The sequence below is a fragment of the Pseudonocardia sp. Cha107L01 genome (genome assembly GCF_052566575.1).
On sequence record NZ_CP199579.1, the window covers coordinates 1,591,245 to 1,816,146 of the forward strand.

Below are 224,902 nucleotides of genomic sequence, written 5' to 3' on the forward strand. Positions count from 1 at the left end.
GACCAATACCACTCACAGGGCGGTGCTTAGTTGGGTCGCTCCGCGAGGTACTCGGCCCTGGCCACGATGCCGGTGTCGGTGTTGTCGGTGAACAGCCCGTCCACCCCGAGCTTGAAGAACCGGACGTCCTCGTCGATCGCCTTGCCGTAGTCGTCCGGGTTCGGCGAGACGCGCAGGTCGGCCGGCAGGAACTGGTCCTCGTCGCGGAACGTGTACGGGTGCAGCTTCAGGCCGACGTGGTGCGCATCGGCGACCAGGGTGGTCGGCGGCCCCGGGTTGCCGGCCGGGTCGGTCGGGATGATCAGTGACTTGTCTGGGCCGATCGCCTGCGCGTACTTGGCGACCTCGGCGAGGCCGGCCGGCTTGACCATGTCGGCGTAGGTCTGCTTGTCGCCGGTGGCCACCCAGTCGGCGGGCGCGCCGGTCGAGTCGATCAGCTGTACCAGCGGCACCTTGAGCTGGTCGTGCAGCTGCCTCAGGTTCGTCTCGAAGGACTCCACGTACACCTTCGCGCCCGGCTGGTTGAGCCCGTTGCGGTTCAGCTCGTCGACCAGCATCCGGTCCACGTCGATGCCGAGCGCGCGGAAGAACGTCGGGTGCTTGGTCTCGATGTACACGCCGACCTGGCGGTGCAGCTCGCCGGACATCCGCTTGGCCAGGTCGAGGTACTCCTGCAGCGTCGGCACCTGGTAGCGGTTGTTGTACATCGTGTTGTGCTGGCGCACGTCGGGCAGCCGCTCCGCCGCGTGCAGGGTCTTCAGCTCGGCGAGGGTGAAGTCCTCGGTGAACCAGCCGGTCATCGTCGTCCCGTCGACGACCTTGCTCGTCTTGCGGTTGGCGAACTCGGGGTGGCTGGCCACGTCGGTGGTGCCGCCGATCTCAGGTTCGTGCCGGTTGACCAGCACGCCGTCCTTCGTCGGCACCACGTCGGCCTCGATGTAGTCCGCCCCCATCCGGGCGGCCAGCTCGTAGGACGCGAGGGTGTGCTCCGGGCGGTAGCCGGGCGCGCCGCGGTGCCCGATGACCAGCGGCACCGCGGGGCCGGATGCGTCGACCGGTGCATCGACCGGGGTGTCCGGGGCGGCGGCGTTGGACGGAGGTGGCTGGTTGCCGGCGGGGCCACCGCAGGCGACCGCCGTGAGACTGGCCACGGCGAGCAGGACGCCGGTCAGCAACCGGGTACGGATTGACATGTCGCCACCCTGACCTCGGCGGTCGAATCTCCCGCAATGCGCAGGCAACCGGAGTACGGCGACCAGGTTAACGCCCTACTCCGCTTGCGTGAGCCACATTGCGCGACGGCATGATCGGGGGTTGCCCGAGCGCCGGGTCGCGGGTAAAAGCTCTAGTCCTCCCGGGACAGCATGGCCTCCTCGAGGTCCAGCTCGCGCATGACCCGGCGCAGCACCTCGTCGTCGATCCGGCCGTCGTCGCGGTACTGCACAAAGGTCTCCCGCTCGGCGGCCACCATCTCCCGGCGCAGCCGCCGGTAGGCCGAGGTGGGGCTCTCGCCGGTCTCCTCGGCGGGCCGGCCCAGCCGTTCCCACGAGGTGTTCTTGCGCATCTGCGCCAGGTAGCGCAGCTTCTGCACGGAGTGCGAGGAGACCTCGCCGTTGCCCTCCCCGGCCAACTCGTCCAGCCGGGCCACCGCGGCCCGCCCGGCGGCGTGCTGGGCGGCCGCCTCGGCCAGCGCGTCGGCCTGGGTCTCCGCGCCGTGCACGCCCAGCTTGCGGATCAGCCAGGGCAGCGTCAGCCCGTGCAGCAGCAGGGTGCCGACTGTGATGAAGAACGCCAGGAACACCAGCTTCTCGCGGTCCGGCACCCCGGGTGTGATGGCGAACGCGGCGGCCAGCGACACCACGCCGCGCATGCCGGCCCAGGAGATCACCGCCGGCGTCTGCCAGGTCGGGAACGGGTCGCGGCGGCGCACCGCCGGGATCAGCCGGGGCAGGTACGTCGCCGGGAACAGCCACACCACCCGGGCCAGCACGGTGACCAGGGTCAACCCCACCCCGGTGAGCAGCAGCGGACCGACCGCGCCGACCTCGGACACCACGCTGGTCAGCTGCAGCCCGATCAGCGCGAACACCACCGACTCCAGCACGGTGTCCGAGGCCTTCCACACCGCGTCGTCCTGCAGCCGGGTGGCGAACCCGGTCTGCGGCGCCCGGTGCCCCAGGTACAGCCCGGTCACCACCACCGCGAGCAGGCCGGAGGCATGCACCGCCTCGGCGATCAGGTACACCCCGAACGGCACCACCAGCCCGAGTGCGCTCTCGATCGGCGGGTCGTTGAGCCGCACCCGGACCCAGTGCACCAGCCACGCCACCGCGAGCCCGACCGCCACGCCGCCCACGCCGGCCAGCACGAAGATGCCGATCCCGGACCACAGCGAGATGCCCGCCCCGGCGGCGGCGGCCACCGCGACCCGGAACAGAGTCAGCGCGGTCGCGTCGTTGACCAGGCTCTCGCCGGCCAGGATGGTCATCACCCGGCGGGGCAGCCCGAGCCGGCGCCCGACCGCGATCGCGGCCACCGCGTCCGGCGGGGCGACCACCGCGCCCAGCACCAGCCCCGCCGGCAGCGACAACCCCGGGATCAGCCACCAGGCCGCGAGTCCGATCGTCACCGTCGAGAAGATCACCAGACCCACCGCGAGCAGCCCGATCGGCCGTAGGTTGGTCCGGAAGCCGTGATAGGACGAGTCCAACGCGGCCGAGTAGAGCAGCGGCGCGAGCACCACCAGCAGTACGACGTCGGGGTTCAGCCGGAAGTCCGGGATACCGGGTATGAACGAGACAGCGATACCGGCGAGAACCAGAACCAGGGTCGGGGAGACCCGGAACCGGCGGCACACAGCCGTCATTGCGAGAGATCCGAGCACCAACGCAATCAGCGATACGCCTTCCACATCGGGAAGGATGACTGGTGACGGGCCGTGTGCCTAGTCGATCGACGTGGCGGAGCGCACGGCCGGGCCAGCGCGCCCGCTGAGGGGAACGAACAGAAAGGCCACAGTGACCGTGAGCTGTCAGCACACCACGACGTTCGACGTACCGAGCTGGACCGAGCCAGGGCCGGACACCACCGAAGGCTGCCTCGACTGCCTGGCGAACAACGAGACCGTCTGGGCCCACCTGCGTAAGTGCCTGACCTGCGGGCACGTCGCCTGCTGTGACTCCAGCCCGCACCGGCACGCCGCGCTGCACGCCAAGCAGGCCGAGCACCCGGTGATGCGTTCGTTCGAGCCGGGCGAGTCGTGGCGCTGGTGCTACCTGGACGACGAGATCGTCTGACCCGGGTCCGGATTGACCCGGGTCCGGGGCCGCGCCGCTACTCGCTGGGTGTGAGCAGCTCGGCGCGGGCGGCCACGGCGGCGTCGGGGAAGTCGGTGAACACCGCGTCCACCCCGAGCCGCAGGAACCGGGCCAACTCGCCGACAACGTCGCCGTGCGCGGCCGGGTCGGGGCCCGAGCGCAGGGCCGGCGGCAGGAACTGGTTCTCCCGGCGGAACGTGTAGGAGTGCACGTCCAGCCCGACCGCGTGGGCCTCGTCCACCACCGGGCTGGGCGTGCCGTCGTCGGCCACCAGCAGGTTCTTGGCGGGGGCGACCGCGGCCGCGTAGCCGGCGATCTCGGCCAGCCCGACCGGGCTGAGCAGGTGGCGGTGGTCCCGGGGGTCGCCGGCGGCGGCCAGGTCGGCGGGCGGGTCCTCGTCGTCCACCAGCTGCACCAGCGGGGCCTCGATCTCGCCGGCCAGCGCGCGCAGGTTGCTGATCTCGAACGACTGCACGAACACCGGGGCGTCCGGCCGGTCCAGCCCGGCGGCGCGCAGCTGGCGGACCAGCTCCGGCTCTAGCGGCAGTCCGATCGAGGCGTGGAAGCTCGGGTGCTTGGTCTCCGGGTAGACGCCGATGGGCCGGCCCAGCTCCATGGTCAGGCGGGCGGCCAGCTCGAGGATCTCCTCGAAGGTCGGCACCGGGAAGCGCCCGTCGTAGCGCGTGTTCGCCGGGCGGACCGCCGGGATCCGCTCCACCGCGCGCAGGGTCCGCAGCTCGGCGAGGGTGAAGTCCGAGGTGAACCAGCCGTCCACCGGTTGGCCGTCGATCACCTTGGTCGTCTTGCGGTCGGCGAACTCCGGGTGGCCGGCGACGTTGGTGGTGCCGCCGATCTCCGGTTCGTGCCGGGCCACCAGCACGCCGTCCCGGGTGCTCACCAGGTCGGGCTCCAGGTAGTCGGCACCGAGCCGGGCGGCCAGCTCATAGCTGGCCAGGGTGTGTTCCGGGCGGTATCCGGAGGCGCCGCGATGGCCGATGACCAGCGGCAACTGCGGCCACGGCGGCCGGTTTGCCCGGGGCGGCGCGGTGGCGCGCGGCACGGCGGTTGCGAGGTCATGGAGCGACATGGCGCCGACAATTGTGGGTTCTGGCAACCGGGCGCCGACGCGCGGGGTGCGCAATGGGCACGCCCCGGTGAACGTCCGGTGCCGCGGCGGCCGCGGGTGAACCGCGGCTGAAATCCGGGTGGCCGCCCGGTGGAACAGACTTCCCGCGGCGACCGCGACTGCCGAAATCCGCGACTCACCCTGCTGTAATCCCCGACTCGCGCTGCTGTAATTCCCGACTCGCGCTGATGAAATCGCCGACTCGCGGGAAGGGCGGTGGGGGGTACGCCTTAGGCTCGGCGGCTGTGCGCGTCCTGGTGATTGGGTCCGGAGCCCGTGAACATGCGTTGGTCCTGGCGATGGCGCAGGACCCCTCGGTAACCGCGTTGGGCTGTGCGCCCGGCAACGCCGGTACCCAGGGGGTCGCCGAACAGCTCGGGCTGCCGGAGGTGTCCGACCCCGCCGAGGTCACCGCGTTGGCCCGGCGGTGGGCCGCTGACCTGGTGGTGATCGGGCCGGAGGTGCCGTTGGTGGCCGGGGCGGCCGATGCCGTGCGCGCCGAGGGGATCGCCTGCTTCGGGCCGTCCGCCGCCGCCGCCCGGATCGAGGGCTCCAAGACGTTCGCCAAGGACGTGATGGCTGCCGCCGGGGTACCCACCGCGCACGCCGAGACGGTCGACAACCCGGCGCACCTGGATGCCGCGCTGGCCCGGTTCGGCCCGACCTTCGTGGTCAAGGACGACGGGCTGGCGGCCGGCAAGGGCGTGGTGGTCAGCTCCGACCTGGACCTGGCCAGGGCGCACGCCATGACGTTGCTGGACGGCGGGCACCCGGTGCTGCTCGAGTCGTTCCTGGACGGCCCGGAGATGTCGCTGTTCTGCCTGGTCGACGGGCTCACCGTGGTCCCGCTGCTGCCGGCGCAGGACTTCAAGCGGGTCGGCGACGGCGACATCGGCCCGAACACCGGCGGGATGGGCGCCTACACCCCGCTGCCCTGGGCGGACTTCGGCCTGGTCGACGACGTGGTGACCCGGATCGTGGCGCCGGTGGTCGCCGAGCTGGACCGCCGGGGCGTGCCGTTCAACGGGCTGCTCTACGCCGGCATCGCGCTGACCTCGACCGGGCCGCAGGTGGTGGAGTTCAACGCCCGCTTCGGCGACCCGGAGACCCAGGCGGTGCTCGCCCTGCTGCGCACCCCGCTGGCCACGCTGCTGAACGCGGCGGCCACCGGCACGCTGGCCGAGCAGCCCGAGCTGGACTGGGCCCCGGGGGCGGCGGTCGCCGTGGTGGTGGCGGCGGACGGCTATCCCGGTACGCCCCGGTTCGGCGACGTGATCACCGGCGCGGACGCGGAGGGCGTGCTGCACGCGGGCACCCGGCGACGCGACGACGGCGCGGTGGTCAGCGCGGGCGGCCGGGTGCTGTCCGTGATCGGCACCGGTGAGGACCTGGCGGCGGCTCGGGCGGAGGCCTACCGGCGGGTGGCGGAGATCAAGCTGCCCGGCTCGCACTACCGCTCGGACATCGGCCTAGCGGCCGTCGAAGGCCGGGTCGCGGTGCCCGCCGGAGGCTGAGCCGCCGGGCGGATCCGCCTCGCCGGTCCGGAAGCCCCCGGTCGGCAAGCCCCCGCTCGGGTGCTCGCCGCGCGGGTGCTCGCCGCGTGACTGCTCACCGCGTGACTGCTCACCGGGTGGGTGCTCGCCGGTCGGGTAGTCGCCGGAGGTGTAGTCGCCGGTCGGGTGGCTCGGGGCCCGGTGGTCCTCGGGCCGGTAGTCCTCGGACGGGTAGCTGTCCGGCGGGCGGTCGCCCGGGAAACCGGCGGCCCTGGCGTAGCTCTCCGCCACCGGGTCGTCGTGCCCGCCGCGGCCGGCCAGCACGGAGTCGGCCATGTCAGCCAACTGGGTGATCCGGTTCTCGATGCCCGGCGAGACCGGGATCCCGGCCAGCTCGGCCATGTCCCGCCAGCGGTGTGCCACGTCGTTGCGCCGCAGCGCGGCCGCCCTGGCCAGCCGGCCGAGGCGCTGGCTCTCCGTCGGGTCGTCCAGCGCGTCGGCCACCTCGGCGGGCAGCCGGTGCGCGTCGGCGGGGAACTGCAGCGGGTGGGCGTCCGCGACGTACTCGCCGAACTGCCGCGACCCCACCGGCAGGTCGCCGGCCAGCACACAGCCGGCGGCCATCGCCTCGTAGAACCGGGGGCCGACCTCGCGGTGTGCACCGGCGTGGCGGCGGGCACCGAACTGGTCGTAGTTGGTCAGGAACAGCCGGGACCGGGTGGCCATCGTCGTGAAGATCCGCCGGTGCTGCACCAGTGAGGTGATCGCGCCGAGCTGGCCGATGTCCTGCTGGTAGCTGCCGTCGTTGGCGTCCGCCCAGTGCTGCAGCAGCCGGTGCTGCGCCGGTGGCCGCTGGCTCGGGCTGAACACGTCGATGGTGCGCTCGGGCTCCGTCCTCGGCGGGAACGCGAGCACGTCCAGCAGCGGCGGTATCACGTCGACGGTGCGTAATCGGTCCGAGCGCAGGTGCCCGAGCGGGGGCATCTCGCTGCCGCAGAACAGCACGTCGACCCGCCGGCGCAGCTGGGCGACCAGCTCGGGGAAGCCGCGCAGGTCGCGCTCGGTGACGACCGAGACGTGCATCAGCACCAGGTGCCCGAGCTCGTGCCAGTCCGGCAGGCCGACCAGCACCGACGCGTCCCGCAGGTCGCGGGCCAGCACCAGCAGCACGTCGGCCGGCTCGCCGTGGCGCTGGAAGTGCTCGATGCGGTACGGGTGCACCAGCCGGCTCGAGCCGAGCACCCGGCGCACCACCGGCCGGTGGAACGGCGGGCGGCTGAAGCGGGGCGAGGCGAGCACCACCCGGTAGAGGCCGGCGGACAGCGCGTCCCGCAGCACGTCCTCGGCCTCCAGGAGGCCGCCGTAGTCCGCGATCGGGCGAACTTCGCGCATGCTCAGGATGGCCACCCGGGGGCCGCGCTCCGGCTCGGTGGTGGCCGGGCGCTCCAGCCGTGCCGGCTCCGAGTACGGATCCGGCGCCTCGACCACCTCACCCGGTACCACGGAGGGCATCTCGGAGGGCATGTCGGAATGGCGGTACGGGGTCGGGCGCGGCGACATCGACTGGCTTCTCTCCGGCGTCTCGAATCGGTCCTGAGCTGCGGTTTCTGCCTGATCGGGGGACAGTATGAACTACCCCGGCCCGCTGTGTGGCCAGTTCGGCGCGCAACAGCGGGTGGACTTTTCCCGGCGTATCGGCACCGCCGCGTGGCGAGGCCGATGGCGAACGCTAACCCGGCAGCCCACTGCTGAGACGGGTGCGCTGTCAAGTGCTGTCGCCCACCCCGGTACCGTCGTACAGATGAGGGAACGGCTGGTGACCGTCAGGTGGCGACGCTGACCGCCCTTGCCCCGATGCGGGCGGCCGGTCGGACGGCGCTGCGGATCGGCCCCTTCGAGGTCGACCCGCCGGTGGTGCTCGCCCCGATGGCCGGCGTCACCAACCCCGCTTTCCGCAGGTTGTGCCGGGAGCACGGCGCCGGCCTCTACGTCTGCGAGATGATCACTTCCCGGGCCCTCGTCGAGCGGCACCCGGAGACCCTGCGGATGATCCGGTTCGACGCGGACGAGTCGCCGCGCTCGGTGCAGCTCTACGGGGTCGACCCGGCCACCGTGGCGGCCGCGGTCCAGGTGATCGTGGACGACGACCTGGCCGACCACGTGGACCTGAACTTCGGCTGCCCGGTGCCCAAGGTCACCCGCCGCGGTGGCGGCGCGGCGCTGCCGTACAAGCGCCGGCTGTTCGAGCGGATCGTCACCGCCGCCGTGCACACCGCGCGCCCGGCCGGCATCCCGGTCACCGTGAAGATGCGGGTCGGCATCGACGACGAGCACCACACCTACCTCGAGGCCGGCCGGATCGCCGCCGACGCCGGGGTGGCCTCGGTGGCCCTGCACGCCCGCACCGCCGCGCAGCGCTACTCCGGCCAGGCCGACTGGTCGGCGATCGCCCGGCTGCGTGACGCCCTGCCCGCCGAGCTGCCGGTACTGGGCAACGGCGACATCTTCAGTGCCGCCGACGCACAGCGGCTGATGGCCGAGACCGGCTGCGACGGCGTGGTGATCGGTCGCGGCTGCCTCGGCCGGCCCTGGCTGTTCGGCGAGCTGGAGGCCGCACTGACTGGCCGCCCGCTGCCCGAGACGCCCGCCCTCGGCCACGTGGCGCACACCCTGGCCCGGCACGCCCGGCTGCTGTGCGAGCACCTCGGCACCGACAAGGGCATCCGTGACCTGCGCAAACACGTCGCCTGGTACCTCAAGGGGTACCCGGCCGGCCCTGAGCTGCGGCGGCGGCTGGGCATGGTGTCCTCGCTGACCGAGCTGGACGAGCTACTCGGCCAGCTCGAGCCGACCGCGCTGCCCGAGGACGCGGCGGGGCCGCGCGGCCGGCAGGGCTCGCCCGGGCGGGTGACCCTCCCGTACGGGTGGCTGGACGACCCGGACGACGTCACCGTGCCCGGTGGCGCCGAGTTGGCGAGTTCCGGGGGCTAGGCATGCCTCGCCGAGCAGTCTCCCGCCGCGTGGCCCCGATCGGGTGCCACGTTCCCGGGGTGCGGGGTGTTGCCGCGTAGTCAGAGCCACAACAGTTTTCGCCCAGTCGGGCGAATTGCTCCGGACAGCGAGTGTGGTCACGGGCCACGGGCCGAACAGCACCGACCATGGGGCAGCAGGAGGTGGAAGTGCATTGAGCGCACCGCGGCCTAGCCGTACGGCCGAACGGCCCACACCACGCGCGGACAGCGCCGGTGGCGGGCAGAGCGCTGGCTCCCCGCTGGACGGGAACCTCGACCCACACCTCGACTCGCCCCTGGACGCGTCCCTCGACCCCGCACTCGACTCCTCTCTCGACGCGGACGCGCTGCAGGCGCACCTCACCGCGTCCGAGGAACTGGCTCAGCTCGGGCTCTGGGAAGAGGCCTACCGCCGGTTGCGCGGCGCGGTGGAGCTGCTGCCCGCGCCGGACCGGGGCCTGCAGCGGGCCGAGCTGGACCGGCTGCGCCAGGAGCACGCGATGGCCCGCGAGCAGGCCCGCCGGGACTTCCTCACCGCCAGCTACAACCGCCGCTACCTCGACGACCGGCTCAGCACCCTGCTCGACGACCCATCGGTGACCAGGGCCGGGATGGGGCTGGCGATGGTGGACATCGACCACTTCAAGAAGGTCAACGACCGCTACGGGCACCCGTTCGGCGACCGGGTGCTGCAGCGGGTGGTGGCCGAGCTGGACGCCGCGCTACCCGACGGGGCGTTCTGCGCGCGCTACGGCGGCGAGGAGTTCGCGCTGGTGCTGCCCGGGTACGAGCCGGACGAGGCGGTCGCGGTGTGCGAGCGGGCCCGGCTCCGGATCGACCGGCACCGCTGGCTGGAGCTGGACCCGGATCTGCGGGTCACGGTCAGCGTCGGGGTGGCGCACACCGTCGCCCAGCCGCCGGACGTGGAGCAGCTGTTGGTGGGCGCCGACGTGCTGCTGTACGCGGCCAAGGGCGCCGGGCGAAACGCGGTCGCATACCGGAAGCGGGGCGGCCGGGTGGCACTCGCCGGGCCGGCCGGCGGGCGGCGTGACATCCCACAACCAGCGGCGGTCGACTGCTAGCGTGTCGCCGGCTGCCGCCTCGACCCCGCGAGCTTTCGGCGCAGGCTGGGCGGTTACCATTCCGCAACAATCTGACCAGTGGCGGAGGTGGCGTGGACGACGGTGGCGGGTCTGACTCCGCACCTCGCTCGCGCCGGCGCCGCGATGCCGAGGCCGAGGGCGGCCTGAGCGTCGCCGACCTGCTCGCCCGGCACGGCGCCGAGCCCGGTGCCGATGGTCCAGCCGGTTCAGGATCCGGTGTCCGTCACCGCCTCGGCGAGTTTCCGGATGCCAGTGAAGACATCAACGAAGACTTCAGTGAAGACTTCAACGAGGACGGCGGCTTTGCGGAGGACGGGTTCTCCGGGGGCGGTTTCGCCGAGGGTGACTTCGGCCGGGACCTGGACCGGATCGCGCCGCGCATGCCCCGCGACGACGACGCCCTCGCGCAGCACGACTCGATCGGTCACTACGACTCGATCGGTCACTACGACTCGATCGGTCACTACGACCTCCGCGAGGACTACCTCGCCGCGTACAGCGGCCACGAGGTGGACCAGGGCGTGACCGACCGGCTGTACCCCACCGGGACCGTGTTCGCGCTGTCCGGGCCGACCGAGGGCAGCAACGGCTCCGGCGGCAGCGCGTCCGCCAACGGCCTGAGCGGCGCGCTCGGCCACGGACTCGCGGGCGGATTCCTCGCCCCGCCGATCGGCAACCTCGGTGCCGGATCGCTCGATGATCTCGATGGCTTCGGCGGTGGACCGGTCGGTGGTCCGGGTGCCGGGTCGGGTGCGGTCGACCCGGACGACACGCCGACCGCCGTGGTGCCACGGACGGTGCTGCCCGAGGACGACGAGCCGGGCGGCGATGTCGCGGCGACGGTTGACGTCCGGTCCGACGCGATCACCGGCCCGGACGGCAAGCGCGCCACCCGCACCGGCGCGCATGCGCTCATCGAGCCGGCCGGCACGCGCACCGGCGCGCACGCTCTCGCCAGTACGGACACTGACGAGAGTGTCGATGACAGTGTCGACGGTGTCGACCGGGACGACTACGACGAACCTGACGAGCCGGGTGTCGACGGGCCGGACTTCGAGGACGACACCGACAACGCCGCCGAGGGCAGCCAGGACAGCGCCGACCAGCTGGCCGACGGCGATGCGGAGAGCGGCGTCGAGCTGCGCACCCGCCGGATCGACGAGAGCCTGACCCGGCTCACCGCCATCCACGCCGGGCTCGGCCTGGAGATGACCGAACGGGTCAGCCGCTCCAACCGGCTCGCGCTGGTGGACCGCACCGACGACGGGCCGCCGAACGGGCCGGCTGACCGCGACGAGGGCCAGCCGCCTCCGCCCCGGTACCCCGGTTGGCTGCGGGCCGGCAGGATAGTCGCCCTGGTTGCCGCTGTAGCGCTGTTTGTGGGCACCGCGGCGAGCTGGGGCACTCGGGCCTGGCTGAGCGGCAAACTGCACTCAGTGGACGCGCTGGACCCCAATGCGACCACCGTGATCGACCTGGCCGGGCAGGCCGGCGCCCAGAACTACCTGTTGGTCGGCACCGACCCGTCCGCCGCGCCCGCCCAGCCGCCGGCCGCCCCGTCCCCGCTGCCCGACCAGCCGTCCCTGCCGCCTCAGGTGGCGCCGCACGGTGGCCCGGTACAACCCGGCGGTCCCGTCGACACGATCATGCTGGTGCACGTGCCGAAAAAGGCGAACCGGGCGATCGTGCTGTCGCTGCCGGCCAACCTCGCGGTGGACCGGCCCAGCTGCGACCGGTGGGACCCGGTCGGCGGCGGTTACCCTGGCGGCACCAGCCCGGCCCAGCCCGGCGTGGCCCTGGACGCCGCGTACACACTCGGCGGGCCGCGCTGCCTGACCAAGGCGGTGCAACAGCTCACCGGGCTGTCGATCAACCACTACACCGGGTTGGACGTCACCGGCCTCGCCGCCGTGGTCGACTCGGTGCATGGCGTGCCGGTCTGCCTGGCCGGCTCCGGTTCTCCGGCACCCGGTCCCACTGTGCTCGGCGGGGCCCAGGCGATGGATTTTGTCGGTGAGTCGCCGACGACGGCCAACCTGGCCGGCGGCGGGCAGGTCCAGCGCCAGCAGCTGTTCGTCGCCGCGCTGCTCCGCAAGGCCACCTCCGACCAGGTGCTGCTGCATCTCGGTGAGCTGCGCGCTTTCGTCACCGCATTCGGCGACCACTCCCGCGGCGCCAACGCCGGGCTCGGCGAGCTGGGCACGCTGGCCCACTCGATGCAGAGCCTCGACCCGTCGAAGATCTTCCTGGCCACCGTGCCGACCGCCGCCGGACCGGACGCTCAGGGCAACCAGACACCGGCCGCCGACCCGGCCAAGGCGCTGTTCGACGCCATCCGGGGTGACCAGACGCTGCCCGGGGAGAGCGCCGCGGCGGCCGGCCCGAGCGTCGACGACAGCAACCAGCCGCAACCGGCCGGTGTGACGGACACGCTGCCGCCCAGCGCGGTCACCCTCAACGTGCGCAACGGCTCGGCGCGCACGAGCCTGGCCAACCAGGCCGCCGACCTACTGCGCCCGCTCGGGTTCACCATCGCCGCCGTCGGTGACGCGCCGCCATCGGACGGCGGCCGCACGGTCATCCGGCACTCCGCCGACCGAGGCGACCAGGCCGCCGTGCTGGCCAACGCGGTCCCCTCGGCGGTGAGCGAGACGGTGCCCGGCACCACCGGACTGTTGGACCTGGTGCTCGGCGACTCGTTCGACGGGCAGGTCCGGGCCACACCGGTCACGGCGACCGGCGACCCGGCGACCGGCGGGCTTCGCACGCTGAGCGCCGTCAGCGGCTCCTGTCCCTGAACCGTCGCTGGGCCGCTGCCTCGCTGGACCGCTGCCTGCCGGGGCCGCTGTTGCCACCGATTCGCGGCATCGTTCACCGCTCGTTCATGTAGCCCTGCTGACCGGTTGACGCTGGTCGCCTAGGCTCGGGTGATGCGCGAGGCTTATCAGTCCCAGCTCGACGGCTTGCTCGAACAGCTGGCGGTCATGTGCTCGTCGGTCGGGCTGGCGATGCGGAAGGCGACCGACGCGCTGCTGAACGTCGACCTGACGCTGGCCGAAGAGGTCATCTCCGAGGACATGCGCATCGACAACCTGCGCAACCAGGCCGAGGAGCACTCCTTCGCGCTGCTGGCGCTGCAGGCCCCGGTGGCCACCGACCTGCGGGTCGTGGTGTCCACCATCCACGCCGCGAGCGACCTGGAGCGGATGGGCGACCTCGCGCTGCACGTGGCCCGCGCCGCGCGCCGCCGGCACCCGTCCGATGTGGTGCCCGAGGAGATCAAGCCGTACTTCGCCGAGATGGGCAAGGTGGCCTGCGAGCTGGCGCACAAGGCGGCCGAGGTGATCCGGGTGCCGGACGTCGAGCGCGCCAGGGAGGTGGAGTCCGACGACGACGCGATGGACGACCTGCACCGGCACATGTTCACCGTGCTGATGGGGCGGGAGTGGACGCACGGCGTCGCCGCGGCCGTCGACGTGACGCTGCTGGCCCGGTTCTACGAGCGCTACGGGGACCACGCGGTCGCGGTGGCCCGGCGGATGGTCTACGTGGTCACCGGCCAGATGCCCACCGCCGCCGACGCCTGACCGCCGCGCGGCCACACTCCCTCGGCTCGCACAGACCCAGTGCCGCCGGCACAGGGCCTACAACGTCTGTGCGGGCCGCACCAGGTCTGTGCCGGCCGGGAACCTAGGCGTCAGCCGAAGCGGCCGGAGATGTAGTCCTCCGTGGCCCGCTCGGTGGGGTTGGAGAAGATCTTGTCGGTGTCGTCGATCTCCACCAGTCGGCCGGGCTCGCCGGTGGCGCGCAGGTTGAAGAACGCGGTCTGGTCGCTGACCCGGGCGGCCTGCTGCATGTTGTGCGTCACGATGACGATCGTGTAGTCCTTCTTCAGCTCGCCGATCAGGTCCTCGATGGCGAGCGTGGAGATCGGGTCCAGCGCGGAGCAGGGCTCGTCCATCAGCAGCACGTCCGGCTGCACCGCGATGGCCCTGGCGATGCACAGCCGCTGCTGCTGACCGCCGGACAGTCCGCCACCGGGCTTGCCGAGGCGTTCCTTGACCTCGTTCCACAGGTTCGCCGCGCGCAGCGAGCGCTCGCAGATGTCGTCCAGGCGCGCCTTGTTCTTCTCGCCCTGCAGCCGCATGCCGGCGACCACATTGTCCCTGATCGACATGGTGGGGAACGGGTTCGGCCGCTGGAACACCATGCCGATGGTCCGGCGTACCTCCACCGGGTCCACCGTGCGGGCGTAGATGTCCTCGCCGTCGAGCAGGACCTCGCCCTCGACCCTGGCGCCGGGGATCACCTCGTGCATCCGGTTCAGGGTGCGCAGCACGGTGGACTTGCCGCAGCCGGACGGGCCGATGAACGCGGTCACACTGCGCGGCGGCACGCTCAGGCTGACCTTGTTGACCGCGTGGAACGCCCCGTAGTAGATGTCGACGTCCTTGATATCCAGCCGCTTGGCCATCGCGGGTACTACCTCACTTCGTCTTCGGCGCGGTCAGCTTGGACAGCGCGGCGGCGATCAGCTGGAAGATGGTGATGATCAGGATCAGGGTCAGGGCCGAGCCCCAGATCCGGTCCGAACCGGCGGCGGTCGGGTTGCTCCGCTCGACGGTCATCAGCAGCGGCAGCGAGGCCATGTTGCCGCTGAACAGGTTGAAGTTGATGTACGGGGCATAGGCCACCAGGATCAGTACCGGGGCCGTCTCACCCATGATCCGGGCCAACGCCAGCACGATGCCGGTCAGCATGCCGGACAGCGCGGTCGGGATGACGATCTTGACGATGGTCCGCCACTTCGGCACGCCGAGCGCGTAGGACGCCTCACGCAGGTCATCCGGGACGATCTTGAGCATCTCCTCGGTGGACCGCACGACCACCGGCATCATCAGCAGCACCAGGGACAGCGATACCGCGAACGCGCTGCGGGGCAGGCCGAGGATGGAGATCCACACCGCGTAGATGAACAGCGCGGCCACGATCGACGGGACCCCGGTCAGGATGTCGACCATGAACGTGGTGGCCTTGGACAGCCGGGTCGTCGCCTTGCCCCGGCCGCCGTACTCCACCAGGTAGATCGCCACCATGATGCCGATCGGGGTGGCGATGACGGCGGCGACCAGGCTCTGCGCCAACGTGCCGTAGATCGCGTGGTACACGCCGCCGCCCTGTTGGCGGGCGAGCAGCCCGTTCAGCGACTGCAGCCACCAGTTCGGGTTCAGCACCGGCGCGAGACCTCTGATCAGCACCGTGGCGATCACCCAGACCAGCGGCACCAAGGCGATCAGGAACGACACCGTGACCAGTACGGTCGCCACCCCGTTGCGGATCTTCCTGGCGGGGCTGATGCTGCGGAACGCGGGCTTGAGTGCCGGCGCGTCGACCGGCGGGGTGGAGATGCTCATGACTGGGGCACCCCTCGGCTGACGATCCAGCGGGCCAGTGCGTTCACCGCGAAGGTGAGGATGAACAGCACCAGGCCGGCGGCGATGTACGCGCCGGCGGACAGTGCGTTGTTCAGCTCGGCGAACGACAGCGCGATCTTGGAGGCGAACGTCGCCCCGCCGTCGAACAGGCTGCCGGAGAACGCCTGGTTGGAGGCGCTCAGGATGACCGTCAGCGCGATGGTCTCGCCGAGCGCGCGGCCGAGGCCGAGCATCGAGGCGCTCACGTATCCGGCCCGGCCGAACGGCAGCACGGTGGTCCGGATGACCTCCCACTTGGTGGCGCCCAACGCCAGTGCCCCTTCGATCTGGGCGATCGGAGTACGGGTGAACACCTCGCGGGTGATCGCGGTGATGATGGGCAGGAGCATGGCGGCCAGCACGACCCCGGCGGTGAACAGGTTCGAGCCCAGCTCCGGGCCCACGTTGCCGTGGCCGAACAGCCAGATCCAGCCGAAGTGCGCGTTCAGCCACAGGGCGACGGGCCGGATCACCGGCGCGAGCACCAGGATGCCCCAGAGCCCGAAGATGATCGACGGTACGGCGGCCAGCAGGTCCACCAGGTAGGCGAACGGCCGAGCCACCCTGGCCGGCGCGTACTGGGTGAGGAACAGTGCGATGCCCAGCCCGACCGGCATGGCCAGTACCAGGGCGTACACCGATACCTCGACGGTGACCTGGAGCAGCTCGAGGATTCCGAACCGGAGCGCGTTCGGGTCGTCGGTAGCGAACTCCCGGCTGGTCAGGAAGTTGGCGTGGTCGTGCAGCAGTGCCGGGATGGCCTGCAGCAGCAGGAACAGCCCGATCAGGCCGATGAGTACCACGACGAATGTCCCGGAGCCGGTGGCCAGCCCGGAGAAGATGCGGTCGCCGCGCTGCACGACGCCCCGCGATGTGGCCGGGGTGACCGGCGGCGGACTGTTGGACGGTGGTGCGCTGCGGGAAATGCCGGCCTCCGAGGCTGCTGACCTTGGCGCGGGCAACCCCGCCCGCCGACCGGGGTCTCCGGTGGCGGCGGGGCTGCCCGTGGCGATCGGATCGCTCAACTCAATTCTCCGAGACTCTCCGAAGTTGCGCCAACCAGCTCTGTGAAAATTTGCGCAGTCAGCTGATCGCCGCGATGGCGGTCAGCAGCTTCTGCTGGAAATCGGCCGGCAGCGGTGCGTAGCCGGCCGCCGGGAGCTGGGCCTGGGCGTCGGTGGCGGCCGTGGTCAGGAACGCCTTGACCGCCTGGGCGACGGCCGGGTCGTAGCCCTTGGAGCAGACCAGCTCGTAGGTGGCCAGGATCAGTGGGTAGGCGCCCGCGGTGTTGCCGCCGTAGACCGACTTGAGGTCCAGCCGCAGGTCGTTGCCCTGACCGGTGACCTTGGCACCGGCGATGGCCTTGCCGACCGAGTCGCCGGTCAGCCCGACCGGGCCGGAGCCGGAGTCCAGCTGGGCCATGGCCAGCTTGTTGTCCTGGGCGTAGGACAGCTCGATGTAGCCGATGGTGCCGGGCGCACTGGAGATCGCCTGCGCCACCCCGGCCGAGCCCTGCGAGCCGGTGCCGACGCCGCCGTTGAAGGTCTTGCCGGCCTTCTGCGTCCAGGCACCCTTGCCGGCCGCGGTCAGGTACTGCTGGAAGTTGTCCGTGGTGCCCGACTGGTCCGAGCGGTAGATCACGTTGATCGCCTGTGCCGGCAGCTGCTTGCCGCTGTTCAGTGCGGCGATCGCCGGGTCGTTCCAGGTCTTGATCGTGCCGTTGAAGATCTTGGCGGTGGTCTCCCCGTTGAGCACGAGGTCGGTCACGCCGGGCAGGTTGTAGCCGAGCGCCACCGGGCCGAACACCATCGGCAGGTCCCACGCGGGGTTGCCCTTGCAGCGCGCCTGGGCTGCCGCGACCTCGCCGTTGGCGGCGTTCAGCGGGGAGTCCGAGCCGCCGAAGTCGACCAGGCCGGCGTTGAACTGCTTCACACCGGCGCCGGAGCCGGTCGGGTTGTACGCGACGTTGGAGCCGGGGCACTTCGCCTGGTAGGCCTGCACGAAGACGTCGATCGCGTTCTTCTGGGCGCTGGAGCCCTCGGCCGACAGATTCTGCTTGCCGCCACAGGCGGCGGCCGGGCCGCTGGAGGTGCCGCCACCGGCACCGCCCGGGGGAGTCGGATTACTGCCGCACGCCGCCAGCGCGAGCGCTCCGGCGGCGACCATGGCGAGCACGGCACCGTGCCGCTTGAGCTTCACTGATGTTCCTCCGAGGTTTCGGTCCGAAGACGCGTCAGTCCGCGGCTCGGGGTGGCCGCTCGCCGGGCACGTTAGGGATACCTGGTGGACGAGAGCCGCCAAAAAGGTGAACGGGAGGTGAACAGGTCACCTTTGGTGACGCAATACACGACCGGTAGGCGTCCGACTGCTCGATCGTGACCACCCCGACGACGTGCCGTGATGTCAGCGTGAACAGACCGTGACTAGATCATGGTGTGCGGGTGGCGGTCACGGCGCGTGGCTGAGACTCCTAGTGCAGGAACGCGGCGTCGGTGTGCCACAGGGTGAAGCCGAGCCGCTGGTAGACCTTCACGGCGGCGTGGTTGTCCGCCTCGACGTAGAGCAGCACGTCGTCAAGGCCGCGCTCGCGCAGGTAGCGCAGCCCGGCCAGGGTGAGTGCCGCGCCGAGCTTGCGTCCCTGTGCCGCCGGATCCACCCCCAGCACGTACACCTCACCGATCGGCGGCTCGCCGGCCTCGGCGGGGTGCACCTTCGTCCAGTGGTAGCCGAGCAGCCGGTCCTGGCCGTCGGGGCCGTCCTCGACCGCGAGCAGGAAACCGGGCGCGTCGAACCACGGTTCGGCCTCCCGCGCCTTGACCTGGTCGATCTCCCAGCCGCCCTGCTCGGGGTGCCAGTCGAAGGCCGCGTTGTTCACCCGCAGAAACTCCGCCTCGTCCTGGCCGACCACGAAGCCGCGCAGCCGCACGCCCGGGGGGAACTCCGGCTCGGCGATCGGCTCACGCAGGCCCCGGCGCAGCTGCCAGAGCGTGCGGACCTGGTGGAAGTCCAGCTTGGCGGCCAGTCGCACGGCTCCCGGGTGCTCGCCGTGCGCCCACAGCCGGACCCGGTGCCCGTCCTCGCCGGCGCGGGTCAGCATCTCGGTGACGAGCGCGGTGCCGACGCCGTGGCGCCGGGCGTCCGGGTGTACCGCCAGCTCGCCGACCGCCTCGGCCGGGTTGGTGGCATCCAGGTAGGCGTAGCCGACCAGGCGCCCCGACGGATCGGTCGCGAGCAGGTGGGCGGCGGAGCTGCCGAGGTCGCGGCGCAGTGCCAGCAGCACGTTCTCCGACACCGGCGCGGTGTGGTCGGTGGCGGTGGCCGCCTCCAGCAGGGCGCGCAGCTCACCGGCCGTGTTCTCGTCCAAGCCGGACCGCCAGGTCAGCGCCGTTCTTTCAGCCGTCACGATCGCCGAGGCTACCCGCGGTGGCCGGCCTCCGCGTCGCGGTCGGTGGGCCGCCGGTTGGAGTCCAGGTCAGCGGCCAGGTCAGCGCGCAGCTGACCGTTCTCGGACTCCGGCGGCAGCCCGTTGCCGGAGTCCGCGCCGTGGGGGGCGTCGGCCTCGGCGGAGTCGCCGGCGTCCCGGGAGTCCCGGGAGCCGAGCCCGGCGCGGCCCGGCCGGACGAACTTGTAGCCGACGTTGCGCACGGTGCCGATCAGCTGCTCGTGCTCGGGGCCGAGCTTGGCGCGCAGGCGCCGCACGTGCACGTCGACGGTGCGGGTGCCGCCGAAGAAGTCGTAGCCCCAGACCTCCTGCAGCAGCTGGGCGCGGGTGAAGACCCGGCCGGCGTGCTGGGCGAGGTACTTGAGCAGCTCGAACTCCTTGTACGTGAGCTCGAGGGCGCGGCCTTTGAGTCGTGCGGTGTAGGTGGCCTCGTCGATGACCAGCTCGCCGAGCACCAGTGCGCTGCCGCCGGCCTGGGTGTCCGCGCCCGGGCGGGAGCGCAGCAGCCGCAGCCGGGCGTCGATCTCGGCCGGCCCGGCGCCGGGCAGCAGGATGTCGTCGATGGCCCATTCCGAGGACACCGCGACCAGGCCGCCCTCGGTCAGCACGGCCACCACCGGCACCTCCATCCCGGTGGTCCCGAGCAGCCGGCACAGCCCGCGCGCGGCAACCAAGTCCGCACGCGCGTCGACCAGCACCGCGTCGTGCGGACCGGCATCGAGCAGCGCGGCGACCTCCGGGGCGGCGGTACGCACCCCGTGCGGCAACAGCGAAAGTGCCGGTAGCACCGACTCGGGGCTCGGGTCAGCGGTGAGCAGCAGCAACTCCATGGTTGCCTCCTCCCGTGTCCGGACCCGGTTGTCCCTGAAATCCTGGTAACGGGGAGGATACCGGGGTGAGCATCAGCCGAAACCGAAGCGCGTTGCAGTTCACGCCGGTTGTTGACGAGTTGTCAACGGTCGCGGCGCTGCCGAAGGCGCTTCCGGCGGTGCCGATGGCGCTCCTTGCGCCGCCGATGACCCCCACTGTGGCGCCTGCGCACGCTACGCCGCTTGCTGGAGATCGTGGATGAAAAAGATCATAATCGGACTGATCGTGGCGATCGTGCTCCTGGTCGCCGTCGACTTCGCCGCCGCGTCCGCCGCCGAGTACCAGGTGTCCACCCGGATGCGTGAGCAGCTCTCGCTGCCCGACGACCCGGCCGTGAAGATCAACGGGTTCCCGTTCCTGGCCCAGGCATTCGCCGGCGACTACCGCAAGGTCGACGTATCGGCGGACCGGCTGACCGTGGGGCAGCTGAAGGAGGTCGGCGTGCGTGCCGAGCTCTATCACGTGCGGGTGCCGTTCGGGCAGGTGCTCAGCGGTACGCCCAGCATCCATGTCGACGACGCACAGGGCTCGCTGCTGATCACCAAGGACGACCTGATCAAGCAGTTCCCCGGCGTCACCAAGCTGACCGTACAGCCGATCGACTACGGCGCCCTCGACGGAGCGCTGCAGGAATCGGCGAACGCCGCGCCCGGCTCCACGGTCACCGGGATCGTCCCGGACCAGGCCGTGCGGCTGGTCGGCACCATGTCGGTGCTCGGCCAGAAGATGGACGTCTCGGTCATCGCGGTGCTGCAGCTGGCCGGCCGGCAGATCCAGATCAGCCCCCGGGACATCCGGGTCGGCTCCGGCGCCGCGGCCGCCAAGCTGCCGCAGGTGGTGCAGACCGGGCTGCGGTCCCTGTTCACCGTCCGGATCGACCCGGGCACGCTGCCGTTCGCGGTCACCCCGACCACGCTGCAGGCGGTGGACAACGGACTGCTGATTTCCGGCGTCGCGCACGACCTGGTGATCAGCTCCGGGCCGACCACCGCGCGCGCCGAGAACTAGCCCGAAACTGGGCCTGTGACGTTCGCCCCGATCGAAGGCCCCCAAAACGCCTTCCCTCGGCTACCCTGTGCCTCGTGTATTGGCCGCTGACCAGACGACGCGCAGTTGACCTGTGCCGCGTCGGCAGCTGCCTGTGTCAGGTCCGCTGAGCGCGGACGGCTCCTGCTCGACAGCCGCTACGACCCGGTGTCGAGCCGTTCCGTCCGACTAGGGCTGCACCCCAACCCTTGCCTCAGGAGACTTGTGATGCCCTTAGTTATGCCCCGAACACCCGCCTGCGGCGGCATCGTCGCGCGCGCTGATCCACCCGCCGACCGCCGCGGTGACCGGTTCGCCGCGGCGCTGACCGCGCTGGTCATGCTCGGGGTGCTGGTCACCTCGAGTGCACCGCTGTTCGCCGCCCAGGCCGTGGTGTTCGCGCTGGGTGCGTTCGTCGGTCTGCGGTACTCGCCGTACCCGGCGCTGTACCGGGCGGTCGTCGCACCTCGGCTCGTCGAGCTCGGCCGGGCGCCCCGACTGGCGTGGCTACGCCGGCTCGGGTCGCCGGTGCGGCCGGAGCCGGCCGCGCCCGTCCGAGGTGCGCACGCGCTGGGCTTCGGCCTCGCGGTGCTCGGCTCGGTCGGCTATCTCGCCAGGCTGACCGGGCTCGGTGAGGTCAGCGCCGTGCTCGTGCTGGCCGCCGCCGTGACCAACGCCGCCGTCGGCTTCTGCCCGGGCCGCGTTGCCTACCAAGCGCTGTACCAGCTGTTCGCTCGACTCAACCGCCATCGTTCACAACCGGAAACACAGCAGGGAGCAATCGCATGAGCCGCCAGGATGTCCTGGTCAACGCCGACTGGGCCGAGGAAAATCTAGACACCGACGGGGTGGTGTTCGTCGAGGTCGACGAGGACACCTCCGCATACGAGGGCGGCCACATCCCGGGCGCGGTCCGCATCGACTGGAAGACCGAGCTGCAGGACCAGGTGGTCCGCGACTTCATCGACAAGGCCGGTTTCGAGAAGCTGCTGTCCGAGAAGGGCATCGGCAACGACGACACCGTCGTCCTCTACGGAGGCAACAACAACTGGTTCGCCGCCTACGCGTACTGGTACTTCAAGCTGTACGGGCACGACAAGGTGCAGCTGCTCGACGGCGGGCGCAAGAAGTGGGAGCTGGACGGCCGCACCCTGACCAAGGACGTGGCCGACCGCAAGCAGACCAGCTACACCGCGCAGGAGCCGGACCTCTCGATCCGCGCCTTCCGCCAGGAGGCCATCGACGCGATCGGGGTGAAGAACCTGATCGACGTGCGCTCGCCCGACGAGTTCTCCGGCAAGATCCTCGCGCCGGCGCACCTGCCGCAGGAGCAGTCGCAGCGGCCCGGGCACATCCCGACCGCGCTCAACGTGCCGTGGAGCAAGACGGCCAACGAGGACGGCACCTTCCGCTCCGACGCGGAGATCGCCGCGATCTACAAGGAGGCCGGCCTGGACGAGTCCAAGCCGACCATCGCGTACTGCCGGATCGGTGAGCGCTCCAGCCACAGCTGGTTCGCCCTGCACGAGCTGCTCGGCCACACCGACGTGAAGAACTACGACGGTTCGTGGACCGAGTACGGCTCGCTGGTCGGCGTGCCGATCGAGCTCGGGACCGGTGCCTGATGTGCGGCGCGCCTGACCAGGCGCAGCAGTTGCCGCCGGGTACCGACCTGTCCAAGGAGACCGTGCTGGTGGGTCGCGTTGTCGCCGGTTCCGAACCGGTGGGCGGCGCGTTCGTCCGACTGCTGGACGGCGGCGGCGAGTTCACCGCCGAGGTGGTCTCCTCGGCGTCCGGTGACTTCCGGTTCTTCGCCGGGCCGGGCACCTGGACCGTGCGGGCGCTGTCCCGCTCCGGCAACGGCGAGACCCAGCTGACCGCCGACGGCCCCGGGTTGCACCGGGCCGAGGTTGCCGTCGGCTGAGCTCTCCTGCACAACCGCCCCGGTGCCGCGTTCGATTGCGGCGCCGGGGCGGTGTCGTCTCCGGCTCGCCCGTCTCCGGGCTCACCGGCCTCACCGGGCCGCGAGGATGCCGGCCACCACGAGCAGCGCGCCGAGCAGGGTGTGCCAGCCGACCGGCTCGGCCAGCAACAGCGCGCCGATCGCCGTGGACCACACCGGCGTCGCGTAGGTGACCATGGCCGCCACGGAGGAGCCGGCCACCCGGATCACCCCCAGGTTCAGGATGTACGCCCAGCCGGTGCCCACCGCGCCCAACGTGACCAGGGCGGCCGCCGCACCCGGCCCCGGCCAGCTCGGCGGCCCGGCGAGGAAGGGCGCGACGAGCATCAGTTCGACCGTCGCGCAGCCGATCTGCAACGCGGACAGCGCGGCCGCCGAGCCGTCCCGGGAGCCGTACCAGCGCCGCGTGTAGCTGAACCCGGCGCCGTAGCAGACCGTCGCACCCAAGCAGGCCAGCCCGCCGGTCAACCCGCCGCCCGTGCCGCCGCCGGCTCCGTCGCCCAGCCCCTGCCATACCCCGAGCAGGCACAGCACCCCGAGCAGACCCAGCGCCAACCCGACCAGCCGCCGCCCGGTCAGCCGCTCCGTGGGCAGCAGGACCAGCCCGAACAGCAGCGTGGCCAGCGGCGTCACTGCGTTGAAAACACCGGCCTGCACCGAGCTGACCAGCTGCTCACCGAATGCCATCAGGGTGAACGGGACGGCGTTGAGCAGGGTGGCGACCACAAGCGCGTGCATCCAGGTCACCCGGTCCCGGGGCAGCCGGATCCGGCGCGCCAGGCAGATCCCGAACAGGGCCAGCGCGCCGAACAGGCAACGCCACAGCGCCACCCACACCGGCGGCACGCCCGCATCCACCCCGATCTTGATCAGCGCGAAGCTGGCGCCCCAGATCGCGGACAGTGCCACGAAGCCCGGCAACCAGCTGACCGGTGGAGCGGTCGGGCCGGCTGTCGGAACGACCGGTGCACGGGCCGCTGACCGCGCGCAGTCGCGGCTCGATCGGCCTACTGGCGCTGCTTTACCGCTTCGCATGGACAGGATCGTCGGTCCTGGGTGAACATGAGTCCAACAAGTCGAGATTGACGAGCCATGAAGGATCCTCATGTCGGTCGGAATCCCGCAGCTCCGTGCGTTCGTGGCGGTCGTCGACTCCGGGGGGTTCGGCGCGGCGGCCGATCAGCTCGGGGTCAGCCAGTCCGCCGTGTCGCACGCGGTCGCGGCCCTGGAGCGGGTCGCCGGGCGACCGGTGCTGACCCGGCACGGCCGGCCCGCGATGACCCGGTTCGGCGAGGAGATCCTCGATCATGCCCGCACCGCGCTGGCTTCGGTCGCCGCCATCACCACGCTCGCCGCCGACCGGGACGCCCGGCTGCGCGGCGAGCTGACCGTCGCCGCGCCGCCGACCGTCTGCCACGGCCTGCTGCCCGAGCTGGTGCTGCGCTGGCGGGCCGAATATCCCGAGGTGGCGGTGTCGCTGTTCGAGGGCGAGGACGACGAGGTCGCCGGCTGGCTGGAGGGCGGCACGGCGGATCTCGCGGTGCTGATCGACCCGCCGGCGGTGCCCACCGGCAGTGCGCTGGTCGGCTCGGACCGGTTCCACGCGGTGCTGCGCCGCGACCACCCGCTGGCCGGAGAGCCGGTCGTCGACCTCGCCGATCTGGTGGTCGACGACGACTTCCTGCTGTCCGCCGGCGGCTGCGAGCGGCAGATCCAGGAGCTGCACCACCAGGCCCGGGTGCCGTTCCTGCCGACCCACCGCGTCCGTCAGCTGAGCACGCTGTTCGCGATGGTCCGGTCCGGGGGCGGCGTCTCGGTCATCCCCGGGCTGGCCGCCGGTATGGAGGGCGCCGGCGTGGTGCTCGTGCCGTTGCGCCAGCGCCTGGCCCGCACCCTGGTGCTCACCGGTCCGCTGCACCGGCCGTGGCACCCGGCGGCTCGTGCCCTGGTCGAGGCCGCTCTAAATCGCACGACGGGCACGGTGGCTGGCTCTACAGTCCGAGGATCGTGAACACACAGATCTTGATCTCCGGGGGGAGCATCGCCGGCCCCGCTCTGGCGCACTGGCTGCACCGGTTCGGTTTCCGGGCGACGATCGTCGAGCGCTCGCCGGGGCTACGCCCGGGCGGTCAGGCCGTCGACATCCGCGGCATCGCCAAGGAGGTCGTCCGCCGGATGGGCCTGGACGCCGCCGTGCGCGCCGCGTGCACCGACACCGATGGCATCTCGGTGGTCACCAGGAACAACCGTCGCGTCGCGACCATGCGGTCCGACCTCTTCGACGGCGACGGGCTCATCGCCGAGATCGAAATTCTGCGCGGCGACCTGTCCGAGGTGTTCTACGAGGCGACGAAGGACAACACCGAGTACCTGTTCGGCGACCGCATCGAGTCGCTGAGCGAGGACGCGGACGGGGTGTCGGTGGGCTTCGCCAGCGGCCTGGAGCGCCGGTTCGACCTGGTGATCGGGGCGGACGGGTTGCACTCCGGGGTGCGCTCGCTGGTGTTCGGGCCGGAGTTGGACTACATCCGCCACCTCGGCCACTACCTGTCGTTCTTCACCGTGCCCAACCGCCTGGGGCTGGACCGGTCGGCGGTCGGCTACGGCGAGCCCGGTCGCACCGCCGGCATCCGCAGCATCCACGAGAACCGCGAGGCGATGGGTTTCCTCAGCTTCCGCGCCGAGCAGCTCGCCTACGACTACCGGGACGTCGATGCGCAGCGGGCCCTGGTGCGCTCGCGGTTCGCCGGTGCCGCGTGGGAGATCCCGTGGCTGCTGACCCAGATGGACAGCGCGCCGGACTTCTTCTTCGACTCGTGCAGCCAGATCGAGATGGACTCCTGGTCGGCCGGCCGGGTGGCGCTGCTCGGCGACGCCGCCTGCTGCCCGTCGCCGCTGTCCGGGCAGGGCACCAGCGTGGCGATCGTCGGGGCCTATGTGCTGGCCGGGGAGCTCGCGGCGGCGGGTGGTGACCACGTGGTCGCGTTCGCCCGGTACGAGGCCGCGATGCGCCCGTTCGTCGCGGTGAACCAGAAGATGGGCCGCAGTAACGCGGCCGTGTCCTCGCCGAGGGGTCGGCTGGGCATCCTCGCGCAGGTCATGGCCGTGATCGTGCTGCCGAGGCTGCCGTTCAAGTCGCTGCTGATGCGCGCGATGCTGCGCGGCGTCAACGCCATCGAGCTCCCCGACTACGCCCACCTCGCCACGCACTGACCGGAGCGTGGTTCGCGCCGCACAGACCTGGTGCCGGCCGCACAGAGGTTGCAGGGTCTGTGCGGCCCGTACCCGCTCTGTGCGGCGGGTCAGGACGGGGTGACGACGGCGGTTAACGCGTCGGCCAGTTGCTCGCCGGAGGGGGTGGCGTCCGGGTCCAGCAGCCACTGGATGAGCAGGCCGTCGCAGAGCGCGATCTCCAGCGTGGCCAGCGCGGTGGCCTGTGGTCCGTCCAGCTCGCTGAACAGCTCGGTGATCATCGCGGCCACCTGGTCGCGGCTGCGCTGGTAGGTGGCCGCGAGCAGGGCGCGCAGTTCCGGCTGCCGCTCGGCCTGGGCCAGGGCCTCGATGAACGCCACCGACAGCCCTCGGTACTCACCGAACGAGGCGCGGATCGCGTGCCAGGACGCCATCAGCAGGCCTGCCGGATCGCCCGACCGGTCGGTGGGCACCGCGGCCAGCGCAAGGGCCCGGACCCGTTCCGCCCACTCCTGGAACGACGCACTGATCGCCGCGTTGAGCAGCGCTTCCTTGGACCCGAAGTGGTAGCCGATGGACGCCAGGTTGGTGCCCGACGCGGCCACCAGGTCACGTGCCGTGGTGCGGGCGTAACCGCGCTCCTCCAGGCAACGGCGGGCGCCGGCGAGCAGATCTTCGCGGTGTCCCATGCCGGCAGCCTAGCGAACAATCTAGACAGATGTATTAAACGACCGTATGATGTTGATCATGAGTGAAGCAGATCTGCCTCCCGGCCCGCCACTGCCTCGTGCCGTGCAGTCCGCGCTGATGATGCGCCACTGGCCGCGCTTCATCTCCGCCTGCCGGCGCCGTTACGGCTCGGTGTTCACCGTCGACGTCGCGTCGATGGGCAAGATCGTGTACCTGGCGGACCCGGCCGACATCAAGACCGTGTTCGCCGGCGACCCGGCCGTCTTCCGTGCCGGCGAAGCCAACTCGGTGCTGCGCGGTGTGCTCGGTGACAGCTCGGTACTGCTGCTCGACGAGGCGCGGCACCGGGACCGGCGGCGAATGATGCTGCCGCCGTTCCACCGGGACGCGGTGGCCCGCCAGTCCGAGCTGATGGCGGACATCGCGGCCAGCAACGTCGCCGGCTGGCCGGTCGGCACCGAGTTCCCGGTGGCGCCCCGGATGGCGGAGATCACCCTCGAGGTCATCCTGCGCACCGTGATCGGCAGCGAGGAGCCGGAGCGGTTGGCCGCCTTGCGCGCCGCGTTGCCACCGGTGGTCAACATGAACACGCTGGCCATGCTGGCGATGCTCAACCCCGACCTGCTGCGGCGGCGGCCGTGGCGGGGTGTGCGCCGGCGCATCGCGGAGGCCGACCGGCTGATCTACGCCGAGATCGCCGACCGCCGGGCCGACCCGAATCTCGCCGAGCGCACCGACGTGCTGGCCATGCTCGTGCGGGCCGGCGGAGCCGATGGCGCCGGGGACGGTCGGGCGATGACCGACACCGAGCTGCGCGACCAGCTGATGACGCTGCTGTTCGCCGGCCACGAGACCACGGCCACGGGACTGTCCTGGGCGCTGGAGCGACTGGTCCGGGACCCGGTGACGCTGGCCCGCGCCGTCGAGGCCGCCGAAGCCGGCGCGCCGGGCGACGAGTACCTGGACGCGCTGGTCAAGGAGATCCTGCGGGTCCGCCCGGTGGTGTTCGACGTGGGGCGCCGGCTGAGTGCGCCGGTCGAGCTCGCCGGCTACCGACTGCCGGCGGGGGTGATCGTTTCTCCCGGCATCGGACTCGTGCACGCGTCGGAGGAGCAGTACCCGGACCCGGCCCGGTTCGACCCCGAGCGGATGATCGGCGCGAGCCTCAGCCCGAGCACCTGGCTGCCGTTCGGCGGCGGTGGCCGGCGCTGTCTCGGCGCCACGTTCGCACAGGTGGAGATGCGGATCGTGCTGCGCGAGGTACTCCGGGGGGTGCAGCTCGACACCACTGGCGCGCGTGGTGAGCGGCAGCGGGTCAAGCACGTCACGTTGGTACCGCATCGGGGCGCCCGGATCCGGGTCCGAGCCCGCCGGCCGGCTCCGACCGCCGCGGCGATCCAGGAGAGCGTCAGCCAGGAGAGCGTCAGCCGGGAGAGCGGCTGACCTGGGCGAGGGAGTGGCCGCCGGTCTCCGGGGCCATCAGTACGCAGACGAGCACACCGACCGCGCTCACCGCGCCGGCCAACAGCATCGTCGGGCCGATGCCCGCGCCGTCGAGCAGCAGCGGGGTGACGAAGGTGCCCAGGGCCGCGCCGATCCGGCTGACCGTGGTGCCCAGCCCGACGGCGGTGGCCCGCACCGAGGTGGGGAACAGTTCGTTCGGGTACACCCACTGCAGGATGGTGGGGCCGCCGACGGCCACGGCGTAGACGGTGAACAGCGCGGCGATCACCGGCACCGGCGCTGCCGGGAACACCCCGAGCAGCAGCAGCGCCACCGTGGACACCGCGAACGGCCCGATCAGCAGCCGGCGGCGGGGCCACCGGTTGGCCAGCAGCGTGGCTGCCACGCAGCCGACGATGAACAGCAGCCCGATCGCCGCCGAGCCGAGGGTGTCCGCGCCCTCGCCGGTCAGCCCGAACGCGGTGAGCATGGCCGGGCCGAACGCGTAGATGGTGTAGATCGGCCAGATGGAGCAGGTCCAGAACACCGCGATGAAGACCGTCCGGCGCAGGTAGACGCCATGGCCGAGGGCGCGCAGGCTGGTCGGCGCGGTGGGTTCGCCGAGGTCGTCGAGCTGTGCGCCGGGGCCGAGTGCCTTGGCCAGCGCCGCCTTCGCGTCGTCGATCCGCCCCTTGGAGACCAGCCAGCGCGGCGACTCCGGGGTGCCGAGGCGCCCGAGCATCAGCGCGGCGGCCGGCACGGCGGGGGAGAGCAGCATCCATCGCCAGGCGTCCGGGCCGAGCGCCAGCAGTACGTCGCCGACCAGGTAGGCGACCGCGTTGCCGACCGCCCACATCACCGTCAGCCAGCCGAGCAAACTGCCCCGGTGCCGCGACGGGGCGAACTCGGCGAGCAGTGAGGTGGCGATCGGGTAGTCGGCGCCGACCGCGATGCCCACCAGCAGCCGCAGGATCAGCAGCCACCACGGGCCCGCCACGAAGAACTGGGCGACCGAGCACACCACCACCAGGCTCAGGTCCAGGGTGTACATCACCTGCCGGCCGATCAGGTCGGTGATGTACCCGCCGAGCAGGCCGCCGAGGAACAGCCCGATCAGCGCCGAGGCGCCCAGCACACCCTGCCAGCTCGGGCTCAGGTGCCACTGCGGGGTGATCTGGGTCAGCGTCAGGCCGATGATGCCCAGCACGTAGCCGTCCAGCAGCGGACCGCCGGCCGAGTACACGGTGAGCCGCCGGTGGAACCGGCTCAGCGGCGCGTTGTCGATACCCAGCCGCCCGGCTGAGGGCCCGGTGCCGACGTCGGCGGGACCGGGACGGCTGGCCCCCTTCTTCCCTGCCATCGGTGTCCCTCCTCGGTTCGGTGCACGCACCGGGCCCAACTCAGCGGGTCGCTACATGATCGGGTGAGAGTAGTTTCGTTCAACAAAAATAGTCAAGGACGACAGATGTAAACTCTGGAAGAGCTATTCTCCGTTGAGAGGGCAACTTTACGGCTTGTTTTGTTGAACGAAATGTCTCTAGCATGGCGACGTGCCGCCCACCGATGTCGACGACCTCACCGTCCCGAGCGCCGAGCGCCCGACCGCCGAGCGGGTGGCCGGCAGCCTGCGCGACGAGATCCTGTCCGGCGGCCTGCCCCCCGGTATGCCGCTGCGCGAGGCCGCGCTGGCGGCGGAGCTCGCGGTCTCCCGCAACACGTTCCGGGAGGCGCTGCGGCTGCTCGGCGCCGAGGGACTGATCGAGCAGCAGCTGTACAAGGGCGCCGTGGTGGCCTCGATGTCCGAGGCGCGCATCCGGGACATCTACCTGGTGCGGCGCACCCTGGAGCTGCGCGCGGTGGAGGAGAGCGGCGCGGCGACGGTGGCCGCGCTGGATGCGGTGGAGGCCGCGGTGCGGGTCACCGAGGCCGCCGTTGCCGCCGAGGACTGGCGCGGCGTCGGCACGTACAGCCTGCGCTTCCACGGCGCGCTGGTGGCCACCCTGGGCAGCCCGATGCTGGACACCTTCTTCCACGGGGTGACCGCGCAGCAGCGGCTGGCGTTCGCCGCGGTGGCCGACGAGGCCGTGCTGCAGGAACCCTGGACGGCCAGGGACCGGGAGATCTGCGACCTGGTCCGCGCCGGGTTCCGGGGCGCCGCCGGTACCGCGCTGCGACAGTATCTGGACGACTCCGAGCGTTTGTTGGTGCAGCTCACGAGGGGAGCATGATGGGGAACTACCCGGCCGCCTACCAGGCCAGTGCCGGCGTGCTGGACGTCGACCGCGAGTTCTACAGCCGGATCGGGGCCGGTGCCCGGGAGCGCGTGGACTCGTTCGTCATCCCGATCCGCAGTGGCCGTGCCTGGACGGTGCCGGCTGGCGCGGTCTGCCGGATCGTGGCCGTCGAGGGCGCACAGGTCGGTGATCTGAACCTGTGGAACCGGCACAACCCGCGCGAGCGGATGTGGGCGTCGCGGACCAGGCAGCTTCAGCGGGCCCACGTCTCCACCCACGACCGGCTCTGGTCCACGCTGCCCTACCTGCGCCCGCTGGCCACCATCACCAACGACACGCTGGCCGACTACGGCACCGACGGCGACGGCGGCCGGGTGCACGACCTGCTCGGCACCCGGTGCGACCCGTACGTGAACCGGATGCTGACCGGTGAGGACTTCGACTTCCACTGCCACTCGAACCTGACCAGGGCGGTGCTGCCGTACGGGCTCACCGAGTTCGACGTGCACGACGTGCTCAACGTGTTCCAGTGCACCGGGCTCAACGAGGACGACCGGTACTTCATGAAGGCCTGCCCGGCGCGGCGCGGCGACTTCCTGGAGTTCTTCGCCGAGATCGACCTGCTGTGCGCGCTGTCCACCTGCCCCGGCGGCGACCTGTCGGTGCCGCTCTGGGGGCCGGACGCCCGCGACCCGCTGGAGGTGTGCCGCCCGCTCGGGGTGGAGGTCTACCAGCCGGACCCGGCGCTGCTGGCCGGCTGGCAGTCCCCGCCGACGGCCGCCTACGCCAACCGGCACGGCATGCGGATGCCGACCTGGGCGTAGGTCGTGAGTGGCGAGTGGTCCGCTGAGACCACTCGCCACTCACGGGGTCAGCGGTGCCAGGTCAGGGGCAGCCGTTTCACCCCGCGCTGGAAGTTCGACCGCAGCAGCGCCGGCTCGCCGGCTGCCTCCAACCAGGACGTGCGGGCCAGCAGCTCGCCGAACAGCGCGCGCATCTGGGTGCGCGCGGCGACCGCGCCCAGGCAGAAGTGCGGCCCGTGCCCGAACACCAGGTGCCGCCCCGGCGCCCGCCCCACGTCGAACTCGTCCGGGTCGGGGAACACCGACTCGTCCCGGTTCGCGGCCAGGAACGAGACGACCACCTTCGCACCGGGCTCGATCCGTACCCCGCTCAGGGTCACCGGCGCGGTAGCCGTCCGGCGGAACACCATCACCGGTGTCCACCAGCGCAGCATCTCCTCGACAGCGCCGTCCAGCAGCGCCGGCTCGGCGCGCAGTGCCCGCTGCTGCTCGGGGTGGGTCAGCAGCGCGATCATCCCGCCCGGGATGCCGTTGCGCAGTGTCTCGTTGCCGGCCACCGCGAACAGCCAGAACAGGTTCTCGAACTCCTCGGTCGAGACCGCGCCGTCCGGCCCGTCCAGCTGGCTCATCATGATCGACATGATGTCGTTGCCGGGGGTGTGGCGCTTGTGCTCGGCCAGTAGGTGCGCGTAGCCGTAGAGGTCCGGCATGCCGGAGCGGCCGCGCGGGTCGGGCATCCGGCCGTCCGCGTCCGGGCTCGGGCGCAGGGCGAGCGCCTGGCGGGCCAGCTCGGTGCCGCCGGTGCCGTCGAACGCCGCGCTGGTCGCGTAGTCCTCGTCCTGCCAGCCGATCACCCGGTTCGACCAGTCGAACAGCAGCCAGCGATCCTCCGCCGGCACCCCGAGCACCTCGGCCAGGGTGAACAGCGGCAGATCCGCGGCGACGTCCTTGGCGAAGTCGCAGACTCCGGTGTCGGTGTCGGTGTCGGTGTCGGTGCCGGTGCCGGTGCCGGTGCCGGTGTCGTCGCCGCCGAGCCCGAGCATCCGGTCCACCAGCGCGGCCGCGTGCCCGGCGATCCGGTCGTTCAACAACGCGACCGCACGCGGGGTGAACGACTTCGACATCATCCGGCGCAGCCTGGAGTGCTCCGGCGGATCCATGTTCAACATCATCCGGCGGACGTAGGACAGGTCCTCGGTGCTCGCCGGGTCACGGATCTGGGTGCCGCCGAGCGAGGAGGAGAACGTGCCCGGGTCCCGCAGCACCCGCTCCACGTCGGCGTGCCGCAGCACCAGCCAGTACCCCGGCCCGGGCGGCCCACCGGGCGTCGCCGGCTCGTCGACCCATACGACCCCGTGCTCGCGGCGAAGCCTGGCCAGCTCGGCGAGCGGCGGGCCGGCCTGGTACGTGGAGGGGTCGTGCAGCAACGCGGTCGCGGGGTCGGAGTTCGCGGTGGTCACGGCTGTTCACGTTAGGCCCCTTTGCTCTGCGTAGGGATACGCAACAGTCCCGGTGCTGCCTCGGGCTCAGGTTCGCCCGGGGGCTACGGCCGGCAGGTGGTCGGCTCGGCGGGGGCGGGTGGTCGGCTCTTACGGGGGGCGGGGCGGGCGGCCGGCTCGACAGGGGCCGGGAGTTCACCCCGTTCGGGTCCGTCGCGTGCACCCGACTACGCTGCGCTGCCGTGTCTTGGTTGTTGACCGGCGTGCTCCTGGCCGCCTGCGCCGCGATGCTCTGGCTGTGCGCCGCGCTGCTCCACCGAAGCCTCGGCCCGGGGCGGCGGCCATGAGCGGCGAGCAGCCGGCCGGCTCGGCTTCGGGTTCCGGCTCGGCGGGGTCGGCCTCGGGCTCGGCGGAGTCGGCGCCGCTCGAGCTGACCCCAGCGGCCCAGCGCAACATCCCGGTCTTCGATGACCTGCCGATCCCGCCGGACACCGCGAACCTGCGCGAGGGCCCGGACCTGCACCCGCTGTGCACGCCGCTGCTGCCGCTGATCGGCGTGTGGCGCGGCGAGGGCGAGGTGGCCTACCCGACCATCGGCGATCCGAAGAGCTTCGGCCAGCAGATCGTGTTCGCGCACGACGGCCGGCCGTTCGTCAGCTACACGTCGCAGGCCTGGCTGCTGGACGGCCCGGGCGGCAAGGTGGTGCGGCCGGCGGCGCGGGAGACCGGGTGGTGGCGCCCGCAGGAGGACGGCACCCTCGAGGTGCTCATCGCACACGCCACCGGGATCCTGGAGATCTATTACGGCCAGCCCCGCACCATGGTGTCCTGGGAGCTGGTGGCCGACGCGTTGGTGCGGACCCAGACCGCCAAGGAGGTCAACGCCGCGCAGCGCCTCTACGGGCTCGTCGAAGATGGCGATCTGGCCTACGTGGACGAGCGCGCGATGGCCGGCGAGCCGCTGCAGCCGCACCTGTCCGCCCGCCTGCAACGCATCGCCGGCTGACCGCCGGCCCGAGCCGCCGCCGCTCGCCGCCCCCCACCGCCGCCGCCGCACATCGCGGCCACACACCACGTTCGGTCGCTGCACACCCACTGCGGCGGGTGTGCCGCGACCGAAGCGGGTGTGTGGCGGGGTATCGGGCGAGGCGTGCCCGGCGGCCAGGTCAGTGCTCGTCGGCCGCCCAGGTTTTGATGAGCTTCTCCAGCGGCGGTCGTCCGTGGTCTCCATGAACTCCTTGCGGTTGGTCAGCAGGTAGATCTCGCCGGCGTCGGTCGTACCCAGGATCAGCGGCTTGCCGGCGTTGAGCAGACCACCGATGAACCGGCCGTACAGCTCGGTGAACCGGGACTCCAGTGACCGGCGCGGCGGGTAGTGTCGCGGGCCGTGCGGTTGCTGCGGTACGGCGGATCCGGGGTGCTGGTCGAGTTGGACTCCAGTGCCCAGGTGGCGGTCGCCTACCGGACGTTGCACGCCGCGCTGGACGACGGCCGGCTGCCCGGCGTTGTGGAGCTGGTGCCGGCCGCGCGGACCGTGCTGGTCGCTGTCGGCGGCGGTGTCGAGGTGCCCACCGACCTGGTGCGGACACTGCTCACCGCCGGCGCCGAGGACACCCACAGCCCGGCCGACCGGCCGCCGGGTGAGCGGGCCGCCGAGGTGGTCATCCCGGTGCAGTACGACGGTACCGACCTCGAGCTGGTCGCCCGCACCGCCGAGCTGTCGGTACCCGAGGTGATCGAGCTGCACAGCTCGGCTGACTACACGGTGGCGTTCTGCGGCTTCTCCCCTGGTTTCGGCTACCTGATCGGGCTGCCGGAGCCGCTGCAACAGGCTCGCCACGACGACTCCCGCCCCGAGGTCCCCCCGGGTTCGGTCGCACTGGCCGGGGAGTTCACCGGGGTGTACCCCAGGAGCTCGCCGGGCGGCTGGCGGCTGATCGGGCACACCGACGAGGTCATGTTCGACCCGACGGCCGACCCGCCGGCCCGGCTCGCCCCAGGTGACCGGGTGCGCTTCGAGCCGGTGCGCTGAATGTCGAACCCAGCGGTCACCGTGCTGCGGGCCGGCCGGCTCACCGTGGTCACCGACCTCGGCCGGCCCGGTCACGCACACCTCGGGGTGCCCCATTCCGGCGCGCTGGACCCGGGCGCGCTCCGGCTGGCGAACCGGCTGGTCGGCAACCCGGAGGGTCATGCCGGGCTGGAGGTGCTGCTCGGCGGGGTCGAACTGTGCGCGGAGGCCGGTGTCACAGTGGCGGTGACCGGCCCGCCGGTGCCGGTGTGGCGGGTCGGTCCGGCCGGTGCGCGCCGGGCCGTCGGCTCGCACCTGGCGGTGCACCTGCGCGCCGGGGAGCGACTCGTGCTGGGTGTGCCGGACGCCGGGCTGCGCAGCTACCTGGCCTGCGCGGGCGGGTTGGACACCGCCGTGGAGCTGGGCAGCCGCAGTACCGACCTGCTCTCCGGGCTGGGGCCACCGAAGGTCACCGACGGCGACCGGCTGGTGCTGGGGGCGGCGGGCGCGGTGCCGGCGGACGCCGCCCCGGTGCCGGTATCGGTGCCGCCCGAGCGGGTCTCGGTCCCGGTGCTGCTCGGTCCCCGGGACGACTGGTTCGCCGACCCGGCCGCCGCGCTGCGGCACACGGTGTGGACGGTCGGCTCGGCGAGCAACCGGATCGGGCTGCGGCTGGGTGGGCAGGCACTGGTCCGGGTGCCGGAACGCGACGGTGCTGAGCTGCCGAGCGAGCCGATGTGCCCCGGCGCGGTCCAGGTCCCGCCCAGCGGCCAGCCGGTGGTGTTCCTCGCCGATGCGCCGACCACCGGCGGCTACCCCGTCGTCGGTGTGGTTCCGGAGGCCGCCCTCGGTCTGCTCGCGCAGGCCCGTCCTGGCTCTCAGGTGCAGCTGCTGCCGCACTGACGGTGTCGCCGCGGTCAGGGGCGGGGGCCGAGGGCGCGGGGGCCGAGGGTCGGTTTCAGTAGCCCTCGGGTGTGCCGCCGACCGGGCGCGGGGCGGGCGACGGGGCGTGCTCGGCCAGCAGCGTGACCAGTTCGCCCTCGCCGAACCCGGCCAGCTGGGCGACCTGTGCCGGGCTCAGGCCGGCCCCGCGTAGCCGCCGGGCCGCGTCCGCCAGCTGTCGCCGCTGGTAGTGCACGGAGTCGTTGAGCCGGTCCAGCTGAGTACGGGAGGCCTCGAGGTCGCCGACGGCGTGCACGGCGCGGGCCGGGTCGGCCAGCAGCACGTGGAGCAGCCGGTCCCTGGCGTCCTTGCCGGGTTCGGTGCCGGCCGCCTCGGTGATCCCCGCCTCGGCTTCGGGCCCGGCCCGCTGGGACATCGCGCTGGCGGCGAGCCCATTGCGCCCGGCCGGGGCCGGCGGCTCGGGTTCGTACCTGCCCCGGTAGCTGTCCTGCTCGTCGTGCTCGGGGTCGGAGCCGCTGTCCGGCTCGGTGCTGTCCGGCTCGGTGCTGTCCGACCGCGGGTACCCCGGCCAGCGCGCCGGCTCGTACGCCGGATACCCGCGCTGCGCCACGAACTCCCCGGACTCCGTCGGGCCGGCCTCCGGCGAGTGGTCGGCGGCGTTCCCCGCGGAGTCGAACGCCGGTTCCAGCTCCGCCCTCGGCCGGGGTGGGTCCGAGTACCGGTAGCGCTCCTGTTCAGCCGCGAACCGAGGGTTCGGGTGTGGCTCCGGTGCGGGCCGGTTGCGTTCGCCCGCGTCCTGCACGATCCGGTAGGGGCCGCGCGGCGGGGGTGGCGAGTCGAGTGGCCCGGCCTCGGCCGGCTCCGGCGGTGGCCGGATGGACGTGGGGGGCGGCGGGAAGGTCGGCGGGTGCGTCGGCGTCGGCTCGGTGGGCGGAGCGGCCAACGCGTCCGCCGGTGCAGACGCCGTCAGCGCCGCCCCGGTCTGCTCGCGGCGGCGCCGAGCCTTGGCGCGTGCGCGCCGGGCGAGCAGCACGAGCAGGACCAGAACGAGGAGCACAACGAGCAGGCCAGCAGCCACCGCGATCTGCGCCGGGGACAGCTTCAGGTCCATGCCCGGGCACGGTACGCGGCCGGTTGCTCGGTGCTCCGGATTGGCACCCGGTCAGCGTGCCCCACTGCCGAACGCGGGACGGCCGTCCGAATCGTCACCGCGGTTGGGCGGTGCGCCATTCTCGCGGCTGATCACGCCGTTGCGGGCGTGCTGGTCGACCGGGCCGCGGCCGGCGGGTTCCCGGGTGCCCTGGGCCGCTCCACCGGAGACGGCGCCGGACGCCGGCTGGTTGGTGCGCGGGCGGGGCGACGGCGTCGGGTGCGGCTTGGGCGCTCCCTGTTGCGGGCCGCTCTGGTGCACCGGGCTGTTCTGCGGCACCGGGTTGCCCTGCGGGGCCGGCTTCGGCATCGGCCGGCTCTGCGGGCGGCCCTGGCCACCGTCGGGCACGTTCTGGTGCTCCGGGCGCGGGCCGGCGGGCGGCCGCTGCCGGTTGCCGTCCGTGACCGGGAGCGGACCCAGCCGGGGGCCGCCCTGCTCGGGGCGCTTGCCCTGCTGGGCACCGTCCGGGCGCACCGCGCCCTTGTCGCCGCGCATCGGGATGCCGTCCGGCGGGGTGGGTGGAGCCGGCAGGTTCGCGCCGATCGCGGGCTCCTTGCCGGCGTTGTTGAGCACCGTCTCCAGCTGGCTGCGGACCCGGCCGAGGTCGCCGAGCATGGTCTCGCGGCGCCGTTCCAGCTCGGCGAGCCGGGTGCGGCCGGCGTCCTCTTCCTTGCGGGCGAAGTTCCGGGCGTTGGTCCGGACCTCCTCGGCCTCCTCCTCGGCCGCCTGCAGGATGGACTGCAGCCGGGTGGTGAACGCCGAGATCATCTCCGGAGTGAGGCCACCGGGGCTGTCCGTGCCGACAGGGCGGGACGAGCCGGTGCCGGCGTTGAACAGGGCGGAGGCGCCGGACCTGGGTCGGGACGGGTCGTCAGTCCTCGGACCAGAGGTGCCGTTGGTGCCCGGCGCAGCTGCGCGCGCCTGATCCAAATCGGTGCGCTGCCGCGCTAGGGTCCGCTCCAGGCCGGCGATGTGTTCGTCTACCTGCCGGCGGTCGTACCCGCGTACGACAACGTCGAAGCGGGGCGCGGCGGCGTTCTCGCCGTCCGTCGAGTGACGGCCTGGCAGTAGGCCGTCGCCGTGATCAGCGGACATTCGGTCGCCTCCGTGAGGTGGCATGGCTGAGGATCGGGGGCGCCCGATCCCCATCGGTCTTCGCCGAGCGTAGGGAGATCGCGCCGCTACGGCGCGGCCTTCACTCTACGGCGTGACGTTAGTCGCAGTTACCCGGGGGACGAGCGGCGCTGTTCCGAGTGAACCGGCGTCGCGGGATCTCGGAACGTTCCCCCATGGCGACTACCATCGACGGGGTGGAGACGCTACGGCGGACGTTGCACGAGCGCGGGTTCCGGATGACGCCGCAACGGCAGTTGGTGCTGGATGCGGTCGAGGAACTCCAACACGCCACCCCGGAGCAGATCTGTGCCTCCGTGCAGCGGCTGGCGCCCGCGGTGAACATCACCACCGTCTACCGCACGCTGGACCTATTGGAACGGCTCGGCCTGGTGCGGCACACCCACCTCGGGCACGGCGCGCCCAACTACTCGGTCCGCGAGCACGAACACGTACACCTGGTCTGCCACGGCTGCGGCTCTGTGGCGGAGGTGCCGTCCGGTCTGCTGGACGAGCTGGCCGGGCGGCTGGACACCGACTACGGCTTCCGGCTGGACGCCACCCACGTGGCGCTGTCCGGCACCTGTACGAACTGCACCGCCGAAGAGGCCAGCGAAGAGGTCACCGAACATTCCGCCGAACACCCGGCCGGGAGCCCCGCCGCCCCCGGCGAACAGGAGGCCCACCAGTGACAACCGCACCTAGCCCACTACTGGCGCTGCCCGGTGCGGTCGAGGTCGACGAGGGCCCGGACATCGGCGTGCCGCTGCACCAGGGCGACCCACAGGCCGAACAGCGCTCGATGGACCGGCACGCCGGCGTGGTCGACCGCTCGAACCGCGAGGTCATCGCGGTGCCCGGGGAGGACCGGCTGTCCTGGTTGCACCTGCTGCTCAGCCAGCACGTCAGCGAGCTGCCGGTGAACTCCGGCACCGAGGCGCTGGTGCTGGACGCCAATGGGCGGGTCGAGCACCACGCGGTGCTCTCCCACGTCGACGACACGGTCTGGCTGGACGTCGAGCCGGGCACCTCGGCCGCGCTGCTGGCGTACCTCCAGAAGATGGTGTTCTGGTCCAAGGTGGAGCCCCGGTCGGCCACCGAGGAGTTGGCCCTGCTCAGCCTGGTCGGCCCGGCCACCGCCGAGGTGCTGGCCAAGGCGGGCCTGCCGGTGCCGGAGCGGGTGTACGGCTCGGCCGCGCTGCCGCCCCTCGGCGCGGAGCCGGGTGCCCGGCCCGCCGGTCTGGTCCGGCGGATGCCCGCGCTGACCACCGAGCCCGGCGCGGATGCGGCGGACCTGCTGGTGCCGCGCGCCGAGCTCTACGCCTGGTGGACCCGGCTGCGCGAGGCGGGCGCGGCGGCCGCCGGCGTGATGGCCTACGAGGCATTGCGGGTCGGCGGGCTGCACCCTCGGCTGGGGCTGGACACCGACGACCGCACGATCCCGCACGAGGTCGGCTGGATCGGTTCGGCGGTCCACCTGACCAAGGGCTGCTACCGGGGTCAGGAGACCGTGGCCAGGGTGGCCAACCTCGGCCGCCCGCCGCGCAGGCTGGTGCTGCTGCACCTGGACGCCGGTGACGAGGAGATGCCCGCGCCGGGCGACCCGGTCTCCCTCGGTGACCGCGTCGTCGGGCGGGTGGGCACCGCTGTGCTGCACCACGAGCTCGGCGGGGTGGCCCTGGCGCTGCTGAAGCGGTCGGTCCCGGTGGATGCCGAGCTGGTCGCCGGCGCCGACGAGCGCGCCGCGCCGGCCAGGATCGACCCGGACTCGGTGCCCCCGGAGGACGGTGCGCCCCCGCCCGGTCGGGTCGCCCAGGCTCGGGCTGCCGGCCGGCTGAGCTGACCGACCCGGTCGAGCGACCCGGTTGAGCGAGACGTCCGGTGTTAACGATGTGACATGGCTCGCTCCGGTGGCGGGTTTTCGGCCGCTGATCGGTGCGGAACGGGGCTGAGGGCGCGTTGACACCCGGTCGGGGCTGGATGTCCACCCAGTGCGGGGAGTGCCACGTCGCACAGACTGCCGCGCGCAAGGTACGGTAGACGGCAGGACATTCAAACGAGATGAACGGGGCCGCCGCTTCCCTCGGCCGCCCCTTCCCTGTTGTAAGGGGGACGAGCCATGGGTCGCGGCCGTGCCAAGGCCAAGCAGACGAAGGTGGCCCGCGAACTCAAGTACAGCTCCCCGGGTCTTGACGCCGACGCCTTGCAACGTGAACTTGCTGGCGTGTCGGTTCAGGAACCGGATAACGCTGACGACGAGTTCGAGTACGAGGACGACGACTACCGTCACCGCCGCTAACGGCGGCGGTCGGCTGTCCGACTCTTCTCTGATGGCTGCGGGCCATCACAAACCCCGTGCCCAGCGAGTCTCTCCGCTGTGTGGTCACCGAACGGTTCCGCACGTGGTCGCCTAGCGCACGCCAACGGCGCCACTGCCGGCTGGCCCCGGTGCAGTGGGTCACCATGCCGTTCCGGCGCAGCTGTAGGAACCAGCTGCGCCGGTGGCATGGAAGCCGAACCACGCGGCTCGGCTCACCGTGCCTGTTGTTACCGAGCTGCACCGCAGGCAGCTTTGTCGACCGTCCGACCTGCCTGGTGTGCAGCTCGGTAACAGGAGGCATCCGTGTGTGCGCCCCCCGCTGGGTGTGCCTCAGGGACGACACAAGCCTTGCGAGGCAGCCAACTGGATCACCGCTCGCGACGAGCGGGATTGTTCAGGCCCCTCCCCGTGAGGCTCCGCCTCGGACCGCCGCCGAGGTCACAGTCGGTGACCGGCCGATCGAATCAGGCTACCGACCTGTGAAGGGGGCAGCGTCGAGGTCAACGTGAGTCTGGTTCTGAGCGAAAATTTCCGGACTGGCGTTGGTCTCGGTGACGATGGATTGCACCAGGGTCGGCGCACCGGGCCACCCTGTCGGTGACTCGGCGTCGCCCCCAGCGGGACGGCCGAGTGTGTGTCCTGTCCGGAGCGCGTGGCCGTCCCGTCTCGACCACATGCCTCCATGATCGACCACCGCAAGGATCGCTAGAAGCGGGAGTGCTCGCCGCGCATCAGGACCCGGGAGCCGTCGGGCTCGGTGGCCACGTCCTTGGCCCGCTGCACGTCGCCGAGGATCCAGGCCGGCATGTGCCGCGCGGTCAGCACCGCCATCGCCCGGTCCACGTCGCCCGGGGCGATCACCGCGACCATGCCGACGCCCATGTTGAACGTCTTCTCCATCTCGGCGCGCTCCACCCGACCCAGGGCGGCGATCATCTTGAACACCGGCGCCGGTGTCCAGCTGCCCCGGTCGCACACCGCCGCCAGCCCCTTGGGCAGCACCCGGGACAGGTTGCGGGCCAGCCCACCACCGGTGATGTGCGCGAACGTGCGGACCTCGGTCTCGGCGGCCACCGCGAGGCAGTCGAGCGCGTAGATCCGGGTCGGCTCGAGCAGCTCCTCGCCCAGGGTGCGGCCGAACTCCTCGACCTGCTCGGTCAGCGGCAGCCTGGCCAGGTCCAGCAGCACGTGCCGAGCGAGCGAGTAGCCGTTGGAGTGCAGCCCGGACGACCCCATCGCGACGACCACGTCACCGGGGCGCACCCGGTCCGGGCCGAGCATCGCGTCGGCCTCGACGATGCCCACCCCGGACGCGGACAGGTCGTAGTGGCCGGCCTGCATCAGTCCGGGGTGCTCGGCCGTCTCGCCGCCGAGCAGCGCGCAGCCGGCGCGCTGGCAACCGTCCGCGATGCCCTTGACGATCGCTGAGATCTTCTCCGGCACCAGGGTGCCGCAGGCGATGTAGTCCTGCAGGAACAGCGGCTCGGCGCCGCACACCACCAGGTCGTCGACCACCATGGCGACCAGGTCGAGACCGATGGTGTCGTGCTTGTCCAGCGCCTGGGCGATCGCCAGCTTGGTGCCGACGCCGTCGGTGGACGCGGCCAGCACCGGCTCGGTGTAGCGGTCCATCTTCAGCTTGAACAGCCCGGCGAAGCCGCCGATGCCGCCCATCACCTCGGGCCGGCTGGTCTTCTCGGTCCACGGTCGGAACTGCTCGACGGCCCGCTCCCCGGCGTCGATGTCCACTCCGGCGGCCGCGTAGCTGGCGTGCGGCGAATCGTCGGTGGGCTCGGGGCTGGGGGGTGACACGGGCATGACGGAGCGACTCCGGTGGATCTCGGCAATGGGTCGGGGTACTGGGACAGCCTAGGGCTGACGCATGGCCCCAGCCGCACCGTACCCGGCGGCGAGCGCCCCGCCAGCGTTGTTCTCGGAAATGATGTCCTCGAGCAGGTGCTTGCCGAGGCTCGCGTCGTCCGGCAGCGGGATGGGGTAGCTGCCGTCGAAGCAGGCCGCGCAGAGCCGGCTGGCGGGCTGCTCGGTGGCCTTGATCAGGCCTTCCAGCGACACGTAGCCCAGGGTGTCGGCGCCGATCGAGCGCCGCACGCCGTCCATGTCCAGGTCGCCGGCGACCAGTTCGGCGCGGCTGGCGAAGTCGATGCCGTAGAAGCAGGGCCAGCGCACCGGCGGCGAGGCGATGCGCACGTGCACCTCGAGCGCGCCGGCCTCACGCAGCATCCGGACCAGCGCGCGCTGCGTGTTGCCGCGCACGATGGAGTCGTCGACGACGATCAGCCGCTTGCCCCGGATGACCTCGCGCAGCGGGTTGAGCTTGAGCCGGATGCCGAGCTGGCGGATGGTCTGCGACGGCTGGATGAAGGTACGGCCGACGTAGGCGTTCTTCACCAGTCCCTGCCCGTACGGGATGCCGGACTGCTGCGCGTAGCCGATCGCCGCCGGGGTGCCGGACTCCGGCGTCGGGATCACCAGGTCGGCGTCGACCGGGAACTCCTCGGCCAGCAGCCGCCCGATGGCCACCCGCGCGGAGTGCACGGAGCGGCCGGCGATGGTGGTGTCCGGCCGGGCCAGGTAGACGTACTCGAACACGCAGCCCTTCGGCTCCGGCGCGGCGAAGCGGCGGCTGCGCAACCCGTTCTCGTCGATGGCGAGCAGCTCGCCGGGCTCGACCTCGCGCACGAAGCTGGCGCCGACGATGTCCAGCGCGGCGGTCTCGCTGGCCAGCACCCAGCCGCGCTCGAGGCGGCCGAGCACCAGCGGGCGCACGCCGTGCGGGTCGCGGGCGGCGTACAGCGTCGACTCGTCGGCGAACACCAGCGAGAACGCGCCGCGGACGCGGGGCAGCAGCCGGACGGCGGCCTCCTCGAGACCGATGTCGGCGGCGGTGGCCGCGAGCAGTTCGGTGATCAGGTCGGAGTCGGTGGTCGAGGGGGCGCGGCCGTTCTGCCTGGGCTTGCCGACCAGCTTGGCCACCTCGTCGCGCAGCTCGGCGGTGTTCACCAGGTTGCCGTTGTGGCCGAGGACCAGTCCGCTGCCGGTGTCCGTGGTGCGGAAGGTCGGCTGGGCGTTTTCCCAGGTCGTCGAGCCGGTGGTGGAGTAGCGGGTGTGCCCGACGGCGAGGTGCCCGCGCAGCGAGCTGAGCGTCTGCTCGTCGAACACCTGGCTGACCAGCCCGAGATCCTTGAACACCACGATCTGGCGGCCGTCGCTGACCGCGATGCCGGCGGCCTCCTGGCCGCGGTGCTGCAGGGCGAACAGCCCGAAGTAGGTGAGCTTGGCGACTTCCTCGCCGGGGGCCCACACACCGAAGACGCCGCATTCTTCGCGCGGCCCGTTGTCGTTGATGAGGTCTTCGGAGTTTTCGTCGGTCCCGGTCTGCTCTGACGCCTGCGGTGTCAACGCGTGCTCCCCGCCCGGTTGCAGTGATCTCGCCCTGATCTTGCGTGGGTGTTCGCTCGGTTCTGGTGATCGCGGACGTTCACCAAGTCTAGACGAGCCGGTATCGGTTCAGGGTGCGGTGGTGCGCCGTCTCACCGCAGCGCCGCCATGCGGTGGCCGAGGGTGACGACTGGGATCCGCGCGGTGGCCGGGGCCACTCGGATGGCGGCCGGGGGGCGATCCGGTGCGTGACCGGCCGGCCCGCGCCCCGCGCCGCACCGCCATACAACCGGCGGGCCTCAGCCGACGGGCCTCAGCCGGCGAGTGGCCGGCGCAGTAGCGGGGCCAGCTGGCTGGCCGGCACCGGGTCGCCGTACCAGTGCCCCTGCCCGATGTCGCAGCCCAGCGCGCGCAGCCGGCGGGCCTGTGCGGCGGTCTCCACCCACTCCGCGGTCACCACCAGGTCCAGCGCGTGCGCCATGCTGATCAACGCGGCCACGATCTTGCTGTCCGGGGTGTCCACCGGGTCGACGACACGTTCCGGTCCGGCACCCAGCTCGGCCGGGTCCCAGTCCAGCTCGGAGCCGGACTCGCGCAGCCCCCGGATGAACGAGCCGTCGATCTTCAGCGCGTGTACCGGGAGTCTGCGCAGGTAGGACAGGCTGGAGTAGCCGGTGCCGAAGTCGTCGATGGCCAGCCGGACGCCCATCTCGCGCAGCGTGCGCAGCGTGTCCGAGGCGGCCGTCTCGTCCACCAGCACGGCCCGCTCGGTGATCTCCAGCTGCAGCTGGCCGGGGTCCAGTCCGGTGTCCGAGAGCACCGTGGACACCTCGCTCAGCCAGCCCGGCTCGGCGAGCTGGCGGGGCGCCACGTTCACGCTCACGTACGGCGCGCAGCGGCCGAGCTCGTCGGCCCACCGGCGCGCCTGGCGGCAGGCCTCGGTGAGCACCCAGCGGCCCAGCGGCACGATCGCCCCGTTGCGCTCGGCCAGTTCGATGAACCGGGCCGGCCCGAGCAGCCCGTGTTCCGGGTGCCGCCAGCGCACCAGCGCCTCGACACCGGTCAGGTTGCCTGACGACATATCCACCAACGGTTGGTAAAACAGGTGGAACTCGTCCCGGTCCACCGCGCCGGGCACGCTGGCGGCCAACGCGAACCGGGTCGTCTCGCCGGCGTCGCGTTCCGCGTCGAACACCGCCCAGCGCCCGCCGCCGGCGCCCTTCGCCCAGGACCGAGCCGCGTCGGCGGCCCGCTGCAGCTCGCCGGGCCAGGTGCTCGTCACCGTGTTCTCCGCGATACCGAGGCTGGCAGTGAGCGAGAGCCGCTGCGAGCCGATGACGAACGGCGGCACCAGCCCGGCGAGCAGGTGCCCGGCCAGGTCGGACAGGTACGCCACACTGGACGGGTCGGTGACCAGGATGGCGAACTCGTCGCCGCCGGTCCGGGTGACCAGGTGCCCGCCGGCCAACAGTTGCAGCCGGCCGGCCACCGCGAGCAGCAACTGGTCGCCGACCTGGTGCCCGAGCGAGTCGTTGATCGACCGGAACCCGTCGAGGTCCAGGTGCAGGAGCCCGACCCTGGCGACTGCGGAGTCGGGGGAGAACGCCCAGCGCAGCTGCTCGTTCATCAGCGCGCGGTTCGGCAGCCTCGTCAGCTGATCGTGATAGGTCTGGTGCCTCAATCGGGAACGCAGTTGGTGACGCTCGGTGACATCTTCGACAACGCCGATCACATAGTCCGGGAGGCCGGCCTGGTCCCGCACCAGCGATGCGGTCACGTAGGTCCAGATCACCGTGCCGTCCAAACGGACGAACCGCACCTCGCCGTGCATGTTGTCCCGCCGGCCGGTGGTCAGCTCCCGGAAGTCGCCGATCATGGCCGTGGCATCCTCGGGGTGCACGTGGTCGGTCAGCGGGCGCGGGCCGGCCATCGACTCCGTGACGTTGAACAGCCGGTACATGGCCGGGTTGACGTCGACCACGTGCCCGTCCAGCCCGATCAGCGCGATGCCGACGCCGGCCTCGGTGAAAATCGCCCGAAACCGCTGTTCACTGTCCCGCAGTGCGGCCTCGGCCTCCCGGCGGGTCTGCAGGACCGCGCCCAGCAGGGACTCCTGCTCGAGCTGGGTGCGCTCCCGCAGGGCGTCGGCGTAGCCGGCGGCGAGCTCGCCGATCAGCTCGCCGATCCGCTCGCCGGGCTGCTCGCCGGCGTCGCGCACCTCGAACAGCTCCGGCGCTCTGGTGCGGATCAGCCGCAGGCTCACCTGCAGCGCGTTCGGGCCGCGGAAGAAGGCCTCGGCCAGTTGGGCGCCGAGGCGACGGGCCGGCACCGGGTCCAGCTGGTCGGCCCCGAGCAGCTCGACGAGCTCGGTGGTGAGCGGGGTGAGCGCGGCGACGGCCTCGTGGGTACCCCAGGCGAGGTAACACGCCTCACCCAACACGTTGGCCCACTCACGCGTGAACTGACCGATGGCTAGTACAGCGCGTGATCGGTACCCCCCGACCTGTGGCACTGCTAAGCCCCTTTCGGCCGACTGGCGTGCCGATTGGACTAATCCTGCGGTTTTCCGTCGGCGCACGCTACCGCTGTGGGCTAGTCATCACTCGATTCGGGGATAGTGTCCGTCACTCTGAGTGGCGGAGTCTACCGGCAATTCCGAATGGGAGTAGTGCACCGATTTCTTCCGCGCGATGACCGGAGGCACTCACGACCGCCCGCTGCACCGCCGTCGACCAGTCCATGCGGCCGGTGGCCAGGGCGAGCCAGGCCTGGGGATCGGTCTCCACCACGTGCGGCGGCGTGCCCCTGGTGTGTGCACCACCTGGCAGGCATTGCACCGCGGCGAACGGCGGTACCCGCACCTCGACGGCCTTCCCGGGGTACTGCTGTGCGAACGCCCGCAGCGAGGTGCGGACGGCGGTGGCCAGTACCGGGCGGGGCGGCTGCTCGGCGGTCCCGTCCAGCCAGTCGAGCACCGGCACCAGTGCGGCCCGCAGCTGGGCGGCGCCGATGGGTTTGGTGCTCACCATGGCAACCCCCTCGGTCCGCTCGGCGAGGTACCGCGCCGCTCAGGCGCGCGGTGGTACCTCGAGTGCTCCTAGGCTGCCATCCCGTGGGACGGGTGTTGTGGTGGGGAGCGCTGGCCGGTGTCGGCTACGGGCTCTGGCGGCGGCGACTGGGGCGGCTGCGGCGGATGCCCGACGACTTCAGCGCGTACTGGCTACGGCGGGCCCGGCGTACCGGTGAGCTGCGCTACGTGGCGCTGGGCGACTCGCTGGCCCAGGGACTGAGCGCGCGGCGGCCGGAGCTCGGCTTCGTCGGCCTGCTCGCCGACGGGCTGGCCGACTCGACCGGGAGCAGCGTCGGGGTGCTCAACCTGTCGGTCACCGGCGCGACCGTGACCGATGTGCTGGCCACCCAGCTGCCTCGGCTGTCCGCGCTGCCCGGCCCGCCGCCGGACCTGGTCACGGTGTGCGTGGGCAGCAACGACGTGACCGGTGGCGACCCGGACCGGTTCCGCTCCGAGTTCCGCGAGCTGTGCGCGGGGCTGCCGGCCGGCACGCTGGTCGCTGACGTCCCCGACTTCAAGCGCGGACCGCACCGGGCCACCGCGGCCGGCTACGCACGACTCTGCCGGGACGTGCTGGCCGGGTTCCCGGCGCTGCGTCCGGTACGGCTCGAGCGAGCCACCCGGTCCATGCGGGTGTTCGAGCGCGGCGCGGACCTCGCGCACCCCGGCAACGCGGGCCACCGCCGTTTCGCGGCGGCGTTCGCGGCGGCCCTCGGCATCCGGCGCGGCGGCCACCCAACCCGTGAGCGGCGAGCTGGGTCATAGCCCAACTCGCCACTCACGAGGTCAGGAGCAGACAAAAGCGCTGGCCCGCGCCTGTCGAACGTTCTCGACGGGCGCGGGCCAGCGCTGGGTTGTGCGCGGGTGGACGATCAGCCGCCGCCGCGGCCTCCACCGCCGCCGCCGGCGCCGCCGCCGCTGGGGCTGCCGGAGACGGTCGCCTGGGGCAGCTGGATTTCCTGGCCTTCGGTCAGGCCGGACAGCACCTGGGTGTTGTCGTCGCCGACCAGACCTGGCTGGAACTCCTGCTGGCGGGGTTTGCCGTCCGGTCCGGGGACGTTGACGAAGGACCGGCCGCCCTGCTTGATGACCGCCGAGTTCGGCACCACCAGCACGTTCTCCAGATCCGCCACCAGGACGCCGGCTTCGGCGGTCTGGCCGGTACGCAGCCGGGGGTCGGAGTCGGTGAGCAGGATCGTCGCGTAGTAGTTCGTCACACCGGAGATGTCCACACCACCGGGGGCGACGGACAACACGGTGCCGTCACGGGTCAGGTCCGGCAGCGCGTCGAAGCTGACCTGCACCTTCTGGTTCGGCGCCACCTTCGCCGCGTCCGACTCCTCGAACGGGACGACGACCTGGAAGGTGTTGATGTTGTTCAACACCATGAAGGCCGAGCCACCCGGGCGGGTCGCCGACGGGGCACCGGTACTCGAGGCCGAGGACTGGTCGCTCGTGGCGGCCGCGCCGACCCCGGGGATCGAGGCATCGGTACCCGGCGCCAGTGCGCTGGTACCGCCACCGGCACCCACGTACTCACCCACCGCACCGGTGATCGAGGAGACCGTGCCGGCCACGGGTGCGTAGAGCACCGTGTTGTTCAGGTCGCGCTGTGCGTTGGCCACCAGAGCGGCGCCGTTGGCCACCAGGGCGGCCTGCGCGGCGATGTTGGGGCCGCGGTCGGAGCTGTCCGAGTCGACCGCGTTCTGCGCCGTCACGATGTTGGCGCGCTGGGTCTCCTCGGAGATCTTCGACTGGGTGTCGTCGACTTCGAGGGTCTTCTTCGCCTGGTCGAGGGTCGTCTTCGCCGAGATCAGGTTGGTCTTCGCCGTGCCCAGAGCCGTCTTGTCCGTGGGGCAGTTCGCGTTCGGCGTCACAGCGGCCAACGGACTCGTGCCCGACGAACTCCCGCCCAGGCCGCTGAGCGGGTTTGAGCCCGTCGTACTGGAGCTGGTCGTGGCGGTGTCGCTGGCGCTTGTCGAATCCGAGTCGTGTGAGGAGTACGGCGACGGGCCACAGTGATCGGTAACGACGTAGGTGTGCAGCGCCTGGGCGTACTGGCGCCTCGCGAAATCGAGAGCAACCCGGGCGCGGTCGACCGAGTTCTCGTCCTTCTCGTGGATCGCGTCGCTGTTCTTCTTGGTGACGTCGAGGATCTTCTTCGCCTGGTCCAGCGTGCGGTGGTCGCCGTGCACCGTCGGGGAGTGCACGAGCCGGTCCAGGATCGCCTGCTGGTTCTGCAGCTGCGCCGCCTGCTGGTTCACCAGCTGCTGGAAGTTGAACGGGTCCTCCCGGGCCAGCACCTGACCCGCGCGAACCGTGTCACCGACCTTGACATCCACCTCGGTCAGCTGGGCGGCCTTGGCGAAACCCAGGTTCTGCGAGGTCACCGCGGCCAGCGCACCGGAGGCCGACACCTTCGTCGAGACCTGCCCACGCTCCACGCGCGAAGTTGGCGGCGCCGGAGCTGTGCTCCCGCAGGCCGCTGTCACCGTCGTCACCACCAACGCCAGTGACACCGCCGCGGCCATGCGCACCCCCCGGGTGCTGCCGCGGATCGTCGTGCGAGTCATCAACTCCCCCTTGCCTTTCTGCACGGGTATTACCGGTGTTCGGGGCACCGGCGTATTACTGGTATCTCAATGCCTCGATCGGCTGCAGCCGAGCCGCGCGGTTGGCCGGGAAGCCACCCGCGATCAGCCCGATCAGCAGACTGACGCCGAACGAGATGACGATCGCCCAGGGGGACACCGTCGGCGCCCCGAAGTCCGGGGCAACCATCGGAATGATCACCGATGCGGCGATCGTGATGGCAGTCCCGATCACGATGCCGACGACCCCACCCATTGCGGCCAGCATCGTGGACTCGATCAGGAACTGCTTCAGAATGGCGCTGCTACGAGCGCCGATGGCCTTGCGGATGCCGATCTCCCGGGTCCGCTCGGTCACCGAGACCAGCATGATGTTCGCGACCCCGATACCGCCGACGATCAGGGAGATGGCGGCCACCGCAACGGTGAACAGGGTCAGGAACGTCAGGAACTGGTTGGCTTGGTCGAGCAGGCTCTGCAACGCGGTGGCGTTGAAGTCCCGCTTCGCGGGGTCTCTGATGCTGTGCCGGGAGTCCAGCACCTTGTTGACCTCGGCGAGTGCGGCCGGCACCTGGGGAACGCTGGCCGCCTGCACGATGATCTGGGTGACCGTGTCGTTGCCGCCGACGAGGTAGGCGCGCGCGGCACCCAGCGGCATGATCGCGGCGTCGTCCTGCTGGCCGTTGCCCTTGACCACGCCGATGACCTCGAAGGTGCTGCGGCTGATCCGGACGTCCTTGCCGATCGCCGCGCCGGCGTCGCCGCCGAAGAGGGTGGCGACCGCGTTCGGCCCGAGCACCACGACGCGGGCGTTGGAGCGGGCCTGCTCGGCGGTGAACATCGAGCCGGCGACCAGCTCCCGGTCGACCACGGTGAGGTAGTCGGCGGTGGAGCCCTGGACGGCGGCGCGGAACTGTTGCTGGTTGACCTCGATCAGCTCCGAGCCGCCGAGCATCGGGGTCACCGCGCCGATGTCCGGCGCCACGTTCGGGTTGCGCAGCGCGGTGACGTCGGAGTCCTTCAGGTCCTTCGCGGCGCCGCCGCCGGGAACCGAGCCGTTGACCTTGGCGACCTGGATCTGGTTGCCGAGCGCGCCGAACTGCTCGTTGAAGCCGGCTTTGATGCCGTTGCCGAGACCGACCAGGACGATGACCGCCGAGACCCCGATCACGATGCCCAGCGTGGTCAGCGCCGATCGCATGCGATTCGAGCGCAGGCTGCGCAACGCAATCTGGAAGGCCTCGGCGAGGTTCACTGGCTAACTACCGTGCGGTTCTGCTGGGCCTCATCGCGGACGATCTTGCCGTCGCGCAACGTCACCACTCGCTTGGCGAAGCCGGCGACTTCGTTCTCGTGCGTGATCAGAATCACAGTGCGTCCGGTGTCGTTCAGTTCGACCAGCAGCTTCATGATCTCGACGGTGGACGCCGAGTCCAGGTTTCCGGTCGGCTCGTCGGCCAGGATCATCACCGGGTCGGTCACGATCGCCCTGGCAATCGCCACACGTTGCTGCTGCCCACCGGACAGCTCGTTCGGCATGTGCTTGACCCGGCTACCCAGGCCCACCTTCTCCAGCGCCTCGACCGCCTTGTCGCGGCGGTTGCCGATGCCCGCGTAGACCATCGGCAGCTCGACGTTGCGGACCGCGCTGGTCCTCGGGATAAGGTTGAAGGACTGGAACACGAAGCCGATCTTGCGGTTCCGGATCTCGGCCAGCGCGTTGTCGTTCAGCTCGCCGACGTCGATCCCATCCAGCCGGTAGACGCCGTCCGTCGGGATGTCCAGGCAGCCGAGAATGTTCATCATGGTGCTCTTGCCCGAACCGGACGGCCCCATGATCGCGACCAGGTCGCCGCTGTCGATCTTCAGACTCACGTTGTTCAGGGCACGCAGTTCGATATCGCCCATCTTGTAGATCTTGGTGACGCTCTCGAGCTCGATCATTTTCCCCCCGGGTTGCGGGTGTTGCCCGGCCCCCAGCATCTCAAGAAGCGCCGTCGCAGCGGCACGTCAATTCCGGCCATATCCCTAGCCTTGCGAACCATTTGGATAACGACCTTGGTAGGAGGCGGTTACGGGTCATGGAGATCGTCTCTGGGAAGGGTGTGAGCCAGCTGAACGGAACCTCAGCGTCCGTACAGAGCTGGCAAAGTTCCCTCCCAGGCGAGCCGCAGATCGCCCAGGGCCAGCGTACCGAGGCTGGTCAGGGCCAACCCGGTTTCCGCCGGTGCCACCGAGCCGAGCTCGGTGACCGGTATTGAGGCATTTTCACACCGTGTTATGAACTCGCTCACACGGCTCGGTGAAACCGTGACCAGCACCCGGGCGGTGGACTCCGAGAACAGTGCGACGAACGGGTCAACATCGGCCGGAAGGGTGATCTCGGCGCCCAGTTCGCCGATCAGGCTGGCTTCCACCAGCGCCTGTGCCAGACCGCCCTCGGACAGGTCGTGCGCGGCGGTGACCAGACCGTCCGGGGCGGCGGCGGCCAGCAGCTCGGCCAGCGCGCGCTCCGCGCCCAGGTCGACCTTCGGCGGCCGGCCGCCCAGGTGGCCGTGCACCACGTGCGCCCACTCGCTGCCGTCCAGCTCCTCGCGGGTGGTGCCGAGCAGCAGGACCCGGTCGCCCTCGGTCCGGAAACCGGTCGGGATGCGGTGTGCGACGTCGTCGATGATGCCGAGCACGCCGATCACCGGCGTCGGGTGGATCGGCGTGCTGCCGGTCTGGTTGTAGAAGCTGACGTTGCCGCCGGTCACCGGGATGCCGAGGGTGGCGCAGCCGTCGGCCAGCCCGTGCACGGCCTGCTCGAACTGCCACATCACCCCCGCGTCCTCCGGCGAGCCGAAGTTGAGGCAGTCGGTGACCGCCATCGGCACGGCGCCGCCCACGGCCACGTTGCGGTACGCCTCGGCCAGGGCGAGCTGCGCCCCGGTGTACGGGTCCAGCGCGCAGTACCGGGAGTTGCAGTCGGTGGCCACGGCGATGCCCCGGCCGCCCTCGACGCCGTCCACCTCGACGATCCGCACCATGCCGGAGTCCGACGGCTGCGCGGAGACGGTGTTGCCGCGCACGTAGCGGTCGTACTGGTCGGTGACCCAGGCGCGGCTGCACAGGTTCGGGCTGGCGGCCATCGAAACGATGGTGTCCAGCAGCTGCTGCTCGGTCTTGGGGCGGTCCAGGGCGGCGGTGTCGTCGGCGATCAGTGCGTCCTGGCGGTCCGGGCGGGCGATCGGGCGCTGGTACACCGGGCCCTCGTGCGCCACCGTGCGCGGCGGTACGTCCACCACGGTCTCGTCCCGCCAGGTGATCACCAGCCGGTCGCCGTCGGTGACCTCGCCGATCACGGTGGCCAACGTGTCCCACTTGGCGCAGACCCGCATGAACTCGGCCACGTTGTCCGGCGTCACCACGGCGCACATGCGTTCCTGCGACTCGCTGGACAGGATCTCCGCCGGCGTCATGTGCTTCGCGCGCAGCGGCACCGCGTCCAGCTCGATGTGCATGCCGCCGTCGCCGGCGCTGGCCAGCTCACTGGTCGCGCAGGACAGCCCGGCGCCGCCGAGGTCCTGGATGCCGACCACCAGGCCGGCGTGGAACAGCTCGAGGCAGCACTCGATGAGCACCTTCTCGGTGAACGGGTCGCCGACCTGCACGCTCGGCAGCTTCTTGCGGCCGCCGCCGGACCCGCCCTCGCCGGCGTCGTCGAAGGTCTCGCTGGCCAGTACAGACACCCCGCCGATACCGTCCAGCCCGGTCCTGGCGCCGAACAAGATGATCTTGTTGCCGGTGCCGCTGGCGTGTGCCAGGTGCAGGTCCTCGGTCTTCAGCACGCCCACGCACAACGCGTTGACCAGCGGGTTGCCCGCGTACACCGCGTCGAAGACGACCTCGCCGCCGATGTTCGGCAGGCCGAGGCAGTTGCCGTAGAAGCTGATCCCGGAGACCACCCCGGGCAGCACCCGGGCGGTGTCCGGGGCGTCCGCCGGGCCGAAGCGCAGCGGGTCGGCCACCGCGATCGGGCGGGCGCCCATCGCCATGATGTCGCGCACGATGCCGCCGACGCCGGTGGCCGCGCCCTGGTGCGGCTCCACGTAGGACGGGTGGTTGTGCGACTCCACCTTGAAGGTGACCGCCCAGCCGTCCCCGATGTCCACCACGCCGGCGTTCTCGCCGATGCCGGCCAGCATCTTGGACTGCATCTCCGGCGTTGTCGTCTCGCCGAAGTAGCGCAGGTGCACCTTGGAGGACTTGTAGGAGCAGTGCTCGCTCCACATCACGCTGTACATGGCCAGCTCGGCATCGGTGGGCCGGCGGCCGAGGATGTCGCGGATGCGCTGGTACTCCTCGGCGCGCAGGCCGAGCTCGGCGTACGGCTGGGCTTGGTCAGGGGTGGTGGCGGCAACCTCGACGGAGTCGATTCTCGACCCAGCAAGCTGGTCTTCGCTGCTGATTCTCGACCCAGCAAGCTGGTCTTCGGCGTCGATCACAGTTCTAAGGATAGTTGGTGCGCCGATGCCGCCGAGCGTTCCGGCAAATGGCGTAGTGCCGGGCTCATCCCCGGCCCCGGTCGAGCCTCACTGGAAACGCAGCGCCTCGATGGGCTGCAGCCGCGACGCCCGCATCGCCGGGTAGCCGCCGGCGACCAGGCCGATGATCAGACTGACCCCGATGGCCACCACGATCGACACCACCGACACCTCAGGGGTGCCGAAGTCCGGCGCCACCTTGGGCAGCACGTACGCGCCGGTCAGCGTGATGCCGACACCGAACACGATGCCGAACAGCCCGCCCACCCCGGCCAGCACGGTGGACTCGATCAGGAACTGTTTCATGATCGCGCTGCGCCGGGCGCCGATGGCCTTGCGGATGCCGATCTCCCTGGTCCGCTCGGTCACCGAGACCAGCATGATGTTCGCCACGCCGATGCCGCCGACCAGCAGCGAGATGGCGGCCACCGCGATGATGAACAGGGTCAGGAAGGTCAGGAACTGGTTGATCTGGTCCAGCTGGTTCTGCAGCGCCGTGGCGTCGAAGTCCCGCTTGGACTCCTCCCGGATGTGGTGCCGCTCGCTCAGGATCCTGGTGGTCTGCTCCAGCGCGGGGGTGACCTGGTTCACGCTGGCCGCCTTCACCACGAGCGTGCCGAGCTTGTCGGCGCCGCCGACCAGGTAGGCGCGCGCGGTGCCCAGCGGCATCAGCGCCACGTCGTCGGAGTTGCCGTCGCTCTTCAGGGTGCCGATGACCTTGAACGTGATCCGGCCGATCCGCACGTTGGTACCCACCGCCGACGCCGCGTTGTCGCCGTAGAGGTCCTTGACCGGCTCCGGGCCGAGCAGCACGACCTTGGAGTTCAGCCGCTCGTCCTCCTCGTCGAACATCTTCCCGGCGGTGATCTCGCGGTTGTTCACCTTGAGGTAACCGGTGGTCGAACCGGCCACCGAGGCCCGGAACGTCTTGGCCCGGTACTCGACCAGTTCCTTGCCGTTCGCCACCGGGGTGACGGTGGCGATGTCCGGCGCCACGTTCTTGTTCATCAGGGCGGTGACGTCCGCGTCGCGCAGGTCGCGGGGCGCGCCGCCGCCCGGCACCGAGCCGTCGACCTTGGTGACGATGATGGCGGTGGCCAGCTCGCCGAACGACTTGTTGAAGCCGGCCTTCATACCTTGGCCGAACCCGACCAGCACGATCACCGCCGTGACGCCGATCACGATGCCGAGTGTGGTCAGTGCCGACCGCAGTCGGTTCGCGCGCATGCTGCGCGCCGCGATAGTGAGTGCTTCCCTGAAATGCATCCGTGTGCCGCCGTCCAATTGTCCCGCCTGGACAGGATCGGGTAGCGGTGGCTGTCGGGGCATCTCTATTTCGGTCGCCCCCGGCATGCTTTCGGCCGGGTTTCCGCGGGATGCTGTTGATCGTGATCGAACACATCGTCTGGGACTGGAACGGCACGCTGTTCGACGACGCGCAGGTCGTCTACCTGGCCGCATGTGAGGTCTTCGCAGCTCACGGGCTGCCCAGCGTGACCATGGACGCCTACCGCGCCGCGTACAGCCGCCCGATCGAGACCTTCTACGCCAAGCTGTTCGGCCGCGAACTGGCCGCCGGTGAGTTCGCCGGCCTTGACGACGACTTCCACGACGCCTACCGGCGCACGATGGCAGGTGTGACGCTCGCCACTGGCGCCCGGCAGACACTGCGCGCGTGGCGCCAGAGCGGTCGCAGCCAGTCACTGCTGTCGATGTTCCGGCACGAGCAGCTGTTGAGCCTGGTCGGGCGGTACGGGATCCAGGACGAGTTCGTCCGGATCGACGGGCTCGTCGGCCCCGGCGGTGGCCACAAGGCCGAGCACCTGGCCCGCCACCTCGCGGCGCTGCGGCTGGACCCGGCGGCGGTACTGCTGGTCGGCGACAGCCTGGACGACGCGGACGCGGCGGCCGGCGCCGGCGCGGGCTGCATCCTCTACAACGGCGGCTACCACGACCGGTCGGCGCTGGAGGAGGCCGCGGCAGCGGCATCGGCCGCCGCGTCCGGCACGGTGCCGGTCGCCGACACGATGGGCGAGGTGCTCAGCTTGGCAACCGCACGACGCTGACGAAGAAGTGGTCGATCTGGCGGATCGCGGCGATGAAGCCGTCCAGGTCGACCGGCTTGGTGACGAACGCGTTCGCGTGCAGCTGGTAGCTGCGCAGGATGTCCTCCTGGGCGGCGGAGGTGGTCAGCACCACGACCGGGATGTGCGCCAGCTTCGGGTCCGACTTGATCTCCGACAGCACCTCGCGGCCGTCCCGCCCCGGCAGGTTCAGGTCCAGCAGCACCAGGTCCGGGATCGGCCTGTCCTCGAACGGCGGCTGCCCCCGCAGGTAGGCCAGCGCCTGCACGCCGTCCTGCACCACCTCGAGCCGGTTGTGCAGGTACTCCTGGAACGCCTCCCTGGTCAGCACCACATCGCCCTCGTCGTCCTCGACGAGCAGCACGTTGATGGCCTTGGGCCGGGCGGGTTCGGTCATGGCGTACCGCTCATATCGTCTCGCTCATCTGTCGGCTCGTGGCTGGTGCTGGGCTCGGCGGACGGCAGACTGAACCGGATGGTGGTGCCGTGCCGTCGCCCGGTGTCCAGCCAGATCCGCCCGCCGTGGTACTCGACGATCCGTTTCGCGAGCGCCAATCCTATGCCCGTTCCGGGGTAGGCCTCCCTGCCGTGCAGCCGCTGGAACAGCACGAAAATCTTGTCCTCGAACTCCGGCGGGATACCGATCCCGTTGTCCGCGACGCTGATCTGCCAGCCCACCGCGTCGCGGTGCGCCTCAACGTGCACCTCGGCCGGCGTGTCGACCCGGTGGAACTTCACCGCGTTCCCGATCAGGTTGGTGAACAGCTGGCGCAGCAGCACCGCGTCGCCGCGCACCCGGGGCAGCTCGCCGACCACGACCCGGGCGTCGGCCAGCTCGGCGCCGGAGGTGAGGTCACCGGCCGAGGCCAGGTCACGCAGTGCGTCGGCGGCGACCTCGGTCAGCGACACGTCGGCCATCGCCCGGTCCGACCGGCCCACCCGGGAGAACGCCAGCAGCTCGCTGATCAGGCGCTGCATCCGCTGTGCGCCGTCCACCGCGAACTCGATGTACTGCTCGGCGCGCTCGTCCAGCTGCCCGGCATAGCGGCGCTGCAGCAGCTGGCAGAAGCCGGCCACCTTGCGCAGCGGTTCCTGCAGATCGTGGCTGGCCACGTAGGCGAACTGCTCCAGGTCGCGGTTCGAGCGCATCAGGTCGATGGCCTGGCTCTGCAGTCGGTCCCTGGTCTCGCGCAGCTCCTGTTGGCTGGCCGCCAGCTCGGCCAGCTCGTTGACGATCCGGCTGCGCATCCGCTCCACGTCGGCGACCACGGCGGTCAGCTCCGGCGGCCCCGGTGGCACCCCGACCTGGTGGTTGTGGTCGCCGTCGGCCACCTTGCGGGCGTCCGCGGCCAGCCGGTCGATCGGGTTGGTCACCCAGCGCCGCAGCAGCAGCAGCGTGCCGGTGCCGGCGGCCACGGCCACCGCCGCCCCGAAGAACAGCGCGATCAGCTCGGTCCGACGATAGGTGGAGAGGCCCGCGGTGGCGGCGTCGCGGCGGCGGTCCAGCGTGGCGACCAGGGCATGCGCCGAGGTCAGCACCGGCCCGAAGAGGTTCTCCTCGGTTCGGTACGCGGCGTCCGCCGCCGGCCTCGGGCCCTGCCGCACGACGTCGTCGAGCAGCGGTGCGGCGCCCGTGGCCCGCCAGCGATCCGCCTCGGCGAGCACCCGGTCCAGCTGGGCGGAGATGTCCGCGTCGTCCTCGGTCAGCAGCGCGCGCAGGCCGCGCACGTCGTCCTCCTGGTGGGTCACCGCGGCCTGGTACGCCAGTCGGCGCGCGAAGTCCCCGGTCAGTGCGTAGCCGCGTACCGAGTTCTGCTCCTCCACCAGCACGGTGAGCAGTTCGGCGGCGCCGCGCCGGCTGGGCCCGACCCGGTTGAGCAGGTCGTCCACGGCGGCCTCGTTACGGGCGGTGACCACGACGAGCACCACCAGTGCCGTCACGATGAACAGCGCGCCGAGCCCGACCAGGGCGGTGACCCGGCGGGCGAGCGTCCACCGCCTCACGCCGGCGGCCGGCCGGTCGCACCGGTCCTCGCCGACTCAGCGGACTCACCGGGGTCGGCGGAGCTGCCCGGCTCTCGGGGCTCGCCGGTCTCTCCAGCGGTCAGCAGCAGGATTGCCACGTCGTCGCCGAGTGGGCCGCCGTTGAGCTCGATCGCCCGCTCGGCCAGCCGCGCCGGCACCACGTACAGCTCGGTGTCGCGCTGTTTGTCGAGCAGTTCGAGCAGGCCGTCGGTCCACAGCCGATCTTCGCGGTCCGGGCCGCTGAAGCCCTCGATCAGACCGTCGCTGTAGAGCATCAGCGCCCACCCCGGCGCCAGGTCGGTGGTGGCCGCCGGCCACTCCGGATCGGGCAGCACGCCCAGCGGCGGGCCCAACCGGTACGGCAGCTCGCCGAGCTCCGGGCGCAGCAGGATCGGCGGCGGGTGGCCGGCGACCCGGATCCGGGCCTGTACCCCCCGCAGCGGGCCGGTCCGGGGTGCCGGGCCGGCCTCCGGTGGCGCCTCGAAGAGCGCGATCGTGCACACGGTGGTGAACAGTGCCGGTGCGTGTCGCTCGCTGTTCAGCACCTGCTGCAGCGCGGGCAGCACGGCGGGCTCGCCGACCCCGCTGAGCACCAGTGCGCGCCAGGAGACCCGCAGCATCGCACCCAGCGCGGCCTCGTCCGGCCCGTGCCCCGCGACGTCCCCGACGATCGCGTGCACGGACCCGTCCGGGCAGCGCACCGCGTCGTAGAAGTCGCCGCCCAGCAATGACCGGCGACCCGGGCGGTAGAACGGCTGGGCGGCCACGAAACTGCCGTCCAGCAACAGCCGGGGCAGCAGCCCGCGCTCCACCCGGGCGGACTCGGCCCGCTCCAGCTGTGCCTCACGCAGCCGCACCGCGTTGCGCTCGGCCCGGCGGCGCTCCACCGAGTAGCGCACCGAACGGGTCAGCAGCTCGCCGTCCACCGTGCCCTTGACCAGGTAGTCCTGCGCGCCCTCGGCCATCGCGGCGGCGCCGAGGTACTCGTCGTCCAGCCCGGTCAGCACGCAGATGGCGCAGTACAGCGGTGCCTGGCTGCGCAGCTCGCGCAGCACGTCCAACGGGTCCAGTCCCACCGTGCCCGGCAGCTGCAGGTCCAGCAGGACGCAGTCGGCCGCGGCGAGGTACCCCGAGCGCGCCGCCTCGGCGACGGAGTCCGCGACGGTCAGCTCGATCGGCGACGCGACCTCGGCGAGCAGCTCACGGACCAGGAATACATCGCCTGGGTCGTCCTCGACCAGCAGCACCTTGGGCACCGCGACCGGAGACATCGACGGACGTGTCACGCCAACCCCTCCCGAAGCGCGCCTGATGAGAGGCGGAGTCTATGAGAACGCCCGGGATTGATCGCTGTGCGGCCGGCCGGCCGGGGACGAATCCGGCGGTGGCCGGGTCTAGGACTCGACCAGTTGGGTCAGTACCGAGGTGAACAGGCCGAGACCGTCGGCGGACGGGCCGGTCGCCGGGTCGATCGCGTGCTCGGGGTGCGGCATCAGGCCGACCACCCGACCGTTGGCCGAACACACCCCGGCGATGTCGCGGCTCGATCCGTTGGGCGCGGCCGACTCGTAGCGGAACACCACCCGGCCGTCGCCCTCCAGCTCGTCCAGCGTGCGCTGATCGGCCACGAAGCGGCCCTCGCCGGACTTCAGCGGCACCAGGATGCGCTGGTCGGCGGCGTAGGTCGTGGTCCACGCGGTATCCGGGTTGGCCACCCGCAGCCACACATCCCGGCAGATGAAGCGCAGGCCGGCGTTGCGGGTCATCGCACCGGGCAGCAGGCCGGCCTCGCACAGGATCTGGAAGCCGTTGCAGATGCCCAGCACCGGCATCCCCCCGCCGGCCGCCTCGATCACCGGGCCCATCACCGGGGCGAACCGGGCGATCGCGCCGGCGCGCAGGTAGTCGCCGTAGGAGAACCCGCCGGGCACGATCACCGCGTCGACCCCGTGCAGCTCGGCGTCGGCGTGCCACAGCGGCACGGCCTCGGCGCCGGCCCTGCGGACCGCGCGCGCCGCGTCCGTGTCGTCCAGCGTGCCGGGGAAAGTGATCACCCCGACCTTGGCGGTCATGCCGTGCCGTTCTCGGGCACCCGGGTGACCGACCAGTCCTCGATCACCGGGTTGGCCAGCAGCGTGCCGGCGATCTGCTGCAGAGTCTCGTCGTCCACGGTGTCGTCGACATCCAGCTCGAAGTGCTTGCCCTGACGCACCTCACGCACGCCGCCGAAGCCGAGGCGGGGCAGCGCGCCGACCACCGCCTGCCCCTGCGGGTCCAGGATCTCTGCCTTGGGCATCACGTTCACCACCACACGGGCCATGCGCTCAGCCTAGAGCGAATCGACCTTTCCCGGTGTCGGGCGGGGCGTGAGAGTGGCCGCATGCGGATCCTGGTGCTCGGCGGCACGGTGTTCCTGTCCCATGCGGTGGCGGTCGAGGCGCTGGCCCGGGGGCATCGGGTGAGCTGTCTGGCGCGCGGGGTGTCCGGCTCGGTGCCGGCCGGGGCGCGACTGCTGGTGGCGGACCGCGACTCGCCGGGTGCGCTGGCCGCGGCGGTGGGCGGCGAGTCGTTCGATGCGGTGGTCGACGTGGCGACGATGTCGCTGCCCTGGGTCAGCGAGGCGCTGGCTGCGCTGGCCGGCGCGGTGGCGCACTGGACGTTCATCTCCTCGATCAACGTCTACGCCGACAAGGCCACCCCCGGGCAGGGGGTCGACGCGCCGCTGCTCTCCCCGTACGTCTCATCGGCCGGCGCGGCCACACCGGCCGTGGATCCCGATCTCTACGGTGCCGCCAAGGTGGCCAGCGAGAACGCGGTGTTGTCAGCTCTCGGGGAGCGGGCGTTCGTGGTCCGGGCCGGGCTGCTCGTCGGGCCGGGTGATCCGCACGACCGGTTCGGCTACTGGCCGGCGCGGTTCTCCCGGGGCGGCCGGGCGATCGTGCCGGACGCACTGGACCAGCCGTTGCAGTACCTCGACGTGCGGGACCTGGCGGCCTGGGTCGTGTCCGCCGCCGAACGCGGGCTAGGCGGCGTGTTCGACGGTGCCGGCCCGCGCCGCACGCTGGGCGAGGTGTTGCGGGGGATCGCCTCGGCGGTGGGTGGGTCGGTCGGGGAGGCGTCGGCGGATGTGCCGGGGGTGGGTGGGTTGCCGCCGGATGTGCCGGGAGTGGGTGGGCTGCCGCGGGAGGCGTCGGCGGTGGGTGGGTTGCCGGGGGAGGCGGAGCCGGACGCGCCGGAGCCGGACGCACCGGAGCCGGACGCACCGGAGCCGGGGGGACCGGCGGTGGGTGGCCCGGAGGGCGGTGCTCCGGCACTGGAGCTGGTGGCGGCGTCGCCTTCGGCGCTGCTCGACGCCGGCGTGACGCCGTGGGCCGGCCCGCGTTCCCTGCCACTGTGGCTGCCGCCGACGCACCACGGGTTCCTCAGCCGGGATACCTCGCCCGCCCTCGCCGCCGGCCTGACCGCGCGCCCGCTGGCTGCGTCGGCGAGCGACGCGTTGGCCTATGAGCGGTCGCTGGGCCTGGACCGGCCGCGCCGGGCCGGACTCAGCGCCGCCGACGAGGCCGACCTGCTGACCCGGCTCACGTGACCGATCCACCCCCTCATGATCAACTCAACCACAGCGGGCCCTCGAGCATGATCAGACCCTGCTGTGGTTGAACTGGGCGACGTCAGGGCCGTGCAGGTCGTGCGGCGTACAGGCCGTGCGGCGTGCCGGCAGCGTCGGGCCGTGCGCGGTGGTCGGTGGTCGGCGGGAAACGGCCCCACGCCGTGCGCGGTGGTCGGTGGTCAGCGGGCCCAGTCAGGCGGACAGCGGGGCGGGCCTCGGCACCGGCGACCGGTAGGTGGCTGGCCGGGCACCGGCGGCCAGCGCGGCGTCCACCGCGTCGAGCAGCGCCTGGCGCGCGGCCGGTCGGCTCAGCTCGGCGGCGTCCGCGGCGATCCGGACCAGTCCGCCTCGCCGGGCGAGCCGGGCCGCCGAGGCGACCAGCGAGCGGTGCCGCCAAGCTTCGGTGGCCTCCGGGGGCACCCCTGCACTGCCGAGCGCGGTGCCGGAACCCCGTCCGCCGCCGGTCCCGAGTACGCCGCCGGTCCCTCGACTTCCGCCGGTCTCGAGAGCGCCGCCGGTCCCGAGCACCCCACTGCCGAGCATCCCGCCACGCCCGCCGCCCCCGAGCACCCCACTGCCGAGCACCCCACTGCCGAGCACGCCGCTCGCGGTGAGCGCCCCGCCGGTGCTCAGTACCCGGCCGCGCAGCATCCGGTCCCGGGGGGCATGCCGGTCCAACAGGCGCACGCCGGAGCCGTCCGCGCACACCCGAAACCCTCGGCGGCGCAGTGCGACGATGGTGCCGGCGGAGGCCAGCCAGCGCGGCGGGGCGAACACGTCCGAATGCAGTCCGAGATCATCCATGGTCCGGGTGGCCGCGATCAGCCGCAGCGTGGCCTCGTGGCTGGGCAGCGCCGCGAACTCCGCGCGCCGGCCGAGTAGCGCCCGCCCGCCGGGCGTCACGGAGTGGTCGAACCCGTGCAACACCAACGCGTCGCCCGCTCCGATCCGGCCGCGCAGCCAGCCGATCACCGGGGCGTCCGGAAGGTGCCGGCCGTCCCGGGGTCGGGGCGGGAGCAGCCAGGACGCCGGCACCAGGCGCGAGTCCAGCTCGGTGGCGAATTCGACACAGGCGGGCAGGTTCCGCTCGGAAAGCCCGGACAGCGACACGATCAGTGATGTCACATGCTCCATTGCGCCGTACCGGCATGACGGCTGGCTGACCTGGGTGTGGCGCTGGCGTGACAGTGCTGTGAAGCCGCGAGTGCGGTGAGCCCGTGAGTGGCGAGTGGTCCCGCGGGACCACTCGCCACTCACGAGTCAGGAACCCCAGTGCTGGCCGGTGATCCGCTGGTAGAGCTCGATGTAGCGCGAGCGGGCCAGCTCGACGACCTCGGCCGGGACCGCCGGGCCGGGCGCGGTCTTGTCCCAGCCGGTGCCGGCCGCCCAGTCCCGCACGATCTGCTTGTCGAACGAGCGCTGCGGACGGCCGGGTTCCCAGTCGTCGGCCGGCCAGTACCGGGACGAGTCGGAGGTGAAGATCTCGTCGCCCAGCACCAGCGCGCCGGAGGCGTCGCGGCCGAACTCGAACTTGGTGTCCGCCATGAGGATCCCGTTGGCCGCCGCCAGCGTGGCTCCGCGCCGGTAGAGCTCGAGGGTGGCGTCCCGGAGTTGGGCGGCGGTGTCGGCGCCGAGCAGCGCGACCACGTCGTCGAAGGTGATCGCCTCGTCGTGCTGGCCCGCCGGCGCCTTGGAGCTCGGCGTGAAGATCGGTTCGGGCAGCTTCGAGCCGTCCACCAGCCCGGCCGGCAGTCGCACGCCGGACACCGCACCGGTGCGCTGATAGTCCTTCAGCCCGGACCCGGTGAGGTAGCCCCGCGCCACGCACTCCACCGGCAGCATCTCCAGCCGCCGGCAGCGAATCGCCCGACCGGCGACCTCGGCGGGCACGTCGTCGGCGGAGATCACGTGGTTGTCCACCACGTCGGCGGTCTTGCCGAACCACCACAGCGACAGCTGGGTGAGCAACGCACCCTTGTCCGGGATCGTCGTGGGCAGCACCACGTCGTACACCGAGACCCGGTCGGAGGCGACCAGCACGATGTCGCCCCGGTCGGAGTAGATCTCGCGCACCTTGCCCGAGTGCAGCAGTTCCATGTGCTCTGGCTCCCAGTGCCCTAGAGGATCGGCGCGGGCGTGTACGCGGCCGCGTCCGGGTTGGCCTTGACCAGCTCGTTCACCCGGGCGATCACGTCGTCCACCTGCGACGTCGCCGCGCCGGTGAAGCCCAGCGGGTCGCCGAGGGTGAGCGTGCCGTCCGGCAGGCCGAGCCTGGGGTCGGCGGTCAACCGGGCTAGCAGGTCGTTCTCCGGCTGGCCGGTCTCCCGCATGGCCAGCGCCACCGCGACGGCGTGCTCCTTGATCGCCTCGTGTGCCGTCTCCCGGCCGACCCCGGCGCGCACCGCCGCCATCAGCACCGAGGTGGTGGCCAGGAACGGCAGGTAGCGGTCCAGCTCGCGGGCGATCACCGCCGGGTAGGCACCGAACTCGTCCAGCACGGTCAGGAACGTCTCGATCAGCCCGTCGATGGCGAAGAAGGCGTCCGGCAGCGCAACCCGGCGGACCACCGAGCAGGACACGTCGCCCTCGTTCCACTGGTTGCCGGCCAGCTCGCCGACCATGCTGGCGTAACCGCGCAGCACCACAGCCAGTCCGTTGACCCGCTCGCAGGACCGGGTGTTCATCTTGTGCGGCATGGCGCTGGAGCCGACCTGGCCCGGCTGGAAGCCTTCGGTGACCAGCTCCTGGCCGGCCATCAGCCGGATGGTGGTGGCCAGGCTGGACGGGCCGGCGGCGAGCTGGACCAGCGCGGTGATCACGTCGTAGTCCAGCGAGCGCGGGTACACCTGGCCGACACTGGTCAGCACCTCGCTGAAGCCCAGGTGCGCGGCGACCCGGCGCTCCAGCTCGGCGAGCTTGGTCGCGTCGCCGCCGAGCAGGTCCAGCATGTCCTGGCCGGTGCCGACCGGGCCCTTGATGCCGCGCAGCGGGTAGCGCTCCGTCAGCTCGGTCAACCGCCGGTGCGCGACCAGTAGCTCGTCGGCCGCGCTGGCGAACCGTTTGCCCAGCGTGGTGGCCTGTGCGGCGACGTTGTGGCTGCGCCCGGTCAGCACCAGCTCGCGGTACTCCCCGGCGCGCCGGGCCAGCCTGGCCAGCACCGCGACGGTCCGGTCGGCGAGGTGTACCAGCGCGCCCCGGACCTGCGCCTGCTCGACGTTCTCCGTCAGGTCGCGGCTGGTCAGACCCTTGTGGATCTGCTCGTGGCCGGCGAGGGCGTTGAACTCCTCGATGCGTGCCTTCACGTCGTGCCTGGTCACCCGCTCGCGGGCGGCGATGGATGCCAGGTCGACCTGTTCGACGACCCGCTCGTAGTCGGCGAGTGCCTGATCGGGGACGGCCACGCCGAGCTCGTACTGCGCGCGGAGCACGGCGAGCCAGAGCCGGCGTTCCAGCACGATCTTGTGCTCGGGCGAGAAAAGGTGCGCCAGTTCGGCGCTCGCGTAACGGTTGGCCAGCACGTTCGGGATCACGTTCACCGAGCGTACGTGGTCCGTCCGGCGCCGTTGCCGGGTGTCCGCCGGTTGCGTGGCCCGAGGTCGGCCGGGGCTGTCCTGACGCTCCGGTGGTCGGCCCCGGTGTCCCGGTCAGTTCTTGGCGGCCAGCTTGTCCGCCAGGTCGTCGAGGTCGTCCTCGAACGGGGCGTCACCCCGGCTGGAGGACGTGGTCAGGCTCAGCGAGCCACCGTCATGGGTGGCCACGCTGCTGGTCGACTGCGACCCGCCGCCGGTCTGCACGTTCGACCCGCCGCCCAGCGAGCCCGGCGGCGACAGCAGGACCCGCAGCACGCCGTGCGCCCCGCCGTCGGTCACGTCGACCTCGACGCCCCGGGCGCCCTCCGGGCAGTACGCCTCGTCCGAAAGCGGCCGGGGGGTGGCGCCGCGGACCGCCGGGACGACCTCGCTGAGCTGCTCGAACAGTTGACGGTCCGGGACCGCGCAGCTGGACGAGCCGGCCCGCTTCTCGGCGGCGAACGGGGCAGCGGCGCGCGAGTCGGACTGCGCGCCGAACGGTTGCGGCGCCGACTCCGCGCCCGGGGCGCTCTCGGCGGCCTGTGGCGAGGTAACCGGCGACGGCTCGGCCAGCGTGCTCGACCCACTGGTCGAGGTGTTGAGCACCCCGATACCGACCGTCCCGGCCGCGGCCAGGCCGATCACGGCGACCGCGATCGCGCTGGTCTGCAGCCGGCGGCTGCGCTGCTGCGCCCGGCGCGACCCGGCCACCACGTCGGAGTGGTCGAACGTCGCGGGTGGTGCGTTGTGCGCCGCCGAGTCGGCGGCTTCGGAGAACATCTCGGTCAACCTGCGCTCATCCACGCCGTGCCACCTCCCGAGGCTGTGCCTGTGTCGTGCGCTGTGCCGTTGTTGATCTCATCGCTCGTGATGCTCGCACCGCGCTTCCCCCGCCCATGGCCGTTCGCACCGCGCTCACCCGGTCGGCCGTAGGTCGTCCAGCGCGCTGCCCAGAACCGTGCGCAGCGCGGCCAGCCCGTGCGCGGTCTGACTCTTCACGGTGCCCTCCCGACAGCCCATCGCCCGCGCGGTGGCCGCCACGTCCATACCCTCCAGGAACCGCAGCACGAGCACCGCACGCTGCCGGGGCGGTAGCTGGCGCAGTGCGTCAACCAGCGTGTGTCGGGTGGCCACCTGGTCGGTGGGGCCGTCCGCCGCGGTCGGCTCCGGCGGTTCCGGGACCGCGCGCTCCCGGCGCCAGGGCCGCCGGGTGTCGTCGATCATCGCCCGGACCAGGGTCCGCCGCAGGTAGGAGTCCACCGCGGCCGGCTCCCGGATGGTGTCCCACTTGCGGTGCAGCGCGACGAAGGCGGTCTGCGCCAGGTCGTCCGCGCGGTGCCAGTCACCGCACAGCAGGTAGGCATTGCGGCGCACGGCCTCTCGCCGGTTCCGGAAGTACTCCTCGAACGCCTGCTCGGCGGCCTCGTCCACCCCACACCCTCCCGTACCTCCAGGTGGACGTGCCGAGTGAGCCACCTGGTTGCACTGCAGTCACACAAATGAGTATCCGTAACTGTTTTGTTACCCCGCCGAGATCTCGCTCATAAGGGCTGCTTCAATATCTCAGCGTGCGGCCTTCCACTAACTCCGGGTCCCGGTCCAGCCGTCGGGGACGTTCCGTCAAGTCCGCACCGATCGATCTGCGGTCAGACACTGTCACTCAGCCGAGTCGGCAGATGCGGGCCGCAATGGCCACCGCCGAGGTCGGCGACGACGTGCTCGACGGCGACCCGACCATGCGTGAGCTGCAAGAACGGGTGGCCGGCCTGCTCGGTGCGCAGGCCGCGCTCTGGGTGCCCAGCGGTTCGATGGGCAACCTGATCGCGCTGATGGCCCACCTCAACCGGGGCGATGCGTTCCTTGCGCCGGCCGGCGCGCACGTGCTGGACGCCGAGCTGGGCACCGCGGCCTGGCTGGCCGGCGGCATGCCGCGCCCGCTGCCGCACGACGCCGGCCCGGGCAAGATCTCGCCCAGCGCCGTGCTGCGTGCAGCCGGCAAGGCCGGCCCGTACTACACGCTGCGCACCACGCTGTTGTGCCTGGAGAACACCCACATGGCCTCCGGCGGGGTGGTCAGTCAGGTCGACGAGCACGCCGCGCTGGCCGCCGCGGCCCGCCGTGCCGGGCTGAAGGTGCACCTGGACGGTGCCCGGCTGTGGCACGCGTCGGTCGCACTTGGATTGCCGCCGGCGGCGCTGACCGTCGGGGTGGACACCGTGCAGGTCTGTCTGAGCAAGGGGCTCGGCGCACCGGTCGGGTCGGTGGTGGCCGGATCGGTCGAGTTCGTCGAGGAGGCCCGGCGGCTGCGCAAGATGCTCGGCGGCGGGGTCCGCCAGGGCGGCGTGCTCGCCGCCGCCGGCCTGATCGCTCTCGACAACGTCCAGCGGCTCGCCGAAGATCACGACAAGGCGGCGCGCCTGGCCGCCGGTCTGGCCGACCGGGGCTGGCGGGTGAGTGAGCCGGCGACCAACATCGTGCTGCTCACCGCGGCTGACCTGCCCAGCATGCTTCAGCGGCTGGAGCAGTCCGGTGTGCTGGCCGGGCCGATGGGCAACCAGGTTCGGTTCGTGACGCATGCTGACGTGAGCGCCGACGACATCGATACCGTGCTGGACCGGGTCGGCCCGGTCGACACCGGCGTCGCCGCACCCCGCCGCCCCGCCTGACCCGCACGGCCGGGCCTGAGCCGGGCCGACCCGCGCCGAGCCGCGCTGCCGGGCCCGGCGGGCCTCGGCCCGCGTCGTCGGGCTGACCCGTGTCGGGACGCCGGGATCGGCCCGCGCCGGAGTCAGGCCCCCGCGCCGTCCGGGCTGACTTGGTCGGGCCGATCCGGCCTGGTCAGGCTCGACTCGAGCTCGCGTACCCGGGTCGAGAGCAGTCGCAGTTCGACGAGTACCTCGTCGAGGCGGGCGTTGACCTCGTCGCCGGACTCGTCGACCTCCTCCTCCAGGTCACGGATGCTGGCCACGAACCAGGTGGCGAACGAACCGGTGATTACGCCGAGCAGGGCGATGCCGCCGACCATCAGGGTCCCCGCCACAATCCGACCCTCGGTGGTGATCGGGTACAGGTCGCCGTAGCCGACCGTGGTGATCGTGCTGATCGTCCACCAGACGGCATCGCCGAACGTGGTGATGGTCGCGTGCGGCGCGTTCCGCTCGGCGTCCAGCACCGCGAGCGCGGCGATCGTGCCGACCAGCAGCGTCGTCGCGACGACATAGACCGCGGCCTTGCCGTGCAGCCCGCCGCGCAGCCGCTTGTTCAGCGCGCCGATCACGGTGAGCACCCGCAACGCGCGCAGCGGCCGCGCCATCGGGAGCACCAGGATCAGCACGTCGAGCAGGTGCGTCCGGAAGAACCGCCGGTGATTCCTGGCCAGCGAAAGGCGCACGATGAAGTCGGCCGCGAACAGCACCCAGATCCCGGTCAGCACCAGGTCGACCACCTCGTGCTGGCCGTCGCTGAGCCGGGTGTTCAGCACGTCGAAGGCGTAGAGCCCCAGAAAGATCACCGCGAGCCCGGTGAGCGGCCAGTCCAGCCGGCGCTCCCAGGCCAACAGGCGCGTTTCGCCGGCGGTCATGCCCGCGCAGGCTAGCCGATGAACAGCTCCAGGCGCCGCAGGGCTTCGACGACGTCCTCGGTGGCACCGGCGAAGGACAGCCGGATGAACCGGTGTCCCTGCTCGGTGTCGAAGTCTCGGCCCGGTGCGACGGCGATCCCGGTCTCGGCCAGCAGCGTCCGGCAGTAGGTCATCGAGTCGTCGGTCAGGTGGCCCACGTCCGCGTAGACGTAGAACGCGCCGTCCGCCGGGGCCAGCTTGTCGATGCCGATCCGAGCCAATCCGTCCAGCAGTAGCGACCGGTTCACCGCGTACCGGGTCACGTGCGACTCCACCTCGGCGAGGCTGGCCGGGTCGAACGCGGCCAGCGCGGCGTGCTGCGGCAGCGCGGGCGGGCAGACGGTGAAGTTGCCGGTCAACCGGTCGACCGCGCGTCGCAGCCTCGGCGGCACCAACAGCCAGCCCAGCCGCCAACCGGTCATCGAGAAGTACTTCGAGAACGAGTTGACCACGATCGCTTCGCGGGAGGTCTGCCAGGCGCAGGCCGTCTGTGGGGTGCCCGGGTAGGAGATGCCGTGGTAGATCTCGTCGCTGACCAACTGCACGCCGGTGCTCTCGCACCAGGCCGCGATCCGGGCCAGCTCGGTCGGTTCCAGCACGGTGCCGGTGGGGTTGGCCGGGCTGGCCAGGATCAGCCCGCGCAGCGGCTGTCGACGGTGGGCGTCCTCGAGCATCTCGACGGTCGGCTGGAACCGGCTGTCCGGGCCGCAGTCCAGCTCGACCACGTCGCAGCCCAGCGCACGCAGGATGTTGCGGTAGCAGGGGTAGCCAGGGCGGGCCAGCGCCACCCGGTCGCCGACGTCGAACGCGGCGAGGAAGCTGAGCAGGAAACCGCCCGACGAGCCGGTCGTGGCCACCACATCGTCGCGGTCCACCGGCACCCCGTAGCGCTGCTGGTAGAACGCGGCGATCGCGGTGCGCAGCTCCTGGATCCCCACTGCCACCGTGTAGCCCAGCACGTCGGAGGACAGTGCCTCGACGGCGGCCGCCCGGACCGGTGCCGGCGCGGGGGTGGACGGCTGGCCGGCGGAGAGGTTGACCAGGTCGCCGTGGGTGCGTTGGCGCTCGGTTGCCGCCACCCAGACGTCCATCACGTGGAACGGCTCGACCGAGGCGCGCTGTGCGACGGCCAGGCGGGAACCGGCCGAAGGTGGGCCGCTGACTGTGCTGCTCATCGCCGGCCAGCCTATGCCGTACGGCGTCGGTGGGCGCGTCAGTAGCCACGATAGGCCTGCCCCGCGGCGAGACTGAGTACGCCGGGCACCCGCGACATCGAGCCGTAGCGGTCCACCGCGTAGCGGACAGCGGCGACGATGTTGTCGACCGGGTTCAGGATCTCGCCGCGCCCCGGCAGGTGCCAGCGATCGAAGGTCGGGCCGATGGTCTGCATCAACCCCATGGACGGAGTGCCCCTGGCCGCGTTGAGGTCCCAGTTGTTGACGGCACCGGGGTCGCCGGCGGACTCGTGGCGGATGATCGTTTCGATTGCCTCCGGGTCGATCTGGTCGGGGCGGTAGCCGTGCTCGCGCAGGATGACCACCGCCTGCTGGATCCAGCTGTCCACGTTCTCGACGCGGCGCGGCGGCCGAGACGCGGGCTTGGGGACGTGAGCCAGCTCAGCGCGTGGCCCGGGCTCCGCGGCGCCGGCGGGCTCGCCGGGTATCGGAACCGCTGTGATCGCCCGCGAGCCCGCGTCGACACTGTCGAAGTCGGCCTGGAGCCGCAGCTGTGGCCAGCGCTCGGCGAGAGCACGGATCGAATCGGAGGTGTCGCGCAGCGCGCCGGAGGCCCGCCGGGTGGCCTGCTCGAACCCGTTGGCCCAGTCGTCGTAGGCCCGGGCCGCCGATCCCGACCAGGCCGGCCCCAGCCAGGCGAGCACAGCGGACGGCGCCCGGCCCGCACCGGCGAGCAGCGCGGCGGCCTCCGCCCAACGGTGCCCGGCGGCGTGCGGCAGCTCGCTCATCCGGTCCACCGGCAGATGCGCTCGGCCAACTCGGCGTCGACCGCGCGCACCGCATCGGCGCACGCCGCCACCGACTCGGCGGCCGACGCGAGCCGGGCGGCGGCGGCCGAGAGTGCCTGGTAGCAAGCCAGGTCGACCTGGGCGATCGCGCCGGCCAGCTCGGACTCCTCGGCGCGCAGCGGCGGCGGGGAACGGCCCGCCGCCGCGTCGAGCCAGCCGTTGACCTCGGCGGCCCGCCGGGCCAGCTCGGCGCCGACCTGCTCGATGTCGGTGAGGACGTAGCGCGTCACATATGTTGAGACGGCTCTCGGGGCGGTGTGGTTCCGTCGAGTTCAGGCGAATTCGGCTCGGGTCAGAAGCCCACGCTCACACAGCCCACCCGCGCGCCAGCGGTGCCGGCCTTGCCCGGTGCGGTCTGCGTCGGGTCGGCGTGGATGACGACCGATGCGGCCTTGGCGTTGGTGAACACCCACGGCACGGTGCTCGCGGTCGTGGCGTCGCCCTGTGCGTCGGTCTTGAAGTCCAGCCAGATCTCGTTGGCGGAGTTGGCGAAGGCCGGGTCGACGGACGGCTTGACCGGGTCGGGGGTGTGCTGGAAGTGCGGTCCGGCGGCCTCACCGGTGGGTCCGCACGGCATGGCGTGCGCGTGCGCGCCGTAGGCCCGGTTGGGCACCAGTCCGCGTACGTTCAGGGTGACGGTGGTCGCCCCGTCGAAAACGTTCTCCGCGACGAGGACCTTCGCCCCGTCCGGGACCAGCGTCTTGTTGTAGTTGGTGGCTGCGTCGTCGTGGGCGAACACAGCGGTGACGACGATCTGTTTCGCGTTGCTGGTGTCGGCGTCCGAAGACGGTGGGCTGGCCGGAGTTGCGGTTCCGGTGGGGGCGTCGGCGGGCTTGCTGCACGCTGTCGCGATGACAAGCAGGCTGGCAACCCCGGCAGCGATGAGATAGCGATGCAGTGAGCGCATGGGGCCATCTTCTGATCACTGAGCGGGTCTGGCGGTATCCACCCGGCAAACACACCGGATCGGGTAAGTAAGCTCGGAGGCCCCAGGTACCCTGGGCCAGCACACGGGCCTCTAGCTCAATCGGCAGAGCAGCGGACTTTTAATCCGCGGGTTCGGGGTTCGATCCCCCGGGGGCCCACCACGTCTGACCAGCAACGATGCAATCTGATTGGGATCTACAATCGATCAGTGGGTGACGGTTCCTCCGAGGTCGGAGAATGATGGATGTCGCTGACAGTGCACGCAAACACGGCGTGTCTGATGACGACATGCATCACGCGGTGGCCTTGGCCGTGCGGCAGGGCAGCGCGGACCGGGTGCTGGTTATCGGCCCGGACCGGGTAGGCGCCCTCCTCGAGATCGTGGTGCTCGATCCCGACACAGAGCCGGTGATCATCCACGCGATGCCGCTACGGGCGAAGTTCTACCGATTCCTGGAGAAGGGGTGATTCACATGCCACGCACACGAGCGCAGCTAGAGAAGGCAGCCGCTGAGGCAACGGACTGGCTGGACAACCTCGACCCCGACGACCCCAGCGTGACCGTGGAGGACACGGCTGCGCGCGGTCGGCCTGGCCCTGGCCGCCATAGCGGCCTCGGAGGCCAACCTGGCCGCTACGGTCGCCGCCGCGCGGGCGAACGGAAGGAGCTGGGCGCGTCCAAGCAGGCCGCTATGCGCCGCTTCGGCCAGACCAGTGACTCACGAAAGGTGGGTTGATCAGCGCTGGGCCGCACGACGAAGATCACGCGGTCGCCCGCTGACCAGCGCCGACGTGGAGTCCGCGATCACTCGGTTGGGAGCGCAGCGGGAGGCTCTCGACCCGTCGAGGGTGACTGGCGGACGTGGCGAGCGGGCCCGTCCGCGCGGACGTTGCTTCCCCGGGCCCCGCCCTCGCGAAGATGTGGCAATGGTCCGGCATGGTGAGGCGATGGACGACCAGGATTGGATGAGGGAGCTGCGGGGGGCCGCTTACCGCTGTGACGGGACCGCCGTGGTGGCGCTGGCCGGCGACCCCGCCCGGCCGGCGGGGGTGTGGCAACTGCTCGGGGAGGCCTTGGCGGCCGCGCTCGCGCAGCGGGTGGACGGCGCACCGCAGGCCGCGGCCCGCTGCGTGGTGGCGCTGCGGGAACGTGGATGGGTCGGTGATGTCGAGCTGGCCGACCAGCTCGACGCGCTCGCCGGTGTCAGGCCGACCCCAATGCTGCGCCCGCTGGCGGTGGACCTCGAGCAGCTGTCGGACATCCTCGAGGGTGACCCGATGACACCCTCTGTGTCAACCTCCGACTCGTCTGCGGTTGGCCGTGGTCGGGTTTGCGGTGGCCGCGTGTACGGCCCGGCCCCCCACGCGTCAAGGACGCTGCGCGCCCCTGCGGGGCCGGCTTCGCCGGTCCTGGACTCGCGGGCCCCTGCCGGGCCTGGGCAGGGTGAAGCCGCGGGCAGGGCGGTGCCCTGCCCGCGCTGGGGCGGCCACCGCGGTGTTCGGGTCGCGGTGGGTTCGTGGTTAGGCCGCCTGGGGTGGACCGGCGGCGTTGCCGTGTCGGGCGGGGTCGTAGGGCACGTCGTCGAGCCAGCAGCGGTAGATGACCCTGATCCAGGCGCGGGACAGTACTCGCACGGCGTGCGGGTGATCGTGACCGCGGGCTATGGCGTCGGCGTAGATCTTCGCCGCCCATGGGCTGCTGTGGCGGCTGTTATCGGCGAAGGTCGAGATCGCGGTGCGGAAGCGTTTGTTGCAGGCCCAGCGGAAGTGCACCGCGCGGTGTTTGCCGGACTGGGTGGTCACCGGGCACATCCCAGCGAGGGCTGCCACGGCCTCGGGGCCGTCGTAGGCTTGCCGGGAGTCGCCCCACTCGGCGAGCACCTGGGCGGCGTTGATCTGACCCGACCGTGGCAGCGACGTGAAGATCTTCTCGTCCGGGTGCTCCCCGAGGTGGGCGGTCACCGAGCGGTCCAGGTCCTTACGAGCGCTACCGAGTGCGCGCAGGACCCCGACCAGGGCAAGCACCGCGTCACCGATGGCCTCGACGAGGATGGGGTCGGTAGTGCCCGCCGGCGCGGCGCGCAGTCGGGCCAACAGCTGCGCGGGGTGGCGGCGCCCACAGTAGCCATGTTTGACGCAAAACCCGCGCAGGCGCTGTTCGCCCAGGTGCGCGGCGTGGGCGGCGGTGGGGTAGCGGGTCAGGAACGCCAACGCTATCGGCGATTCGACGTCGGCGAAGATCGCTTTGGCGCCAGGCCAGTGCGCATCCAGCAGCGCGGTGAGCTGGTTGGTCGCCGCGACCCTGGCCGCGACGATGTCACCTCGGGTGCGGACCACAGTGCGCAGCGCCAGGGTCTCGGCGCGGTAAGGGGTCACCGGGCGCAGTCGATGCGCGCGCAGCCGCAGGTACTCCGCGATCACGGCCGCATCGCCGGCGTCGGACTTGGCGCCGGACAGCACTTCCCCGTCTCGCCAGGTCTTGATCGCGTTCGGGCTGACCGGCACGACCGGGTGCCCGGCCTCGAGCAGGGCATCGACCAGTCGCCCGTCGGGGCGCTCGATCGCGACCGGCACCTCCATCCGGTCGGGGCGCAGCCGACCCAGCTGGCCCAGCAGCACGGCGAAGCCCTCGGCGGTGTGCGCGATAGTGAACTCGGCGGTGATCTTGTCGGCCGCGTCGAGGACACACACCGCGTGGGTCTCGGCGGCCCAGTCGATACCGACATAGAACGGGCATTCGGGCAGGAACATCAGCTCTCCTCACAGCGGCAGCGACGACCCGGCGAGGAAGCCGATCACCGGGCGGTCACTGACTGGCGCTCTACGGCGCGTCCCTCTGTTGCCGGTCCACGGCCCCGCAAGAACCGGGGGCGGCAGTGTCATCGCGGCCCTCAAAGGGCGACCACCACAGGCCGTCACCCCGGCTCTCGCCGGATCCCAACAACAAGCACCCTGCCGGTGCCCACAAGGAGGGTGGACCAGTGACCACCGGCGGTGCCCTCGACCTGCGCACCGGCGAGGTGTGGCCGCGCAGCACGATCGAGTACCTCGACGAGGGCGGCGACGACATCGACACACCGGACTTCGAGGACGACGAGCGGTTCCTCTGGGTGCACGGTGAGGGCTCCCGCGACGGCTACCAGGACATGATGCTGTTCCTTGACACCGTCGAGGATGAAGATCGGGCGGATCGGTTGGGTATCGCGCTGCAGGGAAGGGGCGCGTTTCGCCGCTTCAAGGATGTCTTGGCTCGGTGGCCGGGCGAGTTGGAGCGGTGGTACCAGTTATCCGGCGAACGGCGGCGGGGCCGCGCCCGCGCATGGTTGGCCGATGCCGGCTACCGGGTAGCAAGTCAATGATGGAGATCCGCTGGGCCTGTGGGACTCCACGTCGCGTGTGTGCGCCAGTCATGGCGCGAGCGTGGGAGGTAACGGCCCATCAGCCGGTCGTAGTTCTCGGCCGACACCACGAAGGCGGGGCACGTCGCGGGGATAGTCACGATCTCTCCTTGGTCTCAGGGGTGTTGTACGGCGGGTGACCGTCGGCGATGTGGACCTGGCTGAACGCCCACGCGAGCGCGGTGATCGCCAGGATCGCGCCCCCAGAACCCGCCACCCCGGGCAACGACCCGAGGTAAAGCCCGCTCGCACCTCCTCACCGACCGCACTGCTCTTAGGAGGCTGTGATCGGGAGCGTTGCGCGCAGCGCAGTTCCCTTCCCGCGCCCGCTTTCGATCTCGATCGTTCCCCCGAGCGCCTCTACCCGGTCTTTGAGCCCGACCAGGCCCGTGCCCCCGGTGAATTCGGCGCCGCCAGCACCATCATCGCGGACCGCGACGCGCAGCACACCGTTTCCGGGGACGCCTTCCGCAATGTCCACCTCGACGTGAACGACGGAGGCTTCGGCGTGTTTGGCCGCGTTGGTCAACGCCTCGGACACTAGGTAGTAGGCGGCGATCTCGGTCTGCTCGGGCAGCCGACGGTCGACGCCCACGTCCAGCTCGACCGGAACCGCAGAGCGGCTGGCCACCGCCTCGAGCGCCGGGACCAGCCCGCCGTTGGCGAGGATCCCCGGATGGATGCCACGGGCGAGCTCGCGCAGCTCATCCACCGCGCTGGTCGCCTCCTCAGCCAGGTCGTCCAGCAGCGCGGCCATCTCACCGGCCTCAAGCGGGACCCCCACTCGCGCCGCGCGGATCTTGAGGGCGAGGCAGACCAGCCGCTGCTGGGCGCCATCGTGCAGATCGCGCTCGATCCGCTGGCGAGCGGCGTCGGCGGCGGCCACGATTCGCGCTCGGGAGGCGGTCAGCTGGGCCTGGGACTCGGCGTTGGCCACTGCGGTGCCGACCAGCTCGGTGAACCCGGCTAGCCGCCCCTCGGCGTCCGCCGCCAGCAACTCGTCGCGGGTCAACCCCACGATCATGACGCCCCACAGTCGGCCTTCAACGCTGATCGGTACGCCTGCCGACGAGCGCAGTCCGCGGTCGCGGGCGGCAGCACCGACAGCACCCGAAACGTCGGCGTAGTCGATCCGCGCCGAGCGGCCCGTCCGCCACACCATCGTCGTCACGTTCCGCCCACCAAGTGGCAACCGGCTGCCGATAAGGCTCGGCCCCGTCGCAGCTGGGCTGCTCCACATGCCGACGATCGTGGTCATGTCCTGTGGGTCGTACCGGATCAGGCCCGCGACGTCGACCGCCAGCAGCCGGCCGACCTCCGTGGCGACCGCGGCGAACACCTCCTCCGGCCCGGCTCCGCTAGCGACCAGCGTGGCCACCCGCCGCAGCGCTGCCTGCTCGCCCGCGAGGCGTTTGAGCTCGATCTCAGCGCGCCGGCGCTCAGTCACGTCGCGCGCCACCGCGTACATGACGCTCTCCGCGACGACCGGCGTCACCGTCCATTCGAGCACTCGGTACGAGCCGTCCTTGCGGACGTAGCGGTTCTCGAACGACAGCGTTGTCTTGCCCTGAGCGATCGCGGCCGACTCCGCTGCTGTCCGTTCACGGTCGTCCGGGTGCACGAAGTCGAGGTACGGTCGGTCGAGCAACTCGTCCTGCGGGTAGCCAAGGATCCGCTCCGCGCCCGGGTTCACTCGCGTGAAGTGCCTGTCGAAGTTGGCCACCGCGATCAGGTTGGGCGAGAGATTGAAGATGCGGTCGAGCTCGTTCTGCGCCCTGGCTCGCCGCGCCGCGTTCATCCCGAGCGCCGCCGCGAGGCCCGCGAGAACGAGGCCGCAGGCGAGGATGATCCAAGGCAAGGCCGCCGCGGCACCGTGGACCGAGCCCCTTGGCAGAAAGACGTCGAATCGCTGCCCTGCCTCGGTGAACGACGTGCGGACGGTCTGCCCGCCGACAGGTCTCCCGGTGCCAGCGCCGCCGACCGCCAGCCACAACCCCGGCGTGTCCGCCGCCGCAGTCAACGTCAGCTCCGGCACGAAGACCACAACGTACCCCGGGCGCAGGGTCTCGCCGACAAGATTCGGCGCCGGAGCGACCAGGAAAAGGCCCTTCATCCCGTCGAGGCCTGCCACCGGCGTCGCGGCTACGCGACCGAGGTGTGTCGCGCGATCGAGTGCCGTAGCCATATCCGGCTCGCCGCTCAGATCGACGCCGGGCAGGGCCAGGGGAGGGAAGCCAGATACCAGCGTGGCCGCCAGATAGGAGGAGCGCGAGCTGGCGGGTACGACGCTGTCTCGCTCGTCCGGTGTCACGACGGGCTGGCCGATTCGTCCCTCGTAAGCCGCACGCTCTGAGTCGGGAACCGGCTCGACCCATGCAGCGGCCGGGAAGTCCGCCGGGCTGAGCCACCTCGACGCATTCCTTGCGAACTGGTCGCTTGTGACACCGGTACCGCCGGCGTCCAACATGAACCGGCGGAGGCTTTCGGTGAGCGACGCCGCCTGCGCGATCCGGCCATGGATCTGCGCCACGGCGACCTCGGCGCGGCGCTCAGAGTCGCGCTGCACGTCTCGCTCGGCGAGCAAGCGCGCGACGATGAAGCCCGCAATGGCTACGACCAGAACCAGCGCCACTGGTGCAATCTGTCGCGGCCGCATGAGTTACCGAACCGCCTGGGAAGCGGTCTCCTGGCAGTTTTCGAGCCCCGAATCGACCGACGACCTGCCTGCGATCGCGGCCGAGAACTGCTCGGTGCACTGGTCGCCCACGTCCTGGAACTGAGGGATGCCGACATACTGGACGCCAGGGTAGCCGGGCCGCTCGGTCGTCCCGGGGTTGTCGACTGGCGCAGCTTCGATTGCGTCGACCGTCGGCTGGGCGAATGCGCGGGCGGCATTCTGGTAGTCGGGAATCTCGTATGTGGACCGGCGCGTGCCCGGTGGGATGGCCGCCCACCCGCCAGCAATCTGGTTCCCCGCCTCTCTGATGTACTGAGGTCCGGTCGCCCACGCGATGTAACTCCATGCCAAGTCTGGGTTCTTCGACGATGTCGGCATGGCCAGCGCCCACGACCACAGCCATCCCGCCGCTTTCGTCCGTTCGACCGGGGCGGCGGCGTAGCCGTTCTTGCCCTTGACGTCGCTGTTGGCCGCCTCGAGCAGGCCAGCAGCGACCGTCGCGTCGTACCACATCGCGACCTTGCCGCTTAGGTACTGCGCGAGGCACTGGTTGTAGCTCGCGGTGTCGGCTTGGGTCTCACCCGCCTCCCTGACGAGGTCGACGTAGAACTGGAGCGCTTCCCGGAACTCAGGCTGATCGACCATCGCCTTGTCCACCGAACCGTCCGGCTTGGCGGACCACCACGTGCCACCGAACGTGTTCAGCACGGTTGTAAACGAAGCGCCGAGGTCGCCCCAACCCGGTTTGCCGCGCAGGCATATGCCGGCCCTGGCGGGCGTGTTGATCCTCCGGGCGATCTGCGCGACCTGTGTCCACGTGGGGTGCGCAGGCATCTCGATTCCGGCGTCGTGCAAGACGTCCTTGCGGTACATCAGGAACGACGACTCTCCATAGAACGGCGAGGCGTAGAGCTTGCCGTCGATAGACAGTGCCTTCCGTACCGACGGGATGACGTCGTCGAGGTCATAGGCCTTGTCGGAGGAGGCCCTGGGCGTGAGGTCGGTGATGTAGCCGTCCTTGCCGAACTGCGGCGCCTCGTACGGGCCGATCATCACGACGTCGAACTCGGGGCCCCGGCCCGACACACCGCTCGTGATGACCTCACGCAATGTGCCCTCGTCGAGGATCGTGTAGTTCACGTTGATATGGCTCTGCGCCGTGAAGAGCGACGGCGTGAGACGCGCAAGATCCTGCACTTGAGGGTTGCCGACGATCGCGACGTTGATCGAGCCGCTGGAGTTTGACTGCGCACCGTTGTCGCCACCGCCCCTGCAGCCGGCCAGGACCGACCCGCCGATCGCGAACAGAATTGCGATCAGCCAAAGGCGCACCGCGTCTCTCACCGAGGTTCCTGCTCTTCGACGCTGCTGCCCTGCTGACCGGTCCCGTGCGCGAACGCCGGCGCCATGGGCTGCCTCCCGGAGACTTGTCCATTTGCAGGTGAAGTTCTTCATTGTCTAGGACGGAGTCGTTGGTGCGTTAGAACGTTCGGGTGGGGCAGCAGCGGGCGCTAGCCCTGACCTTTCATGGTTGAGGGCGGAGTCGTGCGCAGGCGCCGGGCATCGGTCGTTGCCGCGGATTTTGGCGTGTGCGGGCAACAGGACGGCCCGGCTGTCGGGTCGGGGGCCGGGGGTTCCACGGGCCCCGGGGTCCTTTTCTTAGGTCGCAGGTCGGGTTCACGCTGGTCAGGGCGCTTGGGGCAGCGTCGTGATCCGCTGCCAGGCGTGTTCGATCTGGGTGGCCCAGGGCCAGGTACGAGGAACTTTGAGCCGTCGTCGATGGCCGCCGCGAACGAGGCGGGCAGCGGCGTGCAGGTCTGGTAGCGCAGCGTTTGGGCTCGGCCTTTGCCGACTGGCCGTCAAGGGCGAGGAGCGTGAGCCAGGCGAGCAAGACGGCGCCGGTCATGGCCGCGGTCAGCCAGGCGGTGTTGATCGTGAAGTCGTGGGACGGGAATCGGCCCAGGCCGGTGCCCTTCCCGGTCCCGAGGCAGTCCTCCACCCTGGCGTGTACCCGGTGCGCGGCGTCGATGTACCGCGGGGTGATATCAGCTTTAGCTCGAATGCTTATGAGCCAGTGCTAGATTTCGCCGCTGCATACTGAGCGATCGGTACAAGAGAAGACTTTGGCGTCGCTCTGTCGCGCGTGGGTTCATTCTATATATCGCTGGGGACACTTACGACGGCTGGCACCGCGAGTTTGGTCGCAATTAGTCAGCTGGCGAGCGCCTTGGGTGGGCTGATGTTGTCCGTCGCCCGACACACCGTCCCTGTCCAGGAGGCATCCGATCTTTTAGGCGCGCCCGCCAGCGCGAGATCAGCGGTGGATTCGGGCTAAGAGCAGCCATCCCCGCTGAGAGCCCCAGCTATGGCAGAGGAGCCGGCTGAGCACTGCGGCAGGTTGTTGTACCCGAACGAAGGTTGCACTGGTGTGTACTCATCTTGAGTGGTTTGCGATTTAGTTCCACCCTGCTGATAGCAGTAATAGCTGCCCTGCAGGGAACCTCCGTTACAGGAGTCGTCGTCCGCCAGTACTTGATCGAATCCGGCGAGCCGGACATCGGATACCCGTACAGCGTTCGTGTTCGTAGCCGAGGCGAGCGAGGGTGCCGCGGGAGGGGCGCTTGTGTTTGGGCCGGCGGCGGTAACGATCCCGGCCGCGATACCAAACGCGGCAATGGCGGCACGGACTGTCGCGGTCATGCTGTCTCCGGTTCAGCTAGGTGAACTCCTCCCACCTCCATGGAGGGAGTGGTGCTAGCGCCACCGTCCCAGCAACTCCTTACTATTTCGGTAGGGTTATCCCGCCAATGACCCCTACCTTTTCGTAGGGATTGCCCCATCGACTGACGTCGTGAGGCCGGGGCGACGACGCGGTGCCAAACGCCATGTCCGCGGCTGCGCCGGGACCTCGGCGTCCGCCCGCAGGCGCGCCCCGATGCTGCGAGCCTTGCTGCTCGACCGCGCGGCGCATGTCGACCCGCCGCCGTGCGCGACGAGCTCGACCGAACGTCGAGCCGGGCTATTTAAGCCCCGATCCGCCGCTGAGACTCGCTGGTCATCATCACGAGGCGGGGCGTCCGGTTGCCGTTCGCCTGCGGACAGCGTGACCACCACGACCACAGGGCAGAGAGCGGTACATTTTGGGCGAGGCGTGTTGGTCGGCGTATCGCAGCACGGTCTGGGCGTAGGCGTGGCCGACTCGGCGCCGGATGGTTTCTTCGGAACACGACATCGCCGGGGGCCAACCCAACCCGGGTAGGCCCTCCTGCGGGCTCACGGTGCGAGGCGTACCGCGGTGATGCCGTGATTGGTCGGCAGGAACAACGCATTACCGCTCGAGGCGGGCGTGGCGAAGCGGCTGGCGTCGCCGACCGACAGGGTCACCAGCCGGGCCCCCGTCGCGGCGTCGAGTCCGATCAGGGCGCCGTCCTGCTGGAGGGACCACACGGTGCTCCCGACGATGAGCGGTGAGCCGCTCACCGTGGACGGCGCCTGCCACCCCTTGCGCAACCCGCCATCGGTGGCGACCCGCAACTGCAGCAGCCCCGACGTACAGGGCAGGTAGGCGACCGTGCCCCCGCCCTGCACCGGTGCGCTCGCGCCGCCCCCGTATGCCTGGCAACCGTCGACCGTCCCCTTCTGCCCGCCGACCCCACCGAGGGCGCCGAGGTCCACCAGGAACACCCCGCCGCCCTTTCCGGCGGCGAGCGCTGAGTGCGTACCGGGCAGCAGCACCGCGCCCATGGATCCCAGGTCGGCGTCGACCGAGTTCTCCTCGGCCCAGCTGGCCGGAGCGAATCCATCGACGAGAGCCAGCGTTGGTGACAGGCGCAGCACCGAGTCGCTGTGGTCCCAGTTCCCGGAGGTCGCCTCGCCGTTCCCGGTGGTGAGAATCAGGTCGCCGTTGGGCAGCGCGGCCGGACCGGAGGCCGCCCAGATGCCGCCTTCGCGCGAGGTCGGGACGACGAAGGAGGTGACTGGGGCGCTACCCGTGGTCGGTAGGCCCACGATGCTGCCGCGGTACTGGCCGCAGTCGCCGTAGTTGCCGCCGTAGGGAACGTAGACGGTGCCGCGAGAGACCAGCAGGGCGCCGCGCTGCAGGTGGGTGGCGGGGTCGACTCCGGCCACGTCGGCGTCGCGGCGGCTGCGGACCGCCCCGCCGGACGGATCGATGCCGTAGAGCTCGTGGCGCCCGCCGGGCTCGACCGTGACGACGAAGACCTGGTGGCTGATCGGGTCGTAGGCGGGCGACCCGGTAATGCTGATCGGGTTGATATTGCCGCAGGGTAGGGCGGAGCCAGGCAGCGGATCGGCCAGGTGGGTGCGCCAGCGCAGCGCACCGGTCACGGCGTCGAGGCCGTAAACGGACCCGCCCTCGGTCGCGGCCACTACTTCGCCGGCGATCACCACCGGGCTGCCGTAGACGGCGCCGTCGAGCGGAGCCTGCCACGCCACCGCCGGCGCCACCGGATCCGGGCCGGCAGCGACGTAGCCGGTACGGGTGGCGTCGCCGTGATAGGTGGTCCAGTCCGCGCCCGGCCGCACACCTCCGGTCGCCGCCGGCGTTGTCGGCGCCGTACCGGCGATCGGCGGCAGCACCAGCCCGGCTCCGGAGACCGGGACCGCCGGCGCGGGATAGGGCGCGACCGTGACCGGCACCGGCACCGGCACCGGCACCGGCACCGGCACCGACGGCTGCGAGGCGCACCCCACCAACACCGCAACAGTCGCAGTCAGCGCGGCCGCCACCAGTCCCGTCGTGCGCCACACTGATCGCCACCGCATCCCCATGACGAGGATCGTCGTCCACTCCCCGCCCGCATGCCACGCGACCGCTCGCTCGACTTTGCCGTTCTGTTGAGCGCGGAGATAGTGACCGGGGGCGGGCGGAGTTAATGTCCCCCATTGCATTTCGTGGCCGCCGCCCGCCGACCCGACCCACCTATACCCCCATGGGGTCACGGTGACCAGGGCCTGCACATCTTCGTGCGCGGGGCGGGCCGCGACGACGAGCGCGTGCGGTTCGCGGTCGAGTACCCCGACGGCACCACACTGATGAATCTCGCCAACGCGCCCGCGGAACCCACCGGTGCCGCCGTGTTCGTCAGCTTCGAGGGCCGGGGGACGTCCGACCACAAAGGATCGCGGCTGGTCTACCGCCAGCCGGTATGGCTCAGCCCCCTACCCCCCCGTGGGGAAACTACGGGTGATCGCACAGTGGCCCGCCTACGGCATCACCGACGCCGCGCTCGAACTGGACTGCGCCGAGCTGGCCCAGTCCGCCCGTGACGCCCACCTCTTCTGGTGACTTTGTGCCACCGCTGAGGCTTGAACCGCTTGCCCTGCCACGGCGCCCGGCACACGGTCGTGACGGGCAGGGTTCTTGTCCGGGTGCCAGGTCTTGGGCACGGTCGGGAACCGGTCGCCACTGACATGCTCGGATCGAACTGCCTCATCGCGCCTCACGTGGCCGCCAGCGTGGCCCCGGGTCGACGGCCCGGCGATAACCGATCCCGCGCATTGGCCACGCTGTACGGGACCGTACCCACCCCGATCACCGCCCTCGGACAGGCCTCCACCGCAGTCCTCAGTATGTCGGGACTTTGGCTCCTTAGGACCCACTCCTCCGACACCACGGCGGGCTCGGCGGGCTCCTCCGTGACCTCTTCGGCGACCGCGACAAGTGCGGCGGGCAAGGGCGGCGGCGGGCCCCTGTCAGAGGACGTCCGGTGCCCGCCAAGGGTCACCGTTCATGTCGATGTAGCGCACTGTTGCGGTCGGTCCGGCGAGGTCGACCACTGCGAAGCCGGGCATTCGCCACTCGTCGCCGTCGGAGTCGATGAAGGTCGCGCCGAACTCGGCTTCGCCTGCTCCGGTCGCTGCGGCCTTCGCGGGTTCTTCGAGGACGGCACCGTGCCCCATGCAAGCTGCGTAGTCGATTCCGTCGCGAGTTCGATAGGTAATGAGCCGGTGTTCGTGGCCCCAGAACCAGGCGTCGATGTCGCGCTCCTTCCGAAGCGGGCTGGTCGCCTCCAGCAAGTTGCCGACCGCGATGACGCCGGCACCGTCGTCCCGATCGGTGAAGGGTTGATGATGCGACAGCAGCATCCTGCGTCGTCCAGCTCCCGTGAGGCGGGCCACAAGCCAGCGGCACTGCCGGGGTTGCAGATGCCCCGCGGCACCTCGGACGTCGGTGAGCTGGAACTTCCAGCTGGTGTCCAGGCCGACGATGTCCCAATTGTCGTTGCGCAAGTGGAACTCGCTGGTTGTCCGGTCCCGCTCAGTGCGCTGGCGGCTGAACCGGTCGTCGGCGAGAATCACATCGAACAGGCCTTCCCCGGCTGAGTACATGTCGTGATTGCCGTTGAGGCACCACGACCGCACATGCGCCGCCTCATCGGGGCGGACTGGCCAATGCTCGAGGAATCGGTGGTGCGCCTCCCAACGGGTTCCGGCGTAGTACACGTCACCTAGATGCACCACGTGGACCTCGCGCTCGTCCGCCGCGTCGATCTGGTTGCGCATCTGCGCCGCGACGGCGAGCGCGACGCCCTCGCCAGTGCCCCAGTCCCCGACGAGGATGATCCGCGCGTCGGGCGCAACGGCCACGGTTTTCGGGGCGTCTCGGGGAAGGGTGAAGAGAACTCTCCGGACTAGGTGCGTAGTGAGCTCCTTGAGGAACCCGGTGACCCAGTGGTAATCGAACCCGTGAGTGGGACTAGCCCCCTCAGCAAACTTCACACCTGTCACTGTCCGCTCATCTTTCACACCTGTCGCGGTCCGCTCCTCCTGATGTGCTTGGAGGAACGACAGCACCATGTCGCGCGGCAGATACGACTTGCGGTCTTTCGGAGCCGACGTGCCCGTGCGCTGGATCGTCTTCCGCTCGGTCGCGATGCTTCGGCGCAGGGCCCACATGCCGAGCCACACACGGGGATCCAGGCTGGTCGGGCCTTTAGGGGAGGTTGTGACGGCCGAGCTGACCTCGGATGCCAGATCGAGCGTCTTGTCCTTGTTCAAGAGGTCTTTGAGCAAGCAATCTCCTCGATCGCGTACGGCACGAACGAAGCGAATCTGGGCACGCCGGCAACATTAGCGATACGGGTGGTGCACAGGTGCCCCCGTTGTGGGCGCTGGCCGCCTCTCCCACCTCAGCCGAGCGAGATCACTACGCTCCACACCGCCAGCGCGAGCAGCCCGAACCCGATGAGCGCGGCCCAGCCGATGATCATGAGCGCGCGGCGGCTGTGCTGGGCGTACTCGTAGTTCTCCCGGTCCTGCTCGTTCTCCGGGTACTTCACCCAGCCCTCGACATGGAACCCGTCACTGTCCAGGCTGTGCCAGCCCCAACGGCGGACGCACTCGGGGCACTCCCAGTGCAGCGGCGGGTGGATGTGCTGCTCGGTCGGTGGATTGCATTGGTGCAGCGCGGTGGTCATCTGTCCTGCCTCGGTCGACGGGTCGAGCGGTGGGCTCGGAGGCCGTCTGAGCGCTCCACGCCACCTGCGGCGGTCCGGGGTGCTGGCAGGCACGCCGACCGCCTCATGGCTTCTCACATGACGACTTCTCTATAACGTCTAGCCTTGCCCCGGATCGCCCGGGTGTCGTCACCGGCAGCGCGACTCTGCACGTCCGGCCAGCAGGAGTGCTGGCCTACCCGCTCGCTGCAATTGGGCTGTCGATTATCCCTCGGGCTCCCCAGAGGGTGGCCGGATCACCGACGAGCACGAGGTAGCCGTCGCAGAATCCAGCGCGGCTACAAGGGCGGAGCCGGATCGTCGAAGCGGCCCGGGGTGCTTCGCTGAAGGTGGCCTTGCGGGCGCGGCGCTCCACCCCCGCGCACCGTGTGGCGGTCCTCCACACCAACGCAACCCCGTACGCGCGCCGCTGTTGTCCCGTTTCTACAGGTTGGCTGACCGCTGATCGCGTCACCGAACCGAGTTTCGGCATGGGCGGCCGAGAGCCTTTGCCTTCCATCTGGTGCGGGCTAGCGTGCCTCGGGCGGACTGGTGGGAGGGCGAATGGGCGGCGGGAGTGGATTGGCTGAACTGGTCGTTTTGGCCGTCGACGACGAGGAACCGGCGCTGGACGAGCTGGTCCACCTTCTTGGGAACGACCAGCGAGTGGGCAGCGTGGTGCCGGCGCTCGGTGCGGCGGACGCGGTGCAAGTTCTGAGAACCTTTAACGGTGACGAGGGCGGCGGTGTCGATGCAATTTTCCTGGACATCCGGATGCCGGGTCGTAGCGGGATGGAGATCGCGCAGTCGCTTGGTCAGATGCGCGGGGCGCCGGCGGTCGTGTTCGTGACTGCCGATGACTCCCAGGCAGTTGCCGCGTTCGACATCGGCGCTGTGGACTACCTGCTCAAGCCGTTGCGCGCGGACCGGCTGTCCGCGTCGTTGGTCCGGGTGATCGATGCCGTCGCGGCTACCAGGGCACGACATGTAGAGGACTCCGAAGACGACGTAATTCCGGTCGAGCTGGCCGGCGTCACCACCCTCGTTCGCCGATCGGCGGTGCAGTGGGCACAGGCCAGCGGTGACTACGTCCGCCTGTACACCGCCGCGGGCAGCCACCTCGTGCGGATGCCGCTGAGGACGCTCGCGCGACGGTGGGAGCCCGCGGGGTTTGCGCAGATCCACCGCTCCTATCTCGTGTCGCTCGCGCTGGTCGAGGAGCTGACCTGTGATCGCTCGGGCAGGCAGGTCAGGATCAGAGCCGGGCACGAGGCCAGGGTGCTGCCCGTCAGTCGTCGAGCCTTCAGCGAGCTCAAACGGCGGCTACGTGAGATGTAGCAGTACGTGGCCAGTTTCGATGTAATGGACGTGGCTCTATGCGCGCGACCTCGGTGACCGCGTACCGACTTCCGATGGACAAAGTTGGTGCAGTGGGAGCCGGGTGGGAATCACGATGGGTGCGAAACGTCGTCGTTCGCTGCGTCTCTAGCGGTCAGGGCGCCGCGCGGCGGGCCATCGCGTTCATTGAAGGGCATCCCCACGCTGATATCAGCGTCGCCGACATCGCGGTGGCCTCGAATGTCAGCATCCGGGCCGTTCAGTCCGCGTTCCGCCACCAACTCGATACCACGCCTGAGACGACACTGAGCCGGGCGACCCGTGTTCTCCAGGTTTTCGGGCCCGAGGCGTCGAGCCTCACCGCCTCTGACATCTCACGGCGCACCGGTATCCCCTTGGCCTCCACCCACCGCCCCGTCGGTCAGATGGTGCAGCTGGGATGAGCGGACATACAGCCGACAGAGTCGGAGCTCCCCTATTCGAGGGCATGGCTATTGGTTAGCTCATGCAAGGTGTCCCCGGTCCCTCGTGGCTAGCGGGGCCGGGGACAGCCTTGGAGAGCAACGGTGAGCGCCAGCCCGGTCTACATCATCGGTGCGAGTGGCATCCGAGGTTGAAGCCGGAGTTGTAGCCGCGGTCGTATCCGTCGGCGAAGCCTCGCTGGAAGTCGGCCTGGCTCTGGATCCGGGAGTGCTTGGTGACGCGGTGGCGGCAGGCGGCCCGGCCGTCCTGGTAGCCGTCCCGGAATGCCTGGCGGTAGCCCTGCTGGTATCCGCGCTGGTAGTCGCGGGAGCTCATCGGCTGTGTGAATGCGGCGGGCTGGGCGGTCTGTGCGTACTCGGTCGTCGTGGCAGTGGTGTCTGCCGCCATCGCGGGTGCCGCGCTGAGCACAGTGATGGTGAGAGCGGTGACGATTGCGGCTGCGCCGGCTCCAATGTGCCTCTTCGTGGTCATGGCTGGTCCCTTTCATGACGGGCGGGTTCCGGGGTGTTCGGCCCTGATGTTCGGGCTGTGCCGCCGTGTGGCTGCCGTTGAAATAAGACCAGTTGGACCATCTGTACAACACCCGCTACGTAGCGGGTAGGTGTGGCTCACCCGCTACCTGGCGGGGTGTTCGACTTCCGTTCCGGATGCTGTGATGGTGAAGTCCGGACCCGTGGCTGGAGTTCCCCTTAATTTCAGCATTTCTTAGGATCGTACGTTGACGGGTTCGAGTGGTCACATGGATTGATGGACGGGGGAGGTGGTGTCGTAGTGTTGCTTTCGCTGCCGCCGCCTGTCGACTTTTTCTCACATTCGTCATCGACGAGTTTGTACCCATCGGGGCACTTCCTCGGGGATGGTTGCACCGGCTCTTCAGTGGGCCGGGTTATCGGGTGCGTCGGTGTGTGTGTCACCGGAACCGGAACACGGGGGTGTGGTGGTGCGGCGGTCGTGGCTGGTGGCGGGGGAGGTTGTTGTGGCAGGTCCTTCTCGCCGCTTGTGCCGGTGGGTCGGTGGATCGGGGTGTTGGTGGTGAGGTCGATGAGCGTGAACTCGATCAGCGGCGCACCGTGAGGGTGGCTTGTCAGTACGTTTGACGGGTTGAACAGCGGCCAGGCGGGTGGTGCGTAGTTGGCGTTGTTCGGCCGGTCCGGTGGACTGAGCGGGTTACCGCAATAGCAACGGGCGCGGGGCACGCCGAATGGGTCGACGAGGACGGCGGTGCCTGTTTGCAGGACCGATTGCAGGGTTGTCGGGTGACCGTCCTTGAATCCGTGGTTGGTGACGGCTGTGTCGCCGCGCAGGATGACCGGGGTCAGCTGGTTGATATAGGCGGGAACGTCGGTGGGGCTGATGTTCTCGACGGTGGCCCAGGCGGCTGCTTTGTCCGGGTTGGTCTGGAGGAACGAGATCATGCTGGGCCGGTCACATTCGGCGTTGTTGAGGGTGCCGCCATAGAGGCCGGGAGTACCGCCGTCGTATACGCCGTGTGATCCCGGGGGTTGCCTGGTGTTGGGGACGTCTTTTCCCACCGACGGCATGAAGGGATCCGCGCCAGGGGTCTGGATCGGTTCCTGTGCGACAGAGAGAGTTGGGCCGTTCGGCGGGGTAGGCGCTCTGGCTGTGAGAAAGCGGTAGGCACCGATCCCGGCGATAGCGAGGACCAGGAGGGCCACCAACGCTCCCGCGAGCGCAAGGGAACGCCGGTTCGACTTCGACGCCAACGGTGGTGTCGTCGCTGACGGTGTGGGCGCCGCGGTAAGACGAAGGTCGATGGGCATGGTCGGGGGGTCTGTCCAGTAGTGGGGCTCCGGGTGTGCGCCAGGGGGGATGTGGGTGGTGCCGGCGTCGGCGGCGTCGGGGACGGGAGGGCCTCCGGAGAGGGTGAGGGCGCTGCGCGCGGCCGCTGCGAGTGCGCCCGCCGTGGCGTAACGCTGGTCGGGGTCTTTGGCCATGGCTTTGGCGATCACCGCGTCGAGGGCAACGGGCACGGATGGGTTGGCGGCACTGGGACGAGGTGGTTCGTTATAGAGGTGCGCGTGGATCGCGGCGGCGGTGTCGGTGACATCGAACGGCCGGTGCGCGGTCACGGCTTCGTAGAGCAGGCAGCCGAGCGAGTAGATGTCGGCTCGGTGGTCACTGTGGCCGTGGAAGCGTTCCGGCGCCATGTAGGTGACTGATCCGATCGCTCCGCCGGTGCCGGTCAGTCCGGGGTCGGAGGTCGCGCGGGCGATGCCGAAGTCGACCAGGTAGGCAAAGTCGTTGCCGTCGTCGAAGTCGGTCGTGTCGGTCTGGGCGCTGCGGAGCAGGATGTTGGCGGGTTTGACGTCGCGGTGGACCAGGCCGGCGACGTGCGCGGAGTCCAGGGCATCGGCGACCTGGCGCACGATGTGCACCGCGCGGGCGGGGGACAGCGCTCCGGTGTCGGCCAGCAGATGGGCGAGATCGGTACCTTCGACGAGGCGCATATCGATGAACAGGTGCCCGTTGATCTCGCCGAAGTCGTGAATTGGAATGATGTGCGGCTCGTTGAGCTGGGCCGCCAGCCTGGATTCCTCCCGGAAACGGGCCTTGAACTCGGGATCATCCGCCATGGCCGCGGGCAGCCGCTTGAGGGCGACGACCCGATTTCGGCCGGTGTCCAGGGCCCGGTACACCTCGCCCATGCCACCGCGGCCGAGTAGCCGCTCGAGCCGGTACGGACCGAACTGCTCACCGCGGCCCGCGTCCTCAGATTTAGACGCCTCGGGAGTAGGCGGGGCGGGTGTATCAACGGTCCGCGGTGGTTGAGTTGGGCTGTCGACCGGTGGTGCGGCGACGGCGGAGAGCCCGGTACTGGTGGCCTGGGACAGCGACTCCACGGCGGCGTCCAGCCAGGGCCGGAGCTGACTGGTACGCGCCTCGGGCGGGGCGCTGATCATAGTCATGATGCGCTGGATCAGCAGGTGCCGTCGCGCGGTCAGCGGGCTGGACTCCAGCAGGGCACGAAGAGCCTGGGTGTCGAGCCAGCCGTCCTCGCCGATCGGTGGGGCTTGGCCGGTGAGCAGGTGCGCGGTGGTGACGGCGAAGGCATACCGATCGGCCCCGGGTGTGGCCAGCGCGCCGCGGCTGCGCAGTTCAGGGGCGGCGTAGGCGGCGCTGCGCCCGGGGACGCCGCCGGCGTCGGCCAACCGGGCGAGTCCGAGGTCGACCAGGATCGCCGCGCCGTCGGAGCGCACGACGATGTTGGCGGGCTTGACATCACCGTGCGCGACGGCGACCTCCGTGGTCGCGCCGGAATGCATCTCATCCAGTGCGGCGGCGACCATGCCCAGCAACCGCAGCCGTTGCGACACAGTGGTCTCCGGCTTCTCTGCTGACCATTCCCGCAGATTGATGCCGTCGATGTAATCCATGACCACGTACCGCAGGTTGTTTCCATCGGCCCCGTCACCGGCGGCGATCTCGCCCTGGCGGTGCATAGCCGGGCCAGTGAAGACATCAGTGATGCGCACCAAACCGGGATGGGACAGGCTGCGCAGCAGATGACCGAACCGTTCCCAGTCGCCCTGGTCACCCTTCGCGCGGGTGATTTTGATGGCGACTGAGCGGCGCCCCTCCGAGGACAGTGGCAGCACCGCTTTCCACACCTCGCCCTCGCCGCCGCCGCCCAGCAGACTCACTAACCGGTAGGTGTCCGGCGCCGCGACCGGCCCAATCCAGAAATCAGACATGAGACGCTCTCGAGTGTCGGTAGGTGTCGTAGCCTGTGCGCCGATCCGCCGGCGGGAGTAGTGCTGCCGCGGCACACGGAGGGGTGTGAGCGTGGGCAAGCGGTGGGTGATGACCTATGAAGGCGCGCCCGGCGCGTGCCGGGTGACCGGCGCGCGCACCCTCGAAGTTGGGCAGAGTCTTGAGATCGGCCGCGAGGGCGAGCTCGCGCTGGGAGTCTCGGTGCCCAGCGGCGCCGTCTCGCGCAACGCTGTGGCGATCAACGTGAACCAGCACGGCTGGGAGCTCACGATCGGCAACCGCAACGGCGCTGTGCTGCATCCGTGGGGTCAGGCGCCCGAACTCGCCGCGCCGCGGGGCACCGTCAACTGGCCCCTGGTCGCAGTGCGCATGCTGCCCGACTCCACGGTTTCTCAGCACTGGGTTCTGATCGAGGCCGACGACCTGCCCGTTACCCCGGCCGGCGCAGTCGCGTCCGCCACCTTGACCCAAACCGACCGCGTCGAACCCCCCGGCCGACTCCCCCCGCCGAACGTCAGGCACTGCTGACCGTCTTCGGAGCCCAGCTGAGCTGGCCGCCGGCCCACCCCGCCGAGCCGTTGCTGCTCAAACAAGCCGCGAGCCGGGAGGGGATCTCGATCTCCGGTATGCAGGACCGTCTCAAATCCGCGCTGGCCCGGGCGATGCGTCTCGGCCAATCCCGCGTCGTGCCCCTGACCGACCCGTCCTATCTCTACGTCCTGGTACGAGCTGGTTACCTCGACCCACCCTCGGACTTCCCGCACCGGCCGGCGGCGGTGCCAGGAGAGCATCGCTGAGTCAGTGCTCACGACACCGATACCTCGGTGATGGCCACCTCGGCTCATGACGACTCCCTCGAACATGTGGCCCGCACACCGCAGCACCGACCCCTGGGCCCATGCAACGGCTCGGCCCACGCCACGAACATCCCGCCCCGTAGCGGGATCGCCTCGTGGCGCCGACCTGCGTAGACATCAGTACGTCCCACCCCGACACCGGGACATCGACCATCCGGGTTAATACGCCGACGTCAGGAGACGGTCACGATGGCGAACGGCTTCCATACGGCCCACATCGCACGTCGTGCTGGGTCCCCCGGCTTGTGGCGGTACACCGGTCCAGCGACCTAGGACATGTCTGGTGGGCAGTACACCCAGGGCCCGACGCGGCCAGTCACGTCCGAAGGTGGCCGGTAAACTCGACGGCTGTGGTCGACACTCAGTACGAAGACCTGTTGCGGCTGGTACTCGCCTCCGGGTCGGCCAAGGCCGACCGGACGGGCACCGGAACCCGCAGCGTGTTCGGGCACCAGCTGCGCTACGACCTGTCACGTGGGTTCCCGCTGGTCACCACCAAGAAGGTGCACCTCAAATCCATCGTCTACGAGCTGCTGTGGTTCCTGCGCGGGGACTCGAACGTGGGCTGGCTGCGGGAGCACGGCGTCTCCATCTGGGACGAGTGGGCCGACGCGGACGGCGAGCTCGGCCCGGTTTACGGCGTGCAGTGGCGTTCCTGGCCCACCCCGGACGGCCGGCACATCGACCAGATCAGTGGGGTCCTGGACACTCTGCGCCTGAACCCGGACTCCCGCCGGATGATCGTCTCCGCCTGGAACGTCGCCGAGCTGGACAAGATGGCGCTCGCGCCGTGCCACGCGTTCTTCCAGTTCTACGTGGCCGACGGCAACCTGTCCTGCCAGTTGTACCAGCGCAGCGCGGACCTGTTCCTCGGCGTCCCGTTCAACATTGCCAGCTACGCCCTGCTGACGCACATGGTGGCGCAGCAGGCCGGGCTGGGGCTGGGTGATTTCGTCTGGACCGGCGGCGACTGTCACATCTATGACAACCACGTCGAGCAGGTTACGGAGCAGCTCTCGCGCACCCCGTTCGAGTTCCCCGAGCTGCGGCTGAAGCAGGCCCAGACGCTCTTCGACTACGGCTTCTCCGACGTGGAAGTCGTCGGCTACGAGCACCACCCGGCGATCAAGGCCCCGGTGGCGGTGTGAACGTCGGACTGATCTGGGCGCAGACCCCCGACTGCGTGATCGGTGCCGACAACGCGATCCCGTGGCGGCTGCCCGAGGACACGGCACACTTCAAGGCAGCCACCCTCGGCCACCCGGTGGTGATGGGGCGCAAGACCTGGATCTCGCTGCCGCCGCGGTTCCGTCCGCTGGTCGGCCGGCGCAACATCGTGGTGACCCGCGATCCCGAGTGGGCTACCGAAGGAGCGGAGCGCGCCGGGTCGATCGCCGAGGCGCTGGAGCTGGCCGCGGCGTCGTCGCCGCGGGCGGCCCCTACCGGCACGGCATGGGTGATCGGTGGCGGTGAGATCTACCGTGCGGCCTTGGAGCACGCCACGATGCTGTCGGTGACCGAGGTCGAAGCGACGGTCGACGGGGATGTGTATGCCCCGGCAGTGGACGCGTCATGGACGGTCAGCGAGGACACCGGCTGGCAGTCCTCGACGTCCGGGCTGCGGTACCGAATCCGCCGGTACACCCGGTGATCGTGCCTCTCGATCGACCGAGCGAGCTGGCCTCGCCACGGGGAGTTCAGGACCGCTCGTGCTTGTCGATCAGCATCAGCAGCACGACGACCAGCGGCAGCAGCCCCAACACCGTCGTGGCGCCAAGGAACATCTGTCCATCGTCGAGTGCCAGGGCAGCCAGGATGAGCACCGCCGCGATCGCCAGGAACACCGCGCACACCGTCTCCTACCCACAGAAAATCCTGCTGGTAGGAGCTATCAGTCCACGCGGACGGTTAAAGGCGAGCCCCATCACCTGAGCGACCCGCCTACCGCGATCCGCGCCGACTCAGAAGGGTCCGCCGAGGACTAGCGAAGTCGCTCGAACGCGATCCAGGGCGGCGTAGATCTGCTCGGGCTCGAGCGGCCGGGGACCGGGGCCGGGCCATGGAGGTCGCCGTCGTGCTGAAGAGGCCAGCGGGGTTGCCCTTCGGAGAGAGGTTCGGTCGCCCATCCGCGCCCACCGTCGCCACGATCCCACGGGGTTGCCGAGGTGCGGCCGGCGGAGATCGACACGTGCGCGGTGATCTCGGTGAGCTGTTGCCAGCGGTCCAGCCCGCCCTGTGCCTTCGCCGCCAGCTCGAGGAGGTCGTTCATGAGTTGACCAAGCACCACTCGTTTCCCTCGGGATCGAGGAGGACCTGGTAGGAGCCGGCATCATCGTGGTGGATCTCGCCGACCCGACGCGCACCGAGCGCTTCAGCCTGCGATGTCGCGGCGGCGATGTCGGGGACCTCGACATCCAGGTGCAGCCGATTCTTGGCGGTCTTGGCCTCGGGCACCTTTTGGAAAGCAAGTCGAGTCCATCCCGGCGGATCGATGAAACTCCAGGACGGATGACGCTCCACAGCTTCGCCGCCCAGGACCCCTGCCCAGAATCGGGCCAGCACCAGGGGTTCCGCACAGTCGACAACAACCTCGTCAATCCTGCCGATCACGACGTGAGGCTATCGACCACCCGCGCCCGCATCGACGCGATTACGTCGGAGTTCGGCGCGGCGGTCTCGGTCCGGCCGCGGGTACCCAGGTAGTGGGACTAGGGTTTTGCCATGTCGGCGAGGGGGGAACAGCCCGACGGGACCGGTGAGCGGTTGCGTCGTTTGGAGGCGGTGACCGACGCCGCCCTGTCGCACCTGAATCTGGACGAGCTGCTCACCGAGTTGCTGGACCGGGTGCGGGAGTTGCTCTCGGTCGACACCGCGGCGGTGCTGATGCTCAACCGGTCGGGGCGTTTCTTGGTCGCTGCCGCGGCCCGCGGTCTGGAGGAGGAAGTTCGTCAGGGTGTGCAAATTCCGGTGGGGGCAGGATTTGCTGGGCGGATCGCGGCGGACAAACGGCCTGTCGCCATCGAGCAGGTCGACCACACCAACGTCCTGAACCCAATTCTGCGGGACCGAGGCATCCGCTCGTTGCTGGGGGTACCGCTGCTCGACGCCGGCGCCGTGCTCGGTGTCCTGCACGTGGGTACCTTGACGACGCGGCGATTCACTGACGGGGACGCCAAGCTGCTTCAAGCGGTCGGCGACCGCATCGCCCTCGCGATACAGGCCCGCACCCGTCACAGTGAGCGCATTGCCGCGGCCACGTTGCAACGCAGCCTGCTACCCGACGAGCTGCCCGACGTTCCCGGGCTCGAGTTCGCCTCCCGCTATGTCACCGGCGAGGGGTCGGTGGGCGGTGACTGGTACGACGTGTTCACCCTCCCCTCCGGGACGCTGTGCACAGTCGTCGGCGATGTCGTCGGCCGTGGCTTGGGCGCGGCGCAGGCCATGGGCCGCATTCGTGACGTGCTGCGCGGTTACGCCATGGACACCGAGGACCCCGCGGAGCTGTTGGCCAAGCTCGACCGGCAGGTCCGCTACTTCCAGCCTGAGATGCTCGCCAGCACCTGGTGCGCCATGATCGACCCCGCGCACCTCGAGCTGCGCATGTCCACGGCCGGACACCCACCGCCCATGCTGGCCCGGCTCGGCCAGCCGACCACGATGGTCGACCTGCCCGCCGACCCTCTCATCGGCATCGGAAGCCACCGGACACGTCACACCACCACCGTCGACCTACCGCCCGGAGCGGTCCTGTGCGCCTACACCGACGGATTGGTCGAACGCCGGGGCGTCCCCCTCGACGTCGGTCTGGAGCTGCTGCGACAGGCAGTGACCACCGGCGCACCCGAAACGATCTGCGCGACAGTCATGGCAAAGCTCATCGGACCTCACGCGCCGGGTGACGACATCGCGGTTCTTGTCCTGTGCCGCACCGACCCCCGCGGTCCGGAACACGACTGACGCAGCCCGAACCGGGTATCCCATGGCATGGACAAACACCCCGCGGACACCCCAGAGCGCGACTGGCCGACCCTGCACCCCCAGGACGACATCGACGCGATGCTCCCCGACCGTGCCTGGTCCGACGACGAGCGGGCCAGTGAGGACGACCAGGCGAACGACGGTGACTCCGGCGACGAGCGCGCGGCGGATTGACCCGATCCCCGATCCCGTCGTTCAGCGCCTGCCGGTGGTGATGTGGGTCTGGGTGGAGGCGACGTCCCATAGTCGGCGGGCGAGTTCGGGGTCGCGTGCGGCGCGGCCCGGCTGGTGGATCTGCGGGTAGCCGCGGAAGTGGCCGGTCACAACGCTCCCCAACGCACGCTGCGGGCCGATCACGTCAACCCGGGCATGCTGCGGATTCTCGACCGGCTCGACGACACCCCGGCGCAGATCATCACCACACTGGGCGAGACGCTCGTGCAGACCAGGCTGGCGGTGGCGCTGCAGGGTGACCAGACCGGGTTCACCGGCCCGGCCCGCAGCCTCGTCTACCGCTGGTTCACCGACCCTAGCTCCCGATCGATCTATCCGGCGGAAGATCACCAGCTGCACGGGCGGGTGTTCACCGCACAACTGCGCGTCATCGCCGCGCGCGAGGGCCGCGGCTCCCGCGCGGCCGGCCTCGCCGACCGGCTCCTCGAGCTGAGCCCGGAGTTCGCGGCGCTCTGGACCGACCACGAGATCGGCGTGCGGTACACCGAGCAGAAGAAGCTCCTGCACCCCGAGATCGGGTCTCATCACGCTGCAGTGCCAGATGCTGCTCGACCCCGACCAGTCCCAGTCGCTACCGGTCTTCACCGCCACCCCCGGCACCGAGGACCACGAGAAGCTCCAGCTCCTCTCGGTCATCGGCGGCCAACGCCTGAGTACCTGAGCTTGATCGGCTCCGCCGACGCCGCGGGACGGGTCAGGGCAGTGCGGCGGGCAGTCCGAATCGCGCGAGGTGCTCGGCGCCGATGAACGAGGTGAGCTCGGCGATCCGGTCGCCGCGCACGGTCAGCACGTTGATCGACCAGCCGACGTGTGCGCCGGCCTGCTCGTTCCAGAGGTAGCAGCCCACCGCAGCCTGGCCGTTCGCGCTGGTCGGGAGGTGTCGCCAGCTCCCGCACCCGGTCAGCGGGATCCGCAGGGCGAAGTCGGTGACCGCCTCGAGGCCGCGGTACCAGTGCGGCAGCGGGGGCATCGACCAGGTGACATCGTCGGTGAGCAGCGCGACCAGTGCGTCGGCGTCGCCTCGTTCCAACGCGGCGGAGTACTCGGCGACGATCTCCCGCAGCCGTGCGTCGCCGATCTGGCGCAGCGTTTGCTGCTGGCTACGGCCGGGGACCTTCTCGGCCACGATCCGGCGGGCCCGCTGCAGTGCACTGTTCACCGACGCGATCGAGGTGTCCATCGTGGCGGCGATCTCGGCGGCGGAGAAGCCGAGGACCTCGAACAGCAGCAGCGCCGCCCGCTGGTTGCCCGGCAGGTGCTGCAGCGCGGCGACGAAGGCGAGCTCGACGGCTTCGCGCTGCTCGTAACGCGCGTCGGGGCTGAGTCGGCCCTCGGGCAGGGCGCCGTCGGGGTAGGGGCCCAGCCAGGCGACGTCGGCAAGCGGGGCGTCGCCGACCACCGCGCGATCGCTGGACGGGCCGAGGTCGACGGGCAGCGCCCGTTTGCCGCGGCTCGCCGCGGCGTCCAGGCAGGTGCGGGTGGCCACGGTGTAGAGCCACGAGCGCAGCGACCCTCGGCCCTCGAAGCGCGCGAGTCCCCGCCATGCCCGCAGCAGGCCGTCCTGCAGGGCGTCGTCGGCGTCGTGGGTGGAGCCGAGCATGCGGTAGCAGTGAGCGTGCAGCTCCCGGCGCAGTGGCCCCACGAGGCGGTTGAACGCCGCGTCGTCGCCGTCCCGCGCCCGGCTCAGGTCGGCGTCGTCGGCGTCCGCCGCGGTCGCGTCCTCGGTTCGCGCGGAAATTTCACTCACGAGCGATGAGTCTGCCCCACGCCGGCAGTCTTTTCCCCGACCGAGCGTGACAGCCCGCCCAGGAGGACCCGATGAACCGCACGACAACCGCTCCCGCCACCGTGGCCACCCTCGAGGTCCCCGATGCCCGACTGCACTACGAGGTGCGGGGTCAGGGCCCCCTCGTGGTCCTCGTCGGCGCCCCGATGGACGCCACGTCCTTCGCCCCGCTGGCCGACCTGCTCGCCACCGACCATACCGTGCTCACCACGGACCCCAGGGGCGCCAACCGCAGTACGGTTGCCGACCCCGACCGTGACTCGACCCCACAGCTGCGCGCCGCCGACCTCGCCCGGTTGTTGACCCACCTGGACGCCGGCGCGGCCACCGTCTTCGGCTCCAGCGGCGGCGCGGTCACCGCGCTGGCCCTCGCCGAGGCCCACCCCGAGCTGGTCCACACCGTCGTCGCCCACGAGCCCCCGCTGGTGGAGCTGCTCGACGACCGCGAGCAGCTCCGCGCGCAGACCGACGACATCGTTGCCACCTACCTCGGCGGTGACCGGGTGGGAGCGTGGGCGAAGTTCCTGGCCCAGGCCGACATCGTGCTCCCGGACGGCGTGTTCGAGATGATGTTCGCGGGGGACCCCGAGCCGAGGCAGGCAGCGGACGAGCGCTTCTGGTTCGAGCACGAGATTCGCGGCACCATCAGCTGGCGACCCGACATCGCCGGGCTGCGCGCCGGAGGAGTCCGCATCGTGGTCGGGATCGGCGAAGCGTCGGCCGGTCAACTCTGTGACCGCGCCTCGAGCGCGCTCGCCGGCGCGCTCGGCATCGAGCCCACCATGTTCCCCGGCGGCCACACCGCCTTCGTGGAGGACCCGAGCGGGTTCGACCCGCACCTGCGCGCAGTCCTGCCCCAGAGCTGAGCGGGAAATGTGGTGAGTCCGGTCACGTCCACTGCTCCGGGACAACCTCGGGCGCTGCAGCGCGTCTGAACCAGAGTAAGGATTTCGCGACCTGCCGTTATGGAGCCATGACCTTCGATCCCCGATCAGCCCGCGACCGCGCCGACCTCGGCACTCGACCCCGGCCACGTGCCCCGGCACCCCGGGGGGTCGAGCCACCGCCGCCGACTTGGCCGGAGGCGACGGTCCCATCCCGGAGTCCGCGCTCGTTCACCACGAGCAAGGTTCTCGCCGGCGGGTTGGCCGCGGCCACCTCGGCCGTACTCGGCTCCTACCTCGGTGTGTTCGGGACTGTGGGGGGTGCCGCGGCGGGTGCGGTCGCCACCGCGGTGAGCACCGAGGTCTACCAGCGCTCCATCGAGCGGACCACGGACCGCGTGCGCTCGAGGGTCGGCGGTCAGCCGAGGGGTCGCCAGCCTCAGGCGGCGCGGACCGCGACCGGCAACCGCCGCCGTGCCTGGCCTCGGTTGCTGGTCTGGACTGTGGTGATCTTCGCCCTGGGTATCGGGGTGGTGAGCGGGGTCGAGCGGCTCAAGGGCGGTCCACTGTCCGGCGGCACCGAGGGAACCAGTCTCGGGCGCGTACTGCCGATCAACCTGGAGCCTGTGGTGGGTGGCCTGCTCGGGTCATCGGACCAGGGTTCATCGAAGCAGTCCGACCACCCGGACGACTCGGGAAGCGGGTCGGGCGAGCGGCGGGACCCGGGACTCGTCGGCGGGCTGGTATCCGGCCTGACCGGACACTAGTGTCCCGCGCCGGAAATCTGCTCAGCGACGGCGCTTGGACACCTTGAACCCGATGAATACCCCGATGAGGACCAGGACCACGATCACGAACAGCAGGAACTTCCCGACACCGGCGAGGAAACCGCGTGCCTCCAGGTCCGCCGCGAGCAGAACGATCGGGTGCGCGGTGAGGTTCATGGCGTGACCGTAGACGGATTTCACGCTCGTCACAGCGTGGAGCAGGTTCGGCGCCGGCCGGTGCGGCGGTGGGACGAGCTCGCCGGCCACCCGGGGAATCGGGTCACTTGTGCGGCAGAGACGCCCGGAACCGCTGCTGAGCGCCCTGCTTGGTAGTGCCGTACACGGTGCCGATCTGCACCCAGGTGCCGCCCTGGTGTCGCAGCTCGGCCACCGCGGCCAACTCGAGCGCCTCGGCGGCCTCCTTGAGCTGGCGGGCGGCCGACAACGCGTCCATTGGGTCGTGGGCGGACTCGTAGGCCTCCAACGCGTGCCGTACCTGCTTGGAAGTCGCTCGTCCCGCCACCGATCAAGGTTAGCCTGATCACGGGGGGTCAACGGCAAGTTGACCGCTGTCAATGGTATGTTGACTTTATGGGTCAACGTGTGGTTGACCCGGAACGGGCGGGGAGGACTGAGATGAAGTGAGCTCCCACTGACCGACCCGGACCTGCGCCCGCCCACACCTAGCTCGGTGATCGTTCGCGCGGCTGGTCGGTCCAGCTTTGGGTATCGCTGGGCGAGGAGGAGCAGACATGCTCGTTGAGACGACCTACCGGACAGTTCACGACACCGCCGATGCCGAAGGGCAGGCAGACCTGACCCTGGCGGTCGATGCCGTCAGCGCTGCGCTCGCGGCGCTGCGCGACGACAGCGGAACCGACATGGTGGACCGGGCGCTCGACCAGGCCACCGCCGCGGTAGACGCGCTCGGCGCCGGCGTCACCACCGTGGTCCTGCGTCGCCTGATCGCAAGTATCGCCGACTGTCACCGGGAAGGCGTCCGACATTCGCCTCGCCTCGCGGTCTGTCGGCGCAGCACCCTGGTCGCGCTGCGCCTCGATCCCCGCTGGACCCCGCCCACGCGATGGAGCTCCAGTTTGGCACCTCAGCGGTAGCCGGGCGCGACGAAAGTCAGGCGATCACTTCTTCTGGTCCGGATAGGAAAGGGGGCCGACCCAGCGAAATGGCCGGGCCGGCCCACTCGGGAGGAGAAAGCAGTTCGGGAGTCTGGCGTGCGGCGGAATTGCCGCCGACGACCGCCTCCATCCAGACCGCTCCTCTACCCCCACAATCCTTGTACATCGTGCCGTTGCGCCGCCTCGTGCGGTGCCTTTAGCTATTTCAGCGTCATCGCCGGCGCATTTTGTACTCCCGTCGATCCAGCGTCGTCAAGCCCCTGATGCGCAGGTAGAACGGTCGCGAGACGAGCGTGCGGAAGCCTGCGACGAAAGGTCGTGAGCGCTCGCATCCGGGCCGCACGACGCGGTGGCTGTACCGCCCCATCTCCTGCGCGCCGAGTCGGCGACCGGCTCGGCGCGCACAAAAAAGGGGCGGGTCACCGGTAAACCGGGACCCGCCCCTCGGAACGCCTTACTCAGATTCCCCAAGACAGCCAGCCGCGGCTGGTCGGCAGGCCGTGCGCGTCCGCGCGTACTGGAGTGCGCGACTACGCAACCGGAGTCTGACGTCCTTCATCGCTCAGTCTTGCCGACCCCCGGGGGAGCGTGCTCTGTCGAGGCGGAGCACACGAGCGGGGGTCGGGACCTCAGCCGTGGTCGTCGGAGTTCTTCTGGTTCTTGGTGAGAATGCCCAGGACGCCCTCGAGGACGCTGTTGTTGCAGGCCTGGATCGGAACCTGAACGACGGTGTCCTGAACGTTGACCAGACCGGCCTGGCCGTGAATGCCGTGGGTCTTGTCCTTCGCGCTGTTGTCCTGGTGGCAGCTCGCGCTGCTGTTGTGGTCGTTGTCGCTGTCGTCGCCGCCACCGTGGTGGTGGTGACCACCCGAGTCGCCGTTGTAGTCGCCGGCGAACGCCAGCGGGCTCAGGGCGAGCAGACCGGCGGCGGCAGTCGCCACCACAATTCCAGCCTTCTTCAGCACAGTTGGTCTCCTGTTCAAATCGGCGGGAGTCTCTCGACAACCACCTTGACTGCCAGCGGCGAGTGGGGGAGCCCTACTGGCGTTGCCCAACGATAGCGGACCTTTGTAGTGAAGAGGCATCGAGGTACACGAAATGGGCCAACGTGGTATCCCGAAAAGGTTACGGCCTCTTTCGGGTGAATCTGCGAAATCGCAGAAGGCTTGCCGTGAATCGGCGCCTGACGTGCTGATCCTACGAAAGCGGCGCCGTGTTGTGCACCGATCGAGGGTCTCTCGGCGGGCTGTCCCGGCGGGATTGTGCCGCCGTACTCCTCAGCGTTGGCTCAGGTCCGTCACTCCGGGGAGACCTCCGCCATGTCCGACCATGCCGCACCGTCGATGTCCTGGTAGTTGATCTGGGGCTTGGTCGCGATCATGGCCGGCACCCAGGCAAAGAAATTCTTGGCGTGTTCGGTGGCCACGTGCGCCGATCCCGCGTCGGAGTCCGCGAACGTCTCGACGATCACGAACTCGTTCGGCGTCTCGGCGTTCTCGTAGTAGTCGAACGAGACGTTGCCGGGCTCCTGCCGGACGGCGGCGGTGTACTGCTTGACCCCGGCCAGCCACTCGTCGCGCTTCTCCGGACGGATCTGTTTCTTGAGGACGATGAGAATCATGGAAGCCTCCCGCGGTGTCTGGCGTTCGTCCGGTCGCCGGCAGCGGTCCGGGACCTGCTGTAACAAAGTCTGTCACGTGCCGGAGGTCGTCGCCCGTCTCAGCTGGAGACGTTCCGGTCCGGATCGGCTGGACCGCGTGCCGTCGGCTCTCTCGTAGTCCGCCACCCGCTCACGAACAGCCAGGTCACGGCCCAAGGTCCCCCAACGATCATCACTCGAAAGAGGCGTGCGAGCCACCTGGCGTAACGCGGCGGCCCAGATACCGATCTCGTAGGCGTGAACACACGACCGGATGGCTCAGCGACGGCGGACCCGGCCCGAGGGCGGCGACACCGCCCTAGGGGCACTCGCCCACGCCAATCGCGGTCGTGCGTCGCGCACCGACGAAGCATTACCGATCAGTCCGCCCTCGTCGTGGCTCCCCGGCTCGGCGACGAGGCCGATATCTGTCAGTCAGAGCGGTTGTAAGCCGTGGCGAGCACCGCGAGGACCTCCCGTTTCGCGGAGTTGCGCGACTTGGCTTTCGCCTGTCTTTTCGCTTCCCCAGTCAGAAGGCAGCTCATGAACACCCCACCTTCGCACAGCATCCAACTGGACCGTGTGCGCTACGCGCCGTTGCCGCCCACACCGCGGACTCCGCTGCGTGACTCGCTGCGCCGCCTCGCGCAGCGCCCGGCCGCCCCGCCCGGAATCACCGACAGCGACCTGAGACAGCTGTTCGCCAGCGTCGCCGACCTGACCGAGGTCGCGGTATGGACCGCGTGCGGTGGTGACTGGCAGGAACATGCCTCGTTCCTGCTCGGTACCGCCGACGGGCGCTGGCACGTGATCAGGTTCAGCGAACCGGCCACGACCAGGCTCGTGGCACAGCTGCGCTCGCTCCCTGACTTCGACACCGATGTGCTGCTCGACCTCATCGGCCAGCGCACCCGACAGGTCACCACGATCTGGCGCAGGCCCGAATACCGCCGATGTTAGGCGAGGGCCGGCGTAGACGGCCGAGCCAGTCGGCACGGAGCCGCGGTCTCGGCGTTCGTTGAACGAAAGCCCCACAGATTCCAAAAGAAGATTCGCACGCCGGTAGTGCCGATAATGCTCCCGCCCTCGGACGGGAGGAAGGATTGTTATGGACAGCTTGGTAGGCACAGCTCCGATCTCCCAGTCCAGGATGCCGGAGCGGGCCCCGGTCCACGCTTCGATCGGGCGTCCGGACGTGCCCGGCGCCCGTGAGGTCCCCCGCACCACGGCGATGCGCCCTCCCGCGCTGCTTCCACAGCAGCGGGAGGAGTTATTCAGCGTGCTGGTGGTCGATGACCAGCCACTGCTGCGTGAGGCGATCGTCGGGCGGCTGAGCACCATGGGCGCTGGCACCGTGTACGAGGCCGCCTCGCTGGCCGAAGCGCGCGCCCAGGCCCGCGCCACCGGCCCCTGTGGCCTCGCGGTGCTCGATCTCGGCCTGCCGGACGGCAACGGCCTGGAACTTGTGGCCGAGCTTCGCGCCATGGGCTGGAAACGACTCGTGGTGCTGGCTTCGTCGAACGACGCGTACGCGGTGCGCTCGGCGTTCAAGGCCGGCGCGCAGGCGTACCTGCTGAAGTCGGCCACGGGCGCCGTCGTCACCGACGGTGTGAAGCACGTCCTGGGCGGCGGTGTCTACGCTGACCCGACGCTGGCGCCGATGCTCGTCACCGGGGCGAAGGTGCCCGGCAGTGACAACACTCCGCGCGACTTGTCGGCGCGTGAGGTCGAGGTGCTGCAGCTGGTCGCGGACGGCCAGTCCAACAAGGAGATCGGCGAGGCGATGAGCCTTTCCCCGCTGACCGTCAAGAGTCACCTGGCCAGGATCGGGCACAAACTCGGCACAGGCGACCGCGCGCATATGGTCGCACTCACTATGCGCGCCGGGGTCGTCCACTGATCGGCGGGTGCTGGTAGCGCGATAGGCCAGAACGTTTGTCGCGCTTCGCCGCCCGCTATTGCGGGAGTGACCGGCGGTGCCGGAAAGGGACCGTCAGTAACCGTTGGGATTAGAGCGTGGTGTCGGACTTCAGGCACCGCGCGCTCTACCGACCCGTCCCGGCCAGTACCTCGGAGCCGCCGATCGGGCGGTGCGGTACTGGCCGGGGGTCAGCGGTCGCTCAGCGACCGCGGCCGTGGCAGAACCGGCGCAGGCCCTGGTCGAAGCCGCCGTTGTAACCGGCGTTGTAACCATCGCCGTAGCCGCGGTCGTAGCTCTGATTGCGCGTGGACCGGCTCTGGTTGCGGCCGAACCGGTTCTCCCGGTGGCACGTCCGCCGGGCCTGCGAGAACCCATCGTTGTGGCCGGTTCCGAAGCCTGCCCGGTAACCGCGCTGGTAGTCCCGGTTGCCCCGGGGCGGGTCCATCAGATTCGAGCTGGCGGCCGTCGGAGTGACGGTCGGCGGGGCCGTGGGAGTGGCGGCGAATGCCGGGACCGCGCCCGCCGCGGTGATCGTCACCGCGAGCGCGACGGCGGTGAGGATACGACTGTGGATCATGATGCTGCCTCCTGGTTGTGGTGCCCTTGGCGACGCTGACCCCGCCGCTCGGTCGCTTGTCCGAGATGGCTCTCGGTGGCGGTCCGTCAGGGCAATTGCCCGCAATCTTTTAATCCGCCGCTGGTCTCTTTCGTCGGCGAGGAAGTGGGACCGCTCCCTCGGGGTCAGTTGTTGTGGATCTTAGCCTCAGAGGTGCGCGATCGCGCCATTGAATAATGGGACCAGGTGTGCGGAGGCCATGCCAAGCCGCTAATGGTTAACCGCCACCCGAGATAAGACCGGTGTGTTGCGGGCGCGCTATTTTACTCAGTCGACGGGTTTCGGTCGTGGTGAATTCGTCCACTCCCGGATGATTGTCCGCCCACGGTGGACCGACCGGTCCAGGTGCCGCCCCGACCGGCCCCGTGCCGCTGCCGGCGGAGTTTCGGGGTCGAGGTCGGGCGGCGATGGCAGGCGCGGGGCGGCACGATCACGAGTCGGGGGGTTGCCCGTTTCGTACTGCCCCGCGCCTTTCGTCCATCAGCAGACGTCCGGGGGGTTGGCGTCTGCACTGGACCCTCTATTTGTACCCCAATCGGGGGAGATGTGCATCACACACTTTTGGGCGGCCGACAAATGGCCCTGCGCGTGCGCCCGGTAGCGAGGTCAGATTGGGCCCGTTGGGCCAGTTGGCGGAGTGCTCAGACCCCGGGTGTTGCCCGATGACCGGTTAGCTCCGGGGAGGCTCACCTCGGCGCGAGGTGGCGGCAACGGCAGCCACGACATCGGCCAGGTCACGGTAGTTGCCCGCTGGTAGTGCCCACAGTGCCCGGCGCATGTCGGAGTCCACGCCGTTGTAGTCCGCCCAGGCCAGCAGTTCCCAGTTCCTGGCGGGAAAGTGCACCCCGACCACCGCGGCGGCGATGCGCTCACCGCTGAAATCCGACACCACTCACCCCCGTGCGCCATGTGGCACAGCTCACATCGTAGCGATGGGTGGTCGGTTCGGGACTCTAGGACATCGCAAGTTGATCGGCCGGACCGTCGGCGATCACCGCGTTGATCATGGCGTCGCCCAGGAAGAGGCCATAGCGGTCCGCTGACCAGCCGCGTTCCAGCACGAGCAGCTCGTAGAGCTCCGGGGCGTGGTAGGTCCACAGCACGTCGCGGACGTCCTCGAGGACCAGGTGGCGGCGAATCTGACCGGTACCGAGCAGGTCCTCCGCGAAATAGGTCATCGCGGTCAGCATCTCCTGCCGCATCTGCGCCCAGACCTCGGCCGCCGCGCGGTCCGCATGGGCGGCGTCGCGGGCCAGCAGCTGCAGCGGGGCGTGGCGCATCGCCCCTTCGGCGAGGTGCCGGGTGTAGAGGGTGATCTTCCGTGCCGCATCCGGTTCGGCCCGGATGGCACCGATCACGTCCCGTTCGGCCATCGGGGTGGCCTCGTCGTCGCCGGCGACCGAGACGTCGAACACCGCCTTGAGCAGTGTCGCCTTGTTCGCGAACGCCTTGTACACCGTCTGCACGGACACCCCGGCGGCCTGGGCGACCTCGGGCATCGCGGTGTCCGCGTACCCCCTCGCGAGGAAGAGTCGGCTGGCGGCGGCCAGCACCCGACCGCGGTTCTCCCGGGCCTGTTCCCGCCGTCGGGTCGTGTCGTAGCGCCGGGTGGGCTTGACGGACTCGGCCACTTGAGTAGAGACTCCTATATCGAATATACGGTCATCTACCACAATAGTTCAGGAGCGGCTGATGCTGGCGGAGCACCCCACTGTCGACACGAGCCAGGCCGCGCTGGCCGCCGCCCGCGCGATCGCGCCGCGGTTCAGTGCCAGGGCACGCGAGTCGGAGCAGCTCCGGACACTGCCGCCGGACCTGGTGGCGGACGCCCGCGGCGCCGGACTGTTCCGATTGGCCACGCCACGCTCGCTCGGTGGCGCGGAACTACCGCCCGCCGTGATCGTCGAGATCATCGAGGAACTCTGCCGGGCCGACGGCTCCGCCGGCTGGACGGTCCTGATCGGCAACGGCACCGCGTTCCTGGCCTGGCTGGACCCGGTGGCCGCCACTGGCCTGCTGGGCGGGCGGACCGACGTGGTCAGCGCGTGCGTCTTCGCGCCGACCGGTCGGCTGGTCCCGGTCGGCGCCGACCAGCTCCGGCTGGGCGGGAGCTGGGCGATGAGTAGCGGCTGTCTGCATTCCGACTTGTTCATCAACGGCGCCATGGTGTTCGACGGCGACCAGCCTCGGCTACTGCCCGGGCGCGGACCGGACTGGCGGCTCGCGGTGTTCCCGGCCGTCAGTGGCTCGGTGGTCGACAGTTGGGACGCGGCCGGCCTGCGCGGTACCGGGAGCCACGACGTCGTCGCAGAGTCGGTGCTGGTGCCCGAGCGGCACACGATGGCCGCGTTCTTCGAGCCGGCGCGCCACGACGGCCCACTGTGGCGCTTCCCGTTCTTCACCCTGGTCGGCACCTTCCTGGTCGGCTTCCCGCTCGGTGTCGCCCGGCGGGCGCTGGACGAGCTCGCGGGGTTCGCACCGACCAAGTTCCGCCCACCGGGCCCGGGCCCGATCGCCGACGACGGTGACCTGCAGACCGCGCTCACCCGTGCTGAGGGCGGCCTGCAGGCGGCGCGCGCCCTCGTCTTCGACACCATCGGCGCCATGTGGGACAGCGCCCGCGCCGGTGATGTGCCGACCGTCGAGCAGCGCGCCCGGTTCCTGCTAGCCGCCCAGCAGGCTATGCGAGCCTCGATCGAGGCGGTCGACACCGTGGTCGGCTTCGCCGGCGTCGGCGCCATGCACGCCGACCACCCGGTGCAGCGGTGCTTCCGCGACATCCACGCCGCCGCGCAGCACATCTATTTCTCGGCCGCCGCCACGAAGCGGTACGCCAAGGTCCGCCTCGGCATCGAGCAGCCGACCTTCTGGTTCTGAGTGTCGCCGCTGCTCAGGAGCGCGACTGCTCGCGCTGGTGCCCCTCGGCAGGACCGGTGTGAGCTAGACCACGCTCCCGCGCTGTCACGATCCGCCCCGCTACCGGGTCCAAGGGGGGACGGAGGGATGTGGGATGACAACACGGATCGTGGTGGTCGGAGCCGGCTACGCCGGCCTGGCGGCGGCCAAGCTCGCGGCCCGGTGGACCGGTGCCGAGGTGACTCTGGTCAACGCCGGTGACCGGTTCGTCGAGCGGGTGCGGCTGCACCAGTTGGCGGCCGGCCAGCCGTTGCGGGACCTGCCGTTGGCCGGCCTGCTCCGAGGTACCGGCGTACGGCTCGTCGTCGACCGGGTGACCGGGATCGACGCTGGCACCCGCACGGTGCGCCTCGGCGAGCACGAGCTCGGTTACGACCGGCTGGTCTACGCCGCCGGCAGCCAGGCCGACCTCGACTCGGTGCCGGGCGCGGCCAGGTACGCCTACCCGCTGGCCTCGTACCCGGAGGCCTCCCGGCTGCGCGCGCACCTGGCCGACAGTGGTGACGGCGAAACGGTGGCGGTGGTCGGCGGTGGGTTGACCGGTATCGAGGCCGCCGCCGAGCTGGCCGAGACGCTGCCGCGGCTCAAGGTGCGGCTGGTGACCGGCGGCGTGCTGGGTGAGGCGCTGTCGCTGCGTGGTCGGCGGTACCTGTGGCGGACCTTCGAGCGGCTCGGCGTGGACGTCCGGGAGTGCGCCCGGGTGGCCGAGGTCCGCGCGGACGGCCTGCTGCTTGCCGGCGGGGGTGACTCGGCCCCGGGTGACTCGCCCAGGAGTGACCGGGCGCCCGGTACCGGGGCCGGGAGTGATCATGTTGCCGCGGCCACCGTGGTCTGGACGGCCGGCTTCCGGGTGTCCGACCTCGCGCGCCGGGCCGGGCTCGCGGTCGACGGCGCCGGCCGGATGATCGTGGACCAGACTCTGCGCTCGGTGTCGCACCCCGAGGTGAGCGGTGTCGGGGACGCGGCGGCGATCCGCCGGGCGGACGGGCTGGAGCTGCGGATGGCGTGCGCCACCGGTTTGCCGTCGGCCCAGCAGGCGGTCCGGGCGATGGCCGCCGAGCTGGCCGGGCGGGAACCGCGTCCGCTGCGGTACCGGTACCTCAACCAGTGCATCAGCCTCGGTCGCCGCGACGGGCTCGTCCAGTTCGTGCACGCCGACGACACCCCGCGAGAAGCGGTGCTGACCGGCCGGCTGGCGGCGCTCTACAAGGAGGCCATCGTGCGCGGGACGGTGCTGTTCGAGCGGCACCCGACCCTGCCGGCCTCGGCATAGCGGATCGGTTCGCCGTCGGTCAGGTTTCGAGCGCACACGGTCAGGCCCCCGACGGACGGTGCCGTCGAGGGCCTGACCGGGACTGGAGCGGGACCGCTCAGGCGGACGCGGTGGTCGGCGTGGCTTCCGTTGTTGCGGCCGGTGTGGGCACCGCAACCAGCGGCGGAACCCGGCCGAAGCGCAGGCCGTCGTCCACCGGGCCTCGGCGCAGCAGCAACAGGTCGCGCACGTAGTTCTGGTAGGCCTTCCACGGCGCGGCCGGCCCCTGCTTGGGCAGCGAGTCGATGCTGCGCTGCACGTAGCCGGACTTCAGGTCCAGGAACGGGGTCAGCGGCTGGCCGGCCTCAGGTGCCAACGGGGTGACAATCTGCTGGCCGCGGGCGTCCATCTGGTTGAGCAGCCGGCAGATGTACTCGCCGACCAGGTCGGCCTTGAGCGTCCAGGAGGCGTTGGTGTAACCGAGCGTCAGGGCGAAGTTCGGCACACCGGACAACATGATGCCCTTGTAGGCGACGGTGTCCGGCAGGTTGACGTCCTTGCCGTCCACGGTCAGTTGCATGCCGCCGACGGCCTGCAGGTTCAGCCCGGTCGCGGTGATGATGACGTCCGCCTCGAGCTCGGCACCGGAGGTCAGCCGGATGCCCTTCTCGGTGAACCGCTCGATCCGGTCGGTCACCACCGAGGAGCGGCCGGCGCGCAGCGACTTGAAGAAGTCGCCGTCCGGTACCAGGCACAGCCGTTCGTCCCACGGGTCGTAGCGGGGCTTGAAGTGCTTGTCGACGTCGTAGCCCTCGGGCAGCTGGGCCGTCACGCCCTTGCGCAGCACCGACTTCACCACGCTGGGTACCCGGCGGCTGAGCTGGAACATCAGCATCGTCAGCAGCACGTTCTTCCAGCGGATGATCGGGTACGCCACGCCGGCCGGCAGCTTGTCGCGCAGGGTGTCGGCCACCGCGTCCTTCGCCGGCATCGACAGGATGTAGCTGGGCGAGCGCTGCAGCATGGTGACGTGCGCGGCCGTCTCGGCCATCGCCGGCACCAGGGTGACCGCGGTCGCCCCGCTGCCGATCACGACGACCTTCTTGCCGGCGTAGTCGAGATCGGCCGGCCAGTGCTGCGGGTGCACGATCTGGCCGGTGAACTCGTCCGAACCCGGGAAGTCCGGCGTGTAGCCCTGGTCGTAGCGGTAGTAGCCCGAGCAGGTGTAGAGGAACGAGCAGGTCAGCTGCACTGTCTCGTCGGTGTCGTCACGGTGCGCGTGCACGGTCCAGCGGGCGGTCTCGGAGGACCACTCGGCGCTGACCACCCGGTGCTGGAACCGGATCTTCGCCTCGACGCCGTACTCCCGGGCCGTCTCCCGGACGTACTCGCGGATGTCGTCACCGTCGGCGATGGCCTTGGCATTGGTCCACGGCTTGAACGAGTACCCGAGGGTGAACATGTCCGAGTCGGAGCGGATGCCGGGATAGCGGAACAGGTCCCAGGTGCCGCCGATGGCGCCGCGCGCCTCGAGAATCGCGACGGACTTGCCTGGGCTCTCGCGCTGCAGATGGCAGGCGGCGCCGATGCCGGAGAGACCGGCACCGACGATCAGTACGTCAACGTGTTCTGCGGGCATGAGGCACGGTACCAACGGTATGTCAGCTCAGTCAACACTCTGTTGAGTAACTCAACGGGGTGTAGTATCCGCTCTCATGGCTCCGCTACCCGCCGCCGACAAGGCACGGCCGTCCCGTAGCCGGCGCGGCACCCGACCGTCCGGCGACGACCGCGAACAGGCGATTCTGACCACCGCGGAACGACTGCTGGCGGACCGCACACTGGGCGAGATCTCCATTGACGACCTGGCCAGGGGCGCGGGCATCTCCCGGCCGACGTTCTACTTCTACTTCCCGTCCAAGGACGCGGTGCTGCTCACCCTGCTGGACCGGGTGAACGTCGAGGCGGACTCGGCGGCGTTCGGGCTCGTCGGGCAGTCGACCGAGGATCCGGCAACGCTGTGGCGGGCCGGGATCAGCGCGTTCTTCACCACCTTCAGCGCGCACCGGGCGGTCGCGGTGGCGGCCGCGCAGGCCAAGGCCGGCAACAGCGAGGTACGCGAGCTCTGGTCCCGGGTGATGGAGAAGTGGGTCCGGCAGACCGAGGAGATCATCCAGTCCGAGCGGGACCGGGGGGCCGCTCCGCCCGGGATACCGGTCCGGGATCTCGCGGTCGCGCTGAACCTGATGAACGAGCGGGTGATGCACACGGTCTTCGCCGCCGAGCATCCGACCCTCGAGGAGTCCCGCGCCGTCGACACGCTGCTGCACGTGTGGCTCAACAGCATCTACCTGACCACCCCGGACGTCGCCTGCTCCCGGTAGCCCGGCCGATCAGGTCAGTCCAGTTCGGTTCAGGTCAGTTCAGGGTGAACCCGGCGAAGTCCGCGTACTGGTCCGCGGGGCTCGCCCAGGTGGTGTCCTCGCCGCCGAAGAAGGTGGAGAAGAAGACGCCGTCGATGTGCAGGTCGGCGCTGCTCCGGTAGATCAGCCCGGACTGGTGGAACACCTCGCTGTCGTTGAGCCAGACGGTCACCGAGCCGTTTGCCTGGCCGGGTGTGTTGAGCTCGACGTGCTGCGCGATCTGGTTCCAGTCGCCGGTGCTGAACGTCCAGGAGCCGCGCCCCAGGCTGTCGCCGTAGCCCTGCTGCTCCGGCAGGTACGCGTAGACCTCGCCGGCGCCGCCGGTACGCCACATGAACCGGGTGGAGAACCCGTCCTCGCGGTGCTCGCCGCCGCTGCCCGCGGTGCCGCCGAACAGACCGGGCAGCTTGCCGCCCTTGACGAACTCGAACCCCGGCTGGAAGCGCACCTGGTACCGCAGGGTCAGCGCGTCCTTCGGTTCGGCGAGCAGCAGGTAGGCCTGGGTGCCGCCGCCGGGGGCGTTGTCGTCGCGGCCGGCTGTCGGTGAGGCGGAGCCCTTCGGGTAGCTCGCCCGCAGCACCTTGCCGCCGGGGGCCTCCGGGTCGTCGAGCAGCTCGGCCCGGTCCAGTCCGAACGAGCCGTGATCCCAGAACGACAGGCCGTTGCCGAGGAACCCCGCGAGCGTCGCCGGGGTCGGGGCCGGCCCCGGGGTGCCGCTTGCCGGGCCCGGCCCGCCCCGTCCCGCCGATCCGTGTGAACCGCAGGCGGTGACGAGGGCCAGCCCGACGCAGAACAACATCGCGAGCAGGCCGCTACCGGCCGGTCCGCTAGGACGCCGCCCGGATCTCCGGGTCCTCCGTGTCGTCATGGCGATTAGCTTCGGCCCCCGTGTTCGGAGCGTCTACCGCCACTGGGGCTTCGACCGTGCGGTCGCCGTTGTCGGACGGCCCAGTGCCGTTGCTGTGTGTTTCCAGCTGGTCACCGGTCGCAGTGTCGGTGGCGTTGCTTTCCGCGGCGGGCGCATTCGAACGGCGGTACGGGGTCGGTCTCGGGCGCGGGCTCGGCCTCATGGTGCGCGATCGCGGCCGGGGCGACGGGCGCCGGCCGGCGCTCTCACCGGCGGCGGGCTCCGGCTCGGACTCGGCGGCCGGGTCGGGCCGGTCCTGACCCAAGTCCGCGGCCGGCCCGGTCTCGGCTGCCAGTTGGGAGGCTGCCGGTTCGCCGGCTGCCGGTTGGGAGGGCGCCGGTTCGGCGGCCACCGGCTCGAAGAAGGCCGGCTCGTCCGCCCGCTCGATCGTCGCCCTGGCGGCCGCCGCGCGCCTCGGCGAGGCCGGCCATTTGACCCCGGTGGTCGGGGTGCTGGGCGGTGCCACGGTCGGGGTGCTGGGCGGCGCGACGATCGGGATGGCCTCGGTGGGCGGCTCCATCTCCAGGAGGGACTCGCCGCGGCCGCCGCCGGCCACCGTGTTGCCGGCCACCGTGCCGCCGGCCACCGCCGAGGCCATCGCCGGGGTCACCACCACGTGGGCCGCGACCGGTGCCGGTGCCGGTGCTGTCGCCGTCGCGGGGACGGGAACTGCCCGCTTGACCGGAGCGAACGCGACCCGCACCTTGCGGCGCTGGCGGATGAAGTGTGCCAGCTCCAGCAGGAAGGCCAGCGCGATGAACAGGACGCCGAACGCGCCGACCCAGTTGAACGGCGGCGGGCTGATCGTGTTCGCACCGAACAGGTCCACCTGCCCTCGGAGCGCGAGGTGCGCGCGCACCCGGGAGTCGGTCAGCAGGAACACCCCGTTGGGGTCGACCTTGACGCCGGTGGCGGCCGCGAGCAGATCGACCTTCTTGCCGGTGACCTGGACGGCCGGGCCGCTGTGGATGGCCTCGTTGACGCCGCTGACCGAGGTGCTGGTGATGTCCGCCGCGGCGCGCGCGTTGATCCCGGTGGTACCGCCGGTGACCCGAGCGTTGGTGATCTTGGTGCCCGGGGCGGCGGTGCTGATCCCGGTGCCGCTGACCCCGTCCGTGGTGACCTGGTTCAGTGCCACGACACTCGCGCCCTCGGCGATCCGGATGCCGGTGTGACCGCCGCTGACGTGTGCGTCGGTGACCGTGGTGCGCGCTGCCCGGCCGCTGATCTGCAGCCCGGTGGTGGAGCCGGAGATGGTCAGCTGGTGCAGGTTGGCGTCGGTGGCGGCCACCGCGATGCCGGCCCTGCCCGCGTCGGTGACCTGCGCCGACGCGATCTCGAGGGCGCTGACGCCGCCGGTGGCGACGATGCCGCGCAAGCCGCCCCTGGTGTGCACGCCGGTCAGCTTCAGGTGGTTGCTGCCGCCGTTGACGATGAGGCCGACCGGGCTGTCGGTGCTGCTCACGTTGGTCACCGCGGCGCCGGTGGTCGCGGTCAGCCGGACCCCGCCGGCCTGATCGCCCACACTGGTCACGTTGCTGATCTGGGGTTGGTTCTGTCGGATCACGGCAAGCCCGAAACGCTGGTTGCCCAGGGTGTCGAAGCCGCTGATCGGGCGGGGTGAGCTGGCGCCGTTGACCAGTACGCCGTTGCCGGCGTTGTGCTGGCTGTGCACCGCTTTCATCGTGGTGCCCTGATCACCCCGCAGCACCAGGCCGTCCGCCTTGGACTGGGTCATGGTCACGGTGTCGAGGTGCACGTTGCGCGAGCCGGCGAGCTTCAGGCCGATGCCGTTGCCCTTGAGCGTGCTGCGTACCACCGAGCCCGTGCTGCCCGGGCTGAACGCGATGCCCGGCTCGTTCCGGGTGCCGGCGGGCAGGACGACCGGGGCGGGTGCCGGGGTCGGCGGGGTACGGGCGCCCGGTACCGCCCGCGTGCTCGGTGCGGGGGCCGGCGGGACGACGGGTTTGACCGGTGGCGGTGCGCCGAGGTTGGTCAGCGTCGCGTCGGCCACGTTCAGGGTGCCGCCGTTGCCGGCGACCAGGAAGCCGCGCTGTGCGGTCGCGGCCGGGGTGCCGGCCGGCGGGTCGACGGCATTGACCGTGAGGCCGTGCAGGTTCAGCGTCGCGTGTCCCACCCAGAGACCGGCGGCGGTGTTCGAGTTCGGCCCCGAGGCGAGGTTCAGCACGTGCACGTCGGGGCCGTTGTCCAGCAGCGTCCCCGCGGTGAGCACGACCGAGGCGGTCAGCTGGGCGGATCCGTTACCGGGCAGCGACAGCCAGCCGGCGGGCAGGTACTTGGCCAGTGTGGCCAGCGTGAGCGGTCCGGCGGCGCGGACCACCCGGTTGGTCATCCGGCCGTTGACGACAAGGTCGATGTGCCGGCCGCGCACGATCACGAGCTGGTTCGGCCGGCCGGTGCGGTTCCAGTTGGCGAGCGCGGAGGCTGCCGATGCCGCCCGCTGCGCCGCTCGCCGGTTGGCCGCCGCCTGCGCCTTCGCTGCCCGACGCGCGGCGTTCGCCGCCCGGTGTGCGGCGATCGCCCTCGCGTGCGCGGCCCGGCGGGCGGCCTGCGCGGCCCGGCGGGCGGCCTGCTCGGCGGCCCGGGCCGCCCGGATCTCCGCCATGGTGATGGTGGGCGGGCCGGGGGCGCCGAAGTTGCTGCCGCCGAACGGGTCGCCGTCACCGTTGTTGTTGTCGAACAGCGCGGCGAGCGTGACCGGGTCGGACTTGGCGGTTTCGGAGCTGGCCGCGGCACGCGGCACCGGTGCCGCGGCGGCGCCCGGAAGCACGGTCATGCCGATGAGCAGCGCCGCGAGTGCGCCGGTGGCCACGCGGGCGGATCTGGTCGTGCGGGGGCTCCGGGTCACGATGTTGTTCCGTCCTGGGTCGCGGCGGTGCGTACCACCTGGCCGTTCCGCACGGCGACGTCACGGGTGAGCCAATGCTGGGTCCGGATGGTCAGCAGGGCCCAGATCTTGATCAGGGCCATCACCCAGGACACCACCACATAGCTGGGGATGTAGAAGAACGACGACGGCCGCTGGGTCAGGTGCGGGAGCAGCTTCGCCGAGCGCGAGATCTGCCACCAGGCGGCCAGCACGGCGGCGAACAGCCAGTGGTGGTTGATCAGTGCGTAGGTCATGAACGCCGGCCCGACCAGCAGTGTGAAGCAGCTGACCGCCTTGTCCAGCATCGTGTACGCCAGGAAAGGGTGGCTCCACACCCACCGGCTCGACAGCGCGCGCAGATCGGAGCGCCAGGTGTTGCGGGCCCACCGCAGCCGCTGGGCCACGAAGCGTCCCCACGCCGTCGGGAAGGTCGACCACACCCGCGCGGTGCGCTGCAGATAGGTGAGGTGACCGCGCTCCAGGATGAGCGTGGTGAGCCGTTTGTCGTCACCGGAGAGACAGGGCACGCCCCAGAACGTCTCGGTCATGAAGTCGCGCTCGACCTCGAGGAGCAGCGCGCGGCGGTAGACGGCGGTCCGCCCGGACAGACACGACACGGCCCGCCCGAACCGGGTCTGGCACGCATTTTCGTCGAAGTAGCGATGATCAAGGAACATGTCGTTGATCCGGGACAGGAATCCTTGCCGGTCGTGGGTGTTCTGCCTGGTTCCGACGCCGCCGATGCGCGGGTCCGCGAACGGCTTGCACACCTCTTCGGCCACGTCGGGCGCCCAGACCGTGTCCGAGTCGACCAGCGCGACGAGCTCAGTGCTGGCCGCGTTCCAACCCACTCGCAGCGCATCGCGTTTTCCGGGAACTTCGGTCGTGATCACGGTCACCGGATACTGACGTGCAATTTCGATGCATACGGTGTCGGTGATGTCGATCACGAGGATGACTTCTTCGACCCCGTTGGCCAGCCACGATTCGATGGCGCGGGTGAACGTGCCCGGCTTCTCCTGGTAGACCGGCACGACGACGCTCAGCGGCAGTCGGTAGTCACCGCCGGCCGGGGCGTACAGCACCGCGGGCACCCGCCTGACCAGCCACAATGACCATCGAATGAGCCCGAGAACCCCGAGTGGTGTGCCAAGCACGTAGTACCACCACGGGGTCGTCATCGGGATGTGCGATTCGTCGGAGTGTCAGCCCTGTCGCCGCGTGCGGCGTTGACAAAACCCTGCCTCGGCGCGACTTCTCTCCACGATCGCATCACCATCAACACGAAAGCCCCCCCTCAAAGGCTCACCGGCAAGACCCGAGGGCCCCCCGACCTAGTGACAACATCGCACCCGGTCCGGGTCTTGTTACCGACAAGCAGACGAGGTAAAGCCCCCCGCCGTCAAGGTGATCACTGCTACACGCCTGGCAATACTCTCAACGAACGGGTGGCGCGTTGGTAACTCTTAGCGATCGCCGGCACGAATGGTGAGGTGAGCGGCCTAACTGGCGTCAAACTATTTTCGGGATCGAATGGTTAGCCGAAGTTGTTCGCGTCGACGTTGCGCAACGCGGCCAGTGCATTGGGGAACATTCGGGATTTGATCATGCCGAGAGTGGCGCCGGGTTTGCTGGCCAGCGGGCGGGCGAGTTCGATTGCACTGGACAGCACCGCATCCTCGGCGGTAATTGTGTCGACAATTGCCGCCTTGTGCGCGTCGGCGCCCCCGTAGCGGCGGCCGGTGGTCATCGCCTCCAGTGCGACGCTCGGGGTCAGCTTGGCCTGGATCAGGGCGGACATGCCCGGCGTGAACGGGATCTGGATGTCCACCTCGGGCAGGCAGAAGAAGCCCCGGTCCTCGCGCATCACCCGGAAGTCGTGTGCCAGTGCCAGCATCGCGCCGGCGGCGAAGGTGTGGCCCTGCAACGCGGCCACCGTCGGCATCGGCAGTTCGAGAACCCGGGCGAGCAGCGCGTGTACCTCGGCGACATAGCTGCTGAACTGGTCGTGGTGCTCACCGGCCCACTCCAGGTCCAGCCCGTTGGACCAGAACTTGCCGGTGGCCGTGGTCACCAGCGCGCGCGGGCCCTCGGTCGCCGCCACCTCGTCCAGGGCCTTGTTGGCGCTGGCCAGCCAGTCCGGGTGCCAACGGTTCTCGGTGTCGCCGAGGTTGAGGACAAAAACGTCGCCGTCGCGGTCGAGGCTGGGCATGGGTACTCCTTCGGGAGGTATCTCGGTCGTGCCGAGGTCTAACCGCGATCATGCCGCCGCGGCGTCGTCGGCGCGGCGGGTGGTGGCGCGGATGAAGCCGCCGATGTCGTCAATGGCCAGGTGGCCCTCGGCAACGAAGTCGGCGAAGGCCTGGAACACGTGCACCTGGCGCAGCCAGATCTGAAGGCGGACCGCGACCCCGGCCGCGGCGAGTGCGGCGGTCATCAGTTCCGCGTCCGAGCGCAGTACCTCGACGGAGCCGACCTGGATCAGCACCGGCGGCAGCGCGGACAGGTCGGCCTCGAGCAGTGACTCGAGCGCGTCGTCCGGACCGGCCAGCAGGGCTCGCAGCGCCGCGATGTGCTGCACCGGGATGTAGGGGTCGGTGGCACCGTTCGGGTGGGCGGCGCTGTGCGTGCAGTCCAGATCCAGCCACGGCGACAGCGCGACGATGCCGCCCGGCGCGGGCAGTCCCTCCGCCATTGCCGCCAGCGCCACCGCGAACGCCAGATAGCCACCCGCCGAGTCGCCGCCGAACACGACCTGGTGGCCCTGGTACCCCCGGGAGAGCAGCAGTCGGTACGCCTCGAGGCAGTCCCGTACCGACGCGGCCAGGTTCACCTCCGGCAACTGGCGGTAGGCGACGTTCAGCACCGGCACGCCGGCCGCGCGGGAGATCCTGGCCACCAGCCTGCGGTGGGTGCGCAGACCACAGCTGAAGAAGCCGCCACCGTGGAAGTACAGCACCGTGTTCTCCGAGCCGCGCACGCCGGCTCCGGCCACCAGTTCGGCCTTGAAGCCGGGGAACGCCACCCTGCGTACCCGGGCGCCGCGCGGCGCCGGCAGCAACAGTCCCAGGTAGTCCACCAGGTAGGCCAGCCGCAGCAGCCTCGGGGTCAGCCGCCCCCGGTTCATCAGCCGGCGGATCGTCCTGCGCAGCAGTGGGCCGAGCAGGCGTGCGCCCCGGCTGTCGCCCGCCCTGGTCTCGATGACCGGTTCGGCGCGGGCGGCGGATCTGGCCGTGTCGGGCCTCGTGCCAGGCGTTGTGCCGGGTGCCGTGTCGCGGTCCGGGGCGTTCTGGTGCGGGTCGGCCCCGGTCTGGGGGTCGGTCTGCTGGTGCGTACGGGTCTCTGGGCTCATCTGGTCACCACTCCGAAGCCGTTGCGACATTGCGACTGCATCGTTGCCACGATTTCGCCGAAGTGTCGCATGAGCGTGCGCCGCCCGCTATTGGCCACCCCGAGGACGACACCCGCCTTGCGATGCATCCGACTGGATCGCCGCTCGCGTCGAGCGGCATTCTCCAAGAGAGGCTGCGCCTCGGACCGTCGAGGTGGTGGCTGTGCTGGGCCTTCCACTGAGCGACTTGAGGTGACCGACGCTCAGGCCGGGGCTCGCCGTCATGATCGACAGGTCGATGCCCACCGCTACGCCGCGACGGTCACAGTCGGTGAGCGGCCGACTGACTCAGGCCGCTGGCCTGAAAGGGGGGTGCGTCGAGGTCGACCTGAGTCTGGTTCTGGGCGAAAAATGCCCGACTGACGTTGGTCTCGGTGACAAGGGACGCGCCAGTCGTGCCAGGATCGACACCAAGCCGCCCTGTCGGTGACGCGGCGTGATCAGGTCCCTGGGGCGCGGGAACAGTGCGACGAACCGCTCGGCACCCTGTCGGTCGCCCTCGGTGTGCAGTGCGCCGGCCTCCTCGGCCTCGGCCAGGGTGAGGCCGCCGAAGACGACGGCCCGGAGGGTGTCCGCGCTGGTCCGGATCCGAGCCGTGGCCTCGCCGGGTTGCTCAGTCGCGGTCCTGACGAACTCCACCCGGCCCCCGGTCACGGTGGCGCGGCGAGCTCGGCGAGGTGGCCGCCGGGTCGCCGCGTTCTGAAGTGGTCGGCCGGTCTTGCGTCAGCCGGCGCGTAGCTCGGCCGGCACGGGTGCGTCGAGGTGCTCCAGCAGGGCGGCGACCTTACGGTCCAGCTCCCGGCCGACCTCGGTGATCTCCTGGCGTCGGTAGCTGGCGAACACGGTGCTCGGCTGGTCGATCGCCAGGCTGGCGGTGCCGTCCGGAACTTGCCAGAGAAAGGTCCGCAGTGGCGCGTGCAGCATGACCGCCGGGTCGTGCCGGAACATTCGTTCGGCGATGGTGTGGTTGCCCATCAGGTACTCGGTGCCTCGGGTGCGGTGCCCGGCCAGCCCCATCGCCTGGTCGATCTCGATGCGGAAGTAGATGAGGAAGCCGAGCGGCGCGATCGAGTCGACCCAGTCGAGCATCTCCGGCCAGGAGGCGCCGCGCCGGGCCAGCGCGGTCAGGTCGTCCTGGGGAACCGCCGGAACGGCCCGCTGGTAGCGCTCGCGGAACTCCCCGTACTCGGCGCCGGTGGCGATGGTCAGGCGGTTGACCTGGTGTGGCGTCGCCGATGTGCTGCGTGGCATGCTCGCCCCTATGAGTTGGCTTTTCCAACTGACCATAGTCGGAAACGGGCGTGTCCGCTCGGCCGGCCGGTCCGATCGGGTCAGCTCGCTCGGCCGGCGACCAGCGCGGCCGTGTCGGCGGGCAGCCAGCCCCGCCGGGCCAGTTCGCCGACCAGGCGCCGGTACGGCTCGTCGAACCGGCCGGCCGCCGCCGGGTGTGGCTCGATCACCGTCCGGATCCGCACCATCTCGGCAGCGACGTCGGCCGGCGCCCGGCCCGGGGTGGCCGCCAACACCGCCATCCCCAGGGCCGGTTCAGCACTGGCCGGCAGCTTCACCGGCCGGCCCAGCACGTCGGCCCGCAGCTGGCACCAGTACGCACTGCGGGTGCCGCCGCCGGTGAGCAGCAGGTCGCCGTCCACCGGGGCGCCCAGCGAGGCCAGGTAGTCGAAGCAGAGCCGCTCGATGTAGGAGATGCCCTGCAACATCGCGGCGTAGAGCTCGCGGTCGTCGCGCGGCGAGCCCAGTACAAAAGCCTCGGCGTCCGGTGCGACGAACGGGAAGCGCTCACCCCGGGCCGACGCCAGCGGGTAGGCGAGCACGCCCGCCGGCTCGAACTCTGCCGCTGTGGCGCCCAGTTCGTCGAGGTCGCGGCCGGGGAACTGGCGGGCGATCGCGCCGGCGCCAGTACTCGACGCGCCGCCCGGCAGCCACCGCCCGTCCGGCGACTTGTGGGAGTAGACCACGCCCAGCGGGTCGGCCAGCAGCTCGGCGGTGACGCCCTTGAGGATCAGGGTGGTGCCCAGCACCGAGTTCCAGCTGCCCACCGCCAGGGCTCCGGCACCCAGTTGGGCGGCGCAGCCGTCGGTGCAGCCGGCGATCACCGGGGTGCCCTCGGGCAGGCCGGTCAGCGCGGCGGCCTCGGCGCACACGGTGCCGATCGGCGTCCCGGAGCGGACCAGGCCGGGCAACAGGCGCTCCGGTACCCCGAGCTTGTCCAGCACGTCGACCGGCCAGGTTTCGTGGATCAGGTCCGCACCGGTCTTCAGCGCATTGCTCAGATCAGTGGGGACCGGCCCGCCGACCAGCGCCCGGTTGATCACATCGGCCTGGTGCGCCAGGGTCGCGCGGCCGACCAGGTCGGGGTGCTCGTCCAGGAGCCAGAGCAGTTTCGGCAGCGCCCACGCCGGCTGCATGCGGCGGTAACCCAAGCTGGCCCAGACCTGCGCACCGGCCTCGTTGACCCGGTCGGTGTATCCGGCGGCGCGGGTGTCGTCGTACATCAGGCCGGCGGTCAGCGGGCGCCCGTCGGCGGCGTCGACGAGCAGCACGGTGCCCGACGTACCGTCCACCGCGACCCCGCCGACCCGACGGCCGGCCAGCCCGGCGAGCGCGCCGGCGCAGGCGTCCCGGGCGGCCCGCCACCACCGCGCCGGGTCCTGCTCGTGCCGGGGGCCGTCGCGGTGGCTCTCCAGCGCCGCGGTGCCGCTGCCGAGCACCTCGCCGGAGCCGGACACCGCGAGCACCCGCACGCTCTGGGTGCCCAGGTCGATGCCGACCCAGACGTCCCCGTCCGCGCTCACGCCGGGGCTCGTCGGGACGCTGCTCGTCGAGGTCCGGCCATCAGCCCGTCTTACCAGAGTCCGGTTCGGAACTCGTGATCTTTCGAGGACCACCCGGAGGTGGCGGCCGGTCGTCCCGCCGGACGAAGATCGCGCGGGCCCCCGTGCAGTAGCGTCGGATCGGTGACCGATGTGGCGGCTCAGGCGGTCGCTGACCTGGAGTCCGCCGTCGCGCGGGAGATGGAACCCGCGCTGCCCTTCCTCACCGACGAGCTGGTCGCGCACTTCGTCCAGATGATCCCCGACCTGCGGTTCGAGGACGAGGACATCCGCGAGCTACTGGTCGCCAGCGCGCACTCGAACCTGGCCACGGCGATGGACATCTTCGCCCACGGCATCCCGGTCGACCAGGTGGAGGTGCCGGCTGCCGCGGCGCACTACGTGCGCAGGATGGCGCAGCGGGACGTGCCGGTGGAGTCGTTGCTGCGGGCCTACCGACTCGGCGGCGCGCTGTTCCTGCAGTGGTGGCTCAACGCGGTGGGCCGGCACCATCCCGCACCGGAGGTGCTGCTGGCGGCCACCCAACACACCGCCGCGGTGGAGACCGCCTACATCGACCGGGTCTCCGAGACGCTGGTGGAGATCTACGACGACGAACGCAAGCTGTGGGGACAGCGGGCCGCCGCCACCAGGGCCGTCCAGGTGCGCACGGTGTTGCTCGACGAAGACCTGGACCCGACCACGGCGGAGGCGCTCACCGGCTACCGGATGCACGGCAGCCATCTCGCCGCGGTGGTCTGGTCGACCGCGCCGGACAGCGGGCGCGACGTCGAGGCCACCGCCGGCCTGATCGCCGATGTCACCGGGGTGCAGCCGCTCGCGGTGCTGGCCGACGACCGCACCCTGTGGGTCTGGATCTCCGGATCGAAGGCGATCGGTGTGGACCCGGGCGGCCTGGACGCCGAGCTGCGGCGGCGTGGCTCGCCGGTCCGGGTCGCGCTGGGCAGCCCGGCGGTGGGCCTGCTCGGGTTCCGCTCCTCGCACCACGAGGCGCTCGGCGCGCAGCGGGTGGCCAACATCCGGGGCGACGACGACCCCGGGGTGACCGCGTTCGCCGACGTCGCGCTGTCGGTGTTCCTGAGCAGGGACCTGGCGGCCGCGCGGCGCTGGGTGGCGGAGGTGCTCGGTGGGCTGGCGCTGGACGACGACCCGATGGCCGAGCTGCGCCGGACCGTACTGCTGTTCCTGCAGAGTGGGGCCAGCCTGACCGAGGCGGCCGTGGCGCTGCACCTGCACAAGAACACCGTGCGCTACCGGCTGCGCAAGGCCGAGGACGTGCGGGGCCGGCCGATCAGCGAGCGGCGCCTCGACGTGGAGACCGCGCTACTGGCCTGCCAGCACCTGGGCACCTCGGTACTCATCCGCACCGGCCTGTAGGCAGCTCAGCGGCGGCACAGACCGGGTGCGGGCCGCACAGAGCCTGCACGGTCTGTACGAGCCGCGGCCGGTCTGTGCGAGCGCGAAAGGGCTCAGGCGGCGTCGACGGATCCGCCGGTCGCGGACAGCCGGGGGGTGACGACCAGGCCGGTCGGGGCGATCCTGGCCGCGGGGTACGTGGGCAGGTCCTCGACCTCCCAGGGCTGCCGGTCCACCAGGTCGGCGACCAGCACGTGGCCGCGCTCGATCTCACCGGTCGCGCCGTCCACCAGTCGGTACTCCTGCCGGTCCGAGCCGAGCGGCTGCGCCTCGAGCAGCACCACGCGCAGCTCGCCGGGCTCGAACCCGCAGCGCTCGTGCAGCGCGGCGATGAGCTGCTCGTTGTGCAGGTGCCCCTCGCCGAAGTTCCAGCCCAGCACCACGCCGGCCACCAGCTCGCCCTCGAGCACGAAGGCCTCTTCGTGGTCGTCCCCGGCGGCGCGGGGCAGCAGCCCGAACAGCGCGCGGCCGTGGTGGTGCATGGCCCGGAACGCATAGACCTGGTGCGCCATCACCTCGGCGACCTGCTCGCCGTAGATCAGTCGCAGCTGGCTCTTCGCGAACCCGTGGTACTTCACCGTGTTCGCGTCGATCTTCTCGATGGCCGACGGGGTAAGGGCCCACATCGAGGTCGCCCAGTTGCCCGAGTAGTAGCGCATCGCGAGCAGGAACGAGACCTGGTCGGGGCGCAGGTTCCCCCAGGTCACCACGCAGACGACGGGGATGGCGAGCAGCAGGGGCAACCACGGGTGGCCGACGGCGCCGAGTTGGTACGGCTGGTGCGCCCAGAACAGGTACACCAGCGAGAACAGCATGAAGAAGTTCCACTCCAGCGGCACCCCGAGCGGCAGCGAGGCCAGGATCTGCAGGTGGAAGGCGATCATCACGAGCACCGCGCAACCGGTGATCAGCGGGTCGTGCGAGACCAGCAGCACCAGCGGCACGAGGTACTCGACGGCGGTACCGGTGTGCGCGAGCGCCTTGGCCAGCCCGGACGGGCGCAGGTCGTCGGGCAGCTCGCGGTAGAGCAGCCGCTTGATCACCTTGGGCACCAGCGGGCTGTTGCTGAACATCACCGAGACCGCGAACGGGAAGAGCCGGTTCAACTTCGAGGTCGCCGCGGCCCACCAGATCAGCACCATGATCACCTTGGCGGCGACGATCATGTCGGCGAACGGGAGGAAGAACACCAGCAGGGTGACCCAGTAATGCTCGGCGCGGGCCGCCAGGAAGATCGTCTTATCCCGCAGTCCGATCAGCGGCAGCAGTACCGCGAGCGGGATCAGTGTGCTCGGGGCGAGCGTCAGCACCGGGTCGGTCACGCCGGCGCTCAGGTGGGTGGCCGGGGAGAGCAGCGGCCAGGTCGCCGCCGCGAGCAGCCCCAGGTAGAGAAACACGTCGAGCGGCGTGCGGGTGGTGCCCCGGGTGAGCGGCACCTGGCCGGGCCACGGCGGCAGCCGGACGGTGCCGGGGCGCAGCCAGTACAGGAAGCCGCCGACCGGCGGGACGAACCGCAGGGTCAGCGGGCCGAAGCCGCAACCGAGTCCGAGCACCTCGAACAGCAGCGTCCAGATCACGGCTTTCTGGAACACCACCGGCTCGGTCCACCAGTGCGCGATATCGCTCAGCGGCCCGATGCCCGGGGTGGTCCGGATGAACCACAGCCCGGCGAATCCCCAGCCGGCGATCTTCGCCAGGTACAGCAGGTAGACCACCCAGGGAGTGCCGAAGCCGTTCTCCGTCCAGTGCCGGATCAGCGGCTGGATACGCTCGCGGCGGGGCTTGAGATGCCATAGCTGCACGTCGAAGCCCCGGGGCAGCTTCGGTGACAGGAAACCCACGGTGACATCTCCTCGCTGTGTCGCCCGGCGGACCGGACGACGGACTTCTGTTGGTCAGCTACTGCGCCCGCCCGATAAATGGGGGTAGTCGACCTTTCGACTCGGACCCGGTGGCGGGGTGACCACAGAAGTTCCGACGGGGAGCACGCACTTGCGCGGCACACGACGGTGGGTGACCGGCGCGGCGACCGCGATGAGGGCGAAAGTGCGCATCCGGCCCGTACCCCGATCGGGGCGGGCGGGACACCGGGGGTTACTGGGGCGCGTGACACTCGCGACAGCCCGCGCGGTAAGCGGGTTTGCGAGATCCACATCGACTCCCGACGAGAATTTGCCAAGGGCAGCGATCGAGCTTATGGGCCATCTGGCTGTGCGGCGATGGCTCTCCGTGCCCAAGGTTGGGCGACTCTTTGTACGCAGCGTACAACGCCATCTGGGCGTCAGCCGGGCCGCTGTTGGGCCCTTTCGGGCTAATGAGTGTCACCAATTGCAACCGGTGCGTGCCAGGTTCAAACGCTTGGGCCGGCTCGGGTCGCCTCAGACCGTCTCAGGCCGACGCGGTGGCCCGATGCTGCTGCGGGCTGATGCCCCGGACCCGCTTGAACGCGGTGCTCAGCGCGAACGGGCTGGCGTAGCCGACCTTGCGGGCCACCGAGCCGACCGTTGCGCCCGGCTCGCGCAGCAGATCGGCCGCGACGGTGAGCCGCCAGCCGGTCAGGAAGGCCATCGGCGGCTCGCCGACCAACTCGGTGAACCGGCGGGCCAGCGCGGCCCTGGACACCCCGGTCTCCCTGGCCAGGGTGGCCACGGTCCACGGGTGCGCCGGGTTGTGGTGCAGCAGCCGCAGCGCCGGCCCGACCACCGGGTCGCCGTGCGCCCGGTACCAACCGGGCGCCGCCGCCTCCGGACGGGCGAACCAGGCGCGCAGCACGGCGATGAGCAGCAGGTCGAGCAGCCGGTCCAGGACCGCTTCCTGGCCGGGCTCGTCCTTCGTGATCTCCTCGGCCAGGTACGGGATGAGTGGGCTGGACCAGCTGTCCGCCGAGAGGACCAGCACCGGGGGCAGCGCGTCGAGCAGCCGCTGGCTGGTCTCACTGCGCAGTTGGTAGGTGCCGGTCAGCATGACGGTTGCGCCGGCGGTGCTGTCGGTGGCGCTGTCGGTGGCGCTGGCGGTGTCGCTGTCAGTCGCGGTGGCAGTGGCGCTGGCGGTGTCACCGGTGTTGCCCCAGGTGCGCACGCCCATCCGCTGCATGCCGGTCAGCTCGGCGCCCTCCGGGCTGGTGCAGACCTGCCCGGGCAGGATGACCACCTGAACCGGGGTGTCCGGCTCGTCGGCGATGACGTACGGGTCCGGCCCGCGCAGGATGGCCACGTCCCCGGTGTGCAGCGACAACCGCTCGCCCACGTCGGGCAGCACCCACGCCGAGCCGCGCACCATCGCCACCAGGGTCAGCGGCGCCTCGTCCTGGATGCGCATCGAGAACGGCGGGTCCAGCAGCGAGCGCAGCAGGAAGGCCTCCCGCGCTCGCGGGCCGTCGAGCAGACCGGCAATCGAGTCCACCGTTCTCAGGCTAGAGGGTCGCCGACCGATCCTCCAGAGACGATCGCGCATCGTTCTGCGCTCTTAAGCGATGGACCGTCTCGGTGAATGGCGGTTCCATTCTCAGCATGGCTGACACGCAACGAGGGGTGCGCACGATGAGCTCGCTTCTGGTGACACTGACGGTGCTGGGAATCCTGGGCTCCGCCCTGGTGGCCGGCGTGTTCTACGCCTTCTCCGGCTTCGTGATGCCGGCGCTGGCCCGGATGCCGGCGGCGCAGGGCATGGCGGCTATGCAGTCGATCAACATCACGGCGGTGCGGGCGCCGCTGATGCTGGCGATGTTCGGCACCGCGCTGGTGAGCGTCGTGCTGGGGGTGTTCGCGGTGCGCGGCTGGGGGCAGTCCTACGCGATCCCGTTGCTGGCCGGCTCGGTGCTCTACCTGCTCGGTTCGATCGTGATGACCATGGTCTTCCACGTGCCGATGAACGACGCGCTGGCGGTGCTGGACCCGACCGCTGCCGGCTCGGTGACGCCGTGGACCGACTATCTGAGCCGCTGGAGCGCCGGCAACCAGGTCCGCTGGGTCGTGCCGCTGGCCGCCTCCGCCTGCTACACCTGGGCGTTACTCCGTTGAGGGCGGTGCCGGACCTGATCCGGTGATCGACGGACTGTTGACGCTCTGTCTATGATGACAACATGTCTCACAACGCCGACGTGCGGGGCTCGGGCGACGACGCCGCGACGGATGCAGCCAACGTTGGGCCGAGCACGCGGCGGGTCACCGCGAGCGACGGTGTGCAGCTGGTCGTGCACGAGCGGGGTGCCCGGTCCGCCCCCACGGTGCTGGCGGTGCACGGCTACCCGGACGACCACACGGTGTGGGATGCGGTGGCCGACGAGCTGTCCGCCCGGTACCACGTGGTCAGCTACGACGTGCGCGGCGCCGGTGAGTCCGGGGAGCCGCGCACCAGGGCCGGCTACCAGCTCGACCAGCTGGCCGACGACCTGGCCACCGTGGCGGACGCGGTCAGCCCGGACCGCCCGGTACACCTGCTGGGCCACGACTGGGGCTCCATCCAGGGCTGGCACGCGATCACCGGCGAGCGGTCGGGTCAGCGGCTGGACGGCCGGGTCGCCTCGTACACCTCGATCTCCGGCCCCGACCTCGACCACGTCGGCGCCTGGTCCCGCGCCCGGCTGCGCCGGCCGACCCCGCGCGGGCTGCGCGAGCTGCTCACCCAGTTCGCGGCCTCCGGCTACATCGGTTTCTTCCAGCTCCCGCTGATCCCCGAGCTGGCCTGGCGCAGCGGCGTGCTCGCCCGGCTGATGGGCCTGCTGACCTGGGCGGACAAGGGGCAGCGACCGCCCGCCCTGGCCGACGGGCTGCGCGGCCTGGCGCTCTACCGGGAGAACATGCTGCCCCGGCTGCTGCGGCCGCACCCGAGGGCGACGAGTGTCCCGGTACAGGTGCTCTCGCCGACCCTCGACCCGTTCGTCACCGGTCCGCTGCAGACCGACATCGGCGACTGGACGAACGAGGCCAGGGTGCGCCGGATCCCGGGCGGGCACTGGCTGCCGCGCAGCCGGCCGGATGTGGTGGCCCGCTGCGTGTCCGAGCTGGTCGACCACGTCGAGGGCGCCCCGGCCGCCCGCGGTCTGCGGCGCGCGAGCACCCGGGCCGCGGCGATCCGCCAGCCCGCCCGCAAGCGCCGGCACCAGGGTTCGCTGGTGGTCGTCACCGGGGCCGGCAGCGGCATCGGCAGGGCGACCGCGCTGGCCTTCGCCGAGCGGGGCGCCGACGTGGTGATCGCCGACCTGAACGAGGTCTCCGCCAAGTCCACCGCCGCGCTGGCCGCCGGCCTCGGCGTCGAGGCCACCGCGTACCAGGTGGACGTCGCCGACGCCGAGGCGATGCGCCGGTTCGCCGACCAGGTGGTCGCCGAGCACGGGGTGCCGGACGTGGTGGTGAACAACGCCGGTATCGGCATGGCGGGGCCGTTCTCGGACACCTCGCTTGACGACTGGCGGAAGGTCATCGACGTCAACCTGTGGGGGGTGATCCACGGCTGCCAGGTGTTCAGCGAGCCGATGAAGGCCCAGGGCGAGGGCGGTCGCATCGTCAACATCGCCTCGGCGGCGGCCTACCTGCCCTCGCGCGGCCTGCCTGCCTACGCCACCACCAAGTCCGCCGTGCTGATGCTCAGCGAGTGCCTGCGCGGCGAGCTGGCCGAGCACGGCATCGGCGTGGTGGCGATCTGCCCCGGTCTGGTGCACACCAACATCACCGCCACCACCCGGTTCGTCGGCACCGACGACAGCGAGCAGAGCCGCCGCCAGCAAGCCACCTACGCCGCGTACGGCCGCCGGAACTTCACCCCGGAACGCACCGCCAAGGACATCGTGCGCGCCGTGGAGCGCAACACCGCGGTGGCCCCGGTGACGCCGGAGGCCAAGGTCGCACTGGTGCTGTCCCGGCTGACCCCGGCGGTGCTGCGGGCGGCGGCCAAGCGCGAGATCAACCTGTAGCGGGGATGAGGTGACGTTGGTGAGTGAGCCAGCGAAGACTTCGGTGAGTGAGCCAGTGCGGCTGTCCCTGGTCGAGTCGGCCGGCGTGGTCGACGATCCGGACCAGGTGGCGCTGCGTGCGAGAGACGTCCGGTTCGACTGGTCCCAGCTGCCCGTGCACTGGGTGCCCGACGACCCGTTCACCACGCACCTGCTCAACGTGTTGCACCTGCTGCTGCCCGAAGGTGAGCGGTGGTTCGTCGACGTGTTCACCGAGGCGCTGCCGTTGATCAAGGACGAGCAGCTGGCCGAGGACGTGCGCGGGTTCATCGGTCAGGAGGCGATCCACGCCGAGTCCCACCAGGGCGTGCTGGATCACTTCGCCGCGCACCAGCTGAACCCGGACCCGTACGTGGGACAGGTCCGCTGGCTGTTCCGGAAGGCGCTCGGTGACCGCGAGTTCACCGGCCGCAACGCCGACCGGCGCCGCACCGAGTGGCTGATCGAGCGGACCGCGGGCGTCGCCGCGATCGAACACTTCACCGCCTTCCTCGGCGACCTGATCCTCAACTCCCCGGAGCTCGACACCGCCGACGTCGACCCGACCATGCTCGACCTGCTGCGCTGGCACGGCGCCGAGGAGGTCGAGCACCGGGCGGTCGCGTTCGAGCTCTACCAGCACCTGGACGGCCGCTACCTGCGCCGGGTACGGCAGATGTTGATCGTCGCCCCCGGGATGGCGGCGATGTGGTTCCTGGGTGTGCGGTTCCTGATGGCCAACGACCCGACCGGTCGGCGCCGGCCCCGGCTGCGGGACGCCATCCGGGCCCGCCGCCGCTACGACCTGCCCGGCCTGTGGAAGTTGTTCTTGCTGGTGGTGCCGTACCTGAAGCCCGGTTACCACCCCAGCCAGTACGGCTCGACCAGCCAGGCGGTCGCCTACCTGGCCACCTCACCGGCCGCGATGGCCGCCGACGAGCGAGCCGGGCGGTGAGCACGGAACCACTCTTCGCGCCGGTGCCGCACCCCGAGCCCGCCTCGAACGGCAGCGCACCGGCCGAGGGAGCAGCCGTGGCCACGGCGGCCGGTTCGGCGCCGGTGATCGCGCCGCGGCCGGAGTCGCTCCGGCGGCCGGCCACCGAGGAGCCGATCCCGGAGCCGACCCGGTTCTTCCGCACGTTCGGTGCGGCGATCAGGATGAGCGGCCGGTTCAGCACGCTGGGCCGGCGCCCTTCGGTCGTCGCGGTGAACCGTGAGCTACGGGTCGTGGTGCGAGAGGTTCGCGCGGAGGCCAGCGACGTCGTGAGTCTGCGGCTGGTGCGGCCGCGGGGTGAGCGGGCCGCCGGGGCGCTGCCCGCGTGGCGGCCCGGTGCCCACCTGGACGTGGTGCTGCCCTCCGGTCAGGTCCGCCAGTACTCGCTGTGCGGCGACCCCGCCGACCGCGACAGCTACCGGATCGCGGTGCGGCGGATCGCCGACGGTGGTGGTGGCTCCCACGAGGTGCACGGGCTCGCCGAGGGCGCCGAGCTGACGGTGCGCGGCCCGAGGTCGGCGTTCCCGCTGATCCAGGCGCCGCGGTACCTGTTCCTGGCCGGCGGCATCGGGATCACGCCGATCCTGCCGATGCTGCGGGCGGTGGCGGCCACCCGCGCCGACTGGCGGTTCGTCTACGCCGGCCGTGACCGCGGCTCGATGCCGTTCCTCGACGAGATCGCCGAGCTGGACCCGTCCCGGGTGGTGATCAGGGCGGACGCCGAGCACGGTGGGCCGGCGACCGGTGCCGAGCTGCTCGAGTTCGCGCCGAGCGGCGAGACCACCGGTTACCTGTGCGGTCCGGTGCCGATGCTCACGGCGGTGCGTGCCGCGATGAACACCGCTGGTGCGCCCGGCCGGGTGGCCGCACTGCATGTGGAGCGGTTCTCCGCGCCACCGGTGCTGGGCGGTCGGCCATTTACCGTTGAGCTGGCGCGTTCCGGTGGCATCCTGGAGGTTCCGGCGGACCGGTCGCTGCTGGAGGTAGTCGGCGAGCGGCTGCCGGATGTGGCTTACTCCTGCCGGCAGGGCTTCTGTGGGACCTGCCGGACGAGGGTCCTCGAGGGCGCGGTCGAGCACCGCGACCGGGTGCTCACCCAGCAGGAGCGGGGCACGACGATGACGATTTGTGTGTCCCGGGCGGGGGGAGATCGGTTGGTGCTCGACCTGTGACCTCGGATCACGTGCCGGGGCGGATCGACTACGCCTACCCGGCGGGCCGCGGCCGTTCGCCACGCCGGATGAGCCCGGAACGGCGTCGCGAGCATCTGATCGAGACCGCACTCGGGCTGTTCGCCAACCAGCCGCCCGACCTCGTCACGGTCGACGACGTGGTGCGGGCCGCGGACGTGTCCCGGGCGCTGTTCTACCGGTACTTCACCAACATCCATGACCTGCGGGTGGCTGCCCTGCGCGCCGTCGTGGACGAGCTGCTGGCGGTGATCACGCCGCCGGCGGACGCCGGCCTGCTGGACCAGGTCCGGTACTCGCTCAGCGCCTTTCTCGGCTCCGCGCAGACCTATGCCGGTGCCTATGTGGCGTTGCTGCGTACCGGCTCCGTGATCGCCACCCCGGAGACCAACGAGCTGGTGGACAGCGTGCGTGAGCACGTCGTGCGGATCGTCAGCGAGCGGGTCGGCCAGGCCAACGGGGTCGACGCCGATGACGTGTTCCGGCCGGCGCCGATGTTCGAGCTGACCCTGCGCAGCTGGTTCGCCGTGGTGGAGGGTTCCAGCGTGGCGTGGCTGCGCGAGGGCAAGCTGGCTCGCGAACGGTTGGAGAGCTGGCTGGTGGACCAGCTGGTTGCCATGCTCGCGACGACCGCGCGGCACGACCCGGCGACGGCATCCCAGCTGGGCGCCGCGCTCCGCAACACCGCCGCCCCCCAACTCCGCTAACCCCGCCGCACGCCCGCACGCCGCGCACGCCCGCACGCCCGCACGCCCGCACACGTCCGCACAGAGCCCGTCGCGCTCGTACAGACCCTGCAACGTCTGTGCGGCCCGCGGCCGGTCTGTGTCAGGTACTTCTTCAGGTCGAGCGGTTGTCACGGACCGCGTTCAGCGAGGCTGACTTTGGCTGCGGTGAGTCATATTCAGCCGCTACGACACGACCTCATCAATCTATTGGGTGGCGAATGCGTGTGGCCGCAGTGACGGTTGGTAGCTTTTCGCAGCTAGTGATCGTCAAGTGATTGTTGAGGGATGCTGTGCCCCGAGTGCGTGGACTGGTTGTTGCGCTCGCCTGCGCCGTCGGTGCGGTGCTCGGCCTCAGCAGTGCCAACCTCGCCGACGCAACACTGGCGGCCTGCGGCGGTGTCGCCGCCGACCGCACCCCTCAACCCGGCCCGACCAGTTCGATCGTTCAGTCGGGCGCGGTCACCGTCGAGCAGGGCACATTGCCGGCGCTCAAGCAGCGGTTGCTGGGGGTCGCTTGTGATCAGCACGACGAGCGCGCCTCGGTGCCACCCGGCAAGCCGTTCGTTGCGACCGCGACCCGGCACCTGCCCATTTCGGAGCGGGCGTTGCCTCCGGGCGTGGAAAATCCGGTCACCGATCGGGCGATGGCTCTCGTGATCGGCTGGGCGATGTTGGCTCTGGTCGGCGGCGGGCTGTTCGTCGGCCGCCGGCCGAGGCGGGTCGCCAAGCCCGAGCTCTGAGCTGTCGGACGGTCAGCGGCAACCCGAGGTGATGCCGACCGGGCGGTTCGGGTCGAAGTAGGCGTCCAGCGGTTCGGGGTCGTGGTACCTCGGGTCGGCGTCGTGGTCGACCGGCGGCGCCGGCGCGGTGATTCCCTTGGTGGACGCGGCGCAGTCCATGCCGTGCCAGTAGCCCGTTGTGCGCCCCAGGTACATACCGCGCGAGGACGGTCGCAGACTCGCGCCGAGCGGGAACATCCAGTGCGTCTCGGAGTGGATCACGACGACGCCGGACGGCTTGGTGAACGCGTAGGCGAACACGTAGTTGCTGGTGACGTCGAGCGCCGGGATGCCGTTCCAGTCGATCCGCTGGTAGCTCAGCTGCCCGCTCACCCTCGGCTCGGCAACCAGCGAGTTGCCCGGGGTCAGCCGGATCAACGCGGTGCCGTACCCGCCGGTGTCGAACCGGGGGCCGACGGTGGACGCGCTGTCCGGGGCCAGCAGGTTCAGCAGTGGGCCGGAGTCGTGGTCGACCAGCATCCGGGGATCGAGGTAGGAGGCGACCAGCGCCTGCCGGACCCGGGCCAGCGCGTCGGCCACCTGGTCGGCGGTCATCCCGTCCACCGGGCCGGCAAGCGGCAGGGTGAGCCCCGCCTCGCCGGCCGGGAAGTTCTCCGCCGGGGTGGACTCGTAGGGGTTGGTCGAGAAGACCAGCGGCGACCACCCCCTCCTGGTGATCCACAACGAACCGACGACGGCCAGGATCAGGGCAGCCGCCATCAAGCGCCGTCGGTTGCGACCGCGGCGCGCCCGAGTGGGCGCATGCACCACTCGGTCTACCTCGTCGAGCATTGGAGTCTCATGTCTGGGACGCGCTTACTGATCTTCTTCGGGGGAGCGAATGTCACTGATGGTGACACCGGCGGGGGAGACCGCGTGACCGCCATTCAGTGGAGTAACGAGCACGTTTCCGATTTTCACTCCGACATTTCGTGTCCAGGCAACTACGCATCGTAATGGTAGGCGGTCGTCCCCGGGGTGGCTCCAACGGGCTCCGACAGCTCTCGTGGGGTGATCGGGTCGACAGGCTGTCATGGATGTCCACGATGGGTCGAATCGGGCGACCTCAGCGTGCCTTGTCTTGACTAAGTCCAGAAAAGGTGGTGTGGTCGTCGTGTGACCGACACCCAACTCCCGGCCGATGCGCGGCAGCGACTGCGCGGTGCCGGGTTGCGGGTGACCGAGTCCCGGGTCGCCGTGCTGGAGGTCCTCGGCGACCATCCGCACGCAACCGCCGACACCGTCGCCAGGCTCGTCACGCTGCGCCTCGGCTCGGTGTCCAAGCAGGCCGTCTACGACGTTCTGGCTGCCTGTACGGACGCCGGTCTGCTCCGTCGCATCGAACCGGCCGGTTCGGCCGCCCGGTTCGAGACCCGGATCGGCGACAACCATCACCACCTGGTCTGCCGGCGCTGCGGGCGGACCGAGGACGTGGACTGCGCGGTCGGCCAACGGCCGTGCCTGACTCCGAACGACGACGCCGGCTTCGCGGTAGACGAGGCCGAGGTTGTGTTCTGGGGACTCTGTCCCGACTGCCAAGAACAGAACTGACCAGCGGGCGACCATCGCCGCTCACCACCACAACATTGAGGAGAAGTCGCTGTGACCGATACGCGGCCAACCACCACGGATGCCGGTATCCCGGTAGCGAGTGACGAGTTCTCGCTGACCGTCGGTGCCGACGGCCCGATTCTGCTGAACGATCACTATCTGATCGAGCAGATGGCGAACTTCAACCGGGAGCGGATCCCGGAGCGTCAGCCGCACGCCAAGGGCGGTGGCGCGTTCGGCCATTTCGAGGTGACCAACGATGTCAGCGCGTACACCAGCGCGGCGCTGTTCCAGCCGGGTGTCAAGACCGACATGCTGATCCGGTTCTCCACGGTCGCGGGCGAGCGCGGCAGCCCCGACACCTGGCGGGACCCGCGCGGTTTCGCGGTGAAGTTCTACACCTCCGAGGGCAACCTCGACATCGTCGGCAACAACGTGCCGATCTTCTTCATCCGCGACCCGCTGAAGTTCCAGCACTTCATCCGGTCGCAGAAGCGCCGGCTGGCCAACAACCTGCGCGACCACGACATGCAGTGGGACTTCTGGACCCTGGTCCCGGAGTCGGCGCACATGCTGTCGTGGCTGATGGGCGACCGGGGCATCCCGAAGAGCTGGCGGCACATGAACGGCTACTCCAGCCACACGTACAGCTGGGCCAACGCCGCCGGTGAGAAGTTCTGGGTCAAGTACCACTTCAAGACCGACCAGGGCATCGACTTCCTCACCCAGGAGGACGCCGACCGCATCGCCGGTGAGGACGCGGACTACCACCAGCGCGATCTGTACAACTCGATCGAGGCGGGGGACTTCCCCAGCTGGACGTTGAAGATGCAGATCATGCCGTTCGAGGACGCCAAGACCTACCGGATCAACCCGTTCGACCTGACCAAGGTCTGGCCGCACGGGGACTACCCGCTGATCGACGTGGGCAAGATGACGCTGGACCGCAACGTCACCGACTACCACACCGAGATCGAGCAGGCCGCGTTCGAGCCGAACAACATCGTGTCCGGCACCGGCCTGAGCCCGGACAAGATGCTGCTGGCCCGGGGCTTCTCCTACGCCGACGCGCACCGTGCCCGGCTCGGGGTCAACTACAAGCAGATCCCGGTCAACCGGCCCAAGGTCGAGGTGCACAGCTACTCCAAGGACGGTGTCGGGCGGACCGTCAACGCCTCCGACCCGGTGTACGCACCGAACTCCTACGGCGGCCCGAAGGCCGACCCGTCGCGCACCAACGAGGTGCTCTGGCACTCCGACGGTGAGATGGTCCGCACCGCCTACACGCTGCGCCAGGACGACGACGACTACAGCCAGGCCGGTGTGATGGTCCGCGAGGTGCTGAACGACGAGCAGCGCGCCCGACTGGTCAACAACGTCGCCGGCCACCTGGGCGGCGGGGTGTCCGAGCCGATCCTGGCTCGCGCCTTCGAGTACTGGCGCAACATCGACAAGGACCTGGGCGACAAGATCGAGCAGGCCTACAACGAGAACAAGGGCGCGCCCGCCGGGTACTGAGCCCGCAACGAACTGACGCGCGTACCACCACCACCGGCGCCGGCCCCCGTTCCCTACCCAGGGAGCGGGGGCCGGCGTCTGCCCGGCCCACCGAGCGCTTTCCCCGCGAGTCGGGGCTCTCAGCACACCGAGTCGGGGTTCTCAGCACACCGGCTTCGAAACCCGGAGACATCTCCCGAACCGCTGCCTAGCATCGGATCACGATGCTCACTCAGCTGCTCGCCTTCATCGCGGTCGCCGCGACCCTGACCGTCAGCCCCGGTCCGGACTTCGCCGTGGTGGTTCGCAGATCGATCACCGGTGGCCGGTTCCACGGCATCGCCTGCGGGATCGGGGTCGTCACCGGGTTGGGCGTGTGGGGGGTGGCCAGCGCGGTCGGGATCAGCGCGGTGCTCGCGGCGTCAACGGTGCTCTACGACGGGCTGCGGATCGCCGGCTCGGTCTACCTGGGTGTGCTCGGCGTGCGGGCCTGGCGCAACCGAGGCGGTTCACCCGAGGTCGCGGCGGACGGGTCGGCGCCCCGGTCGGGCAGCGTGGCGGCGGCGTTCCGGTCCGGTCTGGTGACCAATGTGCTCAACCCCAAGGTCGGCGTCTTCTACCTGTCGCTGCTGCCGGCGTTCCTGCCGCCGGGGATAGCGGTGCTGCCGGCCACGCTGATGCTGGTGGCCGTCCACGCGCTTCTCGGGATGCTCTGGCTGACGCTGATCGCCTCGATGGTCGACCGGGCGCGCGGTTGGTTGACCAGGGAGAAGGTGCGCCGGGCGGTGGACCGGGTGACCGGCGGCGTACTGGTCGGGTTCGGTCTCGCGGCGGCCTCCGAGGTGGCGCTGCGCGCCTGAGCACGACCGCCCGGCCGCCGCCGGTGCGACTGCAAGACTGGACCCCGGCAAACCACGAGACCAAGGGGCGTGACCGCGATGAGCTCACCGATCGGCCCGTCCGACGACCTGACCCAGGACCAGGCCGCTTCGGTGCTCGCTGCGGCGCTGGCCGGCCCGGGCGCGGAGTCGGTGCTGGCCAGCTTTGCGGGCGTGCCGGGCGCGGTGTTCGTCGCGCCGCGTACCGGTGGCTTCCTGCGCAGGGCCGAGCCGGCTCGCCTCGACGTGGGGCAGTGGCGGTTCGTGGCCTCGGACCGGCTGCAGGCCAGTCACGTGGTGCGCGACGTCGTCCTCAAGACCTCCGTGGTCAGCGCGGGCGAGGGTGGCCGGTTGCTGGCCGGGGCGGTACTCGACGCGGCACGGGAGGCCGGCCCGGCGGCGCTCGCCGAGGTGCAGTCCGTGCTCTACGGGATGGCCGTGGTGCACGGTCTGGCCTGAACCGACGACCGTGGACGACGCGCCGCGCCGGTCGGATCGCGGCGAGAGCCCGGGGACCGTTTGCGGCTGTGTGCGCGATGGCTCACATTTGTGCCGAAAATGTGAGCGAGCGGTCACAACGCCACGGAACAACCCCCCGGAGCGAGCCCCGGAACACCGGACCACGGCGCGCGGCGTCCTACGATTCAGGGCATGAGCGAGCCGAGCGTCACCGTCTGGCACAACCCGCGCTGCTCGAAGAGCCGGGGCGCGCTGGCCCTGCTCGCCGAGCGGGGCGTCGACCCCGAGGTCGTCCGCTACCTGGACACCGCACCGAGCAGGGCCGAGTTGGTCGAGGTGCTGCGCCGGCTCGGCAGCGACGACCCGCTGGTCATCACCCGCACCGGCGAGGCGCGCTACCGAGAGCTCGGCCTGGCCGGCGCCGACCGGGACACCGTGCTGGACGCGCTGGCCGCCAACCCGATCCTGATCGAGCGCCCGATCGTGCTGGTCGGCGACCGCGCGGTGGTGGCGAGGCCGCCGGAGCGTGCCCTGGAGCTGCTCGAGCCGTAAGGGGCCGATCTGGCTCAGCCGCAGTCGTCCGGGTACCGGACGCACCACGGCGTGATGCCGGGCAGCCGGTGCCGGTGCTCGGCCACCCATTGGTACAGCCGGCGCTGGGTGCGGGCGGTGCGTCGGTAGAGCCGCTCCGGCCAGTTCGCGGCCAGCGCGTACGCCAGCGCGGCGTTCACCGCGGCGGCGCCCTCCGCCCGGGAGCCGTCGGCACCCAGCCACTGCAACGACCCCGCGCACTGCTCGCGGCTGATACCGAGCAGCTCGGGCACACCGGACCGCTGGTAGGGCACCGTGTCGATGAGCCGCCGGCGATCGAGCAGCCGGAGCCAGCCGAGCGCCCGGGTGCAGAAGCCACACTGACCGTCGAACACCAGTAGCGGAGTCATGCCGCTAGTTCTAGCGCGGCGCCGGGCTACCGGCGAGGTTTGGTCACGGTGCGGCGCTGACCGGCTGGCGCAACTGGACCTGCACCCGCAACAGGCCGTCCACCAGCTGCGCGGTCGGCCGCAGCCCGGAGCGGCGGAGCAGCCGGGTGATCCGCAGGTTGCCCGGGTGGGCCACCGCCGACAGCTCGAGGTAGCCGGACTCGGTGGCCAGCTCGACCGCGCGGCGGACCATCGCGGTGCCGACGCCCCGGGCCTGCCAGGCGTCCTCCACCAGCACGCCCAGCGCGGCGCGGCCGCCACTGTCCGGGTCGAGCGTCGCCAGCCCGACCGCGTGCCCGCCGTCGGTGGTCAGCGCGAGCAGCCCGGTTCCGTTGCCGGAGCTCCCGGTGAGCAGCTCGGCCAGCTCGCCGGGGGGCAGCGTGGGGCTCGGGTTGAGGAATCGGCCGCGCCGGGTGTCCGGGGTGCAGCGCGCGTGCAGCGCGGCGACCAGCGGGCCGTCGGCCGGGCTGGCCACCCGCAGCTCCACCTCGGAGCCGTTGCCGAGCAGTACTAGGCCCAGGCTGACCGGATGCCTGGCCGACCGTGCCCCGGTACCTGGCTCCGTGCTCGCCTCGGCGCACAGCTCCGCGAGTTCCACCAGCACGGCGGCCCGGGACAGTTCGGTCGCGGTGAACGCCCAGGCCCGGTTCAGCGCGATGTCCTGGCCGAGCACCCGCAGCTGGTGGGTGTGCCCGGTCGGTTCACCTGGGACAGTGATCGCCGCGTCGGTGTGTTCACCGGGGAGCAGCCGGGCGTGCAGCAGGCTGGCCACCGCCCGGGGGGCCGTGGTCGGGTCGCTGGCCACCCGTCGCGCCAGCGCCAGCGACGTGGTCACCGGGTCGCGCAGCTCGCCGGCCCCGGCCGGTACCGCAAGCGTGCACCCCATTCCGGCCGCTCGGATGCGTTGAGCCAGCGCGGTGGCGGCCCGTTCGTCGGCCGCGTCCACCAGGAGTTCGTCGGTCACCGCGCCGTCCGGTCCGCGTTCGCCGAGCACGGTCAGTGACACGATGTTGCAACCGGCGCCTCCAACCGCCGCGGCCAGTTCGCCCAGTCGCCCCGGACGGTCCTCGACTTCGACGTGCACTCGCCACAGCCCCACGTAGTGCCTCCTTCGTTAGCGATCATCCCCACCGAGTGTTTCCGATGTGATAACGACGCGCTACGGGTCGCTGATGGTAGACCGGTGCGGAAGGTTGTGAACCGCACAGCACGCCCGAGGTGGGCACGCGCTCCACCGCGCGGTACTCATGTCATGAAGGGACCACAAGTCATGGACGTCAAGTACACGGCGCACGCTGTCTCCTCCGGAGGGGGGCGCGACGGCGCTGTCCGTTCCGACGACGGCCTGATCGACCAGCAGGTCAAGATGCCGCCGGCACTGGGCGGTCCCGGCGGTGGCACGAACCCCGAGCAGTTGTTCGCCGCCGCGTTCTCCACCTGTTTCCACAGTGCGCTGCGCCTGGTTGCACGGCAGGAGAAGGTGAAGATCAGCGACGACGCCACGGTGGAGGCCGCGATCGGCATCGGTCCGGACGACACCAGCTTCGCGATCACCGCGACCCTCACCGCTACCCTGCCCGGCCTGGACCAGGACCGGGCGGACGAACTCGTCGCCAAGGCGCACCAGGTGTGCCCGTACTCCAAGGCCACCCGGGGCAACATCGAGGTGACCCTGGTCGCCAAGGTCTGATCCGGGACTCGTGGGTGGCTGGCGTCGCCATCGCAACGCCAGCCACTCACGAGGGTGTTACCTCAGCTGAGCACGGCCCGGCGGGCGAAGGCGATCTCGGCGGCGGTGTAGCGGATCGTCTCGGCGACCACCAGCGAGCCGTGCCCGGCGTCGAAGCGCAGCACCCGGTAGTCCAGGTCGCCCCGGGCGGCCAGTGCGTCCAGGTAGTTGTCGACCTGCTGGATCGGGCAGCGCGGATCGTTCTCGCCGGCCAGTACCAGCACCGGAGCCCGCACCCGCGCTACGTAGGTCAGCGGCGACGCCGCCCGGTACCGCTCCGGCAGCTGCTCAGGCGAGCCGCCGAACAGCGCCCGGTCGAATGCCCGCAGCTGCTCCATCTCGTCGGCGTACGCGGTCAGGTAGTCGGCCACCGGAACACCGGCGATGCCCGCCGCCCAGCGGTCCGGCTGGGTGCCCAGCGCGAGCAGCGTGAGGTAGCCACCCCAGGACCAGCCGTTGACCACGCAGCGCGCCGGGTCGGCCAGCCCCTGCTCGATGCACCAGTCGTGCACGGCCGCCACGTCGGCGAGCTCGGTGAGCCCCGGGTTGCCCTCGATGGCGTCGCGCCACCCGGAGCCGTACCCGGTCGAACCGCGGTAGTTGACCTCCACCACGGCGAAGCCGGCCTCCACCCAGGCCGCGCGGACGGCCGAGAACCGGTCCTCGTCGGCCGCGTGCGGGCCCCCGTGCAGGACGAAGACGGTGGGCAGCGGCTGTCCGGACTCCGGCCAGGTGCCCGCCGGTACCGCGATCAGCGCGTGCACGGCCGCGCCGTTCGAGTCGGTGCCGTCCGGGCTGGGTACCCAGGCGTCGACGACCGGCACGGACCCGGGCGCCCGCTCGCCGGCCGGGGCGATCAGCTCGCTGTCGGTGCCGTCCGGGAACAGCGCCCGCACCGACGGCGGGGCGGCCGCCGACGAGCAGCTGTACTCCACGGTGCCGTCCGGGCGGACGCTGGCCGAGCCGACGCAGCCCGGCGCGGTACCCAGTGTCTCCAGCTCGGCGGTGACCAGGTCGTAGCGGTGCAGTGTGGTCCGCGCGGCGTGCGTGTGCACCACCAGCAGGGCGGCGCCGTCCGGATAGAAGCCGCCGGACAGCTCGCCCGGCAGGTCGATGGGCAGCTCGGTCTGCACCCCGGTGGCCACATCCCAGATGAGCAGCTCGTCGCGGCCCCGCCGCTCGTGCCCGACCAGCAGCCGGGTGTCGCCGGGCAGGTCCGGGAACTCCATCGGGCTCAGCCCCTTGCCCGGACCGTCGGACAGCTCGGCCACCGTCTCGCCGAGCTGGGCACCGTCCCCGCCGCTGACGCGCACCACCCGCAGTGACGGGTGCCGCGAGTCGCCGTGCTCGGAGTGCGAGATGGCCAACAGCGTCTCGTCGTGCGACAGCGCGCCCACCCCGGCGTCCTCGGCGTGCTGGTAGATCAGCTCGGCCGGCCCGCCGTCCCGGCTGATCCAGATCCGGCTGCCGTCGTCGGTGGCGGTACCCAGTGCGACCACCCGCTGCCCGATGTCCAGGCCGGCCGGGTAGCCGTCCAGTGCGTCCGCCGGCCCGGCCGCCGGCGGTGCCACGGCGGGCTCGGGCGCGTCGCCGGCCGGCAGCCCGGCGAACGGCTCGGCGACCCAGTGCCCGAACTCGTCGCCGTCGGTGTCGGCGAACCACCACAGCTGGCCACCGTCGGGGGTGAGCGTGGCGGAGTGGGTGCCGGCCGGGCGGTTGGTGACCTGGCGATGCTGGTCGGTGGCCCGGTCCCAGGCGTAGATCTCCCAGGTTCCGCTGGAGTTGGACGGGTAGGTGCAGCGGTCCGGAGCGTCCCTGGCCCAGTCCGGCAGCCCGATGCGGGGTGCGGTGAAGCGGGCCCGCCAGCGTTGCTCCTGTGCCGGGTCGTCGAACAGCTGGTCCGGTACGTCCGCCTTCGGGTGCGCGGAGGGGCGGTCGGTCAGGGTTTCGCCGGAGTGCTGGGTCACCTCACCGATCCTGCCAGCGCACCGGGCGGTCGTGAGTGGCGAGTGGTCCGATGGGACCACTCGCCGCTCACCGGTGTCTCCAGGGGTGGCTTCGGTCCGCTGCAGCCGGCTTGGGCCGGCTCCGGCCGGCTTTAGCTGGCTTAGCTGGCGGTGTTGGCGAGCTGGGCGGGCCGTAGCAGCGCGGGCAGGTCGGCGATCGAGGTCAGTACGTGGGTGGCGCCCTCGGTGCGCAGTGTCGGTCCGTCGTGCGCCCCGGTGAGCACGCCGGCCACGATCGACGCGCCGGACCGCACGCCGGTGCGGATGTCGCTGGCGGTGTCGCCGACCACGGCGATCTGGGCGACGTCGTCGACCTTCAGCCGCAGCAGGGCGGTGAGCACCATGTCCGGGTAGGGCCGCCCGCGCCCACCGGCGTCCTCCGGGCACAGCACCAGGTCGGCGACCGAGTTCCAGCCCAGGGCGGTGACCAGGCGTTGCTGGGTGTCGCGGCTGAACCCGGTGGTCAGGGCGACCAGGATGCCGGCCGCGCGCAGCGTTTCGATCGCCTCGAGCGCACCGGGCAACGGCACCGCACGGCCGGCGTCGATCTGGTCGTTGTAGGACTGCTCGAACGCGCGGTTGGCGAGCTGCGAGTTGTCCTCGTCGAACACCGCGCGGAACACCTCGATCTTGGACTGCCCCATGGTGTCCCGCACGTGTTGCCACAGCTCGGGCTCGCGGGCGGCCGTGGCCCCGGCGGCCGCCAGTGCGGCGCCGAACGCGGTCTCCACGAGCCCGTCGTCGGCCACCGTGGTGCCGGCCATATCGAGTACGGCGAGTCGGATGTCGGGCTGGTCGCTCATCTGTGCACTCCTCGGATTCGTGTGGTTTAGAGGCCGGCCAGGTCGGCGGTCTGCTCGGCGATCGCCGGCGAGAGCGTCATGCCACGCCCGCCAGGGCCGGTGACCAGCCACAACGCCGGGTCCAGCGACTGGCGGTGCACCACCTGGGTGGGGTCGAGGCACTGCGCGTAGACGCCGGCCCAGCGCCGCACGATCGGCGGCAGCGGACGGCCGAGCAGGGCCTCGACCACGCCGGCGAGGTGCTCGTACGGCGCCTCGTCCAGGTCGAACGGGAACGGCTCGGTGTACTCGTGGGTGTCGCCGATGGTGAGTCCGCCGTGCGCGCGCTGTACGCAGAGCAGCTGCATGTGGTGCTCGGCGGCGATCGTCGGCTGCGGCTCGGCGGCGCGCAGCGAGTCCAGCGCCGGCCCCGCGAACGCCGGGTAGTAGCGCATCGAGTCACCGTCGGCGAGCGCGGTGGGCAGCGGTTCGCCGAGCGCGGCGGTCTGCATCATCTGCAGTCGGACCCGGCGCACCGGCAGCTCGCCGGCCAGTTCCCCGGCGAGCCCGGTGAGGGTCGCGCCCGGGCAGAGCAGTGCCAGGTCGGCGTCGTGCCGGGCGCCGGTCTGGTCGCGCACGCTCGCGCCGCTGGCCCCGGTGCCGATCTGGCGCGCCTCCCGCCCGGCCAGAAATCGGTAACGCCCGGTCGGTTCGAGGTGGGCGCGCAGCGCCGGCAGCGCCACCCGCGACTCCACCGCGGCGTCCTTGGAACACCACAGCGCGGCGAGCAACTGACCGCGCAGCGCCGGGTGGCACCGCCTCGTCTCGGCCTCGTCGAGCACCGCGACACCCCGCTCGACGGCGTCCGGCGCGGCCGCGACCTGTTTGGCCACCGCCAGCTCCGCCTCGGTGCGCAGCACGGTCAGCGATCCGCACGCCCGGAAGCCGATGCCCGGCACGTCCGCGCCGAGGCGCTCCCACAGCTCCCTGGCCCGCAGCGTCACGGGCAGCTCGGCGGCCGACCGCCCGGACACCCAGACCAGACCGAAGTTGCGCACGGTGGCGCCCCTGGCCTCGGGCTCGCGTTCCAGCTGGGTCACCTGGTGTCCCCGGCGGACCAGCTCGGCGGCGTGCATCGTGCCCAGCACCCCGCCACCAATCACCACGATTCGCATGGGAGCAACCATCGCAGATTGGTCTAGACCAAACGACCTTCCGGAGGGGAACAATGCGTGAACTCTGGTCTAGACCAATCGAATGGAGTAGTGACGGTCGTCACGGTGCTCGCCGGGGCGCGCTTCTCCCCGGCCGCACAGACCAGGTGTCGCCCGCGCAGGCCCTGCAGGCTCTGTGCGGGCCGTAGCCGGTCTGTGCGAGCGGATGCCCGTGCGCCCTCGGATGGCCCGGCCGGGTGTCGGCAGTACCGCCTGAATGTGTGTCGCCGGGCTACTTTCGGTAGGTTACGTTGGCCCGATGACCGATCCGCCGAAGCGAGCCTTCCAGCGCACCGCCCGTCTGGGATCGTTGCCGGTCGGCTTTGCCGGCCGGACCGCCGCCGGCTGGGCCAGGCGAATCACCGGCGGGGACCGCGAGGAGATCGCCGCCGAGCTGGCCATGCGCAACGCCGACCAGATCTTCGCCGTGCTCGGCGAGCTCAAGGGCGGCGCGATGAAGTTCGGCCAGGCGCTCTCGGTGTACGAGGCGATGATCCCCAACGAGTTGGCCGAGCCGTACCAGGAAGCCCTGATCAAGCTGCAGGCCAACGCGCCGAAGATGCCGGCCAAGGACGTGCACCGGGTGCTGGCCGAGCAGCTCGGTCGGAACTGGAGCCAGCGGTTCGCCCAGTTCGACGCCGACGAGGCCTCCGCCGCGAGCATCGGGCAGGTGCACCACGCGATCTGGCACGACGGCCGCGAGGTGGCCGTCAAGATCCAGTATCCCGGCGCCGACCAGGCACTGATGTCGGATCTGCGCACCCTGCAGCGGTTCGCCAAGCTGCTGCAGATGGTGGTACCCGGCGCCGACGTGCGCGCGCTGCTCAACGAGCTGCAGGACCGCATGATCGAGGAGCTCGACTACAGCGCCGAGGCGGACAGCCAGCGCACCTTCGCCGCCGCACTGGCCGACGACCCCAAGATCAGGGTCCCCAAGGTGATCGCCTCGGCGCCGAAGGTGATCATCACGGAGTGGATGCCGGGCCGGCCGCTGTCCGAGTTCGCGCACAACCCGACCGAGGACGCCGAGGAGCAGAAGCTGCGCGACTGGATCGGCGAGACCGTGATGGAGCTGCACTTCTCCTCGCCGGCCCGGGTCGGCCTGCTGCACTCCGACCCGCACCACGGCAACTTCCGGCTGCTCGAGGACGGCCGGCTCGGCGTGATCGACTTCGGCGCGGTGACCCGGCTGCCGGACGGCATCCCGCGCCCGCTCGGCCAGATCCTGCGCCTCGCCGCCGACGAGCGGGCCGGCGAGATGATGGAGCTGCTGCGCCGGGAGGGCTTCATCGGCCTGGAGGACAAGGTCACCGCCGAGGACGTCATGCATTACATCGGCGCGCTGGCCAACCCGCTGCGCGAGGAGACCTTCCACTACAACCGGACGTTCATGCAGGCCGAAGGCGGGCGGGTGACCGCGCCGGGCAGCACCGACTTCCGGACCGGCCGCGCGATGAGCCTGCCGCCGCAGTACCTGATGTTCATCCGGGTCGTCGCCGGCTGGATGAGCATCCTGGCGCAGATCGACTGCTGGGTACCGTCCCGGCGGATCGTGGCCGAGTGGGTCCCCGGCTTCACCGACTACGACTAACCGCCGTCCCGGACCTCGGCGAGTCGGGAGATTGTGCAGGGCGAGTCGCGGGATTCCGCGGCCCGCCGGCGTTCAGTCCGCCTCGGGCGCCGCGCTCAGGTGCGCCGACCACTTCTGCTCGATTCGCCCGACCCGCCAGATCAGCAGCGCGGCCAGCCAGGTGAGCACGAACAGCCCGACCACGCCGAACCCGACGTAGTCCAGGTCGAGGTCGGCGATGGCGGCCAGCGGGCCGGATTCGATGCCGAGCTTGTCGGTGAGCAGCCCGATCAGCTCGATCATGCCGATGATCAGTGCGACGGCCACCGACAGCGACGTGATGGCGATGTTGTAGAAAACCTTGCGGACCGGCTTCATGAACGCCCAGTCGTAGGCGAAGCACATGAACGCCCCGTCGAGGGAGTCGAACAGGCTCATGCCGGCGGCGAACAGCACCGGCAGCACCAGGATCGCGTACCAGGGCAGTGCGCTGGCCGCTGCGCCACCGGCGATGACCAGGAGCGCGACCTCGCTGGCGGTGTCGAAGCCGAGGCCGAACAGCAGGCCCACCGCGAACATGTGCCAGGGCCGGCGCACCGTTTTCGTCACGCCGCCGAGGATCCGGTTGAGGAACCCCCGGTTGTTCAGCTGGACCTCGAGCTCGGCCTCGTCGAACCGCCCGGAACGCATCGCCCGGAACACCTTGACGATGCCGATCAGCACCACCAGGTTGAGCACGCCGATCAGCACCAGGAACAGCCCGGACGCGCCGGTACTGATCAGCCCGCCGATCCGCTTGAGCGACGAGCCCTCGTCGGAGATCTCGCCGGCGACGGCCCGGACGCCCACCGAGAGCAACAGCACCATGACGAAGACGATCGCCGAGTGGCCCAGCGCGAACCAGAACCCGACCGACAGCGGCCGGTGTCCCGCGCCCCGCTCGGCGAGCAGCTTGCGGGTGGTGTTGTCGATCGCGGCGATGTGGTCCGCGTCGAAGGCGTGTCGCATGCCCAGCAGGTACGCGGTCAGGCCGAGCCCGAGGCTGAAGGCGCCGGCGGTGCCGAGCTGGTAGTGCTCCGGCGCGACCAGCAGTGCGAGCACGGCCCAGGCCCCGGCGGTGACCACGATGAGGAAGCCGGCCATGCCGACCAGCGAGCTCCGCTCCGCCGGGGAGAGCGGCGCCCGAGGCGGTGATGCGGGTTCGAACCGCTCGGTGACACCCATCGACGATCGACTCCTCACGGCACGACTGCCCTCATCACATCAGGCGGTCGCGCACATCTCAACGGGTGATCAGATGATCAGGGGGTAGCTCACAGTCCACTCTCAGCGGTCGGCGGCGGGTCCGAGGCCGGCGACCACGATGTCCAGCGCGACCCGGAACTCCGCCGCCGGCTCGGTCCGGGTGGCCGCGTCGGCGATCTCGCGCAGCCCGGGGGTAGCGCTCCGCCGGCAGTGCCTTGGCCCGCGCCAGCACCGTCACGGTGCCCTCCCCGCGTCCGCCGGACAGCGGGCCGGCCAGTGTCGGCCTTGGCGAAACCGGTCACGAAGCCGGACACCGCGCGGAACGCCGTGAGCAGCGCGAAGCCGCCGTGGCCACCTCGGCGCCAGTGCCCGCAGCAGTGCCTCGGCGTGGACCAGGGTCGGTTCGTCCAGGGTGCGGCGGGTGAGGACCAGCGGATCGCGTTCGGGTGCGCGCGACCAGGTCGCCTTCCTCGCCGAGCACCTGCGCGCCGGCCGATCCGACAATCGTGAGCTGCCGGCCCGGGACTCGTGAGTGGCTAGCGTTGTCCTGACAACGCTAGCCACTCACGACTTGCTATCGGTGGGCGCCGGTGATCCGGACACGCTAGACTGCGGGCATGCGGCGTTATTTCTGGTTTAGCAGGCCGGCCCCGGGTGGGCCAGCCAGCGGCCGTCTGCGCTGACTTCCCACCCCCGAGCCGGAACCACTGAGCCGGCTCGGCGGATCTTTCGGGGCGGCTCCTGCCTGAGAGGACGCCCCATCTCATGACCGTCGTTGACGAGCCGCGCGTCGCTGCCCCGCTGGACGGGCGGCGTACCGCGAAGATCAGTCCGCTGATCTCGCCCGCGCTGCTGCGCCAGGAACATCCGATGTCGCCCCATATCGGGCCGCGGATCGAGCGCGCCCGCGCCGAGATCACCGACATCCTCAACGGCGTCGACGACCGGCTCGTGGTGGTCGTCGGCCCGTGCTCGATCCACGACCGGGACGCGGCGCTGGAGTACGCGGCGCTGCTGGCCAAGGACGCGGAGCGGCTCGCCGGCCAGCTGCGCATCGTGATGCGGGTGTACTTCGAGAAGCCGCGCACCACGCTCGGGTGGAAGGGGCTGATCAACGACCCGGAGCTGGACGGCAGCTTCGCGGTCAACAAGGGGCTGCGGCTGGCTCGCGGCCTGTTGCTGGAGGTCTCCGAGCTGGGCCTGCCGGTGGGGTGCGAGTTCCTGGACCCGATCATCCCGCAGTTCCTCGCGGACGTGGTGTCCTGGGGTGCGATCGGGGCGCGCACGGCGGCGAGCCAGGTACACCGGCAGCTGTGCAGCGCCCTGTCCATGCCGGTCGGGATCAAGAACTCGACCGAGGGTGATGTGCAGGTCGCGGTGGACGGGGTGCGGGCGGCGGCCGGTGAGCACGTGTTCCCCGGCATCAACTCCGACGGGCTCGCCGCGTTGATCAGCACCACCGGCAACCCGGACTGTCACGTGATCCTGCGCGGCGGCTCGGGCGGCCCGAACTACTCCGCCGCCGACGTGATCGCCGCACTGGGCAAGCTGCGCGCCGCCGGCCTGCCGGAGCGGCTGATCATCGACGCGAGCCACGGCAACAGCGGCAAGAGCCACGTCCGCCAGGGCGAGGTGGTCTCCGAGATCGCGGCCAGGGTCGCCGGTGGTGAACGCGGCATCATGGGTGTGATGCTGGAGAGCTTCCTGGTCGCCGGCCGTCAAGACCTCACCCTCGGGCGCGCGGAGGAGCTGACTCGCGGCCAGAGCATCACCGACGCGTGCATGTCCTGGGACACCACGTCCGCGCTGCTCGAGGAGCTCGCCAAGGCGGTCGAGGCCCGGCGCTGAGCCCTGGGGTGGGGACGGGCAACCGCTCGGCGGGCAGGGTGACCCGGCCGCGCGGCGCCGCGTCCGGGGACGCCGCCGCCAGCCAGACCGTCAGCGGCCGAACCGCCGGGCGGCTCCCCCGACCCCGGCCATGAACAGGGCGAGGCAGAGCAGTCCGGCCGTGAGCAGGACCGTTGCGGTGATCACACTGAGCGTGATACCGGCCAGCTCGAAGATCAATGCGAGCAGGAACAGGACTGCGGCAACAATGGCGAGCATGGGTTCCTCCATGTGCGATTGGGCGCTCAGTATCGGCGTTGTCACCCTGCGTCGCAGGCTCTGGCGGGCGTCGCGGGCGGGTCGTGGCCGGTTCGAGACCGGGGTGGCCGGCTGATCGTGACCAACCGGTCTCACTAGGGCGGCTCGGCCATGCCGCGCAACTCGAGCCGGGCTTGTTCGGTGCTGGCCCGGACGAAACCGAGCAACGCCGCGACCAGCTCATCCGGGTAACTCGCCAGGGTTGCCCGGCTGCGCGCCACGATGTCGTCGTACTGGCGCAGCACCCGCCGCAGGCCCTCCGGCGTCGGCTCCACGCGCACGCTGCGCCGGTCGGTGCGCGACGGCACCCGGCGGACGAACCCGGCACGCTCCAGGCGGTCGATCATCCGGGTCACCGCGCCGGTGGTGCGACCGAGGGATCCCCCACGGGACGCCGTCGGAAGTATCCTTCTTGAGTACTCACCCCGTCCTGGTCACCGGAGCCACCGGGACTGTCGGCCGCCATGTGGTCGACGGGTTGCTGGCCGCCGGTCAGCCTGTCCGCGCGCTGACCCGCCGGCCCGGCACCGCCGGCCTGCCCGCCGAGGTGGACGTCCGCGAAGGCGACCTGGACAAGCCCGCCACGGTGCTCGATGCGCTGGCCGGCGTACAGCTGCTCTACCTCTTCCCGGCGCCGGAGCTCACCGGCACGCTCGCCGCCGCCAGGGCCGCCGGAGTCGAACACGTTGTGCTGCTGTCCGTCGAGTCCGTCGAGTCCGCCGAGCCCGATGCCAGCAGCCGCGCCCATCTGGCCTGCGAGGCCGCCGTGCTCGCGACCGGGATGTCGCACACGTTCCTGCGGCCGGGTGCGTTCATGGGTAACGACCTCATCTGGGTGCCGGAGATCCAGTCGTTCGGCACGGTCAGTGCGGCCTACCCGGATGCGGCGCACGGCCCGGTCGACGAGCGGGACATCGCCTCGGTGGCCGTCGCCGCGCTGTGCCACCCCGGGCGGTTCACCGGCGTCGTGCCGCTGACCGGGCCGGAGTCGCTGACCCAGCGGCGGCGGGTGGAGCTCATTGCCGGGGTCACCGGCCAACAGATCGGCTTCGTCGAGCTCACTGCGGAGCAGGCGCGCACCCGGCTGAGCGCGTACCTGCCGGCCGCCGTGGTCGAGCTGCTGCTCGGTGTACTGGCCGGCGCGCCGGCCGACGTGCCGATGCGGCGGCGGCCCCGGACGCCATCGGCCGGTCGGCGTATCGCTACGTCGACTGGGTGGATCAGCACCGCGCCCGGTTTGCCCGCGCGACACCGCGGTGAGCCGGAGCCACGCGGGCCCCGCTCAGCGTGCCGTCCACCGAACGTCAGCCCAGGTAGAGCTCCGGGATCGTGTACGGGGCGTATGGGTTCGGTTTGACCGGAAGTCTGCCGACCATCGGATCGCGGCGCGGCGGCTCGTTGGGCACCTCGTCGTCGAGATGCGTCACGAGAACCCCCAGTTCCCCGGGGCTCGCACTCAGGTGTTGGGTCAACTCGCCGATCTTGATCATCAGGATCTTCTCTCACGACTGCATTGCCGCGGCACAGCTTGCTCCCTTTCGGGCAGCGGGTAAACCGTCAGTCGGGCTATCGCGCCAGCCGGTTCGGATGAACCCTCGGGCGGGCGTCCTCAGCCGCGCTGGCCCGGCTGATCGGGGACGCCCTGGTCCTCGTCGGCGAAGTCGAAGCTCAGCCACCTGTCGGGTCGGGCGGTGAACAGTACGAAGGTGCCGGCCGGATTGGTGATCTCGGCGTCGGCGAAGGCCCGGGCGGCGTCCTCGGGCAGGTAGCGGGACGTGACGGCGAGCACCTGCTCCACCTCCGGCGCCCGGTCCGCCCCGGTCACGGTGGCCTCAGCGGTGACATACCGGTACGGGTACTCCGGCTGCTGCACGCAGAAACTGAACCTGCCGGCGCGATCGAGCAGCCGCGTCTTGCGGGCGGCGCGCCCCTGGGTACCGGTGAAGAAGGTGATGTCGCCGCCCGGTTGGTAGGCGTACCAGACGGGCACCGTGAGCGGCGGCCGGTCACCGTCGATGTCGGCGACACTCAGCACGCCGACGTGGGGCCGGGCGAGGAACTGTTCGCGTTCGGTGGCGGTCATCGTGTGGGGCATCTCGACCTCCTGATCAGTACTCGTCGCGGATCTGGATCCAGCTCATCGTGGTGTCCTGCGGCCAGCCCGGCGGCGAGTCCTCCCACGCCTCCTGCCGGCCGTAGGGGGTCAGGTCGAGCAGGTTGAAGTCCAGCCTTAGCCGGTCCACGCCGCGCCCGTTGGTGAAGTAGGTGCGGAAGAACTCGTCGGTGCCGCTGGAGTGGTCACGCAGCAGCACGCTCAGCCCGAAGCCGCCGTCGAGTCCGAGGTCCGCGTTGAAGCTGCCGCCGTAGGAGGAGTACCAGGGCACCGTCCAGCCCATCCGTCCGCGGATCGGCTCGATCTCCTCCTGGGGCGCGCGGGACATCAGGATCAGCGTGGTGTCGCGGGCGTTGAGGTGTGACTGGTCGGCGATGTTGTCGGTGAACGAGGCGCACCCGCCGCACAGCCAGTCCTGGAACGGCTCGAGCATGAAGTGGTAGACGACCAACTGGTGGCGGCCCTGGAACAGGTCCGCGAAGGTGACCTGGGTGCCGTCCGGCGCGGTGAACCGGTAGTCGGTGCCCAGCGCGACCATCGGCATCCGGCGCCGCTGCGCTGCCAGCGCGTCCAGTGCCCGGGTGTGCTGCTTCTCCGTCACCAGCAGTGCATCCCGCGCGGCCTGCCACTCCTGTGTCGAGACAACCTCGGGCCGGTCCATGGGGCGCTCCTTTCAATTAGTTCCCTAAAGAAACTGACAGGGTGAACCGTAGCACTAGATAGTTCCTTAAGGGAACCCTTTTGCTAGGTTGGACTCATGCAACGGACCCGGTTCGGTGATCTGGCGTGCTCGATCGCGCGCACCCTGGACGTGATCGGCGAGCCGTGGTCGCCGCTGATCCTGCGGGACATCTACGTCGGCATCAACCGGTTCGAACAGATCCAGCAGGAGCTCGACATCTCCCGCAAGGTGCTCACCGAGCGGCTCAAGTGGCTGGTCGAGAACGAGGTGCTGCAGCGGCACGCCTACTCGGAGCGGCCACCCCGGTACGAGTACCGGCTCACCGCCAAGGGACTCGAGCTGTGCGACCTGCTGCTGGTCATGGTGCGCTGGGGGGACCGTTGGACCTCCGGCGAGGCCGGTCCGCCGGTGCTCTACCGGCACCACGCGTGCGGCCAGGTCAGTCACGTGCAGCTGCGCTGCTCGGTGTGTGCCGAGCCGATGCGCGCCACCGATGTCGACGTGCTGCCCGGTCCGGGCGCCGCGCCGGCGGTGACGAGGGCCTGAACGGGCTCGCGTCCCCGGACCAGCGAAAAGCCCCGTCCACGGTGAAGTGGACGGGGCTTTCGTCGATCGTGGGGCGAAGGTCAGTCGCCCGAACCCCCACCTGAACCGCCGCCCGAGCTGTGGCCGCCCCCGCCGGAGCTGTGGCTCTTCGAGCCGCTCGAGCTGTGGCTCTTGGAACCGCTCGAACCCTTCGAGTCGCTGTGACTCTTGGAGTCACTGTGGCTCTTCGAGCTGCTGGAGCTCTTGGAGTCGCCGTCGCTCTTCGAGCTGGAGCTGCCGGACCGCGACGAGGTGGACCGCGACTTGTTGGCGGTCTTGCCGGCCTTGTTCGAGGACTTGTTCGATGCCTTGTTCGCGGACCTGGTGGCGGACTTGCTCGCCATATTGCCGTTCGACGCTCCCGCCGAGGACCTCCGGGAGAGTGTGCCCGAGCTCTTCGTCGAGCCAGTGCCCGCCGATTTGCTCGCGGAGGTGCCCGACGGCGGGCTCGCGGCTGTCCCCGAGGAGGTGCCCGAGGCCGGGTCGGACGGCGCCGAGGACGACTTGGCCAAGGACTGCGGAGTGGCGTCGCCGCCGGAGGTGCTCGCGGCGCTGTCGGGAGAGGCGCTGCTGGAGCCGTTCGCGGCGGAGCCCGCCGCGCCGCTCGAGGCGCCCGAGGAGTCAGGAGAGGTCTTGGCGGCGTCGCCGGAGGCACTCGTCGCGTTGCCCGACGATGCGCTCCGCTCCGCGTTGCCCGACGGTGCGCTCTGCCCCGCGTTGCCCGAATCGGGTGTCGAGCTGTGAGCGGCCCCCGGTGCCGGGCCGGTCTGGGCGGCGCCCTGGGCGGCGCCGCGCGGCGAGCTGGACCCGCCGGGGCCCCTGGGTGCCGCCTGCTGGGCCGTGCCACCGGAGTTCGCGGGGCCGCCCCCAGTGCTGTGGGCATCGGCACCGGGACGCGTCGGGGCTCCGCCGGCGGCCTGGTCGACCGACTGCGGGAGCGCGCCCACCGTGGCGTTGATCGGGGTGGCGGAGGTACCGCCGCCCTCCGCCAGGATGGACTGAGTGGGGGCGCCCGGCGTCATCGCGTTGACCATCTCGCGGACCGCCACCACCGCGGGATCGGGCGCCACGTGCCCACCGATCGCGGTCACCCCGGCGAGCGAACCGACCGCGAGCACGGCGCCGGTCGCGCTGGCCAGCCGCATGCGGGGCGAGGTGCTGCCGCGCTCGAGGGGCCGGTAGTGGCGCGGGCCGGTCGCGTCACGCAGGAAGGTGCCGTAGCCCTCGCGCAGCAGTAGCGCCGCGGCGGGGATGCCGGTGCGGAGGGTGGGGGCGACCTCGGCCCGGGACCAGGGCGGGATCACCGGCCGCCCAAGTAAGTCGCCGAGCGTGATCACTGACCCGGTGGCATAGGCGCCACTCATTCGATTCAACTGCATCCGCCTTAGTGACCCCTGATTGGGGGAGATGGGTCCAAAGCTCGGCCGGACAGTAACAGGACGGCCGTACGGTCACTCAAATTCAATGTACTAGCTTCACCCGAAGGGCCCAGCTCGTGCGGGCAAGTGATGACCCGCCGCTCACCCGAAGAGTTCAGTCCGACACGGTCTGTCACCCCGCCAGTCGCGCCGGGGGGCGGGTTCCGATGACAACTGTGGCGCTCAGCTCGTCGGCGGTTGCCACTCGGGGGATCAGCCCGTGCCGGGCGAATGCGGCAACCGTGCTCGGCGCCTGGAGCGCACTGGTCTCAATGAGTAGGTAACCCCCGGATGCCAGCCAGCGCGACGCCTCGGCGGTGACCCGGCGCTGGACGTCGAGCCCGTCCGAGCCACCGTCGAGGGCCACCCTCGGCTCGTGTACGCGCGCCTCCGGGGGCATCAGCCCGATCGCCCCGGTGGGTACGTAGGGGGCGTTGGCGACCAGCACGTCGACGCGGCCGCGCAGCGCATCGGGCAGCGGTTCGTAGAGGTCGCCCTCGTAGACCTGGCCGCCGGCGAGGTTGCGGCGCGCGCAGAGCACGGCGGCGGGGTCGATGTCGACCGCATGTATCTCGGCGCGCTCGACGGTCGCGGCAAGTGCGGCGGCCACCGCGCCCGAGCCGCAGCACAGGTCCAGCACGACGGCTCCGGGCCGGGCCAGGGAAGCGGCCTGGCGGACCAGGAACTCGGTGCGGCGGCGGGGGACGAAGATGCCGGTGTCCACGGCGATCCGGAGCCCGCAGAACTCGGCCCAGCCGAGGACGTGCTCCAGGGGCAGCCCCCTGACCCGCCGATCCACCATGGCGGCGAGGTCGGCCGGGGTTCGCGCGGAGGAGATGAGCAGCCGCGCCTCGTCCTCGGCGAAGACACAGCCGGCGGCCCGGAGCCTGGTGACCACGGCGGGGCGTCGGTGAGCTGACGGCGAGGCTGAGATGAGCGCGCCTCAGTTCCCGCCGAACAGACGCCGCACCGGGCCGGGCACCAGCGGTCCGGCCCGTTCGATCACCGGCAGCAGGATGGACAGATCCGGTGTCCGGGCGGGCGGCCGCTCCGGCTCCTCGTCGTCGAGGTCGAAGTCCGGCACGAGCTCCACCTCGATGATCGGGTCCGGCCCGGTCTCCGGCAGCCCGACCGCCACCTGGCCGAACCGGCGCAGCGAGCGGCTGAACAGCCCGCCGCCGGGCAGCGTCTCGGCCTGGTCCAGCATCCGGCCACCGATCCCGCCGAGCCATTCCACCGTCGTCGGGGGGCCCGGCACGACCGGTACGACCGGCGCCGGCGGCGGGACCCGGGTCGGCGGGCCGACGGTGATCTCCCGCTTCCCCTGCCCGGGCACGATCACGTCCCGGACGGCGGTGAGCGGCGCCCAGACGAAGGCGATCGCGTCGGTGCCCTGCTGGATCTGGCCGAACGTCTTGAACACCGGGTCGAAATGGCCGTCCGCATACGCCTGGCTGGCGGCCGCGACGGCGGGCCGCAGTGCGCGCAGGTGGAACACCAGCTCGCCGAGCAGGGCCTCGGTGTTGCGGAGAATGTTGACCGAGGTCACCGCGAGCTCGAACGGCAGGATCGCGCCGGTCACCACGACCTGGATCGGGATCGGGAGCCCACTCAGCGCCGCGCGGTCGAGCAGGTGTGGGAACCGGTCGGTCGGTTCGTCCTCGGCCCAGTCGTACCGCTGCCGGGGCTGACCGGGTTGCGGCCGGGAACTCGGGTCGTACGGGGCTGGCATCAGAGCTGCCTCCTCGAACCGGCCGGGTGATCGCTCGATCTCAGCAAAGGTCGAGGTTACCGGCCGGTCGGGCCCCCGGACCGACTCGGCCGCCGGTTGTGCACCAGCTCACATACCCTCGGGGCGTTCGGTGCCGGCGGCCTCCAGGCCGTCGAGCAGCAGCGTCGCGAAGCTGTCTCCCACCTCGTCGCCCTGGTACGGGTCGCGGGGGCGGTACCAGCGGTGCGTCCAGTTGACCATGCCGAGCAGCGCGTTCGCCATGATGTCGATGGGTATGTCGGTGCGGAGCTCACCGTCCCGACAACCCTGCTCGAAGATGCCCAGCACGTTCGCCTGGATCTCGCGGACCATGGAGACCAGGTGATGGGCCCAGTCGGAGTTCTCGTGCCAGGTCGAGTCCAGCAGCTCCTGGATGAAGATGTACGGATGCGGGTAGTGGGCCTCGTAGGAGGTCATCACATGGGTCATGACCTGTCGCAGCTTGACCGGCGCCGGCGAGTCGCCGAGTGTGATGCGGTCGACCTCCTCGGCGATCTGGACCACGCTCTCGGCGATCACCTCGCGGAGCAGTTCTTCCTTGCCGGTGATGTAGCGGTACAGGGTGGCCCGGTCGGTGGTGAGCGCCTCGGCGATGTCGTTGAGGGTGGTGGCCCGGTACCCCTTCTCCTGGAAGATCGTCGCGGCGGTGAGGATCACCTCGCGGCGCTTGGCGTCGTAGGTCTCGCCACCGGCGATCCGCGCCGCGTTCCGGCGCCGCCCGAGACCGCCGCCGTCGGCGTCTGTGACGTCTGGCCTGTCCGGCGTCGTTCCTCCCCGGGTCGGGTCAGGGCCGAACCGAGGCCCTGAAGCTGGCTCAAGAGCCGGAACCTATCAAACATGCAGGCTCCGGCCATGGCGTGTGCACCGTCGTCAGTAGCACTCCTGTTGTGCTCGGCCGCCCGCCATGGTGAATCCGTCGAGGTGGAACCGGTGGGCGGTGATCCACCGGATGGTCAAGCTGACGTTGAGCGTCATGCCGCCGACCCGCACGGGGAGGAATCCTGATTGGTCGGAGCTGTTCGGCGACCCGTTGAGCAGGCCGGTGGCGTGCCGCAGGTTGAGCTGCTGGCCCAGCACACCGAGTCCGTCGAGGCTGTCCATGGCGAAGCTCAGGCGCTCGGCGGTGATCGTCGGGGTGCTGATCCGCAGGATGTAGGCCCCGACCGGGGTGGGGACCCTGGTGGAGGCGCACAGGCCCCGCACCTTCATGGCGCGCAAACTGACGACGACCTCGGTGCGGCGCCGCCCGTCGCGGGTCTGGAACGCCTGCGGCAGAGTCGTGGCGCTCGACGCGCTGAACGACGTGAAGCTGATCTTCAACGGGTGGCGGCCGGTCTCGGCGGCCGCGATCGGCACCGCCCCGGTCGCCGCCGCCGCGCCGAGCAGGACCAGCGCGAACAGGGCCGGCAGCAGGATCATCGCGAACCGGGGCCAACGGGTGCGGCCGCGCCGTGCCCGGGGCAGCTCGCCGCCGCCCGCCGGCCAGCTCGGCACCTCTCACCTCATCTCGGTGTCGGGCGGGCTCCAGGCGAACCCGAGCGATCCGCCGACGATCCCGAGCAGCATGCCGACGACGAGACCGCCGAGGTAGGTGGTGACGAAGGAGACCAGCGAGAGCAGGACGGCGGCGATGCCGATCAGGCCGTGCAGCTGGGGGGAGAACAACAGGAACAGCCCGCAGGCGGTGATCAGGCCGCCGATCACGAAACCGGACAGTCCGGCGACCCCGGGCAGCAGCACCACCGAGAAGCCCTGAGCGGGAAGGAGCACGATCGTCAACCCGGCGAGCACGGTCAGGGCGCCGCCCAGCCAGGGCCGTTGCCCGGTCCAGGCACGCAGCTCGGCCAGCCGCGCCGGGTGTCCCGGGTGTCCCGGGTGTCCCGGCTCGGCCGCCGAATCCGGGTCGGTGGGCAGCGGGGGTGTCACTTGCACTCGTGTTGTTCGAGTCCGCCGGCCAGCGTCAGGCCGTTGAGGTGGATCTGGTTGGCGACGACCCACCGGATCGTCAGGTCGAGGTCGAACCCCAGGTTGTCGATCTCGAGGGGGACGAATCCCCGGGAACCGGTGTCGGTCGGGGTGCCGTCCGGGGTCTTCGCGCCGTAGTTGACCCGGACCTGCTGGCCGTCGAACCCGAGCGAGTCGATCGTGTCGACGCCGATCGTCACGTCACCGGCCTTGATCTCCGACCCGGAGTCCGGCGAGGTGATGCGCAGGACGTAGTGCCCGACCGGTGTGTTCACCTTGGTAGACACGCACAGGCCCTGCACCTTCAGGTTCTTCAGCGTGACGGCCACCAGGGTCCGGTGTTCACCGTCCTGGGTCTGGAAGAACTGCGGGAAGGTCGCGGTGCCCTCGGTGTCGAACGACTTGGCGGTGACCTGGACCCCCTGCTTGCCTTCGACGGCCAGCGCCACCGGCACCACGCCGGTCGCGGCACCGAACGCGAGCAGCGCCAGGGAGAGCAGCGCCGGGATGAAGACCAGCGAGAAGCGGGGCCAGTGGATGTGCCCCCGGTGGTGGGTCAGGGCTCCGTCGGGGGCTCTCCGATGCGCGGCGGCCACGTAGAGCCTCCTTCCAGATCCGGCGTTTCACCCGACCCGCTGGGCTTGATCAACGGGTCGCGTAGCCAACAGCTACAACTGATACAGTCATGACTGGCAACGTTAGTGTGGCATGGGTCACAACCCGACGAGCACGCGGAGGTCGGCGTGGCGGAGTACCGCATAGACGAACTGGCGCGCGCCGCCGGAACGTCGGTGCGCAATGTCAGGTACTACCAGGACGGACGCATGTTGCCGCCGCCCCGGCGGCAAGGGCGGGTAGCGCTCTACAACGACGCCCACCTGACCCGGCTCCGTCTGATCACCCGCCTGCTCGACCGGGGTTACACGGCCGCGAACATCACCGAGATGGTCGGCGCCTGGGAGCAGGGCCGCGACCTGTCCGACGTGCTCGGGCTCGAGCAGGTCGTCGGCGGGTTCTGGGGTGAGGAGATCCCCAGTTACCTGACCCAGCGGGAGATCCACGCCCTGTTCGCCACCGACGAGGTGGAGTCCGGGCTGGTCGACAAGGTGGTGCATGCCGGCCTGGCCGCACCGGAGGGCGACCGCTACCGGGTGCCCAGCCCTCGGCTCCTGCACGCCATCGCCGAGCTGATCCGGACCGGCGCCCCGCTCGTCGCGGTCCTCGACCTCAGCGGACAGCTGATGCGCAGCATCGATGAGACCGTCCGAGGGCTCGTCAACGCGATCGCCGAACACCTGCTCAAGGACCGCGAACAGGGCTGGATACCGAACAGCAGCGAGCTTCCCCCGCTAGCCGAGCTCCTCCAGCAGATCAAGCCGCTGGCCAACACCGCGGCCAGTGCGGCCCTGAGCCTGAGCCTGGACCGCCATGTCGAGGACATCCTCGGCGACTATCTCGCCCGGGTCATGCCGCACCGCGAGCAGAACCCCACCTGAGCCGGAGCGGCGGGTGGCTTCGGCTCCATGACGCCTGGGTTACCGATCCCGGTGTGACAGTGCGGGGAGGCCCCGCTCCGGTTAGCGTGTTGCCGGGCCGGGAGGAGGCGCGGGGTTGCCGATCGTCACCGGTTACGAGGACACCCCCGGCGGCCATGACGCGCTGGTGCTGGGTGCACTACTGACCCGGCTCACCGGGCTCGGCGCCGTCGTCGCCACGGTCTATCCGGCCGACGCCCGGGGGCTCGCCGCCGTCGCCAACGACCCCCGCTGGATCCCGAGGGCCCAGAAGGTGGCGCGGGCCAGGTTCGCCAGGGCACGGGCCATCATCGGCGAGGGCTGGGGCGAGACGGAGCCGGTGTTCGCCGCGCTGGGGCCGGGCTCGGTCGCGTTGGTGCTCACCGAGTACGCCGACGAGGTGGGCGCCGCGGTGCTCGTCGTCGGCTCGACGGGACACGGCCTGCTCGGCCGGCTCTCGCCAGGCCGGACGGTGCAGCGACTGCTGCCGATGGCGCGCTGCCCGGTGGCGATCGCCCCGCGCGGGTACCGGCACACGTTGTCGACCGGGATGACCGTGGTCACCGTCGCCTACGACGGCAGCCCGGAGTCCGACCGCGCGGCCGCCGTCGCCGTGCACCTGGCGAGCCGGACCGGCGCCGCATTGCGCTTCGTGACCGTCGCCGAGACTGACGACGACGTCGCGGCTGCCCAGGCAACCGTCCACAAGGGCATCGCCTCGGCACCGGTGGAGATCGACGCCCTCACCGACGTCGTGGTCGGGCCGGTGGCCCGGGTGCTGGCCGACTTGCCGGAGCGGACGGACGTGCTGGTCGTCGGTTCGCGGGGCTACCGGCTGATGCGCCGGGTGCTGCTCGGCGGGGTGGCGGGGGTGCTGGTGCGCACCGCGCGCTATCCGGTGGTCGTAGTGCCGGGGCACAGCTGAGCGGGTGGCTCAGGTGGAGCCGGGGTTAGCGCGCCCAGTTCGTCGAGCGGGCACCCGATCCGGGCGACCTGCGAGCCAAACTGGTCGCCATCACCCCGGCGGGCGCTGAGGCGCTGAACGCGGGCACCGCGGCCGGACAGCGGGTCCTCGCGGCGATATTCGCCGGCCTCGGGCAGCGGCAGCTGGCGGACCTCGACGGACTGCTCGAGCGCATTGAGGCCGCCATCGACGAGGTGGCCGGCTGAGAGAGCAGGGCACTCATTCCACTCCGCGCCGTGTTCCGTTCACCGTGCGTTCACCTTGACGCGCTGGACTTCTGGTGTCTCCACCCGCGAGCAACGAGGAGTCTCGATGACTGCGCGACTGAGCAACTACCACGTTGCCTCTCCGGAAGACCGTCAGATCCAGCAGCAACTCGAAGACGTCGAGGCCCGCCTGGTCGCGCGGTACGGGCAACAGCCGACGGTGTCCGAGGAGTATGTGCGAACCACGGTGGAGCGCGAGGCCGAACGCTTCAGCCACGCCCGGGTACGCACCTATGTGCCGATCCTGGTCGAGCGAGCTGCCCGCCACGACCTCGACACGCGAGCCGCCGGCCACTGAGCCGCACCTGGCTCAGGGGCCCGCGTCTACGTCGCCAGCCTGGACGACGCCACGGTCTCGGTGATCGACCCGGCGACGAATACCGTGACCCGGCAGTACCCGGCAGGCATCGAGCCGAGCAACGTGGTGGTGAACCCACAGAACGGCAAGCTGTACGTGCTCAATTCGTCGTCCAATTCGGTGGCCGTGGTCGAGCTCTAGTTCTGGGTCTAGGTCAACTCGCCGTCCGGGCGTGCCGGGCGGCGGCCTTCTCGAGGTCGGCCAGGGTGTGCTCCAGGTGGGCCAGGAGCCGCTGCAGGTGTGGGACCGACCGGCGGCAGCCGGTGATGCCGAACGCGAGCCGGTCGCTGTAGGAGACGAGGGTGATGTTGAGGGCCTGACCGTCGGTGACCACCGAGACGGGGTAGGTCTCGGTCATCTCGGCCCCGTCCAGGTACAGCGGCGTGGCGACGGCGGGGACGTTGGAGATGACCAGGTTGAAGGCGGGCCGGGGTGGTAACGGGACGCCGGGCAGCGTGTTCAGCACGACCCCGCCCATGACCGCGCCGCTGACGGCCGTGGCGGTCACCGGATCGAGCTCGGACATGAGTCGCTTGCTGCGCCGCATGGAGCAGTTGATCCGCCGCAGCCGGGTCAGGTCGTCGGCGGTGTCGGTGCCGAGGTTGCACAGCACGGCTGCCCAGGAGTTGCCGTCGCGCGCCTCGCCGGAGGGGTCGGTGCAGGACAGTGACACCGGGACCATGGCCACCAGTGGATCCCGGGGCAGTGCGTCGCGTTCGAGCAGATAGGCGCGCAGCGCGCCGGCGCACATGGTCAGCGCCACGTCGTTGATGCTGGTCCCGGTGTCGCGGGCGACCTCGCGCAACCGGGCGATCGGCCAGGAGTCGCCGGCGAAGCGCCGCGCGGAGCTGACCCGGGTGTTGAGGACCGTGTGCGGTGCGCTGAACGGCAGGGTGAGCTGCCCGTTGCGCACCGAGCTGACGCCGCTGGTAGCCAGCGCCTCGAGGGTGCCGCCGACCCGGGTGGCCACGTCCAGCGCCCCCTTCCCGATCGAGGTCAGTGAGGGTGCTCCGGACGAGTGCGTGGCCGGCCTCGGTGGCCTGCTGCTCGTGCGCCGCCGGCTGGGCACGATCCACGGGGCGGCGCAGCCACGTTCGGCCGGGTCGGGGGACAGTCCGCCCAGCACGTGCCGGCCCATGTTGACCCCGTCGAACGAGGCGTGGTGCATCTTCGTGCAGAGCGCGAACCGGCCGTCGGCCATGCCCTCGACGAGGTGGGCCTGCCACAGCGGGCGGTCGCGGTCCAGCAGGGTGGCGTGGAAGTCGGCGACGTGCTCGAGCAGCTCACGGACCCGCCCGGGCCGGGGCAGCGCGACGCGGCGCACATGCAGCGTCATGTCCACGTCGTCGTCCATCGCCCAGGCGTACTGGCCGGCGGTGGCCGGCGAGCGGTAGGGGCGCCTGCGGAACGCGGGCTTGAGGGCGTCCTGGTCGGTCATTGCCGCGTAGAGCTCGTCGAGCAGCTCGGGCCCGGCTCCGGGGGGCGGTTGGAAGATCTGCAGCGCGATGACGTGCGCGGGGCTGCGCTGCGACTCGGCCCACAGGTAGAGCGCGTCGGTGGGTGGTACCAGGCGCATCGCTCAGCCCCCCGAGGGCCGCGGGGTGAAGCTCACCGGCAGCCGCTTGATGCCGTTGATGAAGTTCCCGGCCAGGTACTCCGGCTCGCCGACCCGCAGGTCCGGCAGCCGGAACAACAGCTCCCGGAACAGCGCCTTGAGCTGCATGCGGGCCAGGTGGCTCCCGAGGCAGAAGTGCGGGCCGCCGCCGCCGAAACCGACGTGGTTGTTCGGCTTGCGGGCGATGTCGAAGCGCCCTGGGGCGTCGAAGACCAACTCGTCCTGGTTGCCGGAGCGGTAGAACATCACGATCTTCTCCCCGGCGGCGATCGGCTGGCCGCCGATCTCGGTATCGATACGCGCGGTCCGTCGGAAGGTCATCACCGGGCTGGCCCAGCGGACGAACTCCTCCACCGCCGTGCCGATCAGCCCGTCGTAGTCCGCCAACAGGGCGGCCCGCTGTTCGGGGAAGTCCCGCAGCGCCTTGATGGTGTGGCTCGCGGTCTGGCGGGTGGTGTCGTTGCCGGCCACGCAGAGCAGTACGAAGAACGCGGCGATCTCGGCGTCGGTGAGCCGCTCGCCGTCCAGCTCGGCCTGGGCCAGTGCCGTGATCAGGTCGTCGGCGGGTTCGGTCCGCCGCTGTGCGACCAGCTCGGACGCGGCGGCGTGCAGGGTCGTCAGCGCGTTGAACAGCACGCCGATCGGCTCGCCGTCGCCGACGAAGTCCGGGTCGTTCCAGCTGACCATCGCGCCGGCCGCGGCGGTGACGCGGTCCCGGTCCGCCTCGGGGATCCCGATCATCTCCGAGATCGTCCACATGGGCAGCCGGGCGGCGACCTGCTCGACGAAGTCGATCTCACCCAGAGGTGCCACGGCGTCCACGATCAGCCTGGCCTGGTCACGGATCTGTTCCTCGATCCGGGCCACCCGGCGCGGGGTGAACACCGAGCTGATCAGCTTGCGCTGCTTGGCGTGGCGGGGCGCGTCCATGGCGAGGATGGAGTGCGCGGCCTCCAGCACCTCGGCAGGCACGTCCTCCAGCATCACCCCGCCGAACTCCTGCCCGGAGGCGAACACCTCGGAGTTGCGGCTGGCCGCCACGATGTCCGCGTGCCGGGTCAGCGCCCAGAACCCGGGGTCGGCGGAGTTGGGCATCAGGTCGGTCTCGGCGGGGCGGTGCCAGGACACCGGGCGTTCGGCACGCAGCCGCGCGAACACCTCATCCCGCGCCGCCGGGTCCTGGGCCCAGAACGAGTGCGACGAGATGTCCAACGGGTCGAAGGTTCGCGTGGTGAGCACGGGCCTGCCTCCTCAGCTCCGGCGATGCAACCTGATTCTGACCATAACAAAGATTATGTTATAGTCAATTGGCGCTGGCGGAAGCGATGTGTTGAGCTGGTCACAGTGAAGGGAGGGCTACTGATGCCGAGAGAGCCGCGCCATCTCAAGGTCACCCAGGACCAGTACTTCAAGGCTGCGCTGAGCCAGCTCGCCGCCCAGGGGGCCGAGGGCCTGACGATCAGCTGGCTCTGTCGCGCGCTCGGGGTGACCAGTGGCTCCTTCTACCACTACTTCGGCGGCTGGGCCGGCTTCGTCGAGGCGTTGCTCACGCACTGGGAGGCCGAGCAGACCCAGCGGATCGTGGAGTTGGCCCGGGCCGCGGCCGACCCCGAGCAGCGGCTCGATGTGCTGCGGCAGCAGGCGACCGACTTGCCGCACGACGCCGAGGCCGCCATCCGCGCCTGGGGCCGCGGCGAGGAGCGGGTCAGCCAGACCCAACAGCGCGTGGATGCACGGCGGCACGCGGCGCTGCTGGCGATCGTCAGCGACCTGGGTGTGCGGCCCGAGGACGCGGAACGGCTGGCGACCACCGGGATGGCCCTCCTGGTGGGTATGCAGCAGCTGCAACGCCCGGTGGACATCGACATGTTGGGCGCGGTGTTCGACGAGCTCGGACGGACGATCCGCGACTACGCCGGCCGAGCGGCGTCCAGTCGCAGTTAGCCGGTGCGATCTTGCCTCGTACGGAGGAGCTGCAGCTCAAATACTGGCCCGCGCCACACCTACCAACCCACTGGGCGTCGCTGTATCTATGGGACGGACCAGTGACCGACAGGCTGTTCCTCGCCGACTGACGTTCTCGAGACCAGAGGCGTTGCGATCACAGTCTCATGACAGGCCGTCTACAAGGAGGCCCCACAAACGGTCGGCACTCTCTGGGTAGCTGCATAGGTAAGGGGAGCGCCACCATGACCGATTACGACCCGACAAGCCCGCACGAGCCCCTTCCAGCTCGCCCCGTTTCGGCCTCGGTAACCGTGGCCGAGCAGGCACGCCGGCCGAGGGTACGACGATTCATCGTGGCCGCGGCGCTGATGTGCGCGGTGGTCGGACTCTCCGCCGGTTGCGCCACGTCCCCCTCGACAACCGCCAAGTCCCCGTCGGCAGCACCAGGGCACCTCGTGCCCGGCGGCGGAGCCCCCGGCGGTTTCGGATCCGGCGGCCGGGGGGCCAACGCCCGGTCTGGACCGGCGTCCGGGGGAGCAACCGGCACTGTCGGCAGCGTGTCCGCGGCGAGCTTCACCTTGTCGACCTCAGCGGGCCAGAACGTGACCGTCGACGAGGCACCCGCTACGACCTACCAGAAGGGGACGAGCACGACGTCGGCGAACGCCATCACAACAGGCGATAGCGTCCTCGTACTGGGGATGACCAGCGGATCGACCATCACGGCCACGCAGGTCATCGTGCAACCGACTGACGGCGGCGGATCCGCGACCTCCGCGACGTCCGCAACATCCGCAACGTCCTCGGCGGCAGGCGTGATCCCCTTCCGGCGCGGTGCACCGACCACGTCAAAGCAAGTCGGTCAGATCCCGGCCAACTACAGAGAGGGGTCGGGCACGATCGCCAGCGGAACGACGGCGAACAGGGCGACAGAAGCCGCGCTCGCCGCCTACCCGGGGGGCGTCGTCGACCGTGTTGTGCAGCTGAGCAACGGCGAGTACGAGGTCCACAACATCGGCGTCAACTGGCCGCACCACATCTTCGTCGACCAGGACTTCAAGGTCGTCGGCGCCGACTGAGGCTCCTGCGTGGGCCGGACTAGCTAGGACAGGTCGTCGGACCGGCCCCCGGCGAGCCGGGACCACTGAGCCGTTGGCCGTCCGTCGGCCCGGAACTGCTCGCCGGCGGTGGCGTACGGCTGAGGCCAGCCGGTCGGCGAGTCCTCCCAGGCCTCCTGCCGGCCGCACACGGTGCGATCGAGCGCGCGCCGAGTACCACGGCATCTCCCAGCCCATGAAGTCCCGGTAGCGGGCGCTCTCGGCGTACGGGCCCTGACAGAACGTCGCGTAGGTGACGTCGCGCTGGTGCAGATGGGACAGCACCGGCGCCTTTCCCGTGCCCGGGCAGGCACATCGCCGGCCCTCGGAAGGTATGACCAGCCGGACGACCGGAACTCATCGGGGAGGGACGCGGCTCGATATATATCGGCGTGATCAAAAGTCTCATGCCTACCACCTCCCTGTGTTAAGTTCCCGCGGAACTGAACCTCGGACAGGAGCGTCCTTGCGCCGCACAAGAATCGCGTTGGTGCTGGGTGTGCTCGTCGCGCTGGTCGCGATCGCGTGCGGTCAGGGGCCCAAGGGTGGATCGGATCGCGTCGCCTCGGCCGGGGTGCTCCGGGTCGGCACCGAAGGAACGTACGCGCCCTTCAGTTTTCACGACGGCACCACGGGCGCCCTCTCCGGCTACGACATTGAGGTGGCGCGCGCGGTCGGCGATAAGCTGGGCGTGCGGACCGAATTCGTTGAGACACCTTGGGACTCGATATTCGCGGCGCTGGAATCGGACCGATTCGACGTCGTCGCCAATCAGGTCACAATCACACCCGAACGACAGGCGAAATACGACCTGTCCAAGCCGTATGCCGTCGGCGAAGGCGTTATCGTCACCCGAGCGAATGACGACTCGATCAAATCGGTGAAGGATCTCGCCGGCAAGACCACCGCGCAGTCGGTGACCAGCAACTGGGCGGAGGTCGCCCGGCAGGCGGGGGCCAAGGTCGAGGCGGTGGAGGGCTTCACCCAGGCGATCACCCTGCTCAACCAGGGCCGCGTCGACGCAACCGTCAACGACAGCATCGCGGTGTTCGCCTACCTGGCCACCACGAACGACACTTCGGTCAAGATCGCGGCCAAGACGGGGCAGCGCAGCGAACAGGCGTTCGCCGCCCGCAAGGGCAGTGGCTTGCTGCCCGGACTCAACCGAGCCATCGATGAACTCGGCGCGGACGGCACCCTGGCGAGGATTTCGCAGAAGTACCTGAAGGCCGACGCCAGCGGCACCAGCCCGCAGAAGGGCGCCGCGACCCCAGCGCCATCGACGATCAAACTGATCCTGGACAACCTGTGGCCGATGGCCAAGGCAACCATCACCGCAACGATTCCGCTGACCGCGATCAGCTTCGTGATCGGGCTGGTGATCGCGCTCGGTGTGGCGCTGGCACGGATGTCGTCGAACCGGCCGCTTTCCGGGGGGGCACGCGTCTACATCTCGATCATCCGCGGCACGCCCCTGCTGGTTCAGCTGTTCCTGATCTTCTACGCGCTGCCCGAGCTGGGCCTGAAGATTGATCCGTTCCCAGCGGCCATCATCGCGTTCAGCCTCAACGTCGGCGGCTACGCCGCGGAGATCATCCGCTCGGCCATCTCCAGTATCCCGAAGGGACAATGGGAGGCCGCTCAAACCATCGGTATGAAGTACCCGACGACGCTTCGCCGCATAATTCTGCCGCAGGCCAGCCGGGTTGCGGTGCCGCCACTGTCCAACACCTTGATCTCCTTGGTGAAGGACACCTCGTTGGCCTCAACGATCCTGGTGACCGAGCTGCTGCGCACCGCGCAGGTGGCGGCGGCGCCGACCTTCGAGTTCTTTGCGATGTACGGCACGGCCGCCGCCTACTACTGGGTCGTCTGCCTGGCGCTGTCGTTCGGGCAAGGCCGCGTCGAACACCGACTGGAAAGGTACGTGGCCCGGTGAGCGTCCCTACGTTGGTCACCGTCGCGGACGTGACGAAGTCGTTCGGCAGCAACGCCGTGCTGAAGGGCGTTTCGTTCGACGTGCCGACGGGATCGGTGACCACCATCATCGGCCCGTCCGGCTCCGGGAAAACGACGGTGCTGCGGTCACTCAACGCGCTGGAGCGGCCGGATACCGGGGTCATCACCATCGGCGATGTCCGAGTGGACTTTTCGACCGATATCCCCGAGAGCGAGTTCTACCGGTTCCGCGCGCAGAGTGGAATGGTGTTCCAGGGGCACAACCTGTTCCCGCACAAGACGGTGCTGCAGAACGTCATCGAGGGGCCGGTCATTGTGCAGCGGCGTGCCGTGGCCGAGGCGCGGGCCGACGCGGTTGAGCTGTTGCGCAGCGTCGGGCTGGAGGGCAAACAGGACCAGTACCCGTACCAGCTGTCAGGCGGGCAGCAGCAGCGGGTGGGCATTGCCCGCGCGCTCGCGCTCAAGCCGAAGCTGATGCTGTTCGACGAGCCGACCTCCGCACTGGATCCCGAGTTGGTGGGCGAGGTGCTGGCGGTGATCAAGGACCTGGCCACCCAGGGTTGGACGATGGTGATCGTCACCCACGAAATCCGGTTCGCCCAGCAGGTCGCCGATCAGGTGCTCTTCACCGACGGCGGCGTGGTGCTGGAAAGCGGCCCGCCGAGCGATGTCATCGGGTCGCCCCAACAGGAACGCACCCAACAGTTCCTGCGGCGGATCCTCGACCCTCTCTGATCGCCTAGGTCGTCGGCTGTTCGGGCACGGCCCCGGTGACGACGTAGTCGAGTTGCCTGGCGATGGAGACAGCCTGGTCGGCGAACCTCTCGAAGTACCTGGCGAGCAAGGCGACGTCGACGCCCACCTGGATGGGATAGGGCGGCTCGGCGTTGCTGACCTCCTCGACGACCTCGTGCTGGAGTTGATCGACGCGGTCATCGGCCTGCAGCATTGCGGGCCAGTCGTCCCCGGTGGGGGCAGCGATCGACCGCTCGAGGTGGTTGCAGGCCTGCACGCCGAGGCGGGCCATCTCGGCGAACCGATCAGTCAGCTGGGCCGGGACCGCGGGTTGTGGGTGGCGCAGGCGGGCAACCTCAGCGACATGTCGCGCCAGGTCGCCCATGCGATTGATCTTCTCCGCCGCTTTGATCGCGGTGATCACCGTCCGGAGGTCTTTGGCAACGGGTGCCTGCAGCGCCAGCATCGCGCACGCATGCTCCTCACATTGCGCCGCCAGGGAGCTGATCTGCTCGTCGTCGGTGATGACGCCCTCAACGAGGGTGAGGTCGGTGTCGAGCAACCCCCGGCTGGCACGAGACATGGCCTCGCTCACGAGTCCACACATCATGGCTAGATCGCCGCCGAGTTGTTCGAGTTGGCCGTGAAAGATCTCGCGCACCCGTCGACCTTAGATCCACTGGGTGCTCACCGCGGACTTCTTCGGCCAGGTTGGTCGAACGACTTGACCGGATGGGATCGGCCAGCGACCCTACCTGGGCGTTCTGCTCTCAAGGATGAGTTCCTGTGCGACGATCCGAGGAGCCTTTGATGACTGCGGACCCACCTCCCTCGGCGGACCAGGCCAGCGAGCTGGTCCTCCATCGCCCCCAGAGCATGGCACCGGGTGCGGCCCGGCGGATCCACGTCTACCTCGATGACCAACAGATCGCGGACCTGGAACACGGTGGAACGGTGCGGGTGCCGACCGAGGCAGGCCCGCACCTGCTGCGAGCGCGTTGCATGCCGCTCATCGGCACGGAACTGCCCTTCATCCTTGGCCACCGCGAAGCACTCAAGGTGTTGATCTACGTCGGCGCTCTCGAAGGGGTGCACATCGACATCGCCCCGGAGCCTGAATCAGCGTGAGGAGTCTCGTCCGGGCTCGACCCAGCAGGCGCCCGGCGGACGATGCTCGAGTCGATCTCGGCGACACTCCTCACTCCGACTCGGGGCAGCTCGACCCGCTGCCCGAGCACAGTCGTCGTCGTGTCGATCGAGCTGACGTCACGGAGCACCCGAGAGCGGAGCGCCCACCGTTCGTGGGCCACCCGGTTGGCCCGCACCGCACGGTTGCTCCCGGCGCCGTCCTGGACGTACGCGCGCACACCCGCGTCCCAGCGGGCGGGCTCTACCAAGTGACTTGGTTACTGGGCAAGCCTCAGCCAGTGCATACGCGCGGACGGACTCCGGTCCGCGAAAACGTGGACGACTCCGACTATGATGGACGAGCCGGCACCTCCGACCGGCTTATGACTCGGAGGTCGCAGGTTCACATCCTGCGCCCGCTACGACCAATTACCCTGCGAGGGGGCCCGATCGCCGACTGGCGACCGGGCTTCGATCGTGTGGGGACAGGAGTAGTTCGTGGCTCGAGGTGATCAGCGCCCACAGCGCGCTCACCGCACCGCCCGTGCGCCGAAACGCCGCGTCCGCGATCGGGACGACGACGGCATCATTCCGGTGCTCGCCCGCACCGCGCGCGAGGTCGAGACAGCAGCGCAGCGTGGGCCTGTCCGGCCCTCGGACCGCACGAAGTTCCAGGTCGTGGCTGTCCTGGCACGCCAGGAGCGAGTTCGGGTACGGGCGGAGATCACGAGCGACGCCCGCCGGTCCGCGATGCTCAAGCGCCTCGACGGGATCGCGTTGATCCTCGCGCAGACCGCCACCCGCGACACGTCGTTGCTCGAGCTGCTCGCCGAGGACGCCGTCCTGTCCGACGCGGCCAGGACACTCACGCGGAACCTGTTGGAGGACGCCGGAATCGAGGCGGCCCCCGCCGGGGTCACACCCCCGGAGCCGCCCGTCGCCCCCGCCCCCACCGAGCGGCGGGTGGTGCCGCAGACGATCGTCTCGCGCCAGTTGGCGAACCCCTTCCTCGCCCCGGACTTCTCGGCCGCCAGGCCGAGCGTGGCCCCGGCGCGCCGCCTGGCCACCTGGGAGCTGCTCGGGCCGCTCTTCAGCTCGTTCGAACGCGCCGGCGGCGGAGCCTCGCCGTGCATGGCGCTGCCCGCGGCGTCGTCCCTGCAGGCGCCAGGTGGCCGCGAGCTGATGCCCCACCAGGGGCAGCTGGTCGCCGCGGCCGCCGCCGGGCACCGGAGCTTCCTGCTCGCCGACGAACCGGGCTTGGGCAAGACGGCGCAGGCGCTGCTCGCCGCGAAGGCGGCGAACGCCTACCCGCTGCTCGTGGTCGTGCCGAACGTCGTCAAGACCAACTGGGTCCGCGAGGCCGCCCTCTGGACCCCCACCCGGTCGGCCACCGCGATCCACGGCGACGGCGACACGATGGACGGCTTCGCCGACATCGTCGTGGTCAACTACGAGGTGCTCGACCGCCACGTGGGCTGGATCGGTGACCTCGGCTTCCGCGGCATGGTCATCGACGAGGCGCACTTCATCAAGAACAAGACCTCGCAGCGCTCGCAGCACGTGCTGCAGCTGTCCGAGCGAATCCGGTCCCGCGTCGCGCGGCCCCTGCTGATGGCCCTGACCGGGACCCCGCTGATCAACGACATCGAGGACTTCCGGGCGATCTGGCAGTTCCTCGGCTGGATCGACGACACGAAGCCGCGCGCCGAGCTGATGACCGTGCTGGAGGAGACCGGGCTGACGCCGGCCGACGCCGGGTTCTACCCCGCCGCCCGCCAGTGCGTGGTCGACCTCGGGATCGTCCGCCGCCGCAAGGTCGACGTGGCCGCCGACATCCCGGCCCGGCGGATCGCCGACCTTCCCGTGGAGCTGGACGAGAAGGTCGGCAGGTCGATCCGGGCGGCCGAGCAGGAACTGGCTCGCCGCATGGTGGGGCGGTACGAGGCCGCGCTCAAACGCCGCAAGGCTGGCCCCGACGTCGAGGGGATCGACCACGCCCTCGTGCGCCGGATCGCCACCCGGGAGCGCAAGGAGGCGACCGAGGCCGAGGGCACCGAGAACGTGTTCGCCATGATGCGGCGCATCGGGCAGGCGAAGGCCGGCCTCGCCGCCGACTACGCGGCCCAGCTGGCGCGCAGCGCGGGCAAGGTCGTCTTCTTCGCCAAGCACATCGACGTGATGGACGCCGCCGAGGAGACCTTCACCAAAGCCGGGATCCGGTTCTCCTCGATCCGTGGTGACCAGGCGCGGACGGTGCGCCAGAAGCAGATCGACGCCTTCGTCAACGACCCCGAGGTCGCGATCGCGGTCTGTTCGCTGACCGCGGCCGGGGTCGGCATCAACCTCCAGGTCGCCTCGAACATCGTGCTCGCCGAGCTCTCCTGGACCGACGCGGAGCAGACCCAGGCCATCGACCGCAGCCACCGCATCGGTCAGACGGAGCCTGTCACCGCGTGGCGCATCATCGCCGCCCAGACCATCGACGCGAGGATCGCCGAGCTGATCGACAGCAAGGCGGGGCTCGCTGCCCGGGCGTTGGACGGTTCGGACGAAGAGGTGTCGTCCTCCGCGGACGTGCAACTCGAGGCACTGGTGGCGTTGTTGACCGACGCGTTGACGGCTAGGCCGTAGCCCAAGCGCGGGGAGAGGCGGACCGCAGACATCGCGTGCGATGTACCACCGTGACTACTGCAGCGCCTGGATGCCGTCACGGACCTCTTGTACGAAGATGTCGGACAGCTCACGGAGGTAGGCCAGCGGGATGCCCTGGGACCAGTCGTCCACGCTCTCGGCCTCGGGCAGCCGTGCTCGAGCCAACCGGTCGCGCAGGTCGTTGATCTGTGCGTCGGTGATATCAACTGTGAAATCCCGGACCTAGATCACACCGGCGACCCTATGGCCGGGGCACATCGTTGAGAAGCGGATGACCGGTTCGGCCGACCAGAGAGCAGCCGTGCGACCATGCCTTGATGGTGACACGAATATTTACTCGCGTTCAATTCGCGTGCTGGGCAGTCCCGTGACAGCGAAGGCCCGGCGCCCCATGCGCCGCGAGCCGAGCCAACCCCGCTCCAAGGAGATGGTCGAGCGCATCATCACCGCCGGCCACACCGTCTTGCTGCAACGCGGCTACGAGGCCACCACCACCAACCACATCGCCACGGCGGCCGGGATCAGCCCAGGATCGGTCTACCAGTACTTCCCGGACAAGAACGCCATCATCGACCTGATCATCGACCGCTACGCCGGCGAACTCTCGACCCGCATGTCCCGCGCGTTCCTCAGCGCCCTCGGCTCCGCCCGACCCAGCGAGGCGGTACGCAGGACCGTCACCGCGATGCTGGACGCCTTCGAGGAAAATCCTGGCCTGCTGCGCGTGCTGATCGAGCAGGTGCCCCGCTCCAACGACAGCCCTCGCGCACTGTTCGCCCGCCGGATGGACGACATGATGGCCACCGCGATCCTGTCCTACCCGGGCCGAGACACGACCCGACCCGTGGAAACCATTTCCTGGATCTTGGTACGGACCGTCGAACACGTCACGATCAGCTACGTCCTCGAACGCCCGCGGCTGGATCGCGCCACTGTCATCAACGAACTCACCGAACTGATCACCGGTTATCTCAACCACCGACCCCCGCGGAACACTGTGCTGTCCCGCGAGAACCGGTGACGCGGGTGGGCGGCACGGTCTGTTTCGCGGAGTCACGTGGCTTGCTGATGGCGCTCGCGGTAGGTGCGGGTCTTGTGGCGATTGCCGCAGACGTTCATGTCGCACCAGCGCCCTCGGCCGCTGCGTGACGTGTCGTGGAAGGCCCACCGGCAGTCCGGTGCCGCGCAGAGCTTGATTCGGCTCCAGTCTCCGCGGCACACGCTCATCGCCACGGTCTCGACGATGACGTTGAGCCATCGGCTACCGGATTGGGCGGTGATACGCAGCCCGCCCGGCCGGTGAGGCGCGAGCTGCAGCGGGTAGTCCACAAAGGCTGTGGCGGCATCGACGTCGCCCAAGAGCGACTGCCGCAAGGTCGTACGGAGGGCGATGGCGCTCGCTAGATCTGCCTGCCCCAACTCAACGCCCGGATCGGCCAGGTCGCGGTCTGCCAGCCAGTCCGCCAGTTCACCCGACGACGTCAGTTGCTCGCCGCCGGCGTGGATCTGGCCGTGCCGACTGAACGATCGCTCGTCGACCGTGTTGAGGAACTCCTCGATCAGGGTGAGCGCAGCCACGACACCATCATACCGCTTCATTGGTGTTGCCTCCCGGCCGACACCGCTGTTACCGTTCACTGGTGTCGACAGACAGGAGGAGAAGCTCATGGCCGACCCCCGACAGTTACTCACGGTGTCCGACGCCGACCTCGACGACCTCCGCGCACGCCTGCGCGGGACACGGTGGGCGAAGCCGTGGCCGGTCGACGCCTGGGAAGCCGGTACCGACGGCGACGAGTTGCGCCGGCTGGTCGACTACTGGGCATCGGCCTATGACTGGCGCAAGCACGAGGCGGCGATCAATGCCCTGCCGTCCCGGTTCGCCGACGTCGGCGACACCTCCGTTTACTACCTGCGCTTCGACGCCGAGCGCGACGGGGCACTACCACTCCTACTTGCCAACGGCTGGCCCAGCTCATTCCTCGAACTGACCGGCCTGGCCGACCGGTTGTCCGCGCCCTCGCGCTACGGCGGCAGCCCGGAGGATGCGTTCACCGTCATCGTCCCGGCCCTGCCGGGGTTCGGGCTGTCCCCGCAGCGGCCCGCGCTCGGCGGGACCCCGCTGACCCACGACATCTGGCACCGGCTCATGCACGACGTGCTCGGTTTCGAGCGTTACGGCGTGCACGGCTCCGACATCGGGGCGGGCGAGTGCAGCCGGCTCGCGCAGGCCTACCCGGAGGCAGTGGCGGGCGTCCATCTCCTGGACGTCGCCGACCCGCCCAGCTTTGACCCGGCTGGGCTGACCGGCGAAGAACGCGCCTATCTCGAAGCGGAGAAGGTTTGGTTCGACGCCGAGCGCGGGTACTCCCACCAGCAGCAGACCCGCCCGCTCACTCTCGCCCAAGGCCTGTCCGACTCACCGTCAGGACTGCTTGCCTGGATTCTCGAGAAGTACCGGGCGTGGAGCGACAGCGGCGGCGACGTTTCCACCCGATTCGACGACGACTTCCTGCTGACCCAGGCGTCGCTGTACTGGTTCACCAACACGATCTCGACATCGTTTCGTCCCTACTTCGAGCGCAACCACGGGCTCAGTCCACGTGTCGAACGTGTCGATGTGCCGACCGCGGTCGCGGTCTTCCCCGCCGACCTCGGCGGCCGGCTGCCTCGCAGTTGGGTCGAGCGGACCCACAACCTCACCCGCTATACCGCCATGCCCCGTGGGGGTCATTTCGCTGCCCACGAGGAACCGGGCCTGCTCTCCGACGACATCACCGCCTTCTTCCACACGCTGGCCTGACGTCCCTCCGCGCGCGGAGCACAGCGAGGGTGGCGGGACCGTGCTCGGGATGTCGCCGTCGAGAAACGCGGTTGGTACCGGATCGGATGGTCAGTCCGACATGAACGCCGCCGTCGAATTACCGGCCTTCTCGTAGCGGCCGATTGCCTCGACGTAGTAGTAGTCGCCGAACATGATGCCGGTGTCCGCCCAGCCGCTCGGGAAATGCTGGGTGCCGTGCTGCAGCATCGCCGCGAACTTCGGCTGGCGTGGTGCGTACGCGGGCGAGGACAGCGAGGTGAGGATGTCGCGGGCGGTATCGGTGTCGTGTTGCTTCGCGGCCGGGTCGGCCTCGTAGCCGCTGAGTTCGACCAGTGCGCTGGCGACGACGGCGGCAGCGGATGTGTCGCGCGGCGCGGTCGCCTTGTTCGGCACGTCGAAATCCCAATAAGGAACCCGGTCCGGCGGAAGGCGGCGAACGAAATAGTCCGCCGTGCGCCGGGCGGCATCGAGGAACCGAGGGTCCTTGGTGTAGCGGTAGGCCGTGGTGAAGCCGTGGACGGCCCAGGCCTGCCCCCGTGACCAGGTCGACTCGGTCGCATAGCCCTGCTTGGTGGAATGGCTCAGCAGGGCGCCGGTTTTCTGGTCGTAATGGGCGACCATCCACGTCCCACCGTCCGGGCGGACCAGATCCTGCAGCGCCCGCAGCGCGTGGCGTTTCGCGATGTCGGCGTGTTGCGGGTTCCCGCCGTTCTGCCCGGCCCAGAACATGAGTTCCAGGTTCATCAACGCGTCGATGTTGACCCGGTACTGCGTCTTGTCGTCGGCCTTGTCCCACACCCGGAACATCCCGACGTTCGGGTTGTATCGACGCGCCACGGTGTCGGCGGCCTGCAGCACGACGCGCTTGTACGACTCGTCGCCGGTCAGCTGGTAGCCCACGCCGTAGGTGTCGAAGATCTTGAAGCCGAGATCAGTGGTGTCCTGCTTCGTCTGGCGGGCCAGCCCGGCCTGCCAGGTCTCGGCCCGCTGACGCCACGCCGGATCGTGGGTGCGCTCGTAAGTCCGCCACAGCGCGGCGGCGTAGAAGCCGGCGGTCCAGTCGTCCGCCCCCTCGGTCAGCCAAGAGCCGCCGGGCTTCGTCCGCACCGGATAGGCCGGTGGGTTGAGGGCGGCGTCGGTGGAAAGCAGCCGCTGCTCGGTGTACTTGAGCACCCGGCTCGTCGCCGGCGGGGGCGCCGGTGTCGGTGAGACCGCCGTCGGCTGTGTCGGCGCAACCGACGGTGGCGGCTGTGTCGATGCCGGGTTGCTGCAGCTCACAAGCGCGACGAGCACGAGCCCGACCCCGCCCGCCGTGGCTCTGATCGGCATTCCGCTCCTCGCAGGCCTCGACTCCACAACGCGGGGGGCAACATAGCAGCAGAGGTGGCCACGACGAGTGCCGCACAGCCGGCGTCAGTCACAAAGAGGTGTTGGCTGGTCGACGCCGGCTCAGGTCAGGAAGGCCACCGGCACCGACTCGACGACGGCGGTGGCGAGGCTGGGGTGGAACACCGCCGGCCCCCTGGCCTCGATGTTCGGGAACCGGGCCAGCAGCTCCTCGAACGCGACCCGAGCCTCGACCTGCGCCACGAACGCCCCGATGCAGCGGTGCGGACCCCAGGAGAACGCCAGCACATCGCTCGGACGCCGGTCGAGGTCGAAACGCAGCGGCTCGTCGAACATCGCCGGGTCGTAATTGGCGACCGTGAAGTTCATGACCACCGCCTCACCCGCACGAATCCGATGGCCGCCGATCTCGGTGTCGGCGGTCGCGGTGCGCCGGATGTAGCGGCCGGGGGTGACCAGCCGCAGCATCTCCGCCACCGCGTCCGCGATCAGCGACCGGTCGGCCACGATCCGGGCCTTGGCCTCGGGGTGGCGCAAACGGCTTAGCGAGAATGGGCACTCACGGGGCGCCCTCGGGCTCGGGGCCGTTATAGCCCTCTTGGGACGAGTCGTCCATGCCGACCTGGTAGCCGACCTTGGGACCGATGTTGTTGTCCCGGATCGTGGCGTTGGTCGAGTTGTTCTGCAGTGAGAACGCCTTGTCGATCTTGCCGACGACCGTGTTGCCGGCGAGCGTGACATCGCTGATGTCGTCGAAGAAGAACGCCTGGCCGGCGGCGCTGTCGCAGTAGTTGTTCGTGACGGTGAATTTGCTGGAGCTGCCTTCCCCGGTGCCGTCGCCGGCCTCGCTGTCCGGGCCTTCGGCGATCAGGCACATGTTGTCGACGTTCTCGAACCGGTTGTTGTCGATGAGCACGCGCTGGCTCGGGCCGTTCTCGTCGGAGGTCGCGAAGGTCTGGATGGCGTCGGCGTGGTTGCCGTCCTGGCCGTTGAGGTTCTTCACGTTGCTGACCAGGTTCCCGACGATCTTGATGTCGTTGCCGAAGAACCGGATGCCGTCACCGTCGTCGCTCTTCTTGACCACCTGGGGGCTGTCGATCACGTTCGCGCGCACCGTGATGTCGTTGCCGGTCAGCTGGAACCCGGGTGAGCGGGGCTTCGACAGCTGGACCCCGTCGACGACGACGTGGTCGCCCCGCACGGAGATCTGACCGGTGGTGGCGGTGCCGCCGCCGAGGATGGTGATCGGCTGCTGGGAAGTGCCCGAGCGGCGTAGCTGCAGCTCGTCGTTGCCGAGGTTGCCCTGCAGGCAGATCCGGCTGCCGGGCTGCGCGCCCTCGAATGCACTGCGCGCACTCGAGGCGTCGGTGACGGTGGCGGTGCAGTTGGCCAGTGCCTCCGGCTTGCCCACCGCGCCGCCCGCGCCACCGACCTGGGAGCCGCCGCTCCGGGTGACGATCAGGTAGCCGCCGGCCAGGGCGATCAGCACGGCGGCTGCCAGCCCGAGCACCAGCCAGCCGGGTCGCTTGAATGACGTACCGGCACGCCGGCCCGGTGTTGCCCGGCCCTGGTCGGGCGACTGCGTGATGATCGGGCGGGTGGAGGTCGACTCGGCGTCCGGCGTCGGGGCGGAGTTCGGTGCCCGGTCCGCCTCGGTCGGGGGGACCCACGGCCGGGGCTGGTACAGCGGACGGGTGGGGATCGGGCCGACAGGCGGGCCCGGGCGAACCGGCGCCCCAGCTGACCCGCTGAACTCTCGGGTGGCGCCGACCTCCTCGGGACGGCGCTGTCCCCGCGCCGACCCGATCAGCCGGGCCAACCAGCGCGGACGAACAGAGTGACGCATCACGGCCCCCGGAAACTCGATGATCTGCTCTCCCTTGAGACAACGCTGTGAGCCCCTCAGGTGTCACACGGCGGCCGAGATCCACAGGTGATTCACAACTATCCGACCCACCCGGGTTCGCGCAGGCCGGATCGCGGTGGTGGCCGCCCCGCCGTCGAAGTCGCCCGCCCCAGGCCTGTCACCGCGACGCCGGGCTTACTACGGCCCCAGCTGGAAGGGCCCCGCCACGACAAGACACTCGACCACCTACCCCCGAGGTCACCGGAAGTGCCTCGCCTACCTAGTGCAGGGGTTGGACTAGCTCAGGGCGGCGACGAAGCTGCCCAGGTCGGCCTTGAGCTCGTCGATGTCGTGGCCGGTACCGGCGAAGCGGCGCCACGAGGCGGCCAGCACCGGGGCGTCGGCGCCTTCCAGCCAGTCGCCGATGACGGTCAGAAGCTTCGCCAGCTCGGCGGCATCCTCGTGGTCGAGCCGAACCCCGGGGGAGTGGGACCCGAGGGAGCCGTCCCGGGGCGCGGGCATCGCGCCGGGAGCCTCGGTTCGGATCTCGGTTCGGGCCCTGGTTCGGGCAGTGGGATGCATGGGAGCGATGGTGCCCGCGCGAGCTGTGGTTTGCCTGTGCCGGGTCAGTGTTCCTTCTGAGGGACGCGGACCGAGGCGTGCGGTCCGACAAGTGCCGTGCGGTGGCTACGGGACGGGGCGAGCCCGTGGAGAGCCACCTCCAGGACCGCGCGGTGCTGGGGGATCCGTGGCCGGGCGTGCCGGTGCGGGGCAGGAACGCCGCAGGGCGGGCGGCCGCGTGCTGGCTGCCGGTCGCTCCGCGCGTCACACCCCATGGGCTCCGGCACTGGACGGACTCACCGATGTGGGACGCGGCGCTCGACCAGCGGCTGAGGTACAGCGGCAGCTCACCGGCTGGAGTACTGGACGCCCTGCTCAGGGAGCGTCGCTGAGGGGACTCCAGCGAGGCCGGGAGAAGCCGAAAGGTGAGGTCTCATTCCCCCGTAGGGGCCTGTGACCTGGCCGTTCGCGGGCGGTAGGACCGTCCCTCACTCGCCCACAGGATCAGCCCTTAGTGCGTCAACACCCCCGAACATGACGCATGGGTCTCCCGCCTCGAAGTTCAACGGCGAGCCGTCCGAACGGCCCGTCCGGGACTTCCTGCGCACAGCCAAGTCAGTCATCGTTTCCGCCGGAGGGGAGCTGGCAGCGGAACGTGCCGATGAACGCGCACTCAGACTGGATGACCTTGTTGACAGGGTTGAGATCGTTGGCCGCTCTGGTCGCGTTCTCGGTGTTGTTCCAGTCGCGGAGGTCTGTGTAGAACCCACACCATCGGTCTAAGACGGCGTTTATATCGGCGATCTCCTCGGCGCTCTTGGGAGTTGAGGGCGCGATCGTGTCGCAGTAGTTGTGGAAGCCAATCGTGTCGTGCCGATAGTTGATCAGCCGGTCGCGCTCTGCAGCGGTGAGAGGTTCGAGATCCTCCCGGTGCCAGGGCGTGAGGAGGACGGCGTCCGACATGGCCTTGAGGGCGGCTCGCTTCTCTTCGATGGTCTTTTCGACGAACGGCGTCATCGCTGCTCCTTCGAGGGGTCTGGTAGCTGAAGCTGTCGTGCATCCGGCGAGGCTCACGCTCCTCTGTCCAAGGGGCCACGGCCAGTCCCTCCTGACGGCTACCTCAGTGTCAGGAACCTCGTGGAGTCCTACGAGATGCGCGGCCGACTGCTGGACGGGCTCACCGACGTGTGGGACACAGCGCTCGAACCCACGACATATTCGTCCCGAAGGCGGATTCTGCGTGGTACCAAGTGTCGACCAGTGTCGTCCGTGCTGGGCAACGTGCTCCTGGATACCAGCCGTCCTAGCCCGTGCCAGTGGGTTTGGTGCCGTTCTGATGCCTCCGGGTAGCCCGCCGGCCGCGCCCGGCCGAAGGCGGAGGGCGCGAGCCGTGCGGGCATGAGGTGAAGTCGAAGCCAGCGCTGCTCGGCGCCTACCTCCCACCGTCGGACTGGGCCTACCGGCCCGGATGATCACCCCGGAGTACCTCGTTCAGGCGGCGGAGCGCTCAGCGACTGGCCGGCGCCGCAGACTCACGCTCGAGACAGCCGGCGGTGTGTACGCCACGTCGTTGGGGCCGGCGTCGGTCCCCGGCGGAGCGATCTCATCGATCCGGTCGAGAACCTCGTCGTCCAGGGTGACCTCGACGCCGGCCAGCAGGTCGTCGAGCTGTTCCATGGTGCGCGGCCCGATGATCGCCGAGGTGACGCCGGGGTGGGCGATCGCGAACGCCATCGCAAGGTGCGTCATCGGCAGGCCGGCCTTCTCAGCGAGTGGGACGAGCTGTTCGACCACGTCGAGCTTGCGCTCGTCGGCGAAGTGTTGCGGCATGCCGCCGGAGCGGTGGGTGTCGGTCTGCTGGCCCTTGCGGAAGCGGCCGGTGAGCAGGCCCTGGCCCAGCGGGCTCCAGACCAGCGCGCCCATCCCGTAGCGCTGACAGACCGGCAGCACCTCGCGTTCGATCCCCCGGTTGACAATCGAGTACGGCGGCTGCTCGGTCCGGAAGCGCTCCAGCCCACGCCGCTCGGCGACCCACTGTGCCTCGACGATCTCCGAGGTCGGGAAGGAGGACGCACCGATCGCGCGCACCTTGCCGCTGTGGATCAGGTCGGACAGGGCTGACAGTGTTTCCTCCACGTCGACAGTCGGGTCGGGGCGGTGTACCTGGTACAGGTCGAGGTGGTCGGTCTGCAGGCGGCGCAGCGAGTTCTCGACCTCGGCCATGATCCAGCGCCGTGAGTTGCCCCGGCGGTTCGGACCCTCGCCCATCGGGTAGTGCACCTTGCTGGCCAGCACGACGTCGTCGCGGCGGCCCTTGAGCGCTTTGCCGACGATCTCCTCGGACTCCCCATGGGAGTAAGCGTCGGCGGTGTCGACGAAGTTGATCCCCGCGTCGAGGGCACTGTGGATGATCCGGATCGAGTCGTCGTGGTCGGGGTTTCCCATGGCCCCGAACATCATCGCGCCGAGGCAGTAGGGGCTGACCTGGATTCCCGTCCGGCCCAACGTGCGGTACTTCATACTTCTCTCCCTTGGAGGCGTTCGTTGTCGTGGGCGGTACTGGTGGACGCCGCGCGGTGGGAAGGACTCGACGTACTGACTCCGCGAATCCGACCCCGACGACGGCCGGCACGACGTAACCGTTCCCTGAGATTCGGACTATCCGGACCGCGTCGAGGACGCCGTTCGCAACTGTTCGTCGTCGAACACGATCTCGACGAGCGGGCTGCGCGCGAGCCAGTCGTCGAGGTCCTGGCGTCGGCCGACCCGTGCCGCTACGTCGGGCCGGGTTTGCAGGTCGAGGACCGCGGTGATCACTCGCCGCCGTGTTGGCTCCTCGACCGGCGCCGCGGTCGCGGGCAGGTCGGCCGTGACCCCGTGCTTGAGATGCACGACGAACCGTGGATTCGCGCGCAAGTTCGCGTACCAGCTTCGGGGAACGGGCATGCCGGTCAGGTACCAGCGGCCGTCGACGCGGTGGAACCAGACCTCGATGCGGCGCCCTCGACTCCGGTCCGGCCCAGCATGCGGCACTTCATACTTCTCCAATTTGACGGCAGTCGGTGAGTCGGTCGGCGACCGCCATCGCCCGAGTCGTGGTGACTGTCCGGAATCCCTGCTCGTTCCGATACCCACAGGAAAACAGCACCGCTGGCGTCGGGCTAGCAAGATCCTCTCGCGTATTTGCACAAACCTCTTCGCTCAGGCCGCGTCACGGCAGCGCCGGGGCAGCGGGCCCCGCTCCGCCACGCAAGCGCGCCGCATCGACGCTGGGCGGGGCACCGAACTGGCGGCGGTACTCCCTACTGAACTGGGACGGACTGTCGTACCCGACACGCTGGCCGACGCCGGTGATGTCGTTCGGACGGTTCGCCAGCAGCAGTCTCGCCGCCTGCAGCCGGATGTGCTTCTGGAACTGGATCGGGCTCATCGCCGTCACCTCCTGGAAGTTCCGGTGGAAGGCGGAAACACTCATCCCCGACAGCTGTGCCACGTCCTCGACCCGGAACGGCCGGGCGTAGTTCTCCCGGATCCACCGCACGGCATGTCTGACGTGCATCAGGCTACTGTCGGCCACGCCGAGCTGGCGGACGACGTCACCTTGTTCCCCGGTCATCAACCGCCAGAGGATCTCGCGCTTGACCAGCGGGGCCAGTGCCTTCCGGTCCCGTGGCCGGTCGAGTAGGCGGAGCAGCCGAACGATGGCGTCGAGCAACTCGCCCGGGGCGTCACTCACCGCGATCCCCGGCTGCGCGATGCCACGAGACCGCGCCAGATCCCCTGGCGCAGCCTGCAGCAGCAGCTCCGCGATGACGGCAGGTTCCAGAGTCATCCCGAAACCGAGCGCGGGCCTGCCGGGAGCCGCGTCCATGACCTGCCCGGTTACCGGGACGTCGACCGAGGCGACGAGATACTGACCGGCGCCGTAGTCGTAGAAGCGGTCGCCCAGTGCAAGACGCTTGCCGCCCTGGGCGATGACCGCCAGCACCGTCCCGGACATCGAGGACTCCGGCGCAGCGGCGTAGTCGACCTTGCAGATCCGGACGCCGTCGATGACAGTGGCCAAATCAGGACGCGCATGCCGCTCCAGCAGTGCGCGAAGCTCGTCCAGAGACATGCCACGATTGCAGCACAAACCCGCGGTGACCGGACGCGGAACTGACGACCTAACTGGTAAAGCGGGCACATGCCTTTAGCCGCAGCCACGGTACGAACTCCGAGACGGCCGAGAAGCGGGCCCAAGCCGTCGAGAGGGAGATGATCACCGGCCGCCGACGAGCGTTGTCGCCCTCGTTGTCGTCAAGACTGTCGTCAGCGACTACTGTGACTTGCCTCACTATTTCGAGGAGGCGCTTCATGGCTCGCAAGATGCTCGACTGCCGCGAAATGCCCAGCGAATCCGGCTGCACTTTGACCCTGATCGGCGAGGAGGATGAGGTGCTGCGCGCCGGGGCCGCGCACGCCGTTGACGTGCACGGCCACACCGACAATCAGGAGCTTCGCGACGGTCTGCGCGCCGGGCTGCGGGAACCGGTCGATACGCCCACCACCGTCGGCACATTCGTCCAGCTGATCGAGCTCAAGACCCAGCGCTTTGATGATGTGGCCGCCCTGGACGATCAGTGGGCCAAAGCTATCGGTGACGGCCGTACCGCGCGCTGGGCCATCCGCGCCGCCGACCGTGACCGCGCGGACACCTACCTTGAGATCGTCGAGTTCCCCAGCTACGAGGCCGCGACGGCCAACAGCCAGAACCCGGCGACCTCGGACTTCGCCGATCGTCTGGCCAAGCTCTGTGACGAGGAGCCGACGTTCCGCAACCTCGATGTGCAGGGCGTTATGACCTGAGGGCTGAAGGCAGTTTGCCAGATGAAGGGGGTTGCCGATGCTTGTTCTCCCTCGTGCACAGGTCGAATCGCTGCTGGATGTAGATGCGTTGATCGACGCACTGGCGCAGGCGATGGCCGACTTCAGCGCCGGACGAGCCTCCGTACCCGATCGCGTCGCCGCCCTCGTGCCCGAACAAGACGGTTTCCTTGCCGCGATGCCCGGCTACGTGCCCTCGTGCAAGGTGCTGATGAGCAAGCTGATGTCGCTGTTTCCGCACAACGCGGCCACGAGGCTGCCCACCCACCAGGGCGTGATCGTGGCGTTCGATCCGCACACCGGTGCACCTGCGGCGTTGCTGGACGCCATCGCGATCACCGCAATCCGAACCGGCGCGTGCTCGGCGCTGTCAGCGCGCCTGCTTGCTCGCGAGAACGCCGCCGTGCTGGCCATTCTCGGCACAGGAGTGCAGGCCCGGTCGCATGCCCGCGCGATGTGCCGGGTCCGACCGATCCGGCACATTCGCATCGCCGGACGCGACCCCGCCAAGGCCAAGCAACTGGCGGCCGAACTGTCATCCAGCATGGATGTCGCTGTCGAAGCGGTGTCCTCCTACCGGGACGCGCTCGACGGCGCCGACATCGCATGTGCCACCACCCACGCCATCGAGCCGGTCGTCCGCCGCCCGTGGCTCACCCCGGGAGTTCACGTCACGTCCGTGGGATACAACCGCGCCGGCCGCGAACTCGACGACGCGACCATCGCCGAAGCGCTCGTGTGTGTGGAGTCCCGCCGCGCCGCCCTGGCACCCTTCCCCGCAGGTAGTACTGACCTGCTGATCCCCATCCGTGACGGCGTCATCACCGCTGACCACGTCCACGCTGAGCTGGGCGAACTCGTTGCCGGCACGAAGCGAGGACGTAGCACCCCCGAGCAGATCACCGTCTACAAATCCGTCGGCGTGGCGGTCCAGGACGCCGCAGCGGTGGCCCTGGTCATCGCCGCCGCTCAACAACAAGACATCGGCGAGCAGATATCACTATGAAGCCGGCCCCGCAGCAGTCACGGTCGCCAGCGGCCCCGACCACAACCCAGGAGCCTCAGACTGCCAGGGTCGGGCGGAAGTCCTTGCTGTCGTCCTGGTGCGGGGCGTGCGTGGTGTCGTCACCGTTATCGTCAGAACTGTTGTCAGCTCTGGCGCTCACACCTTGAAGCGGAACGAATCGGGCTACGAGGCTAACCTGCGCGGATAGGCCAATCCGTACGATAAGGAACAGTGGCGAACCGGCGCCTATCCTCGCTCGCCCAGGGCTACAGAGCCGACAGTCCCCAGGGCTGACCCGCGCCGAAGACCGGGGGCGCGAGCCGGCAGGAAATGGGTATACCTCCACTCGGGCTCAATCCCCGGGCCTGACGTAGCTGCCTTGACCTGCGGCGGCTTTGGTCAAGACGGCGGGAAGGTCTGCGGACGGGATCAGCTGGTGGGTGCTCACTGAACGGAAGGCACCGGAGCTGGTCACAAGTAGCGCGACCGCAGCGGCGGCGTCCGCGTCCGGCACGTCGAAGATCACAATTCCGTCGTGATCGCCGAGCATGTAGTAGAGCGATTCCAACGTGCCACCCGCCTGCTCGATGGTTGCCCGTACGGCTGCGGCGCGATCCGAGGGAGCGCTGATCATGCGAGCCCAGGTCTCCGGCGTGTAAGAGAAGAACAGCGCGAACTTGATCATCGCCCCTCCCCTTCAGTTGGTGGGTCCCTCGGAATACTCCGTCGGGACCTGGTGCGCTAGCGGCAGATAGGTGATCTTCTCCCTGTCAAGCCGGATTCAGGGGCCTGTGATCGTCCGTCAGCGGTAGTTCGTGAACTGCGTCTGGCCAGGGCGGATGGCCACACTGTGCCGCCGACCTGCTGGTTGTCTCTCGACGTTTGCCACTACTGATGACCGATCGCCGATGCCGCTTGTACACGGTGCAGCGGGTGATGGGTCACGAGAGGTCATCCAGGCCGCTCGACCTCTACACCCGGCGGACTGACAACCCGGAGCGAATCCTGGAGCTCTCAGCGATCCGGACGACGACCCGGACGGCGGCGCGGCGGGGGTTCCGGCTCCGCTATGAGGCTGTCGCTCCGGAAATGCTCCGGCTGACACCATGAGGAACGACGAAGGCCCAGGTCTTGGGCTCCGGTTGGAGCTTCTGACCTGGGCCTTTCATGGTGTCGGGGTGGCGGGATTCGAACCCACGACCTCTTCGTCCCGAAGGCGGATTCCGGGTGCCACGGGGTGCCCGCGGGTGCTGTCTGGGCCGGTCAGTGTGCTGCCTGGTGTCGGACCGGGCGGACACGTACTCGTGGGTTTGATGCCTTTCCGATGCCCGCCGAACCCCCGCTGTCATGGAGGAGACATCGTCGCGCCCTGTTTGTGGCCCGGAGTCGGGGCAACGTGATGCCTCAAAGGGGAAGGTTCTGCGCAAAGTCGAGGTGACTCGGAGGGGACAACTACTTTCGACAGCAAGCATCACCCTTTAGAGTGACCGTCTTCATTGGTCACAGTCGCCCGGTCGGGGCCGTGACCGGCCGCCATGACGGGAGTCCCGCCCATGTCGATCCTTGCGACAGGGGCGAGCACGGGCACGGGGGGCTCACGGGCTGTGCTCCTCATCGCGATTCTGGCAGCGGTCGGAGCCTTTGGGTCCTATGCGTTCGGTCGGCGTATTGGGGGCGCAGGTGGTGGAAGCGAGAAGGCGAGCGTTGGTGCATGGGTGCTGCTCGCCGCGATCATCGTTGGCGTACTGGCTGGCACGGGCGGCCCGAGTGGCTCGCGCGCTCACTCGCAGCGCCCTCGAACGACTGCCCGTGTCGTACACGCCCCAGCGCAGCACCGGAAGCCCCAGACGGCTCGCCGACGTGGCGGACACACGGGTGGGCTGGCACATCCGGTGGCCAAACGCTGAATCAGTCTCCTCCCTAGAACTGTCGTCAACTGAGCCTGCCAGTACGCCGGGTCGGAGGCACAGGGCGCTTGCCGGGCGGGCTGAGCTGCTACCCAGACGTTGAAGCGGAACGAATCATGGCAGGGCTGTGACCTGGGTCGATGGCTGCGCTCATGGATCGACGTGCGTGAACGTTAACCCTCACCTGCCATTGTTTGGGGAGGTTGCTGGAGGTCCTGACGAGCGCCTGACGATCGCAGGCTGGTCGTGCTGCACCGGGGACAATCCGCAGAATGGACCAGGAACGCGGTGCCGACGGACACGCGAAGATCCGGATGGGCGGACAGCTGGCTCCGGATGGGCGGACATGAGATCTCCGGGTCCGCGGACATGACTTCTCCGGGACACGCCTGAACAGCATGCGAGGCGGGGTCCCTCCTGCCGGGTTGGCTCTGGTTGTCGATCACAGCCAGCCCCGATCTGGAGGGACCCCTTGACCAAGTCTGGCAGGGAAGTCATGGAGATCTTGCAAGCGTTCGATTTGACGCGTTGTCCACATTCAGCCGCGGCGTTGGCCGGGGTGGATGAGAAGACCGTGGCCCGTTTTGTCGCGATCCGCGACTCCGGGCGCGACCCGTTTACCCCGGCGCGACGGCCGCGAGCGATTGACCCGTTCTTGGACAAGATCGAGGAGTTAGTCGAGGCATCGAAGGGGCGAGTTCGTGCCGATGTGGTGCACGCGCGGCTGGTCGCGATGGGGTTTACCGGCACCGATCGCAGCACGCGGCGCGCGGTGGCCGAGGTCAAGGCTGATTGGAATGCGGGGCACCGACGGAAGTACCGGCCATGGGTGGCTGAGCCGGGGATGTGGTTGCAGCACGACTGGGGCGAAGGTCCCCGTGTCGGTGGCAGGCGCACGCAGCTGTTCTGCGCGTGGCTGTCCTGGTCACGGTTTCGGGTGGTGCTCCCGGCCTGGGACCAGACGCTGGGCACCCTGGTGGGGTGTGTGGATGCCACGCTGCGGCGGATCGGTGGGGCGCCCACCTATTTACTGACTGATAACCCGAAGACGGTGACGATCGACCGGGTCGCCGGCGTGCCGGTGCGCCATCCTGACATCGTCGCCGCGGGCCGCCATTACGGCTGCAAGGTGGAAACGTGTGAGCCCTTCGATCCGGAGTCGAAAGGCGGCGCTGAGCACACGGTGAAGATCGCCAAAGCGGATCTGGTCCCGACCACGGCGAACCTGCTGCCCGCCTACGCCTCGTTCGCCGAGCTCGCCGACGCGTGCTTCGAGTGGTGCGAGCGGGTCAACGCCCGCCCGCACCGGGAGACCGGGGCCGCTCCTGTTGAGCGGTTGCGCATCGAGCGCCAGCACCTGCATGTTCTGCCGGGCGCGCCGCATGCGATCGCGCTGGGCGAGGAACGGCTGGTTGATGATGATCAGACGATCCGGTGGGGCTCAGTGCGTTATTCCACCCCGGACGGGCACCAGGGCCAGAAGGTGTGGTGCCGGGTGGTGGGCGAGGAATTGGCCATCACCGGGTCCACCGCGGTGGGGATCAGCGAGATCGCCCGTCACGAGCTATCCACCCCGGGGCATCCGCGCATCGTCGATGCGCACTACCCGCACCACCCAGGCGGGAATCTGCCGCGGGTTCCCAAGGTGCGTGCCCGCACCCCGGAAGAGGTCGCGTTCTTGGACCTGGGCGAGGGGGCACGCCGGTGGCTGATCGAGGCCGCCGCGACCGGGGTGGCGCGGATCCGGGCCAAGATGGCCCGGGCGGTCGCGCTGGGCGCGGTCCTGGGTGGCGACCGGGTCGATGAGGCCCTCGGGCTGGCCGCGATCGCGGGCCGGTTCGCCGAGGACGACCTGGTCTCGATCCTGGATCACCTCGGCGCCGCCGGGCCACCCGATGACGTCGTGCACGTCGACGAGGCGCACTCCGCGCAGCCCGGCACCGGGTCGTGGGACAGGTTCGGCGCATGAACACCCCCGACCCGACCCAGCCCGCGTCGTTGCCGGGCCTGCCGCCCTCGCCCTGGGTACTGATCGACCGCACCACCCTCGAGCAGACCACCACCGTTCTGGATCTGCTCGAGCAGTGGCTGGCCGGCGGCGACCCTGGGCCGACCGAGGCGTGCGCTCGGGCCTGCTCGGGTGGGCAGAGTGACGCGTTCGAGGTCGCGGCCTGGGTGGGCACCCTCGCCGCCCGGCTGCAGCAGCGCATCGAGGCGGTGGACTCATGGTCGTGAGCCACCCGCAAGCGCCGGCGCTGCCCGATGAGTTGGACAAGATCACGCGTCGGATGCGGCTGCCTTACCTGCGCAAAGCCGCGCCCGACATCCTGGCAACCGCACGGGCGCAACGTTGGGACCCCGCTGAGGTGCTGCGTGTCCTGCTGATCGAGGAAGTCACCGGCCGCGACTCGGCGACGCGTCGGTTACGGCGCAAGAACGCGAACTTCCCTACCGGGAAGACGTTCTCCTCCTGGCGGCCCGAGGAGTCCTCGATCCCCGAGCCCACCCAGAACGCGCTGGTCACCCTCGAGTGGATCGGTCGGCAGGAGAATCTTGCGGTCGCCGGCCCATCGGGCACCGGGAAGTCGCACTTCGTTGAGGCGTTGGCGCACGCCGCGATCGAGGCCGACCTGCGGGTCGCCTGGTTCACCTTGGAATCTCTGACCGCGGCGGTCGGCAAGGCCAAGGTCGACGGCACGGTCGCACGGACGGTGTCACGGATCTGCGGCTGCGATTTGATCGTGGTCGACGACATCGGGATGTTGCCCGCCGGCCAAGACGCCGCCGAGGCGTTCTACCGGATCATCGATGCCGCCTACGAGCGGCGCTCGATCGCGGTGACCAGCAATATCCACCCCAGCGGATTCGACTCGATCATGCCGAAAACCCTGGCCACCGCCACCGTCGACCGCCTGCTCCACCATGCACATCTGATCGCAACCACCGGCGACTCGCACCGTCTCGCCGAAGCCCTCGCAGGCAAGGGAGTGATCCCCTTGAACTAACCCACACCCGGAAAACTCACGTCCGCCTACCCGGAGATCCGCTGTCCGCCAGCCCGGAGATCAAATGTCCGCCCACCCGGAGTTCCCAATGACCGTTGACACGCGGTGCCGAGATTGCCCAACTCGTGACTCGATTGATCACTCTACTCAGCCCGCCAGAGGCGCCGGCCCCGGTTGAGCCATCCCCGCCCAAGCTCCTCGTGTCGTTCGAGGATGCCGCTGAACGGCTCACGATCAGTCGGACCACGATGTACCGGCTGGTTAAGGAGGGCCAGATCAAGACGGTGCGGATCGGCTGGCTGCACCGCGTACGGGTGGCCGAGCTGGAACGGTACGTCGACCGTCTGCACGACGACGGGTAGTTGTTGCAGTACAGGACTGGGACACGTCCGCCGACAGGCAGCCGCCGGGCTCGTTGGACTGAGGCGCTGACCGGGGCGTTCCTGGTGTCTCGCCGCCCGGTCGTCACCCAAAGGGAGTGTTGGTCACGTATAGTGATGGAGGTATCTCGTCGACCGGTGAGATACTCGCTCCCCGGTAACTCAGGAGGATGACGTGCCGAACTCTCGTCACGTACTGCCAGACCCCGATGGTGGTTGGCGAATCGAGAAGCCCGACGCCGATCGCGCCAGCGCGAAGACCGATACGCAGGCAGCGGCAATCGCCCGGGCCCGCGAGATCGTCCACAACGATGGTGGCGGCGAGGTCGTCATCCACGGCGTTGACGGCAAGATCCGCGCCAAGGACACGATCGCTCCGGGCAACGACCCGTACCCCCCCGCGAGGCTGAGTGTGGACGCGGTTGGGGTGGCGAATCGGCAAGCTGGCTCGGCACTCCACCGGCGTGGCTGGCTCAGCAGGGCAGGAGAACGCCGCCGTCCTCGGTCTCACCTTCAAGCTCACGGTCTGAGTAGTTGACTGGGACGCGAGCATTAACGTGCACGCTTACACGTCCGGGAACAGCCGTCGACATTTGAGTCCAGAGAAGATGCAAACGCGCACGCTCTAGGGCTGACCTGCGAACGAACTCGGATACGGTTGCAGAGTCGCGGGCCGCTGCGACCCTGATCTCTTCCGCCTCTTCGGGGGACAACCGGACGGAGATCATGGTTCGCCGAACGGCCTTCACCGGCTGCTCGTCCGGGGCGGGCACCTCTTCCCACTCGTCGCTGTCCGGATGCTCTTCGTAATACGCCTGCTCGTCGCGGACCTCTTCGTAGATCGTTCTCTCGTGATCTTCCACGTCTCGCGACCCTCCTACAGGTTGTATTTGACCTGGTCCGCCTCCGAAGCGGTCCATGCCGTGACGGGGATGAGTTGATCGTGTTCTTCATCCCAGAGCATCTTGGCGTCGAGCGCACGGCCGCCGTTCGTTCTTCCGAGCATCCTCCAGTTGGCACGGCGATTGTTCTTGTTTCTCAGCCACTTCGGCCGATTCATGAAGACTTGATCGAGTTCTAGCGGAGTGACGCCCTTCCGAGCCAGGTGAGCCTCGGTCCCCTCGAACCCTCTGGCTTCGTTGGCAGGTAAGAGCGTGAGTCCAGGCGCGGTTGACGGGTGCCGAGCCATCACCTTCTCCTGACCAGTGTATGACCACATGAGGGGGAGCGCTATGCTGCGTATGACACTAGGCGCTCATCGTACGGGTGCTGTATGACGCCAAGGCAAGCAGGGAGGTTCCTCGGTGGATGTTGACGTGTTGCTGGCTGACTACGCCCAAGTGCACGCCGGCAAGCTCTTCGTCTCAGGGGCGGGGATCAACCTGCTCACCCCTTCGGTTCCCGGGCCGCCGTACGTCGTCCACTTTGCGCTTGCACTGACGGTGACCATCCCGTGGCAGGCCACGAACCAGCGGCACACTCTGAGGGTTTCGCTAGTCGACACCGATGGCGAACAAGTCCAGCTCACTGAGCCTGCGGCCGACACACCCCCCGAGGAGCGAGGAAAGATCACTGCCCAGTTCAACGCAGGTCGTAGCCCGATAATGCAGCCGGGTGAGGAGTCGGTGCTACCTATCGCCTTGCCGTTCTTGGGGCTGGCTCTACCACACCCCGGCAGTTACAGGCTGCTGATCGAGCTGAACGACATGGAGCCAGAGGGCAAGACATTTCGGGTCCTGGATCCTGAAGCGCCTCACGGCTTCGCTCGCAGATAGACAGTTCGCAGGTCACCTCTACGGGCGAACCGAGCGCCATCCCGTCGACCTGGCGTAGCCCGACCAGGCCGCAGGGCGGGGGCAACATTGCTCCCTACCGCCGGCCGATCTCGCCAGGCTTGCCCCCGCGCTGCGGTCTGGTAGCCCTCGGGGAGGTCGATGGGATGGCGCCGTCCAGCCACAGCCCCCAACCGAGCCTGATCACCTAGCCCTCGCCATCCCGGAGACCTGCCGGCCCGGCGAGGGCATCTTGTTGTTCATGGCCGCCTGATCGTCGCGGGCCTCCCCCGGCAGCCCGGAGTGCGCGGGGATGTCAGGTGCCACGAGTAAGGGACCACCGTTTTGTCACCAGCTAGGGACCACTTCGGCGGTCGTGGGCCGTGTGCTGATCGTCGTGTAGGGACGTCGTTGACGTCAACGTTTCTCGGTCATCTGTCCTCCTGCGCGGCGTCGAGGGGTTGGCCGATGCGTGGTCGTTGGCGCTGGCGGTAGCTTTCGCCCTCGACGATGAGTTCGAAGGCGGCGGACTGCAGCCGGTCGATCGCGGACTGGGCCAGCAGCGGGTCGGCCATCATGGTCAGCATCTCTGGGGGTTCCCGGTTCGAGGTGATGATCGTGGAGGCCTCGCGGTGGCGTTCCACGATCAGCTCATAAAAATCACTGGTCTGCTCGGTGCCCAGCGGGTGCAATGCCAGATCGTCGAGTATCAATAGTTCAACCCGGTGCAGTTTCCGCATTTCCTCTTCGTGGGTGTGATCGAGACGGGCGGCGCGTAGCCGTTTGAACAGTTTGTCGGCACGTTCGATGTGCACGGTGTATTTGCGGCGGACCGCGGCATGCCCGAGGGCGTTGGCCAGGAATGTTTTCCCCACTCCCACGGGTCCCATGATGAGCACATTGTTCGTTTGGGTGAGGAATCGCAGCGAGCACAACTCTGCCCACAGTGTCCGGTCGAACGCGACGGCCGTGGAGTCGTCCCAGGCCTCCAGGACCATGGTCGGGTCCAGGTGCGCGGAGCGGGCGCGCAGCAGGGTGGCTTGTTGGTCGCGGCGGGTGACCTCATCAGCGAACAGCATCTCCAGGAACTCGTGATGCGGCAGGTGTTGGGTGCGGGCCAACGCGAGGCGTTCGGGCAGGGTGTCGAGCAGCCGCCCGAGTTTGAGCCGGCGCATCAGGTCCTTGAGATCGCCGGATACCTCGACTCGCTGCACGGACCCGCGCGGGACGGGGCTGGGACGGGCGTTGGTGGTCACGACGGGCGCCGCATCTGCCCGGTGGCACCGGTGGCGAACTCGCCGGCGTCGCGGACGAACCGTCGCGCGGCGGGCACCACCTTCGAGGCGGCGGTATCAACGGCGGCCGGGATGGGGATGGCCAGCTGGCCGGTGGCGGTGCCGCGGGTGGTGTCGGCTTCCAGCCCCCGGGTGAGCATCCGGTCGATCAGCCCGACGTTGACCGCCTCGACCTCCAAGGCCCGCTTGCAGGCCTGTTCGACCCGGTCAGCGCCGTGGCGGCGGACCAGTCCGAGGAGCCGATAGACCTGGCGCATCTTGGTCCAGGGCAGCGGATGATCCAGCAGCGCGGCCGCGTAGGCACCGATGTGCTCGCCATAGCCAGTCGCGCGGCGAGCCAGCGCGTCGAGGTCGCGCATCGCGTAGGTGGACACCTCGCTGGGCAGATCCGCCGGGTCGGTGCGCCGCCGCCCCGGTTCCTGCCGGAGATGAACTTTGATCAGCTGGCCGCGGCGGAACAGCTTGACCGTGTGCCCATCAGCACGAGCGGTCAGCCGCTGCCCGATCAGCTCCCCGGGCACCGAATACAGCGCTCTGGCCACCTCGACATGCCGATCAGGTGCGACCTTGGGTTTGGTGTAGACCGGGATCGCGAACCTCTGCGCGGGGGCCGCCAGCAGCAGGGGTGCTTCCTCGGCGTCGAACACCTCAGCTGGGCGTGCGCAGGTGGTGCCATGGATACGCGTTCCGGCGACCTGGGCGCACCACAACACGGCGCGGGCCCGGCAGTCGTTCAGATCGGTGAAGTCCTCCCCGGCGAAGAAGCTGGACCGCACATATTGCACACATTTTTCGACCCTGGGTTTGTCCCGAGGATGGCGGACCCGCGCCGGGTCGACCACGAAGCCCCGAGCTTGGACGTATTCGCGGAAACTATCATTGAGCCGGGGTTCGATATTATCGGCCTGCTCGACGATCGCTTTCATATTATCGGGAATGACGACTTTGAAAACGCCACCGAAGAACGCCCAGGCGGCCTCGAACCCGGCGATCACTTCTTCGAGTGTTTGGCGGTGAGTCGGGTAAAGGAACATGTGCCGCGAATACACCGCGGTGAAGATCAGCCCATGGGCGACCCGCCGTGCCCCACGAACTGGGTCCGGGATCAGCCCGAGTCGACCGAAATCGACCTGTAGCTCCTCACCAGGGTTGCCGTCGACAACCGGGACCGTGGGCTGGCGCCGGCCGAAGGCCAACTCGCTGACCGCGTAGCGGTGCAGCGTGCGATAGGGCACCACCGCCCCGCGCCGGCCCAGCAGCACATGGACTTTGGCCAAGGTCAGCCCCTGTTTCAGCCAGGCCGCGATCTGCTCCCGATGGGCATCCAGGGACTCCCGGGCCGCCCCAACACCGCGTGGGCGGTCCGGTCGCACCGCGCCCAGGACCGTCCCGAGCAGCTCATCGGTCAGCTGCTCAGGGCCGCACTCCTGGGCCAGCCCGGCCGCCTCAGCGGCAGCGACGTACCGGCGGACCGTCTTGCGGTCCACCCCCGCCAACGTGCTCACAGCGCGCAGCGAACGGCCTTCCAACCACAGCCGAAGGATCTCTCTAACCTCGATCACGGACACCTCCCGATAGGACATGCGGACGACCACAACGGCCGCACGACCGGAAGGCGGGGAGCCACGCCGGGTGGTCCCACTACTGGCAAACAGGTGGTCCCATCACCGGCAAGCCCCTGGTCCCATCCTCGTGGCAAAACTAGATCCCAGGTGGTCCCTTACTCGTGGCAGACGACAGCGGGGACCGGCCGGAGGCCGCACGCCCCGCGTGCTCCTTGGGCTGCCGGTCAACACAGGCCGCAGCGGCGCCGCAGGCGCCGCCTTGACCAAGAGAAGAAAGTCTGCGCCCCGGCGAGACCAGACGGCGAGACCAGACGGCGAGACCAGACGGCGAGACCAGACAGCGAGACACGCCGCGACTCTCCGAGACTCCAAATGCCCGGCTCCGATTGATGTGTGACACCTCGGCTATGAACATGATGGAGGCTGGTTCAGCAGCATCGTCCGTGGGTGGCCGACGGCAGTAGCGCCTGTCCCCATCGGGCGGATGGGCGATGGTCGGACTTTGCGAGTGCCATGCAGTATGGTCCGCCCAAGTATCGTGGCTCGGACCAGAAGGGATATAGGGATTGCGCGATAGGCGGAAGAAAGTTCTGAACAACACCGAATATCGTGTTGATCAGATTCTGGCTGATTATGCAGATCAGACGGGATATCGAATCAATCTCAAAATGCGACTCCGTGACGCCTTGGACATTGACGACTTGGCTCTCAGTGGCGAGGATCGGAATTTCCTGTGGACGTCTCATCTTGATTTCGTAGCTATCGACACTAGCACTCAACTCCCGGTTCTTGCAATTGAATACGATGGCCCCATGCACGACGATAGAGTCCAAGTGCGCCGAGATCTGGTTAAGGACCGTCTGTGTCGAGATAACGGCCTTCAGATGCTCCGACTCGATAGCAACTTCGCCCGAAAAGAGGGGAAATGGGTCGTACTGAAGTATATATTGTGGGCCCATGAAGTCGGTAAAGCTTTCTACAAAGCGCAGGAAAGCGGCTATATCCCGGAGGACGAGCCGTTCTATCACGGTAGCGTTGTTGAGGTATCAGACGACGGAAAGGGGTATGGCTTTGCAGGAATTGACATGCCCGCAATTCGATACCTACACAGTTTCCGGCAGGCTCATAGCTGTGTCTGGCAGCGCCAATGGTGGCGAAGTGTTGGCCTCGAAGTCGAGTCAGTCAATGTGGTTTCCCTGCCTAATAGTCTGTATCTTGTAGGCCGATGTCGGATGCGGAACTTCGCATTAGTTGGAATATCGGCGCACGATATTTCGCAGGAGTTATCCACTGCGGAACTTGGTTGGCTTGCGCACAGATATTCGAAGGGTGAGGCGGTCGCAATTGGCAAGAAAGATGGTGACATGCTGCTTGGCGGCCTCGTCAATTGGAATCTTTCTATGGCCTGGGGAGCAGATCGGACGTCGTGAGCCTGGGATCTTAGCTCGCCCCTTCTAGTGTTGGTGCATATTCGGGGATAATCTAGGAGTAAGGTCAATGGCAACCTGGTACGAAGATCCTGCAATACTGGTCTCGATCTCGTCAGCAGTAATTGCTGGGGGCGCGTGCATATACTCAGCCATCAGTGTGCGTATTGCACGACGATCCTATCGGTTGGCGCTTGCCCAGGATCAACGTAAGAAGCCTGCACTGAGACATCAGTTGCTGGATAGCTGGTTGCAAAGGACCCATGGGCATCGCATCTATACTGTATCTCTGATGCTTGTGAACTCTTCCGAAAGCCCCACGACTGTCGTAAGAATTGACTTAAGCCTAGTGATCCGGGCATCGGAAGACCCTTCGTTAAATCCGACCGTGGTTCGAATTCCGACGCAGATCGCTCAGTCGAGTTCGAATGCGGGCTTGGCAACTATCACGATCCCAGCAAAGCTGGAGACGTACCAGGCGGAAAGGGGAATCGTATGCTTTGAAGTAGATGAAGCAGTCTTTGACGGTAGGGCAATCGAATCAATCTCGTTGCTAGTGGAGGACCTGCATCAGCAGGTGCTGACCGTTGGACCCATCAACCCACGCGAGGTGTAGCGTTGTCGAAGTCTAAGGCTAGACAGCCAAGACGTCCAAAGCCGCAACGGATGCACCTCGACCACTTCAAGCTGGTAGATGTAGTTGCGGACGGAGCGATTGCTACTCCACAGCTAGCGCATGGGAAACTAATTCCATTGCTGATTCTGGACACGCGCTCGCGCCCAGACGTCGAAGATCTGATTCGAGTTCAACGCTTCCTTCCCCCGGGAGATGTGACACCGTCATGGGCGACCACCGCTGATGGTCCGCTTGCAGTCATCCTTACGTTGAAATTCGAAAGGCCAGTCGAGACGTTATTCTCCGTCTTCCTCAAAGCCCAGAAGTATGGCGGGATTATAGATCAGATTGTTACCAATGGACTTCTTTATCTACAGGCAGGTGCGCCAGGTGACCGATATTCAACGACGATCGAGGCGACTCGAATGGCGGTCGAGGTTGATTCATCCAACTTTGAAGATGTATGGAAAGAGATTTTCCTCGAGACCACCTCGCGGACTTTTATAGAGAAAGGGTGGGACGCTAGCACAGCTCAGAAATTGGCAGGCGAAGCAATTGAAGGTATTAGGAAACTGAATGCGTTCCGGATGCCCGGATGAGCGCTCGAATAGCGACTAGTCGGGTCAGCGAGCCCGACCTGCCCAGGGCATTATCGCCCGAAATTCGTCACTTTCAAGACCTCCGAGGACTCAGTTGCCGGCAAACCTCCTGGACGACACCGAGCTAACCAAACGCCTGCAAACTGCCAGAGCCATGACGGCACGCAACCTGTTAGCTGGCCAGCGCATTGGCCACGTCGCGCAGCGAGGAGATCAACGCGTTCGGGCTGGCGGCTAATAGTGGGTCACGCTTGTCGGGCTTGTTGGCGAAGGCGATCGACCCGGTGCCGGCGCGGCGGGCGGCCTCGACATCGGTCACCGAGTCTCCAAGCAGTGCGCAGATCGCTGGAGGTGCCCCGAGTGCGGCGGCGGCCTGAAGTAGCAAGTGGGGGTCCGGCTTGAGCAGACGTGGGTCCGGGTCCGTGCGGGCCACGATGCCGTGGATGTAGCCACCGAGGTCCTCGGCCTTCACGAAGTCAGCCACGGCTGCGGCGGAGTTGTTGCTGACGACGGTGACAGTGCGGTCGGTACGTGTCAGAGCGCCAAGGAGATCGCGTAGGCCGGCGGTGGGCTGAGCCGACTTGACGCCGGCAACCTCCAGAGCGGTCAGAGCCTGCTCGATCATTGCGCTGTGCTGGGGAACGTTGATTGCGACGTAGTAGAGCAGGGCGAACGGGTCGGCTGTGTCCAACAGGTAGGCCGGGACTCGCACCTCATGTCGGGCGAGAATGTTGCCGAGTTCCCGGGTAGCTTCGGCGCTGCTGATGGCGCTGAAGGTGGCGCACATCGGTCCGTCGAAGTCGAGAAGGATGTGCTTCGAGTGGGCTAGGACGTCAGCGAGGCTCACGGGCGGCTGGGTTCGCGCGCGACGGTGTTCCACACGCTGTCGAACCACATGCGCGACTGCTGGACGTACTGGGACGCCATCGCTTCGGGGTCGGCTTCGGCGCTGTGGTGGAACAGGATCGTGTCCTTGCCCATGAGGTCCCAGATCCCGGTCGGTTCGCCGTCGAGCTTGATGGTGTGTTCCTGGACCGGGTAGTAGCCGAAGAACGCCTCTGAGCCGTTGATTAGGTACAGCTTGAACAGCGGGACTGTTGGGCACAGTCGTAGCTCGGCCTCGGCTGTATCGACCAGGCCGAGTTCCCCGAGTTCCCGGGTTGCCTCGACGACGGCGTGCGTGTGGCGCTCCATGATCCGGAGGGCGCGCTCGCGGAACGCTGGACTATCGGATAGGTCATCGGTGCGACAAGGCAGCGACCAGGGGCTCGTCGGGTCGGGGACCAGGAGTCGGACTCGGAGCGAGTTGGGCCGCAGTCGACCGGCGCGGATCTTGTCGAGAGGCTCCGCGATGGCGCCGTGCAGGGTCTCGCCCGAGAATCCCGCGAAGTCGACGGTCACATCGGGCTGCTCGAACGCGCGCTCCAGGTGTGGCCGAAGGCCAACCGGTCGCTCGGTGCGCTCGCGCACGAACACGCCGCTGCCCTGGCGGGACACGATGAGTCCCTCGTCCCGGAGTAGCCGGATCGCCTGCTGGATGGTCATCCGGGCAACGCCGTAGCGTTTCGCCAGCTCGGGGCCGGAGGGAAGCTTCTCGCCCGGCTGGAACGTCCGAGTCAGGATCGCTGCTCGGAGCGCGTTCGCGACCTGCTGGTAGGGCGGTCGCGGGTCGTCGGGATCCAGATTCTGCATACCGTCACTCTAGGTGATTTATCTAGCCAGGCCAAGCAGGCTAGCCAGGTTTGTTGACATGACTAGCCATGCTGGTATGGTTGCGACATGGCTAGGCAAGCTGGACAACCTGAGGAGGAGCGATGAGGGATCTCTCGGTGAACTTCTCGAACTACCGGCTGACGGTGGTCGAGGAGCCGGAGATGAAGCAGAAGCGGGACGGGTCCGGCCCGGTGATCGACCGCAACGGCGCCCCGCAGTACGTGGTGTCGCTGTTCGCCAAGCGTCTGCCGATGGAGGGCGAGCGGGCGCCGAAGGGCGAGGAGATCCGGGTGACGTTGGAGACCGATCCGGGGGAGGGCTACCAGGAGGGTCTCCGGGTCGAGCTGATCCACCCGCGCGTCAACGCCTGGGAGATCAAGGACGACGAGACCGGCCGGGTGTCGTCCGGGCTGGCGTTCAAGGCACTGGGGCTCAAGCCGGGCGTGCTCCCGCGTGCGGCTGCCGAGAAGTAGTTCGCTGACCGGTCGCATGTAGGTGGCCTGAGCACGGCGCAATACGAAATTCCTGTTCTTTGACAATTCAAGAGTGGATGCCCCTATGTCAAAAACCGGCGCATATCCATGCGTCGAAGAGATGGATACGGCCACGCAGGGAGGGGTTTCGCATGGAATGTGCATTGTGCACGGTGCCGGGATGGTGCCCCGAGTGTGACGGGTACGGCGACATCCCCGGAACGAATGACGAATGCGGCACATGTCACGGGACCGGCAAGTGCCCGGAATGCGCGGGCACCGGAGAGGTACGGCAATGAGCAGCACGACAGCACATCGGACAGGTCATTCAACTACAGCGGCAAAGGACGGTGCGGTTATGAGCAACACGACTACGGAGCGGGTTCTTCCTCGGCGACGCAGCACGACCGGTGTGGCTCGTCTGATCCGGCGACTGGAGCGGGAGCGCCGCGACTGGGCACGCCCGCGGGACCGGGAGATCCCGACAGCACAGGCATGGCGGGCGGGAGTGGCCGAGGGCATCCGACTGGCCCAGATCGCCATCAAGAAGGGGGTCTGAGCGATGGGCGCCAAGACGAAGAGCTTCCGGGCCGAGTGCGACCCGGAACGTGTGGTCATCGAGCTGGACAAGCTGTGGCGAGAGTTCCTCGACCGGTACGCCGGCGAGCCACTCGACACCTGGTCGGCGCACGCGGAGCTGGCGCGCTGGACTGCCGGATGGCACGGCCGGTTCCGGGTGCAGTGGTCGCGGCTGGGCGAGTGGGCACGGGCCACTGACCAGCCTAGGGCGGCGCAACGGGCGATCTTCGCCGCCGAGCACGACGAGTCGACCAAGGAGCTGAAGGCCGAAGCCGACGCGGTCCGCTACGAACGCGAAGCCGCCAAACTCGCCTGCCGCTCCACCGGGCGATCGGCCGCCCGGGCGGTGGCCTGATGGCAGTCCTGACCGCAACGGCGGCCCGGGTGAACGTCGCCCCGGTGAACCGCCGCGCGCTACGCCGCTACGGGGAGTTCTGGCGGGCACTGCAGATGGTCGGCAACGCGGTCGGAGCTGCGGAACGACTGGCAGGGAAAGCCGCCGACCTCGAACCAGCTCGCGGATCCGGCGGGAATTGGGCCACCCCGACCGCTGAGGAGCTGCGGTCGGCGGCGAAGAAGGCGGGCCAGTCGCTGCACGTGATGTCCAAAGCGGCCCGTAAGTGGGAAGCGGAGCTGGTCTCCCGGGAATGGCGGCGATGAGCGATGTCACGGGAAGTGGACCGAACGGTGGAAGAGCTGGACCAGTCAATGCGGGCCCTACGACAGGCGCTGAGTGGGATTCCATTCCGGGCGGGTGGATTCAAGAACACGCACGACAACCTGGCGCGAGAAGTCGCGCACCTCACGGTGCTGATCGACGCCGCCCGATCGAAGTTCAAGAACTAGCAAAGGGCGGGTGCCCGCCGGGACACATCTTGGCGGATTCGGCTCGACGGGCACCCGTTCGCACCAACAACAACCAGTAACAAATAGTCAAAGGATGAGTCAGTAGCGATGAGTAAGAATATCCGAAACCTAACATTCGGCGAATCAAGGCCCTCGAAACGGCAGGGTGCGCGCGGGACTGGGCGGACCTCGGCTCGGCCGCCGGGCAAAGAGATGCGCATGCTCGCGTGGCTGGGCCGACACCCCGGCTTCTTGCTGGTCCCGATCGCGCTGGGATGGTCGGCGCTACGGTTCGGCCCGGTCCCGCTCGGCTACACACTGGCCGGACTGGTCCTCATCACGGTGGTGTGGGGGCGGGCGCACCCTGCCTCGTTTGACCGGTGGGTGGCGCCGTGGCTGCGCTCGATGAAGCGGCGGTGGTGGGACTACCGGGGCCGGCGCTGGTCGGATGTCCTCATCGACTGCGACCTGAGCCGGGACAACCGGCGTACCGGAGAGTTGATCGTGCCTCGGGTGGACCGAGTTCGGGCGGTGACCCCCTCGATCGACACCTTGCGGGTGCGGATGGTGCGCGGACAGGACATGCGGACCTGGACCGATCAGGCCGAGGCCCTGGCGCACGCCCTCGGAGTGGAACGGGTCGCTATCGCCAAGCACCGGCCCGGGCGGTTGCACATCGTGGTCGAACGGGAGATGCCGTTCACCACGGCGCTCCCGGCCCCGGAGATCCCCGCATCAGTCCAGGACGTGAACCTGCGTGCGCTGGACATCGGTGATGACGAGTACGGCCAGCCGATGACGGTGCCAGTGATCGGCGGATCGCACCTGTTGGTCGCGGCGGCCTCGGGTGCGGGCAAGTCCGGGGCGATGTGGGGCATACACCGGGCCATGGGGCCGATGATCCGAGAGGGCCTGGTCAGGGTCCGGATGATCGACCTCAAGGGCGGCACCGAGACAGAGCTGGGCCGCGACCTGTTCTACCGGCGCGCGATCACCATGGATGACGCGATCGAGCTGCTGCGCGAAGCGGTCGCGGACATGCAGGACACCCAGCGGCGGATGAACGAGGCCCAGCTCCGCAAGGTCGATGTCAGCCCCGAGTTCCCGCTGGACTTCATCCCGATCGACGAGCTGGCGATGCTGACCGCCTACGGAGACCGCGCCCAGGTCCGCGAGGCAATCCGGCTGCTCGCGCTGCTCATGACCCAAGGCCGGTCGAGCCTGTTCAGCGTGGCCGGGTTCGTCCAGGAGCCATCCAAGGACATCATCGAGGTTCGGGACCTGTTCACCGCCCGGGTCTGCCTTGGGGTGACCGCCGCCAGCCACGTCGACATGGTCCTGGGCGAGGGTGCTCTGGACCGGGGCGCGCTGGCCCATGAGATCCCTCTCGACGAGGACCACGCCGGGATCGGGTTCCGGATGGACAAGGGCACCCGACTACCGCGCCGGCTACGCATCGGCTACACCAGCGATGCCGACGTGCAGGAACTCAACCGGCTCTGCGCCCCACGTCCACATCTGGTCTCGGTCCCTGTCGGTACTGAGGGAGTGGCCTAGATGTGGGGCATGACCGGCTGGGTGCTTCGGACCTGGCTCAAGCTCACCGCCGCCTTGGCCCTCGGCGTCGTCGGGGTCTGGCTGCTCACCGACCGGCCCGGCTACGTGTGGGCCGCGATCATCACCGCCGGCCTGACCAACGTCTGGGCCATCCGCGCCCTGGCCAAGGAATGGGCAGATGAAGCCCGCTCCTCCTGGTGGTGGAGCCGATAACCGCACCACACACGCGGTGCGGGTGAAGCAAAGGGCCGGCGGCCCAGCCAGGAACAGGAGAGTCCAACTGGCTGGGCCGCCGACCTATTAGTGAACGCGATCACACCCGCCTATGCCAGAGCCCGCAGCTCGGATGGCGCCCCTCACACACAGAAACTTCTCAGGAGACTCCCATGTCCAACGTCGTTCCCGACCACCCGAGTTCGCTCGACGACCAGATCACCGCCCGGCTACAGGCCCCGGACTACCAGCAATGGCGAGCCAAGGTCCAAGCCAGCGGCGGATGCGCCCGACCGATCAAGCTCACCGGAGAAGGCGCCCTCGTCGACCCGGACGGCACCCTGATCTACCACCGGGCCGGGGAGCTGTTCGCACCGTGCGGCAACCGCCGCGCCAGCGTGTGCGAATCCTGCTCGGCCCGCTACGCCGCCGACGCCTTCCACCTCCTACGGGCCGGGCTGTCCGGCGGTCACAAGGACATCCCGACCACGATCGCCACCAAGCCGAGGGCGTTCGTCACCCTCACCGCCCCGTCATTCGGGCCGGTCCACACCCGCCGCATCACCCGACGAGGGCTGGTCATCCCGTGCCGCTGCGCCGAGCGGCACCACCCCGACGACCCACGCATCGGGGCACCGCTGGACCCAGACAGCTACGACTACGTCGGATCGGTGCTCTGGCAGGCCCACGCCGGCAAGCTCTGGCACCGCTTCACCACCGCCCTACGCCGTGCCCTGGCCCAGCGCCTCGGGGTGCCCGGACGGATCTTTCCGAAGGTCGCCCGGCTGTCCTACGCCAAGGTCGCCGAGTACCAGGTCCGAGGACTGGTGCACTTCCACGCCGCCGTCCGCATCGACGGCCCCGAAGGACCCGCCGACCCGACACCACCCGGCGTCATCGAGGCGGTACTGCGGGAAGCAATCACCGAAGCGGCTCTCTCGGCGAGCCTGACCGTCGAGCGCCCGGACGGGTCGACGTTGCTCCTCGAGTGGGGCGCCCAGCTCGACATCCGCGACATCACACCGACCGCCGTTGAACAGATCGAGGACGACTCCGGCCAGATCAGCGAAGCCCGCCTGGCCGGCTACATCGCCAAGTACGCCACCAAGGGCACCGGCAAATCCGAGGCCGCCGACCGGCCGATCCGGTCCGAGTCCCACATCGAGTACCTGCACCTGTCCGCGCACCACGAACGGATCATCCGCACTACCTGGGAACTCGGCGGTCTGGAGCGCTACGAGGACCTCAACCTGCGGAAATGGGCACACATGCTCGGCTTCCGTGGCCACTTCCTCACCAAGTCACAGCGCTACTCGACCACCTTCGGCGCGATCAGGAGGGACCGCCAGACGTTCCAAATCGCCTACCTGCTCAACGAGCTCGGCCACGAAACAGACGACATCGACGACGTCATCGTGATCAACCACTGGCAACTCACCGGCATCGGCCACCGCAACCAAGCAGAACACGAGCTAGCCGCAGCTATTGCGGGACGCGCACCGATACGAACGGGGGCAAGGACATGAACGAGATCGGAGCGACGGCGGCAGTCATCGACACGGCCTGCCTGACCTACACGGTGGACGAGGTCGCGCGGCTGTTGAAGCTCTCGCGGGGCGTGGCCTACCAGCACGTTCGGGACGGCGTGATCCCCGCCGAGCGTGTTGGCCGGCGCTGGTTGGTCCCGCGCAAGCGTCTACACGCGTGGCTCGATGGAAAGGCGGTTGCCTGATGGCTGGGATCCGGCGGACCCCCGCGGGGAACTGGCGTGCCTACTGGCGCGGTCCGAGCGGCAAGCAGGAGTCGAAGACTTTCGCCACCAAGCGTGAGGCGTCCACCTTCATCGCTCAGGTCACCACGAGCAAGAGCACCGGGAACTACGTCTCGCCGCACGCCGGCCGGGAGTTGTTCGAGACGCACGCACGGCGGTGGATCGAATCCTGGAACACCGAGGCGACCACCACGGCGCGGGACCGGTCGCTGATGGAGAACCACGTGATCAAGCAGTGGGGGAGTTGGCCGCTGGCAAAGATCGATCACCTGGCGATCCAGACGTGGGTCACCGACCTCGGGCGGGGACTATCGCCGGCCACGGTCGCCGAGTGCCGCCGCCTCACCGGGGGAGTGCTGCGGTCCGCTGTCCGGAATCGGCTGATCGCGTTCAACCCTTGCGAGGACATCCGCGTTCCGAGTCGCCGGGTTCGGGACACCGACGAAAAGGTGATCTCGCGCGAGGATCTCAGAGGGCTGCTGCTACCTGCGGTTCCCGAGCGGTACCGCGCGGTGGTCGCCATGGCTGCCGGCGCCGGCTTGCGCTGGGGCGAGGTCGTCGGGGTCTGTCTCGACGCTATCGACCTGGAGCGCGCGCAGGTCCGGGTGATTCGCACTGTGATCGAGGTTTCGGGGCACACGTCCTTCAAGCCGTTCCCGAAGTCGACCGCTGGCCGCCGGACGGTACCGTTGCCAGCCTGGCTGGTTGGCATCATGCGCGAGCACATGGCCGGTGTCTCGCCGGGGGAAGGCGGTTTGGTGTTCCCAAACGAGGTAGGGGGCGCCCTACGCCGGACCCTATTTCGGACCAGAATCTGGCGGCCGTCGCTGGTCCGGGCCGGACTGCTCGGGAACGTGACCGAGAAAGGGAAGCGGCGGTTCACGGCATCATGGTCCGACGAGACCGGCGCTCACCAGATGGAGTTTAAGACCCGGGCAGCAGCGATCAAGCACGTCGTGCGGAATCAGCCCGGTGGACTCCGGTTCCACGACCTGCGGCACTCCTACGCAACGTGGTTGGTGGACGACGGTGTCCCACCCAACATGGTGCAGCGTGTGATGGGTCACGAGCGGTCGTCCACGACGCTGGATCTGTACACCCGGCGGACCGACGATCCGACCCGGATCCTGCGTGCGCTCGACGACGATGAGGACGGGGACGACGGCGGTTCTGATGCCCTCGTACCGGCGTGATGCCCTTCTGATGCCTTTCCGGCCCAGAGAAACGACGAAGGCCCAGGTCTTGGGCTCCTGCTGGAGCTTCTGACCTGGGCCTTTCATGGTGTCGGGGTGGCGGGATTCGAACCCACGACCTCTTCGTCCCGAACGAAGCGCGCTACCAAGCTGCGCCACACCCCGATGGCCTCGCGGCCGTTTGAGAGTCTAGCTGACGTCCGCGGCGGCCCCTGACTTGGCTCGGCTTCCGCCGGATCGGGCGCCCTCGGCGGCTACCGGACGGGCCACCAGGGTCAGCAGGCTGGCCTCCGGCGGGCAGGAGAACCGGACCGGGGCGTAGGGCGAGGTACCCAGCCCGGCCGACACGTGCAGCCAGCTGTGCGCCCCCCACCGGGAGGCACCGCGAGCCCGCGAGCGGTCCAGGCCGCAGTTGGTGACCAGGGCGCCGTAGAGCGGCACCCGCAGCTGACCGCCGTGGGTGTGCCCGGCCATGATCAGGTCGTAGCCGTCGGCGGCGAACCGGTCGAGCACCCGGGGCTCCGGGGAGTGCGTCAGCCCGAGCCGCAGCGCGACCGGTTCGGTCACCGGGCCGGCGACCGTGTCGTAGCGGTCCCGCCGGATGTGCGGATCGTCGACACCGGCGACGGCCACCGATCGGCCGGCCACGTCCAGCCGCAGCCGGTGGTGGGTGGCGTCCAGCCAACCGCGCTCGATCATCGCGGCGCGCAGGTCCCGCCAGGGCAGCGGGACGCCACCGATCCACTTCTGCCGCCGCCCGAACAGGTAGCGCATCGGGTTCTTCGGTGTCGGCCCGAAGTAGTCGTTGCTGCCGAACACGAACAGCCCCGGTAGCGCGAGCAGCGGATCCAACGCGCGGAGCACCGCGGGCACCGCCTTCGGGTCCGCCAGGTTGTCGCCGGTGTTGACCACCAGGTCAGGCTCGAGCGCGGCCAGCTCGGCGACCCAGCGCTGCTTGCTGGCCTGGCCGGGCATCATGTGCAGGTCCGACACGTGCAGCACACGCAGGCTCGGGCTGCCCGCCGGCAACACCGGCAGCGTGGCGGTGCGCAACGTCCAGTGCCGCCGCTCGATCAGCGATGCGTACCCGACTGTGGCCACTCCGAGCGCGGCCACCCCGAGCGCGCTCCGTATCAACTTGCTCACTGCACCGAGGGTACGGGGCTACCCCGTCGGCGCGCCGGATGCGGGGCTCTAAGCTGATCAGCCATGGGTCTGAAAGCTCAGCTGCGAGACGATCTCACCGCCGCGATCAAAGGCCGGGACGAGCTCACCAAGTCGACCATCCGGATGGCGCTGAGCGCGATCACCGCCGCTGAAGTGGCAGGTGACACCGCGCGCGAGCTCGACGAGCCGGAGGTGGCCCGGGTGCTGACCCGGGAGGCGAAGAAGCGGGCCGAGTCCGCCGAGGCGTTCGATTCGGCCGGGCGCGTCGAGCTGGCCGACAAGGAACGAGCCGAGGCCGAGGTACTGGCCCGCTACCTGCCGAAACAGCTGACCGACGCGGAGGTGGACACGTTGGCCGAGCAGGCGATCGCGAAGGTCACCGCCGACACCGGGGCCGCACCGGGGCCGAGACAGATGGGCCTGGTCATGAAGGCCGCAACGGCGGCCGCCGCCGGCCGGGCCGACGGTTCCCGGGTGTCCGCCGCCGTGAAGGCCCGGCTGATCGGCTGACCCACCCGGTCTGACCGCCGCCAGGATCGGGCGTGGCGCACGCCGACCCGGGTCGGCGCCGCGCTGACCTCGGCGCAACGCGTGGCCAGCGCTCAGTTGCCGGCTCGGCCGGACTGTCCGCCGCGCGCGCCCGGCGCGGCGGCGGGGCCGGGCTGAGCGGGCGGGCCCGCCGGTGCGGACTGGCCGGGTGCGGACTGGTCGGGTGCGACCGGCTGGCCGTACTGGTCGTACACCTCGCCGTTGGGCCCGTAGCCGAGATCCCGGTCGTCCCCGGACGGGTCGCCCGGCGGCGGCGGTGGCGGCGGCACGTCACCGGTGCTGACCTGCAGCGTCACCACCTCACCCGGCAGCGCGGAGCCCCGCGGCGACTGGCCGACGACGACGCCCTGGGGTGCGCGGTTGTCCACGTTCTGGAGGCTGATCTTCCAGCCTGCCTTGGACAGGATCTTGCGCGCGTCGTCGGCGTTCTTGCCGATCATCTCTGGCACCCGGGAGGCAGCGCCGCCCTCGGTGTAGCGGTCGTCGACCGGCGGCAGTTGGGTGACCGGCTGGCCGGCCAGGTAGCCGTTCATGGCCGTGAAGAACGTCCTGGCCGGGGCCTTGCCGCCGTAGATGTTGCCGCCGGAGCAGGCCACCGGCGGGGCCACTCCACCCGGGTCGCACAGCGGCCTCGGGGACCGCGAGTTGTCGAAGGTGATCACCGCTCCGGCCGCGATCTGCGGGATGATGCCGATGAAGCCGGCCGACTTGTACTGCTGCGTGGTGCCGGTCTTCGCGGCGATCGGCCGGTTCCAGCCCAGCGTCTTCGCCGAGGTGGCCGCCGTCCCGATCACCGAGTCGTGGCTCAACCCGGTCAGCAGCGTGTCGGCCAGCCCGGGCGGCAGCACCTTTTCGCAGGGCAGCTCGGTGACCGGCACCGGCTTGCCCGCCCAGTCGGTGACCTGGTCGATCGGGCTCGGCGGGCACCAGGTCCCGGCGCTGTTCAGGGTGGCGCCGACGTTGGCCAGCTCCAGAATGCTGGTGGGGGACACACCGAGGGTGAAGGACGCCAGGCCCTGTGCCTTGGTGGCCTCCGCGATCGAGCGCTTGGTGCGCTTGCCGGTGCCCGGCTCGACGAACGGCGTGGTGGCCAGCGAGCGGAGGCCCATCTTCACCGCCATGTCGACCACCGGCGCCACCCCGGTGAACTCCTCGAGCTTGACGAACGCGGTGTTCGGCGACAGCGCGAGCGCCTCCCACATGGGCATCGAGCCGGCGTAGCTGCCGTCGTTGCGCACCGGGATGGGCCGGCCGGTGCCGTCCTTGTAGATCGGCGAGGCGTACCCGCTGGGCGGGACCGTCATCACGTAGTTGATGCCGAGGCCCTTCTCCAGGGCGGTGGCGGCGGTGAAGATCTTGTAGATCGACCCGGCTCCCAGGTTCACCGGCTGGTAGGGCAGCCCGTAGCTGGTCTCCTCCTGGTCCGCGCGCAGCCCGAACGTCCGGTTGGCCGCCATGGCCAGCACCCGGTGTTTCTGGGTGCCCGGTTCGACCAGCGCCATCACGTTCGCCACGTGCGGCTGCTTCGGCGGCACCTCGGCGTCCACAGCCCCCTTGACCTGCTGCATGGCCTTGGGGTCGAGCGTGGTGCGGATGGTGTAGCCGCCCCGGTTGAGCTGGTCCGCGGTGAACCCGGCCTCGGTCAGGTACTCCACCACGTACTTGCAGAAGTACCCGGCTTCGGCGGCGCCGAGGCAGCCGTTCGGCCGGGAGGTCAGCGGGTCGACGACGCCCAGCGGTGCAGCGGTCGCCTCGGCGGCCTGCGCCGGCGTGATCATGGACTGCTCGGCCATCGCCCTGATCACCACGTTGCGCCGGTCCAGTGCGGCCTGCGGATGGCTGACCGGGTCGTAGGCGCTGGTGGAGCGCACCATGCCGGCCAGCATCGCGGCCTGCGGCACGGTGAGCTTGTCGGGCGTGGTGTTGAAGTAGGTACGTGCGGCCGAGTACACCCCGTACGCGTTGTTGCCCAGGAAGACGATGTTCAGGTACCCGGCGAGGATCTGGTCCTTGGTCATCTTGCGCTCGAGCTGCAGCGCGATGCGCACCTCGCGGAGCTTTCGGGCGGTGGTCTGCTCGGTGGCCTTCAGCCGGTCGGACTCGCTCCTCGCGGTGACGTAGAGCTGGTAGTTCTTGACGTACTGCTGGGTCAGGGTGGAGGCGCCCTGCCGTACGTCACCGGACGCCGAATTGGCGATCATCGCGCGGATGGTGCCCTGCCAGTCCACGCCCTGGTGGTCGTAGAACCGGCGGTCCTCGATGGCGACCACGGCGGCCTTCATCGCCGGTGAGATGGCCTCCGGGGCGACCGGGGTGCGGTTCTGGGCGTAGAGGTAGGCGATCGGGGTGCCGGTCGCGTCGGTGACGGTGGTGGCCGAGGGCATCTGCTCGTCGGCGAGGTCGGCGGACACGCTCGCCACGCTGTCGGCCGCGGTGTTGGACGCGACGCCGGCACCGGCGGCGAGTGGGAAGACCATGCCGGCAACCAGCACCCCACCGACCACACAAAGCCCGAGCAGCTTGATGACCAGCCGGCTGGTCGGCTCGCTGCCGTTCATGGAGCGTGAGCTTACGCGGGGATGAGCGCTCGAACGGGGTCCTGCGCCCGTGGTTCGTTGCCCGGATCCGGTGATGCCGCCGGACGGCCAGCAAGGCTCGACCCGGCGGGACACCGGCCGGTCCCCGGCGGCGGCAACGAACCTCGGCCGCGGCGTACTCAGGCCCTGCGGACACCGGCACTAGGTAGGTCACCCTACGTAGTTGAGTAATTTTCCCGGCTTGGCGGCGGGAACCGGTCCGGCCAAACTTACGTCTATCAGCAAGACGGAATGTGAACAGCTCGCCGGAAAGCTCGGTCGGCTCAGAGCACTACCACTGAGCGCCGCGGCAGCGGGCCTGGACTAGGGAGCAAGAAATGGTTGCGACGGGGAACTGGCGTGTGTCGGCCAACTGCCGTAACGGAGATCCGGAACGCCTTTTCGTGACAGGCGCAAAGCAGCGCGATGCCCGTTCCATCTGCCGGGGTTGCCCGGTTCTTACGCAATGTTTGTCACACGCCCTCGACGAGCGCGTCGAGTTTGGGGTGTGGGGTGGCATGACCGAACGGGATCGCCGCGCGATGCTGCGCAGGCGCCCGGACGTGACCTGCTGGGAGAGTTTCCTCAACGAGATCGCCGCCCGCCGCTCGGCCGCTCCGGTCCCGGCTCCGGCCGCCGCGCCGGTGGCTCCGGCCCGGGCGCCGGTCCCGCTGCCGATGCCGTTGGTGCCGGCGGTGGCCAGGCAGGGCCGGCTCGCACCGGCCGGCCAGTTGTCCGAGGCTGCCTGAATGGGTGCCCGGCCGTGCGCCGAGGGTCGGCTCCGAGTGCTCAGCCGAGGGCGTCCTGGGTGCTCTTGGCGGCGACCATGGCGGTCTGCCCCGGGGCCGGCGCCGCGGTCAGCCGCTCGCCGATCTCGCGCAGTCCGGCCAGGTCAGTGATGTCCCCGGCCACCGCCGGCACCTGTTGTACAGCGACACTCGGGTGGGCGTTGGTGAAGCGGGCGAGTAGCCGCTGCTCCCGCTCCGACCGGTCCACGCGGTCCGCGTGCAGCCGCAGCACCGCCGAGGCCAGCCGGCCGCTGCCGGCCTTGTCCACCACGTCGGCGAGGTCGCGGGCACGCCCGGCCGGCAAGTCCGCGAGCACCGGGTGGGTGCGGTTCAGGATGAGCCCGGCCAGCGGCATGTCCTCGCTGGCCAGCCGGTCGACGAAGTAGGCGGCCTCACGCAGCGCGTCCGGCTCCGGCGCCGCGACCACCACGAACGCGGTGCCCGGCGAGCGGAGCAGCTCGTAGGTCTGCGTGGCGCGCTCCCGGAAGCCGCCGAACATGGTGTCGAAGGCCTGCACGAACGCCGAGGCGTCGGAGAGCATCTGGCCGCCCAGGATGGTGCCGACCGCCTTGGCGAAAAGACCGAAACCGGCGCCGACCAACCGGCGCAGTCCGCGCCCGCCCACCCGTGCCGGGGCGGACAACAGCCGAATCATCTTTCCGTCCAGGAATGACGACATCCGTTGCGGCGCGTCCAGGAAGTCCAATGCCGATCGGGACGGTGGCGTGTCCACCACAATGAGGTCCCATTTGCCGGTCGCGGTCAGCTGGCCGAGCTTTTCCATGGCCATGTATTCCTGTGTTCCGGAGAACGAGGAAGAGATGGTCTGATAGAACGGGTTGGCGATGATTTTCTCGGCGCGATCGGGCGTCGAATGGGTGTACACCATCTCGTCGAAGGTGCGCCGCATGTCCAGCATCATCGCGTGCAGCTCGCCGCTGGACCCCGACTCGTCGTCGCTCACCCCGGTAACGCGCTTCGGCTCGTTACTCAGTGTGCTCAAACCCAGCGCTTCGGCCAGCCGTCGCGCGGGGTCGATGGTGAGTACCACGGTCCGCCGGCCCCGTTCGGCGGCGCGCACCGCGAGGGCGGCGGCGGTGGTCGTCTTGCCCACCCCGCCGGACCCGCAGCACACCACGACGGTGGTCTCCGGCGAGTCCAGCACCGCGTCCAGGTCGAGGCGGCGGGTCGGTTTGCTCGGACTCATGGCTCAACCCCGTCGTTGGGCGGTTGGTGGGTGCTCACTGCATCGTCCTGTTCTCGGATCCGGGCCGGCTCAACGGGTCGCCTTGGCCGGCCGCGGTACCGCGTGGGCCTGAACGCCCTGGTCGGTGAGCTTCTCGGCCAGCTCATAGATCGCGCCCAGCTCGATGCCGTCGATCATCTCCGGCAATGTGAGGCGGGGCAGCGGCTCGGTCGGCTCCTTGTCCAGTCGGGCCAGCGCGGCCGCCTCGGCACGGACCCGCACGGCGTGCTCCACGGTCTCCGCGAGCAGCCCGTCCAGCTGGGCGTCGGTCAGCTCGAGGCCGGCCGAGGCCAACCCGGAGCGCACCCGCATCCGGTCTACCCGGCCGTCCGCCGCGCTGTCCACCGAGCGGGTGGGCAGCCGCCGGGCGTCGGCCCGGTTGACGATCACCGCGCCGGTCCGCAGCCGGGCGTCGGCCAGCTCCGAGACCGTCTCCAGCGTCTCCGTCACCGGCAGGTCCTCCAGCGTGGTGACCAGGTGCACGACGGTGTCCGCCGAGTGCAGCAGCCGGACCACGCCCTCGCTCTGCCGGTAGATCGGGCCGGACTTGGCCAGGTCGGCCATCGCCTTGGTGACGTCCATGAAGGTCACCACGCGACCGGTCGGCGGCGCGTCCAGGATCACCGCGTCGTAGACGTGCCGGCCGTCCTTGCCGGTGCGCGTCACACATTCCTTGACCTTGCCGGTGAGCAGCACGTCGCGCAGCCCGGGGGCGAGCGTGGTGGCGAACTCGATCGCGCCCATCCGGCGCAGCGTCCGCCCGGCGATGCCCAGGTTGTAGAACATCTCGAGGTAGTCCAGCAGTGCGGCCTCGGCATCCACGGCGAGCGCGCGCACCTCACCGCCGCCGGGGGCCACCGCGATCCGCTGCTCCTCGTAGGGCAGCGGGCTGGTGTCGAACAGCTGGGCGATGCCCTGCCGTCCTTCGATCTCGACCAGCAGGGTGCGCCGGCCACCGGTTGCCAGTGCGAGTGCCAACGCGGCGGCCACCGTGGTCTTGCCGGTGCCGCCCTTGCCGGTCACGACGTGCAGCCGGGCACGCTCGAGCTCATCGGGCCACATGCCTGTGCAGCCTACGATGTGCCCCAAGATATGGTGGCGCACCATGAGCGCCTCGGGTACCGCGTGGGAGTACGCAACTGTTCCGTTGCTGTCCCACGCCACCAAGCAAATCTTGGACCAATGGGGCTCCGATGGGTGGGAACTCGTCACCGTGTTGCCCGGCCCGACCGGTGAGCAGCTGGTGGCGTATCTCAAGCGCCCGGTCGCCGGCGGCGGGTCCGGCTGATGTCGGCCAGCCAGCGACTCCGTGACCTGGGGATCGAACTTCCCCAGGTGACTACGCCGGCCGGTGCCTACCTGCCCGCGGTGCGCTCCGGATCGCTGGTGTTCACCGCGGGACAACTGCCGGTGGTGGCCGGCGCGCTGGTGAGCACCGGCAAGGTCGGCGCCGAGATCGACGCCGGCGAGGCCGCCGGGCTGGCCCGCTCCTGCGCGCTGAACGCGCTGGCGGCGGTGCACGCCCTGGTCGGTATCGACGCGGTGCGGCGGGTGGTGAAGGTCACCGGATTTGTGGCCTCCGCTCCCGGGTTCACCGACCAACCAGCCGTGATCGACGGCGCGTCATCCCTGTTCGGCGAGGTTTTCGGTGAGGCGGGCGGACACGCCCGGTCCGCCGTCGGTGTCGCCGAGCTCCCCAAGAACGCGCCGGTCGAGATCGAGATCGTTGTTGAGGTGTCCCCATGAGCACCCAGTCCGAGAACGGCGCCCTGGCAGACCCGGAGCGCGCCTGTCACGACCTGCTGGTCCGCCTGGCCGGGCGGCTGCCCGACCGGCTGCTGTGGCGGCTGCGTGACTGGCTCGCCGCCGACGGGCACGCCGCGCTGAGCCGCGCGCTGCCCAAGGCGCTGCTGCGCAACCGCATCGGGTTGACCGACGCGGAGCGCGACCTGATGGAGGCCAGCCTGCCGCTCTGGGGTGCCACCCAGCGGCAGCTGGACGCGGTCCTGCCGGTCGCCGAGCCGGGCGAGACCAATGCGACCTTCCGCGCCGAGCTCGCCCCCGAAGAGGTCTGCGCGGACCTGTCCAGCCCCGGCGGCTGGCGGGACAGCATCGACCTGATGCTCACCGCGGTGGTCCGAGGCCACCCCGGTGCGAAGGAACTGCGCCGCAGCTGGCGCGTCGACCACTCTCGTCCCCAACGGGTGGTCCTGGCACACGTGACGGAGGACCTGCCGGCGCTGACCGGCACCCTGCAGCGCGTGCTGCGTGCGCACGGCGACCTGTCGCCGTGCGTTGAAGTGGTATCGCCGCCGTTGGCTCTACCCCCGTACCACCGGCTGGCGCTTCGTGATTCGACCTCGCTGTGGCGACCCAACGAACGGGAGTCGGGGCGCCCCCGCCGCGACTCCAGCGGTTCGTTGGTCGACGCCTGAGTCCAGCGACTACTAGCTCAAGGAGGCGAGATGCCGGAGGGCCGGGAAGTCACCGACGTCACGGTCGACACGCACAGCCTGCTGCTTTCGCTCGCCGGGCTGCTCGACGACGAGCTGCTCGGCTGGTGCCGGGAGCTGGTCGCGGTCGGCGAGGGTGACTATGCACTTGAGCTCGTCACGGCCGCTGTGCAGGCGGACCGGGTGCGGCTGCCGGCCGCCACCCACGAGGCGCTGCTCGCGGCTGCCAGCCGGCTGAAGCTGCTCGGCAGGGGTGAGTCACTGCCCGCGCCGGACGCCGCGCCGCGGCTGCGGCACCGGTTCCTGGCCGATCCGGCGGGCGGCGGTTTCCCGATGGTCGGCGGCGAGCGGTCCCCGGAGCACGCGCTGGCCTCGGTGCCGGCGCGGCTGCTGCGCAACTGTGAGCTCTGGCTGAGCTGGCGGTGCACCCCGACCGGGTCGGCGCCCGGCCCGCTGCCGCACCCGGTGGTGCTCATCGAGGTCGACGAGTCCGACGGTGCCGACGTGCTGGCCTATCAGGTCGGCGAGGTCCTGCTGCGGGCCGGCGTGTTCGCCTCGGTTGAGGTGTTCGCCGCTGACACGGAGCTCAGTGAGTACCACCGTGCCGCGCTGGCCGAGGCGGTCCGGGTCGAGGTGACCGGTGACCGCCCGCTGCCGGAGGCGACCCGGCCGGCCGGGCAGAACGGGCGCGCCGGCGGGGCCCGGCCGGAGGCCGCCGCGAACGGCGGCGAGTCGAGGGCCCGGGACACCGCGCGACGTCCGGAGCCGCCCCGCCCAGGCCCCATCGCGGGGTCCGACGGTAGCCGGCCCACCCCGTTGCGCCCGGTCGACCGGGTGATCACCGCCCGAGGCTCGGCGCCGCGCCGCCCCCGCACGGACCGTCCGGACCGCTCCGACGCCGGGTTCGACGAGATTGCCTCCGGGCTCACGTTCGACCGGGCCGGCGCCGGCAGTGACGACGACATGTTCGGCCCGGACGGGCCGGGTCCGGATCGGGCCGCCGGCCCCGCCGATCAGCCGATCGAGCGCCGGGCCGCCGACCAGCCCCGCGGTGGGGACTGGGGCGGGTCGCGGGAGCCGGCCGGTGGGCCGCCCAGGGACGAGCCGAAGAACCGGCCAGGGCCGCCGCCCCGGCCTGCGACGTCGGGTCCGGGGCCGTTCTCGGCCGGGCCGGACCGAACCGGTGCGAACCGACCGGTGGCGCCAGGTGGGCCAGGCGGTCCGGCTGGCCCGCCGAAACGACCCCCGACGCGGCCGGATGACACGGCGGACGGCCCGCTGTCCGACGTGGAGCAGCGGTTGCTCCGCCAGCTCCACGAGGAGCTGGCCGCCCGCGAGGACCGGGGCAGCGCGCCTCCTGGCAAGGACCAGCCCCGGATCTTCCGCGGCGCCAACGGCGGCCGCAAGCCCCGGCCAGCCCGACCGAACGACCCGCCGCCAGCGTCCTAGTGCCCTGCGTCCGAAGTCCTTGCCAGATATTCGGTGATCCAGATGGATGCGTCGCAAGGCTCTGTCTTCCTCGGAGGGGCCGATACCGTCGTTGTATCGGCCCCGACGACAACGCCGCGAGGCGCCATCTGGGCGCCGGAGATCGGCAAAAGACTTCGGACGCCGGGCACTAGTGCCCCGCACTGGTGGTCGATAGCACCGGATCGTCCGTGTTGCGTATACCTACGCAGAGCTGCTCTGCGTAGGTATACGCAACTGTGCAGCTCAGGGCGGCCGCCGCGAGCGTGTCGTCCCGATTGCAAGGTCATTTAAAGGTTCGGCCCGCACACTGCGCGCATGGAGCACGAGCCGCCTGGGCGACGCCGCGCTAGACGCTCGCTCCTGCTGCCGTTCGCCGCGGTGCTGGTGCTGGCCACCATCGGCTCCTCGGTGCTGATCGTCCGGCACACTCAGCGGGCGGACGACTACTACCGGGCCGCCGACCCGAACTCCGGGGCGGGCGACTCGACGCTGACCGCCGGCACCTCGGCCGGCCAGACGCTGCCGGCGGCGATCGCCTCGGTGGACACGCTGAACGCCGTCCAGCCCTCGGTGGCGTCCTACGGCGTCGCGGTGCTGGACCGCACGACCGGGCAGCTCACTCTCGGCTCCGAGGGCGCCACACCGCTGTACTCCGCGTCGGTGGTCAAGCTGTTCACCGTGGTCGACATCCTGCACCGCACGGAGGCCGACGGACTGGTGCTCACGCCCGTCCAGCAGGCCGACATCCAACGCGCGCTGAGCCTGAGTGACGACAGCGCGATGAACGCGCTCTGGAACCAGTTCGGCGGGTCCCGGACGGTCATCGAGATGATCGGGCTGGCCAACCTGCGGGACACTCGCCCGCCGGCCAACCCCGGCGAGTGGGGTGAGACGTTGATCTCCGCGCGGGATGTGGTGGAGGTGTACCAGTACCTGTTGAGCTCGATGGGCCAGTCGAGTCGGGACACCGTGCTGGGCGCCCTGGCCAGTGCCCAGCAGTCCGGCGCGGACGGTTTCGACCAGGCCTTCGGGTTGCTGCGCGGCCCCCGGTCGGCGACCGTGGCGGCAAAGCAGGGCTGGATGATCGACGGCCCGCAGCTGTACCTGCACAGCACCGGCGTCACCGGGCCCTCGGGCCGGTACGTGATAGCGCTGCTCAGCGCCCAACCCGCCACGATCGGCTACCAGACGGCCAAGGCCTACCTGTCCGCCGCCGCCACGACTGTGGTGGATGCGCTCGCCCACTGAGCGCGAGATCGCGGCGGTCGTCGTCACCGGGTGAGAGGCCGGGCCACCGGTTAGAGTCAGGATCATGTCGGCCCCAGACTCCCCAGTAACCCCCCGACCAGCGGCAACGGTCATGCTGCTGCGCGACACCGAGACCGGGATCGAGGTGTTCCTGCAACGCCGGGTGAAGGCTATGGCGTTCGCGCCCAGCGTCACCGTGTTCCCCGGCGGCGGGCTGGACGAGCGGGACCGGCAGAGCAGCGGTGTCACCTGGTCCGGGCCGCCGCCGTCCTGGTGGGCCGATCGGTTCGGCTGCGACGAGGACCAGGCGGCCGCGCTGGTGTGCGCCGCGGTGCGGGAGACGTTCGAGGAGTGCGGCGTACTGCTCGCCGGTGGTCCGGACGGGGCGGCCCTGGACGCGACCCCCGAGCAGTTGGCGGCGGCCCGCTCCGAGCTGGTGGACCGGCGCGGCTCAATGGTCGACGTACTCACCGCGAACGGCTGGGTGCTGCGGGCCGACCTGCTGCGCCCGTGGTCCAACTGGATCACGCCGGAGATCGAGCCGCGCCGCTACGACACGTTCTTCTTCGTCGCGCAGCTGCCGCCGGGCCAGCGCGCCGACGACGGCACCACTGAAGTCTCGGAGGCGGGCTGGCACCGCCCGGCGGACGCACTGGCGGACTGGCACGCCGACCGGTTGCAGCTGCTGCCGCCGACCTGGGTCAGCCTGGAGCAGCTCGCCGAGCAGGACGACGTCGCCGCCGCCCTCGCCGCCGGCGAGCACCGGGCGATCAACCCGCTGATCCCGAAAGTGCGCCGTGAGGACGGCAAGGTGCTGCTGTCGTTGCCCGGCGAGCTGGGCTACGACACCGCGCCGCTGCAGCTGCGGCCGCGCCAGTCGCCCAGCCCGAACCCGCCGAGGCGCGGCCTGCTGCCGGCAGGACAGCGCCCGGCGCACCCGATGTACGAGAAGCTGCGCCCGGTCACCGCAACCGCCTCGGTGCTGCTCGCGGAGAACCCCTCCCCGATGACGTTGGAGGGCACCAACACCTGGCTGCTGCGGGCGCCGGACGCCGAGCAGGTGATCGTGATCGACCCCGGCCCGCTGGACGAGCACCACCTGCGGCGGATCGCCGAGCACGGGCCGGTGGCGCAGATCCTGCTCACCCACCACCACTTCGACCACTCCGAGGGCGCCGCCCGCCTCGCCGAGCTGACCCATGCCCCGGTCCGCGCGCTGGACCCGAAGCTGGTGCTGGGCGGTGAGGGGTTGGGCGAAGGCGACGTGGTCGCCGCCGCCGGCCTCGAGCTGCGGGTGCTGACCACCCCGGGGCACACCGCCGACTCGCTGAGCTTCGTACTGGAGGACGCGGTGCTCACCGGCGACACCGTGTTGGGCCGCGGCACCACGGTGATCGCGCAGCCGGACGGCCGGCTCAGTGACTACCTGAGCTCGCTGCGCCGCCTCGCCGAGCTGCCGGAGGGGCTCGCTGTGCTGCCCGGGCACGGCCCTGAGCTGCCCGATGCCGGCGCGGTGGCCAGGGAGTACCTGGCGCACCGCGAGCAGCGCCTCGAGCAGGTCAGGGAGGCGCTGCGCCAGCTCGGCCCGGACGCCACCCCGCGCCAGGTCGTCGAGCTCGTCTACGCGGACGTGGACCAGGTGCTGTGGCCGGCCGCGGAGTCGTCGGTGCGCGCCCAGCTCGACTACCTGCGCGCCGGCTGAGCACGGCGGTCGGCCCGGCTCTGGACTAGCCGCAGGCGGTCTTGGCCGGGTCGGCGGGCCGAGCGGGCGACGCGAGGCTGCCGCGCATCAGCGCGACCACGCCGGCCAGTACCAGGGCGGTGCCCGCGCCGGCCAGGAACGCCGTAGCCGGCCCGTGAGCCTCCACCAGTGCGCCGCCCAGCGCCTGCCCGCCGGCGAGCCCGAGAGTGGTCGCGGTGATCACCCAGCCGAACGCCTCGGTGGCGGTACCGACCGGGGCGGCCAGCTCGACGGTGATCGAGTGCGCGGTGACCTGCGGGGTGACCAGGCAGCCGGCCACCAGCATCGCCACCCCCACCCCGATCAGCCCGGGCGCGGCGGCCATCGCACCCACCGCGAGCCCGAACCCGGCCAGCAGCGCCGGCAGCCGGTGACGCAGCTCCCGGGGCCACGGCCGCAGCCCGTAGAGCAGCCCGGCCAGCACCGAGGCGACCGACCAGGCACTGAGCAGTACGCCGGCCAGCGCTGGGCGTCCCGCCTCGGTCGCCACCGCCGGCACCCCGACCTCGACCACGCCGACCACGGCCCCGAAGCCCAGTGCGGCCAGCGTCACCACCCGCATACCCGGGCTGGCCAGCGCACCCCAACCGGTGCTCGCCACGCCGCCGCTGGAGCGGTGGCCCCGCACGGTCCGGGTCAGCGCGAAGCTCACCGCGCCGAGCAGCATCATGGTCACCGCGACCGCCAGCCCGGTACCGGGCCACGGCGTGAGAATCAGTGCGGCGGCCGCCGCCGGGCCCAGGATGAAGAACACCTCCAGGCTGACCGCCTCGTAGGTGTAGGCGGCTTCCCGGCGCGACCCGGCCGGCACCAGGTGCGACCACAACGCCCGCGACGACCCGGGCAGTGCCGGGGTGCTCAGACCGACCGCGAACGCGGCGGGCACCAGGACGGGCAGCGCCATCCGGTGCTCGATGGCGAGTATCAGTGCGGCACTGGCGGCGGCGAACACCAGGCTGACCAGCAGGAGGGGGCGGGTCGCGCCGCGCCGGTCGATGATGCGCCCCTGCAGGACCGAACCGGCCGACTCGCCGATCAGCGCGGCGGCAGCCACGAAGCCGGCCCAGGCGAACGAGCCGTAACTGCGTTGCACATACAACAGAGAGGCCAGGCCGAGCATGGCGATGGGAAATCGACCCAGTGCCGAAGCCAGCATCGGGCCGCGCGCACCCGGGGCGCGCAGCAGGGCGCGGTAGTCGGTCAGGGACGTAGACACCCGACCAGCCTCGCTGCCCGGGCCCGGCCAGACCACCGAGTTATCGCCACCGCTTTCCTCTGGTCGCGACTCGACGCTCCGCCGGGCCGACCGGGAAGGTCCGACGAACCCCCCGGCGGTGACTCAGCGGGCCCGGCGGGCCAGCCGCTCCGGCTCGAGGATGAGCACGCTCTTGCCCTCCAGGCGCAGCCAACCGCGCTGCGCGAAGTCGGCCAGTGCCTTGTTCACCGTCTCCCGGGAGGCGCCGACCAGCTGGGCGATCTCCTCCTGGGTGAGGTCGTGGGTGACCCGCAGCAGACCGGACTCCTGGGAGCCGAACTGGCGGGCCAGCTGCAGCAGCGCCTTGGCGACCCGACCGGGCACGTCGGTGAAGATCAGGTCGGCCAGCGAGTTGTTCGTCCGCCGCAGCCGCCGCGCGATGACCCGCAGCAGCTGTTCGGCGATGTCGGGTCGCTTCCCGATCCACTCCTTCAGCGCGCCCCGGTCCATCGTGTACGCGCGCACCTCGGTGATGGTGGTCGCGGACGACGTCCGTGGGCCGGGGTCAAAGATGGACAGCTCGCCGAACATGTCCGAAGGACCGAACACCGCGAGCAGGTTCTCCCGCCCGTCCGGCGACTTACGCCCGATCTTCACCTTGCCGCTGGCAATGATGTAGAGCCGATCGCCCTGTTCGCCTTCGGCGAAGATGACGTGTCCTCGGGGGAAATCGACGGGTTCGAGCTCCCCGGAGAGCGCCTCGACAGCACTCGGCTCGACTCCTTGGAAAATGCCCGCCCGGAGCAGGACCTCGTCCACAGCCACTCCTCAACTCGCGGCCGTCGACCCCAGATACTTGCGGATCTAAGTGGTGCCCACGGACCGGAACCGATCATTCGGACGGCAGTCTAGTGCTCCCCGAGGTGGTGTTGACCACTGCGACCCACATAGGGGCCGTCGCACCACGTGTTCAGGATGCGATTCGCTGCGGTCGGTCGGGGTTCCGACGCTCCTCGCGGGGACGTCTGTCGTCCCGGTTGCGCAGCCGGAACAGCTCCAGGGCACGCCCGGTACCGGAGCGGAACAGTGCTTTGACCTCATCTGGCCGAGCTCGCTCGAGGAAATCATCGAGCTCGTCCTGACGCACGGCAGACTCGCGTAACCGTGCTTCAACGCGCTCCATGCCCAAGGCGAAGAACATCACCAGTAGCGGCACGAGTATCGACAACCAGGCAGTCATGTCGGGGGGAATCCTCTCGCATGACGCGGCGGATAGTTGCAGCGGGGTCGGTGTGTCTCTCGGCCGGACCGCAATGGCCCATCGTCAGAGGTTGTCGGTGCGGTCCGTACCCTGGACAGAGTGACGAAACCCGCCCGATCGGTACCGCGCCCGAGCAAGCTCGCCGCGCGAGTCGCGGCCGGTGAGAGTGACCTGGGCCGCACCCGGAGGGTCCGGCGCATGGTTCGCACCCTGGCCGAGGCATACCCGGACGCGCACTGCGAGCTTGACTTCACGACGCCGCTGGAGCTCGCGGTCGCGACCATCCTGTCCGCGCAGTGCACCGACAAACGGGTCAACGAGGTCACCCCGGCCTTGTTCGCCCGGTACCCCACGGCCGCCGACTACGCGGCCGCCGACCGTGCCGAGCTGGAGGAACTGATCCGGCCCACCGGATTCTTCCGCAACAAGGCCGGCTCCTTGCTCGGTTTGGGCTCGGCGGTCGAAGAAAAGTTCGGCGGCCTGTTGCCGAACACCCTCGAAGAGCTGGTCACGCTGCCCGGGATCGGCCGCAAGACGGCCAACGTGATCCTGGGCAACGCGTTCGACGTCCCGGGCATCACGGTGGACACGCACTTCGGGCGCCTGGTTCGCCGGTTCGGCTGGACCGAGGAGGAAGACCCGGTCAAGGTCGAGCACGCGGTCGGGACGCTGGTGCCGCGCGCCGAGTGGACGATCGTGTCGCACCGGGTGATCTTCCACGGGCGACGGGTGTGCCACTCCCGCAATCCGGCCTGCGGGGTCTGCCCGCTGGCCGCCGACTGCCCGTCCTACGGCGTCGGCCCGACCGAGAAGGAAAAGGCCGCTCTGCTGGTCAAGGGGCCGGAGACGGCACACCTGCTGTCGATGGCCGGTATCGGTTCGGTGCCGGTGTCGACCTCGAAGGCATTCGCGCCACCCGCGCCCGAGCTCGCGGTCGGGTCAGTCACCGAGTCGGTCCCCGAGCCGGCGGAGGCCCGTCCCGGGTCGTCCCGGTGACACCGGTGACACGTCGGACCGGGCTGAGCAAGGGCGAGCTGGCCGCCGTGGTGGTCGTCGTCGTGCTGGCGGTGATCGCGGTCGTACTGCTGTGGCCGGGCATGACCGGCCAACGCTCGAGCTCTCCGGCCGACCGTTCGACCGGGCCGACGGCCGCTGCCCCCGCTCCCTGGAGCGACGAGGGTCTCGAGGCGGCGCGGCGGGCGGCTGGGCTGCCGGCCTGCCCGGTGGGTACCGCCGCCGCCCCGGCCGGGCCGCTCGCCGGGGTGCGGGTGCCCTGCCTCGGCGCGCCCGGGGAGGTCGAGCCGGCGAGTGGGCTGGCCGGGCACGACGCGCTGATCAACGTATGGGGCTCGTGGTGTGCGCCGTGCCGCACCGAGCTGCCCGCGCTGTCCGAGTACGCCAACCGCCCCGGCGCGATCCCGGTGCTCGGGGTGGACGAGCGGGACCGGCCGGACGCCGCGCTGGCGCTGCTCGCCGACCTCGGGGTGCGGCTGCCGGTGGTGGCCGACCCGGACGGTGCGCTGGCCGCCGCGCTGCGGGTGCCGCCGGCGCTGCCGGCCAGCTACCTGCTGCGTGCCGACGGCACGGTGACCATGGTGCTGCCGCCCACCCCGTTCAAGAGCGCCGACGAGGTCGCCGCCGCGGTGGCCCGGCTGCGTACGGGCGGGTCATGAGCGCGCTGCCGAGTGAGCTGGGGCCGAGTGAGCTGGGGCCGAGTGAGCTGGGGCCGAGCGATCCCGGATCGGATGGGTCCGGGCTGCGTGGGTCCTTGCCGAACGGGTCCGGGCCGGACCGGGCCCGGCCGGGCGAGCGGGAGTGGCTGGCCTCGGTGCGGGTCGACCCGGCCGCGGCGCCCTCCTGGTTGGTTCCCCTACTGCGGGTGGCCGGCACGGCCACCACGGACGAGCTGAGCCGCCACGACATCGCGCCGCCGGCCACCGGTGCCCGGCGGGCCGCCGTGCTGGTGCTGTTCGGCGAGACCACCGAGCACGGCCCGGACCTGCTGTTGCAGGAACGCGCCGGCGGGCTGCGCGACCACGCCGGCCAGGTCTCGTTCCCCGGCGGCGGTCGGGAGCCCACCGACGACGGTCCGGTCGACACCGCGCTGCGCGAGGCGGCTGAGGAGACCGGGCTGGATCCGGCTGGTGTGGTGCCGCTGGCGCTGCTGCCCGAGCTGTTCATCCCCCCGTCCGGATTCCGGGTCACCCCCGTGCTGGCACACTGGCGCGACCCAGTGGCGGTTGCGCCGGTCGATCCGGCCGAGACCGCCACCGTGGTGCGTGTCCCGGTGGCCGAGTTGGCCGATCCGGGGCACCGGTTCCTGGTGCGGCACCCGTCGGGCTGGGTTGGGCCGGCGTTCGAGGTGGCGGGCATGGTCGTGTGGGGCTTCACCGGGGGACTGGTGGACTCGTTGCTGCGGATGGGCGGCTGGGAACGCCCGTGGTCCGGCGGTCCGACGCGAGACCTGGACCGCGCCTGGGTGGATGCCCGGCAGCGGTCGCGGTCCGCCCGGTGATGCCGGCGGACCAGGGAGCCAGGCCATGAGCTGGGTGGACATCTTTGTGCTGCTGCTGGCCGTGTTGGCCGGCGTTTCCGGCTGGCGGCACGGCATGGCGGTCGCGCTGTTGTCCTTCGTCGGGGTGCTCGGGGGAGCGATCATCGGGGTCCGGCTGGCCCCGCTGCTGGCGCAGCACGTGGAGTCGCCGACCGCGCGGGTGATGGTCAGCATCGGTGTGGTGGTGCTGCTGGTCGCGCTGGGTGAGACCACCGGCGTGTTCTTCGGCCGCCGCATCCGGGACCGGATCACCGGCGAGCAGACGCTGCGGCTCGACTCGACCGCGGGCGCGATCCTGCAGGGGCTGACCGTGGTGTTGGCCGCCTGGCTGGTGGCGCTGCCGCTGGCCTCGGCGAGCTTCCCCGGGCTGGCCGCCGGCATCCGGGGCTCCAAGGTGTTGGCCGCGGTGGACTCGGTGGTGGGTTCGGTGCTGCCCTCGGCCCGCCAACTGCCCTCGGAGCTGCGCGCACTGCTCGACTCCTCCGGCTTCCCGGACGTGCTCACGCCGTTCGCGCAGACCCCGATCACCGTGGTCGGCCCGCCCAACCTGGCGCTGCAGACCAGCGGCGAGGTGCAGACCGCCGAGGACAGCGTGCTGAAGATCCGGGGCAAGGCCACCCAGTGCTCGCGGGCGTTGGAGGGCTCCGGCTTCGTGATCGCCCCGGACCGGGTGGTGACCAACGCGCACGTGGTCGCCGGCACCGCCGAGGTGAGCGTGGAGGTACCCGGGCGCTCCGGCAGGTCCAAGACCAAGGCCGCCTCGGTGGTGGCGTACGACCCGGAGATCGACGTCGCGGTGCTCGCGGTACCCGGCCTTGGCGTCACGCCGCTGCAGTTCGCCCCGAGGGCCGCGACGGTGGCCGACGACGCGATCGTGCTCGGCTACCCGCTGGACGGCCCGTTCAAGGCGACCGCGGCGCGCATCAGGGACCAGATCGACCTGCGTGGGCTGGACATCTACAACTCGCAGACCGTGGTGCGCGACGTCTACACGATCCGCGCGGTGGTCCGCTCCGGCAACTCCGGCGGGCCGCTGCTGGCCCCGGACGGCACCGTCTACGGGATCGTGTTCGGCGCCGCCCAGGACGACCCGGAGACCGGGTTCGTGCTGACCGCGCAACAGGTCGAACCGCTGGTGGCCAAGGCGCCCCGGCTCAGCAGCGAGGTGTCCACCGGCAGCTGCGCGGCCTGACCGACGGACGGGTCCGGCACGGCCGGCGGTCAGTTGGCCAGGAAGTCGGCGATCAGTGCGTTGACCGCGTCCGGGGCCTCCTGGTGCGGGAAATGGCCGAGGCCGGGCAGTGCCCGGTACTGGTAGCGGTCGGCCGCGACCCAGCGCGCCGAGGCCCGCGCGGTGCGCTCCAGCAGGGACGGATCGTCCGCGCCGTGCACCTGCAGCACCGGCAACTCGAGTGGCCGGGCCACCGCGGCGGCGAACCGTCGCCCGTCCGGCCGGGCCTGCGAACGCACCGCCCAGCGGAAGTACTCGAGGGCGCAGTGCGCCACCCCCGGGATCAGCATCGCGTCCCGGTTCCGCCGGAGGACCTCGTCGAACTCCGGGGCCGCCGCCCAGCGCGACCCGGCCCACGCGCGCAGGATCCGCTCCACCCGGGCCGCGCCGTCGGCCCGCAGCGAGCGCTCCGGCAGCATCGGCAGCTGGAAGCCCACCGTGTGCCGCGCGGCCCAGCCCTGCCCGCGCGGATCGGCCCAGGTGGCCCGCCGCAGCGCCATCGGGTGCGGGCTGTTCAGCAGCACCAGCGAGCGCACCAGGCGGGGGTGCAGCGCGGCCAGCGTCCAGGCCACCAGGCCGCCCCAGTCGTGCCCGACCACGGTGGCCTCACGCTCGCCCAGCGCCCGGATCAGGCCGGCCAGATCCCCGGCCAGCGTCCACAGGTCGTAGCCGCGCGGTGGCTTGTCCGAGTCGCCGTAGCCGCGCAGGTCCACCGCGACCACCCGGAACCCGGCGTCGGCGAGTCCCACCAGCTGGTGCCGCCAGGACCACCAGAACTCCGGGAAGCCGTGCGCGAGCACCACCAGTGGGCCCTGGCCGCACTCCGCGAGGTGCTGCCGGATCCCGTTGGCCGACACGTCACGATGGCGCCAGGGGCCGGCGATACGCACCGAAGACGGGTCCGGTCCGTTCTTCACCGCCACGCGGCCTCGGGGCTCACCGCGGTGGCACTCCCAGTCCGGCGGTGCTCACCGCTCCAGGGCCGGTGCGCTGTCTCGGCCACCGCGCCTGCCCAGCGCGGCGGCGGTGTCCTTCACGGTGCTGATGGTGCGCTCCGGCGCGTGGATCTTGCGGACCCGCAGGAAGCCGATGAGCCCGGCC

At 70.1% G+C, this 224,902-nt stretch carries 222 protein-coding genes, 2 tRNA genes, 4 pseudogenes and 1 riboswitch (1 of these 229 running past the window's edge); of the genes and pseudogenes, 109 read left to right on the forward strand and 119 right to left on the reverse strand.

The window, feature by feature from the left end:
* Positions 1–26: 26 nt before the first annotated feature.
* Positions 27–1,193 (reverse strand): glycerophosphodiester phosphodiesterase, encoded by a 1,167-nt coding sequence (locus ACTXG6_RS07495; protein WP_445187034.1) that lies wholly within the window; start codon positions 1,191–1,193, stop codon positions 27–29.
* 152 nt (positions 1,194–1,345) lie between these two features.
* Positions 1,346–2,911, reverse strand: coding sequence for a Na+/H+ antiporter (locus ACTXG6_RS07500; RefSeq protein ID WP_445187035.1), 1,566 nt, complete (start codon positions 2,909–2,911; stop codon positions 1,346–1,348).
* A 106-nt stretch (positions 2,912–3,017) separates the two neighbouring features.
* Between ACTXG6_RS07500 and ACTXG6_RS07505 the strand changes: the two genes are divergently transcribed.
* On the forward strand, positions 3,018–3,296 hold the full coding sequence (locus ACTXG6_RS07505) for a UBP-type zinc finger domain-containing protein (protein WP_445187036.1): 279 nt from the start codon (positions 3,018–3,020) through the stop codon (positions 3,294–3,296).
* 37 nt (positions 3,297–3,333) lie between these two features.
* On the opposite strand, the gene ACTXG6_RS07510 is transcribed toward ACTXG6_RS07505, so the two are convergent.
* Positions 3,334–4,404, reverse strand: a complete 1,071-nt coding sequence (locus ACTXG6_RS07510; protein WP_445187037.1) for a glycerophosphodiester phosphodiesterase — start codon at positions 4,402–4,404, stop codon at positions 3,334–3,336.
* Positions 4,405–4,688: 284 nt separating this feature from the next.
* Here ACTXG6_RS07510 and purD point away from each other — a divergent pair, with 284 nt between their 5' ends.
* Positions 4,689–5,957, forward strand: a complete 1,269-nt coding sequence (gene purD, locus ACTXG6_RS07515; RefSeq protein WP_445187038.1) for a phosphoribosylamine--glycine ligase — start codon at positions 4,689–4,691, stop codon at positions 5,955–5,957.
* Here purD and ACTXG6_RS07520 read toward each other — a convergent pair.
* Positions 5,913–7,496 (reverse strand): glycosyltransferase family protein, encoded by a 1,584-nt coding sequence (locus tag ACTXG6_RS07520; RefSeq protein WP_445187039.1) that lies wholly within the window; start codon positions 7,494–7,496, stop codon positions 5,913–5,915. The two genes, purD and ACTXG6_RS07520, sit on opposite strands and share 45 nt — an antisense overlap.
* A 294-nt stretch (positions 7,497–7,790) precedes the next feature.
* Here ACTXG6_RS07520 and dusB point away from each other — a divergent pair, with 294 nt between their 5' ends.
* The 4 genes from dusB (at position 7,791) to phoU (ACTXG6_RS07540) (ending at position 13,637) form a co-directional block, all read left to right on the forward strand.
* Positions 7,791–8,927: a tRNA dihydrouridine synthase DusB gene (gene dusB / locus ACTXG6_RS07525; protein WP_445189938.1), complete on the forward strand. Its 1,137-nt coding sequence runs from the start codon at positions 7,791–7,793 to the stop codon at positions 8,925–8,927.
* 193 nt (positions 8,928–9,120) lie between these two features.
* Positions 9,121–10,029 carry a GGDEF domain-containing protein gene (locus ACTXG6_RS07530; RefSeq protein ID WP_445187040.1) on the forward strand — a complete coding sequence of 303 codons (909 nt, stop codon included), beginning with the start codon at positions 9,121–9,123 and terminating at the stop codon, positions 10,027–10,029.
* Positions 10,030–10,121: 92 nt separating this feature from the next.
* Positions 10,122–12,848, forward strand: coding sequence for an LCP family glycopolymer transferase (locus ACTXG6_RS07535; RefSeq protein WP_445187041.1), 2,727 nt, complete (start codon positions 10,122–10,124; stop codon positions 12,846–12,848).
* A gap of 132 nt (positions 12,849–12,980) precedes the next feature.
* A complete protein-coding gene (gene phoU, locus ACTXG6_RS07540; RefSeq protein WP_445187042.1) occupies positions 12,981–13,637 on the forward strand; it encodes a phosphate signaling complex protein PhoU in 657 nt (218 codons plus the stop codon).
* 110 nt (positions 13,638–13,747) lie between these two features.
* Here the strand turns inward: phoU (ACTXG6_RS07540) and pstB are convergent, their stop codons facing one another.
* The 6 genes from pstB to ACTXG6_RS07570 form a co-directional block, all read right to left on the reverse strand.
* Complete coding sequence (gene pstB / locus ACTXG6_RS07545; RefSeq protein ID WP_445187043.1) at positions 13,748–14,524, reverse strand: phosphate ABC transporter ATP-binding protein PstB; 777 nt, start codon at positions 14,522–14,524, stop codon at positions 13,748–13,750.
* A 13-nt stretch (positions 14,525–14,537) separates the two neighbouring features.
* Positions 14,538–15,458, reverse strand: coding sequence for a phosphate ABC transporter permease PstA (pstA, locus tag ACTXG6_RS07550; protein ID WP_445189939.1), 921 nt, complete (start codon positions 15,456–15,458; stop codon positions 14,538–14,540).
* 2 nt (positions 15,459–15,460) lie between these two features.
* Entirely contained in the window at positions 15,461–16,384 is a 924-nt protein-coding gene (gene pstC / locus ACTXG6_RS07555; RefSeq protein ID WP_445189940.1) for a phosphate ABC transporter permease subunit PstC, read from the reverse strand.
* A gap of 223 nt (positions 16,385–16,607) precedes the next feature.
* Complete coding sequence (gene pstS, locus ACTXG6_RS07560; protein WP_445187044.1) at positions 16,608–17,723, reverse strand: phosphate ABC transporter substrate-binding protein PstS; 1,116 nt, start codon at positions 17,721–17,723, stop codon at positions 16,608–16,610.
* A gap of 271 nt (positions 17,724–17,994) precedes the next feature.
* Positions 17,995–18,906, reverse strand: a complete 912-nt coding sequence (gene mshD / locus ACTXG6_RS07565; protein ID WP_445189941.1) for a mycothiol synthase — start codon at positions 18,904–18,906, stop codon at positions 17,995–17,997.
* Between the two features lie 32 nt (positions 18,907–18,938).
* On the reverse strand, positions 18,939–19,796 hold the full coding sequence (locus tag ACTXG6_RS07570; protein WP_445187045.1) for a winged helix-turn-helix transcriptional regulator: 858 nt from the start codon (positions 19,794–19,796) through the stop codon (positions 18,939–18,941).
* 238 nt (positions 19,797–20,034) lie between these two features.
* Here ACTXG6_RS07570 and ACTXG6_RS07575 point away from each other — a divergent pair, with 238 nt between their 5' ends.
* From ACTXG6_RS07575 to ACTXG6_RS07590, 4 genes are all read left to right on the forward strand, one after another.
* The gene (locus ACTXG6_RS07575; protein ID WP_445187046.1) at positions 20,035–20,844 is read left to right on the forward strand and encodes an LmeA family phospholipid-binding protein; all 810 of its coding nucleotides are present in this window, start codon (positions 20,035–20,037) and stop codon (positions 20,842–20,844) included.
* 258 nt (positions 20,845–21,102) lie between these two features.
* Positions 21,103–21,651, forward strand: a complete 549-nt coding sequence (locus ACTXG6_RS07580) for a DUF4395 domain-containing protein (protein WP_445187047.1) — start codon at positions 21,103–21,105, stop codon at positions 21,649–21,651.
* A complete protein-coding gene (locus ACTXG6_RS07585; RefSeq protein WP_445187048.1) occupies positions 21,648–22,487 on the forward strand; it encodes a sulfurtransferase in 840 nt (279 codons plus the stop codon). Before ACTXG6_RS07580 ends, ACTXG6_RS07585 begins: the two co-directional genes overlap by 4 nt.
* A complete protein-coding gene (locus ACTXG6_RS07590) occupies positions 22,487–22,786 on the forward strand; it encodes a DUF1416 domain-containing protein (protein ID WP_445187049.1) in 300 nt (99 codons plus the stop codon). The genes ACTXG6_RS07585 and ACTXG6_RS07590 overlap by 1 nt, the downstream gene beginning before the upstream one ends.
* 90 nt (positions 22,787–22,876) lie before the next feature.
* Here ACTXG6_RS07590 and ACTXG6_RS07595 read toward each other — a convergent pair whose 3' ends face one another.
* A complete protein-coding gene (locus ACTXG6_RS07595) occupies positions 22,877–23,746 on the reverse strand; it encodes a DMT family transporter (RefSeq protein ID WP_445187050.1) in 870 nt (289 codons plus the stop codon).
* 184 nt (positions 23,747–23,930) lie between these two features.
* Here ACTXG6_RS07595 and ACTXG6_RS07600 point away from each other — a divergent pair, with 184 nt between their 5' ends.
* Entirely contained in the window at positions 23,931–24,836 is a 906-nt protein-coding gene (locus tag ACTXG6_RS07600; RefSeq protein ID WP_445187051.1) for a LysR family transcriptional regulator, read from the forward strand.
* Complete coding sequence (locus ACTXG6_RS07605; RefSeq protein WP_445187052.1) at positions 24,833–26,038, forward strand: FAD-dependent monooxygenase; 1,206 nt, start codon at positions 24,833–24,835, stop codon at positions 26,036–26,038. The genes ACTXG6_RS07600 and ACTXG6_RS07605 overlap by 4 nt, the downstream gene beginning before the upstream one ends.
* An 89-nt stretch (positions 26,039–26,127) precedes the next feature.
* On the opposite strand, the gene ACTXG6_RS07610 is transcribed toward ACTXG6_RS07605, so the two are convergent.
* Complete coding sequence (locus tag ACTXG6_RS07610) at positions 26,128–26,706, reverse strand: TetR/AcrR family transcriptional regulator (protein WP_445187053.1); 579 nt, start codon at positions 26,704–26,706, stop codon at positions 26,128–26,130.
* Between the two features lie 58 nt (positions 26,707–26,764).
* On the opposite strand from ACTXG6_RS07610, the gene ACTXG6_RS07615 reads away from it, so the two are divergent.
* Positions 26,765–28,150: a cytochrome P450 gene (locus tag ACTXG6_RS07615; protein ID WP_445187054.1), complete on the forward strand. Its 1,386-nt coding sequence runs from the start codon at positions 26,765–26,767 to the stop codon at positions 28,148–28,150.
* On the opposite strand, the gene ACTXG6_RS07620 is transcribed toward ACTXG6_RS07615, so the two are convergent.
* Entirely contained in the window at positions 28,131–29,510 is a 1,380-nt protein-coding gene (locus tag ACTXG6_RS07620; RefSeq protein WP_445187055.1) for an MFS transporter, read from the reverse strand. The genes ACTXG6_RS07615 and ACTXG6_RS07620 overlap by 20 nt on opposite strands.
* Positions 29,511–29,700: 190 nt before the next feature.
* Here ACTXG6_RS07620 and ACTXG6_RS07625 point away from each other — a divergent pair, with 190 nt between their 5' ends.
* Both ACTXG6_RS07625 and ACTXG6_RS07630 read left to right on the forward strand, forming a co-directional pair.
* Entirely contained in the window at positions 29,701–30,378 is a 678-nt protein-coding gene (locus tag ACTXG6_RS07625) for a GntR family transcriptional regulator (RefSeq protein ID WP_445187056.1), read from the forward strand.
* Complete coding sequence (locus ACTXG6_RS07630; RefSeq protein ID WP_445189942.1) at positions 30,378–31,208, forward strand: urea carboxylase-associated family protein; 831 nt, start codon at positions 30,378–30,380, stop codon at positions 31,206–31,208. Before ACTXG6_RS07625 ends, ACTXG6_RS07630 begins: the two co-directional genes overlap by 1 nt.
* A gap of 47 nt (positions 31,209–31,255) precedes the next feature.
* On the opposite strand, the gene ACTXG6_RS07635 is transcribed toward ACTXG6_RS07630, so the two are convergent.
* The gene (locus ACTXG6_RS07635; protein ID WP_445187057.1) at positions 31,256–32,647 is read right to left on the reverse strand and encodes a cytochrome P450; all 1,392 of its coding nucleotides are present in this window, start codon (positions 32,645–32,647) and stop codon (positions 31,256–31,258) included.
* Positions 32,648–32,969: 322 nt separating this feature from the next.
* On the opposite strand from ACTXG6_RS07635, the gene ACTXG6_RS07640 reads away from it, so the two are divergent.
* The 3 genes from ACTXG6_RS07640 to ACTXG6_RS07650 all read left to right on the forward strand — a co-directional run bounded on the left by ACTXG6_RS07640 (position 32,970) and on the right by ACTXG6_RS07650 (position 35,540).
* Positions 32,970–33,632 carry an FABP family protein gene (locus tag ACTXG6_RS07640; protein WP_445187058.1) on the forward strand — a complete coding sequence of 221 codons (663 nt, stop codon included), beginning with the start codon at positions 32,970–32,972 and terminating at the stop codon, positions 33,630–33,632.
* A 381-nt stretch (positions 33,633–34,013) separates the two neighbouring features.
* A complete protein-coding gene (locus tag ACTXG6_RS07645) occupies positions 34,014–34,658 on the forward strand; it encodes a 5-oxoprolinase subunit B family protein (protein WP_445187059.1) in 645 nt (214 codons plus the stop codon).
* Positions 34,659–35,540, forward strand: coding sequence for a biotin-dependent carboxyltransferase family protein (locus tag ACTXG6_RS07650; RefSeq protein WP_445187060.1), 882 nt, complete (start codon positions 34,659–34,661; stop codon positions 35,538–35,540).
* A gap of 55 nt (positions 35,541–35,595) precedes the next feature.
* On the opposite strand, the gene ACTXG6_RS07655 is transcribed toward ACTXG6_RS07650, so the two are convergent.
* Together ACTXG6_RS07655 and ACTXG6_RS07660 are read right to left on the reverse strand one after the other, a co-directional pair.
* Positions 35,596–36,651, reverse strand: coding sequence for a hypothetical protein (locus ACTXG6_RS07655; protein WP_445187061.1), 1,056 nt, complete (start codon positions 36,649–36,651; stop codon positions 35,596–35,598).
* Positions 36,652–36,702: 51 nt separating this feature from the next.
* Complete coding sequence (locus ACTXG6_RS07660) at positions 36,703–37,785, reverse strand: hypothetical protein (RefSeq protein ID WP_445187062.1); 1,083 nt, start codon at positions 37,783–37,785, stop codon at positions 36,703–36,705.
* Between the two features lie 194 nt (positions 37,786–37,979).
* Between ACTXG6_RS07660 and ACTXG6_RS07665 the strand changes: the two genes are divergently transcribed.
* The 3 genes from ACTXG6_RS07665 (at position 37,980) to ACTXG6_RS07675 (ending at position 40,102) form a co-directional block, all read left to right on the forward strand.
* A complete protein-coding gene (locus ACTXG6_RS07665) occupies positions 37,980–38,495 on the forward strand; it encodes a Fur family transcriptional regulator (RefSeq protein ID WP_445187063.1) in 516 nt (171 codons plus the stop codon).
* Positions 38,492–39,646, forward strand: coding sequence for a CAF17-like 4Fe-4S cluster assembly/insertion protein YgfZ (ygfZ, locus tag ACTXG6_RS07670; protein WP_445187064.1), 1,155 nt, complete (start codon positions 38,492–38,494; stop codon positions 39,644–39,646). Before ACTXG6_RS07665 ends, ygfZ begins: the two co-directional genes overlap by 4 nt.
* Before the next feature lie 276 nt (positions 39,647–39,922).
* Complete coding sequence (locus ACTXG6_RS07675) at positions 39,923–40,102, forward strand: DUF3073 domain-containing protein (RefSeq protein WP_445187065.1); 180 nt, start codon at positions 39,923–39,925, stop codon at positions 40,100–40,102.
* Between the two features lie 726 nt (positions 40,103–40,828).
* On the opposite strand, the gene purM is transcribed toward ACTXG6_RS07675, so the two are convergent.
* From purM to ACTXG6_RS07695, 4 genes are all read right to left on the reverse strand, one after another.
* Positions 40,829–41,941, reverse strand: coding sequence for a phosphoribosylformylglycinamidine cyclo-ligase (purM, locus tag ACTXG6_RS07680; protein ID WP_445187066.1), 1,113 nt, complete (start codon positions 41,939–41,941; stop codon positions 40,829–40,831).
* Between the two features lie 51 nt (positions 41,942–41,992).
* Entirely contained in the window at positions 41,993–43,489 is a 1,497-nt protein-coding gene (gene purF, locus ACTXG6_RS07685; protein WP_445189943.1) for an amidophosphoribosyltransferase, read from the reverse strand.
* Between the two features lie 346 nt (positions 43,490–43,835).
* Entirely contained in the window at positions 43,836–45,962 is a 2,127-nt protein-coding gene (locus ACTXG6_RS07690; RefSeq protein ID WP_445187067.1) for a putative bifunctional diguanylate cyclase/phosphodiesterase, read from the reverse strand.
* Between the two features lie 184 nt (positions 45,963–46,146).
* Entirely contained in the window at positions 46,147–46,551 is a 405-nt protein-coding gene (locus ACTXG6_RS07695) for a sterol carrier family protein (RefSeq protein WP_445187068.1), read from the reverse strand.
* Between the two features lie 83 nt (positions 46,552–46,634).
* Here ACTXG6_RS07695 and ACTXG6_RS07700 point away from each other — a divergent pair, with 83 nt between their 5' ends.
* Entirely contained in the window at positions 46,635–47,357 is a 723-nt protein-coding gene (locus ACTXG6_RS07700; RefSeq protein ID WP_445187069.1) for an SGNH/GDSL hydrolase family protein, read from the forward strand.
* Between the two features lie 107 nt (positions 47,358–47,464).
* Here the strand turns inward: ACTXG6_RS07700 and ACTXG6_RS07705 are convergent, their stop codons facing one another.
* The 5 genes from ACTXG6_RS07705 to ACTXG6_RS07725 form a co-directional block, all read right to left on the reverse strand.
* Positions 47,465–49,165, reverse strand: coding sequence for an efflux RND transporter periplasmic adaptor subunit (locus tag ACTXG6_RS07705; protein WP_445187070.1), 1,701 nt, complete (start codon positions 49,163–49,165; stop codon positions 47,465–47,467).
* Between the two features lie 55 nt (positions 49,166–49,220).
* Positions 49,221–50,438, reverse strand: coding sequence for an ABC transporter permease (locus ACTXG6_RS07710; RefSeq protein ID WP_445187071.1), 1,218 nt, complete (start codon positions 50,436–50,438; stop codon positions 49,221–49,223).
* Positions 50,435–51,127 carry an ABC transporter ATP-binding protein gene (locus tag ACTXG6_RS07715; RefSeq protein WP_445187072.1) on the reverse strand — a complete coding sequence of 231 codons (693 nt, stop codon included), beginning with the start codon at positions 51,125–51,127 and terminating at the stop codon, positions 50,435–50,437. The genes ACTXG6_RS07710 and ACTXG6_RS07715 overlap by 4 nt, the downstream gene beginning before the upstream one ends.
* A 182-nt stretch (positions 51,128–51,309) precedes the next feature.
* Positions 51,310–53,634 (reverse strand): phosphoribosylformylglycinamidine synthase subunit PurL, encoded by a 2,325-nt coding sequence (gene purL / locus ACTXG6_RS07720; RefSeq protein ID WP_445189944.1) that lies wholly within the window; start codon positions 53,632–53,634, stop codon positions 51,310–51,312.
* 123 nt (positions 53,635–53,757) lie between these two features.
* Positions 53,758–54,936 (reverse strand): ABC transporter permease, encoded by a 1,179-nt coding sequence (locus tag ACTXG6_RS07725; protein WP_445187073.1) that lies wholly within the window; start codon positions 54,934–54,936, stop codon positions 53,758–53,760.
* A 161-nt stretch (positions 54,937–55,097) separates the two neighbouring features.
* Between ACTXG6_RS07725 and ACTXG6_RS07730 the strand changes: the two genes are divergently transcribed.
* Entirely contained in the window at positions 55,098–55,775 is a 678-nt protein-coding gene (locus ACTXG6_RS07730) for an HAD family hydrolase (protein ID WP_445187074.1), read from the forward strand.
* Here ACTXG6_RS07730 and ACTXG6_RS07735 read toward each other — a convergent pair.
* From ACTXG6_RS07735 to purS, 5 genes are all read right to left on the reverse strand, one after another.
* Positions 55,750–56,190 (reverse strand): response regulator, encoded by a 441-nt coding sequence (locus ACTXG6_RS07735; protein WP_445187075.1) that lies wholly within the window; start codon positions 56,188–56,190, stop codon positions 55,750–55,752. The two genes, ACTXG6_RS07730 and ACTXG6_RS07735, sit on opposite strands and share 26 nt — an antisense overlap.
* Complete coding sequence (locus ACTXG6_RS07740) at positions 56,187–57,797, reverse strand: sensor histidine kinase (protein ID WP_445187076.1); 1,611 nt, start codon at positions 57,795–57,797, stop codon at positions 56,187–56,189. Before ACTXG6_RS07740 ends, ACTXG6_RS07735 begins: the two co-directional genes overlap by 4 nt.
* Positions 57,794–59,104 (reverse strand): PP2C family protein-serine/threonine phosphatase, encoded by a 1,311-nt coding sequence (locus ACTXG6_RS07745; RefSeq protein WP_445187077.1) that lies wholly within the window; start codon positions 59,102–59,104, stop codon positions 57,794–57,796. The genes ACTXG6_RS07740 and ACTXG6_RS07745 overlap by 4 nt, the downstream gene beginning before the upstream one ends.
* Positions 59,105–59,212: 108 nt before the next feature.
* The gene (gene purQ / locus ACTXG6_RS07750) at positions 59,213–59,890 is read right to left on the reverse strand and encodes a phosphoribosylformylglycinamidine synthase subunit PurQ (RefSeq protein ID WP_445187078.1); all 678 of its coding nucleotides are present in this window, start codon (positions 59,888–59,890) and stop codon (positions 59,213–59,215) included.
* A complete protein-coding gene (gene purS / locus ACTXG6_RS07755) occupies positions 59,887–60,138 on the reverse strand; it encodes a phosphoribosylformylglycinamidine synthase subunit PurS (RefSeq protein ID WP_445187079.1) in 252 nt (83 codons plus the stop codon). The genes purQ and purS overlap by 4 nt, the downstream gene beginning before the upstream one ends.
* A 60-nt stretch (positions 60,139–60,198) precedes the next feature.
* On the opposite strand from purS, the gene ACTXG6_RS07760 reads away from it, so the two are divergent.
* Positions 60,199–61,407: an NAD-dependent epimerase/dehydratase family protein gene (locus tag ACTXG6_RS07760; protein ID WP_445187080.1), complete on the forward strand. Its 1,209-nt coding sequence runs from the start codon at positions 60,199–60,201 to the stop codon at positions 61,405–61,407.
* Positions 61,408–61,620: 213 nt separating this feature from the next.
* On the opposite strand, the gene ACTXG6_RS07765 is transcribed toward ACTXG6_RS07760, so the two are convergent.
* The 5 genes from ACTXG6_RS07765 to ACTXG6_RS07785 all read right to left on the reverse strand — a co-directional run bounded on the left by ACTXG6_RS07765 (position 61,621) and on the right by ACTXG6_RS07785 (position 66,428).
* Entirely contained in the window at positions 61,621–62,553 is a 933-nt protein-coding gene (locus ACTXG6_RS07765) for a DUF2334 domain-containing protein (protein WP_445187081.1), read from the reverse strand.
* Between the two features lie 135 nt (positions 62,554–62,688).
* Complete coding sequence (locus tag ACTXG6_RS07770; RefSeq protein WP_445187082.1) at positions 62,689–63,525, reverse strand: phosphoribosylaminoimidazolesuccinocarboxamide synthase; 837 nt, start codon at positions 63,523–63,525, stop codon at positions 62,689–62,691.
* A gap of 20 nt (positions 63,526–63,545) precedes the next feature.
* Positions 63,546–64,958 (reverse strand): adenylosuccinate lyase, encoded by a 1,413-nt coding sequence (gene purB / locus ACTXG6_RS07775; protein WP_445189945.1) that lies wholly within the window; start codon positions 64,956–64,958, stop codon positions 63,546–63,548.
* A gap of 114 nt (positions 64,959–65,072) precedes the next feature.
* Positions 65,073–65,801 (reverse strand): hypothetical protein, encoded by a 729-nt coding sequence (locus ACTXG6_RS07780; protein ID WP_445187083.1) that lies wholly within the window; start codon positions 65,799–65,801, stop codon positions 65,073–65,075.
* A gap of 111 nt (positions 65,802–65,912) precedes the next feature.
* Positions 65,913–66,428 (reverse strand): SigE family RNA polymerase sigma factor, encoded by a 516-nt coding sequence (locus tag ACTXG6_RS07785; protein ID WP_445187084.1) that lies wholly within the window; start codon positions 66,426–66,428, stop codon positions 65,913–65,915.
* 203 nt (positions 66,429–66,631) lie between these two features.
* On the opposite strand from ACTXG6_RS07785, the gene ACTXG6_RS07790 reads away from it, so the two are divergent.
* Positions 66,632–67,663: a threonine aldolase family protein gene (locus ACTXG6_RS07790; RefSeq protein WP_445189946.1), complete on the forward strand. Its 1,032-nt coding sequence runs from the start codon at positions 66,632–66,634 to the stop codon at positions 67,661–67,663.
* 122 nt (positions 67,664–67,785) lie between these two features.
* Here the strand turns inward: ACTXG6_RS07790 and ACTXG6_RS07795 are convergent, their stop codons facing one another.
* From ACTXG6_RS07795 to ACTXG6_RS07815, 5 genes are all read right to left on the reverse strand, one after another.
* Positions 67,786–68,577 (reverse strand): potassium channel family protein, encoded by a 792-nt coding sequence (locus ACTXG6_RS07795; RefSeq protein WP_445187085.1) that lies wholly within the window; start codon positions 68,575–68,577, stop codon positions 67,786–67,788.
* An 11-nt stretch (positions 68,578–68,588) separates the two neighbouring features.
* Positions 68,589–69,791 (reverse strand): pyridoxal phosphate-dependent aminotransferase, encoded by a 1,203-nt coding sequence (locus ACTXG6_RS07800; RefSeq protein WP_445187086.1) that lies wholly within the window; start codon positions 69,789–69,791, stop codon positions 68,589–68,591.
* Positions 69,792–69,829: 38 nt separating this feature from the next.
* On the reverse strand, positions 69,830–70,579 hold the full coding sequence (locus ACTXG6_RS07805; RefSeq protein ID WP_445187087.1) for a transglycosylase SLT domain-containing protein: 750 nt from the start codon (positions 70,577–70,579) through the stop codon (positions 69,830–69,832).
* Positions 70,576–70,869, reverse strand: coding sequence for a hypothetical protein (locus tag ACTXG6_RS07810; protein WP_445187088.1), 294 nt, complete (start codon positions 70,867–70,869; stop codon positions 70,576–70,578). The genes ACTXG6_RS07805 and ACTXG6_RS07810 overlap by 4 nt, the downstream gene beginning before the upstream one ends.
* A gap of 62 nt (positions 70,870–70,931) precedes the next feature.
* A complete protein-coding gene (locus tag ACTXG6_RS07815) occupies positions 70,932–71,546 on the reverse strand; it encodes a superoxide dismutase family protein (protein WP_445187089.1) in 615 nt (204 codons plus the stop codon).
* Positions 71,547–71,651: 105 nt separating this feature from the next.
* Between ACTXG6_RS07815 and ACTXG6_RS07820 the strand changes: the two genes are divergently transcribed.
* Together ACTXG6_RS07820 and ACTXG6_RS07825 are read left to right on the forward strand one after the other, a co-directional pair.
* Positions 71,652–71,727: transfer RNA gene (locus tag ACTXG6_RS07820), tRNA-Lys, on the forward strand.
* Between the two features lie 112 nt (positions 71,728–71,839).
* Positions 71,840–72,034 (forward strand): hypothetical protein, encoded by a 195-nt coding sequence (locus ACTXG6_RS07825; RefSeq protein WP_445187090.1) that lies wholly within the window; start codon positions 71,840–71,842, stop codon positions 72,032–72,034.
* A gap of 1,053 nt (positions 72,035–73,087) precedes the next feature.
* Here the strand turns inward: ACTXG6_RS07825 and ACTXG6_RS07830 are convergent.
* The gene (locus ACTXG6_RS07830) at positions 73,088–74,317 is read right to left on the reverse strand and encodes an IS110 family transposase (protein ID WP_445185136.1); all 1,230 of its coding nucleotides are present in this window, start codon (positions 74,315–74,317) and stop codon (positions 73,088–73,090) included.
* A gap of 230 nt (positions 74,318–74,547) precedes the next feature.
* Between ACTXG6_RS07830 and ACTXG6_RS07835 the strand changes: the two genes are divergently transcribed.
* Complete coding sequence (locus ACTXG6_RS07835) at positions 74,548–74,925, forward strand: UPF0158 family protein (protein ID WP_445187091.1); 378 nt, start codon at positions 74,548–74,550, stop codon at positions 74,923–74,925.
* Positions 74,926–75,238: 313 nt separating this feature from the next.
* On the opposite strand, the gene ACTXG6_RS07840 is transcribed toward ACTXG6_RS07835, so the two are convergent.
* The 5 genes from ACTXG6_RS07840 to ACTXG6_RS07860 form a co-directional block, all read right to left on the reverse strand.
* Complete coding sequence (locus tag ACTXG6_RS07840; protein WP_445187092.1) at positions 75,239–77,596, reverse strand: PAS domain S-box protein; 2,358 nt, start codon at positions 77,594–77,596, stop codon at positions 75,239–75,241.
* Positions 77,597–77,623: 27 nt separating this feature from the next.
* The gene (locus ACTXG6_RS07845; RefSeq protein ID WP_445187093.1) at positions 77,624–78,985 is read right to left on the reverse strand and encodes an ABC transporter substrate-binding protein; all 1,362 of its coding nucleotides are present in this window, start codon (positions 78,983–78,985) and stop codon (positions 77,624–77,626) included.
* Positions 78,986–80,914: 1,929 nt separating this feature from the next.
* Positions 80,915–82,411, reverse strand: coding sequence for an outer membrane protein assembly factor BamB family protein (locus ACTXG6_RS07850; RefSeq protein WP_445187094.1), 1,497 nt, complete (start codon positions 82,409–82,411; stop codon positions 80,915–80,917).
* 945 nt (positions 82,412–83,356) lie between these two features.
* Positions 83,357–84,676: a metallophosphoesterase family protein gene (locus tag ACTXG6_RS07855; RefSeq protein WP_445187095.1), complete on the reverse strand. Its 1,320-nt coding sequence runs from the start codon at positions 84,674–84,676 to the stop codon at positions 83,357–83,359.
* 116 nt (positions 84,677–84,792) lie between these two features.
* Positions 84,793–85,080 (reverse strand): hypothetical protein, encoded by a 288-nt coding sequence (locus ACTXG6_RS07860; RefSeq protein WP_445187096.1) that lies wholly within the window; start codon positions 85,078–85,080, stop codon positions 84,793–84,795.
* A gap of 582 nt (positions 85,081–85,662) precedes the next feature.
* Here ACTXG6_RS07860 and ACTXG6_RS07865 point away from each other — a divergent pair.
* Both ACTXG6_RS07865 and ACTXG6_RS07870 read left to right on the forward strand, forming a co-directional pair.
* Complete coding sequence (locus ACTXG6_RS07865) at positions 85,663–86,436, forward strand: LytR/AlgR family response regulator transcription factor (RefSeq protein WP_445187097.1); 774 nt, start codon at positions 85,663–85,665, stop codon at positions 86,434–86,436.
* A gap of 119 nt (positions 86,437–86,555) precedes the next feature.
* Positions 86,556–86,879, forward strand: coding sequence for a helix-turn-helix domain-containing protein (locus ACTXG6_RS07870; RefSeq protein ID WP_445187098.1), 324 nt, complete (start codon positions 86,556–86,558; stop codon positions 86,877–86,879).
* A gap of 145 nt (positions 86,880–87,024) precedes the next feature.
* Here the strand turns inward: ACTXG6_RS07870 and ACTXG6_RS07875 are convergent, their stop codons facing one another.
* Together ACTXG6_RS07875 and ACTXG6_RS07880 are read right to left on the reverse strand one after the other, a co-directional pair.
* Entirely contained in the window at positions 87,025–87,390 is a 366-nt protein-coding gene (locus ACTXG6_RS07875; RefSeq protein ID WP_445187099.1) for a hypothetical protein, read from the reverse strand.
* A 224-nt stretch (positions 87,391–87,614) separates the two neighbouring features.
* Complete coding sequence (locus tag ACTXG6_RS07880) at positions 87,615–90,632, reverse strand: protein kinase domain-containing protein (RefSeq protein WP_445187100.1); 3,018 nt, start codon at positions 90,630–90,632, stop codon at positions 87,615–87,617.
* A gap of 85 nt (positions 90,633–90,717) precedes the next feature.
* Here ACTXG6_RS07880 and ACTXG6_RS07885 point away from each other — a divergent pair, with 85 nt between their 5' ends.
* The 4 genes from ACTXG6_RS07885 (at position 90,718) to ACTXG6_RS07900 (ending at position 93,159) form a co-directional block, all read left to right on the forward strand.
* Positions 90,718–91,179, forward strand: coding sequence for a hypothetical protein (locus tag ACTXG6_RS07885; RefSeq protein WP_445187101.1), 462 nt, complete (start codon positions 90,718–90,720; stop codon positions 91,177–91,179).
* A 50-nt stretch (positions 91,180–91,229) separates the two neighbouring features.
* Positions 91,230–91,448: a hypothetical protein gene (locus ACTXG6_RS07890; RefSeq protein ID WP_445187102.1), complete on the forward strand. Its 219-nt coding sequence runs from the start codon at positions 91,230–91,232 to the stop codon at positions 91,446–91,448.
* 410 nt (positions 91,449–91,858) lie between these two features.
* The gene (locus ACTXG6_RS07895) at positions 91,859–92,656 is read left to right on the forward strand and encodes a thymidylate synthase (protein ID WP_445187103.1); all 798 of its coding nucleotides are present in this window, start codon (positions 91,859–91,861) and stop codon (positions 92,654–92,656) included.
* Positions 92,653–93,159, forward strand: a complete 507-nt coding sequence (locus ACTXG6_RS07900; RefSeq protein ID WP_445187104.1) for a dihydrofolate reductase — start codon at positions 92,653–92,655, stop codon at positions 93,157–93,159. The genes ACTXG6_RS07895 and ACTXG6_RS07900 overlap by 4 nt, the downstream gene beginning before the upstream one ends.
* Before the next feature lie 46 nt (positions 93,160–93,205).
* Here the strand turns inward: ACTXG6_RS07900 and ACTXG6_RS07905 are convergent, their stop codons facing one another.
* The 3 genes from ACTXG6_RS07905 to ACTXG6_RS07915 all read right to left on the reverse strand — a co-directional run bounded on the left by ACTXG6_RS07905 (position 93,206) and on the right by ACTXG6_RS07915 (position 94,118).
* Positions 93,206–93,352, reverse strand: coding sequence for a hypothetical protein (locus tag ACTXG6_RS07905; RefSeq protein WP_445187105.1), 147 nt, complete (start codon positions 93,350–93,352; stop codon positions 93,206–93,208).
* Between the two features lie 31 nt (positions 93,353–93,383).
* A riboswitch (Fluoride riboswitch) is annotated at positions 93,384–93,446 on the reverse strand.
* A gap of 43 nt (positions 93,447–93,489) precedes the next feature.
* Positions 93,490–93,777 (reverse strand): hypothetical protein, encoded by a 288-nt coding sequence (locus ACTXG6_RS07910; protein ID WP_445187106.1) that lies wholly within the window; start codon positions 93,775–93,777, stop codon positions 93,490–93,492.
* On the reverse strand, positions 93,774–94,118 hold the full coding sequence (locus ACTXG6_RS07915; RefSeq protein WP_445187107.1) for a VOC family protein: 345 nt from the start codon (positions 94,116–94,118) through the stop codon (positions 93,774–93,776). Before ACTXG6_RS07915 ends, ACTXG6_RS07910 begins: the two co-directional genes overlap by 4 nt.
* 111 nt (positions 94,119–94,229) lie before the next feature.
* Here ACTXG6_RS07915 and ACTXG6_RS07920 point away from each other — a divergent pair, with 111 nt between their 5' ends.
* The 4 genes and pseudogenes from ACTXG6_RS07920 (at position 94,230) to ACTXG6_RS07935 (ending at position 96,381) form a co-directional block, all read left to right on the forward strand.
* Entirely contained in the window at positions 94,230–95,465 is a 1,236-nt protein-coding gene (locus ACTXG6_RS07920) for a PP2C family protein-serine/threonine phosphatase (protein WP_445187108.1), read from the forward strand.
* Between the two features lie 27 nt (positions 95,466–95,492).
* Entirely contained in the window at positions 95,493–95,660 is a 168-nt protein-coding gene (locus ACTXG6_RS07925) for a hypothetical protein (protein ID WP_445187109.1), read from the forward strand.
* Positions 95,661–95,855: 195 nt separating this feature from the next.
* A pseudogene (locus ACTXG6_RS07930) lies at positions 95,856–96,161 on the forward strand (MmyB family transcriptional regulator); the annotation flags it as partial.
* Positions 96,162–96,261: 100 nt separating this feature from the next.
* Entirely contained in the window at positions 96,262–96,381 is a 120-nt protein-coding gene (locus tag ACTXG6_RS07935) for a hypothetical protein (RefSeq protein WP_445187110.1), read from the forward strand.
* A 33-nt stretch (positions 96,382–96,414) separates the two neighbouring features.
* On the opposite strand, the gene ACTXG6_RS07940 is transcribed toward ACTXG6_RS07935, so the two are convergent.
* Entirely contained in the window at positions 96,415–97,467 is a 1,053-nt protein-coding gene (locus tag ACTXG6_RS07940; protein WP_445187111.1) for a sigma-70 family RNA polymerase sigma factor, read from the reverse strand.
* 71 nt (positions 97,468–97,538) lie between these two features.
* Here ACTXG6_RS07940 and ACTXG6_RS07945 point away from each other — a divergent pair, with 71 nt between their 5' ends.
* Both ACTXG6_RS07945 and ACTXG6_RS07950 read left to right on the forward strand, forming a co-directional pair.
* The gene (locus tag ACTXG6_RS07945) at positions 97,539–98,372 is read left to right on the forward strand and encodes an alpha/beta fold hydrolase (protein ID WP_445187112.1); all 834 of its coding nucleotides are present in this window, start codon (positions 97,539–97,541) and stop codon (positions 98,370–98,372) included.
* A gap of 107 nt (positions 98,373–98,479) precedes the next feature.
* Positions 98,480–99,157 carry a hypothetical protein gene (locus ACTXG6_RS07950; RefSeq protein WP_445187113.1) on the forward strand — a complete coding sequence of 226 codons (678 nt, stop codon included), beginning with the start codon at positions 98,480–98,482 and terminating at the stop codon, positions 99,155–99,157.
* A 21-nt stretch (positions 99,158–99,178) separates the two neighbouring features.
* Here ACTXG6_RS07950 and ACTXG6_RS07955 read toward each other — a convergent pair whose 3' ends face one another.
* Together ACTXG6_RS07955 and ACTXG6_RS07960 are read right to left on the reverse strand one after the other, a co-directional pair.
* Complete coding sequence (locus ACTXG6_RS07955; protein ID WP_445187114.1) at positions 99,179–99,358, reverse strand: hypothetical protein; 180 nt, start codon at positions 99,356–99,358, stop codon at positions 99,179–99,181.
* A 79-nt stretch (positions 99,359–99,437) separates the two neighbouring features.
* Positions 99,438–99,680 (reverse strand): hypothetical protein, encoded by a 243-nt coding sequence (locus tag ACTXG6_RS07960; RefSeq protein WP_445187115.1) that lies wholly within the window; start codon positions 99,678–99,680, stop codon positions 99,438–99,440.
* 229 nt (positions 99,681–99,909) lie between these two features.
* Here ACTXG6_RS07960 and ACTXG6_RS07965 point away from each other — a divergent pair, with 229 nt between their 5' ends.
* Positions 99,910–100,272 (forward strand): hypothetical protein, encoded by a 363-nt coding sequence (locus ACTXG6_RS07965; RefSeq protein ID WP_445187116.1) that lies wholly within the window; start codon positions 99,910–99,912, stop codon positions 100,270–100,272.
* 650 nt (positions 100,273–100,922) lie between these two features.
* Here ACTXG6_RS07965 and ACTXG6_RS07970 read toward each other — a convergent pair.
* Positions 100,923–101,258 (reverse strand): hypothetical protein, encoded by a 336-nt coding sequence (locus ACTXG6_RS07970; RefSeq protein WP_445187117.1) that lies wholly within the window; start codon positions 101,256–101,258, stop codon positions 100,923–100,925.
* A 332-nt stretch (positions 101,259–101,590) separates the two neighbouring features.
* On the reverse strand, positions 101,591–101,914 hold the full coding sequence (locus tag ACTXG6_RS07975; protein ID WP_445187118.1) for a putative quinol monooxygenase: 324 nt from the start codon (positions 101,912–101,914) through the stop codon (positions 101,591–101,593).
* Positions 101,915–102,475: 561 nt separating this feature from the next.
* On the opposite strand from ACTXG6_RS07975, the gene ACTXG6_RS07980 reads away from it, so the two are divergent.
* Entirely contained in the window at positions 102,476–102,892 is a 417-nt protein-coding gene (locus ACTXG6_RS07980; protein WP_445187119.1) for a hypothetical protein, read from the forward strand.
* A 379-nt stretch (positions 102,893–103,271) separates the two neighbouring features.
* Positions 103,272–103,832 carry a LuxR C-terminal-related transcriptional regulator gene (locus ACTXG6_RS07985; RefSeq protein ID WP_445189947.1) on the forward strand — a complete coding sequence of 187 codons (561 nt, stop codon included), beginning with the start codon at positions 103,272–103,274 and terminating at the stop codon, positions 103,830–103,832.
* A gap of 220 nt (positions 103,833–104,052) precedes the next feature.
* On the opposite strand, the gene ACTXG6_RS07990 is transcribed toward ACTXG6_RS07985, so the two are convergent.
* The 3 genes from ACTXG6_RS07990 to ACTXG6_RS08000 all read right to left on the reverse strand — a co-directional run bounded on the left by ACTXG6_RS07990 (position 104,053) and on the right by ACTXG6_RS08000 (position 106,100).
* Positions 104,053–104,430 carry a hypothetical protein gene (locus ACTXG6_RS07990; protein WP_445187120.1) on the reverse strand — a complete coding sequence of 126 codons (378 nt, stop codon included), beginning with the start codon at positions 104,428–104,430 and terminating at the stop codon, positions 104,053–104,055.
* A gap of 709 nt (positions 104,431–105,139) precedes the next feature.
* Complete coding sequence (locus ACTXG6_RS07995; RefSeq protein ID WP_445187121.1) at positions 105,140–105,358, reverse strand: DUF2795 domain-containing protein; 219 nt, start codon at positions 105,356–105,358, stop codon at positions 105,140–105,142.
* 64 nt (positions 105,359–105,422) lie between these two features.
* Complete coding sequence (locus ACTXG6_RS08000) at positions 105,423–106,100, reverse strand: TetR/AcrR family transcriptional regulator (protein WP_445187122.1); 678 nt, start codon at positions 106,098–106,100, stop codon at positions 105,423–105,425.
* A gap of 61 nt (positions 106,101–106,161) precedes the next feature.
* On the opposite strand from ACTXG6_RS08000, the gene ACTXG6_RS08005 reads away from it, so the two are divergent.
* Positions 106,162–107,346: an acyl-CoA dehydrogenase family protein gene (locus ACTXG6_RS08005; RefSeq protein ID WP_445187123.1), complete on the forward strand. Its 1,185-nt coding sequence runs from the start codon at positions 106,162–106,164 to the stop codon at positions 107,344–107,346.
* 133 nt (positions 107,347–107,479) lie between these two features.
* Positions 107,480–108,658, forward strand: a complete 1,179-nt coding sequence (locus ACTXG6_RS08010) for an NAD(P)/FAD-dependent oxidoreductase (protein WP_445187124.1) — start codon at positions 107,480–107,482, stop codon at positions 108,656–108,658.
* Between the two features lie 97 nt (positions 108,659–108,755).
* Here the strand turns inward: ACTXG6_RS08010 and ACTXG6_RS08015 are convergent, their stop codons facing one another.
* Positions 108,756–110,276, reverse strand: coding sequence for a flavin-containing monooxygenase (locus ACTXG6_RS08015; protein WP_445187125.1), 1,521 nt, complete (start codon positions 110,274–110,276; stop codon positions 108,756–108,758).
* A gap of 76 nt (positions 110,277–110,352) precedes the next feature.
* Here ACTXG6_RS08015 and ACTXG6_RS08020 point away from each other — a divergent pair, with 76 nt between their 5' ends.
* Positions 110,353–111,021, forward strand: coding sequence for a TetR/AcrR family transcriptional regulator (locus ACTXG6_RS08020; protein WP_445187126.1), 669 nt, complete (start codon positions 110,353–110,355; stop codon positions 111,019–111,021).
* Positions 111,022–111,055: 34 nt separating this feature from the next.
* On the opposite strand, the gene ACTXG6_RS08025 is transcribed toward ACTXG6_RS08020, so the two are convergent.
* The 7 genes from ACTXG6_RS08025 to ACTXG6_RS08055 all read right to left on the reverse strand — a co-directional run bounded on the left by ACTXG6_RS08025 (position 111,056) and on the right by ACTXG6_RS08055 (position 121,061).
* A complete protein-coding gene (locus ACTXG6_RS08025; RefSeq protein ID WP_445187127.1) occupies positions 111,056–111,859 on the reverse strand; it encodes a polysaccharide lyase in 804 nt (267 codons plus the stop codon).
* A gap of 28 nt (positions 111,860–111,887) precedes the next feature.
* Positions 111,888–114,836 carry a right-handed parallel beta-helix repeat-containing protein gene (locus tag ACTXG6_RS08030; RefSeq protein ID WP_445187128.1) on the reverse strand — a complete coding sequence of 983 codons (2,949 nt, stop codon included), beginning with the start codon at positions 114,834–114,836 and terminating at the stop codon, positions 111,888–111,890.
* Positions 114,833–115,951 (reverse strand): glycosyltransferase, encoded by a 1,119-nt coding sequence (locus tag ACTXG6_RS08035; RefSeq protein ID WP_445187129.1) that lies wholly within the window; start codon positions 115,949–115,951, stop codon positions 114,833–114,835. The genes ACTXG6_RS08030 and ACTXG6_RS08035 overlap by 4 nt, the downstream gene beginning before the upstream one ends.
* 443 nt (positions 115,952–116,394) lie before the next feature.
* Positions 116,395–117,069 (reverse strand): enoyl-CoA hydratase-related protein, encoded by a 675-nt coding sequence (locus tag ACTXG6_RS08040; RefSeq protein ID WP_445187130.1) that lies wholly within the window; start codon positions 117,067–117,069, stop codon positions 116,395–116,397.
* Between the two features lie 48 nt (positions 117,070–117,117).
* Positions 117,118–118,209 (reverse strand): alpha/beta hydrolase fold domain-containing protein, encoded by a 1,092-nt coding sequence (locus ACTXG6_RS08045; protein ID WP_445187131.1) that lies wholly within the window; start codon positions 118,207–118,209, stop codon positions 117,118–117,120.
* A 762-nt stretch (positions 118,210–118,971) separates the two neighbouring features.
* Positions 118,972–119,499 carry a DUF302 domain-containing protein gene (locus ACTXG6_RS08050; RefSeq protein WP_445187132.1) on the reverse strand — a complete coding sequence of 176 codons (528 nt, stop codon included), beginning with the start codon at positions 119,497–119,499 and terminating at the stop codon, positions 118,972–118,974.
* Positions 119,500–119,579: 80 nt separating this feature from the next.
* Positions 119,580–121,061, reverse strand: coding sequence for an FGGY-family carbohydrate kinase (locus tag ACTXG6_RS08055; RefSeq protein ID WP_445187133.1), 1,482 nt, complete (start codon positions 121,059–121,061; stop codon positions 119,580–119,582).
* A gap of 162 nt (positions 121,062–121,223) precedes the next feature.
* On the opposite strand from ACTXG6_RS08055, the gene ACTXG6_RS08060 reads away from it, so the two are divergent.
* Complete coding sequence (locus tag ACTXG6_RS08060; RefSeq protein ID WP_445187134.1) at positions 121,224–122,477, forward strand: PucR family transcriptional regulator; 1,254 nt, start codon at positions 121,224–121,226, stop codon at positions 122,475–122,477.
* 92 nt (positions 122,478–122,569) lie between these two features.
* Here ACTXG6_RS08060 and ACTXG6_RS08065 read toward each other — a convergent pair whose 3' ends face one another.
* Together ACTXG6_RS08065 and ACTXG6_RS08070 are read right to left on the reverse strand one after the other, a co-directional pair.
* Positions 122,570–124,357: a DUF3556 domain-containing protein gene (locus tag ACTXG6_RS08065; RefSeq protein WP_445187135.1), complete on the reverse strand. Its 1,788-nt coding sequence runs from the start codon at positions 124,355–124,357 to the stop codon at positions 122,570–122,572.
* A 547-nt stretch (positions 124,358–124,904) separates the two neighbouring features.
* A complete protein-coding gene (locus ACTXG6_RS08070) occupies positions 124,905–125,918 on the reverse strand; it encodes an AraC family transcriptional regulator (RefSeq protein ID WP_445187136.1) in 1,014 nt (337 codons plus the stop codon).
* A 137-nt stretch (positions 125,919–126,055) separates the two neighbouring features.
* Between ACTXG6_RS08070 and ACTXG6_RS08075 the strand changes: the two genes are divergently transcribed.
* The 6 genes from ACTXG6_RS08075 (at position 126,056) to ACTXG6_RS08100 (ending at position 132,097) form a co-directional block, all read left to right on the forward strand.
* Positions 126,056–126,535, forward strand: a complete 480-nt coding sequence (locus tag ACTXG6_RS08075) for an anthrone oxygenase family protein (RefSeq protein ID WP_445187137.1) — start codon at positions 126,056–126,058, stop codon at positions 126,533–126,535.
* 62 nt (positions 126,536–126,597) lie between these two features.
* Positions 126,598–128,427, forward strand: coding sequence for an SDR family oxidoreductase (locus ACTXG6_RS08080; protein ID WP_445187138.1), 1,830 nt, complete (start codon positions 126,598–126,600; stop codon positions 128,425–128,427).
* A 43-nt stretch (positions 128,428–128,470) separates the two neighbouring features.
* Complete coding sequence (locus ACTXG6_RS08085) at positions 128,471–129,400, forward strand: metal-dependent hydrolase (RefSeq protein WP_445187139.1); 930 nt, start codon at positions 128,471–128,473, stop codon at positions 129,398–129,400.
* Positions 129,397–130,611, forward strand: a complete 1,215-nt coding sequence (locus ACTXG6_RS08090) for a PDR/VanB family oxidoreductase (protein WP_445187140.1) — start codon at positions 129,397–129,399, stop codon at positions 130,609–130,611. The genes ACTXG6_RS08085 and ACTXG6_RS08090 overlap by 4 nt, the downstream gene beginning before the upstream one ends.
* Positions 130,608–131,336: a TetR/AcrR family transcriptional regulator gene (locus tag ACTXG6_RS08095; RefSeq protein ID WP_445187141.1), complete on the forward strand. Its 729-nt coding sequence runs from the start codon at positions 130,608–130,610 to the stop codon at positions 131,334–131,336. The genes ACTXG6_RS08090 and ACTXG6_RS08095 overlap by 4 nt, the downstream gene beginning before the upstream one ends.
* 320 nt (positions 131,337–131,656) lie before the next feature.
* Positions 131,657–132,097, forward strand: a complete 441-nt coding sequence (locus ACTXG6_RS08100; protein ID WP_445187142.1) for a hypothetical protein — start codon at positions 131,657–131,659, stop codon at positions 132,095–132,097.
* Positions 132,098–132,109: 12 nt separating this feature from the next.
* On the opposite strand, the gene ACTXG6_RS08105 is transcribed toward ACTXG6_RS08100, so the two are convergent.
* Entirely contained in the window at positions 132,110–132,856 is a 747-nt protein-coding gene (locus ACTXG6_RS08105; protein ID WP_445187143.1) for a hypothetical protein, read from the reverse strand.
* Positions 132,857–133,252: 396 nt separating this feature from the next.
* Here ACTXG6_RS08105 and ACTXG6_RS08110 point away from each other — a divergent pair, with 396 nt between their 5' ends.
* From ACTXG6_RS08110 to arsC, 5 genes are all read left to right on the forward strand, one after another.
* Entirely contained in the window at positions 133,253–133,687 is a 435-nt protein-coding gene (locus ACTXG6_RS08110) for a Fur family transcriptional regulator (RefSeq protein ID WP_445187144.1), read from the forward strand.
* A 51-nt stretch (positions 133,688–133,738) separates the two neighbouring features.
* Entirely contained in the window at positions 133,739–135,205 is a 1,467-nt protein-coding gene (locus ACTXG6_RS08115) for a catalase (protein WP_445187145.1), read from the forward strand.
* Positions 135,206–135,408: 203 nt separating this feature from the next.
* Positions 135,409–136,044 carry a LysE family translocator gene (locus ACTXG6_RS08120; RefSeq protein ID WP_445187146.1) on the forward strand — a complete coding sequence of 212 codons (636 nt, stop codon included), beginning with the start codon at positions 135,409–135,411 and terminating at the stop codon, positions 136,042–136,044.
* A gap of 78 nt (positions 136,045–136,122) precedes the next feature.
* Positions 136,123–136,521, forward strand: coding sequence for a DUF5073 family protein (locus ACTXG6_RS08125; RefSeq protein WP_445187147.1), 399 nt, complete (start codon positions 136,123–136,125; stop codon positions 136,519–136,521).
* Positions 136,522–136,713: 192 nt separating this feature from the next.
* Complete coding sequence (gene arsC / locus ACTXG6_RS08130) at positions 136,714–137,073, forward strand: arsenate reductase (glutaredoxin) (protein WP_445187148.1); 360 nt, start codon at positions 136,714–136,716, stop codon at positions 137,071–137,073.
* A gap of 14 nt (positions 137,074–137,087) precedes the next feature.
* Here arsC and ACTXG6_RS08135 read toward each other — a convergent pair whose 3' ends face one another.
* Entirely contained in the window at positions 137,088–137,462 is a 375-nt protein-coding gene (locus ACTXG6_RS08135; protein ID WP_445187149.1) for a DCC1-like thiol-disulfide oxidoreductase family protein, read from the reverse strand.
* A 43-nt stretch (positions 137,463–137,505) separates the two neighbouring features.
* Positions 137,506–138,600, reverse strand: coding sequence for a GNAT family N-acetyltransferase (locus tag ACTXG6_RS08140; RefSeq protein ID WP_445187150.1), 1,095 nt, complete (start codon positions 138,598–138,600; stop codon positions 137,506–137,508).
* A gap of 171 nt (positions 138,601–138,771) precedes the next feature.
* On the opposite strand from ACTXG6_RS08140, the gene ACTXG6_RS08145 reads away from it, so the two are divergent.
* Positions 138,772–139,191 carry an organic hydroperoxide resistance protein gene (locus ACTXG6_RS08145; protein ID WP_445187151.1) on the forward strand — a complete coding sequence of 140 codons (420 nt, stop codon included), beginning with the start codon at positions 138,772–138,774 and terminating at the stop codon, positions 139,189–139,191.
* A 62-nt stretch (positions 139,192–139,253) separates the two neighbouring features.
* On the opposite strand, the gene ACTXG6_RS08150 is transcribed toward ACTXG6_RS08145, so the two are convergent.
* The 3 genes from ACTXG6_RS08150 to ACTXG6_RS08160 all read right to left on the reverse strand — a co-directional run bounded on the left by ACTXG6_RS08150 (position 139,254) and on the right by ACTXG6_RS08160 (position 143,193).
* A complete protein-coding gene (locus ACTXG6_RS08150) occupies positions 139,254–141,197 on the reverse strand; it encodes a prolyl oligopeptidase family serine peptidase (RefSeq protein WP_445187152.1) in 1,944 nt (647 codons plus the stop codon).
* A 140-nt stretch (positions 141,198–141,337) separates the two neighbouring features.
* Positions 141,338–142,039, reverse strand: coding sequence for a phosphonatase-like hydrolase (locus tag ACTXG6_RS08155; RefSeq protein WP_445187153.1), 702 nt, complete (start codon positions 142,037–142,039; stop codon positions 141,338–141,340).
* A 26-nt stretch (positions 142,040–142,065) separates the two neighbouring features.
* Positions 142,066–143,193 (reverse strand): TIGR03364 family FAD-dependent oxidoreductase, encoded by a 1,128-nt coding sequence (locus ACTXG6_RS08160; RefSeq protein WP_445187154.1) that lies wholly within the window; start codon positions 143,191–143,193, stop codon positions 142,066–142,068.
* Positions 143,194–143,491: 298 nt separating this feature from the next.
* Between ACTXG6_RS08160 and ACTXG6_RS08165 the strand changes: the two genes are divergently transcribed.
* Positions 143,492–144,823: an ABC1 kinase family protein gene (locus tag ACTXG6_RS08165; RefSeq protein WP_445187155.1), complete on the forward strand. Its 1,332-nt coding sequence runs from the start codon at positions 143,492–143,494 to the stop codon at positions 144,821–144,823.
* Positions 144,824–144,895: 72 nt separating this feature from the next.
* Here ACTXG6_RS08165 and ACTXG6_RS08170 read toward each other — a convergent pair whose 3' ends face one another.
* On the reverse strand, positions 144,896–146,026 hold the full coding sequence (locus ACTXG6_RS08170; protein WP_445187156.1) for a HoxN/HupN/NixA family nickel/cobalt transporter: 1,131 nt from the start codon (positions 146,024–146,026) through the stop codon (positions 144,896–144,898).
* A 786-nt stretch (positions 146,027–146,812) separates the two neighbouring features.
* Between ACTXG6_RS08170 and ACTXG6_RS08175 the strand changes: the two genes are divergently transcribed.
* Complete coding sequence (locus tag ACTXG6_RS08175) at positions 146,813–147,895, forward strand: 3-deoxy-7-phosphoheptulonate synthase (RefSeq protein WP_445187157.1); 1,083 nt, start codon at positions 146,813–146,815, stop codon at positions 147,893–147,895.
* Between the two features lie 90 nt (positions 147,896–147,985).
* On the opposite strand, the gene ACTXG6_RS08180 is transcribed toward ACTXG6_RS08175, so the two are convergent.
* Both ACTXG6_RS08180 and ACTXG6_RS08185 read right to left on the reverse strand, forming a co-directional pair.
* Entirely contained in the window at positions 147,986–148,153 is a 168-nt protein-coding gene (locus ACTXG6_RS08180; RefSeq protein ID WP_445187158.1) for a hypothetical protein, read from the reverse strand.
* Between the two features lie 134 nt (positions 148,154–148,287).
* A complete protein-coding gene (locus tag ACTXG6_RS08185) occupies positions 148,288–148,599 on the reverse strand; it encodes a MarR family transcriptional regulator (protein ID WP_445189948.1) in 312 nt (103 codons plus the stop codon).
* A gap of 5 nt (positions 148,600–148,604) precedes the next feature.
* Here ACTXG6_RS08185 and ACTXG6_RS08190 point away from each other — a divergent pair, with 5 nt between their 5' ends.
* Entirely contained in the window at positions 148,605–149,549 is a 945-nt protein-coding gene (locus ACTXG6_RS08190; protein ID WP_445187159.1) for an SDR family oxidoreductase, read from the forward strand.
* Between the two features lie 252 nt (positions 149,550–149,801).
* Here ACTXG6_RS08190 and ACTXG6_RS08195 read toward each other — a convergent pair whose 3' ends face one another.
* Together ACTXG6_RS08195 and ACTXG6_RS08200 are read right to left on the reverse strand one after the other, a co-directional pair.
* Positions 149,802–150,287 carry a pyridoxamine 5'-phosphate oxidase gene (locus tag ACTXG6_RS08195; protein ID WP_445187160.1) on the reverse strand — a complete coding sequence of 162 codons (486 nt, stop codon included), beginning with the start codon at positions 150,285–150,287 and terminating at the stop codon, positions 149,802–149,804.
* A gap of 13 nt (positions 150,288–150,300) precedes the next feature.
* Positions 150,301–150,966, reverse strand: coding sequence for a DUF899 domain-containing protein (locus tag ACTXG6_RS08200; RefSeq protein ID WP_445187161.1), 666 nt, complete (start codon positions 150,964–150,966; stop codon positions 150,301–150,303).
* A 96-nt stretch (positions 150,967–151,062) separates the two neighbouring features.
* Here ACTXG6_RS08200 and ACTXG6_RS08205 point away from each other — a divergent pair, with 96 nt between their 5' ends.
* The 3 genes from ACTXG6_RS08205 to ACTXG6_RS08215 all read left to right on the forward strand — a co-directional run bounded on the left by ACTXG6_RS08205 (position 151,063) and on the right by ACTXG6_RS08215 (position 152,754).
* Positions 151,063–151,533, forward strand: a complete 471-nt coding sequence (locus ACTXG6_RS08205) for a winged helix-turn-helix transcriptional regulator (RefSeq protein WP_445187162.1) — start codon at positions 151,063–151,065, stop codon at positions 151,531–151,533.
* 207 nt (positions 151,534–151,740) lie between these two features.
* Positions 151,741–152,316, forward strand: a complete 576-nt coding sequence (locus ACTXG6_RS08210) for a hypothetical protein (RefSeq protein ID WP_445187163.1) — start codon at positions 151,741–151,743, stop codon at positions 152,314–152,316.
* A 258-nt stretch (positions 152,317–152,574) separates the two neighbouring features.
* Positions 152,575–152,754 carry a hypothetical protein gene (locus ACTXG6_RS08215; protein WP_445187164.1) on the forward strand — a complete coding sequence of 60 codons (180 nt, stop codon included), beginning with the start codon at positions 152,575–152,577 and terminating at the stop codon, positions 152,752–152,754.
* Positions 152,755–153,123: 369 nt separating this feature from the next.
* On the opposite strand, the gene ACTXG6_RS08220 is transcribed toward ACTXG6_RS08215, so the two are convergent.
* From ACTXG6_RS08220 to ACTXG6_RS08245, 6 genes are all read right to left on the reverse strand, one after another.
* Complete coding sequence (locus tag ACTXG6_RS08220) at positions 153,124–153,888, reverse strand: putative protein N(5)-glutamine methyltransferase (RefSeq protein WP_445187165.1); 765 nt, start codon at positions 153,886–153,888, stop codon at positions 153,124–153,126.
* Between the two features lie 45 nt (positions 153,889–153,933).
* On the reverse strand, positions 153,934–154,722 hold the full coding sequence (locus ACTXG6_RS08225) for a hypothetical protein (RefSeq protein WP_445187166.1): 789 nt from the start codon (positions 154,720–154,722) through the stop codon (positions 153,934–153,936).
* A 108-nt stretch (positions 154,723–154,830) separates the two neighbouring features.
* Positions 154,831–155,418 carry a TetR/AcrR family transcriptional regulator gene (locus ACTXG6_RS08230; protein WP_445187167.1) on the reverse strand — a complete coding sequence of 196 codons (588 nt, stop codon included), beginning with the start codon at positions 155,416–155,418 and terminating at the stop codon, positions 154,831–154,833.
* A gap of 213 nt (positions 155,419–155,631) precedes the next feature.
* Entirely contained in the window at positions 155,632–156,255 is a 624-nt protein-coding gene (locus ACTXG6_RS08235; protein WP_445187168.1) for a DUF6230 family protein, read from the reverse strand.
* A 3-nt stretch (positions 156,256–156,258) separates the two neighbouring features.
* Complete coding sequence (locus tag ACTXG6_RS08240) at positions 156,259–156,687, reverse strand: DUF6114 domain-containing protein (RefSeq protein WP_445187169.1); 429 nt, start codon at positions 156,685–156,687, stop codon at positions 156,259–156,261.
* A complete protein-coding gene (locus ACTXG6_RS08245; RefSeq protein ID WP_445187170.1) occupies positions 156,684–157,322 on the reverse strand; it encodes a DUF6230 family protein in 639 nt (212 codons plus the stop codon). Before ACTXG6_RS08245 ends, ACTXG6_RS08240 begins: the two co-directional genes overlap by 4 nt.
* A 147-nt stretch (positions 157,323–157,469) precedes the next feature.
* On the opposite strand from ACTXG6_RS08245, the gene ACTXG6_RS08250 reads away from it, so the two are divergent.
* From ACTXG6_RS08250 to ACTXG6_RS08265, 4 genes and pseudogenes are all read left to right on the forward strand, one after another.
* Positions 157,470–158,222: a MerR family transcriptional regulator gene (locus ACTXG6_RS08250; RefSeq protein WP_445187171.1), complete on the forward strand. Its 753-nt coding sequence runs from the start codon at positions 157,470–157,472 to the stop codon at positions 158,220–158,222.
* 115 nt (positions 158,223–158,337) lie between these two features.
* Positions 158,338–159,165, forward strand: coding sequence for a universal stress protein (locus ACTXG6_RS08255; protein WP_445187172.1), 828 nt, complete (start codon positions 158,338–158,340; stop codon positions 159,163–159,165).
* A 351-nt stretch (positions 159,166–159,516) separates the two neighbouring features.
* Positions 159,517–159,768, forward strand: a complete 252-nt coding sequence (locus ACTXG6_RS08260) for a three-helix bundle dimerization domain-containing protein (protein WP_445187173.1) — start codon at positions 159,517–159,519, stop codon at positions 159,766–159,768.
* Between the two features lie 24 nt (positions 159,769–159,792).
* Positions 159,793–159,969, forward strand: a pseudogene (locus ACTXG6_RS08265) (YncE family protein); the annotation flags it as partial.
* 13 nt (positions 159,970–159,982) lie between these two features.
* On the opposite strand, the gene ACTXG6_RS08270 reads toward ACTXG6_RS08265, so the two are convergent.
* On the reverse strand, positions 159,983–161,404 hold the full coding sequence (locus ACTXG6_RS08270) for a WS/DGAT/MGAT family O-acyltransferase (RefSeq protein WP_445187174.1): 1,422 nt from the start codon (positions 161,402–161,404) through the stop codon (positions 159,983–159,985).
* Between the two features lie 3 nt (positions 161,405–161,407).
* Entirely contained in the window at positions 161,408–162,682 is a 1,275-nt protein-coding gene (locus ACTXG6_RS08275; protein WP_445187175.1) for a cytochrome P450, read from the reverse strand.
* Positions 162,683–162,805: 123 nt separating this feature from the next.
* On the opposite strand from ACTXG6_RS08275, the gene ACTXG6_RS08280 reads away from it, so the two are divergent.
* Both ACTXG6_RS08280 and ACTXG6_RS08285 read left to right on the forward strand, forming a co-directional pair.
* Complete coding sequence (locus ACTXG6_RS08280) at positions 162,806–163,387, forward strand: TetR/AcrR family transcriptional regulator (RefSeq protein WP_445187176.1); 582 nt, start codon at positions 162,806–162,808, stop codon at positions 163,385–163,387.
* A gap of 245 nt (positions 163,388–163,632) precedes the next feature.
* The gene (locus tag ACTXG6_RS08285; RefSeq protein WP_445190350.1) at positions 163,633–164,469 is read left to right on the forward strand and encodes a hypothetical protein; all 837 of its coding nucleotides are present in this window, start codon (positions 163,633–163,635) and stop codon (positions 164,467–164,469) included.
* A gap of 240 nt (positions 164,470–164,709) precedes the next feature.
* Here ACTXG6_RS08285 and ACTXG6_RS08290 read toward each other — a convergent pair.
* Positions 164,710–164,772 (reverse strand): annotated as a pseudogene (locus ACTXG6_RS08290) (hypothetical protein); the annotation flags it as partial.
* Between the two features lie 205 nt (positions 164,773–164,977).
* Between ACTXG6_RS08290 and ACTXG6_RS08295 the strand changes: the two are divergent.
* Both ACTXG6_RS08295 and ACTXG6_RS08300 read left to right on the forward strand, forming a co-directional pair.
* On the forward strand, positions 164,978–166,426 hold the full coding sequence (locus ACTXG6_RS08295) for an ABC transporter permease subunit (protein WP_445187177.1): 1,449 nt from the start codon (positions 164,978–164,980) through the stop codon (positions 166,424–166,426).
* Positions 166,423–167,181, forward strand: coding sequence for an amino acid ABC transporter ATP-binding protein (locus ACTXG6_RS08300; protein ID WP_445187178.1), 759 nt, complete (start codon positions 166,423–166,425; stop codon positions 167,179–167,181). The genes ACTXG6_RS08295 and ACTXG6_RS08300 overlap by 4 nt, the downstream gene beginning before the upstream one ends.
* Before the next feature lie 4 nt (positions 167,182–167,185).
* Here the strand turns inward: ACTXG6_RS08300 and phoU (ACTXG6_RS08305) are convergent, their stop codons facing one another.
* A complete protein-coding gene (gene phoU / locus ACTXG6_RS08305; RefSeq protein ID WP_445187179.1) occupies positions 167,186–167,842 on the reverse strand; it encodes a phosphate signaling complex protein PhoU in 657 nt (218 codons plus the stop codon).
* A 149-nt stretch (positions 167,843–167,991) separates the two neighbouring features.
* Here phoU (ACTXG6_RS08305) and ACTXG6_RS08310 point away from each other — a divergent pair, with 149 nt between their 5' ends.
* Complete coding sequence (locus ACTXG6_RS08310; RefSeq protein WP_445187180.1) at positions 167,992–168,309, forward strand: hypothetical protein; 318 nt, start codon at positions 167,992–167,994, stop codon at positions 168,307–168,309.
* Here the strand turns inward: ACTXG6_RS08310 and ACTXG6_RS08315 are convergent.
* Positions 168,249–168,548 (reverse strand): alpha-hydroxy-acid oxidizing protein, encoded by a 300-nt coding sequence (locus tag ACTXG6_RS08315; protein WP_445189949.1) that lies wholly within the window; start codon positions 168,546–168,548, stop codon positions 168,249–168,251. The genes ACTXG6_RS08310 and ACTXG6_RS08315 overlap by 61 nt on opposite strands.
* A 259-nt stretch (positions 168,549–168,807) precedes the next feature.
* On the opposite strand from ACTXG6_RS08315, the gene ACTXG6_RS08320 reads away from it, so the two are divergent.
* Positions 168,808–170,940 (forward strand): DEAD/DEAH box helicase, encoded by a 2,133-nt coding sequence (locus ACTXG6_RS08320; RefSeq protein ID WP_445187181.1) that lies wholly within the window; start codon positions 168,808–168,810, stop codon positions 170,938–170,940.
* Between the two features lie 84 nt (positions 170,941–171,024).
* On the opposite strand, the pseudogene ACTXG6_RS08325 reads toward ACTXG6_RS08320, so the two are convergent.
* Positions 171,025–171,174: pseudogene (locus ACTXG6_RS08325) on the reverse strand (epoxide hydrolase N-terminal domain-containing protein); the annotation flags it as partial.
* A 58-nt stretch (positions 171,175–171,232) separates the two neighbouring features.
* Between ACTXG6_RS08325 and ACTXG6_RS08330 the strand changes: the two are divergent.
* Positions 171,233–171,982 carry a TetR/AcrR family transcriptional regulator gene (locus ACTXG6_RS08330; RefSeq protein ID WP_445187182.1) on the forward strand — a complete coding sequence of 250 codons (750 nt, stop codon included), beginning with the start codon at positions 171,233–171,235 and terminating at the stop codon, positions 171,980–171,982.
* A gap of 32 nt (positions 171,983–172,014) precedes the next feature.
* On the opposite strand, the gene ACTXG6_RS08335 is transcribed toward ACTXG6_RS08330, so the two are convergent.
* A complete protein-coding gene (locus ACTXG6_RS08335; protein WP_445187183.1) occupies positions 172,015–172,539 on the reverse strand; it encodes a CGNR zinc finger domain-containing protein in 525 nt (174 codons plus the stop codon).
* Positions 172,540–172,627: 88 nt separating this feature from the next.
* Between ACTXG6_RS08335 and ACTXG6_RS08340 the strand changes: the two genes are divergently transcribed.
* Positions 172,628–173,764 (forward strand): epoxide hydrolase family protein, encoded by a 1,137-nt coding sequence (locus ACTXG6_RS08340; protein WP_445187184.1) that lies wholly within the window; start codon positions 172,628–172,630, stop codon positions 173,762–173,764.
* Between the two features lie 90 nt (positions 173,765–173,854).
* Here ACTXG6_RS08340 and ACTXG6_RS08345 read toward each other — a convergent pair whose 3' ends face one another.
* The 8 genes from ACTXG6_RS08345 to ACTXG6_RS08380 all read right to left on the reverse strand — a co-directional run bounded on the left by ACTXG6_RS08345 (position 173,855) and on the right by ACTXG6_RS08380 (position 181,656).
* Positions 173,855–174,958 (reverse strand): glycoside hydrolase family 88 protein, encoded by a 1,104-nt coding sequence (locus tag ACTXG6_RS08345; RefSeq protein ID WP_445187185.1) that lies wholly within the window; start codon positions 174,956–174,958, stop codon positions 173,855–173,857.
* Between the two features lie 276 nt (positions 174,959–175,234).
* Positions 175,235–175,669 carry a cytochrome P450 gene (locus tag ACTXG6_RS08350; RefSeq protein WP_445187186.1) on the reverse strand — a complete coding sequence of 145 codons (435 nt, stop codon included), beginning with the start codon at positions 175,667–175,669 and terminating at the stop codon, positions 175,235–175,237.
* A gap of 22 nt (positions 175,670–175,691) precedes the next feature.
* Entirely contained in the window at positions 175,692–176,978 is a 1,287-nt protein-coding gene (locus tag ACTXG6_RS08355; RefSeq protein WP_445187187.1) for a right-handed parallel beta-helix repeat-containing protein, read from the reverse strand.
* 297 nt (positions 176,979–177,275) lie between these two features.
* Entirely contained in the window at positions 177,276–177,500 is a 225-nt protein-coding gene (locus tag ACTXG6_RS08360; RefSeq protein WP_445187188.1) for a hypothetical protein, read from the reverse strand.
* Between the two features lie 654 nt (positions 177,501–178,154).
* Positions 178,155–178,556, reverse strand: coding sequence for a hypothetical protein (locus ACTXG6_RS08365; protein WP_445187189.1), 402 nt, complete (start codon positions 178,554–178,556; stop codon positions 178,155–178,157).
* Positions 178,557–179,030: 474 nt separating this feature from the next.
* The gene (locus ACTXG6_RS08370; RefSeq protein WP_445187190.1) at positions 179,031–180,059 is read right to left on the reverse strand and encodes an aldo/keto reductase; all 1,029 of its coding nucleotides are present in this window, start codon (positions 180,057–180,059) and stop codon (positions 179,031–179,033) included.
* A gap of 138 nt (positions 180,060–180,197) precedes the next feature.
* Positions 180,198–180,572: a nitroreductase family deazaflavin-dependent oxidoreductase gene (locus ACTXG6_RS08375; RefSeq protein WP_445187191.1), complete on the reverse strand. Its 375-nt coding sequence runs from the start codon at positions 180,570–180,572 to the stop codon at positions 180,198–180,200.
* Positions 180,573–180,750: 178 nt separating this feature from the next.
* Entirely contained in the window at positions 180,751–181,656 is a 906-nt protein-coding gene (locus ACTXG6_RS08380; RefSeq protein WP_445187192.1) for an AraC family transcriptional regulator, read from the reverse strand.
* Between the two features lie 239 nt (positions 181,657–181,895).
* Between ACTXG6_RS08380 and ACTXG6_RS08385 the strand changes: the two genes are divergently transcribed.
* Both ACTXG6_RS08385 and ACTXG6_RS08390 read left to right on the forward strand, forming a co-directional pair.
* Positions 181,896–182,387 carry a DUF1059 domain-containing protein gene (locus tag ACTXG6_RS08385; RefSeq protein ID WP_445187193.1) on the forward strand — a complete coding sequence of 164 codons (492 nt, stop codon included), beginning with the start codon at positions 181,896–181,898 and terminating at the stop codon, positions 182,385–182,387.
* A gap of 37 nt (positions 182,388–182,424) precedes the next feature.
* Positions 182,425–183,411, forward strand: a complete 987-nt coding sequence (locus ACTXG6_RS08390; protein ID WP_445187194.1) for an ornithine cyclodeaminase family protein — start codon at positions 182,425–182,427, stop codon at positions 183,409–183,411.
* Between the two features lie 352 nt (positions 183,412–183,763).
* Here ACTXG6_RS08390 and ACTXG6_RS08395 read toward each other — a convergent pair whose 3' ends face one another.
* Positions 183,764–184,096: a GYD domain-containing protein gene (locus tag ACTXG6_RS08395; protein ID WP_445187195.1), complete on the reverse strand. Its 333-nt coding sequence runs from the start codon at positions 184,094–184,096 to the stop codon at positions 183,764–183,766.
* A gap of 1,718 nt (positions 184,097–185,814) precedes the next feature.
* On the opposite strand from ACTXG6_RS08395, the gene istA (ACTXG6_RS08400) reads away from it, so the two are divergent.
* From istA (ACTXG6_RS08400) to ACTXG6_RS08420, 5 genes are all read left to right on the forward strand, one after another.
* Positions 185,815–187,287, forward strand: coding sequence for an IS21 family transposase (istA, locus tag ACTXG6_RS08400; RefSeq protein ID WP_445183358.1), 1,473 nt, complete (start codon positions 185,815–185,817; stop codon positions 187,285–187,287).
* Entirely contained in the window at positions 187,284–187,553 is a 270-nt protein-coding gene (locus ACTXG6_RS08405) for a hypothetical protein (protein ID WP_331511675.1), read from the forward strand. Before istA (ACTXG6_RS08400) ends, ACTXG6_RS08405 begins: the two co-directional genes overlap by 4 nt.
* Positions 187,550–188,323 (forward strand): IS21-like element helper ATPase IstB, encoded by a 774-nt coding sequence (gene istB / locus ACTXG6_RS08410; RefSeq protein ID WP_445183359.1) that lies wholly within the window; start codon positions 187,550–187,552, stop codon positions 188,321–188,323. Before ACTXG6_RS08405 ends, istB begins: the two co-directional genes overlap by 4 nt.
* Positions 188,324–188,523: 200 nt before the next feature.
* Complete coding sequence (locus ACTXG6_RS08415; protein ID WP_445187196.1) at positions 188,524–188,685, forward strand: helix-turn-helix domain-containing protein; 162 nt, start codon at positions 188,524–188,526, stop codon at positions 188,683–188,685.
* A gap of 193 nt (positions 188,686–188,878) precedes the next feature.
* Positions 188,879–189,241, forward strand: coding sequence for a DUF2188 domain-containing protein (locus ACTXG6_RS08420; protein WP_445187197.1), 363 nt, complete (start codon positions 188,879–188,881; stop codon positions 189,239–189,241).
* Here ACTXG6_RS08420 and ACTXG6_RS08425 read toward each other — a convergent pair.
* Together ACTXG6_RS08425 and ACTXG6_RS08430 are read right to left on the reverse strand one after the other, a co-directional pair.
* Complete coding sequence (locus ACTXG6_RS08425; protein ID WP_445187198.1) at positions 189,177–189,566, reverse strand: plasmid mobilization protein; 390 nt, start codon at positions 189,564–189,566, stop codon at positions 189,177–189,179. The two genes, ACTXG6_RS08420 and ACTXG6_RS08425, sit on opposite strands and share 65 nt — an antisense overlap.
* Positions 189,567–189,580: 14 nt before the next feature.
* Entirely contained in the window at positions 189,581–189,892 is a 312-nt protein-coding gene (locus ACTXG6_RS08430; RefSeq protein ID WP_445187199.1) for a hypothetical protein, read from the reverse strand.
* Between the two features lie 115 nt (positions 189,893–190,007).
* Here ACTXG6_RS08430 and ACTXG6_RS08435 point away from each other — a divergent pair, with 115 nt between their 5' ends.
* Positions 190,008–190,478, forward strand: coding sequence for a DUF6941 family protein (locus ACTXG6_RS08435; protein WP_445187200.1), 471 nt, complete (start codon positions 190,008–190,010; stop codon positions 190,476–190,478).
* Positions 190,479–190,679: 201 nt separating this feature from the next.
* On the opposite strand, the gene ACTXG6_RS08440 is transcribed toward ACTXG6_RS08435, so the two are convergent.
* The 3 genes from ACTXG6_RS08440 to istA (ACTXG6_RS08450) all read right to left on the reverse strand — a co-directional run bounded on the left by ACTXG6_RS08440 (position 190,680) and on the right by istA (ACTXG6_RS08450) (position 193,353).
* Positions 190,680–190,802, reverse strand: coding sequence for a hypothetical protein (locus ACTXG6_RS08440; RefSeq protein ID WP_445187201.1), 123 nt, complete (start codon positions 190,800–190,802; stop codon positions 190,680–190,682).
* Between the two features lie 104 nt (positions 190,803–190,906).
* Positions 190,907–191,731, reverse strand: coding sequence for an ATP-binding protein (locus tag ACTXG6_RS08445; RefSeq protein WP_445183324.1), 825 nt, complete (start codon positions 191,729–191,731; stop codon positions 190,907–190,909).
* Positions 191,728–193,353, reverse strand: coding sequence for an IS21 family transposase (istA, locus tag ACTXG6_RS08450; protein WP_445183323.1), 1,626 nt, complete (start codon positions 193,351–193,353; stop codon positions 191,728–191,730). The genes ACTXG6_RS08445 and istA (ACTXG6_RS08450) overlap by 4 nt, the downstream gene beginning before the upstream one ends.
* 548 nt (positions 193,354–193,901) lie before the next feature.
* On the opposite strand from istA (ACTXG6_RS08450), the gene ACTXG6_RS08455 reads away from it, so the two are divergent.
* Together ACTXG6_RS08455 and ACTXG6_RS08460 are read left to right on the forward strand one after the other, a co-directional pair.
* Positions 193,902–194,765 carry a DUF2726 domain-containing protein gene (locus ACTXG6_RS08455; RefSeq protein ID WP_445187202.1) on the forward strand — a complete coding sequence of 288 codons (864 nt, stop codon included), beginning with the start codon at positions 193,902–193,904 and terminating at the stop codon, positions 194,763–194,765.
* Positions 194,766–195,428: 663 nt separating this feature from the next.
* The gene (locus tag ACTXG6_RS08460) at positions 195,429–195,977 is read left to right on the forward strand and encodes a hypothetical protein (RefSeq protein ID WP_445187203.1); all 549 of its coding nucleotides are present in this window, start codon (positions 195,429–195,431) and stop codon (positions 195,975–195,977) included.
* 172 nt (positions 195,978–196,149) lie between these two features.
* Here the strand turns inward: ACTXG6_RS08460 and ACTXG6_RS08465 are convergent, their stop codons facing one another.
* On the reverse strand, positions 196,150–196,824 hold the full coding sequence (locus ACTXG6_RS08465; protein WP_445187204.1) for an HAD family hydrolase: 675 nt from the start codon (positions 196,822–196,824) through the stop codon (positions 196,150–196,152).
* Positions 196,821–197,669: a GntR family transcriptional regulator gene (locus tag ACTXG6_RS08470; RefSeq protein WP_445187205.1), complete on the reverse strand. Its 849-nt coding sequence runs from the start codon at positions 197,667–197,669 to the stop codon at positions 196,821–196,823. Before ACTXG6_RS08470 ends, ACTXG6_RS08465 begins: the two co-directional genes overlap by 4 nt.
* A 122-nt stretch (positions 197,670–197,791) precedes the next feature.
* On the opposite strand from ACTXG6_RS08470, the gene ACTXG6_RS08475 reads away from it, so the two are divergent.
* From ACTXG6_RS08475 to ACTXG6_RS08520, 10 genes are all read left to right on the forward strand, one after another.
* Entirely contained in the window at positions 197,792–198,163 is a 372-nt protein-coding gene (locus tag ACTXG6_RS08475; RefSeq protein WP_445187206.1) for a hypothetical protein, read from the forward strand.
* Between the two features lie 358 nt (positions 198,164–198,521).
* Entirely contained in the window at positions 198,522–198,722 is a 201-nt protein-coding gene (locus tag ACTXG6_RS08480; RefSeq protein ID WP_445187207.1) for a hypothetical protein, read from the forward strand.
* Between the two features lie 3 nt (positions 198,723–198,725).
* The gene (locus ACTXG6_RS08485; RefSeq protein WP_445187208.1) at positions 198,726–199,097 is read left to right on the forward strand and encodes a hypothetical protein; all 372 of its coding nucleotides are present in this window, start codon (positions 198,726–198,728) and stop codon (positions 199,095–199,097) included.
* The gene (locus ACTXG6_RS08490) at positions 199,097–199,402 is read left to right on the forward strand and encodes a hypothetical protein (protein WP_445187209.1); all 306 of its coding nucleotides are present in this window, start codon (positions 199,097–199,099) and stop codon (positions 199,400–199,402) included. The genes ACTXG6_RS08485 and ACTXG6_RS08490 overlap by 1 nt, the downstream gene beginning before the upstream one ends.
* 27 nt (positions 199,403–199,429) lie before the next feature.
* A complete protein-coding gene (locus ACTXG6_RS08495; protein ID WP_445187210.1) occupies positions 199,430–199,588 on the forward strand; it encodes a hypothetical protein in 159 nt (52 codons plus the stop codon).
* A 219-nt stretch (positions 199,589–199,807) separates the two neighbouring features.
* A complete protein-coding gene (locus ACTXG6_RS08500) occupies positions 199,808–201,145 on the forward strand; it encodes an FtsK/SpoIIIE domain-containing protein (RefSeq protein WP_445187211.1) in 1,338 nt (445 codons plus the stop codon).
* Between the two features lie 9 nt (positions 201,146–201,154).
* The gene (locus ACTXG6_RS08505) at positions 201,155–201,358 is read left to right on the forward strand and encodes a hypothetical protein (protein ID WP_445187212.1); all 204 of its coding nucleotides are present in this window, start codon (positions 201,155–201,157) and stop codon (positions 201,356–201,358) included.
* Between the two features lie 173 nt (positions 201,359–201,531).
* Positions 201,532–202,884 (forward strand): replication initiator, encoded by a 1,353-nt coding sequence (locus tag ACTXG6_RS08510; protein WP_445187213.1) that lies wholly within the window; start codon positions 201,532–201,534, stop codon positions 202,882–202,884.
* Positions 202,881–203,090: a helix-turn-helix domain-containing protein gene (locus ACTXG6_RS08515; protein WP_445187214.1), complete on the forward strand. Its 210-nt coding sequence runs from the start codon at positions 202,881–202,883 to the stop codon at positions 203,088–203,090. The genes ACTXG6_RS08510 and ACTXG6_RS08515 overlap by 4 nt, the downstream gene beginning before the upstream one ends.
* On the forward strand, positions 203,090–204,322 hold the full coding sequence (locus ACTXG6_RS08520; protein WP_445187215.1) for a tyrosine-type recombinase/integrase: 1,233 nt from the start codon (positions 203,090–203,092) through the stop codon (positions 204,320–204,322). Before ACTXG6_RS08515 ends, ACTXG6_RS08520 begins: the two co-directional genes overlap by 1 nt.
* 91 nt (positions 204,323–204,413) lie before the next feature.
* On the opposite strand, the gene ACTXG6_RS08525 is transcribed toward ACTXG6_RS08520, so the two are convergent.
* Positions 204,414–204,487: transfer RNA gene (locus ACTXG6_RS08525), tRNA-Pro, on the reverse strand.
* 24 nt (positions 204,488–204,511) lie between these two features.
* The gene (locus ACTXG6_RS08530; protein WP_445189950.1) at positions 204,512–205,459 is read right to left on the reverse strand and encodes a metallophosphoesterase; all 948 of its coding nucleotides are present in this window, start codon (positions 205,457–205,459) and stop codon (positions 204,512–204,514) included.
* A gap of 72 nt (positions 205,460–205,531) precedes the next feature.
* Between ACTXG6_RS08530 and ACTXG6_RS08535 the strand changes: the two genes are divergently transcribed.
* Positions 205,532–205,999: a GatB/YqeY domain-containing protein gene (locus ACTXG6_RS08535; protein WP_445187216.1), complete on the forward strand. Its 468-nt coding sequence runs from the start codon at positions 205,532–205,534 to the stop codon at positions 205,997–205,999.
* Positions 206,000–206,091: 92 nt separating this feature from the next.
* Here the strand turns inward: ACTXG6_RS08535 and ACTXG6_RS08540 are convergent, their stop codons facing one another.
* Positions 206,092–208,596, reverse strand: a complete 2,505-nt coding sequence (locus tag ACTXG6_RS08540; protein WP_445187217.1) for a transglycosylase domain-containing protein — start codon at positions 208,594–208,596, stop codon at positions 206,092–206,094.
* 356 nt (positions 208,597–208,952) lie between these two features.
* Here ACTXG6_RS08540 and ACTXG6_RS08545 point away from each other — a divergent pair, with 356 nt between their 5' ends.
* Positions 208,953–209,363, forward strand: coding sequence for a WhiB family transcriptional regulator (locus ACTXG6_RS08545; protein ID WP_445187218.1), 411 nt, complete (start codon positions 208,953–208,955; stop codon positions 209,361–209,363).
* Between the two features lie 40 nt (positions 209,364–209,403).
* Here ACTXG6_RS08545 and ACTXG6_RS08550 read toward each other — a convergent pair whose 3' ends face one another.
* Together ACTXG6_RS08550 and ACTXG6_RS08555 are read right to left on the reverse strand one after the other, a co-directional pair.
* Positions 209,404–210,609 carry an ArsA family ATPase gene (locus ACTXG6_RS08550; RefSeq protein WP_445187219.1) on the reverse strand — a complete coding sequence of 402 codons (1,206 nt, stop codon included), beginning with the start codon at positions 210,607–210,609 and terminating at the stop codon, positions 209,404–209,406.
* A 69-nt stretch (positions 210,610–210,678) separates the two neighbouring features.
* Positions 210,679–211,710: an ArsA-related P-loop ATPase gene (locus ACTXG6_RS08555; RefSeq protein ID WP_445187220.1), complete on the reverse strand. Its 1,032-nt coding sequence runs from the start codon at positions 211,708–211,710 to the stop codon at positions 210,679–210,681.
* A 43-nt stretch (positions 211,711–211,753) separates the two neighbouring features.
* Between ACTXG6_RS08555 and ACTXG6_RS08560 the strand changes: the two genes are divergently transcribed.
* The 6 genes from ACTXG6_RS08560 (at position 211,754) to ACTXG6_RS08585 (ending at position 217,521) form a co-directional block, all read left to right on the forward strand.
* Positions 211,754–211,936, forward strand: coding sequence for a hypothetical protein (locus tag ACTXG6_RS08560; RefSeq protein ID WP_445187221.1), 183 nt, complete (start codon positions 211,754–211,756; stop codon positions 211,934–211,936).
* Positions 211,936–212,394: a RidA family protein gene (locus ACTXG6_RS08565; RefSeq protein WP_445187222.1), complete on the forward strand. Its 459-nt coding sequence runs from the start codon at positions 211,936–211,938 to the stop codon at positions 212,392–212,394. The genes ACTXG6_RS08560 and ACTXG6_RS08565 overlap by 1 nt, the downstream gene beginning before the upstream one ends.
* Complete coding sequence (locus ACTXG6_RS08570; RefSeq protein ID WP_445187223.1) at positions 212,391–213,083, forward strand: hypothetical protein; 693 nt, start codon at positions 212,391–212,393, stop codon at positions 213,081–213,083. The genes ACTXG6_RS08565 and ACTXG6_RS08570 overlap by 4 nt, the downstream gene beginning before the upstream one ends.
* Before the next feature lie 30 nt (positions 213,084–213,113).
* Positions 213,114–214,550 carry a hypothetical protein gene (locus ACTXG6_RS08575; RefSeq protein WP_445187224.1) on the forward strand — a complete coding sequence of 479 codons (1,437 nt, stop codon included), beginning with the start codon at positions 213,114–213,116 and terminating at the stop codon, positions 214,548–214,550.
* Between the two features lie 336 nt (positions 214,551–214,886).
* Positions 214,887–215,819, forward strand: coding sequence for a serine hydrolase (locus tag ACTXG6_RS08580; protein WP_445187225.1), 933 nt, complete (start codon positions 214,887–214,889; stop codon positions 215,817–215,819).
* A 940-nt stretch (positions 215,820–216,759) separates the two neighbouring features.
* A complete protein-coding gene (locus ACTXG6_RS08585; RefSeq protein WP_445189951.1) occupies positions 216,760–217,521 on the forward strand; it encodes an MBL fold metallo-hydrolase in 762 nt (253 codons plus the stop codon).
* Between the two features lie 25 nt (positions 217,522–217,546).
* Here the strand turns inward: ACTXG6_RS08585 and ACTXG6_RS08590 are convergent, their stop codons facing one another.
* The 3 genes from ACTXG6_RS08590 to ACTXG6_RS08600 form a co-directional block, all read right to left on the reverse strand.
* Complete coding sequence (locus ACTXG6_RS08590; protein ID WP_445189952.1) at positions 217,547–218,716, reverse strand: MFS transporter; 1,170 nt, start codon at positions 218,714–218,716, stop codon at positions 217,547–217,549.
* 183 nt (positions 218,717–218,899) lie between these two features.
* The gene (locus ACTXG6_RS08595; protein WP_445187226.1) at positions 218,900–219,574 is read right to left on the reverse strand and encodes a Crp/Fnr family transcriptional regulator; all 675 of its coding nucleotides are present in this window, start codon (positions 219,572–219,574) and stop codon (positions 218,900–218,902) included.
* 151 nt (positions 219,575–219,725) lie between these two features.
* On the reverse strand, positions 219,726–219,995 hold the full coding sequence (locus tag ACTXG6_RS08600; protein WP_445187227.1) for a hypothetical protein: 270 nt from the start codon (positions 219,993–219,995) through the stop codon (positions 219,726–219,728).
* A gap of 219 nt (positions 219,996–220,214) precedes the next feature.
* Between ACTXG6_RS08600 and nth the strand changes: the two genes are divergently transcribed.
* The 4 genes from nth (at position 220,215) to ACTXG6_RS08620 (ending at position 223,762) form a co-directional block, all read left to right on the forward strand.
* Positions 220,215–221,012 (forward strand): endonuclease III, encoded by a 798-nt coding sequence (gene nth, locus ACTXG6_RS08605; protein WP_445187228.1) that lies wholly within the window; start codon positions 220,215–220,217, stop codon positions 221,010–221,012.
* Positions 221,013–221,017: 5 nt separating this feature from the next.
* The gene (locus ACTXG6_RS08610; protein ID WP_445187229.1) at positions 221,018–221,689 is read left to right on the forward strand and encodes a TlpA family protein disulfide reductase; all 672 of its coding nucleotides are present in this window, start codon (positions 221,018–221,020) and stop codon (positions 221,687–221,689) included.
* Positions 221,690–221,835: 146 nt separating this feature from the next.
* Positions 221,836–222,531, forward strand: a complete 696-nt coding sequence (locus ACTXG6_RS08615) for an NUDIX hydrolase (RefSeq protein WP_445189953.1) — start codon at positions 221,836–221,838, stop codon at positions 222,529–222,531.
* Between the two features lie 25 nt (positions 222,532–222,556).
* Positions 222,557–223,762, forward strand: coding sequence for a MarP family serine protease (locus tag ACTXG6_RS08620; RefSeq protein ID WP_445187230.1), 1,206 nt, complete (start codon positions 222,557–222,559; stop codon positions 223,760–223,762).
* A gap of 29 nt (positions 223,763–223,791) precedes the next feature.
* On the opposite strand, the gene ACTXG6_RS08625 is transcribed toward ACTXG6_RS08620, so the two are convergent.
* Both ACTXG6_RS08625 and ACTXG6_RS08630 read right to left on the reverse strand, forming a co-directional pair.
* Complete coding sequence (locus ACTXG6_RS08625) at positions 223,792–224,718, reverse strand: alpha/beta fold hydrolase (protein ID WP_445189954.1); 927 nt, start codon at positions 224,716–224,718, stop codon at positions 223,792–223,794.
* Positions 224,719–224,769: 51 nt separating this feature from the next.
* Positions 224,770–224,902: the 3' end of a phage holin family protein gene (locus tag ACTXG6_RS08630; RefSeq protein ID WP_445187231.1), read on the reverse strand. It continues 356 nt past the right edge of the window; only the last 133 of its 489 coding nucleotides appear in the window; its start codon lies beyond the right edge, outside the window; it ends in the stop codon at positions 224,770–224,772.

Excerpts from the sequence above, each read along its gene's own strand:
- ACTXG6_RS07590 (WP_445187049.1), top strand. The coding sequence starts at position 22,487 with ATGTGCGGCGCGCCTGACCAGGCGCAGCAGTTGCCGCCGGGTACCGAC.
- ACTXG6_RS08025 (WP_445187127.1), bottom strand. The coding sequence starts at position 111,859 with ATGTTGTTCTGCGTCGGGCTGGCCCTCGTCACCGCCTGCGGTTCACAC.
- ACTXG6_RS07575 (WP_445187046.1), top strand. The coding sequence starts at position 20,035 with ATGAAAAAGATCATAATCGGACTGATCGTGGCGATCGTGCTCCTGGTC.
- ACTXG6_RS08135 (WP_445187149.1), bottom strand. The coding sequence starts at position 137,462 with ATGACTCCGCTACTGGTGTTCGACGGTCAGTGTGGCTTCTGCACCCGG.
- ACTXG6_RS08550 (WP_445187219.1), bottom strand. The coding sequence starts at position 210,609 with ATGAGTCCGAGCAAACCGACCCGCCGCCTCGACCTGGACGCGGTGCTG.
- ACTXG6_RS07610 (WP_445187053.1), bottom strand. The coding sequence starts at position 26,706 with ATGGGACACCGCGAAGATCTGCTCGCCGGCGCCCGCCGTTGCCTGGAG.
- arsC (WP_445187148.1), top strand. The coding sequence starts at position 136,714 with ATGAGCGAGCCGAGCGTCACCGTCTGGCACAACCCGCGCTGCTCGAAG.
- ACTXG6_RS08520 (WP_445187215.1), top strand. The coding sequence starts at position 203,090 with ATGGCTGGGATCCGGCGGACCCCCGCGGGGAACTGGCGTGCCTACTGG.
- ACTXG6_RS08565 (WP_445187222.1), top strand. The coding sequence starts at position 211,936 with ATGTCGGCCAGCCAGCGACTCCGTGACCTGGGGATCGAACTTCCCCAG.
- ACTXG6_RS07805 (WP_445187087.1), bottom strand. The coding sequence starts at position 70,579 with ATGAGCGAGCTGCCGCACGCCGCCGGGCACCGTTGGGCGGAGGCCGCC.
- ACTXG6_RS08040 (WP_445187130.1), bottom strand. The coding sequence starts at position 117,069 with ATGCCCAGCCTCGACCGCGACGGCGACGTTTTTGTCCTCAACCTCGGC.
- ACTXG6_RS08355 (WP_445187187.1), bottom strand. The coding sequence starts at position 176,978 with ATGCGTCACTCTGTTCGTCCGCGCTGGTTGGCCCGGCTGATCGGGTCG.
- ACTXG6_RS08200 (WP_445187161.1), bottom strand. The coding sequence starts at position 150,966 with ATGGACCGGCCCGAGGTTGTCTCGACACAGGAGTGGCAGGCCGCGCGG.
- ACTXG6_RS08270 (WP_445187174.1), bottom strand. The coding sequence starts at position 161,404 with ATGCGCCTGGTACCACCCACCGACGCGCTCTACCTGTGGGCCGAGTCG.
- ACTXG6_RS07585 (WP_445187048.1), top strand. The coding sequence starts at position 21,648 with ATGAGCCGCCAGGATGTCCTGGTCAACGCCGACTGGGCCGAGGAAAAT.
- ACTXG6_RS08020 (WP_445187126.1), top strand. The coding sequence starts at position 110,353 with ATGGCTCCGCTACCCGCCGCCGACAAGGCACGGCCGTCCCGTAGCCGG.
- ACTXG6_RS07570 (WP_445187045.1), bottom strand. The coding sequence starts at position 19,796 with ATGGAGTTGCTGCTGCTCACCGCTGACCCGAGCCCCGAGTCGGTGCTA.
- ACTXG6_RS07695 (WP_445187068.1), bottom strand. The coding sequence starts at position 46,551 with ATGGTGAGCACCAAACCCATCGGCGCCGCCCAGCTGCGGGCCGCACTG.
- ACTXG6_RS07880 (WP_445187100.1), bottom strand. The coding sequence starts at position 90,632 with ATGTCTGATTTCTGGATTGGGCCGGTCGCGGCGCCGGACACCTACCGG.
- ACTXG6_RS07975 (WP_445187118.1), bottom strand. The coding sequence starts at position 101,914 with ATGATTCTCATCGTCCTCAAGAAACAGATCCGTCCGGAGAAGCGCGAC.
- ACTXG6_RS08480 (WP_445187207.1), top strand. The coding sequence starts at position 198,522 with ATGAGCAACACGACTACGGAGCGGGTTCTTCCTCGGCGACGCAGCACG.
- ACTXG6_RS08560 (WP_445187221.1), top strand. The coding sequence starts at position 211,754 with ATGAGCGCCTCGGGTACCGCGTGGGAGTACGCAACTGTTCCGTTGCTG.
- ACTXG6_RS07860 (WP_445187096.1), bottom strand. The coding sequence starts at position 85,080 with ATGACCACCGCGCTGCACCAATGCAATCCACCGACCGAGCAGCACATC.
- ACTXG6_RS08120 (WP_445187146.1), top strand. The coding sequence starts at position 135,409 with ATGCTCACTCAGCTGCTCGCCTTCATCGCGGTCGCCGCGACCCTGACC.
- ACTXG6_RS08430 (WP_445187199.1), bottom strand. The coding sequence starts at position 189,892 with ATGGCTCGGCACCCGTCAACCGCGCCTGGACTCACGCTCTTACCTGCC.
- ACTXG6_RS07865 (WP_445187097.1), top strand. The coding sequence starts at position 85,663 with ATGGGCGGCGGGAGTGGATTGGCTGAACTGGTCGTTTTGGCCGTCGAC.
- istA (WP_445183358.1), top strand. The coding sequence starts at position 185,815 with ATGGAGATCTTGCAAGCGTTCGATTTGACGCGTTGTCCACATTCAGCC.
- ACTXG6_RS08370 (WP_445187190.1), bottom strand. The coding sequence starts at position 180,059 with ATGAAGTACCGCACGTTGGGCCGGACGGGAATCCAGGTCAGCCCCTAC.
- ACTXG6_RS07665 (WP_445187063.1), top strand. The coding sequence starts at position 37,980 with ATGGCGACTACCATCGACGGGGTGGAGACGCTACGGCGGACGTTGCAC.
- ACTXG6_RS08460 (WP_445187203.1), top strand. The coding sequence starts at position 195,429 with ATGCACCTCGACCACTTCAAGCTGGTAGATGTAGTTGCGGACGGAGCG.
- ACTXG6_RS08385 (WP_445187193.1), top strand. The coding sequence starts at position 181,896 with ATGGCTCGCAAGATGCTCGACTGCCGCGAAATGCCCAGCGAATCCGGC.
- ACTXG6_RS08015 (WP_445187125.1), bottom strand. The coding sequence starts at position 110,276 with ATGCCCGCAGAACACGTTGACGTACTGATCGTCGGTGCCGGTCTCTCC.
- ACTXG6_RS08165 (WP_445187155.1), top strand. The coding sequence starts at position 143,492 with ATGACCGATCCGCCGAAGCGAGCCTTCCAGCGCACCGCCCGTCTGGGA.
- ACTXG6_RS07945 (WP_445187112.1), top strand. The coding sequence starts at position 97,539 with ATGAACCGCACGACAACCGCTCCCGCCACCGTGGCCACCCTCGAGGTC.
- ACTXG6_RS07925 (WP_445187109.1), top strand. The coding sequence starts at position 95,493 with ATGGACAAACACCCCGCGGACACCCCAGAGCGCGACTGGCCGACCCTG.
- ACTXG6_RS07735 (WP_445187075.1), bottom strand. The coding sequence starts at position 56,190 with ATGACCGAACCCGCCCGGCCCAAGGCCATCAACGTGCTGCTCGTCGAG.
- ACTXG6_RS08505 (WP_445187212.1), top strand. The coding sequence starts at position 201,155 with ATGACCGGCTGGGTGCTTCGGACCTGGCTCAAGCTCACCGCCGCCTTG.
- ACTXG6_RS08590 (WP_445189952.1), bottom strand. The coding sequence starts at position 218,716 with ATGCTGGCTTCGGCACTGGGTCGATTTCCCATCGCCATGCTCGGCCTG.
- ACTXG6_RS08280 (WP_445187176.1), top strand. The coding sequence starts at position 162,806 with ATGCCGAGAGAGCCGCGCCATCTCAAGGTCACCCAGGACCAGTACTTC.
- ACTXG6_RS07950 (WP_445187113.1), top strand. The coding sequence starts at position 98,480 with ATGACCTTCGATCCCCGATCAGCCCGCGACCGCGCCGACCTCGGCACT.
- ACTXG6_RS08380 (WP_445187192.1), bottom strand. The coding sequence starts at position 181,656 with ATGTCTCTGGACGAGCTTCGCGCACTGCTGGAGCGGCATGCGCGTCCT.
- ACTXG6_RS07910 (WP_445187106.1), bottom strand. The coding sequence starts at position 93,777 with ATGAACGACCTCCTCGAGCTGGCGGCGAAGGCACAGGGCGGGCTGGAC.
- ACTXG6_RS07495 (WP_445187034.1), bottom strand. The coding sequence starts at position 1,193 with ATGTCAATCCGTACCCGGTTGCTGACCGGCGTCCTGCTCGCCGTGGCC.
- ACTXG6_RS08045 (WP_445187131.1), bottom strand. The coding sequence starts at position 118,209 with ATGAGCCCAGAGACCCGTACGCACCAGCAGACCGACCCCCAGACCGGG.
- ACTXG6_RS08260 (WP_445187173.1), top strand. The coding sequence starts at position 159,517 with ATGACTGCGCGACTGAGCAACTACCACGTTGCCTCTCCGGAAGACCGT.
- ACTXG6_RS07715 (WP_445187072.1), bottom strand. The coding sequence starts at position 51,127 with ATGATCGAGCTCGAGAGCGTCACCAAGATCTACAAGATGGGCGATATC.
- purS (WP_445187079.1), bottom strand. The coding sequence starts at position 60,138 with ATGGCCCGTGTGGTGGTGAACGTGATGCCCAAGGCAGAGATCCTGGAC.
- ACTXG6_RS08075 (WP_445187137.1), top strand. The coding sequence starts at position 126,056 with ATGAGCTCGCTTCTGGTGACACTGACGGTGCTGGGAATCCTGGGCTCC.
- ACTXG6_RS08360 (WP_445187188.1), bottom strand. The coding sequence starts at position 177,500 with ATGCCCGCGCCCCGGGACGGCTCCCTCGGGTCCCACTCCCCCGGGGTT.
- ACTXG6_RS07830 (WP_445185136.1), bottom strand. The coding sequence starts at position 74,317 with ATGTTCCTGCCCGAATGCCCGTTCTATGTCGGTATCGACTGGGCCGCC.
- ACTXG6_RS07520 (WP_445187039.1), bottom strand. The coding sequence starts at position 7,496 with ATGTCGCCGCGCCCGACCCCGTACCGCCATTCCGACATGCCCTCCGAG.
- ACTXG6_RS07725 (WP_445187073.1), bottom strand. The coding sequence starts at position 54,936 with ATGCGCGCGAACCGACTGCGGTCGGCACTGACCACACTCGGCATCGTG.
- nth (WP_445187228.1), top strand. The coding sequence starts at position 220,215 with ATGGTTCGCACCCTGGCCGAGGCATACCCGGACGCGCACTGCGAGCTT.
- ACTXG6_RS08050 (WP_445187132.1), bottom strand. The coding sequence starts at position 119,499 with ATGCCACGCAGCACATCGGCGACGCCACACCAGGTCAACCGCCTGACC.
- ACTXG6_RS08125 (WP_445187147.1), top strand. The coding sequence starts at position 136,123 with ATGAGCTCACCGATCGGCCCGTCCGACGACCTGACCCAGGACCAGGCC.
- ACTXG6_RS08545 (WP_445187218.1), top strand. The coding sequence starts at position 208,953 with ATGGTTGCGACGGGGAACTGGCGTGTGTCGGCCAACTGCCGTAACGGA.
- ACTXG6_RS07875 (WP_445187099.1), bottom strand. The coding sequence starts at position 87,390 with ATGACCACGAAGAGGCACATTGGAGCCGGCGCAGCCGCAATCGTCACC.
- ACTXG6_RS07815 (WP_445187089.1), bottom strand. The coding sequence starts at position 71,546 with ATGCGCTCACTGCATCGCTATCTCATCGCTGCCGGGGTTGCCAGCCTG.
- ACTXG6_RS08600 (WP_445187227.1), bottom strand. The coding sequence starts at position 219,995 with ATGACTGCCTGGTTGTCGATACTCGTGCCGCTACTGGTGATGTTCTTC.
- ACTXG6_RS08195 (WP_445187160.1), bottom strand. The coding sequence starts at position 150,287 with ATGCCCCACACGATGACCGCCACCGAACGCGAACAGTTCCTCGCCCGG.
- ACTXG6_RS08330 (WP_445187182.1), top strand. The coding sequence starts at position 171,233 with ATGACCGGTTCGGCCGACCAGAGAGCAGCCGTGCGACCATGCCTTGAT.
- ACTXG6_RS08175 (WP_445187157.1), top strand. The coding sequence starts at position 146,813 with ATGACCGTCGTTGACGAGCCGCGCGTCGCTGCCCCGCTGGACGGGCGG.
- ACTXG6_RS08620 (WP_445187230.1), top strand. The coding sequence starts at position 222,557 with ATGAGCTGGGTGGACATCTTTGTGCTGCTGCTGGCCGTGTTGGCCGGC.
- ACTXG6_RS08575 (WP_445187224.1), top strand. The coding sequence starts at position 213,114 with ATGCCGGAGGGCCGGGAAGTCACCGACGTCACGGTCGACACGCACAGC.
- ACTXG6_RS08155 (WP_445187153.1), bottom strand. The coding sequence starts at position 142,039 with ATGAGCGACCAGCCCGACATCCGACTCGCCGTACTCGATATGGCCGGC.
- ACTXG6_RS07655 (WP_445187061.1), bottom strand. The coding sequence starts at position 36,651 with ATGGACCTGAAGCTGTCCCCGGCGCAGATCGCGGTGGCTGCTGGCCTG.
- ACTXG6_RS07660 (WP_445187062.1), bottom strand. The coding sequence starts at position 37,785 with ATGTCCGCTGATCACGGCGACGGCCTACTGCCAGGCCGTCACTCGACG.
- ACTXG6_RS07980 (WP_445187119.1), top strand. The coding sequence starts at position 102,476 with ATGAACACCCCACCTTCGCACAGCATCCAACTGGACCGTGTGCGCTAC.
- ACTXG6_RS08395 (WP_445187195.1), bottom strand. The coding sequence starts at position 184,096 with ATGATCAAGTTCGCGCTGTTCTTCTCTTACACGCCGGAGACCTGGGCT.
- ACTXG6_RS07675 (WP_445187065.1), top strand. The coding sequence starts at position 39,923 with ATGGGTCGCGGCCGTGCCAAGGCCAAGCAGACGAAGGTGGCCCGCGAA.
- ACTXG6_RS07770 (WP_445187082.1), bottom strand. The coding sequence starts at position 63,525 with ATGGAACTGCTGCACTCGGGCAAGGTGCGCGAGATCTACTCCGACCGG.
- ACTXG6_RS08510 (WP_445187213.1), top strand. The coding sequence starts at position 201,532 with ATGTCCAACGTCGTTCCCGACCACCCGAGTTCGCTCGACGACCAGATC.
- istA (WP_445183323.1), bottom strand. The coding sequence starts at position 193,353 with ATGTCCTATCGGGAGGTGTCCGTGATCGAGGTTAGAGAGATCCTTCGG.
- ACTXG6_RS08500 (WP_445187211.1), top strand. The coding sequence starts at position 199,808 with ATGCTCGCGTGGCTGGGCCGACACCCCGGCTTCTTGCTGGTCCCGATC.
- ACTXG6_RS07920 (WP_445187108.1), top strand. The coding sequence starts at position 94,230 with ATGTCGGCGAGGGGGGAACAGCCCGACGGGACCGGTGAGCGGTTGCGT.
- ACTXG6_RS07650 (WP_445187060.1), top strand. The coding sequence starts at position 34,659 with ATGTCGAACCCAGCGGTCACCGTGCTGCGGGCCGGCCGGCTCACCGTG.
- ACTXG6_RS08170 (WP_445187156.1), bottom strand. The coding sequence starts at position 146,026 with ATGGGTGTCACCGAGCGGTTCGAACCCGCATCACCGCCTCGGGCGCCG.
- ACTXG6_RS08585 (WP_445189951.1), top strand. The coding sequence starts at position 216,760 with ATGTACGAGAAGCTGCGCCCGGTCACCGCAACCGCCTCGGTGCTGCTC.
- ACTXG6_RS08405 (WP_331511675.1), top strand. The coding sequence starts at position 187,284 with ATGAACACCCCCGACCCGACCCAGCCCGCGTCGTTGCCGGGCCTGCCG.
- ACTXG6_RS08205 (WP_445187162.1), top strand. The coding sequence starts at position 151,063 with ATGCAACGGACCCGGTTCGGTGATCTGGCGTGCTCGATCGCGCGCACC.
- ACTXG6_RS08365 (WP_445187189.1), bottom strand. The coding sequence starts at position 178,556 with ATGACGCCGTTCGTCGAAAAGACCATCGAAGAGAAGCGAGCCGCCCTC.
- ACTXG6_RS08145 (WP_445187151.1), top strand. The coding sequence starts at position 138,772 with ATGGACGTCAAGTACACGGCGCACGCTGTCTCCTCCGGAGGGGGGCGC.
- phoU (WP_445187042.1), top strand. The coding sequence starts at position 12,981 with ATGCGCGAGGCTTATCAGTCCCAGCTCGACGGCTTGCTCGAACAGCTG.
- ACTXG6_RS08540 (WP_445187217.1), bottom strand. The coding sequence starts at position 208,596 with ATGAACGGCAGCGAGCCGACCAGCCGGCTGGTCATCAAGCTGCTCGGG.
- ACTXG6_RS07985 (WP_445189947.1), top strand. The coding sequence starts at position 103,272 with ATGGGCGCTGGCACCGTGTACGAGGCCGCCTCGCTGGCCGAAGCGCGC.
- ACTXG6_RS07795 (WP_445187085.1), bottom strand. The coding sequence starts at position 68,577 with ATGACCGCCGGCGAAACGCGCCTGTTGGCCTGGGAGCGCCGGCTGGAC.
- ACTXG6_RS07620 (WP_445187055.1), bottom strand. The coding sequence starts at position 29,510 with ATGGCAGGGAAGAAGGGGGCCAGCCGTCCCGGTCCCGCCGACGTCGGC.
- ACTXG6_RS08490 (WP_445187209.1), top strand. The coding sequence starts at position 199,097 with ATGGCAGTCCTGACCGCAACGGCGGCCCGGGTGAACGTCGCCCCGGTG.
- ACTXG6_RS07600 (WP_445187051.1), top strand. The coding sequence starts at position 23,931 with ATGTCGGTCGGAATCCCGCAGCTCCGTGCGTTCGTGGCGGTCGTCGAC.
- ACTXG6_RS08485 (WP_445187208.1), top strand. The coding sequence starts at position 198,726 with ATGGGCGCCAAGACGAAGAGCTTCCGGGCCGAGTGCGACCCGGAACGT.
- ACTXG6_RS08390 (WP_445187194.1), top strand. The coding sequence starts at position 182,425 with ATGCTTGTTCTCCCTCGTGCACAGGTCGAATCGCTGCTGGATGTAGAT.
- ACTXG6_RS08470 (WP_445187205.1), bottom strand. The coding sequence starts at position 197,669 with ATGCAGAATCTGGATCCCGACGACCCGCGACCGCCCTACCAGCAGGTC.
- ACTXG6_RS08475 (WP_445187206.1), top strand. The coding sequence starts at position 197,792 with ATGAGGGATCTCTCGGTGAACTTCTCGAACTACCGGCTGACGGTGGTC.
- pstB (WP_445187043.1), bottom strand. The coding sequence starts at position 14,524 with ATGGCCAAGCGGCTGGATATCAAGGACGTCGACATCTACTACGGGGCG.
- ACTXG6_RS07640 (WP_445187058.1), top strand. The coding sequence starts at position 32,970 with ATGAGCGGCGAGCAGCCGGCCGGCTCGGCTTCGGGTTCCGGCTCGGCG.
- ACTXG6_RS08535 (WP_445187216.1), top strand. The coding sequence starts at position 205,532 with ATGGGTCTGAAAGCTCAGCTGCGAGACGATCTCACCGCCGCGATCAAA.
- ACTXG6_RS08310 (WP_445187180.1), top strand. The coding sequence starts at position 167,992 with ATGACTGCGGACCCACCTCCCTCGGCGGACCAGGCCAGCGAGCTGGTC.
- ACTXG6_RS08570 (WP_445187223.1), top strand. The coding sequence starts at position 212,391 with ATGAGCACCCAGTCCGAGAACGGCGCCCTGGCAGACCCGGAGCGCGCC.
- purM (WP_445187066.1), bottom strand. The coding sequence starts at position 41,941 with ATGCCCGTGTCACCCCCCAGCCCCGAGCCCACCGACGATTCGCCGCAC.
- ACTXG6_RS08225 (WP_445187166.1), bottom strand. The coding sequence starts at position 154,722 with ATGCCAGCCCCGTACGACCCGAGTTCCCGGCCGCAACCCGGTCAGCCC.
- dusB (WP_445189938.1), top strand. The coding sequence starts at position 7,791 with ATGCGGGCGGCCGGTCGGACGGCGCTGCGGATCGGCCCCTTCGAGGTC.
- ACTXG6_RS08005 (WP_445187123.1), top strand. The coding sequence starts at position 106,162 with ATGCTGGCGGAGCACCCCACTGTCGACACGAGCCAGGCCGCGCTGGCC.
- ACTXG6_RS07935 (WP_445187110.1), top strand. The coding sequence starts at position 96,262 with ATGCTGCTCGACCCCGACCAGTCCCAGTCGCTACCGGTCTTCACCGCC.
- ACTXG6_RS08580 (WP_445187225.1), top strand. The coding sequence starts at position 214,887 with ATGGAGCACGAGCCGCCTGGGCGACGCCGCGCTAGACGCTCGCTCCTG.
- ACTXG6_RS08285 (WP_445190350.1), top strand. The coding sequence starts at position 163,633 with ATGACCGATTACGACCCGACAAGCCCGCACGAGCCCCTTCCAGCTCGC.
- ACTXG6_RS07965 (WP_445187116.1), top strand. The coding sequence starts at position 99,910 with ATGCTCGTTGAGACGACCTACCGGACAGTTCACGACACCGCCGATGCC.
- ACTXG6_RS07630 (WP_445189942.1), top strand. The coding sequence starts at position 30,378 with ATGGGGAACTACCCGGCCGCCTACCAGGCCAGTGCCGGCGTGCTGGAC.
- ACTXG6_RS08160 (WP_445187154.1), bottom strand. The coding sequence starts at position 143,193 with ATGCGAATCGTGGTGATTGGTGGCGGGGTGCTGGGCACGATGCACGCC.
- ACTXG6_RS08515 (WP_445187214.1), top strand. The coding sequence starts at position 202,881 with ATGAACGAGATCGGAGCGACGGCGGCAGTCATCGACACGGCCTGCCTG.
- ACTXG6_RS08010 (WP_445187124.1), top strand. The coding sequence starts at position 107,480 with ATGACAACACGGATCGTGGTGGTCGGAGCCGGCTACGCCGGCCTGGCG.
- ACTXG6_RS08080 (WP_445187138.1), top strand. The coding sequence starts at position 126,598 with ATGTCTCACAACGCCGACGTGCGGGGCTCGGGCGACGACGCCGCGACG.
- ACTXG6_RS07510 (WP_445187037.1), bottom strand. The coding sequence starts at position 4,404 with ATGTCGCTCCATGACCTCGCAACCGCCGTGCCGCGCGCCACCGCGCCG.
- ACTXG6_RS07705 (WP_445187070.1), bottom strand. The coding sequence starts at position 49,165 with ATGACTCGCACGACGATCCGCGGCAGCACCCGGGGGGTGCGCATGGCC.
- ACTXG6_RS07580 (WP_445187047.1), top strand. The coding sequence starts at position 21,103 with ATGCCCCGAACACCCGCCTGCGGCGGCATCGTCGCGCGCGCTGATCCA.
- ACTXG6_RS07615 (WP_445187054.1), top strand. The coding sequence starts at position 26,765 with ATGAGTGAAGCAGATCTGCCTCCCGGCCCGCCACTGCCTCGTGCCGTG.
- ACTXG6_RS07990 (WP_445187120.1), bottom strand. The coding sequence starts at position 104,430 with ATGATCCACAGTCGTATCCTCACCGCCGTCGCGCTCGCGGTGACGATC.
- ACTXG6_RS08105 (WP_445187143.1), bottom strand. The coding sequence starts at position 132,856 with ATGGCGGCTGCCCTGATCCTGGCCGTCGTCGGTTCGTTGTGGATCACC.
- ACTXG6_RS08340 (WP_445187184.1), top strand. The coding sequence starts at position 172,628 with ATGGCCGACCCCCGACAGTTACTCACGGTGTCCGACGCCGACCTCGAC.
- ACTXG6_RS08555 (WP_445187220.1), bottom strand. The coding sequence starts at position 211,710 with ATGTGGCCCGATGAGCTCGAGCGTGCCCGGCTGCACGTCGTGACCGGC.
- ACTXG6_RS07800 (WP_445187086.1), bottom strand. The coding sequence starts at position 69,791 with ATGAGCAGCACAGTCAGCGGCCCACCTTCGGCCGGTTCCCGCCTGGCC.
- ACTXG6_RS07760 (WP_445187080.1), top strand. The coding sequence starts at position 60,199 with ATGCGGATCCTGGTGCTCGGCGGCACGGTGTTCCTGTCCCATGCGGTG.
- ACTXG6_RS08180 (WP_445187158.1), bottom strand. The coding sequence starts at position 148,153 with ATGCTCGCCATTGTTGCCGCAGTCCTGTTCCTGCTCGCATTGATCTTC.
- purQ (WP_445187078.1), bottom strand. The coding sequence starts at position 59,890 with ATGACCGCCAAGGTCGGGGTGATCACTTTCCCCGGCACGCTGGACGAC.